The organism is Kluyvera georgiana, assembly GCF_050990895.1.
GTDB classification, from domain to species: domain Bacteria; phylum Pseudomonadota; class Gammaproteobacteria; order Enterobacterales; family Enterobacteriaceae; genus Kluyvera; species Kluyvera georgiana.
In genome coordinates this window covers 3,501,201-3,731,886 of record NZ_CP158865.1, presented here as the reverse complement: position 1 = coordinate 3,731,886, position 230,686 = coordinate 3,501,201, and the positions used below count along the sequence as shown (strand labels likewise).

The 230,686-nt window shown below is 55.0% G+C and carries 208 protein-coding genes, 8 tRNA genes, 1 other RNA gene, 2 pseudogenes and 1 other annotated feature (2 of these 220 only partly in view); of the genes and pseudogenes, 97 read left to right on the top strand and 122 right to left on the bottom strand.

Annotated elements, in window-relative coordinates; all coding sequences use genetic code 11:
• Both ampG and ABTW00_RS17785 read right to left on the bottom strand, forming a co-directional pair.
• Window positions 1–346: the beginning of a muropeptide MFS transporter AmpG gene (gene ampG, locus ABTW00_RS17790; protein WP_433636595.1), read on the bottom strand. The gene continues 1,139 nt to the left of window position 1, outside the view; the window shows 346 of its 1,485 coding nt (coding positions 1–346); the start codon lies at window positions 344–346; its stop codon lies off the left edge, out of view.
• Between the two features lie 46 nt (window positions 347–392).
• The gene (locus ABTW00_RS17785; RefSeq protein ID WP_065356880.1) at window positions 393–971 is read right to left on the bottom strand and encodes a lipoprotein; all 579 of its coding nucleotides are present in this window, start codon (window positions 969–971) and stop codon (window positions 393–395) included.
• A 297-nt stretch (window positions 972–1,268) separates the two neighbouring features.
• Here ABTW00_RS17785 and bolA point away from each other — a divergent pair, with 297 nt between their 5' ends.
• The 12 genes from bolA (at window position 1,269) to ABTW00_RS17725 (ending at window position 17,303) form a co-directional block, all read left to right on the top strand.
• On the top strand, window positions 1,269–1,586 hold the full coding sequence (gene bolA, locus ABTW00_RS17780) for a transcriptional regulator BolA (RefSeq protein ID WP_064547920.1): 318 nt from the start codon (window positions 1,269–1,271) through the stop codon (window positions 1,584–1,586).
• A 334-nt stretch (window positions 1,587–1,920) separates the two neighbouring features.
• Window positions 1,921–3,219 (top strand): trigger factor, encoded by a 1,299-nt coding sequence (gene tig, locus ABTW00_RS17775; RefSeq protein WP_064547922.1) that lies wholly within the window; start codon window positions 1,921–1,923, stop codon window positions 3,217–3,219.
• A gap of 435 nt (window positions 3,220–3,654) precedes the next feature.
• On the top strand, window positions 3,655–6,159 hold the full coding sequence (locus ABTW00_RS17770; RefSeq protein WP_433636591.1) for a hypothetical protein: 2,505 nt from the start codon (window positions 3,655–3,657) through the stop codon (window positions 6,157–6,159).
• A 163-nt stretch (window positions 6,160–6,322) separates the two neighbouring features.
• The gene (locus ABTW00_RS17765; protein WP_065356878.1) at window positions 6,323–7,948 is read left to right on the top strand and encodes an alpha-glucoside-specific PTS transporter subunit IIBC; all 1,626 of its coding nucleotides are present in this window, start codon (window positions 6,323–6,325) and stop codon (window positions 7,946–7,948) included.
• 219 nt (window positions 7,949–8,167) lie between these two features.
• A complete protein-coding gene (locus ABTW00_RS17760) occupies window positions 8,168–8,536 on the top strand; it encodes a hypothetical protein (RefSeq protein WP_433636589.1) in 369 nt (122 codons plus the stop codon).
• Window positions 8,537–9,127: 591 nt separating this feature from the next.
• Entirely contained in the window at window positions 9,128–9,751 is a 624-nt protein-coding gene (gene clpP, locus ABTW00_RS17755; protein ID WP_035894303.1) for an ATP-dependent Clp endopeptidase proteolytic subunit ClpP, read from the top strand.
• A 134-nt stretch (window positions 9,752–9,885) separates the two neighbouring features.
• Window positions 9,886–11,160 (top strand): ATP-dependent protease ATP-binding subunit ClpX, encoded by a 1,275-nt coding sequence (gene clpX, locus ABTW00_RS17750; protein WP_064547924.1) that lies wholly within the window; start codon window positions 9,886–9,888, stop codon window positions 11,158–11,160.
• A 183-nt stretch (window positions 11,161–11,343) separates the two neighbouring features.
• Window positions 11,344–13,698 carry an endopeptidase La gene (lon, locus tag ABTW00_RS17745; RefSeq protein WP_064547926.1) on the top strand — a complete coding sequence of 785 codons (2,355 nt, stop codon included), beginning with the start codon at window positions 11,344–11,346 and terminating at the stop codon, window positions 13,696–13,698.
• A gap of 209 nt (window positions 13,699–13,907) precedes the next feature.
• Window positions 13,908–14,180 (top strand): nucleoid-associated protein HU-beta, encoded by a 273-nt coding sequence (gene hupB, locus ABTW00_RS17740; RefSeq protein WP_002444653.1) that lies wholly within the window; start codon window positions 13,908–13,910, stop codon window positions 14,178–14,180.
• Between the two features lie 213 nt (window positions 14,181–14,393).
• On the top strand, window positions 14,394–16,268 hold the full coding sequence (ppiD, locus tag ABTW00_RS17735; RefSeq protein WP_433636585.1) for a peptidylprolyl isomerase: 1,875 nt from the start codon (window positions 14,394–14,396) through the stop codon (window positions 16,266–16,268).
• 148 nt (window positions 16,269–16,416) lie between these two features.
• On the top strand, window positions 16,417–16,794 hold the full coding sequence (locus ABTW00_RS17730) for a helix-hairpin-helix domain-containing protein (protein WP_433636582.1): 378 nt from the start codon (window positions 16,417–16,419) through the stop codon (window positions 16,792–16,794).
• Window positions 16,795–16,904: 110 nt separating this feature from the next.
• Entirely contained in the window at window positions 16,905–17,303 is a 399-nt protein-coding gene (locus ABTW00_RS17725) for a YbgC/FadM family acyl-CoA thioesterase (protein ID WP_064547932.1), read from the top strand.
• A 148-nt stretch (window positions 17,304–17,451) separates the two neighbouring features.
• Here ABTW00_RS17725 and queC read toward each other — a convergent pair whose 3' ends face one another.
• Window positions 17,452–18,147: a 7-cyano-7-deazaguanine synthase QueC gene (gene queC / locus ABTW00_RS17720; protein ID WP_271448130.1), complete on the bottom strand. Its 696-nt coding sequence runs from the start codon at window positions 18,145–18,147 to the stop codon at window positions 17,452–17,454.
• A gap of 67 nt (window positions 18,148–18,214) precedes the next feature.
• Window positions 18,215–19,915 carry an SgrR family transcriptional regulator gene (locus ABTW00_RS17715; RefSeq protein ID WP_433636580.1) on the bottom strand — a complete coding sequence of 567 codons (1,701 nt, stop codon included), beginning with the start codon at window positions 19,913–19,915 and terminating at the stop codon, window positions 18,215–18,217.
• Between the two features lie 99 nt (window positions 19,916–20,014).
• Here ABTW00_RS17715 and cof point away from each other — a divergent pair, with 99 nt between their 5' ends.
• Window positions 20,015–20,833 carry an HMP-PP phosphatase gene (gene cof, locus ABTW00_RS17710; protein ID WP_064547937.1) on the top strand — a complete coding sequence of 273 codons (819 nt, stop codon included), beginning with the start codon at window positions 20,015–20,017 and terminating at the stop codon, window positions 20,831–20,833.
• Between the two features lie 45 nt (window positions 20,834–20,878).
• Here the strand turns inward: cof and ABTW00_RS17705 are convergent, their stop codons facing one another.
• Entirely contained in the window at window positions 20,879–21,931 is a 1,053-nt protein-coding gene (locus ABTW00_RS17705; protein ID WP_433641078.1) for a PLP-dependent cysteine synthase family protein, read from the bottom strand.
• A gap of 113 nt (window positions 21,932–22,044) precedes the next feature.
• Here ABTW00_RS17705 and ABTW00_RS17700 point away from each other — a divergent pair, with 113 nt between their 5' ends.
• From ABTW00_RS17700 to amtB, 5 genes are all read left to right on the top strand, one after another.
• A complete protein-coding gene (locus ABTW00_RS17700) occupies window positions 22,045–22,503 on the top strand; it encodes an Lrp/AsnC family transcriptional regulator (RefSeq protein ID WP_064547940.1) in 459 nt (152 codons plus the stop codon).
• Between the two features lie 23 nt (window positions 22,504–22,526).
• Window positions 22,527–24,302, top strand: coding sequence for a SmdA family multidrug ABC transporter permease/ATP-binding protein (locus tag ABTW00_RS17695; protein WP_433636577.1), 1,776 nt, complete (start codon window positions 22,527–22,529; stop codon window positions 24,300–24,302).
• Window positions 24,295–26,073 carry a SmdB family multidrug efflux ABC transporter permease/ATP-binding protein gene (locus ABTW00_RS17690; RefSeq protein WP_271448134.1) on the top strand — a complete coding sequence of 593 codons (1,779 nt, stop codon included), beginning with the start codon at window positions 24,295–24,297 and terminating at the stop codon, window positions 26,071–26,073. The genes ABTW00_RS17695 and ABTW00_RS17690 overlap by 8 nt, the downstream gene beginning before the upstream one ends.
• 208 nt (window positions 26,074–26,281) lie before the next feature.
• Window positions 26,282–26,620: a P-II family nitrogen regulator gene (gene glnK / locus ABTW00_RS17685; protein ID WP_004858743.1), complete on the top strand. Its 339-nt coding sequence runs from the start codon at window positions 26,282–26,284 to the stop codon at window positions 26,618–26,620.
• A 33-nt stretch (window positions 26,621–26,653) separates the two neighbouring features.
• Window positions 26,654–27,940 (top strand): ammonium transporter AmtB, encoded by a 1,287-nt coding sequence (amtB, locus tag ABTW00_RS17680; protein WP_064548126.1) that lies wholly within the window; start codon window positions 26,654–26,656, stop codon window positions 27,938–27,940.
• A gap of 139 nt (window positions 27,941–28,079) precedes the next feature.
• On the opposite strand, the gene tesB is transcribed toward amtB, so the two are convergent.
• On the bottom strand, window positions 28,080–28,940 hold the full coding sequence (gene tesB / locus ABTW00_RS17675; RefSeq protein WP_065356867.1) for an acyl-CoA thioesterase II: 861 nt from the start codon (window positions 28,938–28,940) through the stop codon (window positions 28,080–28,082).
• A gap of 218 nt (window positions 28,941–29,158) precedes the next feature.
• Here tesB and ABTW00_RS17670 point away from each other — a divergent pair, with 218 nt between their 5' ends.
• A complete protein-coding gene (locus ABTW00_RS17670; protein ID WP_065356866.1) occupies window positions 29,159–29,659 on the top strand; it encodes a YbaY family lipoprotein in 501 nt (166 codons plus the stop codon).
• A gap of 68 nt (window positions 29,660–29,727) precedes the next feature.
• On the opposite strand, the pseudogene ABTW00_RS17665 reads toward ABTW00_RS17670, so the two are convergent.
• Window positions 29,728–30,120 (bottom strand): annotated as a pseudogene (locus ABTW00_RS17665) (MGMT family protein).
• A gap of 84 nt (window positions 30,121–30,204) precedes the next feature.
• Here ABTW00_RS17665 and ffs point away from each other — a divergent pair.
• From ffs to ABTW00_RS17650, 3 genes are all read left to right on the top strand, one after another.
• An RNA gene (gene ffs, locus ABTW00_RS17660) (signal recognition particle sRNA small type) lies at window positions 30,205–30,301 on the top strand.
• A 308-nt stretch (window positions 30,302–30,609) separates the two neighbouring features.
• Window positions 30,610–30,858, top strand: a complete 249-nt coding sequence (locus ABTW00_RS17655) for a hypothetical protein (protein WP_064547952.1) — start codon at window positions 30,610–30,612, stop codon at window positions 30,856–30,858.
• Window positions 30,855–31,070 carry a hypothetical protein gene (locus ABTW00_RS17650; protein ID WP_065356864.1) on the top strand — a complete coding sequence of 72 codons (216 nt, stop codon included), beginning with the start codon at window positions 30,855–30,857 and terminating at the stop codon, window positions 31,068–31,070. The genes ABTW00_RS17655 and ABTW00_RS17650 overlap by 4 nt, the downstream gene beginning before the upstream one ends.
• A 90-nt stretch (window positions 31,071–31,160) precedes the next feature.
• Here ABTW00_RS17650 and ABTW00_RS17645 read toward each other — a convergent pair whose 3' ends face one another.
• Entirely contained in the window at window positions 31,161–32,588 is a 1,428-nt protein-coding gene (locus ABTW00_RS17645; RefSeq protein WP_433641076.1) for a PLP-dependent aminotransferase family protein, read from the bottom strand.
• Between the two features lie 87 nt (window positions 32,589–32,675).
• Here ABTW00_RS17645 and ABTW00_RS17640 point away from each other — a divergent pair, with 87 nt between their 5' ends.
• Window positions 32,676–33,290 carry a YczE/YyaS/YitT family protein gene (locus ABTW00_RS17640; protein WP_065356862.1) on the top strand — a complete coding sequence of 205 codons (615 nt, stop codon included), beginning with the start codon at window positions 32,676–32,678 and terminating at the stop codon, window positions 33,288–33,290.
• Between the two features lie 11 nt (window positions 33,291–33,301).
• Here ABTW00_RS17640 and ABTW00_RS17635 read toward each other — a convergent pair whose 3' ends face one another.
• Complete coding sequence (locus ABTW00_RS17635) at window positions 33,302–34,138, bottom strand: nickel/cobalt efflux protein RcnA (RefSeq protein ID WP_433641074.1); 837 nt, start codon at window positions 34,136–34,138, stop codon at window positions 33,302–33,304.
• Window positions 34,139–34,273: 135 nt separating this feature from the next.
• On the opposite strand from ABTW00_RS17635, the gene ABTW00_RS17630 reads away from it, so the two are divergent.
• Window positions 34,274–34,546 (top strand): metal/formaldehyde-sensitive transcriptional repressor, encoded by a 273-nt coding sequence (locus tag ABTW00_RS17630; protein ID WP_065356860.1) that lies wholly within the window; start codon window positions 34,274–34,276, stop codon window positions 34,544–34,546.
• Here ABTW00_RS17630 and ABTW00_RS17625 read toward each other — a convergent pair.
• From ABTW00_RS17625 to ABTW00_RS17605, 5 genes are all read right to left on the bottom strand, one after another.
• Window positions 34,527–36,104 (bottom strand): EAL domain-containing protein, encoded by a 1,578-nt coding sequence (locus tag ABTW00_RS17625; protein ID WP_433636572.1) that lies wholly within the window; start codon window positions 36,102–36,104, stop codon window positions 34,527–34,529. The genes ABTW00_RS17630 and ABTW00_RS17625 overlap by 20 nt on opposite strands.
• Before the next feature lie 95 nt (window positions 36,105–36,199).
• On the bottom strand, window positions 36,200–36,859 hold the full coding sequence (locus ABTW00_RS17620; RefSeq protein ID WP_164092372.1) for a methionine ABC transporter permease: 660 nt from the start codon (window positions 36,857–36,859) through the stop codon (window positions 36,200–36,202).
• Window positions 36,856–37,647, bottom strand: coding sequence for a methionine ABC transporter ATP-binding protein (locus ABTW00_RS17615; RefSeq protein WP_433636570.1), 792 nt, complete (start codon window positions 37,645–37,647; stop codon window positions 36,856–36,858). Before ABTW00_RS17615 ends, ABTW00_RS17620 begins: the two co-directional genes overlap by 4 nt.
• Entirely contained in the window at window positions 37,644–38,450 is an 807-nt protein-coding gene (locus tag ABTW00_RS17610) for a MetQ/NlpA family ABC transporter substrate-binding protein (RefSeq protein WP_064547965.1), read from the bottom strand. Before ABTW00_RS17610 ends, ABTW00_RS17615 begins: the two co-directional genes overlap by 4 nt.
• Before the next feature lie 25 nt (window positions 38,451–38,475).
• A complete protein-coding gene (locus tag ABTW00_RS17605; RefSeq protein WP_433636567.1) occupies window positions 38,476–39,507 on the bottom strand; it encodes an isopenicillin N synthase family dioxygenase in 1,032 nt (343 codons plus the stop codon).
• Window positions 39,508–39,818: 311 nt separating this feature from the next.
• Between ABTW00_RS17605 and ABTW00_RS17600 the strand changes: the two genes are divergently transcribed.
• Entirely contained in the window at window positions 39,819–40,082 is a 264-nt protein-coding gene (locus tag ABTW00_RS17600) for a type B 50S ribosomal protein L31 (protein WP_433636565.1), read from the top strand.
• Window positions 40,082–40,222: a type B 50S ribosomal protein L36 gene (gene ykgO / locus ABTW00_RS17595; protein ID WP_003859006.1), complete on the top strand. Its 141-nt coding sequence runs from the start codon at window positions 40,082–40,084 to the stop codon at window positions 40,220–40,222. The genes ABTW00_RS17600 and ykgO overlap by 1 nt, the downstream gene beginning before the upstream one ends.
• Here ykgO and ABTW00_RS17590 read toward each other — a convergent pair.
• Entirely contained in the window at window positions 40,219–40,917 is a 699-nt protein-coding gene (locus ABTW00_RS17590; RefSeq protein ID WP_433636563.1) for a GNAT family N-acetyltransferase, read from the bottom strand. The genes ykgO and ABTW00_RS17590 overlap by 4 nt on opposite strands.
• Window positions 40,918–41,020: 103 nt before the next feature.
• Between ABTW00_RS17590 and ABTW00_RS17585 the strand changes: the two genes are divergently transcribed.
• Window positions 41,021–42,472, top strand: a complete 1,452-nt coding sequence (locus ABTW00_RS17585) for a PLP-dependent aminotransferase family protein (protein WP_433636561.1) — start codon at window positions 41,021–41,023, stop codon at window positions 42,470–42,472.
• Here ABTW00_RS17585 and ABTW00_RS17580 read toward each other — a convergent pair.
• The 6 genes from ABTW00_RS17580 to acrA form a co-directional block, all read right to left on the bottom strand.
• Complete coding sequence (locus ABTW00_RS17580) at window positions 42,441–42,911, bottom strand: YlaC family protein (protein ID WP_064547990.1); 471 nt, start codon at window positions 42,909–42,911, stop codon at window positions 42,441–42,443. The two genes, ABTW00_RS17585 and ABTW00_RS17580, sit on opposite strands and share 32 nt — an antisense overlap.
• Window positions 42,912–43,017: 106 nt before the next feature.
• Window positions 43,018–43,572 carry a maltose O-acetyltransferase gene (maa, locus tag ABTW00_RS17575; RefSeq protein WP_433636558.1) on the bottom strand — a complete coding sequence of 185 codons (555 nt, stop codon included), beginning with the start codon at window positions 43,570–43,572 and terminating at the stop codon, window positions 43,018–43,020.
• 132 nt (window positions 43,573–43,704) lie between these two features.
• Window positions 43,705–43,923, bottom strand: a complete 219-nt coding sequence (locus tag ABTW00_RS17570) for an HHA domain-containing protein (protein WP_064547995.1) — start codon at window positions 43,921–43,923, stop codon at window positions 43,705–43,707.
• A gap of 25 nt (window positions 43,924–43,948) precedes the next feature.
• Entirely contained in the window at window positions 43,949–44,323 is a 375-nt protein-coding gene (gene tomB, locus ABTW00_RS17565; protein WP_064547997.1) for an Hha toxicity modulator TomB, read from the bottom strand.
• Between the two features lie 534 nt (window positions 44,324–44,857).
• The gene (gene acrB, locus ABTW00_RS17560) at window positions 44,858–48,004 is read right to left on the bottom strand and encodes a multidrug efflux RND transporter permease subunit AcrB (protein ID WP_065356845.1); all 3,147 of its coding nucleotides are present in this window, start codon (window positions 48,002–48,004) and stop codon (window positions 44,858–44,860) included.
• Window positions 48,005–48,026: 22 nt separating this feature from the next.
• Complete coding sequence (gene acrA / locus ABTW00_RS17555) at window positions 48,027–49,223, bottom strand: multidrug efflux RND transporter periplasmic adaptor subunit AcrA (protein WP_064548001.1); 1,197 nt, start codon at window positions 49,221–49,223, stop codon at window positions 48,027–48,029.
• A 142-nt stretch (window positions 49,224–49,365) separates the two neighbouring features.
• On the opposite strand from acrA, the gene acrR reads away from it, so the two are divergent.
• Complete coding sequence (gene acrR, locus ABTW00_RS17550) at window positions 49,366–50,010, top strand: multidrug efflux transporter transcriptional repressor AcrR (protein ID WP_064548003.1); 645 nt, start codon at window positions 49,366–49,368, stop codon at window positions 50,008–50,010.
• A gap of 126 nt (window positions 50,011–50,136) precedes the next feature.
• Window positions 50,137–53,487 (top strand): mechanosensitive channel MscK, encoded by a 3,351-nt coding sequence (mscK, locus tag ABTW00_RS17545; protein WP_433636553.1) that lies wholly within the window; start codon window positions 50,137–50,139, stop codon window positions 53,485–53,487.
• A 97-nt stretch (window positions 53,488–53,584) separates the two neighbouring features.
• On the opposite strand, the gene rsmS is transcribed toward mscK, so the two are convergent.
• Together rsmS and priC are read right to left on the bottom strand one after the other, a co-directional pair.
• Window positions 53,585–53,746, bottom strand: coding sequence for a pleiotropic regulatory protein RsmS (gene rsmS / locus ABTW00_RS17540; RefSeq protein ID WP_433636551.1), 162 nt, complete (start codon window positions 53,744–53,746; stop codon window positions 53,585–53,587).
• 10 nt (window positions 53,747–53,756) lie between these two features.
• A complete protein-coding gene (gene priC / locus ABTW00_RS17535) occupies window positions 53,757–54,284 on the bottom strand; it encodes a primosomal replication protein N'' (protein ID WP_065356843.1) in 528 nt (175 codons plus the stop codon).
• Window positions 54,285–54,351: 67 nt separating this feature from the next.
• Between priC and ABTW00_RS17530 the strand changes: the two genes are divergently transcribed.
• The 9 genes from ABTW00_RS17530 (at window position 54,352) to ABTW00_RS17490 (ending at window position 63,873) form a co-directional block, all read left to right on the top strand.
• Window positions 54,352–54,729 carry a DUF454 family protein gene (locus tag ABTW00_RS17530; protein WP_433636549.1) on the top strand — a complete coding sequence of 126 codons (378 nt, stop codon included), beginning with the start codon at window positions 54,352–54,354 and terminating at the stop codon, window positions 54,727–54,729.
• Window positions 54,730–54,878: 149 nt separating this feature from the next.
• Entirely contained in the window at window positions 54,879–55,430 is a 552-nt protein-coding gene (gene apt, locus ABTW00_RS17525; RefSeq protein WP_052283817.1) for an adenine phosphoribosyltransferase, read from the top strand.
• Window positions 55,431–55,522: 92 nt separating this feature from the next.
• Window positions 55,523–57,457 (top strand): DNA polymerase III subunit gamma/tau, encoded by a 1,935-nt coding sequence (gene dnaX / locus ABTW00_RS17520; RefSeq protein WP_433636547.1) that lies wholly within the window; start codon window positions 55,523–55,525, stop codon window positions 57,455–57,457.
• Window positions 56,787–56,851: a sequence feature (DnaX frameshifting element), on the top strand. It overlaps the preceding gene by 65 nt.
• Before the next feature lie 57 nt (window positions 57,458–57,514).
• Window positions 57,515–57,844, top strand: coding sequence for a YbaB/EbfC family nucleoid-associated protein (locus tag ABTW00_RS17515; protein ID WP_064548013.1), 330 nt, complete (start codon window positions 57,515–57,517; stop codon window positions 57,842–57,844).
• Window positions 57,844–58,449 (top strand): recombination mediator RecR, encoded by a 606-nt coding sequence (recR, locus tag ABTW00_RS17510; protein ID WP_064548015.1) that lies wholly within the window; start codon window positions 57,844–57,846, stop codon window positions 58,447–58,449. The genes ABTW00_RS17515 and recR overlap by 1 nt, the downstream gene beginning before the upstream one ends.
• A gap of 107 nt (window positions 58,450–58,556) precedes the next feature.
• On the top strand, window positions 58,557–60,431 hold the full coding sequence (gene htpG, locus ABTW00_RS17505; RefSeq protein ID WP_064548017.1) for a molecular chaperone HtpG: 1,875 nt from the start codon (window positions 58,557–58,559) through the stop codon (window positions 60,429–60,431).
• Between the two features lie 280 nt (window positions 60,432–60,711).
• The gene (gene adk / locus ABTW00_RS17500) at window positions 60,712–61,356 is read left to right on the top strand and encodes an adenylate kinase (protein WP_014069168.1); all 645 of its coding nucleotides are present in this window, start codon (window positions 60,712–60,714) and stop codon (window positions 61,354–61,356) included.
• A 186-nt stretch (window positions 61,357–61,542) separates the two neighbouring features.
• The gene (hemH, locus tag ABTW00_RS17495) at window positions 61,543–62,505 is read left to right on the top strand and encodes a ferrochelatase (protein WP_433636543.1); all 963 of its coding nucleotides are present in this window, start codon (window positions 61,543–61,545) and stop codon (window positions 62,503–62,505) included.
• Window positions 62,506–62,568: 63 nt separating this feature from the next.
• Window positions 62,569–63,873, top strand: coding sequence for an inosine/guanosine kinase (locus ABTW00_RS17490; RefSeq protein ID WP_163445961.1), 1,305 nt, complete (start codon window positions 62,569–62,571; stop codon window positions 63,871–63,873).
• A 102-nt stretch (window positions 63,874–63,975) separates the two neighbouring features.
• On the opposite strand, the gene ybaL is transcribed toward ABTW00_RS17490, so the two are convergent.
• Together ybaL and ABTW00_RS17480 are read right to left on the bottom strand one after the other, a co-directional pair.
• Complete coding sequence (gene ybaL / locus ABTW00_RS17485) at window positions 63,976–65,652, bottom strand: YbaL family putative K(+) efflux transporter (protein ID WP_065356839.1); 1,677 nt, start codon at window positions 65,650–65,652, stop codon at window positions 63,976–63,978.
• A 256-nt stretch (window positions 65,653–65,908) separates the two neighbouring features.
• Window positions 65,909–67,129 (bottom strand): MFS transporter, encoded by a 1,221-nt coding sequence (locus ABTW00_RS17480; RefSeq protein WP_065356838.1) that lies wholly within the window; start codon window positions 67,127–67,129, stop codon window positions 65,909–65,911.
• A gap of 173 nt (window positions 67,130–67,302) precedes the next feature.
• Between ABTW00_RS17480 and ushA the strand changes: the two genes are divergently transcribed.
• Entirely contained in the window at window positions 67,303–68,955 is a 1,653-nt protein-coding gene (gene ushA / locus ABTW00_RS17475) for a bifunctional UDP-sugar hydrolase/5'-nucleotidase UshA (RefSeq protein WP_065356837.1), read from the top strand.
• Between the two features lie 88 nt (window positions 68,956–69,043).
• Here the strand turns inward: ushA and ybaK are convergent, their stop codons facing one another.
• The 4 genes from ybaK to copA all read right to left on the bottom strand — a co-directional run bounded on the left by ybaK (window position 69,044) and on the right by copA (window position 74,115).
• Complete coding sequence (gene ybaK / locus ABTW00_RS17470; RefSeq protein ID WP_035891819.1) at window positions 69,044–69,523, bottom strand: Cys-tRNA(Pro)/Cys-tRNA(Cys) deacylase YbaK; 480 nt, start codon at window positions 69,521–69,523, stop codon at window positions 69,044–69,046.
• Window positions 69,524–69,725: 202 nt separating this feature from the next.
• The gene (locus tag ABTW00_RS17465; protein WP_433636538.1) at window positions 69,726–70,520 is read right to left on the bottom strand and encodes a TraB/GumN family protein; all 795 of its coding nucleotides are present in this window, start codon (window positions 70,518–70,520) and stop codon (window positions 69,726–69,728) included.
• 72 nt (window positions 70,521–70,592) lie between these two features.
• Window positions 70,593–71,429 carry a lysozyme inhibitor LprI family protein gene (locus ABTW00_RS17460; protein ID WP_271447113.1) on the bottom strand — a complete coding sequence of 279 codons (837 nt, stop codon included), beginning with the start codon at window positions 71,427–71,429 and terminating at the stop codon, window positions 70,593–70,595.
• A gap of 184 nt (window positions 71,430–71,613) precedes the next feature.
• Window positions 71,614–74,115, bottom strand: a complete 2,502-nt coding sequence (gene copA, locus ABTW00_RS17455) for a copper-exporting P-type ATPase CopA (RefSeq protein ID WP_433636535.1) — start codon at window positions 74,113–74,115, stop codon at window positions 71,614–71,616.
• Window positions 74,116–74,210: 95 nt separating this feature from the next.
• On the opposite strand from copA, the gene cueR reads away from it, so the two are divergent.
• Window positions 74,211–74,621 carry a Cu(I)-responsive transcriptional regulator gene (gene cueR / locus ABTW00_RS17450; RefSeq protein ID WP_064548035.1) on the top strand — a complete coding sequence of 137 codons (411 nt, stop codon included), beginning with the start codon at window positions 74,211–74,213 and terminating at the stop codon, window positions 74,619–74,621.
• 3 nt (window positions 74,622–74,624) lie between these two features.
• On the opposite strand, the gene ABTW00_RS17445 is transcribed toward cueR, so the two are convergent.
• On the bottom strand, window positions 74,625–75,086 hold the full coding sequence (locus ABTW00_RS17445; protein WP_065356833.1) for an NfeD family protein: 462 nt from the start codon (window positions 75,084–75,086) through the stop codon (window positions 74,625–74,627).
• Entirely contained in the window at window positions 75,083–76,000 is a 918-nt protein-coding gene (locus tag ABTW00_RS17440; protein ID WP_064548038.1) for an SPFH domain-containing protein, read from the bottom strand. The genes ABTW00_RS17445 and ABTW00_RS17440 overlap by 4 nt, the downstream gene beginning before the upstream one ends.
• A 127-nt stretch (window positions 76,001–76,127) precedes the next feature.
• Between ABTW00_RS17440 and fetA the strand changes: the two genes are divergently transcribed.
• Window positions 76,128–76,799, top strand: coding sequence for an iron efflux ABC transporter ATP-binding subunit FetA (gene fetA, locus ABTW00_RS17435; protein WP_433636531.1), 672 nt, complete (start codon window positions 76,128–76,130; stop codon window positions 76,797–76,799).
• Window positions 76,792–77,577: an iron efflux ABC transporter permease subunit FetB gene (gene fetB / locus ABTW00_RS17430; protein ID WP_065356830.1), complete on the top strand. Its 786-nt coding sequence runs from the start codon at window positions 76,792–76,794 to the stop codon at window positions 77,575–77,577. Before fetA ends, fetB begins: the two co-directional genes overlap by 8 nt.
• Window positions 77,578–77,687: 110 nt before the next feature.
• Here the strand turns inward: fetB and ABTW00_RS17425 are convergent, their stop codons facing one another.
• From ABTW00_RS17425 to tesA, 3 genes are read right to left on the bottom strand one after another with little or no spacing between them, the layout of a single operon-like run.
• Window positions 77,688–78,542, bottom strand: a complete 855-nt coding sequence (locus tag ABTW00_RS17425) for a co-chaperone YbbN (RefSeq protein ID WP_064548044.1) — start codon at window positions 78,540–78,542, stop codon at window positions 77,688–77,690.
• 59 nt (window positions 78,543–78,601) lie between these two features.
• Entirely contained in the window at window positions 78,602–79,369 is a 768-nt protein-coding gene (locus ABTW00_RS17420; protein ID WP_433636528.1) for an SDR family oxidoreductase, read from the bottom strand.
• Window positions 79,370–79,391: 22 nt separating this feature from the next.
• Window positions 79,392–80,024, bottom strand: coding sequence for a multifunctional acyl-CoA thioesterase I/protease I/lysophospholipase L1 (gene tesA / locus ABTW00_RS17415; protein ID WP_433636526.1), 633 nt, complete (start codon window positions 80,022–80,024; stop codon window positions 79,392–79,394).
• Here tesA and ybbA point away from each other — a divergent pair.
• The 8 genes from ybbA (at window position 79,992) to ABTW00_RS17375 (ending at window position 90,263) form a co-directional block, all read left to right on the top strand.
• Window positions 79,992–80,678, top strand: a complete 687-nt coding sequence (gene ybbA / locus ABTW00_RS17410; protein WP_433636525.1) for a putative ABC transporter ATP-binding protein YbbA — start codon at window positions 79,992–79,994, stop codon at window positions 80,676–80,678. The genes tesA and ybbA overlap by 33 nt on opposite strands.
• Window positions 80,675–83,089 carry a putative ABC transporter permease subunit YbbP gene (gene ybbP / locus ABTW00_RS17405; protein WP_433636523.1) on the top strand — a complete coding sequence of 805 codons (2,415 nt, stop codon included), beginning with the start codon at window positions 80,675–80,677 and terminating at the stop codon, window positions 83,087–83,089. Before ybbA ends, ybbP begins: the two co-directional genes overlap by 4 nt.
• Window positions 83,090–83,325: 236 nt before the next feature.
• Window positions 83,326–84,468, top strand: a complete 1,143-nt coding sequence (locus ABTW00_RS17400; protein WP_065356826.1) for a porin — start codon at window positions 83,326–83,328, stop codon at window positions 84,466–84,468.
• Window positions 84,469–84,881: 413 nt separating this feature from the next.
• Complete coding sequence (locus ABTW00_RS17395) at window positions 84,882–86,474, top strand: ABC transporter substrate-binding protein (RefSeq protein WP_064548056.1); 1,593 nt, start codon at window positions 84,882–84,884, stop codon at window positions 86,472–86,474.
• Between the two features lie 55 nt (window positions 86,475–86,529).
• Window positions 86,530–87,474 carry an ABC transporter permease gene (locus tag ABTW00_RS17390; protein ID WP_433641071.1) on the top strand — a complete coding sequence of 315 codons (945 nt, stop codon included), beginning with the start codon at window positions 86,530–86,532 and terminating at the stop codon, window positions 87,472–87,474.
• 5 nt (window positions 87,475–87,479) lie between these two features.
• Entirely contained in the window at window positions 87,480–88,325 is an 846-nt protein-coding gene (locus ABTW00_RS17385) for an ABC transporter permease (RefSeq protein WP_433636521.1), read from the top strand.
• Window positions 88,318–89,295: an ABC transporter ATP-binding protein gene (locus ABTW00_RS17380; RefSeq protein WP_064548062.1), complete on the top strand. Its 978-nt coding sequence runs from the start codon at window positions 88,318–88,320 to the stop codon at window positions 89,293–89,295. Before ABTW00_RS17385 ends, ABTW00_RS17380 begins: the two co-directional genes overlap by 8 nt.
• Window positions 89,292–90,263, top strand: coding sequence for an ABC transporter ATP-binding protein (locus ABTW00_RS17375; protein WP_065356822.1), 972 nt, complete (start codon window positions 89,292–89,294; stop codon window positions 90,261–90,263). The genes ABTW00_RS17380 and ABTW00_RS17375 overlap by 4 nt, the downstream gene beginning before the upstream one ends.
• On the opposite strand, the gene mnmH is transcribed toward ABTW00_RS17375, so the two are convergent.
• The 5 genes from mnmH to ppiB all read right to left on the bottom strand — a co-directional run bounded on the left by mnmH (window position 90,260) and on the right by ppiB (window position 94,368).
• Complete coding sequence (gene mnmH / locus ABTW00_RS17370; protein ID WP_433636518.1) at window positions 90,260–91,348, bottom strand: tRNA 2-selenouridine(34) synthase MnmH; 1,089 nt, start codon at window positions 91,346–91,348, stop codon at window positions 90,260–90,262. The two genes, ABTW00_RS17375 and mnmH, sit on opposite strands and share 4 nt — an antisense overlap.
• Before the next feature lie 106 nt (window positions 91,349–91,454).
• Window positions 91,455–92,522: a 5-(carboxyamino)imidazole ribonucleotide synthase gene (purK, locus tag ABTW00_RS17365; RefSeq protein ID WP_064548068.1), complete on the bottom strand. Its 1,068-nt coding sequence runs from the start codon at window positions 92,520–92,522 to the stop codon at window positions 91,455–91,457.
• Window positions 92,519–93,028 (bottom strand): 5-(carboxyamino)imidazole ribonucleotide mutase, encoded by a 510-nt coding sequence (gene purE / locus ABTW00_RS17360; protein WP_433636515.1) that lies wholly within the window; start codon window positions 93,026–93,028, stop codon window positions 92,519–92,521. The genes purK and purE overlap by 4 nt, the downstream gene beginning before the upstream one ends.
• Window positions 93,029–93,147: 119 nt before the next feature.
• Complete coding sequence (gene lpxH, locus ABTW00_RS17355; protein WP_064548072.1) at window positions 93,148–93,870, bottom strand: UDP-2,3-diacylglucosamine diphosphatase; 723 nt, start codon at window positions 93,868–93,870, stop codon at window positions 93,148–93,150.
• Window positions 93,871–93,873: 3 nt separating this feature from the next.
• Window positions 93,874–94,368: a peptidylprolyl isomerase B gene (ppiB, locus tag ABTW00_RS17350; protein WP_064548074.1), complete on the bottom strand. Its 495-nt coding sequence runs from the start codon at window positions 94,366–94,368 to the stop codon at window positions 93,874–93,876.
• Window positions 94,369–94,553: 185 nt separating this feature from the next.
• Here ppiB and cysS point away from each other — a divergent pair, with 185 nt between their 5' ends.
• Window positions 94,554–95,939, top strand: a complete 1,386-nt coding sequence (gene cysS, locus ABTW00_RS17345) for a cysteine--tRNA ligase (protein ID WP_065356819.1) — start codon at window positions 94,554–94,556, stop codon at window positions 95,937–95,939.
• Between the two features lie 105 nt (window positions 95,940–96,044).
• Here cysS and ABTW00_RS17340 read toward each other — a convergent pair whose 3' ends face one another.
• The 3 genes from ABTW00_RS17340 to folD form a co-directional block, all read right to left on the bottom strand.
• On the bottom strand, window positions 96,045–96,566 hold the full coding sequence (locus ABTW00_RS17340) for a metal-dependent hydrolase (protein WP_433636511.1): 522 nt from the start codon (window positions 96,564–96,566) through the stop codon (window positions 96,045–96,047).
• A gap of 130 nt (window positions 96,567–96,696) precedes the next feature.
• Entirely contained in the window at window positions 96,697–96,909 is a 213-nt protein-coding gene (gene ybcJ / locus ABTW00_RS17335; RefSeq protein WP_061497011.1) for a ribosome-associated protein YbcJ, read from the bottom strand.
• Window position 96,910: 1 nt separating this feature from the next.
• Window positions 96,911–97,777, bottom strand: coding sequence for a bifunctional methylenetetrahydrofolate dehydrogenase/methenyltetrahydrofolate cyclohydrolase FolD (gene folD, locus ABTW00_RS17330; protein WP_064548080.1), 867 nt, complete (start codon window positions 97,775–97,777; stop codon window positions 96,911–96,913).
• A gap of 253 nt (window positions 97,778–98,030) precedes the next feature.
• Between folD and ABTW00_RS17325 the strand changes: the two genes are divergently transcribed.
• A tRNA-Arg gene (locus ABTW00_RS17325) sits at window positions 98,031–98,107 on the top strand.
• A gap of 15 nt (window positions 98,108–98,122) precedes the next feature.
• On the opposite strand, the gene ABTW00_RS17320 is transcribed toward ABTW00_RS17325, so the two are convergent.
• Together ABTW00_RS17320 and ABTW00_RS17315 are read right to left on the bottom strand one after the other, a co-directional pair.
• Complete coding sequence (locus tag ABTW00_RS17320) at window positions 98,123–99,286, bottom strand: integrase (RefSeq protein ID WP_433636508.1); 1,164 nt, start codon at window positions 99,284–99,286, stop codon at window positions 98,123–98,125.
• 161 nt (window positions 99,287–99,447) lie between these two features.
• Window positions 99,448–99,513: pseudogene (locus ABTW00_RS17315) on the bottom strand (helix-turn-helix domain-containing protein); the annotation flags it as partial.
• A 713-nt stretch (window positions 99,514–100,226) separates the two neighbouring features.
• Here ABTW00_RS17315 and ABTW00_RS17310 point away from each other — a divergent pair.
• From ABTW00_RS17310 to ABTW00_RS17290, 5 genes are all read left to right on the top strand, one after another.
• A protein-coding gene (locus ABTW00_RS17310; RefSeq protein WP_433636506.1) for an IS3 family transposase occupies window positions 100,227–101,395 on the top strand; the annotation gives its coding sequence in 2 pieces (ribosomal slippage) (window positions 100,227–100,476 and window positions 100,476–101,395; 1,170 coding nt in all).
• A 50-nt stretch (window positions 101,396–101,445) separates the two neighbouring features.
• Window positions 101,446–101,682 (top strand): hypothetical protein, encoded by a 237-nt coding sequence (locus ABTW00_RS17305; RefSeq protein WP_433636504.1) that lies wholly within the window; start codon window positions 101,446–101,448, stop codon window positions 101,680–101,682.
• Window positions 101,679–102,332: a DUF2612 domain-containing protein gene (locus ABTW00_RS17300; protein ID WP_433636502.1), complete on the top strand. Its 654-nt coding sequence runs from the start codon at window positions 101,679–101,681 to the stop codon at window positions 102,330–102,332. The genes ABTW00_RS17305 and ABTW00_RS17300 overlap by 4 nt, the downstream gene beginning before the upstream one ends.
• Before the next feature lies 1 nt (window position 102,333).
• Window positions 102,334–103,302 carry a hypothetical protein gene (locus tag ABTW00_RS17295; RefSeq protein ID WP_433636500.1) on the top strand — a complete coding sequence of 323 codons (969 nt, stop codon included), beginning with the start codon at window positions 102,334–102,336 and terminating at the stop codon, window positions 103,300–103,302.
• Window positions 103,303–103,533, top strand: a complete 231-nt coding sequence (locus tag ABTW00_RS17290) for a hypothetical protein (RefSeq protein WP_433636498.1) — start codon at window positions 103,303–103,305, stop codon at window positions 103,531–103,533. It abuts the gene before it with no gap.
• A 47-nt stretch (window positions 103,534–103,580) separates the two neighbouring features.
• Here ABTW00_RS17290 and ABTW00_RS17285 read toward each other — a convergent pair whose 3' ends face one another.
• The 5 genes from ABTW00_RS17285 to ABTW00_RS17265 all read right to left on the bottom strand — a co-directional run bounded on the left by ABTW00_RS17285 (window position 103,581) and on the right by ABTW00_RS17265 (window position 109,014).
• A complete protein-coding gene (locus ABTW00_RS17285) occupies window positions 103,581–104,627 on the bottom strand; it encodes an acyltransferase family protein (RefSeq protein WP_433636496.1) in 1,047 nt (348 codons plus the stop codon).
• A gap of 884 nt (window positions 104,628–105,511) precedes the next feature.
• Window positions 105,512–106,906: a hypothetical protein gene (locus ABTW00_RS17280; RefSeq protein ID WP_433636494.1), complete on the bottom strand. Its 1,395-nt coding sequence runs from the start codon at window positions 106,904–106,906 to the stop codon at window positions 105,512–105,514.
• Window positions 106,907–106,917: 11 nt separating this feature from the next.
• The gene (locus ABTW00_RS17275) at window positions 106,918–107,247 is read right to left on the bottom strand and encodes a GtrA family protein (RefSeq protein WP_433641069.1); all 330 of its coding nucleotides are present in this window, start codon (window positions 107,245–107,247) and stop codon (window positions 106,918–106,920) included.
• Between the two features lie 73 nt (window positions 107,248–107,320).
• Window positions 107,321–108,031: a class I SAM-dependent methyltransferase gene (locus ABTW00_RS17270; protein ID WP_433636492.1), complete on the bottom strand. Its 711-nt coding sequence runs from the start codon at window positions 108,029–108,031 to the stop codon at window positions 107,321–107,323.
• Window positions 108,032–108,033: 2 nt separating this feature from the next.
• Window positions 108,034–109,014, bottom strand: a complete 981-nt coding sequence (locus ABTW00_RS17265; RefSeq protein ID WP_433636490.1) for a glycosyltransferase family 2 protein — start codon at window positions 109,012–109,014, stop codon at window positions 108,034–108,036.
• Between the two features lie 431 nt (window positions 109,015–109,445).
• Between ABTW00_RS17265 and sbmC the strand changes: the two genes are divergently transcribed.
• On the top strand, window positions 109,446–109,916 hold the full coding sequence (gene sbmC, locus ABTW00_RS17260) for a DNA gyrase inhibitor SbmC (RefSeq protein WP_433636488.1): 471 nt from the start codon (window positions 109,446–109,448) through the stop codon (window positions 109,914–109,916).
• Window positions 109,917–109,968: 52 nt separating this feature from the next.
• Here sbmC and ABTW00_RS17255 read toward each other — a convergent pair whose 3' ends face one another.
• A complete protein-coding gene (locus ABTW00_RS17255; protein WP_433636486.1) occupies window positions 109,969–110,802 on the bottom strand; it encodes a DMT family transporter in 834 nt (277 codons plus the stop codon).
• A 303-nt stretch (window positions 110,803–111,105) separates the two neighbouring features.
• Here ABTW00_RS17255 and pheP point away from each other — a divergent pair, with 303 nt between their 5' ends.
• Window positions 111,106–112,497, top strand: coding sequence for a phenylalanine transporter (pheP, locus tag ABTW00_RS17250; RefSeq protein WP_433636484.1), 1,392 nt, complete (start codon window positions 111,106–111,108; stop codon window positions 112,495–112,497).
• A gap of 250 nt (window positions 112,498–112,747) precedes the next feature.
• Entirely contained in the window at window positions 112,748–113,728 is a 981-nt protein-coding gene (locus ABTW00_RS17245; RefSeq protein ID WP_433636482.1) for a LacI family DNA-binding transcriptional regulator, read from the top strand.
• On the opposite strand, the gene ABTW00_RS17240 is transcribed toward ABTW00_RS17245, so the two are convergent.
• Window positions 113,729–114,976, bottom strand: a complete 1,248-nt coding sequence (locus ABTW00_RS17240) for a mechanosensitive ion channel family protein (RefSeq protein ID WP_433636480.1) — start codon at window positions 114,974–114,976, stop codon at window positions 113,729–113,731. It lies immediately after the preceding gene.
• A 77-nt stretch (window positions 114,977–115,053) separates the two neighbouring features.
• Complete coding sequence (locus tag ABTW00_RS17235) at window positions 115,054–116,481, bottom strand: MFS transporter (RefSeq protein WP_433636477.1); 1,428 nt, start codon at window positions 116,479–116,481, stop codon at window positions 115,054–115,056.
• Between the two features lie 131 nt (window positions 116,482–116,612).
• Between ABTW00_RS17235 and ABTW00_RS17230 the strand changes: the two genes are divergently transcribed.
• Complete coding sequence (locus ABTW00_RS17230; RefSeq protein ID WP_271447135.1) at window positions 116,613–117,452, top strand: helix-turn-helix transcriptional regulator; 840 nt, start codon at window positions 116,613–116,615, stop codon at window positions 117,450–117,452.
• Between the two features lie 91 nt (window positions 117,453–117,543).
• Here the strand turns inward: ABTW00_RS17230 and nfsB are convergent, their stop codons facing one another.
• From nfsB to ABTW00_RS17215, 3 genes are all read right to left on the bottom strand, one after another.
• Window positions 117,544–118,197, bottom strand: a complete 654-nt coding sequence (gene nfsB / locus ABTW00_RS17225) for an oxygen-insensitive NAD(P)H nitroreductase (RefSeq protein WP_065356814.1) — start codon at window positions 118,195–118,197, stop codon at window positions 117,544–117,546.
• 122 nt (window positions 118,198–118,319) lie between these two features.
• On the bottom strand, window positions 118,320–118,688 hold the full coding sequence (locus tag ABTW00_RS17220; RefSeq protein ID WP_064548094.1) for an MmcQ/YjbR family DNA-binding protein: 369 nt from the start codon (window positions 118,686–118,688) through the stop codon (window positions 118,320–118,322).
• Window positions 118,688–119,263, bottom strand: a complete 576-nt coding sequence (locus tag ABTW00_RS17215; RefSeq protein WP_064548095.1) for a TetR/AcrR family transcriptional regulator — start codon at window positions 119,261–119,263, stop codon at window positions 118,688–118,690. The genes ABTW00_RS17220 and ABTW00_RS17215 overlap by 1 nt, the downstream gene beginning before the upstream one ends.
• Before the next feature lie 189 nt (window positions 119,264–119,452).
• Between ABTW00_RS17215 and ABTW00_RS17210 the strand changes: the two genes are divergently transcribed.
• Entirely contained in the window at window positions 119,453–120,553 is a 1,101-nt protein-coding gene (locus ABTW00_RS17210; RefSeq protein ID WP_433636473.1) for an MBL fold metallo-hydrolase, read from the top strand.
• Window positions 120,554–120,586: 33 nt separating this feature from the next.
• Window positions 120,587–120,934 (top strand): RamA family antibiotic efflux transcriptional regulator, encoded by a 348-nt coding sequence (locus ABTW00_RS17205; protein ID WP_064548100.1) that lies wholly within the window; start codon window positions 120,587–120,589, stop codon window positions 120,932–120,934.
• 140 nt (window positions 120,935–121,074) lie between these two features.
• Here the strand turns inward: ABTW00_RS17205 and ABTW00_RS17200 are convergent, their stop codons facing one another.
• Window positions 121,075–121,323 (bottom strand): DUF1158 domain-containing protein, encoded by a 249-nt coding sequence (locus ABTW00_RS17200; protein ID WP_064548102.1) that lies wholly within the window; start codon window positions 121,321–121,323, stop codon window positions 121,075–121,077.
• A gap of 504 nt (window positions 121,324–121,827) precedes the next feature.
• On the opposite strand from ABTW00_RS17200, the gene ABTW00_RS17195 reads away from it, so the two are divergent.
• The 3 genes from ABTW00_RS17195 (at window position 121,828) to ABTW00_RS17185 (ending at window position 128,786) form a co-directional block, all read left to right on the top strand.
• The gene (locus ABTW00_RS17195; RefSeq protein ID WP_433636470.1) at window positions 121,828–124,548 is read left to right on the top strand and encodes a cation-transporting P-type ATPase; all 2,721 of its coding nucleotides are present in this window, start codon (window positions 121,828–121,830) and stop codon (window positions 124,546–124,548) included.
• Between the two features lie 61 nt (window positions 124,549–124,609).
• Window positions 124,610–125,680 (top strand): efflux RND transporter periplasmic adaptor subunit, encoded by a 1,071-nt coding sequence (locus ABTW00_RS17190; RefSeq protein WP_433636467.1) that lies wholly within the window; start codon window positions 124,610–124,612, stop codon window positions 125,678–125,680.
• 10 nt (window positions 125,681–125,690) lie between these two features.
• Window positions 125,691–128,786, top strand: coding sequence for an efflux RND transporter permease subunit (locus tag ABTW00_RS17185; protein WP_433636465.1), 3,096 nt, complete (start codon window positions 125,691–125,693; stop codon window positions 128,784–128,786).
• Here ABTW00_RS17185 and ABTW00_RS17180 read toward each other — a convergent pair.
• Complete coding sequence (locus ABTW00_RS17180; protein ID WP_433636463.1) at window positions 128,783–130,246, bottom strand: PLP-dependent aminotransferase family protein; 1,464 nt, start codon at window positions 130,244–130,246, stop codon at window positions 128,783–128,785. The two genes, ABTW00_RS17185 and ABTW00_RS17180, sit on opposite strands and share 4 nt — an antisense overlap.
• Before the next feature lie 221 nt (window positions 130,247–130,467).
• Between ABTW00_RS17180 and ABTW00_RS17175 the strand changes: the two genes are divergently transcribed.
• From ABTW00_RS17175 to ABTW00_RS17160, 4 genes are all read left to right on the top strand, one after another.
• Window positions 130,468–131,319: a transporter substrate-binding domain-containing protein gene (locus ABTW00_RS17175; RefSeq protein WP_065356808.1), complete on the top strand. Its 852-nt coding sequence runs from the start codon at window positions 130,468–130,470 to the stop codon at window positions 131,317–131,319.
• 63 nt (window positions 131,320–131,382) lie between these two features.
• Entirely contained in the window at window positions 131,383–132,024 is a 642-nt protein-coding gene (locus ABTW00_RS17170) for an amino acid ABC transporter permease (protein ID WP_064548115.1), read from the top strand.
• Between the two features lie 14 nt (window positions 132,025–132,038).
• A complete protein-coding gene (locus ABTW00_RS17165; protein ID WP_064548117.1) occupies window positions 132,039–132,704 on the top strand; it encodes an amino acid ABC transporter permease in 666 nt (221 codons plus the stop codon).
• Window positions 132,697–133,458 (top strand): amino acid ABC transporter ATP-binding protein, encoded by a 762-nt coding sequence (locus ABTW00_RS17160; protein WP_064548119.1) that lies wholly within the window; start codon window positions 132,697–132,699, stop codon window positions 133,456–133,458. Before ABTW00_RS17165 ends, ABTW00_RS17160 begins: the two co-directional genes overlap by 8 nt.
• A gap of 141 nt (window positions 133,459–133,599) precedes the next feature.
• Here the strand turns inward: ABTW00_RS17160 and ABTW00_RS17155 are convergent, their stop codons facing one another.
• Window positions 133,600–134,364: an SDR family NAD(P)-dependent oxidoreductase gene (locus tag ABTW00_RS17155; protein WP_065355474.1), complete on the bottom strand. Its 765-nt coding sequence runs from the start codon at window positions 134,362–134,364 to the stop codon at window positions 133,600–133,602.
• Window positions 134,365–134,543: 179 nt separating this feature from the next.
• Here ABTW00_RS17155 and ABTW00_RS17150 point away from each other — a divergent pair, with 179 nt between their 5' ends.
• The gene (locus ABTW00_RS17150) at window positions 134,544–135,860 is read left to right on the top strand and encodes an aspartate aminotransferase family protein (protein ID WP_416374526.1); all 1,317 of its coding nucleotides are present in this window, start codon (window positions 134,544–134,546) and stop codon (window positions 135,858–135,860) included.
• 60 nt (window positions 135,861–135,920) lie between these two features.
• Here the strand turns inward: ABTW00_RS17150 and ABTW00_RS17145 are convergent, their stop codons facing one another.
• The 5 genes from ABTW00_RS17145 to ABTW00_RS17125 form a co-directional block, all read right to left on the bottom strand.
• Complete coding sequence (locus ABTW00_RS17145) at window positions 135,921–137,483, bottom strand: AbgT family transporter (protein ID WP_065355476.1); 1,563 nt, start codon at window positions 137,481–137,483, stop codon at window positions 135,921–135,923.
• Window positions 137,484–137,735: 252 nt separating this feature from the next.
• On the bottom strand, window positions 137,736–139,304 hold the full coding sequence (locus tag ABTW00_RS17140; protein WP_077248539.1) for an FGGY family carbohydrate kinase: 1,569 nt from the start codon (window positions 139,302–139,304) through the stop codon (window positions 137,736–137,738).
• Window positions 139,255–140,673, bottom strand: coding sequence for an L-fucose/L-arabinose isomerase family protein (locus ABTW00_RS17135; protein WP_064548139.1), 1,419 nt, complete (start codon window positions 140,671–140,673; stop codon window positions 139,255–139,257). The genes ABTW00_RS17140 and ABTW00_RS17135 overlap by 50 nt, the downstream gene beginning before the upstream one ends.
• A gap of 31 nt (window positions 140,674–140,704) precedes the next feature.
• Window positions 140,705–141,658, bottom strand: a complete 954-nt coding sequence (locus tag ABTW00_RS17130; protein ID WP_064548141.1) for a transketolase family protein — start codon at window positions 141,656–141,658, stop codon at window positions 140,705–140,707.
• Complete coding sequence (locus ABTW00_RS17125; RefSeq protein WP_065355479.1) at window positions 141,651–142,481, bottom strand: transketolase; 831 nt, start codon at window positions 142,479–142,481, stop codon at window positions 141,651–141,653. The genes ABTW00_RS17130 and ABTW00_RS17125 overlap by 8 nt, the downstream gene beginning before the upstream one ends.
• A gap of 313 nt (window positions 142,482–142,794) precedes the next feature.
• Here ABTW00_RS17125 and ABTW00_RS17120 point away from each other — a divergent pair, with 313 nt between their 5' ends.
• The 4 genes from ABTW00_RS17120 to ABTW00_RS17105 all read left to right on the top strand — a co-directional run bounded on the left by ABTW00_RS17120 (window position 142,795) and on the right by ABTW00_RS17105 (window position 147,704).
• Window positions 142,795–143,745: a sugar-binding transcriptional regulator gene (locus ABTW00_RS17120; protein WP_064548148.1), complete on the top strand. Its 951-nt coding sequence runs from the start codon at window positions 142,795–142,797 to the stop codon at window positions 143,743–143,745.
• A gap of 168 nt (window positions 143,746–143,913) precedes the next feature.
• Window positions 143,914–145,299 carry an MFS transporter gene (locus ABTW00_RS17115; protein ID WP_433636456.1) on the top strand — a complete coding sequence of 462 codons (1,386 nt, stop codon included), beginning with the start codon at window positions 143,914–143,916 and terminating at the stop codon, window positions 145,297–145,299.
• Window positions 145,280–146,623 (top strand): DUF4038 domain-containing protein, encoded by a 1,344-nt coding sequence (locus ABTW00_RS17110; protein WP_433636454.1) that lies wholly within the window; start codon window positions 145,280–145,282, stop codon window positions 146,621–146,623. Before ABTW00_RS17115 ends, ABTW00_RS17110 begins: the two co-directional genes overlap by 20 nt.
• A 64-nt stretch (window positions 146,624–146,687) precedes the next feature.
• Entirely contained in the window at window positions 146,688–147,704 is a 1,017-nt protein-coding gene (locus ABTW00_RS17105; RefSeq protein WP_064548154.1) for a hypothetical protein, read from the top strand.
• 86 nt (window positions 147,705–147,790) lie between these two features.
• Here the strand turns inward: ABTW00_RS17105 and ABTW00_RS17100 are convergent, their stop codons facing one another.
• From ABTW00_RS17100 to ABTW00_RS17060, 9 genes are all read right to left on the bottom strand, one after another.
• Complete coding sequence (locus ABTW00_RS17100) at window positions 147,791–149,041, bottom strand: DUF4038 domain-containing protein (protein ID WP_433636452.1); 1,251 nt, start codon at window positions 149,039–149,041, stop codon at window positions 147,791–147,793.
• Between the two features lie 54 nt (window positions 149,042–149,095).
• Entirely contained in the window at window positions 149,096–150,493 is a 1,398-nt protein-coding gene (locus ABTW00_RS17095; RefSeq protein WP_433636450.1) for a PTS transporter subunit EIIC, read from the bottom strand.
• Between the two features lie 428 nt (window positions 150,494–150,921).
• Window positions 150,922–152,478: a nucleoside hydrolase-like domain-containing protein gene (locus tag ABTW00_RS17090; protein WP_433636448.1), complete on the bottom strand. Its 1,557-nt coding sequence runs from the start codon at window positions 152,476–152,478 to the stop codon at window positions 150,922–150,924.
• Between the two features lie 109 nt (window positions 152,479–152,587).
• The gene (locus tag ABTW00_RS17085) at window positions 152,588–153,676 is read right to left on the bottom strand and encodes an ABC transporter permease (protein ID WP_065355482.1); all 1,089 of its coding nucleotides are present in this window, start codon (window positions 153,674–153,676) and stop codon (window positions 152,588–152,590) included.
• A 1-nt stretch (window position 153,677) separates the two neighbouring features.
• A complete protein-coding gene (locus ABTW00_RS17080; RefSeq protein WP_077248541.1) occupies window positions 153,678–155,204 on the bottom strand; it encodes a sugar ABC transporter ATP-binding protein in 1,527 nt (508 codons plus the stop codon).
• Window positions 155,204–155,812, bottom strand: a complete 609-nt coding sequence (locus ABTW00_RS17075; protein WP_065355483.1) for a DUF2291 family protein — start codon at window positions 155,810–155,812, stop codon at window positions 155,204–155,206. The genes ABTW00_RS17080 and ABTW00_RS17075 overlap by 1 nt, the downstream gene beginning before the upstream one ends.
• A gap of 11 nt (window positions 155,813–155,823) precedes the next feature.
• Window positions 155,824–156,765 (bottom strand): D-ribose ABC transporter substrate-binding protein, encoded by a 942-nt coding sequence (locus ABTW00_RS17070; protein WP_347291754.1) that lies wholly within the window; start codon window positions 156,763–156,765, stop codon window positions 155,824–155,826.
• A gap of 117 nt (window positions 156,766–156,882) precedes the next feature.
• Entirely contained in the window at window positions 156,883–157,530 is a 648-nt protein-coding gene (gene entD / locus ABTW00_RS17065; RefSeq protein WP_433636444.1) for an enterobactin synthase subunit EntD, read from the bottom strand.
• 48 nt (window positions 157,531–157,578) lie between these two features.
• Window positions 157,579–159,837: a TonB-dependent siderophore receptor gene (locus tag ABTW00_RS17060; protein ID WP_433636442.1), complete on the bottom strand. Its 2,259-nt coding sequence runs from the start codon at window positions 159,835–159,837 to the stop codon at window positions 157,579–157,581.
• A 195-nt stretch (window positions 159,838–160,032) separates the two neighbouring features.
• Between ABTW00_RS17060 and fes the strand changes: the two genes are divergently transcribed.
• The 3 genes from fes to entF are packed head-to-tail and all read left to right on the top strand — an operon-like array spanning window position 160,033 to window position 165,332.
• Window positions 160,033–161,238, top strand: coding sequence for an enterochelin esterase (gene fes, locus ABTW00_RS17055; protein ID WP_433641067.1), 1,206 nt, complete (start codon window positions 160,033–160,035; stop codon window positions 161,236–161,238).
• Between the two features lie 15 nt (window positions 161,239–161,253).
• Window positions 161,254–161,472 (top strand): MbtH family protein, encoded by a 219-nt coding sequence (locus tag ABTW00_RS17050; RefSeq protein ID WP_064548172.1) that lies wholly within the window; start codon window positions 161,254–161,256, stop codon window positions 161,470–161,472.
• Window positions 161,469–165,332 carry an enterobactin non-ribosomal peptide synthetase EntF gene (entF, locus tag ABTW00_RS17045; RefSeq protein WP_433636440.1) on the top strand — a complete coding sequence of 1,288 codons (3,864 nt, stop codon included), beginning with the start codon at window positions 161,469–161,471 and terminating at the stop codon, window positions 165,330–165,332. The genes ABTW00_RS17050 and entF overlap by 4 nt, the downstream gene beginning before the upstream one ends.
• A gap of 130 nt (window positions 165,333–165,462) precedes the next feature.
• Here the strand turns inward: entF and fepC are convergent, their stop codons facing one another.
• The 3 genes from fepC to fepD are packed head-to-tail and all read right to left on the bottom strand — an operon-like array spanning window position 165,463 to window position 168,250.
• The gene (gene fepC / locus ABTW00_RS17040) at window positions 165,463–166,257 is read right to left on the bottom strand and encodes an iron-enterobactin ABC transporter ATP-binding protein (protein ID WP_065355488.1); all 795 of its coding nucleotides are present in this window, start codon (window positions 166,255–166,257) and stop codon (window positions 165,463–165,465) included.
• The gene (fepG, locus tag ABTW00_RS17035) at window positions 166,254–167,246 is read right to left on the bottom strand and encodes an iron-enterobactin ABC transporter permease (RefSeq protein ID WP_064548177.1); all 993 of its coding nucleotides are present in this window, start codon (window positions 167,244–167,246) and stop codon (window positions 166,254–166,256) included. Before fepG ends, fepC begins: the two co-directional genes overlap by 4 nt.
• Entirely contained in the window at window positions 167,243–168,250 is a 1,008-nt protein-coding gene (gene fepD, locus ABTW00_RS17030) for a Fe(3+)-siderophore ABC transporter permease (RefSeq protein WP_433636437.1), read from the bottom strand. The genes fepG and fepD overlap by 4 nt, the downstream gene beginning before the upstream one ends.
• Window positions 168,251–168,361: 111 nt before the next feature.
• Here fepD and entS point away from each other — a divergent pair, with 111 nt between their 5' ends.
• Window positions 168,362–169,600, top strand: a complete 1,239-nt coding sequence (gene entS, locus ABTW00_RS17025; protein ID WP_433636435.1) for an enterobactin transporter EntS — start codon at window positions 168,362–168,364, stop codon at window positions 169,598–169,600.
• Between the two features lie 100 nt (window positions 169,601–169,700).
• Here the strand turns inward: entS and fepB are convergent, their stop codons facing one another.
• A complete protein-coding gene (gene fepB, locus ABTW00_RS17020) occupies window positions 169,701–170,660 on the bottom strand; it encodes a Fe2+-enterobactin ABC transporter substrate-binding protein (RefSeq protein ID WP_433636433.1) in 960 nt (319 codons plus the stop codon).
• A 233-nt stretch (window positions 170,661–170,893) separates the two neighbouring features.
• Between fepB and entC the strand changes: the two genes are divergently transcribed.
• The 8 genes from entC to ABTW00_RS16980 all read left to right on the top strand — a co-directional run bounded on the left by entC (window position 170,894) and on the right by ABTW00_RS16980 (window position 179,640).
• Window positions 170,894–172,075 carry an isochorismate synthase EntC gene (gene entC, locus ABTW00_RS17015; protein WP_433636431.1) on the top strand — a complete coding sequence of 394 codons (1,182 nt, stop codon included), beginning with the start codon at window positions 170,894–170,896 and terminating at the stop codon, window positions 172,073–172,075.
• 9 nt (window positions 172,076–172,084) lie between these two features.
• The gene (gene entE / locus ABTW00_RS17010) at window positions 172,085–173,695 is read left to right on the top strand and encodes a (2,3-dihydroxybenzoyl)adenylate synthase EntE (protein WP_433636429.1); all 1,611 of its coding nucleotides are present in this window, start codon (window positions 172,085–172,087) and stop codon (window positions 173,693–173,695) included.
• Between the two features lie 13 nt (window positions 173,696–173,708).
• On the top strand, window positions 173,709–174,563 hold the full coding sequence (locus ABTW00_RS17005; protein WP_065355494.1) for an isochorismatase: 855 nt from the start codon (window positions 173,709–173,711) through the stop codon (window positions 174,561–174,563).
• On the top strand, window positions 174,563–175,318 hold the full coding sequence (gene entA / locus ABTW00_RS17000; protein WP_433636426.1) for a 2,3-dihydro-2,3-dihydroxybenzoate dehydrogenase EntA: 756 nt from the start codon (window positions 174,563–174,565) through the stop codon (window positions 175,316–175,318). Before ABTW00_RS17005 ends, entA begins: the two co-directional genes overlap by 1 nt.
• A 1-nt stretch (window position 175,319) precedes the next feature.
• Window positions 175,320–175,733, top strand: coding sequence for a proofreading thioesterase EntH (gene entH, locus ABTW00_RS16995; protein ID WP_064548199.1), 414 nt, complete (start codon window positions 175,320–175,322; stop codon window positions 175,731–175,733).
• A gap of 293 nt (window positions 175,734–176,026) precedes the next feature.
• The gene (gene cstA / locus ABTW00_RS16990) at window positions 176,027–178,132 is read left to right on the top strand and encodes a pyruvate/proton symporter CstA (protein WP_433636423.1); all 2,106 of its coding nucleotides are present in this window, start codon (window positions 176,027–176,029) and stop codon (window positions 178,130–178,132) included.
• A 60-nt stretch (window positions 178,133–178,192) separates the two neighbouring features.
• The gene (locus ABTW00_RS16985) at window positions 178,193–178,390 is read left to right on the top strand and encodes a YbdD/YjiX family protein (protein WP_014169079.1); all 198 of its coding nucleotides are present in this window, start codon (window positions 178,193–178,195) and stop codon (window positions 178,388–178,390) included.
• 89 nt (window positions 178,391–178,479) lie between these two features.
• Window positions 178,480–179,640, top strand: coding sequence for a pyridoxal phosphate-dependent aminotransferase (locus ABTW00_RS16980; RefSeq protein ID WP_433636420.1), 1,161 nt, complete (start codon window positions 178,480–178,482; stop codon window positions 179,638–179,640).
• On the opposite strand, the gene ABTW00_RS16975 is transcribed toward ABTW00_RS16980, so the two are convergent.
• From ABTW00_RS16975 to citR, 3 genes are all read right to left on the bottom strand, one after another.
• Entirely contained in the window at window positions 179,641–180,267 is a 627-nt protein-coding gene (locus ABTW00_RS16975; RefSeq protein ID WP_064548206.1) for an IbrB-like domain-containing protein, read from the bottom strand. It lies immediately after the preceding gene.
• Window positions 180,252–181,475: a phosphoadenosine phosphosulfate reductase gene (locus ABTW00_RS16970; protein WP_433636419.1), complete on the bottom strand. Its 1,224-nt coding sequence runs from the start codon at window positions 181,473–181,475 to the stop codon at window positions 180,252–180,254. The genes ABTW00_RS16975 and ABTW00_RS16970 overlap by 16 nt, the downstream gene beginning before the upstream one ends.
• A gap of 133 nt (window positions 181,476–181,608) precedes the next feature.
• Window positions 181,609–182,505 carry a DNA-binding transcriptional repressor CitR gene (gene citR, locus ABTW00_RS16965; protein WP_433636418.1) on the bottom strand — a complete coding sequence of 299 codons (897 nt, stop codon included), beginning with the start codon at window positions 182,503–182,505 and terminating at the stop codon, window positions 181,609–181,611.
• Between the two features lie 742 nt (window positions 182,506–183,247).
• On the opposite strand from citR, the gene ahpC reads away from it, so the two are divergent.
• Together ahpC and ahpF are read left to right on the top strand one after the other, a co-directional pair.
• A complete protein-coding gene (gene ahpC, locus ABTW00_RS16960; RefSeq protein WP_004859485.1) occupies window positions 183,248–183,811 on the top strand; it encodes an alkyl hydroperoxide reductase subunit C in 564 nt (187 codons plus the stop codon).
• A gap of 179 nt (window positions 183,812–183,990) precedes the next feature.
• Window positions 183,991–185,556: an alkyl hydroperoxide reductase subunit F gene (gene ahpF / locus ABTW00_RS16955; protein ID WP_433636416.1), complete on the top strand. Its 1,566-nt coding sequence runs from the start codon at window positions 183,991–183,993 to the stop codon at window positions 185,554–185,556.
• A gap of 69 nt (window positions 185,557–185,625) precedes the next feature.
• On the opposite strand, the gene uspG is transcribed toward ahpF, so the two are convergent.
• Together uspG and rnk are read right to left on the bottom strand one after the other, a co-directional pair.
• Window positions 185,626–186,054 carry a universal stress protein UspG gene (gene uspG, locus ABTW00_RS16950; protein ID WP_064548214.1) on the bottom strand — a complete coding sequence of 143 codons (429 nt, stop codon included), beginning with the start codon at window positions 186,052–186,054 and terminating at the stop codon, window positions 185,626–185,628.
• 163 nt (window positions 186,055–186,217) lie between these two features.
• Window positions 186,218–186,628, bottom strand: a complete 411-nt coding sequence (gene rnk, locus ABTW00_RS16945; protein ID WP_065355501.1) for a nucleoside diphosphate kinase regulator — start codon at window positions 186,626–186,628, stop codon at window positions 186,218–186,220.
• Between the two features lie 234 nt (window positions 186,629–186,862).
• Here rnk and ABTW00_RS16940 point away from each other — a divergent pair, with 234 nt between their 5' ends.
• Window positions 186,863–187,693 carry an alpha/beta fold hydrolase gene (locus tag ABTW00_RS16940; RefSeq protein ID WP_065355502.1) on the top strand — a complete coding sequence of 277 codons (831 nt, stop codon included), beginning with the start codon at window positions 186,863–186,865 and terminating at the stop codon, window positions 187,691–187,693.
• Between the two features lie 33 nt (window positions 187,694–187,726).
• On the opposite strand, the gene rna is transcribed toward ABTW00_RS16940, so the two are convergent.
• On the bottom strand, window positions 187,727–188,527 hold the full coding sequence (gene rna / locus ABTW00_RS16935; protein WP_064548218.1) for a ribonuclease I: 801 nt from the start codon (window positions 188,525–188,527) through the stop codon (window positions 187,727–187,729).
• Window positions 188,528–188,620: 93 nt separating this feature from the next.
• Window positions 188,621–189,991, bottom strand: coding sequence for an anaerobic C4-dicarboxylate transporter DcuC (gene dcuC, locus ABTW00_RS16930; protein ID WP_065355503.1), 1,371 nt, complete (start codon window positions 189,989–189,991; stop codon window positions 188,621–188,623).
• Window positions 189,992–190,643: 652 nt separating this feature from the next.
• Between dcuC and pagP the strand changes: the two genes are divergently transcribed.
• Window positions 190,644–191,219 (top strand): lipid IV(A) palmitoyltransferase PagP, encoded by a 576-nt coding sequence (gene pagP, locus ABTW00_RS16925; protein WP_064548222.1) that lies wholly within the window; start codon window positions 190,644–190,646, stop codon window positions 191,217–191,219.
• Between the two features lie 162 nt (window positions 191,220–191,381).
• Window positions 191,382–191,591, top strand: a complete 210-nt coding sequence (gene cspE, locus ABTW00_RS16920) for a transcription antiterminator/RNA stability regulator CspE (RefSeq protein WP_000034825.1) — start codon at window positions 191,382–191,384, stop codon at window positions 191,589–191,591.
• A 60-nt stretch (window positions 191,592–191,651) separates the two neighbouring features.
• Here cspE and crcB read toward each other — a convergent pair whose 3' ends face one another.
• Window positions 191,652–192,035, bottom strand: coding sequence for a fluoride efflux transporter CrcB (gene crcB / locus ABTW00_RS16915; RefSeq protein ID WP_065355504.1), 384 nt, complete (start codon window positions 192,033–192,035; stop codon window positions 191,652–191,654).
• A 116-nt stretch (window positions 192,036–192,151) separates the two neighbouring features.
• On the opposite strand from crcB, the gene ABTW00_RS16910 reads away from it, so the two are divergent.
• Window positions 192,152–192,940, top strand: a complete 789-nt coding sequence (locus ABTW00_RS16910) for a deaminated glutathione amidase (protein WP_064548226.1) — start codon at window positions 192,152–192,154, stop codon at window positions 192,938–192,940.
• A gap of 126 nt (window positions 192,941–193,066) precedes the next feature.
• A complete protein-coding gene (gene tatE / locus ABTW00_RS16905; protein WP_052284794.1) occupies window positions 193,067–193,267 on the top strand; it encodes a twin-arginine translocase subunit TatE in 201 nt (66 codons plus the stop codon).
• Between the two features lie 209 nt (window positions 193,268–193,476).
• Here the strand turns inward: tatE and lipA are convergent, their stop codons facing one another.
• The 15 genes from lipA to leuS all read right to left on the bottom strand — a co-directional run bounded on the left by lipA (window position 193,477) and on the right by leuS (window position 209,034).
• On the bottom strand, window positions 193,477–194,442 hold the full coding sequence (gene lipA, locus ABTW00_RS16900) for a lipoyl synthase (protein WP_433636411.1): 966 nt from the start codon (window positions 194,440–194,442) through the stop codon (window positions 193,477–193,479).
• A 200-nt stretch (window positions 194,443–194,642) separates the two neighbouring features.
• Window positions 194,643–195,599 carry a YbeF family transcriptional regulator gene (locus tag ABTW00_RS16895; protein ID WP_064548230.1) on the bottom strand — a complete coding sequence of 319 codons (957 nt, stop codon included), beginning with the start codon at window positions 195,597–195,599 and terminating at the stop codon, window positions 194,643–194,645.
• Window positions 195,600–195,903: 304 nt separating this feature from the next.
• On the bottom strand, window positions 195,904–196,545 hold the full coding sequence (gene lipB / locus ABTW00_RS16890; RefSeq protein WP_433636410.1) for a lipoyl(octanoyl) transferase LipB: 642 nt from the start codon (window positions 196,543–196,545) through the stop codon (window positions 195,904–195,906).
• A 97-nt stretch (window positions 196,546–196,642) separates the two neighbouring features.
• Window positions 196,643–196,906 carry a DUF493 family protein YbeD gene (ybeD, locus tag ABTW00_RS16885; protein WP_035894333.1) on the bottom strand — a complete coding sequence of 88 codons (264 nt, stop codon included), beginning with the start codon at window positions 196,904–196,906 and terminating at the stop codon, window positions 196,643–196,645.
• A gap of 106 nt (window positions 196,907–197,012) precedes the next feature.
• Entirely contained in the window at window positions 197,013–198,212 is a 1,200-nt protein-coding gene (gene dacA, locus ABTW00_RS16880) for a D-alanyl-D-alanine carboxypeptidase DacA (protein ID WP_064548234.1), read from the bottom strand.
• Between the two features lie 138 nt (window positions 198,213–198,350).
• Window positions 198,351–199,457, bottom strand: a complete 1,107-nt coding sequence (gene rlpA / locus ABTW00_RS16875) for an endolytic peptidoglycan transglycosylase RlpA (protein WP_433636408.1) — start codon at window positions 199,455–199,457, stop codon at window positions 198,351–198,353.
• Window positions 199,458–199,467: 10 nt separating this feature from the next.
• The gene (gene mrdB / locus ABTW00_RS16870; RefSeq protein ID WP_064548238.1) at window positions 199,468–200,580 is read right to left on the bottom strand and encodes a peptidoglycan glycosyltransferase MrdB; all 1,113 of its coding nucleotides are present in this window, start codon (window positions 200,578–200,580) and stop codon (window positions 199,468–199,470) included.
• Between the two features lie 2 nt (window positions 200,581–200,582).
• Window positions 200,583–202,484 (bottom strand): peptidoglycan DD-transpeptidase MrdA, encoded by a 1,902-nt coding sequence (gene mrdA, locus ABTW00_RS16865; RefSeq protein ID WP_064548241.1) that lies wholly within the window; start codon window positions 202,482–202,484, stop codon window positions 200,583–200,585.
• 26 nt (window positions 202,485–202,510) lie between these two features.
• Complete coding sequence (rlmH, locus tag ABTW00_RS16860; RefSeq protein WP_064548242.1) at window positions 202,511–202,978, bottom strand: 23S rRNA (pseudouridine(1915)-N(3))-methyltransferase RlmH; 468 nt, start codon at window positions 202,976–202,978, stop codon at window positions 202,511–202,513.
• A gap of 3 nt (window positions 202,979–202,981) precedes the next feature.
• Entirely contained in the window at window positions 202,982–203,299 is a 318-nt protein-coding gene (gene rsfS / locus ABTW00_RS16855) for a ribosome silencing factor (RefSeq protein ID WP_064548405.1), read from the bottom strand.
• A 263-nt stretch (window positions 203,300–203,562) separates the two neighbouring features.
• Window positions 203,563–204,171: an adenosylcobalamin/alpha-ribazole phosphatase gene (locus ABTW00_RS16850; protein WP_065355508.1), complete on the bottom strand. Its 609-nt coding sequence runs from the start codon at window positions 204,169–204,171 to the stop codon at window positions 203,563–203,565.
• 10 nt (window positions 204,172–204,181) lie between these two features.
• Entirely contained in the window at window positions 204,182–204,841 is a 660-nt protein-coding gene (gene nadD / locus ABTW00_RS16845; protein WP_074398833.1) for a nicotinate-nucleotide adenylyltransferase, read from the bottom strand.
• On the bottom strand, window positions 204,834–205,865 hold the full coding sequence (gene holA, locus ABTW00_RS16840; protein WP_433636406.1) for a DNA polymerase III subunit delta: 1,032 nt from the start codon (window positions 205,863–205,865) through the stop codon (window positions 204,834–204,836). Before holA ends, nadD begins: the two co-directional genes overlap by 8 nt.
• Window positions 205,865–206,437 (bottom strand): LPS assembly lipoprotein LptE, encoded by a 573-nt coding sequence (gene lptE / locus ABTW00_RS16835; RefSeq protein ID WP_064548250.1) that lies wholly within the window; start codon window positions 206,435–206,437, stop codon window positions 205,865–205,867. Before lptE ends, holA begins: the two co-directional genes overlap by 1 nt.
• A gap of 14 nt (window positions 206,438–206,451) precedes the next feature.
• Window positions 206,452–209,034, bottom strand: a complete 2,583-nt coding sequence (gene leuS, locus ABTW00_RS16830) for a leucine--tRNA ligase (RefSeq protein WP_100249882.1) — start codon at window positions 209,032–209,034, stop codon at window positions 206,452–206,454.
• Window positions 209,035–209,259: 225 nt separating this feature from the next.
• Here leuS and ABTW00_RS16825 point away from each other — a divergent pair, with 225 nt between their 5' ends.
• Window positions 209,260–209,742, top strand: a complete 483-nt coding sequence (locus tag ABTW00_RS16825) for a zinc ribbon-containing protein (RefSeq protein WP_064548407.1) — start codon at window positions 209,260–209,262, stop codon at window positions 209,740–209,742.
• 101 nt (window positions 209,743–209,843) lie between these two features.
• Here ABTW00_RS16825 and rihA read toward each other — a convergent pair whose 3' ends face one another.
• The 10 genes from rihA to miaB all read right to left on the bottom strand — a co-directional run bounded on the left by rihA (window position 209,844) and on the right by miaB (window position 220,211).
• Window positions 209,844–210,779: a pyrimidine-specific ribonucleoside hydrolase RihA gene (gene rihA, locus ABTW00_RS16820; RefSeq protein WP_433636404.1), complete on the bottom strand. Its 936-nt coding sequence runs from the start codon at window positions 210,777–210,779 to the stop codon at window positions 209,844–209,846.
• 118 nt (window positions 210,780–210,897) lie between these two features.
• A complete protein-coding gene (locus ABTW00_RS16815; RefSeq protein WP_163446140.1) occupies window positions 210,898–211,623 on the bottom strand; it encodes an amino acid ABC transporter ATP-binding protein in 726 nt (241 codons plus the stop codon).
• A complete protein-coding gene (gene gltK / locus ABTW00_RS16810; protein ID WP_064548258.1) occupies window positions 211,623–212,297 on the bottom strand; it encodes a glutamate/aspartate ABC transporter permease GltK in 675 nt (224 codons plus the stop codon). Before gltK ends, ABTW00_RS16815 begins: the two co-directional genes overlap by 1 nt.
• The gene (locus tag ABTW00_RS16805) at window positions 212,297–213,037 is read right to left on the bottom strand and encodes an amino acid ABC transporter permease (protein WP_064548260.1); all 741 of its coding nucleotides are present in this window, start codon (window positions 213,035–213,037) and stop codon (window positions 212,297–212,299) included. The genes gltK and ABTW00_RS16805 overlap by 1 nt, the downstream gene beginning before the upstream one ends.
• Before the next feature lie 166 nt (window positions 213,038–213,203).
• Entirely contained in the window at window positions 213,204–214,112 is a 909-nt protein-coding gene (locus ABTW00_RS16800) for an amino acid ABC transporter substrate-binding protein (protein WP_064548262.1), read from the bottom strand.
• A gap of 422 nt (window positions 214,113–214,534) precedes the next feature.
• The gene (gene lnt, locus ABTW00_RS16795) at window positions 214,535–216,073 is read right to left on the bottom strand and encodes an apolipoprotein N-acyltransferase (protein WP_433636403.1); all 1,539 of its coding nucleotides are present in this window, start codon (window positions 216,071–216,073) and stop codon (window positions 214,535–214,537) included.
• 5 nt (window positions 216,074–216,078) lie between these two features.
• Window positions 216,079–216,957, bottom strand: a complete 879-nt coding sequence (corC, locus tag ABTW00_RS16790; protein WP_064548409.1) for a CNNM family magnesium/cobalt transport protein CorC — start codon at window positions 216,955–216,957, stop codon at window positions 216,079–216,081.
• A gap of 159 nt (window positions 216,958–217,116) precedes the next feature.
• Window positions 217,117–217,590, bottom strand: a complete 474-nt coding sequence (gene ybeY, locus ABTW00_RS16785) for an rRNA maturation RNase YbeY (protein ID WP_271447870.1) — start codon at window positions 217,588–217,590, stop codon at window positions 217,117–217,119.
• Window positions 217,587–218,633 carry a PhoH family protein gene (locus ABTW00_RS16780; RefSeq protein WP_433636401.1) on the bottom strand — a complete coding sequence of 349 codons (1,047 nt, stop codon included), beginning with the start codon at window positions 218,631–218,633 and terminating at the stop codon, window positions 217,587–217,589. The genes ybeY and ABTW00_RS16780 overlap by 4 nt, the downstream gene beginning before the upstream one ends.
• A gap of 153 nt (window positions 218,634–218,786) precedes the next feature.
• Window positions 218,787–220,211 carry a tRNA (N6-isopentenyl adenosine(37)-C2)-methylthiotransferase MiaB gene (gene miaB, locus ABTW00_RS16775; RefSeq protein WP_065355523.1) on the bottom strand — a complete coding sequence of 475 codons (1,425 nt, stop codon included), beginning with the start codon at window positions 220,209–220,211 and terminating at the stop codon, window positions 218,787–218,789.
• 149 nt (window positions 220,212–220,360) lie between these two features.
• Here miaB and ubiF point away from each other — a divergent pair, with 149 nt between their 5' ends.
• Complete coding sequence (gene ubiF, locus ABTW00_RS16770) at window positions 220,361–221,530, top strand: 3-demethoxyubiquinol 3-hydroxylase (RefSeq protein ID WP_433641064.1); 1,170 nt, start codon at window positions 220,361–220,363, stop codon at window positions 221,528–221,530.
• A 118-nt stretch (window positions 221,531–221,648) separates the two neighbouring features.
• Here the strand turns inward: ubiF and ABTW00_RS16765 are convergent.
• The 13 genes from ABTW00_RS16765 to nagB form a co-directional block, all read right to left on the bottom strand.
• Window positions 221,649–221,723: transfer RNA gene (locus tag ABTW00_RS16765), tRNA-Gln, on the bottom strand.
• Window positions 221,724–221,759: 36 nt separating this feature from the next.
• Window positions 221,760–221,834, bottom strand: a tRNA-Gln gene (locus ABTW00_RS16760).
• A 45-nt stretch (window positions 221,835–221,879) separates the two neighbouring features.
• Window positions 221,880–221,956 (bottom strand) — tRNA-Met (locus ABTW00_RS16755).
• A 16-nt stretch (window positions 221,957–221,972) separates the two neighbouring features.
• A tRNA-Gln gene (locus ABTW00_RS16750) sits at window positions 221,973–222,047 on the bottom strand.
• 36 nt (window positions 222,048–222,083) lie between these two features.
• A tRNA-Gln gene (locus tag ABTW00_RS16745) sits at window positions 222,084–222,158 on the bottom strand.
• A 23-nt stretch (window positions 222,159–222,181) separates the two neighbouring features.
• Window positions 222,182–222,266: transfer RNA gene (locus tag ABTW00_RS16740), tRNA-Leu, on the bottom strand.
• 8 nt (window positions 222,267–222,274) lie between these two features.
• Window positions 222,275–222,351: transfer RNA gene (locus ABTW00_RS16735), tRNA-Met, on the bottom strand.
• A 325-nt stretch (window positions 222,352–222,676) separates the two neighbouring features.
• Window positions 222,677–224,341, bottom strand: a complete 1,665-nt coding sequence (asnB, locus tag ABTW00_RS16730; protein ID WP_433636399.1) for an asparagine synthase B — start codon at window positions 224,339–224,341, stop codon at window positions 222,677–222,679.
• Between the two features lie 300 nt (window positions 224,342–224,641).
• Window positions 224,642–225,550 (bottom strand): amidohydrolase family protein, encoded by a 909-nt coding sequence (locus tag ABTW00_RS16725; protein WP_064548275.1) that lies wholly within the window; start codon window positions 225,548–225,550, stop codon window positions 224,642–224,644.
• 210 nt (window positions 225,551–225,760) lie between these two features.
• Window positions 225,761–226,513, bottom strand: coding sequence for an HAD-IIA family hydrolase (locus ABTW00_RS16720; protein ID WP_064548277.1), 753 nt, complete (start codon window positions 226,511–226,513; stop codon window positions 225,761–225,763).
• A 67-nt stretch (window positions 226,514–226,580) separates the two neighbouring features.
• Window positions 226,581–227,801, bottom strand: coding sequence for a DNA-binding transcriptional regulator NagC (nagC, locus tag ABTW00_RS16715; protein WP_064548279.1), 1,221 nt, complete (start codon window positions 227,799–227,801; stop codon window positions 226,581–226,583).
• A gap of 8 nt (window positions 227,802–227,809) precedes the next feature.
• Entirely contained in the window at window positions 227,810–228,958 is a 1,149-nt protein-coding gene (gene nagA, locus ABTW00_RS16710) for an N-acetylglucosamine-6-phosphate deacetylase (protein WP_064548281.1), read from the bottom strand.
• A 59-nt stretch (window positions 228,959–229,017) separates the two neighbouring features.
• Window positions 229,018–229,818 (bottom strand): glucosamine-6-phosphate deaminase, encoded by an 801-nt coding sequence (gene nagB / locus ABTW00_RS16705; protein ID WP_064548283.1) that lies wholly within the window; start codon window positions 229,816–229,818, stop codon window positions 229,018–229,020.
• 344 nt (window positions 229,819–230,162) lie between these two features.
• Here nagB and nagE point away from each other — a divergent pair, with 344 nt between their 5' ends.
• A protein-coding gene (gene nagE, locus ABTW00_RS16700; RefSeq protein ID WP_433636396.1) for a PTS N-acetyl glucosamine transporter subunit IIABC crosses the window boundary here: on the top strand, window positions 230,163–230,686 show its 5' portion. 1,426 nt of this gene lie beyond the right edge of the window; only the first 524 of its 1,950 coding nucleotides appear in the window; the start codon lies at window positions 230,163–230,165; its stop codon lies beyond the right edge, outside the window.

Here is a 230,686-nt window from a genome sequence, read left to right as displayed (position 1 = left end):
CGACCGCCAGTGCCGCCATCCAGCGCAGCTGTGAGGCGGGCTCAAGGAAACCCATCGCCGCGATGGCGACAAGCAGTAAACATTGGGTGGTGAGCAGCCAGCCGCGACGTCGCCCAAGGAATGGCGGCGTATAGCGGTCCATGACCGGAGACCAGAGAAACTTAAACACATATGCCTGTCCGACAAGCGAGAAGAAACCGATGGTTTTCAGGTCGATATTCTCAACCGTCATCCACGCCTGTAGCGTCCCTGAGGTCAGGGCAAGCGGTAAACCGGACGCAAAGCCAAGAATCAGCAGAATGGCTGATTTCGGTTGCTGAAAAATTCGCAGATAGTGAGCAGACATAGGTGTATACGTTCAGACCCGGCGAGGTGCCGGGTCTGAGACAGGATTAACGGGCGTTCTGTTTGATGAAATCGTGGATCGCGGTGTCCTGCGCCATATCGGCGATGGTATCGCCCAGCACGCTATCAACGGTATCGGAAATGTTCTTGTTGGAAGCCTGGAATGCGCCTTCAACGGAATAGTTAGAACGGTAGTTTTTGGTCATCTTGTTACCGTTCGCGGCGGTCGCGATGATAGCGATATCCGCTTTGGTATTGATGTTGTAACGCACGTTACCCTGGGAAACGTCGGCGTACAGCTGATTAACGATGATCTGCAGGTTTACCGCACCGTTCGGGCCAATCATGTAGCCGCGCGCGGTCATCTGTTTTTCCAGCACTTCTTGCATCAGGAAGCGCAGGTCGCGGGAAGCTGTCAGGGTCACCAGCTGGTTGTTGCGAGTCACTTTCGCCAGCGCCTGATCCTGACGCTGGTCGGCGCCGGTAATGCTGACGGTGACGCCCATCAGGCTAGGATCCTGCTGAGGCAGTGTGATTTTCGGCGACACGTCAACGGTGGTCGGCGGCGTTGCGCATCCTGCCAACATAAACAGTGCTACCAGTGGGAAGAGGATTTTTTTTAACATGTTAGGGTTCTCAAACGCATTGTTTACTGAAAATTCCCGTCATCATAACATCGCCAACGGTCAGGGGAAGTAGGCAATGCATGTAATTTCATCGCGTTGGTGCTTTTCTGCGCCAGGGATCGTTTTGCAGGTGGATTTCAGATGAGAACGGATTGTAAAAGGCGTTAACTTCATCTACTTGACAAATAAAATGGGGCGAACGCTAATTTTTTGTTGCCTTTGTGTAATGGAGTCAGTAAAAGCGGCTAACATTTAAAGGGATAGGCGGCATCTTAACGTTGTCGGAGGAGTAATATCATGATGATGCGTGAACAAATCGAAGAAAAATTAAGGGCAGCGTTTGATCCAGTGTTCCTGGAAGTTGTCGATGAAAGCTACCGCCACAACGTACCGGCAGGCTCAGAGAGCCACTTTAAAGTTGTGCTGGTGAGCGATCGATTTACCGGGGAACGCTTCCTGAATCGCCACCGAATGATCTATGGCACCCTAACAGAGGAGTTTGCCTCCACCGTACATGCTCTGGCTCTGCATACCTACACGCGTAAAGAGTGGGAAGGTTTACAGGATACCGTTTTTGCCTCGCCGCCGTGTCGTGGCGCGGGGACTATCGCGTAGAAAAGGCATTTGCAACGCGGAACTTTTCCAGTATGTTGCGTACAGATTATGAGAAAACGGCCTGCGGGCCGTTTTGTTTTGTCTGAATTTTGAGCGCTAAAAACAGTATTCAGACAAAAATTAGCCGGGAATTGTGAAAAATGCCGCAGCAACGCGTGATAACCGTTCTCGACTCATAAAAGTGATGCCGCTATAATGCTGCGTCTTATTTTTCGGAATGTCTTCGGGATGATTCTGGCTACAGGGAATGGTTTCTGATTAAAAGAGAACGTCCCAGTACTGCAAGGCATGATTCAGAGTTGACCGAGCACTGTGATTTTTTTGAGGTAACAAGATGCAAGTTTCAGTTGAAACCACTCAGGGCCTTGGCCGCCGTGTAACGATTACTATCGCTGCTGACAGCATCGAGACCGCTGTAAAAAGCGAGCTGGTCAACGTAGCGAAAAAAGTACGCATTGACGGTTTCCGTAAAGGTAAAGTACCGATGAATGTTGTTGCTCAGCGTTATGGCGCTTCCGTGCGTCAGGACGTGCTGGGTGACCTGATGAGCCGCAACTTTGTTGATGCGATCATCAAAGAGAAGATCAATCCGGCTGGCGCACCGAACTACGTTCCGGGCGAATACAAGCAGGGTGAAGACTTCACCTACGCAGTAGAATTCGAAGTGTACCCGGAAGTTGAGCTGAAAGGCCTGGACGCTATCGAAGTTGAAAAACCGGTTGTTGAAGTGACCGAAGCCGACGTTGACGGCATGCTGGACACCCTGCGTAAGCAGCAGGCTAACTGGAAAGACAAAGACGGCGCTGTTGACGCTGAAGACCGCGTAACCGTTGACTTCATCGGTTCCGTAGACGGCGAAGAGTTCGAAGGCGGCAAAGCGACTGACTTCGTACTGGCAATGGGCCAGGGTCGTATGATCCCGGGCTTTGAAGACGGTATCAAAGGCCACAAAGCAGGCGAAGAGTTCACCATCGACGTGACCTTCCCGGAAGAATACCACGCTGAAAACCTGAAAGGTAAAGCGGCTAAGTTCGCGATTACCCTGAAGAAAGTTGAAGAGCGTGAGCTGCCGGAACTGACTGCTGAATTCATCAAACGTTTCGGCGTTGAAGATGGCACCGTTGAAGGCCTGCGCGCTGAAGTGCGTAAAAACATGGAACGCGAGCTGAAAGGCGCGGTACGTAACCGTGTTAAATCTCAGGCGATCGAAGGCCTGGTGAAAGCCAACGAAATCGACGTTCCGGCTGCTCTGATCGACAGCGAAATCGACGTTCTGCGTCGTCAGGCTGCTCAGCGTTTCGGTGGCAACCAGCAGCAAGCGATGGAACTGCCGCGCGAACTGTTCGAAGAGCAGGCGAAACGCCGCGTTGTTGTTGGCCTGCTGCTGGGCGAAGTGATTCGTACCCACGAGCTGAAAGCTGACGAAGCACGCGTTGCTACTCTGATCGAAGAAATGGCTTCTGCCTACGAAGATCCGAAAGAAGTGATTGAATTCTACAGCAAAAACAAAGAGCTGATGGAAAACATGCGCAGCGTCGCTCTGGAAGAACAGGCTGTTGAAGCGGTTCTGGAAAAAGCGAAAGTGACTGAAAAAGCAACTTCCTTCAACGAACTGATGAACCAGCAGGCGTAATTTCGCTTCCCGGTTTACGGTTTTGAGAAAAGCCCGTTGCCTTTTGGTGACGGGTTTTTTTTGCCTATAGCATTGTGGGAGCAATAATCTTCCACATATGTGATATGTCTACCGTCAGTATCTTATCTGAAAATCATGAGCAACTTTGCTCGAGGATGTGCATCGCTTGTGAGTATCATGAATCCCTGGGGTTAAGTATCTATCTACTGCGTAATGTGTATTATAAGTTTGTGATTGATATCTCTTTTTATGGCTGAAATTTACTCAGAAATGAGGGGTTTTATTATTTTTTGGGTTTTGTATATATTTTTTTGTGAAGAATATAACATTTCTCTGTTTGTTATCAGGCTGATTGTGAGCCATCAGACGATTTCTTTAACTCGATACGAATTAGCGATATAAGTCGTTACTAAAGATGTTGATGATTGCCCTACGATGAATATCTTACCTTGGGTATGGGTAAACGATGGGGGCAACATGAACGAGCAGAAACAGTGGTTGAATACTGGGCAGGCGCTAACATGCTTTACGGTATCAGAGTCTCACGCAGTACGCTTTGCTGAGTTTTCCCCTCGCGAACCCCAGACATGGCCAATGGACTACCATTTTAGTAACGGTGGGGGGCCTCTGGAAGAGTCCTCTATCAGGCGGTTTTTTCTGCAAACTCAGGCATCACGTCTTGTCCATCCCACAGAAGCTATGCCCACACAAGAGGTTTATTTTAGTGCGGATAGCGACACGGTTTCTTTTTCTTCTTTTCGTCATGTTGCTTTTCATGAACAGCGTTGGCTAAGAACTGAACTCGTTGTTCCGTACACGGGGGATTATCACTTTCGGCTTGCAACGTGCGGCGGAGTTCGAATTTGGTGTGATGGACAGCTAGCGGCCTGTTTTACCCCATTTAGCCGAAATCGTTTGCAAGAACAAGAGATATCATTGCCATTGCGGGCAGGGAAAAATCAGATCCTTATCCATCTGGATGAACTCTTTGAACGTGATACGCTTTTTGTCATGCAGATGATTTACCTCAGTGAACCGACGCTAGGTGTTGCGTTATCTGGGATAGATATGCACTTGGTTAAAATGCTTAGCGCATTTGCATCTTCTTTACGTCCCCAGCTTGCTGTGCGGAATCACCAGGTCTGCATTGCGTGTCAACCGCTGGCATCGCCAGAAATGTTATATCTGAGCGGGGAACTGCATGGAATGGGGAACGATAATTTTACGCCCCGTCTTTGTGATTTTGGTGTAGCAAATATTACTCCAAACGGCCTCTTACTCACGCTCCCTGAGGATGTGGGCGAAGCACATTATCAATTGATCCTGACAATGCGCCTTGATGACGTGGTACTGAGGCATCATTTTGGTATTAATGTCTTACCTGACAACGATGAAATCCTGGATGATTCTCTGGATTTGGTTGAGCGTAAACATAACGCTCTGCGCTATACGGCAATGCATGGCATGGATCGTACTTGTCGATTACTGGCTATGATGCATTCAGGTCTGTATGAACCACAAGCAGAAGCATTGTTACTGAGTACGCTGGAACGGATTGATTCACGTGAAGATTGTTCGGACTTTTCGCTAGTGCCGTTACTTTGGATTTGGGCGGATCATCATGGTGAATATTTTTCTGCAGCGCAGTGGCAGCGTATTCGCTCAGTAATCCTTGGATATCGCTACTGGTACGATGAGCCTGGTAACGATGTGATGTGGTACTGGAGCGAGAACCATACACTTTGCTTCCATGTCGCACAGTACCTGGCGGGGCAATACTTCCCAGACGAAATGTTTACGGCTTCTGGTCGCAATGGACGTGAGCAAAAATTGCTTGCCGATAAACGGTTGATGCGTTGGTTTGCGGCTATAGAAGAGTATGGCTTCGTTGAATGGAATTCTGCGCCTTATTTCCCTGTGGATTATATTGGTCTGTTTGCGCTATATCAGTTGGCTCAGGATACGCAATGGCGTTTGCGGGCCCAGCGATTGATTGATCAACTTATGCGCTGGAGTGCTTTGCACTATGTGGGGGGAATTGCTGCCGGTACGATGGGGCGGGTTTATGAAAAAGAATTGCTGGCGGCGAACTTAACCGAGTTATCCGCGTGGGGGGCGGTTGCCTGGGGAGGCGGGAGTGTTAATCGCAAATGTGCGTCGTTACCCATGTTCTGTGCCAGTGATTATCAACCGCCTCAGGATACATTTGATATTGCTCGCTTAACGCGGGGAAAATTGAGCGCATGGTATGAATGTGGCGGCGGCAAGATTGTTGTCTGGAAGCAGCCTGCCGTAGCGCTCTCTTCGTGTATTGATCACCATAGCGGTAAACCGGGACACCAGCAGCATCTGGTTGATATTCAATTTGTGGCTAATCATACGGCGAAAATGTGGGTTAATCATCCTGGTGATGCTGTGCCGGGCAGTGAGAAGCGGCCTTCATTCTGGGCCGGTAATGGAATTATGCCTCGGGTTATGCAAGCACATCATCGTGTGCTAATGCTGTGGAATATCCCTGAGGAAAATCCTTTTGGCTGGACGCATCTTTATCTTGACCAAAATGCTTTCGATCAACTTGTTATTTTACCTCAAGGATGTGCGGTACGTTCGGGTCATGGGTTTGCTGCGGTACTGTGCTCAGCGCCATTAACAGCGATTACCAGTGGGCAGACTGCAGGTTGTGAATGGCGTGCTGAGGGGCGAAAAGTGGCTTGGTTCTTGACCGTCGGTGAGGGCGACGAAGCTGGTTTTTCCGCGTTTTGTCAACAGATGGCAGAACAGCGGCTGATCCTGACCGATCTCGGAGGAGAAGTCGTTGCTGGAAATAATGAAACGATGTCGTTAACGTGGATGGGAGAGTGCTATGTCGATGGTCAGGCAACAATTTTCCCAATTCTAAAGAAGAATGAACTACGTACCTTACTAAGCGATAAGGAGTAACGTAATAGCGTGTTTCTATTTGAATATACATTTTAAATTCAATATGGAAGTGGCAAGGATATTTCTACTATAGACTCAGGTATATATTAAGTTGTAATTGCATAAGTTTATTTTGGTGGATTTTATTGCCATGATGGAGTTATTAAAACTTTAGGGTTAATCAATGGCTAAAATAAATTTAATGGGTGCTTTTCAAACGTTTGGCGGAGCTATGGCTGTGCCGATCGCTTTTTTACCTTTTACTGGTTTGCTCTTGGCAATTACGGGTTTGCTAACTATGCCAGATATTGTAGGTGATTTGGCATTGCCGGACTCTAATTTTTATAAAGTTATTACCATTATTCAATCGGGTGCATGGACTATATTTCGTAACTTTCCATTGTTGTTTTGTATGGCTCTACCTATTGGATTAGCCAAAACGGCCCAAGCGCGTGCCGCTCTGGTTGCATTTTTTGCCTATATGGCCTACAACTATTTCACCAGCAGTATTTTACAATTCTGGGGGGCTGATTTTGGCGTTGATTTTAGCCAGGATGTTGGTAAGGAGAGTGGCCTGGCCATGGTCGGTGGAATTAAAACGCTGGATACTAGCATTGTTTTCTCATTGCTAATTGGTGGTATTGTTACCTGGATACACAATCGTTTTTTTGAAAAGAAACTATCGGAATATTTATCTATTTTTCAGGGAATGAGTTTGGTGTTTATTATCGCATTTTTTGCGATGATTCCCTTGGCTTACTTAACTTGTTTAATATGGCCTAAGATTCAGCTAGGTATTAATGCCATGCAGACGTTTTATGTTAATGCTGGTGTATTGGGAATGGGTGTTTTTACTTTTATTAACCACTTTCTTGTACCCACTGGATTGCACCGTTTTGTTTATTTCCCTCTTTATTTCGGTCCAGCGGTTGTCGACGGAGGGTTGTACACTTATTGGATTGATCACGTAGCTACATTTGCCGCTTCAGCGGTACCGTTAAAAGAGCAATTTCCTGCAGGCGGTTATTGCCTTGAAGGAAATATTTGCGTATTTTGTTCGTTAGGTGCAGGATTGGCGATGTATTCAACGGCACATCCTGAGCAAAAACGCAAAGTAGCCGCACTTATCTTTCCTGCTATACTGACAGCAGTAACAGTTGGTATTACTGAGCCGATTGAATTTACCTACTTATTCATTTCACCAGTACTTTTTGCTATTAATGCATTAGTTGGCGCTATACTCTGCATGGTGTTATATATGGCTGGTGTTGTTGGATTTATGGGGGGAGGCATAAATGATATGATCCTCTTCAACTGGGTTTTTTATGCACAAAACCATGCTAATCTTATCTGGATTCATATAGCGCTTGGGTTGCTCTTTGCTGCGATTAATTTCTTTATCTTTCGTTACTTAATTCTGCGCTTCAATATCCTTACGCCGGGTCGTGGCAAAGCTAGTGAAGAAGTTCGTTTGTACTCTAAGCAGGATTACCGTAATAAACGTGCAACTAATGTACATCCTGATAAAGAAAAAGCTATAGCGATTCTACATTGTGTTGGTGGCAGCGATAATATTGACACAATTAGTAATTGCCAGACTCGATTACGCTTAGTTGTTCGTGAACCATCACTCGTTGCTGATGATACCGCATTGAAGCAGGCTGGGGCATTAGGCGTTATTCGCAAAGGAGAAAACTTACAAATAGTGATCGGCTTATCTGTCACCGTCGTGCGTGAGTATTTTGAGCAGGAGGTCCTGGCTGAGCGAGAAAAGAGTCAGCAAGAGGTATTATCAACGATTGCGGACTAAATACCATGCATCATATGAACAGGATATTATATAAAATGGATGATTTTATCTTGTATCTCTGTGTTTGTTATCAATGTAAATGATGCTTTTTGCGCAAAATGACTCACGTCATAATGTGGGGCTCATACCAGGTGTTTATTTTCGTGATACATATAGTGTCTTTGCGGATAATAGTTTTCAGAAGCTTGAAAATAGCAAGGGTGACAAGCAGGTAATAATTTGCACGATGTATGGAAATGGATTTCAATACATCGGTTTAACGAGAACTGCTTTACTCTGTATGCTGTACGAGAAGATACTGGTCGTAACGGAGTAAAAATTATCGGGCTTGCTGGTAATTTTAGTTATGACGGGAAAGATGCTCATTCACGTGTGATAGTTTCTAGTTTGCATGAATTGCAAGACCAATATGACTCTTGTTGTAGCGTTGCAGATATCCGCTATTTAGTTGAACCGATTTCTGGTTTATGGCTCATGGTGGCAGAGGCTAACGTCTATTTGCTGAAAGAGAATGTTGATCCCCAATACCCTGATGCTGCGAGCTTCTCTGGCTCTGACAATGCCGGATACAACAATATGTTAACCTAAAAACAGCGGACTGTTCACTGGGCGGCATCTGTCGCCCTTAGGACGAAACATTTAGCGCTGCACGAGATCCGCTAGCAGTAGCATGTATTGGCTTAACAACTCTCTCACGGGCGCCTGCAACACGACATAAGCTCTCTTCTGGTGATAGCTTCGAGACCATCTATCGTTTACGTATTCTTAGCTTGTTCTCGGTGGTTGATTAATATTTGCACGGAGATCCATCAATAAACTTTACCAGAATAGTGATGCTGAGTAGATACATTCTCTTTATAATCAATGAAGTATGATACCATTCCAGCCTCTGTCTTTCTGATAGGGGCTGATGCTACATCTCTCTACCAGCCGAACATGACGCCTCATTGCTTAAAGTTTGTTCTGTGGGAGCGGAAAGTGCGATAATCCGCCATTTTCGGTTACGTCGATAATCAATGTTAATGTGCTAAAACGCCGTTTGGGTGTTAGCGTAACAACAAAATATTGTTATGCTTGAAATAGGGTAAGATCGTACCCATTACTGGGGGAACGAATCACTCGCCGCATCTCTATAATCAGAAAGCTGTGGCTATTTTATTTATTATCCAGGAGACGGAAATGTCATACAGTGGCGAACGAGATAACTTTGCACCCCACATGGCCCTGGTGCCGATGGTCATTGAACAGACCTCCCGTGGCGAACGTTCTTTTGATATCTACTCCCGTCTGCTTAAAGAGCGTGTCATCTTTCTGACCGGCCAGGTGGAAGACCACATGGCAAACCTGATTGTGGCGCAAATGCTGTTTCTGGAAGCGGAAAACCCGGAAAAAGACATTTACCTGTACATCAACTCCCCAGGTGGCGTGATTACGGCTGGGATGTCTATTTATGACACCATGCAGTTCATCAAGCCGGACGTTAGCACCATCTGTATGGGGCAAGCGGCGTCGATGGGCGCGTTCCTGCTGACCGCAGGCGCAAAAGGTAAGCGCTTCTGCTTGCCGAACTCCCGCGTGATGATTCACCAACCGCTGGGCGGTTATCAGGGTCAGGCGACGGATATCGAAATCCACGCCCGTGAGATCCTGAAGGTGAAAGGACGTATGAATGAGCTTATGGCGCACCATACCGGCAAGTCTCTGGAGCAGATCGAAAGCGACACTGAACGTGACCGCTTCCTGTCCGCGTCTGAAGCCGTCGAGTATGGCCTGGTTGACTCAATTTTGAGCCAACGTAACTAATGTCATGACGGCACGTGCCGCTGCACGGTATATAATACTAAGGGCGGCACAACGCTTGCGTAGCAGCTTGCGCTTAAGAATGGCATTTGCGTCGTCATATGCGGCACAAAGAACTTAAAAAGAGGTTTTGACTCATGACAGATAAACGCAAAGATGGCTCGGGCAAACTGTTGTACTGCTCTTTTTGCGGCAAAAGCCAGCACGAAGTGCGTAAGCTCATCGCCGGCCCATCCGTGTATATCTGCGACGAATGCGTCGACTTATGTAACGACATCATTCGCGAAGAGATTAAAGAAGTGGCGCCGCATCGTGAACGCAGTGCTCTGCCGACGCCACACGAGATTCGCCACCATTTAGATGACTATGTTATCGGTCAGGAACAGGCGAAAAAGGTGCTGGCCGTTGCGGTCTACAACCACTACAAACGTCTGCGTAACGGTGATACTAACAACGGCGTTGAGCTCGGCAAAAGTAACATTCTGCTGATCGGCCCAACCGGTTCCGGTAAAACCCTGCTGGCCGAAACGCTGGCTCGCCTGCTGGACGTTCCGTTCACCATGGCGGACGCTACCACCCTGACCGAAGCGGGTTACGTGGGTGAAGACGTTGAAAACATTATTCAGAAACTGCTGCAGAAGTGCGACTACGACGTACAGAAAGCGCAGCGTGGTATTGTTTACATCGATGAAATTGACAAGATTTCCCGTAAATCTGACAACCCGTCGATTACCCGCGACGTGTCCGGCGAAGGCGTACAGCAGGCGCTGCTGAAGCTGATTGAAGGCACCGTAGCGGCCGTTCCGCCACAGGGTGGACGTAAGCATCCGCAGCAGGAATTCCTGCAGGTTGATACCTCGAAGATTCTCTTCATCTGCGGCGGCGCGTTTGCCGGCCTGGATAAAGTGATCGGTAACCGCGTTGAAACCGGTTCGGGTATTGGCTTTGGTGCGACGGTTAAATCGAAAACGGATAAGGCTAGCGAAGGCGAACTGCTGAGCCAGGTCGAACCGGAGGATCTGATCAAATTTGGTCTGATCCCTGAGTTTATCGGTCGTCTGCCGGTAGTCGCAACGCTGACTGAGCTGAGCGAAGAAGCGCTGATTCAGATCCTCAAAGAGCCGAAAAATGCCCTGACCAAGCAGTATCAGGCGCTGTTTAACCTCGAAGGCGTGGATCTGGAATTCCGTGATGAAGCGCTGGATGCCATCGCTAAGAAAGCCATGGCGCGTAAAACCGGTGCTCGTGGCCTGCGTTCGATCGTGGAAGCCGCGCTGCTCGAAACCATGTACGATCTGCCTTCCATGGAAGACGTTGAGAAAGTGGTCATCGACGAGTCGGTCATTGCCGGTCAAGGCGAGCCGCTGCTGATTTACGGCAAGCCGGAAGCGCAGCAGGCATCTGGCGAATAATTCATCAGTTCATACAATCAGTTAATCAAAAAGGGGGGATTTTATCTCCCCTTTTATTTTTCCGTATTCATAGCGTTGAATGTGTGGAATACATCCCCATATACTGGTTACATGTTAATGGTTGTGTGAAGCACAGTCGCATGACCAGTTTACCTGGCGGACACTAAACTAAGAGAGAGCTCTATGAATCCTGAGCGTTCTGAACGCATTGAAATCCCCGTATTGCCGTTGCGCGATGTGGTGGTTTATCCGCACATGGTCATTCCCTTATTTGTAGGGCGGGAAAAATCTATCCGTTGTCTGGAAGCGGCCATGGATCATGATAAAAAAATCATGCTGGTCGCCCAGAAAGACGCTTCAACGGATGAGCCGGGTGTAAACGATCTTTTCACCGTCGGGACCGTGGCCTCTATTTTGCAAATGCTGAAACTGCCTGACGGTACGGTCAAAGTACTGGTTGAAGGCCTTCAGCGTGCGCGTATCACCACGCTGTCTGATAACGGCGAGCACTTCTCGGCGAAGGCGGAGTATCTGGAATCGCCGGAGATTGAAGAGCGCGAGCAGGAAGTGCTGGTGCGTACGGCAATCGGTCAGTTTGAAGGCTATATCAAGCTGAACAAGAAAATTCCACCGGAAGTGCTGACGTCGCTGAACAGCATCGACGATCCGGCTCGCCTGGCGGACACCATCGCTGCGCACATGCCGCTGAAGTTGTCAGATAAGCAGTCCGTTCTCGAGATGTCCGACATCAACGAACGCCTGGAATACCTGATGGCGATGATGGAGTCGGAAATCGATCTGCTGCAGGTTGAGAAGCGCATTCGCAACCGCGTGAAAAAGCAGATGGAGAAATCTCAGCGCGAGTACTATCTGAACGAGCAAATGAAAGCCATTCAGAAAGAGCTCGGCGAGATGGACGACGCGCCGGACGAGAACGAAGCGCTGAAGCGTAAGATCGACGCGGCGAAAATGCCGAAAGAGGCGAAAGAAAAAACCGAAGCCGAACTGCAGAAGCTGAAAATGATGTCGCCGATGTCAGCGGAAGCGACCGTGGTACGCGGCTATATCGACTGGATGGTGCAGGTGCCGTGGAATGCGCGCAGCAAGGTTAAAAAAGACCTTCGCCAGGCGCAGGAGATCCTCGATACCGACCATTACGGCCTGGAGCGCGTCAAAGACCGTATTCTTGAGTATCTTGCGGTTCAAAGCCGTGTGAACAAAATCAAGGGGCCGATTCTGTGCCTGGTCGGGCCGCCGGGGGTTGGTAAAACCTCTCTGGGTCAGTCCATTGCCAAGGCGACCGGTCGTAAATACATCCGTATGGCGCTGGGCGGCGTGCGTGATGAAGCGGAAATCCGCGGCCATCGTCGTACCTATATTGGCTCGATGCCGGGCAAACTGATCCAGAAAATGGCCAAAGTGGGCGTTAAAAACCCGCTGTTCCTGCTTGATGAGATCGACAAAATGTCTTCTGACATGCGTGGCGATCCGGCTTCCGCACTGCTTGAAGTGCTGGATCCAGAGCAGAACGTGGCGTTCAGCGATCACTACCTGGAAGTGGACTACGATCTCAGCGACGTGATGTTCGTGGCAACCTCGAACTCCATGAATATTCCGGCGCCGCTGCTGGACCGTATGGAAGTGATCCGTCTTTCCGGTTATACCGAAGATGAGAAGCTGAACATTGCCAAACGCCACCTGCTGCCGAAGCAGATTGAGCGTAACGCCCTGAAAAAAGGCGAATTGACGGTGGACGACAGCGCAATCGTCGGCATCATCCGTTACTACACGCGTGAAGCGGGTGTCCGTAGTCTGGAGCGTGAAATCTCCAAGCTGTGTCGTAAAGCGGTGAAACAGCTGCTGCTCGACAAAACGCTGAAGCACATCGAGATTAACGGCGACAATCTGCACGATTACCTCGGCGTTCAGCGCTTTGACTACGGTCGCGCCGACGACGAAAACCGCGTGGGTCAGGTGACCGGCCTGGCGTGGACGGAAGTGGGCGGCGATCTGCTGACCATCGAAACCGCCTGCGTACCGGGCAAAGGCAAGCTGACCTACACCGGTTCGCTGGGTGAAGTGATGCAGGAGTCCATTCAGGCGGCGCTGACCGTGGTGCGCGCGCGCGCGGAAAAACTGGGTATCAACCCGGATTTCTACGAAAAACGCGATATTCACGTTCACGTGCCGGAAGGGGCAACGCCGAAAGACGGTCCGAGCGCCGGTATCGCAATGTGTACCGCGCTGGTTTCCTGCCTGACCGGCAACCCGGTGCGTGCAGACGTGGCAATGACGGGGGAAATCACTCTGCGTGGCCAGGTGCTGCCGATCGGCGGTCTGAAGGAAAAACTGCTCGCAGCACACCGCGGCGGCATTAAGACTGTTCTGATTCCTGACGAGAACAAACGCGATCTGGAAGAGATTCCGGACAACGTTCTGGCGGACCTGGACATTCATCCGGTGAAACGCATTGAGGAAGTTCTGTCCCTTGCGCTGCAAAATGAGCCGACCGGCATGCAGGTTGTAACCGCAAAATAGTGACCTCGCGCAAAGAGCGTTAATAAAAACCAGGCTGGCAAGCGTAAACTGACTTGCCAGCCTTTTTTTGTCTCGCTAATTTAGACGGCTGGCAGGTGTGTCGTCGACAACGGGTGTTGTAAGGGCATGGGAGTCCTGATATAACTGCTCCGCGATCGCACCGTGAAGGATTCAGGTGCGATATAAATAATAAAGAGAGGAAGAGAACAGTGAACAAATCTCAACTGATTGACAAAATTGCTGCTGGCGCGGATATCTCCAAAGCTGCAGCTGGACGTGCGTTAGATGCTTTAATTGCTTCTGTTACTGAATCTCTGCAAGCTGGGGATGACGTTGCGCTGGTAGGTTTTGGTACCTTTGCTGTCAAAGAGCGTGCTGCCCGTACTGGCCGCAACCCTCAGACCGGTAAAGAGATCACTATCGCTGCCGCGAAAGTACCAGGCTTCCGTGCAGGTAAAGCACTGAAAGACGCGGTAAACTGATCGCTTTCCCGCTAAGGGAATGTGGCAAAGTACAAGGGCGCATCATCTGATGTGCCTTTTTTTATGGCTTATTGCCTACTTTTAAGCGTTTATATGCGGTCTGTGCTGACAACCGCCCCGGTTTCTTGTCAAAATACGCCCTCACGCGTAGCGGCCACACGTGGTATGCTGCACGAGGTATAAAAGTCACCTACAGCGGAGTGTTGTTACACCATGATGGACAATTTACGCACGGCAGCCAACAGTGTCGTGATCAAAGTCATTTTCGGTCTCATTATCGTGTCGTTCATTTTGACCGGCGTGAGTGGTTACCTGATTGGCGGTAACAATAATTTTGCCGCGAAAGTGAATGGCCAGGAAATTGGTCGCGGCCAGTTTGAAAATGCCGTTGCCAGCGAACGTAACCGTATGCAGCAGCAGCTTGGCGATCAGTTCTCTGAACTGGCGGCCAACGAAAACTACATCAAAACAATGCGTCAGCAGGTGCTGAACCGCCTGATCGACGAAGCGCTGCTGGATCAGTATGCAAAAGACTTAGGTCTTGGCATCAGCGATGAGCAGGTGCGTAAAGCGATTTTCGCCACCCCGGCGTTCCAGAATGAAGGCCAATTTGATAACGCCCGCTATACCTCGCTGGTGAATCAGATGGGCATGACGCCTGACCAGTATGCTCAGGCTCTGCGTAACCAGTTAACCACTCAGCAGCTGATTAACGCCGTAGCAGGTACCGACTTCATGCTGCCGGGCGAAACCGACCAGCTGGCGGCGCTGGTATCCCAGCAGCGCCTGGTGCGTGAGGCAACCATCGACGTCAACGCCCTGGCGGCAAAACAGCAGGTGAGCGATGAGGAAATTTCCAGCTACTACGAGCAGAACAAAGGGCAGTTCGTAGCGCCTGAACAGTTCCGCGTCAGCTACATCAAGCTGGATGCAGCGGCAATGAGCCAGAACGTTTCTGACGACGACATCCAGTCTTACTACGACCAGCATCAGGATCAGTTCACTCAGCCGCAGCGTGACCGCTACAGCGTGATTCAGACCAAGACCGAAGCGGAAGCCAAAGCCGTGCTGGACGAGCTGAACAAAGGCGCTGACTTCGCTGAACTGGCGAAAACCAAGTCTGCCGATATTATCTCTGCGCGTAATGGCGGTGATATGGGCTGGCTGGAAGCTTCGACGACTCCTGACGAACTGAAAAATGCTGGCCTGAAAGAGAAAGGCCAGCTCTCTGGCGTGATCAAATCCTCCGTGGGCTTCCTGGTCGCGCGTCTGGATGACGTTCAACCTGCGGTAGTGAAACCGCTGGCTGACGTGCGTAACGACATTGCCAACAAAGTGAAGCAGGAAAAAGCGCTCGACGCGTTCTATGCGCTGCAGCAGAAAGTCAGCGATGCGGCCAGCAACGATAACGACTCTCTGGCGGGCGCAGAGCAGGCGGCCGGCGTTAAAGCCGTCGAAACCGGCTGGTTTGACCGTAACAATCTGCCTGCCGAGCTGAACTTCAAACCGGTATCCGACGCTATCTTTAACGGCGGGCTGGTTGGTGAAAACGGCATGCCGGGCAGCAACTCCGATATCATCACCGTCGATGGCGATCGCGCCTTCGTACTGCGCGTGAGCGAGCATAAAGCCGAAGCGGTGAAACCGCTGGCTGACGTGAAAGCGCAGGTGACCGATATCGTTAAGCACAACAAAGCCGAACAGCAGGCGAAACTGGACGCTGAGAAGCTGCTGGTGGCGCTGAAAGACGGTAAAGGCGACGAGGCGATGAAAGCGGCGGGTCTGAGCTTTAGCGCCAGCAAAACGCTGAGTCGCGCGGGTCAGGATCCGCTGAGCCAGGCGGTCTTCGCACTGCCGCTGCCGCAGAAAGATAAACCAAGCTTTGGTATCGGCAACGATATGCAGGGCAATGTGGTTCTGCTGGCGCTGGATGAAGTGAAAGCAGGCGAAATGCCGGAAGCGCAGAAAAAAGCCATGGTGCAGGGAATTACCCAGAACAACGCCCAGATTGCTTTCGAAGCGATGATGAACAACCTGCGTAAATCCGCGAAGATTAAGCTCGGCGATATCATTGACCAGCAGCAATAATCGGAACGCTCCTCGCATAAATTTGTAATGCGCTGAACATATCAAAGGCCGCTTTCGCGGCCTTTTCCACATTTAAAATCTGCCTTTTGCACGGTTTTCTGCCACTCGTTATGGTGCTTTGGTCATCAACCAATAAGGAGACATCAACATGAAACGTGGAATCAAATTGTGTGTTATCGCCGCGGTTATGGCCTGTGCCGGAATCACCTTCAGTGCGCAGGCCGCCCAGTCCTCGACGGCGAAAATGTCGGAGGTGCAGACCAAAGCCGGCAGTGCATCGGGGGAACAGGCAAAGGCGGCACTGGGTAGTAAGACTGCTGAGGATGAAGGTACCCGGGTCAGCATCAATACGGCGTCAGCCGAAGCGCTGGCCCAGGCGATGAATGGCGTCGGCCTGAAGAAGGCTCAGGCCATCGTCAGCTACCGTGAGGAGTATGGTCCCTTCAAAACGGTGGACGATCTTAAGCAGGTTCCAGGGATGGGCAGTTCACTGGTTGAGAGGAATCTGGCTCACCTCACGCTTTAATTTGCGTTGACGGTTTGCACTCGTCTGAAAATTTGCCAGACTAAAGAGGTCATACCAGTGGTGTGACCTCTGACTCTATTCATAATTTAAAATAACAAGGCTATGGCGCTATGCAGACACAAATCAAAGTTCGCGGTTATCACCTGGACGTGTACCAACACGTTAACAACGCCCGCTATCTGGAGTTTCTCGAGGAGGCCCGCTGGGACGGGCTGGAAAATAGCGCGGGGTTCCAGTGGATGAGCGCGCACCACATTGCCTTCGTGGTCGTGAATATCAACATCAACTATCGTCGCCCGGCGGTGCTGGGCGATGTGCTGACGGTGACCAGTAAGGTCGAGCAGCTAAACGGTAAAAGCGGCGTACTCAGCCAGGTGGTGACGTTAAATCCTGAAGGTCAGGTGGTGGCCGATGCGCTGATCACCTTTGTGTGTATCGATCTGAAAACCCAGAAAGCGCTGCCGTTGGAAGGCGAGTTGCGGGAGCATCTGGAAGCAATGGTTGAGTAACGTATTGAGCCTGAAGGTAGCGTAATGTGTAGGCCAGATAAGCTAAGCGCCATGAGGCGGCGCAGCGCAGGTGCCGGATGGCGGCGTTGCCTTATCCGGCCTACAATCCTGTTTTATCGCGCAAGCGATATCGGTAATGTCTCCAGACTTATTTCAGACCGGTTTTTTGTTTCATCGCGGCCATCACGCCCGGCTTATCCGCCAGATAATGATTCAGCCCGTTCGCGCGAAGATTGCAGGCCGCGCAGTGGCCGCAGCCATCGCCCTTAATGCCGTTGTAGCAGGTTAGCGTCTCGCCGCGCACCATATCCAGCTTGCCCCAGTAGTCCGCCAGCGCCCAGGTTTGCGCTTTGTCCAGCCACATCAGCGGCGTTTCAAAGCGAATATCTTTTGCCATACCCAGGTTCACTGCGTGATTGAGGGCCTTCACGAACTCGTCGCGGCAGTCTGGGTAGCCGGAAAAATCGGTCTCGCACACGCCGGTAATGACCGCTTCTGCCTGCACCTGATAAGCGTAAATCGCCGTCAGCGTCAGGAACAAAATATTGCGCCCCGGCACGAAGGTGTTAGGAATGCCATCGGCACTGGGTTCATAGTCCGGTACCGGAATGCTGTCGCGGGTCAGGCTGCTGACCGCCAGTTCGTTCAGCAGCGTGACGTCCAGCACCTTGTGCGCGCGGGCACCCAGCTTTAAAGCCAGTTCGCGGGCGACGTCAATTTCGGCGCGGTGGCGCTGACCATAATCAAACGTGACGCAGTGAACTTCATCATATTGATGCAGCGCCTGCACCAGGCATGTAGTGGAGTCTTGTCCACCGCTAAAGACGACAACGGCACGTTTCATGGTTTTTCCTGTCAGTGAATCTGAAAGCCGCTATGGTAACGCCTGCGCGCCGCGGCGACCAGCTTCTTCACCGCGCGGTGGGCGGCAGCCAGGCCGCGCTAAAATCGAACCAGCCGCGGGCGTTAAGGCGAATGCCGTTAACCCCCGGCGGCGCGCTGACCTGGTACTGATAGTTAAACAGCGGCGTCAGGATGGCGTCACTCATTAAGCGCGTAAAAATACGCTTCAGCGCGACAATTCGCTGGGCGTCATCGGGTAAGGCCTGCGCTTCATCCAGCGCCGACTGCACGCGGGAAGCCTGTGAATCGGTAAACAGCGCGGGCCACAGCGCGTCGCAGCGTAGCCATTGTTCCAGTGCATATTCCGGCATTTCACCGATGAGCCTGTCGCCCATAAACAGGTCGGCCTGGGGCAGGTGGGGGCAACCGGTCCAGCTTTTGGCATCGTAGAACAGTACCGTTAATTCACAGCCCTGCCGCGCGAGTGCGATTTTCAGCTCCTCCGCCATCGTATGCAGTTCGACCGGCAGGTGATAGAGCAGCGTGAGGCGGGAAGGCAGGGCAACCTCATCGTCTTCCGGCACGAGTGGGATATCCCAGCCTGGCAGCATCTCTTCGCTTGGCGTTATCAGGTTTTCACCTAGCGGTAAGCTTTGCAGCAGCCCGGAACGGTGAATCAGCGCGATGACCCGCTGCGCCTGCGCCATGCTTAGCCGCGGGCTCTGACGCAACGCCAGATAGCAAAAGCCGAGGCTAATACTGTGGCTGACTAGCCGTAGCTCGCCCAACTCTTCCGGCTTGCCGATGGCTATCTGCACCGGATGCTGGCAGCTGGTACCGAGCCCCTGCTCGAACAGCTGCGGTGTGATCCAGTACTCGATCGCCTGGAGCAGCGGATGGCTTTGATGATAGCGATGATGGCTCTCGATACGCACCAGCTCAGGCTCGAAGATTTTCAGCATAAAGGGGCCGGTCCCTTGCTCGGGGTCGTCCGGATGCGCCAGCACGCTGCAGTAGCTGGCCAGCCGGTGCGGTAGCCAATAGTCCGGGCGATGCAGAATAAAGCTCAAACACTGAGGGTGGGTTTGGGTAATGTCCTTCACGCTGGCGAACAGCTTCGCCAGCTCCGGTAGTTCAAAGAGCATCAGCAGACGGCGGCGTAGCTGTTCGGTCTCGACGGCGTCACCGTTGTGCCAGTGCAGCGTCGAACGAATGTAGAACTGCCAGTGCAGCCCGTCCGGGGAAACCGACCAGTGGTGAGCCAAATCACCCTGCGGCTGAGAGGCTTCGTGATTGAAGCGGGTCAAGCCTGAATAGATCTGTCCGGCCAGGTGTTGCTCTGCACGCCCGGCGAGGAAACCGGGATGTAGCGGTTCCAGCGGTCGATAGTAGGGAATACGCAGCGTTGGGGTGTTGTTTTGCCACTGACCGCCGAGAAACGGATGCAGTAGCGCCCGCAGCTCAACCGGGGCAATTTGCGCAAGTTCCAGCGCATTGTGCTGCTCCCCGCGGTTGAGCGCGGTCTCCATCATCTCATTGCGCAGCGCCTCTGGCGTGGTATGAAAACGTAGCTGACCACGCTTACCGCGCCCGGACTGCGCCTGCCAGCTGAGCCAGCCGGCGTCCTGCGCCTGGCGCAGCAGCGTGCGCACATGCCGCTCGCTGCAAAAACAGCGCGCGGCCAGCTCGGAAATGGTGACCTGCTGATCGTCACCCTGCGAGGGCAGCCACAGACGCTGGAACTGATTTAAACGGTTTAACAGTCGCATGAAAACCCGGAACAATAAAAATGAAGTATTCAGTATTACTTCCGTATATCCCAGCAGATACTGGCTGACAAGAGAGAGCGATCACAGGCGGGAAAAATCATGGCAAGACTGGCGGCGTTTGATATGGATGGCACACTGTTGATGCCAGACCATCGTTTAGGCGAGAGAACCGTTGCGGTATTAAAACGGCTACGCGAACGGCAAATTACGCTGACTTTTGCTACCGGACGACACGTGCTGGAGATGCGTCCGCTGGTGGACACGCTTTCGCTGAACGCGTTTTTAATCACCGGTAACGGGACGCGTATTCATACCCAACAGGGCGAAGTGCTGTACCGCAGCGACCTCGCTGCAGACGTCGCCGAGCAGGTGCTGCATTCCTACTGGGACACCAAAGCCAGCATGCACGTCTTTAACGATAACGGCTGGTTTACCGGGCACGAGATCCCGGAATTGCTCAAGGCGCACGTATATAGCGGTTTTTCCTACCAGCTGCGCGATCTACGGCGGATCCCGGCGCATCAGGTGACCAAGATTTGTTTCTGTGGCGATCACGACGATCTCTGCCGCCTGCGTATTCAACTAACCGAAGCACTGGATGATCGCGCCGATATCTGTTTCTCAGCGATAGACTGTCTGGAAGTATTGCCGCGCGGTAGCAATAAAGGCGCGGCGCTGACGGTGCTGGGCGACCATCTTGGTGTCGGCATGGAAGAGTGCATGGCTTTTGGCGATGCGATGAACGACCGTGAAATGCTGGGGCTGGTGGGCCGCGGCGTGATCATGGGCAACGCAATGGGGCAGCTTAAAGCCGCGCTGCCTCATCTGCCGGTTATCGGAAACTGCAACAACCAGGCGGTTTCCCACTATTTAACGCATTGGCTGGATACACCAAATCTACCTTATTCCCCCGAATAGAGAGACTTGCCAGCAGGCCCGACATCTGATGATGCCGGGCTTTTTTTATTGGGCGATGAGCTGCTCGATTTCACGGCGCCACGGCGCGATATCACCGATATTGTTCGCGACCCACTGCGCATTGTAATAGGTGTCGAGATAGCGCTCTCCGCTGTCGCACAGCAGTGTGACGATCGAACCGCTTTTCCCTTCGGCGCGCATTTGCGCAGCCAGCTGCAGCGCGCCCCACATATTGGTGCCGGTAGAGGCACCCACTTTGCGGCCTAACTGGGTTTCCAGCCACTGTGCTGTCGCTACGCTGGCGGCGTCCGGCACGCGCAGCATGTCATCGACGACGTCCGGGATAAACGACGGTTCGACGCGCGGGCGGCCAATACCCTCGATTTTACTGCCGACGCTGCCGCGTAGGCTGGCATCGCGGTGCTGCCAGTAGTCGAGGAAGACTGAATTTTCCGGATCGACGACCAGCAGTTGCGTGTTGTAGCCCTGGCAGCGAATGTAGCGCCCAATGGTGGCGGAGGTGCCGCCGGTCCCCGCGCTCATCACCACCCATGACGGCACCGGATTAGGTTCGTGAGACATCTGACGGAAAATGCTGTCGGCAATATTATTGTTGCCGCGCCAGTCGGTGGCGCGTTCAGCGTAGGTGAATTGATCCATATAATGGCCGTTCAGCTCGCGGGCCAGCTTTTCCGATGCAGCGTAGATTTCACAGGCGCTCTCCACAAAATGGCAGCGACCGCCGTAGAACTCAATCTGCTCAATTTTACGTTTCGCCGTGCAGGCGGGCATGACCGCAATAAACGGCAGCCCCAGCAGGCGGGCAAAATAGGCTTCGGACACCGCAGTGGAACCGGAAGAGGATTCAATAATCGTTGTGCCTTCCTGAATCCAGCCGTTGCACAGCCCGTAGAGGAACAGCGAACGCGCCAGGCGGTGCTTCAGGCTACCGGTGGGATGGGTGCTTTCATCTTTCAGATACAGTTGAATACCGGGGAAAGCGGGCAGCGACAAACGAATCAGATGCGTATCGGCGCTGCGTTGATAGTCGGCGTTAATTTCGCTAATGGCATTTTTGACCCAGTTGCTATTCATCATCATCTTTCCGTTTGTCATTTTGTGCCCAGCTTAGCGAAAACGGCAGAAAAAATTGTTGCCATCTGGCCTTTAAAATACAATTAAGAGAGAAAACTTTTCTCTCGGTGAAGGTAATGTTAGATAAAATTGACCGAAAGCTGCTCGCCTTGCTACAGAATGACTGCACGCTCTCTTTGCAGGCGTTAGCGGATGCCGTTAATCTGACCACCACGCCATGCTGGAAACGGCTAAAACGGCTGGAAGATGACGGCGTGCTGCTTGGGCGTGTGGCGCTGCTGGATCCGGAAAAACTCGGTTTAGGGTTGACGGCGTTCGTACTGATTAAAACCCAGCATCACAGCAGCGACTGGTACAGCCTGTTTGTCAGCGAAGTGACGCAAATGCCAGAGGTGCTCGGCTTCTGGCGCATGGCCGGGGAGTATGATTACCTGATGCGCGTGCAGGTTGCGGACATGAAACGCTACGATGATTTTTACAAAAGCCTGGTGAATCGCGTCCCCGGACTGTCGGATGTCACCTCAAGCTTTGCGATGGAACAGATTAAATACACCACAGCACTTCCCATCGAATAACTCTATCTCTGGAATTTTACTGCGTGCGATTATTTGCTCAACTTAGCTGGTACTTTCGTCGGGAATGGCGTCGCTATCTCGGCGCCGTGGCCCTGCTAATTATCATTGCCATTCTTCAGCTGATTCCGCCAAAAGTGGTGGGGATCGTGGTTGATGGCGTGACGCAACACCACTTTACGGCGGGTAAGCTGATGATGTGGGTTGGCACTATGGTCCTGATTGCCGTGGTGGTCTATCTGCTGCGCTACGTCTGGCGCGTGCTGCTGTTTGGCGCGTCCTACCAGTTGGCCGTCGAACTGCGTGAAGATTTCTATCGTCAACTTAGCCGCCAGCATCCGGAATTCTATCTGCGCCACCGTACCGGCGACCTGATGGCGAGGGCCACCAACGATGTTGACCGCGTGGTCTTCGCCGCCGGAGAAGGCGTGTTGACGCTGGTAGACTCGCTGGTAATGGGCTGCGCGGTGCTGATTGTCATGTCGACCCAGCTGAGCTGGCAGCTTACCCTACTGGCGCTACTGCCGATGCCTATCATGGCGCTGGTTATCAAGCGCTACGGCGACCTGCTGCACGAGCGCTTCAAAGTGGCGCAGGCGGCGTTCTCCAGTCTTAACGATCGCACTCAGGAGAGTCTGACCAGCATCCGTATGATCAAAGCCTTCGGCCTTGAAGATCGGCAGTCCGCGCAGTTTGCCGCCGACGCGGCGGACACCGGGGTGAAGAACATGCGTGTCGCGCGTATCGATGCGCGCTTTGACCCAACGATTTATATTGCTATCGGCATGGCGAATCTGCTCGCGATAGCGGGTGGCAGCTGGATGGTGATGCAGGGCGATCTGACGCTCGGCCAGTTAACCAGTTTTATGATGTACCTTGGGCTGATGATTTGGCCGATGCTGGCGCTGGCATGGATGTTCAATATTGTCGAACGCGGCAGCGCAGCCTATAGCCGCATTCGCACTTTGCTGGCGGAAGCGCCGGTGGTGAATGATGGCGTCCAGCCGGTGCCGGAAGGGCGCGGTACGCTTGAGGTGGCGATACACCGCTTTAGCTACCCGCAAACGGACAAACCGACCCTTGAAGAGGTTAACGTTACGCTGAAACCGGGGCAAATGCTGGGCATCTGCGGGCCGACCGGCTCCGGGAAATCGACGATTCTGGCCCTGATTCAGCGCCACTTCGACGTAGATGACGGCGAGATTCGTTTCCATGATATTCCTCTACGCCAGCTTCAGCTCGACGCCTGGCGCAGCCGTCTGGCGGTCGTCAGCCAGACGCCGTTCCTGTTCTCCGATACGGTTGCCAGCAATATCGCGCTGGGTTGTCCGAGCGCCACTCAGCAAGACATTGAGCACGCGGCAAAACTGGCCTGCGTGCATGAAGATATTCTGCGTCTGCCGCAGGGTTACGACACCGAAGTGGGCGAGCGCGGCGTGATGCTTTCCGGCGGGCAGAAACAACGTATTTCGATTGCCCGCGCGCTGCTGCTGGACGCTGAAATCCTGATTCTCGACGACGCGCTGTCGGCGGTTGATGGCCGTACTGAGCATCAAATATTGCATAACCTGCGTCAGTGGGGCGAAGGGCGGACGGTGATTATCAGCGCCCATCGCTTATCGGCGCTGACCGACGCCAGCGAGATCATCGTGATGCAGCATGGGCATATTGCCCAGCACGGGCAGCATGAACAACTGGCTGTGCAGGCGGGCTGGTATCGTGATATGTACCGTTATCAACAGTTGGAAGCCGCGCTGAACGACGCGCCGGAAGAAGAGAAACCGGAGGAAGTGAATGCGTAGTTTTGGGCAACTGTGGCCAACCTTAAAACGACTGCTGGCCTACGGCTCTCCGTGGCGCAAGCCGCTGTCAATTGCCGTGGCGATGTTGTGGGTGGCGGCTGCCGCCGAAGTGAGCGGGCCGCTGCTGATCAGCTATTTTATCGATAATATGGTGGCGAAAGATATTTTGCCGTGGGGGAAAGTGGCAGGCCTTGCTGCGGCCTATATTGGCCTGCAACTGCTGGCCGCGACGCTGCATTATAGCCAGTCGCTGTTGTTTAACCGCGCGGCGGTCGGCGTGGTGCAACAGTTGCGAAGTGACGTGATGGACGCCGCGCTGCGCCAGCCGCTAAGCGAATTCGATACCCAGCCGGTTGGTCAGCTCATTTCGCGGGTGACCAACGACACCGAAGTGATTCGTGACCTTTACGTGACCGTGGTTGCCACGGTGCTGCGCAGCGCGGCGCTGATTGGCGCCATGCTGGTGGCGATGTTCAGCCTCGACTGGCGCATGGCGCTGGTGGCGATTGCTATTTTCCCGGCGGTTATGACGGTGATGGTGATTTATCAGCGTTACAGCACGCCGATCGTTCGCCGGGTGCGCGCGTATCTTGCCGACATCAACGATGGCTTTAACGAAGTGATTAACGGCATGAGTGTGATCCAGCAGTTTCGCCAGCAGGTGCGCTTTGGTGAGCGTATTGGCGAGGTCAGCCGTTCACACTATATGGCGCGTATGCAAACCCTGCGGCTGGACGGCTTCCTGTTGCGCCCGCTGCTGAGCCTGTTTTCTTCGCTTATTCTCTGCGGGCTGCTGATGCTGTTCGGCTTTAGCGCCCAGGGTTCTATTGAAGTCGGCGTGCTGTACGCCTTTATTAGCTACCTGGGGCGTCTGAACGAGCCGCTGATTGAGCTAACCACCCAGCAGTCGATGCTGCAACAGGCGGTGGTCGCCGGTGAGCGCGTCTTTGAGCTGATGGACCGCCCGCGCCAGCAGTATGGCGATGATATCGCCCCGCTAGCGAACGGGGATATTGATATTGATAACGTGTCGTTTGCCTACCGTGGCGACAAAATGGTGCTGCAAAATATCTCGCTGTCGATTCCGGCACGGAGTTTTGTGGCGCTGGTCGGGCATACTGGCAGCGGCAAAAGTACGCTGGCCAGCCTGCTGATGGGCTATTATCCGCCGAACGCGGGGGAGATTCGCCTCGGCGGGCGTCCGTTGTCGAGCCTGAGCCATCAGGTGCTGCGCCAGGGGATCGCCGTGGTGCAGCAGGACCCGGTGGTGCTGGCGGATTCGTTCTTTGCCAACGTCACGCTGGGGCGTGATATCAGTGAGGCGCAGGTCTGGCAGGTGCTGGAAACGGTGCAACTGGCGGAGCTGGCGCGCAGCATGAGCGACGGTATCTATACCCATCTTGGCGAGCAGGGCAATAACCTTTCGGTTGGGCAGAAACAGCTGCTGGCGCTGGCTCGCGTGCTGGTTGATACCCCGCAGGTGCTGATTCTCGACGAAGCGACCGCCAATATCGACTCCGGCACCGAGCGCGCTATCCAGCAGGCGCTGGCCGCCGTGCGTCAACACACCACGCTGGTGGTGATTGCTCACCGTTTATCGACCATTGTGGAGGCGGACACCATCATGGTGCTTCATCGTGGGCAGGCGGTAGAGCAGGGGACGCATCAGCAACTGCTTGAAGCAAAAGGGCGTTACTGGCAGATGTATCAACTGCAGTTGGCCGGTGAAGAACTGGCCGCCAGCGCTCAGGACGATGCTTTGACCGCCTGATGCACCAGAGACAGGCATTTTTCTAACAGAATGCATTTGTGACGCGCATCATGCACTCGCATGGTGCGTTTTTCTTTTTTGTCGCGCGATTTCCCGCACACCATCCCTGATTATCCCGCATGAATGCCGTTTTTTCATTTCTGGCACGCCCCTTGCTTTATCTGTTGTGTGTTCGCAGCCACTACCGAATTCTGACTGGAGGGGATCTATGAAGCTGGTTACCGTGGTAATCAAACCATTCAAACTCGAAGACGTTCGCGAAGCGCTGTCTTCTATTGGCATTCAGGGCTTAACGGTGACGGAAGTAAAAGGCTTTGGTCGCCAGAAGGGTCATGCAGAGCTTTACCGCGGTGCGGAATACAGCGTCAACTTCCTGCCGAAGGTAAAGATTGATGTGGCTATCGCCGACGATCAGCTCGATGAAGTCGTCGACGTTATCAGTAAAGCCGCTTATACCGGAAAAATTGGCGACGGTAAGATTTTTGTCGCCGAACTGCAGCGCGTAATCCGTATTCGTACCGGCGAAGCCGACGAAGCGGCGCTGTAATTCCCAGACAGCACAGTGATAGGGATCGAGATGATGAAAAAAACAATGGTAAAAACGGGGTTGAGCGCGCTGGCGCTGTTGCCGGGTCTGGCGATGGCGGCACCGGCGGCGGTGGATAAAGCGGATAACGCCTTTATGATGATTTGTACCGCGCTGGTGCTGTTTATGACCATTCCGGGCATTGCGCTGTTCTACGGCGGCCTGATTCGCGGTAAGAACGTGCTCTCGATGCTGACGCAGGTCGCGGTCACCTTCGCTCTGGTGTGCGTGCTGTGGGTGGTTTACGGCTACTCGCTGGCCTTCGGCACCGGCGGCAGTTTCTTCGGTAGCTTCGACTGGATCATGTTGAAAAATATCAAAATCACCGATCTGATGGGCTCCTTCTATCAGTACATCCACGTGGCGTTCCAGGGCTCCTTCGCCTGCATCACCGTGGGGCTGATTGTCGGTGCGCTGGCGGAACGTATTCGTTTCTCTGCGGTGCTGATTTTCGTGGTGATTTGGCTGACGCTCTCCTACATTCCGATCGCCCATATGGTGTGGGGCGGCGGTCTGCTGGCGAGCCACGGCGCGCTGGACTTTGCGGGCGGCACGGTGGTGCACATTAACGCGGCGGTAGCCGGTCTGGTGGGCGCTTACCTGATTGGTAAACGCGTAGGCTTCGGTAAAGAAGCCTTCAAACCGCACAACCTACCGATGGTGTTTATCGGCACGGCGATCCTCTATTTTGGCTGGTTCGGCTTCAACGCCGGTTCCGCCAGCGCGGCGAACGAAATTGCCGGTCTGGCCTTTGTGAATACCGTTGTCGCGACCGCAGCGGCGATCCTTGGCTGGGTCTTCGGCGAGTGGGCGCTGCGCGGCAAACCTTCGCTGCTGGGTGCCTGTTCCGGTGCAATTGCCGGGCTGGTGGGCATCACTCCGGCGTGCGGTTATATCGGTGTCGGCGGTGCGCTGATTCTGGGTATTGTGGTGGGGCTGGCCGGTCTGTGGGGCGTGACTTCCCTGAAACGCTGGCTGCGTGTGGATGACCCCTGCGACGTGTTCGGTGTCCACGGTGTGTGCGGCATCATCGGCTGTATCCTGACCGGTATCTTTGCTTCAACCGCGCTGGGCGGCGTGGGGTACGCCGAAGGCGTCACCATGAGCCATCAGGTTCTGGTGCAGTTGGAAAGTATCGCCATCACTATCGTTTGGTCTGGCGTGGTGGCCTTCATCGGTTATAAAGTGGCGGATCTGACGGTGGGTCTGCGCGTGCCGGAAGAGCAGGAGCGTGAAGGTCTGGACGTCAACAGCCACGGCGAAAACGCTTACAACGCCTGATAACGCCTGTAACCCGGCCGAGCATTGCGAAGCCGGGGATCCGCCGACACTGACGTGTGCACCTCATTCGACGGACCATGAGTTATCTCCAAAGCCAAAAAAGCCTCCCATTGGGAGGCTTTTTTGTGCGTGAAGCGCATTAGTTGCGGTTACGCATAACGCCTTCCTGCACCGTCGAGGCGACCAGCACGCCATCCTGCGTATAAAATTCGCCGCGTACAAAACCGCGCGCGCTGGAGGCCGAGGTGCTTTCTACGCTGTAGAGCAGCCATTCGTTCATGTTGAACGGACGGTGGAACCACATCGAGTGGTCGATGGTCGCCACCTGCATGCCTGGCTCAAGGAAGCCAACGCCGTGCGGCTGCAGCGCCACCGGCAGGAAGTTAAAGTCCGAGGCATAGCCGAGCAGATACTGGTGGATGTGCAAATCATCCGGCACCGCACCGTTAGCGCGCATCCACACCTGGCGACGTGGTTCCGCGACGTGCCCCTTCAGCGGGTTGTGGAACTCAACCGGGCGAATTTCTAGCGGCTTATCGCAAAGAAACTTCTCTTTGGCCTGCGGCGGCAGCAGATGCGCCAGCGAGCGGGCGATGTCGGTTTCTGACGGTAAACCGTCCGGCGATGGCGCAGCTGGCATGCTTTTCTGATGCTCGTAGCCCGGTTCCGGCGCCTGGAAAGAGGCGGTCATATAAAAGATAGGTTTACCGTGCTGAATGGCCGCGACGCGGCGGGCGCTAAAACTGTTGCCGTCGCGCAACACTTCGACGTCGTAAACGATCGGTTTCTGACTGTCGCCCGGGCGCAGGAAGTAGCTGTGGAACGAGTGTACCAGTCGATCGGTCGGGACCGTCTCTTTTGCGGCATACAGCGCCTGGCCAACAACCTGCCCGCCAAAGACCTGACGGAGGCCAAGATCTTCACTCTGGCCGCGGAACAGACCTTCTTCAATTTTTTCCAGATTTAATAATGTCAGCAGATTCGATAGCGCCTGGCTCATTGATACCCTCTATATTTTTACTGTCACAGCGTCAGGTGAATGTTTCCATTATAACGCAGTTTCGCCAGTGGTCCGATGGGTTCAATTATCTGAATAATGGGGCATTTGCAGGCATTAATGTGAAATATGTGCCACACTTGAGTGGTAAAAGTTGTTAAGGCGATGTCACTCAATTGAGAAAACAGCCTTAATTTGAGTGAGCGAAAAGGAGAATGCTAATGAAACTCGTGCCGATCTTAAGCGGTTTGGCAATTGCGCTGACCCTCGCGGGCTGTGCAAAGACTCACCAGCAAAGTCAGAATCAGCCCCCTGCGCCAGAAGTAGCGGCTCAGGCTGCGGCGGTTTCGGGGCCGAATGTCTCCGGTAACGTATGGATTCGCCAGAAAGTGGCGCTGCCGCCGGAAGCGGTGCTGACGGTCACGCTGTCGGATGCTTCACTGGCCGACGCGCCGGCAAAAGTGCTGTCGCAGAAAGTGACCCGTACCGAAGGTAAGCAGGCGCCGTTTAGCTTTGTGCTGCCGTACAACCCGGCTGATATTCAGCCTAACGCCCGCATCCTGTTAAGCGCGGCGGTGACCCTCGACGGTAAACTGCTGTTTATTACCGATACTATCCAGGAAGTCATCAACCACGGCGGTACCAAGGCCGATGTGACGCTGGTTCCGGTACAGCAAACCGCGGTGCCGGTGCAGGACACCGCGCCGGTTCAGGTGCCGTAAATGAAAATGCCCTCCAGCGTGAGGGCATTTTTTTGTTCGTCGCAGACGGGCGCGGCGACGCCAGAATCTCAATATCGCCAACGATACTTCTGCATATCAATTTGCCCTCTCCCCGAGACCTGTACCCCTTCAGCCAGCAGCGCCTGGCGCTGGCGCTGAAGATCCGGCCCGGTAAGCGATATTGCACCGTGACGGTTTACCACCCGATACCACGGCAGCGTTGAGCCCTCCGGCAGGCGTTTGAGCACGCCGCCAACCTGACGCGCAGCGCGCGGGGAGCCTGCCAGCCGGGCGACATCACCGTAGGTCGTCACATAACCTTCCGGAATAGAGGCGACGATTTGCCAAACGCGCTGGGGGAAAGAATCTAAAGCATCCATAGTCAGTTCCTGAAGGCAGAACCTTTAGCATAATCAGCCTGATGTCCCGTGTGAAGGGCGGATTGCGCAAGAATCCAGCAGGTAGAAGCGGATAGCTTGCAATTGCCTGCTTCAGCAGGGATAATGCGCCAGCGCGTTGGGTAACAACGCTCTCAATGGGGGCTCTGTTGGTTCTCCCGCAACGCTACTCTGTTTACCAGGTCAGGTCCGGAAGGAAGCAGCCAAGGCAGATGACGCGTGTGCCGGGATGTAGCTGGCAGGGCCCCCACCCATTTGTATTTCCTCTTCTTTTTCATTCTCGGTCGTGTTATTAATCCTTTTTATTATTAGGGTTATTCTCGCCTGCGCGTCAATTAAGTTTCATTTATTTGTCATAATACTGTCATATATGCGTCATAAATTGTATTTAAATTAATATTGGGTATTTATATTGCTCGTCGTGTATAAAAATATATTTGTGGAATGTGTTGTGGAGTTCATGTATTAGTTATTACAGAAATAATACACAAAACCATTTTTCAGTGGTTAACACACGCGTTCGGGATGACGCGTTGCGACGGGAAGGTAAACATGACGACTGCAGTGCTAAACGTAAAAATTGATGAGACCGTAAAAGAGAAACTTCGCCATTATGCTGAGGCCAATGGCCTGACTTTAGGCGCTGCGGCGGAGAAGCTGCTGCTGCTAGGCTTTACGGCGGAAGAAGAGGCGGGTGTATGTGAAGACGACATCGATAGCCAGCATACGGAAGAGGATGTTGCACCATTTACACCTAAAGAAATCAAAGCATTACGTAAATTACTGAAGAAGAAAAAATGAAACAGCAACCGACAATAGCGTGTAACTATAGTGAAGCCTGCGCTCTGTTACGCTCGGGCTACGTCAAGCATGTTCTTCTCAACTGGAACGTCGGCAGCGATGAATTCTTTCGTATCGCCTCTGACTGGTGTGATACCGGTGCAAAAATTAAGAAAGAGGGCGAATCTTTCGTTATTTCACTGAAAGGCTTTCCGATTCCTCCGCAGCACTAATATATTCTTTTATTTGGCGTTATCTTTTTAAAGAATATATCAGCGCCAGGCCGGTTTCGTTATTGGGTGGCGAGATAGGTATGCGCACGGTTAGATTATTTTTCGCATCTTATTTCCCCCGGACTGGCCTGCTAACGTTGCCCATATCGGCTGCAACGTGGTGAACGCGCGACGCAGCGTTTCATCATCCAGGGTGAAGGGGAGACGTAAATTTCGCTCGCCGCTTCCGGCCAGACCAAAACGCGTTCCCACGCCAATATGAATTCCGTTGCCTTCCGCGCGTGCGGCAAAACGCGTCGCCATCATTTCCGGTAGTTCAACCCAAAACGACAGTCCGCCCTCCGGCATCCTGAATTTCCACTGTGGGAAATACTCCTGCATCAGCGAGGCGCACATGTCGCGGCGGGCTTTCAGTTGATGACGTCTTGCGGGCAGCAGAGTACTTTCGTTTTCCAGTAGCCAGCAGGTGGCCAACTGTTCCAGCAGCGGCGAACCTAAATCCAGGGTATCCCGGGTCTGAATCAACGCGGCAATGGTTTGTGACGATGCGCGGATCCAGCCCAGCCGTAATCCGCCCCAGAAGCTTTTGCCGGTTGAACCCACGCTAATAATCGGCGCCGCGCGGTTAAAGGCCGCCAGCGGAGGCGGCGGCGGCGCGTTGTACCATAAATCGACCATGGTTTCGTCAACCACCAGCGTCGTGCAGGTGCGGGCCGCCAGGTCGGCAACCGTCTGGCGCGTGGCGTGGTCCATGCATTGCCCGGTGGGATTTTGAAAATCGGGCATCAGATACGCCAGGCGCGGAGCGGTCTGCGCAATGATCGCCGCCAGGCCATCGGTATCCCATCCCCGGTCCGGCAGCGGCAGGGCAACCGGACGACAGGACGCGCCTTCAATGGCGGAAATCGCCAGCGGATAGGTGGGCGTTTCCACCACCACCCGATCGCCCGGCCCGGTCAGGTATCGCAGAATCAGCGCTAGCCCGCTGACCGCACCGTTGACCAGCATAATTTCATCGGCGTGAGTGGCCAGACCGCGAGCGGTGTAGCGCTGGGCAATCGCCTCGCGTAACACGGGCAGGCCATGCTGATCGTAACCTGTCGTGGCAAGGTACTCCGGCAGCATCGATAGCGCGTGGCTATAGGCCTGATGGATTTCTGCTCCCGCCGCCAGCGCGGCGGTAGAAAGATTCAGCGTTGGGGCGGCAGTTAAGCGCGGCGTATGCCGTTGGTTCTCTCCGGCTAGTCTCACCGTCGACCCACTGCCCTGGCGACTCTGCACGTAACCTTCATCACGCAGTTGCGCCAGCGCGCTGGCAATGGTCGTACGGCTAACGCCCAGCGCGCTGGCGAATTCGCGCTCGCCTGGCAGACGGGTATCCAGCGGCAGTCGGCCATCAAGAATCAGCAACCGCAGCGCATCGGTAAGCTGGCGCCAGAGCGGCGTGGAGGAGGGGCTTTCCTGCCACTGGCCGAGCAGGCGAACTAATGATTGGGTGGCAGAACGTCGACGCATCAGAGCAGTCCACTTTTTAAAAACTGGTCATTAATCATAATGCCATTTTTGTCGATGATGAAAGCATCAATACGACAGGCAGAGGTATTTATGTTACGCCGACTGATTCAGCTTTATATCGGATTAATACTTTACGGCGTCTCGACTGCCGTTTACGTGCGCGCCAACCTGGGAGCCGACCCGTGGAACGTTTTTCACCTGGGCGTTGCCGGACTGGCATCGATGGATATTGGCATGGTGATGATCCTCACCGGAGCGGCGGTACTGTTGCTGTGGATCCCGCTGCGTCAGCGTCCGGGGCTTGGTACCATCAGTAACGTGATTGTGCTCGGGCTGGCGGCAGACGCGACGCTGTCGCTAATGCCACCGCTGGAATCACTCTGGCTACGAGCCGTGCTGTTGCTGCTGGCGGTGGTGCTGAACGCGCTGGCCACCGGGATGTATATCGGCGCAGGGTTTGGCGCGGGCCCGCGTGACGGCCTGATGACGGGGATCCACGCCCGGACCGGCTGGCCGATCCGGCGGATTCGTACCACTATCGAAATCTCGGTGTTGTTGATTGGCATTGTACTGGGCGGCGCGTTTGGCATCGGTACCGTGCTGTACGCGCTGGCGATTGGCCCATTGATCCAGATTTGCCTGCCGTGGTTCCAGCTACCCCGCGCGGCGCCGCCCGCGCCGATGAAGGTCGAGCCGCTCTCCTGAACAAAACGGCATCACACCAGCGCGCTGATGCCGTGTCCCATCATGTAGAGCCCCACCACAATAATCAGGGCACCGGAAAACCACGGCGCTTTACGCGACAGTTCGCCAAACCCGCTCCAGCGTTGGCTGACGTGCTTGAGGCCAATGGCGGCAATTGCGCCCGAAGCCACCAGCGTCAGCGCGAGCCCGACGCTGAAGCTCAATACCAGCGTGGCGCCCAGCGCAACGTGCTTGAGTTGCAGACAGATCAGCAGAATGGTGATTGACGCCGGGCAGGGGATCAGCCCACCGGTCAGACCAAACATCACGATCTGCCCGGTGGTAACGTCCTGCCCTTTAAAACGACGATTGATCTCTTCGGCATGTGCGCGCTGATGCGCATCCTGCCAGTCGGCATCGACCAGATTTGCGTGGGTGTGATGATCATGATCGTGGTGGTGGTGATCGTGGTCATGATGATGTTCATGTTCATGTTCATGTTCATGATGGTGATGATCGTGCGCACCGTGCGACTCGCGCCAGGTGCGCCACAGCATCCACAGGGCGATGGCAATAATGATTATCCCGGAAAGCAGCTGAAACCACGGCTCGGCGGTTTGCGCGTCCCAGCCTCGGCCAAACCACATTCCTGCCATTGCGATGATCCACACGACTACCGTGTGCGACAGCGTCGCCGCCAGCCCTAACAAAACCGCCTGTTTCAGCGTCCCTTTAATGGCAACGATAAAGGCCGCCATCATCGTTTTGGAATGTCCCGGCTCCAGCCCATGCAGCGCGCCAAGCAGAATTGCGCCGGGGATAAAGAACCAGGCATTGCCTTGTTGTAAGAGTGTGGTGAAGTCGGTCATCGTCGGCAGGATCCTTGCAAAAAAGTGCATGTACTATACTCCCTCCCAGTAGCTGTATACTACCCCCGAGTATAAAAATGCGCAGAAAAGAGCGCCCGTGGTATGCTTGCGCAGGAGTTAAGAAAGGATCCCGCTATGTCACATACCGTTCGTCACAAGAAGATGTTATTGACGCGCCTGAAGAAAATTCAGGGGCAGAGCGCCGCGCTGGAAAAAATGCTTAACCGCGACCATGAATGTGCCGAGGTGCTACAGCAACTGGCGGCGATTCGCGGGGCGGTAAACGGCATGATGATGCAGGTGATTCAGGGCCATCTCACCGATCACGTGGTGAAAGAGCCCGAAGAGACGCAGCGAGAGGCCGATCTCGATGTGGTGATGCAGGTTATTAAGTCTTATCTGAAGTAGCGTGCGCCCGGAGATTGTTCTCCGCCCAGAGAATAAAGGCCTCTTTCGGTAAGGCTTTGCTGTAGAGCCAGCCTTGTCCGAACTGAACGCCATGCTCGTGAAGCCATGCTTCCTGGCAGGTGGTCTCTATGCCTTCGGCCACGATATTCAGCTGTAGCGTTTTCGCCATCTCGATGATGTAGGGCGTCACCTGCGCGTACTCCAGCGCATCAACGAAGGATTTATCCAGTTTTAAGGTATCGACTTCCAGATCCTGAAGATAGCGCAGGCTGGAATAACCGGTACCAAAGTCATCGATATAGATTGCGTGTCCCGCCTGGCGGTAGGCGTGAATTGCCGGCAACGTGGTTTTCGGGTCGGCAAAGCCGCGCTCGGTCAACTCCAGCGCCACCTGCTGCGGCTGTACCTGCCAGATTCGCAGCTGTTGGTGTAGCAGAGTTTGTAGCACCACCGACTGAAAATCAGCGACTGAGAGATTTATCGATACGTGTACATCAGGATGCAGGCTTAGCCATTTACCCAGATCGCGGAAGACCGTTTTGACGACGCTTTCGGTCAGTGCGGTAATGAGCCCGCATTGTTCTGCAAGTGGAATAAAAATCTCCGGTGAGAGATAAGTGCCGTCCGGTTGCTTCCAGCGCGCGAGCGCTTCACAGCCTACCACTTTACCGTCGCTTAATGACACGATGGGCTGGTAGTTAACGGTAATATCGGCGTTGTTCAACGCATCCTGCATTCGCTGTTTTGGTGATTGCAGGCGTTTTAACACCCGCAGAATCAGCCAGCAGGCAAGCAGGCTGATGATCATGCCCGCGGGAACCCAAATCATCAGCTGATGACGTAAACGTGCCGACAGCGGGAGAGTGGACGACCAGGTCATAATCGTCACCTGTATTTCGGGGAACTGACGCACGGTGTAGACGACGTTGTTGCTGGTCAGCGATGACAGATGTTCCTGCTTGATACGCTGCCAGGCCTGTTGGTCGAGCGGCGCGCTGCTGGCGAGCACGCGGTTGTTATGGGTGCTGATCAGCGCGACCTGGGTGGTCGAGTTGGTAAACGGAATGACGTCAATAAACGAGACAGGATCGATAATCACCATATGGTGTTCAGAGGCGAATGCCGCCATATAACGCTGAATGCCCAGATCGTTCCTCTCGGTGTACCAGGCGCGATAGCCGGCGGGGATAATGCGGTCCGGAGGGGGGAAGGTAAAACCGGTGCCGTTACTTTCCAGCGACGAACATTGTACGGTATTGCCATTGAGATACAGTACTTCCTGGATATAGCGCCAGGAGTAGGAGAGACGGCGCATGGCCTGCAGGTGTTCCGGACCACACCCGGACACGTTGAGTGAATCCATTTCCCGCAGCGCGCCTTTTGCCTGATTCATGACCTGCTCGGTGCGAATAAATACCCGGGAGGCGTAGGTCTCCTGCTCATCGATAAACTGATTGTGCGCTTCTCGTTGGGCGAGCCAGACACTTAGCAGTATCGGCAAGAAAATCGCCAAAATAAGCACGCCGGTTATCAGACCGACCAGATGTCGAGTTGTCACAGCCAGTCCTTATCCTGGGCAAATTACGACAAGTATACCTGACAATCCAGACGGTTATTACGCGAAATCGCTTCGTTTGTTCAAATGACGGCCGCTTAGCGCCGATGCGCCAGTGAACGTACCAGTCTGTCGCCACCCATCTGCACGGCCTGTACCATCAGCACCAGAATCAGCACGGTGCCGACCATAATCTGATCGTTAAACCGCTGATAACCGTAGCGAATGGCTAAGTCGCCCAAACCGCCCCCACCGATAACGCCGGCCATTGAGGAGAAACCGATCAGCATCACGATGGTGAGCGTGGTGGCAGCCAGCAGCGCGGGCAACGCTTCGGGGAGTAGCGCTTTGGCGATGACGTGCCATACGCTGCCGCCCATCGATAACACCGCTTCAATCCGCCCGTAGTCCACTTCATCCAGCGCGTTTTCCGTCAGGCGAGCGAAGAAGGGAAATGCGCCGATGGTAATGGGCACAATAGCCGCGGTGCTGCCGAGCGTGGTGCCCACCAGCAGGCGGGTAAAGGGGATCAGCGCAATCAGCAGGACAATAAACGGCAGCGAACGACCGGTATTGATGATGGCACCCAATACAGCGTTAAGACGCGGCATCGGCACCAGCCCATGACGGCGCGAAATAAACAGCAACACGCCCAACGGCAGGCCAATCAGCACGGTGAACAACGCGGCCAGCCCGACCATGTACAGCGTCTCCAGCGTGCCGTTGACCAGCAGCGGCCATAAATCTTCCCAGCTCATGCGACTATGCATAATTGTCTCCTGTCGAGGCCATGACGCGCCAGGAAGCGGCGCTCTTCATCGCCATCCCCCAGCAAAATATCGCGCAGGCGCGACCACGGAGAGGCCAGCAGATCGGCAATTTTGCCACTCTCCTGTAGCTCGCCGCCTTCCAGTAGCGCCACGTGATCGCACAGATTTTTCACCACTTCCAGCTGGTGGGTAATCAGGACAATCGTTAGCCCAAGCTGGCGGTTAATGGTTTCCAGCAGCGCCAGCACGCTGGCGGTGGTTTCAGCGTCGAGCGCGCTGGTCGCTTCATCGCACAGCAGTACGTCGGGTTCCGCCGCCAGCGCGCGGGCAATGCCCACGCGCTGTTTTTGGCCCCCGGAAAGCTGGGAAGGGAAGGCGTCAGCCTTGTCGCTCAGTCCCACCAGCGCCAGCAGTTCGGCGACGCGTTGTTGCCGCTGCGCTTTCGCGATGCCGGCAATTTCCAGCGGCACCGCGACGTTGTCAGCGACGCTGCGGGCGTGTAATAGGTTGAAGTGCTGAAAAATCATGCCGGTGCGCAGACGATGGGCGCGCAGCTGCGCCTTATCGTACTGCGTAATATCTGCTCCGTTGAACAGGACGCGGCCCGCGCTGGGCCGCTCCAGTAAATTGAGGCAACGAATCAGGGTACTTTTACCTGCGCCGCTGCGCCCGAGTATCCCGTAAATCGCCCCTTTCGGAACGCTAAACGACACGTTGTTGAGTGCCGGTTGGCCGCCTCCGGCATACTGCTTGCTCAGCCCTTCAATGACGATCATGATTTCGGGGCACTAACCGGAATAACCGAGCCGTTGTAGTGCTGGCGAATAAATTCCGCCACCTGCGGCGAGGTCAGATCTTTAGCCAGCTCTTTGATGCGCGGATCGTTAGCTAACTGCGGGTTGGTGACCAGAATATTGGCATATGGGTTATGTTCGGCGCTCTCCAGCCCCAGCGCGTCTTTCGCAGGCGTCAGTCCGGCTTCCAGCGCGTAGTTACCGTTGATTACGGCCAGGTCGACGTCATCCAGCGAGCGCGGGATCTGCGGCGATTCCACTTCCAGAATCTTCAGCTTATGCGGGTTCTCAACGATATCTTTTGGCGTTGCCAGCGTGGTGGCCGGGTCGGTAAATTTGGCCGCGAGCTTAATCAGCCCTTTGCTTTGCAGCAGGAACAGCGCGCGGCTCAGGTTGGTGGTGTTGTTGGGTACCGCCACGGTAGCTCCTTCCGGCAGCGACTGCAGATCTTTGTGCTTGTGCGAATAGATGCCCAGCGGCTCAATGTGCACCGTCGCGGCGACGGCGAAGGTTTTCCCCAGCGCCTTTTCCTGATCTTTCAGATACGGCACATGCTGGAAGTAGTTAGCGTCGACATCGCCGTTGGCCAGCAGTTCGTTGGCGTTAACGCCGCTGGTCAGCTCAACGATTTTCAGATCCAGCTTCGGATCCTGCTTCTTAATAAAGTTAAGGATTTCTGCATGTGGAACCGGGTCAGCAGCGATACGCAGCGGCTCGGCAGAAGCGCTCCAGGCCAGAGAAAGAGACAGTGCAACCCCTGCCAGTTTGAATGCGGCATGTTTCATGGTGTGTTTCCTTATTGTTTTAGTGTCAGGCAATCAGTTGTTCGCTGCGGGCGCGCAGCACGTCACGGTAATAACGTTCCGCCACATCCGGGTGGGATCGCAGGCGGCCTTTCAGATAGTTCCAGCCCACATCGCGCAGCAGCGGATTCTGCGGATCGCTTTGTGGCCCGTTGGCTTCACGCGCCAGCGTTTCAGGCAGCGAGTAAACCGGCACTACGGCGTCCAGCTGAGCGCCGAGGAAGAAGGCGATAGACAGGCGCTGCTGATTGGCGGGCGGCGTCACCACGCGATGGACGGTGGCGCGCAGATAGCCGTTGGTCGCCAGCTCCAGCAGTTCGCCAATGTTCACTACAAAGCTGCCGGGCAGCGGGACTGCATCGATCCACTGACCCTCGCTGACCTCCACCTGTAGACCTTTCTGGTCATCCTGGAGCAAGAAACTCAGGAAGCCGGAATCTTTGTGCGCGCCAACGCCCTGAGTGCTGTTCTGCGTCTCCTGCTGGCCAGGATAACGAATCAGCTTGATATGTTCGTTCGGCTTTTCGCCGTACAGGGTGTCGAAGGCTTCCGGCGGCAGCTGGAGTGACTCAGCAAAGGCGCGCAGCAGCGTCATGGCCATCTCGGTCATCGCGCGTTGCCATTGCAACAAAACCGGGCGCAGCGTCGGCAGCGCTTCGGGCCACAGGTTTGGCCCCTGTAATTGCAGCCAGCGCGGATCGTGTTCTCGTAGGGTAACCGCCTGACGTTCCGCGCCGATATCAAACTGTTCCCGCCAGTCTGGTTGCCCGCGGGTGAGCTCGGCGGCGCTGCGGTTGTAGCCACGAAAATGCGGGGAGTGAATCATCGCCACCTGCTGTTTTTGTTCGTCGGACAGGGCGAAAAAGCGGCGGGATTCAGACTGTAACGACTGCTGTAGGGCGTCGTTGATGCCGTGATCGGTTAAATAAAAAAAGCCAACGTCGCGGGCTGCGTGGCGAAGCTCTTGCAGAAATTCAGCGCGCTCAGATGGCTGATGGTAGCGGGCCAGACTGAGGATTGGCAGGGTGGTCAGACTCATTGTGTTCTCCATTTTGCAGATGAATGCCGTGGTATTCAGGTGGTGCGAATGCGGGATGACAACAACAGCGCTGCATGGGATATCTCCTTTGGGTTAATGGAGACAGACTGCCTGATGGCGGTGAACGCGACCAATAACGTTATTTTCTAATTTAGAACCGCGGGAGGGTCTGAGCTTTTGCGAAAAATCGCTAAGGCGCGCGGCAGTAGGGCGATGAACTCGAAGCATTTCCCTGAAAACGGCAGGGTTGCAATTGTTTTTCTGACGGCGTATTTTAATTGTTATGTTATAACATATTGATTGAGGCTCAGATGAAAGCGAACATCCATCCCCATTACCGCACCGTGGTCTTTCACGACACCAGCGCTAACGAGTACTTTAAAGTCGGCTCCACCATCAAAACGGACCGGGAAATTGATCTGGAAGGTGTGACATATCCTTATGTCACGATTGATGTTTCATCAAAATCGCACCCGTACTACACCGGGAAGCAGCGCAGCGTTTCCGCCGAAGGCAGCGTCGCGCGCTTTACCCAGCGTTTTGGCCGTTTTGTTGATGTGAAAAGAGGTTCCTGATGCAGGTACTTAACTCGCTGCGTAGCGCTAAACAGCGCCACCCGGATTGTCAGATAGTGAAACGCAAAGGTCGTCTTTACGTGATCTGCAAATCCAACCCCCGTTTTAAAGCCGTGCAGGGGCGCAAAAAACGCCGCTAACGAAGAGACTCCAGGGACTGACGCTGCTTGCCGTCGGCGGTAAAGTTGTCGGCGGCAAGCCAGGCCTGGAAGGCGTGATTCAGCGCCGGCCATTCGCCGTCGATAATGGAAAACCAGTCGGTATCACGGTTGTGGCCTTTAATCACCAGCGCCTGACGAAAATGCCCTTCAAACTGAAAACCTAAACGTAATGCCGCACGACGAGAGGGTTCATTAAAGCTGTTGCATTTCCACTCATAACGACGATAGCCGAGCGTATCAAAGGCATAGCGCATCAGTAACCACTGTGCTTCTGTTGAGGCAGGGGTTCGGCTGAGCAGGGGCGAAAAATGCACATGTCCCACTTCCATCACCCCGTGATTCGGGTCGATACGCATCAGTGCCAGCGAGCCCACTGGCCGTTGGGTGCGGGTATCTATTACCGCAAAATGCAGCGGATCCTGAAGGGATTCCACGCTGGCGACCCACTGGCGATATTCTTCCACCGAGCTTTCCGGCTCACGCAGCAGCCACGTCCAGTTGCGGGTATCCGCCGCCTGCTGATGGGCGGCAAAGAGCGCATCAGCATGTTGCAGACTTAACGGTTCCAGACGGCAATACTGACCTTCCAGCACCACGCGCTGCGGATACGGCCGCGGCTGCCAGTCCGGCAGGGCATCGCCAATTAACTGACCAAATTGATTAAGCTGACTCATAACCTCTCCTTAGGGAAATAAACAATACGTCGAGCGTAGGGGTTTGCTGGTTCCATAAAAAGTGCCACCAGGGTATCTTTTGATGGTGCCACAAGGAGCTGCCATGAATATTCCCGACGATCCCTTTTTTACTCTATTGAGTGATGCGCTTGCGGCGCGTGGCGCAGAAACGCTGCAACGCAGCCTGTACGCGGCGCTCAGAGACGCCATTCTGTGCGGACAGCTTCAGGCGCAGAGCTGGCTTCCCGGTTCGCGTACGTTGGCCCAGCGGCTGAATATTTCCCGCAATACGGTCAACGCCGCGTTGGAGCAATTGGCGATGGAAGGCTATCTTCGCCGCGACCGTCGCGGCTCTCGGGTGGCCTCGTTGCCGCAGACGGCGGGCAGCGCCGACTTTTTATCGGTGGAATTGCCGGAACGCCTGCTTGAGTTGCCGCAGGTACAACCTCGCGATACGCCGCCGCTTCTGTTTACCCCCGGCACGCCGGCTATTAACTATTTCCCTTTGCCGCTGTGGCGTCGACTGCTGGATCGCGTTTTGCGTGAACAGGGCAGCAGCCTGCTTGGCTACGGCGATGCAGCGGGAGAATGGCCGCTGCGGGTGGCGATTGCCCGGCATCTGGCGTTATCGCGTGGTATCGACTGCGATGCGCGGCAGATTGTCATCACCGAAGGCGCGCTGGAAGGTGTCAATCTTTGCACGCATCTGCTGAGTGAACCGGGACAGAGAGCGTGGGTAGAGGAACCTGGCTACTTCGGCGCGAAAAGCGCGTTTCTGGCGGCGGGGCTTCTGCTGGAGGGTGTGGCGGTAGATAACGAGGGAATGCGGATTGCCGCCAATATGCCGCCACCAACGCTGATTTTTACCTCGCCTTCACACCAGTACCCGACCGGTAGCGTGCTTAGCGCGGCGCGGCGGCTGGCGCTACTGGAGTATGCACGCCAGCATGGCTGCTGGATTATTGAAGATGATTACGATAGCGAATTTCGCTTCAGCGGCGAGCCGATTCCGGCGATGCGCGGTATGGACGACAACGCGCCGGTAGTTTACCTCGGCACCTTCAGCAAGACGCTGTTCCCGTCGCTGCGTATTGGTTTTATGGTCCTACCGCCGATGCTGGTGGAGACTGCGCAGCCCGCTATTCGTGCGCTGCTGCGCGGTGGGCATCGGGCGGAGCAGCGTGCGCTGGCGAGCTTCATTGAGGAAGGGCACTATGCCCGACATCTGGCGGCGATGCGCCGGCTGTACCGCAAGCGTCAGGCACAGCTGCGCGCGGCGCTGGGAGAAGAATTAAGCGTACCGCACGAATTAATGGCGGGTGAGGGCGGGTTACATATGACAGTCGCCATTGACGGCATTGATGACGTGTCGCTGGTGCGCCAGGCACGCGCGCATCAGATGACGCCCAGCGCGCTCAGCACCTTTTATCTCGATCGCCAGCATGCCCGTACGGGGCTAGTGCTGGGCTATGGTAATACGTCCGCCTCACAGTTTGCACCGGCAATACGGACGTTACAGCGGCTTATTGCGCCGCTTCGGCGCGGGCAAGAGTAAATACGTCGTAGAACGACAGGTCGCCCTTGGTGGTGACCATTTTTTGCAGCTGCGTTTTGTACTGACCGTCCACACGGTTGGAGTGCAGAATATTGTCAATCAACTCCGGCGGTACGAAGCGGGTATTGTACCATTCACCGTTGTAGCACACGCGGAAATCCAGCACATCGATATCTTCGTATCGGTAACGCGGATAGACATCGAAGAAGAAGAAGCCGTTCAGTAGCGCAAACAGCAGCCATAGCAGCCAGACCGAGTCGGCAAGCGTTTCGGAGCGCATCATCACGACCAGGGTGGCAAAGAAGGCGAGGTACATGGCGATGAACAGGCCGGGGTGATTGCGAATAAAACTGATACTAAAGCGCGGCCGGTTGTCGCGCTTTTCGCGGGCGTTGAGTTCATCAATAGTTTGCGTGAGTAATCGCTGGATCTCGGACATCTTTTTGCTCGGCAACGTAAGGCGGAATAGCCTATTGTATGTTGCGTTAACCCATGCAGAAAGTAACAGATTGGTTGCAAAAAAGCATAACAGTCCGTAGCGGTTATCAGGCTAACATTTTGATGATGCGGGCCGGGTTGCCGCCCACAACGGCATTGGCCGGAACGTCTTTTACCACAACGGCGCCGGAAGCAATCACCGCGTTATCGCCAATCGTCACGCCGGGGTTAATCACCGCGCGTCCACCAATCCACACATTGTGGCCAATTGTCACCGGTTTGCCGAACTCGATGCCGCTATTGCGTTCAATGGCGTTGAGAGGATGAGTCGCGGTGTAAATATGTACACCCGGTGCCAGCATGCAGTTATCGCCGATATGAATCGGGCAGACGTCGAGCATGACGCAGTCGAAGTTAGCGTAGAAGTTGGCGCCAAGAAAGATATTGTAGCCATAGTCGCAGCGGAACGTTGGCTCGATATAAGCATCGTCGCCTTTGCCGAGCAGTTCACGGAGTAGTGCAGCGCGTTCGTTTTTTTCATCCGGGGCCGTATGGTTATACCGGTGAACCAGCTGCCTTGCGCGGATCCTGTCCGTTGTTAACGTGTCATCGGACGGGCGATAATGCTCGCCGGCAATCATTTTACGTTTTTCATCACTCATGGGCGTCTCCCTCTGGTTGAGACATCACCTTAAAAGGTGAATATCGCCTTGGGAACGTTCCCTGTTCATCGATGTGATGCTATTCACACAATCACTGGATGAAAGAGAGAAGTCACAGATGAAAAAAGAAAATTAACGGATGTACTTCCACACGGTCGAGGGGATTTTGTCGTACAATTTATTCATCGTCAATTCCGCCAGACGATGGTCTGCCGCTGAGTAAAATACCGCCAGTTCGTTATCAGACAGTTCATATTTATTTTTTTCAATAACGCGTTCCAGTGTGTCAATAGACTGACAGCGGCGTAGGCGCATCAAATAATCGGTTTTAGTTAGTGGTTTATCAGACATAATTCACCCATTGATTGTAATAATTTTAACAAGACAGGCTAACAGGGTTAGCGCGGCTAGCATTGACAAAACAACGGAAGAGTTTGTTCCCTGACTTCCGCCATTTTTGCAGGTCGACGCTATTAATGCCGTAGTTGCTGAATAACATGAAAGTATCATCCAGATATTCATCAATCTGTGCAATCAGTTTATTATCGTCGTCGTACTTAATTTTATAATTAAGCGCGAACGTTGCAATATGTTCTATCAGCTCATTAAGCTGCAGGTTAACCGCCGAGGTAGGGTCATTCACCCAGCCATGGTTACTCTCTTCGAGCGTGGCAAGACAATCATGATACAGGGTTTCACAAAGAAACTTAAGCTGTGCGATATCATGTCTTTTTGGTGAGTATTCGTCCATAACGCATCCCCCTTGTCGTAGTGCAAACAACGAATAACAAATACCGGTGTGGGATGGTACTGCTGGCAACCTGAAACGTGCACCTGTTCCTGATCTGCTGTAACTATAATCTACTCCGCAAAAGATTTCACCGAGCTATTACGAAAAATTACAATTAAATCTCAGCAGGTTAAATTTTTTCCCTTCTCACCCATATGACTGAGCATAAGAAGCTAACGCCTTGTTTCTGTTCCGGAAGACGTTGAGCGATATGTCGATTCATAATCTTAGACCGCCGTGGGAGAGGGGAGTGCGTTCATTGCGGATAGGAATGTTCCTAATTTTGTTCTTAACGAATACGCACTTTCCGGATTATTCGAAATAAATTAAAGATAAATCTCAAATTCTTAAATTTATCAATCCATCTTATTTTTATTATTACGGGTATGCAAAGATTCTCATTTATTAATGAATGATTAAAAAGTAGACGTTTTAAGGTGGTTTGCGGCGAGATAAAAAAAGGGCCGCTTGCGCGGCCCTTTCAATGAGACAGTTTTAGTGATGCTCAACCTTATGGCTGTGCTCAATGTCTTCGTTTTTACGACTGAAACGACGACGCACGACCACGAAGAACACCGGTACGAAGAAGATAGCCAGTACGGTCGCCGTGACCATCCCGCCCATTACGCCGGTACCAACGGCGTTCTGCGCACCGGAGCCAGCGCCGGAGCTGATAACCAGCGGCATAACGCCGAGGATAAAGGCCAGCGAGGTCATCAGGATTGGACGCAGACGCATACGAACCGCTTCCAGCGTCGCCTCAATGAGACCTTTACCTTCTTTGTCCATCAGGTCTTTGGCGAACTCAACGATCAAGATGGCGTTTTTCGCCGATAGACCGATGGTGGTCAACAGGCCCACCTGGAAGTAAACGTCGTTGGTCAAACCGCGCAGCGTCGCCGCCAGCAGCGCACCGACAACCCCCAGCGGAACCACCAGCATAACCGAGAACGGAATTGACCAGCTCTCATACAGCGCTGCCAGACAAAGGAAGACGACGATCAGCGAAATCGCGTACAGGGCAGGGGCCTGGTTACCGGACAAACGTTCCTGGTAGGACATACCCGTCCAGTCGTAGCCGATACCCGCCGGCAGTTTACCCGCCAGTTCTTCCATCAGGTTCATGGCCTCACCGGTACTCTTACCTTCAGCCGCCTGACCCAGGATTTCCATGGATGGCAGGCCGTTGTAACGTTCCAGACGCGGTGAACCGTATTCCCAGCGAGAGGTAGAGAAGGCCGAGAACGGCACCATCTGACCATCGCTACCGCGAACGTACCATTTGCCGATATCTTCAGGCAGCATACGGTATTTCGCTTCGGACATCAGGTACACCTTCTTCACACGACCGCGGTCGATGAAGTCGTTGACGTAGCTACCGCCCCAGGCCGTGCCGAGAGTGGTATTGATGTCGCTGATGGATACACCCAGCGCCTGGGCTTTTTCCTGATCGATATCGATCTTGAACTGCGGCGTATCTTCCAGGCCGTTAGGACGTACGCCGGTCAGCACGTCTGGGTGCTGGGCAATCATCCCGAACAGCTGGTTACGCGCCTGGGTCAGTTTTTCGTGTCCCAGACCCGCCTGGTCAATCAGCTGGAAGTCGAAGCCGGTTGCGGTACCCAGTTCTACGATAGCTGGCAGGTTAAAGGCGAACACCATCGCGTCTTTAATCTGCGAGAAGTAGCCCATCGCACGACCGGTAATCGCTTCAACCTTGTTCTCCGCGCCCGGACGTTGACTCCAGTCTTTCAGCGACACGAATGCGATACCGGTGTTCTGGCCACGACCCGCGAAGCCGAAGCCGTTTACGGCGAAGACGGATTCAACGTTGTTTTTCTCTTTGGTGAGATAGTAATCGGTCATCTCATCCAGCACTTTCTGCGTACGCTCCTGGGTTGCACCGGCAGGCAGCTGCGCCATGCTCAGGAATACGCCCTGGTCTTCGTCCGGCAGGAACGAGCTTGGCAGACGTACAAACAGGAACGCCATGCCGACAACGATGATCAGATACAGCAGCAGGTAACGACCGGTGCTGCGCAGAATGTTGCCTACGCTATCGGTGTAGTGGTGCGTGCTCTTCTCGAACATCCGGTTAAACCAGCCGAAGAAACCGGTGGTTGCGCCGTGGCTGCCCTTCTGGATAGGTTTCAGCATAGTGGCACACAGGGCCGGCGTCAGAATCAACGCCACCAGTACCGACAGCGCCATCGCCGAAACGATAGTGATAGAGAACTGGCGATAGATAGCACCGGTAGAACCGCCGAAGAAGGCCATCGGGATAAATACCGCAGACAGCACCATGGCGATACCGACCAGTGCGCCCTGAATCTGGCCCATGGACTTACGCGTCGCTTCTTTCGGCGGTAGACCCTCTTCGGCCATTACACGCTCAACGTTCTCGACCACCACGATGGCGTCATCCACCAATAGCCCGATGGCGAGCACCATCCCGAACATCGTCAGGGTGTTTATCGAGAAGCCGAACGCGGCAAGCACCGCAAAGGTCCCGAGCAGGACGACCGGTACGGCGATGGTTGGGATCAACGTCGCGCGGAAGTTCTGCAGGAACAGATACATGACCAGGAACACCAGGATGATCGCTTCGACCAGCGTTTTCACTACTTCGTGAATTGAGATCTTAACGAACGGGGTGGTGTCGTACGGGTAAACGATTTTCAGGCCTGACGGGAAGAACGGCTCCATTTTCACCAGTTCAGCGCGAATGGCATTCGCGGTGTCCAGGGCGTTAGCACCGGTCGCCAGTTTAATACCCAGACCGGAAGCCGGCTGTCCATTAAACTTCGCCACGACGTCATAGCTTTCACCGCCGAGCTCAATTTTCGCGACGTCGCGCAGGCGAACCTGCGAACCGTCCTGATTGACCTTCAGCAGAATGTTGCCAAACTCTTCGGTATTCGTCAGACGGGTCTGCGCCACGATAGAGGCGTTCAGCTGCTGGCCTGGTACAGGCGGCGTACCACCTAACTGACCTGCCGCAACCTGGGCGTTCTGCGCTTTCAGGGCACTGATGACATCAACGGGCGTTAACTGGAAGTTGTTCAGTTTGTTCGGGTCCATCCAGATACGCATCGCGTACTGAGAACCGAACAGCTGAACGTCGCCCACGCCGCTGGTACGGCTGATGGCGTCTTTCATGTTCGCTGCCACGTAGTCAGAAATATCGTCCTGGTTCATGGTGCCGTTGGTGTTGATAACACCGACGACCATCAGGAAGCTGCTGGACGCTTTCTCAACGCTGATACCCTGCTGCTGAACTTCCTGCGGCAGAAGCGGCGTTGCCAGTGCGAGCTTGTTCTGTACCTGAACCTGGGCGATGTCCGGATCGGTACCGGATTCGAAGGTCAGCGTGATGGTTGCGGTACCGGTGGAGTCGCCGTTGGAGGACATGTACATCAGGTGATCGATACCGTTCATATTCTGTTCGATAACCTGAGTAACTGTGTTCTGCACCGTTTCGGCGTCAGCACCGGGGTACATGGCCGTGATCGAAATTGCAGGCGGCGCAATCGTCGGATATTGCGCAACCGGCAATTTGAGGATCGATAGCCCCCCAGCCAGCATGATAATGATGGCGATCACCCACGCAAATATAGGGCGATCGATAAAGAAATTAGGCATGTCTTAACGGCTCCTGTTTAAGTTAAGACTTGGATTGTTCTGACTGAGCAGCGCCCGCTGCGGCTTGCTGTTTATCGTCAGAAGTGACTTCCTGGGCTTTTACCTGCACGCCAGGTTTCACTTTTTGCAGACCGCTGATGATGACGCGATCGCCATCTTTCAGACCTTCGGTCACCAGCCATTTATCGCCAATGGCCTGGGTCGCAACAATCTGGCGGGTTTCAACTTTATCGCCTTCACCGATAACCAGCGCGCTCGCGTCGCCACGAGGCGTACGGGTGACACCCTGCTGAGGCACCAGCAGCGCAGTCGGGTTGGTACCTTCTTCCAGACGCGCACGCACGAACATGCCCGGCAGCAGCGTATGATCTGGGTTCGGGAAAATCGCGCGCAGCGTGATAGAACCGGTCGTCTGGTCAACGGTCACGTCAGAGAACTCTAAGGTGCCGCTCTGCGGATATTTGATGCCGTCGTTGGTCACCAGATCCACTTTCGCTTTGCCGTTTTCTTGTTTCAGTTTGCCATCCGCCAGCTCCTGCTTCAGGCGCAGGAAGTCGTTGCTGGACTGCGTGACGTCAACATAGATAGGGTCCAACTGCTGAACGGTCGCCAGCGCGGTAGTTTGCCCATTTTGTACCAGCGCGCCTTCGGTGACCGAAGACTTACCAATGCGTCCGCTGATAGGGGAGGTGACTTTGGTATAGGCCAGGTTGATACGCGCGGTTTCCACGGCGGCTTTTGCCGCCAGCACGGCAGCATTTGCCTGCTGAGCATCAGCGACGGCGCTGTCGTAGTCCTGACGGCTGATGTACTGCGTCCCCAACAGTTTGGAGTAACGGTTCACCGTCAGTTTGGCGATATTGGCTGCCGCTTCGGCCTTCGCTAAATCACCTTTCGCACTTTCATAAGACGCCTGGTAAGTTGCCGGATCAATCTGATACAGCGACTCGCCCGCTGTGATTTCGCCACCTTCGATAAAGTTGCGCTTCAGAATAATACCACTGACCTGCGGACGAACTTCCGCGATACGGAAGGCGCTGGTGCGACCCGGTAATTCTGTCGTGATTACAAGAGGTTCAGATTTGAGCGTCACAACGCCAACTTCTGGCATATGTTGTGCTCCTTGCTGAGCTGGTTTGTCGTCACATCCTGTTAGCGCTAAGCTGCCTGAGAGCATCAGAACGACCGCCAGAGGCGTTAACCCTCTGTTTTTGTTCATATGTAAACCTCGAGTGTCCGATTTCAAATTGATCAATGGAACAAGCGTCCACAAACCCATTGCTGCGTTTGTATTATCGTCATACTATGGTACATACATTCATAAATGTATGTAAATCTAACCCCTGCAATTTCACCGACCTATGGCACGAAAAACCAAAGAACAAGCGCAAGCTACGCGTCAGCACATACTGGATGTTGCCCTACGGTTGTTCTCACAGCAGGGGGTATCATCTACTTCACTCGCCGAGATTGCAAAAGCGGCTGGGGTGACGCGTGGGGCAATCTACTGGCACTTTAAGGATAAGTCGGATCTGTTTAACGAAATCTGGGCGTTATCAGAGTCCAGCATCAGCGATCTCGAGATTGAGTATCGGGCAAAATTCCCGGGGGATCCACTCTCAGTATTGAGGGAAATCCTGGTTTACATTCTCGAAGCCACCGTTATCGAAGAGCGCCGACGGCTGATGATGGAAATCATTTTTCACAAATGTGAGTTTGTCGGTGAAATGGCCGTAGTGCAACAGGCACAGCGTAATTTATGTTTAGAAAGTTACGATCGCATTGAACAGACGTTAAACGACTGTGTTGCCGCCAGGGTATTACCGGCGAATTTGCTCAGTCGCCGGGCGGCCATTCTTACCCGCAGCTATATTTCCGGGCTGATGGAAAACTGGCTGTTTGCTCCAACCTCGTTTGACCTACGGGCAGAGGCGCAGGCTTATGTCGCGATCCTGCTTGAGATGTATCAATTTTGCCCGACGCTACGCGGCGAGACGTCGGCCTAAACCTTCCTCAATTACCAGGAATAATCCTGGATTCTGCGGCTTTTCGCGTGTTGCCAGAAGTGCTATTCTGCGCGGGCATTTATCCCCGGTTTTTCACCGGCTTTAGCAACCACTCATGTTAAAATTATGCTGCATAATATCCGCCCCCGGGCCACGATTTCCGCATTCTTCATTATTGCTGTCTGCTTTCTTTTCTCGGTAGCGACGGCGCAGGCGCGCTCGCTCAGCGGCTATGATATTCCCGACCGCACCGATGTTCAGGATCAGCTTTCGTCGCTGAATAATAAAAAAGACCTGACGCCGCAGGAAAAGCTGGTTCAGCAGGATTTAACGGAAACGCTGCAGCTGCTTGATAAAATCGACAACGTGAAGGCGGAAACCGCCGCCTTGCAAAAGCAGGTGGATCAGGCGCCGCTGAAATTGCGTCAGGCCACCGATAATCTCAATGCGCTGAGCGACGTTGATAATGATGATGAAACCCGTAAAACGCTGAGTACGTTGTCGCTGCGCCAGTTGGAAGCCCGCGTCTCGCAGGCGGTTGACGATCTGCAAAATGCGCAAAACGATCTCGCGACTTACAACAGTCAGCTGGTTTCGCTACAAACCCAGCCAGAGCGCGTGCAAAACGCCATGAATTCGGCATCACAGCAGCTTCTCCAGGTGCGCAATAGCCTCAACGCGAGCACCGTGGGTGATGGGCTGCGCCCCACTCAGCAAACGATGTTGCAGGTGCAGAAAACCCTGCTCGACGCCGAGATTGAGCTACAGCGTAAAAGCCTTGCCAGCAACACTTCCCTGCAGGATACCCTGCAAAAACAGCGCGACTACGTGACCGCATACAGCACGCGTCTGGAACACCAGCTCCAGCTGCTGCAGGAAGCGGTGAACAGCAAGCGCCTGACGTTGACGGAAAAAACCGCCGCTGAAAACGCCTCGCCGGAAGAGACCGCCCGTATTCAGGGTAATCCACTGGTGAAGCAAGAGCTTGAGATTAACCATCAGCTGAGTCAGAAGCTGATTACCGCCACTGAAAGCGGTAACCATCTGGTGCAGCAGAACATTAAAGTGAAAACCTGGCTCGATCGCGCGCTGCAATCTGAACGTAACGTGAAAGAGCAGATCGCCGTCCTGAAAGGGAGCCTGCTGCTGTCGCGCATTCTTTATCAGCAGCAGCAGACGCTGCCGTCGGCAGATGAGCTGGAGGATATGACCACCCGTATCGCCGATCTGCGCCTTGAGCAGTTTGAGATAAACCAGCAGCGTGATGCCCTGTTCCAGAGCGATGAATTCGTCGCCAGGCTGGAGGAAGGGCATAGCAGCGAAGTGGATAGCGAAGTGCACGACGCGCTGCTGCAAATTGTCGATGCGCGCCGCGAAATGCTCGATCTGATCAACAAGCAGCTGGGCAGCCAGCTGATGATGGCCATCAATCTGCAAATCAACCAGCAGCAGCTGATGAGCGTATCGAAAAGCCTGAAATCCATCCTCACTCAGCAAATCTTCTGGGTAAACAGCAACAAGCCAATGGACTGGGACTGGATTAAATCCTTCCCGGAAGCCCTGAAAGACCAGTTTAAGTCGATGAAAATCACCGTGAACTGGGAGAAAGCGTGGCCCGCCGTGTTTGTCGCCTTCCTTGCCGGGCTTCCGCTGTTGCTGATTGCCGGGCTAATTCGCTGGCGACTACAGTGGCTGCGCAGCTATCAGGACAAGCTCGGCGATCAGGTGGGTAATCTGCGTAATGACAGCCAGCTGCATACGCCGAAGGCTATCCTTATCGATCTCATCCGCGCGCTGCCGGTGGTGCTGATCATTCTGGCGATTGGCCTGATTCTGCTCACCATGCAACTCAATATCAGCGCGCTGCTGTGGGCGTTCAGTAAAAAGCTGGCGATTTTCTGGCTGGTGTTTGGCCTGTGCTGGAAGGTGCTGGAGAAAAACGGCGTTGCCGTCCGCCACTTCAATATGCCGGAACAGCTGACCAGCCACTGGCGTCGGCAGATTGTGCGCATCAGCCTGGCGCTGCTGCCGCTGCACTTCTGGTCGGTGGTGTCCGAGCTTTCGCCGCTGAACCTGATGGACGACGTATTGGGGCAGTTCGTGATTTTCCTTAACCTGCTGGTGATTGCGACGCTGATGTGGCCGATGTGCCGCGAAAGCTGGCGCGATAAAGAATCACACAGCCTGCGTCTGATCACCATGACCGTGCTGGCGCTGGTGCCGGTCGGCCTGATGGTGCTGACCGCCACCGGTTATTTCTACACCACGCTGCGCCTCTCCGGCCGCTGGATTGAAACCGTTTATCTGGTGATCTTCTGGAACCTGCTCTATCAGACCGTGCTTCGCGGCCTGAGCGTCGCGGCCCGTCGTATCGCGTACCGTCGTGCGGTCGCGCGTCGGCAGAATATGGTGAAAGAGGGGGCCGAAGGCGCCGAGCCGCAGGAAGAACCGGCCATCGCGCTGGAGCAGATCAACCAGCAGACGCTGCGTATTACCATGCTGGTGATGGTGGCGCTGTTTGGCGTCATGTTCTGGGCCATTTGGTCAGACTTAATTACCGTCTTTAGCTACCTGGACAGCATCACTCTGTGGCACTACAACGGCACCGAAGCCGGGGCCAGTGTGGTGAAAAGCGTCACTATGGGCAGCCTGCTGTTCGCTATTATCGCCTCGATGGTGGCCTGGGCGCTGATCCGCAACTTGCCGGGTCTGCTGGAAGTGCTGGTACTCTCGCGGCTGAACATGCGTCAGGGGGCCTCCTACGCCATCACCACGATTCTGAACTACGTCATTATCGCCGTTGGTGCGATGACCGTGTTCGGTTCGCTGGGCGTGTCGTGGGATAAACTGCAGTGGCTGGCCGCCGCGCTGTCGGTGGGTCTTGGTTTTGGCTTACAGGAGATTTTCGGTAACTTCGTCTCCGGTCTGATTATTCTGTTTGAGCGTCCGGTTCGCATTGGCGATACGGTAACCATCGGTACCTTCTCGGGGACGGTCAGCAAGATCCGCATCCGCGCGACGACCATTACCGATTTCGATCGTAAAGAGGTGATCATTCCGAACAAGGCATTCGTTACCGAACGCCTGATCAACTGGTCGCTCAGCGATACCATCACCCGCGTGGTGATCCGTCTTGGCGTGGCTTATGGATCGGATCTGACCAAAGTTAAAGAAGTGCTGCTGAAAGCGGCGATGGAGCATCCGAAGGTGATGCACGATCCGGAGCCGTCGGTCTTCTTTACCGCTTTTGGCGCCAGCACGCTGGATCACGAACTGCGTCTGTATGTGCGTGAACTGCGCGATCGTAGCTACACCGTCGATGAACTGAACCGCACCATCGACCGTCTGTGCCGCGAAAACGATATCAACATCGCCTTTAACCAGCTGGAAGTGCATCTGCATAATGAGAAGGGCGATGAAGTGACGGAAGTGAAGCGCGACAGTAAAAATGACGGCAAGGATATGATTGCCGATTAATCCGTAGGCTGGATAAGCGCAGCGCCATCAGGCACGCCGCCGTATATTGCCGGATGGCGGCGTTGCCTTATCCGGCCTACAGATCGTACCCTTGGCGCTATGGCGCCTCATCCGCGCGGCTTTTCAGCTTGTTGAGGTAATCTTTGCGCACCATCTCCAGCGCGCTTAGCACAATTTCTGGGGCGATTTGGTTGCTCTCCAGCAGCTCTATTAAATCGACCGCCAGCTTGATGTCATCGGGCGCGTTTTCCAGCGACATACTTTCTCCTTTAGCGCGTGATGCGCGCCAGCACTCGTTCTATTTCTTCCAGCGCCTGACGGCAGCGGGTAAGGCGGCCATCAAAGGCGGTGATTTCGCGCGCCAGACGCTGCTGTTCGTCAAGCGTAGTGGCCTGCTGATACTGCTGCTGGCGCTGCTGCTTCATCTCCAGAAGTCGACGCTCAAACTCCTGTGTTTCCAGCCGCTTACGCTGCCAACGACGTAATCCCGGCGAGGCGCTGTCCCACACGCGCAGCGACCAGGCTTCGCTTTCCCGATTGATGGCTTCAATCTGCGCCGCCAGGCGTTCAGCAAGCCAGGCAACCTGCGGCAGCTGTTGCTGCTCGACGGCGTGCTTTAGCTCCTGAAAATGGGCGTTCGCCTCATCAAGATAGGCCTGCATTTGCGTGCTGCGCGTCTGGAACAGCTGACGGTCAAAGCGGGCGCTCAGCGTGGTGTGGGCGGAAAGCGGCGCGATACGCGCCTGCAGACGCGCAAGCTGTTGTTCCAGCGTTTGTAAAAGCAGGGCCGTTTTCACCGGATTCTCCGTATTCTTGTTATCGGCTATGCTACAGTAGCAGGCTCATTTGATAACTATTCGCATTATGCAGCGTACTATTCTAATCATTATTGGCTGGTTGGCGGTAGCCCTTGGCACCTTCGGCGTGGTTTTGCCACTGCTGCCGACCACGCCGTTTATTCTGTTAGCCGCCTGGTGCTTTGCCCGCTCGTCGCCGCGTTTTCATGACTGGCTGCTTTATCGCTCCTGGTTTGGCGGCTATCTGCGCCACTGGCAGCGGTATAAAGCCATGCCGCCGGGCGCGAAGCCGCGCGCCATCGCGGTGATTTTGTTGACCTTTGGCGTTTCGCTGTGGCTGGTTAATCTGTTGTGGGTCCGACTCTTGCTGCTGGTCATCCTCTGCGGATTGTTGATTTTTTTATGGCGAATTCCCGTCGTTGATGCAGAGCAACAAAAGCCGTGAACCGCATTAATGGTGTTGCAATTCTGCCAGCTTGCCAGTAAATTCTGGCGTTTTCGAGCACAGGCGCGCCTGGTTAAAAGTTAATCAAATGTAACTTTTAGCCCATTTTGCTCGCCTTGAGTAACACTGTTTCAATCAGGCACAAACCTATGACCGCAACTGCACAGCAGCTTGAATATCTGAAGAACAGCATCCAGAGCATCCAGGATTATCCGAAACCTGGCATTCTTTTCCGCGATGTCACCAGCTTACTGGAAGACCCGAAAGCCTACGCGCTCAGCATTGAACTGCTGGTCGAGAAGTACAAAGACGCCGGTATCACCAAAGTCGTGGGTACCGAAGCGCGTGGTTTCCTGTTTGGCGCGCCGGTCGCGCTGGCCATGGGCGTAGGTTTTGTCCCGGTGCGTAAACCGCGCAAGCTGCCGCGCGAAACCATCGCCGAAAGCTACGAACTGGAGTACGGCACCGATCAGCTGGAAATCCACGTTGACGCGATTAAACCGGGCGACAAAGTGCTGGTGGTCGACGATCTGCTGGCAACCGGCGGGACCATTGAAGCGACGGTGAAACTGATCCGTCGTCTGGGTGGCGAAGTGCACGATGCGGCCTTCATCATCAACCTGTTCGATCTGGGCGGCGAACAGCGCCTGGAAAAACAGGGCATCACCAGCTACAGCCTGGTGAATTTCCCGGGGCACTAAGCATTTCCCGATACATAGCCTCGCCTGCCCGGCGGGGCTGTGGTAGCATTATCCCTTCGTGAATCCACCTTCCAGCGTTTCAGAGCCTGCCAATGAGTTATCAGGTCTTAGCCCGAAAATGGCGCCCACAAACCTTTGCTGACGTCGTCGGCCAGGAACATGTGCTGACCGCACTGGCGAACGGCTTATCGTTAGGGCGCATTCATCACGCATATCTCTTTTCCGGCACCCGTGGCGTCGGGAAAACCTCTATCGCCCGCTTACTGGCGAAGGGGCTGAACTGCGAAACCGGCATTACCGCCACCCCGTGCGGCGTGTGCGATAACTGCCGTGAAATTGAGCAGGGGCGTTTCGTTGATTTAATTGAGATCGACGCCGCCTCGCGAACCAAAGTCGAAGACACTCGCGACCTGCTGGATAACGTCCAGTACGCGCCCGCGCGCGGGCGCTTTAAGGTCTATCTGATCGACGAAGTGCACATGCTCTCCCGCCACAGCTTCAACGCCTTGTTGAAGACGCTGGAAGAGCCGCCTGCGCACGTCAAATTCCTGTTAGCCACCACCGATCCGCAAAAACTGCCGGTGACGATTCTGTCGCGCTGCCTTCAGTTCCACCTCAAGGCGCTGGACGTTGAGCAGATTCGCCATCAGCTTGAGCATATCCTCGACGAAGAGCATATCGTTCACGAGCCTCGCGCCCTGCAGTTGCTGGCGCGTGCGGCGGACGGCAGCCTGCGCGATGCGTTAAGCCTCACCGATCAGGCGATCGCCAGCGGCGAAGGCCAACTGACGACCGTCTCCGTCAGCGACATGCTTGGCACGCTGGATGACGATCAGGCGCTGTCGCTGATTGAAGCGCTGGTGGCCGCGAATGGCGAGCGGACGATGGAACTGGTTAACGATGCCGCTCTGCGCGGTGTCGACTGGGAGGCGCTGCTGGTTGAAATGCAGAGTCTGCTGCACCGGATTGCCATGGTTCAGCTGTCGCCTGCGGCGCTGGGCAGCGATATGGCGGCGATTGAACAGCGGATGCGCAACCTTGCGCGTACCGTGCCGCCCACCGACGTGCAGCTGTACTATCAAACGCTGCTGATTGGCCGCAAAGAGCTGCCGTTCGCGCCGGACCGCCGCATGGGCATTGAAATGACGCTGCTGCGTGCATTGGCATTTCATCCGAATGCGCCGCTGCCGGAGCCGGAAAGGCCGCAGCAGACGTTTGCGCCTGCCTATGCCCCGGTGACGCAACAGCCCGCGCTCATGCCTTCTGCCGCACCGATGACGCCGCCGCCTGCGGCCGCGCCGCTGCCAGACTCCACCAATCAGGTGCTGGCCGCGCGACGTCAGTTGCAGCAGAGCAGTCAGGGAGCAACCACCCCAAAAAAGAGTGAACCGGCAGCCGCTTCCCGCGCGCGGCCGGTGAATAACGCTGCGCTGGAAAGACTGGCTTCGGTGTCTGAACGCGTTCAGGCGCGCCCGGCGCCGTCCGCGTTGACCCCACCGGCGGCGAAAAAAGAGGCTTATCGCTGGAAAGCGACCACGCCGGTTGAAGAAATCAAAAAAGAAGAAGTCGCCACGCCAAAAGCGCTGAAGAAAGCGCTGGAACATGAAAAAACGCCGGAACTGTCGGCGAAGCTGGCGGCGGAATCGTTAGAGCGCGATCCGTGGGCGGCGGAAGTCAGCCAGATGGCGCTGCCGAAGCTGGTCGAGCAGGTGGCGCTGAACGCGTGGAAAGAGCAAGACGGCAGTACGGTGTGCCTGCATCTGCGCCCGACGCAGCGGCATCTTAACTCGCCCGGCGCGAAGCAGAAGCTGGCTGAGGCGATGAGCAGTTTATACGGCGCGCCTGTTGAATTGACCATCGTGGAAGATGATAATCCGGCGGTGCGTACGCCGCTGGAGTGGCGACAGGCCATCTATGAAGAGAAACTCGCGCAGGCGCGCGAGTCGATCATCGCGGATAATAACATTCAGACCCTGCGCCGATTCTTCGACGCGGACCTGGATGAAGAGAGTATTCGCCCCATTTGACCGCAAGCGCTGCTTACGGTCGTTATTCTTTAACGTGACCTACTGAGAGAGAAGCCTATGTTTGGTAAAGGCGGTCTGGGTAACCTGATGAAACAGGCCCAGCAGATGCAAGACAAAATGCAGAAAATGCAGGAAGAAATCGCCCAGCTGGAAGTCACCGGCGAATCTGGCGCAGGTCTGGTCAAAGTGACCATCAACGGCGCGCACAACTGCCGTCGCGTTGAAATCGACCCAAGCCTGCTGGAAGACGACAAAGAGATGCTGGAAGACCTGGTCGCTGCGGCGTTCAACGATGCGGCGCGCCGTATTGACGAAACCCAGAAAGAGAAAATGGCCTCTGTATCCTCCGGTATGCAGCTGCCGCCAGGCTTCAAGATGCCGTTCTGATGCAAACCAGTCCGCTGTTAACTCAGCTGATGGAAGCACTGCGCTGCCTGCCGGGCGTTGGCCCGAAGTCGGCGCAGCGCATGGCGTTTACCCTGCTGCAGCGTGACCGCAGCGGCGGGATGCGTCTGGCGCAGGCGTTAACCCGCGCGATGTCGGAAATCGGCCACTGCGCCGATTGCCGCACCTTCACCGAGCAGGAGGTGTGCAACATTTGTGCGAACCCGCGTCGTCAGGAAAACGGCCAGATCTGCGTGGTGGAGAGTCCGGCGGACATCTACGCCATTGAGCAGACCGGGCAGTTCTCCGGCCGCTACTTCGTGCTGATGGGGCATCTGTCGCCGCTGGACGGCATCGGCCCGGATGATATTGGTCTTGACCGCCTTGAGCAGCGTCTGGAAACAGAGCAGCTCACGGAGATTATCCTCGCCACCAACCCGACGGTGGAAGGGGAAGCAACGGCCAACTATATCGCTGAGCTGTGCGCGCAATATGGCGTCGAAGCCAGCCGCATCGCCCATGGCGTGCCGGTAGGCGGTGAGCTGGAGATGGTTGACGGCACCACGCTGTCGCACTCGCTGGCCGGGCGTCATAAGATTCGTTTTTAATCAAACGAGAGCAGGATTTACTGCTCTCGCTTGAAATCCTCACCACCCATCCCCATTTTCCTCTCATCGCTTTTTTTACCTTGTAATCACCATTGAGGTATTTTGCAATGAAAGGACAAGAAACACGTGGCTTTCAGTCAGAAGTAAAACAGCTTCTGCACCTGATGATCCATTCTCTGTATTCCAATAAAGAAATCTTCCTGCGTGAGCTTATCTCTAACGCTTCAGATGCTGCCGACAAGCTGCGCTTCCGCGCGCTGTCCAACCCGGATCTGTATGAGGGCGATGGCGAGCTGCGCGTACGCGTCTCCTTCGATAAAGATAAGCGTACGTTGACCATTGCCGACAACGGTATTGGTATGAATCGCGACGAGGTTATCGATCATCTCGGGACGATCGCAAAATCCGGCACCAAAGCATTCCTCGAATCCATGGGTTCTGACCAGGCCAAAGACAGCCAGCTGATCGGTCAGTTCGGCGTCGGTTTCTATTCAGCGTTTATCGTGGCGGATAAAGTCACCGTGCGCACCCGCGCGGCGGGCGATAGCGCAGAGAACGGCGTGTTCTGGGAATCCGAAGGCGCGGGCGAATACACCGTGGCCGACATCACCAAAGACGATCGCGGTACTGAAATTACCCTGCACCTGCGCGAAGGCGAGGACGAGTTCCTCGACGACTGGCGCGTACGTTCGATCATCAGCAAATACTCCGACCATATCGCGCTGCCGGTAGAAATTGAAAAATCCGAAGAGAAAGACGGCGAAACCGTGGTTTCCTGGGAGAAAATCAACAAAGCGCAGGCGCTGTGGACGCGTAATAAAGCCGAGCTGAACGACGACGAATACAAAGCGTTCTACAAGCATATCGCCCACGATTTTACCGACCCGCTGACATGGAGCCACAACCGCGTGGAAGGCAAGCAGGAGTACACCAGCCTGCTGTATATCCCGTCTCAGGCGCCGTGGGATATGTGGAACCGTGACCATAAACACGGCCTGAAGCTGTACGTACAGCGCGTCTTTATCATGGACGACGCCGAGCAGTTTATGCCGAACTACCTGCGTTTCGTACGCGGTCTTATCGATTCCAACGATCTGCCGCTGAACGTCTCCCGTGAAATTCTGCAGGACAGCAACGTCACCCGCAACCTGCGTAACGCTCTGACCAAGCGCGTGCTGCAGATGCTGGATAAGCTGGCGAAAGACGATGCTGAGAAGTATCTGACCTTCTGGAAACAGTTTGGTCTGGTGCTGAAAGAAGGGCCGGCGGAAGACCATGGTAACCAGGAAGCGATCGCCAAACTGCTGCGCTTTGCGTCTACCCATACCGACACTTCCGAGCAGAACGTGTCGCTGGCCGACTACGTGTCGCGTATGAAAGAAGGGCAGGAGAAAATCTACTACATCACCGCTGACAGCTACGCCGCGGCGAAGAGCAGCCCGCATCTGGAGCTGCTGCGTAAGAAAGGCATCGAAGTGCTGCTGCTTTCCGACCGCATCGATGAGTGGATGATGAACTACCTGACCGAGTTCGACGGCAAGCCGTTCCAGTCCGTTGCTAAAGCCGATGAGTCCATCGACAAGCTGGCGGATGAAGTGGACGAGAGCGCCAAAGAAGCGGAAAAAGCGCTGACCCCGTTCGTTGAGCGCGTGAAAACGCTGCTGGGCGACCGCGTGAAAGAGGTGCGTCTGACTCACCGTCTGACCGACACCCCGGCCATCGTCACCACCGACGCCGATGAAATGAGCACCCAGATGGCGAAGCTGTTTGCCGCTGCGGGCCAGGCCGCGCCGGAAGTGAAGTACATCTTTGAACTAAACCCGGACCACGTGCTGGTGAAACGCACCGCGGATACTCAGGACGAAGGGCAGTTTAAAGAGTGGGTTGAACTGCTGCTCGACCAGGCGCTGTTCGCCGAGCGCGGTACGCTGGACGATCCTAACCAGTTTATCCGCCGCATGAACCAACTGCTGGTGTCATAAACCTTACCCTCACCCTAACCCTCTCCCTAAAAGGGAGAGGGGACTGGCCCGGAGCTGGTTTTCTCCCTCTCCCTAAAAGGGAGGGGGGACTGGCCCGGAACTGGTTTTCTCCCTCTCCCAGTGGGAGAGGGGCGGGGTGAGGGCATCAAACTGCTCCGTACGCAAAATATCTGACCATTAACCGTTTCAGCCGTCCCTCCTTCCTTGAGCCATCGCCGTTCTGGTGGTATCTTTTAGCGCTTTTTAAAAAATATTGACAACCTTTGAGGGGATTTTCGCAATGCGTATCATTCTGCTTGGCGCACCTGGCGCGGGTAAAGGAACTCAGGCACAGTTCATCATGGAGAAATATGGCATTCCGCAAATTTCCACCGGTGATATGCTGCGCGCCGCCGTTAAATCCGGCAGCGAGCTGGGCAAACAGGCTAAAGACATCATGGACGCCGGCAAACTGGTTACCGACGAACTGGTTATCGCGCTGGTCAAAGAGCGTATCGCTCAGGAAGACTGCCGCAACGGTTTCCTGCTGGACGGCTTCCCGCGCACCATTCCGCAGGCTGACGCCATGAAAGAAGCGGGCATCAACGTTGACTACGTGCTGGAATTCGACGTACCGGACGAACTGATCGTTGACCGTATCGTCGGTCGTCGCGTACACGCCGCTTCTGGCCGTGTTTACCACATCAAATTCAACCCGCCTAAGGTTGAAGGTAAAGATGACGTGACCGGCGAAGAGCTGACCACCCGTAAAGACGATCAGGAAGAGACCGTACGTAAGCGCCTGGTGGAATACCATCAGATGACCGCGCCGCTGATCGGCTACTACTCCAAAGAAGCGCAGGCGGGTAACACCAAATACGCGAAAGTTGACGGCACTCAGGCCGTGGCTGACGTACGCGCAGAGCTGGAAAAAATTCTCGGCTAATGTTGTGCCGCCATCCGATGCCGGATGGCGGCGTAAATGCCTTATCCGGCCTATCGATCTCTCCGTAGGCCTGATAAGCGCAGCGCCATCAGGCAAAAATTCTCATCTTACCTCTCACAGCAATTAGTTTTTCTTCTCCGCTTTTCCGCTACAATTATCAACAATTTGAATCGATAAGAGGCGGTAATGCATCATAAGAAACCTGGTATCCTGCTGGTTAACCTCGGCACTCCCGATGCTCCCACGTCTGAAGCCATTAAACGCTATCTGAAGCAGTTTTTAAGCGATAAGCGCGTCGTGGATACGCCTCGCTTGCTGTGGTGGCCGTTGCTGCGTGGCGTCATCCTGCCGATTCGCGCGCCAAGGGTGGCGAAGCTATATGAATCCGTGTGGATGGAAGAAGGCTCACCGCTGCTGGTCTACAGCCGTCGTCAGCAGCAGGCGCTGGCGGCGCGTCTGCCGGATGTGCCGGTGGTGCTGGGTATGAGTTATGGCACGCCGTCGCTGCAAAGCGCGGTGGATGAACTGTTGGCACAGGGCGTTGACCAGCTGATCGTGTTGCCGCTCTATCCGCAGTATTCCTGTTCCACCGTAGCTGCGGTGTGGGATGAACTGGCGCGCATTCTGGCAACCAAACGTGCGATTCCGGGCGTCTCGTTTATTCGTGATTACGCGACCGATCGTCACTATATTCAGGCGCTGGCGGTGAGCGCTCGCGCGTCATTTGAGCGTCACGGTGAGCCCGATCTCCTGCTGCTTTCCTACCACGGTATTCCTCAGCGCTATGCCAATGAAGGCGACGATTATCCGCAGCGCTGCCGCGACACCACGCGTGAACTGGTCTCCGTGCTGGGTATTTCGCCAGATAAGGTGATGATGACCTTCCAGTCGCGCTTTGGCCGTGAACCGTGGCTCACGCCGTATACCGACGAAACGCTGAAGATGCTCGCGGAAAAGGGCGTGAAACATATTCAGGTGATGTGCCCAGGTTTCTCTGCCGACTGTCTTGAAACGCTGGAAGAGATTGCGGTACAAAACCGCGAACTGTTCCTCGAGGCGGGCGGGCAGAAATATGAGTATATTCCGGCGCTCAATGACGATGCCGCGCATATCGAAATGATGGTCAATCTGACGGCGTCGTATCGCTAATCGCAAGCAGGCGGGGGAGTGTGCTACTATTCCCCGCTTGTTCCTAGTCATCCAGAAATCACCATGAAATTTCCCGGTAAACGCAAATCTAAACATTACTTCCCGGTGGACGCACGCGATCCGCTGCTCCAGCAGATTCAACCTGAAAGTGAAACCAGCACGGCCTGGGTTGTCGGTATCGACCAGACGCTGGTGGATATTGAAGCCAAAGTCGACGATGCGTTTATTCAGCGCTATGGCCTGAGCGCCGGGCATTCGCTGGTGATTGAAGATGATGTGGCGGAAGCGCTATACCAGGAGCTGGTACGTGAGAGCCTGATTACCCATCAATTTGCCGGTGGCACCATCGGTAATACCATGCACAACTATTCGGTACTGGCGGACGATCGTTCGGTATTGCTGGGCGTCATGTGCAGCAATATTGAAATTGGCGGCTATGCCTATCGTTACCTGTGTAATACCTCCAGCCGTACCGACCTCAACCATTTACAGGGCGTCGATGGCCCGATTGGCCGCTGCTTTACGTTGATCAGCGAAAGCGGAGAGCGTACTTTTGCTATCAGCCCAGGACACATGAACAAACTGCGTCCGGAAAGCGTTCCGGAATCGGTGATTGCCGGTGCCTCTGCGCTGGTGCTCACGTCTTACCTGGTGCGCTGTAAGCCGGGCGAGCCGATGCCGGACGCCACGATGCAGGCCATCGCCTACGCGAAGAAACACAACGTGCCGGTGGTGCTGACGCTGGGAACCAAGTTTGTGATTGCCGATAGCCCGGAATGGTGGCAGAGCTTTATTAAAGAGCACGTGTCGATTCTGGCGATGAACGAAGAAGAAGCCGAAGCGCTGACCGGTTTGAGCGACCCGTTACAGGCGGCGGATAAAGCGTTGGATTGGGTGGATTTGGTGCTGTGTACCGCCGGGCCGACCGGGCTGTACATGGCGGGCTTCACCGAAAACGAAGCCAAGCGCAAAACTCAGCACCCGCTGCTGCCGGGGGCCATTGCCGAATTTAACCAGTACGAATTCAGCCGTGCGGTGCGTTATAAAGATTGTCAGGATCCGCTGCGCATCTACTCGCACATTGCGCCGTTTATGGGCGGCCCAGAGAAGATAATGAATACCAACGGCGCAGGTGACGGCGCGCTGGCGGCGCTGCTGCACGACATTACCGCTAACGCTTACCATCGCAGCAACGTGCCAAACTCCAGCAAGCACCAGCATAACTGGCTGACCTACTCGTCGCTGGCGCAGGTGTGTAAGTATGCCAACCGCGTGAGTTATCAGGTGCTGAACCAGCATTCGCCGCGTCTGACGCGCGGCCTGCCGGAGAAAGAAGATAGCCTCGAAGAGGCATACTGGGAGCGGTAATAGGGTTATTCAGGCCTACGTCAACGCGTAGGCCTGATAAGCGTAGCGCCATCAGGCACGCACATTGCCGGATGGCGGCTTTGCCTTATCCGGCCCACGATGCTATCCGCTAACCGCCTCACTTAACGGCGGATCGCTCAACAGCCCCAGCATGGTTTTCGCTATCTCACGCTCGCCCATGACCACCTCATTGGCACCTCGTTCGCTGATATACGCGACTTCATCGTCGTAATGTGCACGAGCGATAATCTCAAGATGCGGATACTTCTCGCGGGCGCTGGCGACGATTTCTCCGGCCTCATAGCCGTTCGGAATAGTCAGCAGCAGCCAGCGGGCGCAGTCGAGGTGCGCCAGCGTCATAATTTCTTCGTTGGCGGCGTTGCCCAGCACGGCGCGAATGCCGCGCTCGCGCAGTTCGTCCACACGGGTACGGGAGGTTTCAATCACCACCAGCGGAATCCCTTGCGCCATCAGCTTCTCGCCGAGCAGGCTGCCGACGCGACCGTAGCCAACCAGCAGCGCGTGGTTGCAGATATCTACCGGAATCTGCTTCTCATCTTCCAGCGCCTCTTCCAGCGTCTGTTCCTCAAGCGTTTCCGTTTTCTCGAGGTATTTCTCCAGCACGGAGAACAGCACCGGATTGAGCATAATGGAGAGGATCGCCCCCGCCAGCACCAGGTTTTGCCCGGCTTGCGGCAGGAGATCCAGCGCCATGCCCAGACCGGCGAGGATAAAGGCAAATTCACCAATCTGCGCGAGGCTGGTGGCGATGGTCAACGCGGTACGCTGGGAGTGGCCGAACAGGCGCACCAGGCCAAACGCGGCGAGCGATTTACCGAAGATGATGATTGCCAGCGTTCCCAGCACCGCCAGCGGCTGCTCAATCAGAATCAGCGGATCAAACAGCATGCCGACGGAGACAAAGAACAGCACCGCAAACGCATCACGTAGCGGCAGGGTATCGTGCGCCGCGCGGTGGCTGAGCTCGGATTCGTTCAGTACCATCCCGGCGAAGAACGCGCCCAGCGCGAAGGAGACGTCAAACAGTTCTACCGCGCCGAAGGCGATGCCGAGCGCCAGCGCCAGTACCGAGAGTGTGAATAGCTCGCGAGAGCCGGTGGCGGCGCTGCGGGAGAGGATCCACGGCACCAGGCGGCGGCCAACCAGCATCATAATGGCGATGAACGCCACCACTTTACCGATGGTTATTGCCATATCGATAGCCAGCGAGGCGAAACCGATATTTTCTTTTTCCATCATTCCGGCAACGGCAGGCAGCAGGACCAGCGTCAGGACCATCACCAGATCTTCAACGATCAGCCAGCCGATGGCGATTTGCCCCCGCTGACTATCAATAAGCTGTCGTTCTTCTAACGCGCGCAGCAGCACCACGGTACTGGCGGTAGACAGACACAGGCCAAAGACGATGCCGGTCATCATGGACCAGCCTAAGAAGGTGGAGAGCAGCATCCCGAGCAGGGTGGCGACCGCTATCTGCGCTATCGCGCCGGGAATGGCGATGGACTTTACCGCCATTAAATCTTTAAGTGAGAAATGGAGACCGACGCCGAACATCAGCAAAATAACGCCTAATTCCGCGAGTTCCGGTGCCAGTTTGGTATCAGCGACAAATCCTGGAGTAAAGGGTCCGGCCAGTACGCCCGCTAACAAATATCCTACCAGTGGAGAAATTCTTAACTTATTGGCAATCATGCCAAGGAAAAAAGCGAGCACAAGGCCACCAACAATGGTGGTGATTAGCGGTGTGGCGTGATGCATTCCGTCTCCTTTCGTCGTGATGCGTGGTCCCATTTTTGGCGCAGAGTGTTGTAACAGCCTGAAAACCAAAAAACCTCGTAATAGTTTATGACAATTTTCGCTATTTTGTTTGTGAATAATTCTTGAATTCAGCTAAAAAATTGAATTTTTGAGAGTAAATGGCACAAAAATGAAAATTGAATCTGAGAAGTCAGAGACGACGCGCGGTTGCGGGGAGAAAGGTGGCAGCCAAAATGGAGGTTTGGCTGCCTGGAATTTAGTGTTTTTGGCGGTTATCAGGTAAGAATATGGTCAACATACCAATAAGTGGTAGGAAAGCACATATTTTATAAACCAACTCGATACTGGTATGGTCGGCCACCAGCCCCAACACGGCGGCGCCAAGGCCACCCATGCCGAAAGCGAAACCGAAGAATAGCCCGGAAACCATACCGATACGCCCCGGTAATAGCTCCTGCGCGTACACCAGAATGGCAGAAAACGCCGAGGCGAGGATAAATCCAATAATCACCGTCAAAATCCCGGTCCACCAAAGGGTCGCGTAGGGTAAAAGGAGGGTAAACGGCGCAACGCCGAGGATAGAGCCCCAAATAACATATTTACGGCCAATTTTATCACCCACCGGCCCGCCAATGACGGTGCCTGCGGCAACCGCAAACAGGAAGGCGAATAAGTGAATCTGCGCGTTTTGTACCGATAATCCGAATTTTTGCATCAGATAAAAGGTGTAGTAGCTGCTAATGCTCGCCATATAGAAGTATTTCGAGAAAATCAGCATCAGCAGGATACAAACGGCAAGAATCACTTTGTTTTTCGGCAGCGGATTGATAATCGCTGCTTTCGGTTTACCTTTCGCCATACGGTGCTGCGCCGCGTACCAGCGGCTGACCTGCGCCAGCACAACGATAGCCAGCAGCGCCGCCAGGACGAACCAGGCCACGTTGCCTTTTCCATACGGTGCAATGATGACCGCCGCCAGCAACGGCCCCAGTGAACTGCCGAAGTTACCGCCCACCTGGAAGATTGACTGCGCCAGACCGTGACGGCCACCGGAGGCCATCCGCGCCACACGGGACGATTCCGGATGGAACACCGAGGAACCGGTACCCACCAGCGCTGCGGCCAGCAGTACCGTACCGAAGCTGCCCGCCAGCGCCAGCAGCACCAGCCCGCTTAGGGTAAAGCACATGCCCACCGGCAGCGACCACGGCATCGAACGCTTGTCGGTGATGTAGCCGATGACCGGCTGGAAGAGGGATGAGGTGAGCTGGAAGGTCAGCGTGATCATCCCAATCTGCACGAAGGTCAGAGAGAATTCAGACTGCAGCAGCGGATAAATCGCCAGAATCAGCGACTGGATCATGTCATTGAGTAGGTGGGAGAGACTGATCGCTCCCAGGATACCGAATGAGGTACGGCCTTTTTGCGAAGACGCAGATGGGCCAGGCCGCGTAGGGCTGGTTTCAGAGATTGCCATAGATTCCACTTATATTTGGTAGTGCGATGTTGGGGATAAACGCTTTAATAATAATTATCAGACTAAGATACCTGTCTAAGACGTTTGAAGGAAGTCTCATTTCTGAAAACAAATTAGACTAATATTTCAGAGCGTTGTAATTTCGGCGGTGTTATTCACTCAGGGAGAGAAACATGCAATTCGTCAAACGAGGCGTGGCGCTGGCGATGCTGACGGCACTGTCTTTAGTCAGCCTGCCTTCACAGGCTTATCAGCAAGATAAAACGTATAAAATCACCATTCTGCATACCAACGATCACCATGGGCACTTCTGGCGCAGTGAATACGGCGAGTACGGCCTGGCGGCGCAAAAAACGTTGGTCGACGGCATTCGTAAGGAAGTCGCGGCGGAGGGCGGCAGCGTGCTGCTGCTGTCGGGCGGCGATATTAATACCGGGGTACCCGAATCGGACCTGCAGGACGCCGAGCCAGACTTCCGCGGCATGAATCTGGTGGGCTACGACGCGATGGCTGTCGGCAACCATGAGTTTGATAACCCGCTGAGCGTGTTGCGTCAGCAGGAAAAATGGTCCAAATTCCCGTTCCTCTCCGCCAATATTTACCAGAAAAGTACCGGTGAACGCCTGTTTAAACCGTGGGCGATCTTTAAACGTCAGGATCTGAAAATTGCCGTTATCGGTTTAACCACCGATGACACCGCTAAAATTGGCAATCCGGAATACTTCACCGATATTGAATTCCGCAAGCCGGCGGAAGAAGCAAAGCTGGTGATTCAGGAACTTCAGCAGAAAGAGAAGCCTGACCTGATTCTGGCCGCGACCCACATGGGCCACTACGATAACGGCGAACACGGTTCAAACGCGCCGGGCGACGTCGAGATGGCGCGCAGCCTGCCAACCGGTGCGTTAGCGATGATTGTGGGTGGTCACTCACAGGATCCGGTTTGCATGGCTTCGGAGAACAAAAAGCAGGTTGACTACGTACCGGGTACCCCGTGTGCACCGGATAAACAGAACGGCATCTGGATTGTGCAGGCCCATGAATGGGGCAAATATGTGGGCCGTGCCGACTTCGAATTTCGCAACGGCGAGCTGAAAATGGTGCACTATCAGCTGATCCCGGTGAACCTGAAGAAGAAAGTGACCTACGATAATGGGCAGAGTGAGCGCGTACTTTACACGCCACAAATTCCGGAAAACCCGCAGATGCTCTCGCTGCTGACGCCGTTCCAGAGTAAAGGCAAGGCGCAACTGGAAGTGAAAGTGGGCAGCGTGAACGGGCATCTGGAAGGCGACCGCAGCAAAGTTCGCTTCGTGCAGACCAATATGGGTCACCTGATTCTGGCGGCGCAGATGGCGCGTACCGGCGCCGACTTCGGCGTGATGAGCGGCGGCGGCATTCGTGATTCCATTGAAGCGGGAAATATCACCTACAAGAGCGTGCTGAAGGTGCAGCCGTTTGGCAACGTGGTGGTGTATGCCGATATGAGCGGTAAAGAGGTGGTGGAGTATCTGACCGCCGTGGCGCAGATGAAGCCCGATTCCGGCGCCTATCCGCAGTTTGCCAACGTCAGCTTTGTGGCGAAGAACGGTCAGCTTCAGGATCTGAAAATCAAAGGCGAACCTGTCGACCCGGCAAAAACCTATCGTCTGGCGACGTTGAGCTTTAACGCTACCGGCGGTGACGGCTATCCGAAGATCGACAACAAACCAGGGTATGTGAATACCGGGTTTATCGATGCCGAGGTGCTCAAACAGTACATTGAGCAGAACTCGCCGCTGGATGTGAATGCTTACGAACCGAAAGGGGAAGTGAGCTGGCAGTAAGGTTTTGAGCGGTTCCCGGCGGTGCTTCGCTTGGCTACATGTAACAGAGTAGCCAAGCGAAGCGCCGCCGGGGAAACCGGCTGCACGATTAATCCCGTCGCGCAATATCCGCAAACGTCGCGCCAAGAATTTTCGCTAAATCACCCGCCGCCAGCTCAATATCGAGCCCGCGCTTGCCGCCTGAAACATAAATCGACGCAAATTCCTGCGACGGCGCATCAATCACCGTGGGCAGACGCTTTTTTTGCCCCAGTGGGCTAATGCCGCCGACCAGATAGCCGGTGACGCGCTGGGCCACCATCGGATCGGCCATATCGACTTTTTTCGCCCCTAAAGCCTTCGCGACCTTTTTTAAATCCAGCTGCCCGGCGACCGGCGTGACCGCTACGGCCAGCTGTTTCATATCGCCGTTCATCGCGACCAGCAGGGTTTTGTAAACCTGGTCAGCGTTCAGTCCTAATTTACGCACCACCTCGTCACCAAAGTTCGTTTCATTCGGATCGTGATCGTAGGTATGAATGCTAAACGGGATCTTGTTCTTTTCGAGTAGCTTAACTGCGGGAGTCATAACGTTCCTTCTTACTACAGACAGGGTATGCAATCAGCATACGCCTTAAAACGAACTAAAAAATAGTACAATCTTGCGCAATAGGTATTGGCAGTTGCAGCAACTTTGAGCGACAATCGGAAGATCCGGAGTGATAACTTCGGGATAATAATAATGATGAAATTCCTCTTTGACGGGCCAATAGAGATATTGGCCATTTTTTTTATTTCAGCATCTCCGGAAGATTGCCTTCGCCATACAGATGTAGCGCCCCTACGGCGACCACATAGCGCCCCGGCGGCAGCGCCAGCAGCGCGTCGCGCCAGGCTTCATTACGTTTCACCATCAGCACATCATACAGCGACCGACTAAAGGTATTGGGCAACGACGTCCTGCCGTTCGTCGGCGGCTGCTCAAGCCACCAGCCGATCATCACCTGTAACAGTCGTGCGTTGGTGTGCCAGTGCGTCAGCGTATCGTCAAGCAGCGCCATGCCGCCGTCGGGCAACTGGCACAAAAGGCTGACCTGGCTGTCTGCGCCCTCCAGTTCCTGTATCGGCAGCGATGCCGCGCGCGCGGCCTGCAGCAGCTGATAATCAATGCCGTAGTCTGGCCGTAACCCCAGCCGCTGCGCCTGGGTGGCTTGCAGCACCATCGCTATCTGCCATAACGGCTGATTATCAAAGCGGACCAGCGACATTCCCTGCTCGCTGACCCGTTTTTCCAGTTCGCTCAACTGCTCGGCACTCAGGCGCTCGGCTAGCGGCGGGTATTCCGGCAGATTGCTGAACGGCGTTTCGCTGCCGGAAATATCGGCTTCGACAATCAGCGCGTCGGCTTGACGCAGTTTCTTCATGAGTTTTGCAGGCAGGGGAGACATATCACGTGTCCCCATATGAATGCTGCCAACGAGATGCAGATGGCGGCCACCGGGCAGCGACACGTCGAGCGCTGGCCAGCCGTATGGCGAGCCGCGCAGGGTTCGCCATAGACGTTGTAGTTGATTGAACAGACTCATCCGCGCTCCCTGGAAGGAAAATTCCATGCTAGCGCGATGTACCTGAGGGTGCAATGTAGCGAGGGGCGGATATTAATCCGACATACCGTACCCATCTCCACCCAGTTGCTCGATACGTGAAAGCGTCATCTTGTTCTGACACTCGTATATCCTAATGCGGGACTCGGTCGGAAGGGTTTTTGATTGGGCATCGCTGAGTTTACCGCACTGAGTGACTTTTGAAGCGACCCAGGCCTGCTGTTCTTTCTTCATCCCGGAACGAATGGAGTCCGGGAGCGCCGCCCATATTCTGTTAAGCTCAATGTCATTTTGTTTATATTTACCTTCGCTATACGAAACATCTAACTGATTCTGTTTCTCTATTAAACGATCTTTCTTAACGGCCAGTGCAGCCATATTATACATTGAGTCAGATAATGCACCGGTGCTATTCCAACCACTTACAATAATATCTTTATTATTGTCAGCGAACTGAATTTTATAGCTTATTTTTTTCCAGATGATTTTATTGTTAAGCATCTGGCTATTGCCCCGATTAATATATTCAAGGTTGTTCGGCAGTGCTTTCAGTAGCTCAAGCGTATTTGTCGGGATACCGAACGAGACTTTAGCGACACAGTTAGCTGTATTATTATCGCTTTGTTGCGTTTCAGTGAGCACATTCTCTAGCTGGATGGGAATGGCTTGTAGCTGCTTTTCATAATCAGCGAGCGGAATTTTGAAGAAAATGTCGGGTGTTTTGATATACCTATCCTGTAGCTGGCTTAGGGCATCGTTATATACCCATTCCTTAAATGCGGCTATCGAATTATCATTTCCGCATTTTAATTCAGGAGCTGAATCAAAAAGCCCTGCATAAGAGGAAAAAGATGCCGAGAGAACAACAAGCGCTAACGCTTTTCTTATCATAATAAAACATCCTTGTATTATTGGAGTGGTGAATAATTCAGGCGACCAACATCATTTAATAATACACGGGGTTTTATTTACATGGAATCTTTATTTGCAGGAAATACCGTGGTAATAGTATTCGCGCATTGAATAAAAAAGGCAGGCGGTATTATACCGTCTGCCTATAAAATCGCGTGAAAACCTACCGTTTCGGTTTAAATCGCAGCAATCGGTTGGCGTTGCTTACTACCGTAATAGATGAGAGCGCCATCGCCGCCCCGGCAACGACCGGGTTGAGCAGCGTACCGGTCAGCGGCCAGAGGATCCCCGCAGCAATCGGAATGCCCAGCGAGTTATAGACAAAGGCACCGAGCAGATTCTGCTTCATGTTGCGCAACGTGGCGCGGGAGATAGCCAGCGCATCGGCAACGCCCACCAGACTGTGGCGCATCAGCGTAATCGCCGCGGTTTCAATCGCCACATCGCTGCCGCCGCCCATCGCAATACCGACGTCGGCCTGCGCCAGCGCCGGGGCATCGTTGATACCGTCGCCGACCATCGCCACTTTTTGGCCCTGCGCCTGCAGGTCCTTAATCGCCTGCGCTTTACCATCCGGCAGTACGCCGGCAATCACTTCATCAATGCCCGCCTCTTTGGCAATGGCGTTAGCGGTTACCGGGTTATCACCGGTCAGCATCACCAGTCGATAGCCTTCTTTATGCAGTCGCTGCAAGGCGGCAACGCTGTCGCTACGCAGCGGATCGCGAATAGCGAACAGCGCGGCGGCTTGACCATCAATGGCGAGCAGTACCGGCGTCGCCCCTTGAGCCGCTTGCTGGGCGAGCTCGTCGTCCAGTTTGTGAGTATCAACCTGTTGTTCGTGCATCAACGCCTGGTTGCCCAGCAGCAGCGTGTGTCCTTCGGTTTCGCCGCTGACCCCCAGCCCACGTAGCGTACGGAACGCGGTGACCTGCGGCAGCGTGTTATCGGCGGCTTTCTCCAGGATAGCGCGTGCCAGAGGGTGGTTCGAACCTTGCTCCAGCGCGGCAGCCAGGCGCAGCGCGGTCGATTCACCGATTGCGCCGAGTGTTTTCACCGCAACGACCTGCGGTTTACCTTCGGTCAAGGTACCGGTTTTATCAAACACCAGCGTCGTCAGTTCGCTGGCGCGCTGTAGCGCGTCGGCATCGCGGACCAGCACGCCGTACTCTGCGGCGCGACCGACACCGGCAATAATCGACATCGGCGTTGCCAGACCCAGCGCACACGGACAGGCGATGATCAGCACCGTAGTGGCGATCACCAGGGTGTAGACAATCTGCGGCGCCGGGCCGAAGAAGTACCAGATGGCGGCGCTGAAAATGGCAATCGCCACCACCACCGGTACGAACACGGCGGAGATTCTATCCGCCAGCTGGCCGATTTCCGGCTTGCTGCTCTGCGCCTGGCGAACCATTTTGATAATGCGCGACAGGGTGGTATGGCTACCCACGGCGCTGGCGCGGAATAAAACTGAGCCGTCCTGTACTACCGTACCGGCATGAATGCTGTCGCCATCGCCTTTCTGCTGTGGAATCGGCTCGCCGGTCAGCATCGCTTCATCGAACCAGGCTTCGCCCTGGCTGATTTCGCCGTCGACGGGAACGCGGTCGCCGGTGGCGAGGCGCAGGATCATCCCCGGCTGCACATCGGCCAGCGGCACGGTTTTTTCACCGTCGTCGGTGACGACCCGCGCGGTCGGCGGCGTCAGGTCGAGCAATTTTTCCAGCGCCCGGGACGAACGCTGGCGCGCCCGCGCTTCCAGCATATGACCAAGGTTAATCAGACCGATAATCATGGCGCTGGCTTCGTAATAGAGGTGGCGGGCTTCCATTGGGAACCACTGCGGCCACAGGTTGACACTCATCGAGTACAGCCAGGCGACGCCGGTACCGAGCGCCACGAGGGTATCCATCGTCGCGGTACGATTCTTCAGGCTTTTCCACGCGCTGGTGTAAAAATGACCGCCGGCAAACACCATCACCGCCAGAGTGACGAGGCCGATAACCAGCCACAGCGAGCGGTTATCGTCGGAAACCATCATGTTGTCGCCGATCATTCCCCAGACCATGACCGGCACACCAACCAGCAGGGCGACGATCGCCTGCCAGCGAAAACGTTTCATGGTCGCCAGCGCGGTTTCCTGCTGACGTTCGCGGCGTTTAATATCGTCTTCAATCGCTTCCGCGCCGTAGCCGGCTTTCTCTACGGCCTGGACTAAATCGCTGGCGGACGCATGACCCATCACCAGGGCCGTGCGCTCCGCCAGGTTTACCCGTGCCTGCACCACGCCCGGTACCGCCTGCAAGGCGTTCTGTACCCGGGAAACGCAGCTGGCGCAGCTCATACCGTTGATCAGCAGCTGTTGGCTGTCATCCAGTTCCTGTGCTGCCGGAAGCTCAGGGGCGGCCGCTGTCAGTGCTTCCGACGGGAGTGATGACTCTGCCAGCGGTTTAGCCTTTGGGTGGCTGAGCTCCGCGCCGTAACCGGCTTGTTTGATGGTGTCAATCAGCACCTCGGCGCTCGCACTGCCGGTAACGTGCGCCGCGTCGATGGTCACTTCCGCATGGTCAACGTCAGGACGCTGCTCCAGGCTCTCCTTCACGCGTTTGACGCAGTGGCCGCAGGACAGACCGTCCAGGGCCAGATCGATAGTTTGAGACATATTCCGCTCCTCAATTGATGGGTGACCAAATTCATCTTTTGGTCTACAGTGAGAAAGGTTAAACCTTCCAGCAAGGGGAAGGTCAAGGGGGAAACGTGAATATCAGTGATGTTGCCAAAAAAACCGGTTTGACCAGCAAAGCCATTCGCTTTTATGAAGAGAAGGGCCTGGTGACGCCGCCGCTGCGCAGCGAGAACGGCTACCGCAGCTATACGCAAAAGCATCTGGATGAGTTTACGCTGCTGCGCCAGGCGCGGCAGGTTGGGTTTAATCTGGAAGAGTGCGGCGAGCTGGTGAATCTGTTTAACGACCCGAAACGCCATAGCGCCGACGTCAAAGCCTATACGCTACAGAAAGTGGCGGATATTGAGCGCCACATCAGCGATCTGCAGGCGATGCGCGAGCAGCTGCTGTCGCTGGCGGCATCTTGCCCGGGAGATGACAGCGCCGACTGCCCGATTATTGATAATCTTTCCGGCTGCTGCCATCGTAAAGCCCAGGCTTGACGACTAACGAGGAGGGGAGAGCCTGATACGCAGGACGATCCCTTCCACGGCAATCACCTCAACGTTGCTGCCCGCGGGCAGATCCTCGTCGGCGCGGACCGGCCACGAACTGTCGCCGACGCGCATATGGCCGCGTCCGTTGACCAGCGCGTTGTCTAAGGTAAACCGCTGCCCCAGCAGTTGCTGTCCGCGCTGGTTAAGCTGACTTTCCGCCGGGCGCTGCCTGTCGCCCCGACGGGTGAGCCACTTCCACCACAGCCAGGCCGCCAGCAGCGTCAGCACCGCAAACAGCGTCCCCTGCCATGCCCAGTCGACCGGCAGCACCCAGGTTATCAGCCCGGTTGCCGCCGCGGCCACGCCGCTCCACAGCAAATAGCCGCTACCGCCGAGCATTTCTGCAGCCAGCAGCAGCCCGCCGAGGCTCAGCCAGAAGAGGTGCGGGTGCGCCAGCACCAGCGCGATCATGATGATTTCCGGTCGCGGCTGCTGTCTTTAATCAGCTCGGCAACCCCGGCGATAGACCCCATCAGGCTGCTGGCATCCAGCGGCATCATCACTACTTTGCTATTATTCGCCGAGCCAATCTGCTGGAGGGCATCGGTGTATTTTTGCGCCACAAAGTAGTTAATCGCCTGAATATCCCCGGCGGCAATCGCTTCGGAGACCATTTTAGTGGCGCGCGCTTCCGCTTCTGCGGAACGCTCGCGGGCCTCTGCCTGCAGGAACGCGGACTGACGTTCACCCTCTGCGGTAAGAATCTGCGCCTGTTTTTCACCTTCGGCTTTGACGATCTGCGCCTGGCGGATCCCTTCAGCTTCCAGAATATAGGCACGCTTGGTACGCTCGGCCTTCATCTGCGCGTTCATCGCGTCGATAAGCTCTGCCGGCGGGCGCACGTCGCGAATCTCAATGCGGGTGATTTTGATCCCCCACGGATTGGTGGCTTCGTCGACGATATGCAGCAGACGGGTGTTGATGTTATCGCGCTGGGACAGCATTTCGTCGAGCTCCATGGAACCGAGCACGGTACGAATGTTAGTCATCGTCAGGTTGATGATCGCCAGTTCCAGGTTGCTGACCTCGTACGCCGCTTTTGGCGCATCGATCACCTGAATAAAGCACACGGCGTCGATGGCGACGTTGGCGTTGTCTTTAGAGATAACTTCCTGCGATGGAATATCGAGAACCTGTTCCATCATATTGATTTTGCGGCCTATACGATCCATGAACGGCACGACAAGACTTAAACCGGGATGCAGCGTCTTGGTGTAGCGGCCAAAGCGTTCTACCGTCCATTGATAACCCTGCGGGACGATTTTGACCCCCGCGGCGACGACTACCAGTGCGACGAAGATGAGAATAGGAATAAACACCAGCATAAAACCTCCTGTTTTACTGTCCGTAACTGCAATAAGTATATCGGCTCTGGCGGTGAAATTCGCCCCCTGAAATTAATTGGCGTTACACTACAAGAGATAAAAGAAAAAAACAGGGCAAAGAAAGGCAATGACGGAAAATAGCGCGATTTTACAGCTTACGCAGGTAAGCTTTCATATTGGTAAGAAAACGGTCCTTGAGAATATCAACCTTAGCGTAGCCCCCGGTGAATTTAAGCTGATCACCGGCCCGTCCGGCTGCGGTAAAAGCACCTTATTAAAAATCATCGCGTCGCTCCTTTCACCGAGCGACGGACACATTCTGTTTGCCGGGCAGGATATCAATACCCTGTCGCCGGAAGCCTATCGCCAGCAGGTTTCCTACTGCGCGCAGACGCCCGCGCTGTTCGGCGATACGGTTTACGACAACCTGATTTTCCCCTGGCAAATCCGTAATCAGCAGCCGGATCCCGATCGTTTTCTGGGCCAGCTGTCGCGCTTTGATCTGGCGGAAGATACGCTGTCAAAATCGATTAATGATTTGTCGGGCGGGGAAAAGCAGCGGGTGTCGCTGATTCGCAATCTACAATTTTTGCCCAAGGTTTTATTGCTCGATGAAATTACCAGCGCGCTGGATGAGCAAAACAAAAAGAACGTGAATGAGATTATTCATCAGTATGTACGCGAGCAAAATGTCGCCGTGCTGTGGGTCACCCACGATAAAGATGAAATTAGCCATGCGGATGAAGTGATTACGCTGCCATCCCATCAGGAGAGCGTCAGGGAGTCACGTCATGAATAACGAACATATTATTACGAACCAATCGCTGGCGCTGTCGATGGTGCTGGTGCTGGTGGCGATTGTGGTGAGCTACCGGGAAAAGCTGGCGCTGGAAAAAGACATCATCTGGAGTATCTGCCGGGCAGTGGTGCAGCTGATCATTGTCGGCTACGTGCTGAAGTATATTTTCAACGTTAACCATGCGGTGCTGACGCTGTGCATGGTGCTGTTTATCTGCTTCAACGCGGCGTACAACGCGCAAAAGCGCAGCAAATATATCGATAAAGCCTTTGTCTCCTCGTTTATCGCCATTACCACCGGCGCTGGGCTGACGCTGGCGGTGCTGGTTTTTTCCGGTTCGATTGCCTTTGTGCCAATGCAGGTGATCCCAATTTCCGGGATGATCGCCGGTAACGCGATGATTGCGGTGGGGCTGTGCTACAACAACCTCGGCCAGCGCTTTAGCGCCGAGCAGCAGCAAATTCAGGAAAAACTAAGCCTGGGGGCGACGCCGAAAATGGCCTCCGCGCGGCTGATTCGCGAGAGTATTCGCGCCTCGTTAATTCCGACCGTGGATTCGGCGAAAACCGTGGGGCTGGTGAGCTTACCGGGGATGATGTCGGGGCTGATTTTTGCCGGTATCGACCCGGTGAAGGCGATTAAGTATCAGATTATGGTCACCTTTATGCTGCTTTCGACCGCCAGCCTGTCGACCATTATTGCCTGCTATCTGACCTATCGGAAGTTTTATAACGCCCGTCACCAACTGGTGGTGACGCAGTTGAAGAAGCGCGCGTAGCGCACATTGAAACACAGGACTGATAAGCATCGTGCCATCAGGCACGATGCGGAGCCATTGCCGGATGGCGGCGTGACCGCCTTATCCGGCCGACAAGATAAGGTTCGCTGTTAGTACAGCAGCGAATACAACTGGCGGCGGTACTTCGAGGCCAGCGCGTCGCCGGTGCCCAGCGCAGCCAGAATTTCCTGCAGCATTTTGCGCGCCTGACCGTCCGCCGCGCCTAAATCTTTGCGCAGATGGCTGAACAGCAGCTCCAGCGCCTCTTCGTTTCGCCCAACCTGATGCAGCTGAAGCGCCAGCTTCGAGGCCAGCGCCGCGTCGTCCGGGTTCTGCTCAACCTGCTGTTGCAACTGCTGAATTTCCGGCGTATCCGCCGCCTGCTTCAACAGCTCAATCTGCGCGACCAGCCCCTGATAGCGGGTATCCTGATCCTGCATGGGAATAGTTTTCAGCACCGCTTCCGCGTCTTCAGAGCGATTGAGCGCAATCTGCGTTTCCGCCAGCAGCAGGCCGATCTGGCTGTCCTGGCCGGAAAGCTGCCAGGCGTCTTTCAGCAGCGGCAGCGCTTCGGCGTGCTTGCCTTCCTGAATCAGCGCCAGCGCTTCCTGCGCCTTAAGCTCTTCTTCACGCGGCAGCACTTTATCGAGCAGCGCGCGAATGGCCTCTTCCGGCTGCGGGCCCTGGAAACCATCAACCGGCTGGCCGTTCTGGAACAGGTAGACGGTTGGGATGGCGCGCAGGCCAAACTGTGAGGCGACCATCTGCTCGGCATCGCAGTCGACCTTCGCCAGAATAAACTGACCGTTATACTGCGCCGCCAGATTTTCCAGCACCGGCGTCAGCTCCAGGCAGTGCTGGCTACGCTCGGACCAGAAATAGAACAGCACCGGCGTGGCAACGGATTGTTCCAGCGTCTGGTGCAGGTTAGCTTCAGTAATGTTTACGATATTCTGTACGGACATGAGTCATTCTCTGTAGTCGGTTTATATTCGAGATGGGGGCAAAAGCGCACGCTTCAACGTTACCCCTGCAGAATTTTGTCCATTGCGCGCCCCGGCAGCAGGCGTTTTAGCCAGCATACGGCATGGGTGACCAGGGTGACCGGATAGCGTAATTTCGGCTTATCGCTGATAAAGGCGTGACGTACTTTTTCAACCACCGCGTCCGGGCCGAGCGTAAAACGAGCCGCAATACCCGGGTTTTCCACCGCCTGGTCGCTGGTCTGATTGACGTTGTCGGTAAAGCGGGTGCGAATCGGGCCGGGTTCGATCAGGCTGACCTTGATGCCAGAGTGGCGTAGTTCCATGCGCAGCGCGTCTGACCACGCCTCCAGCGCATATTTGCTGGCTGCGTAGGCACCGCGGCCCGGCGTGGAAATCAGCCCCATCACCGAGGATGTCATCACGATTCGCCCCTCTCCATGGGGCACCATGGCGGGTAGCAGGCGCATGGTCAACTGATGGGCGCCAAAGAAATTGGCGGAAAACTGCTGCTCCATCTGGTCGCGGCTGATGCTGGTCAACGGGCCGTAGACGCCATAGCCGGCGTTGTTAAACAGGCCAAACAGGCGATTATTCGTGAGCGCGATAACTTCTTCGGCGGCGGCATCAATGCTCTCCGGGCTATCGAGATCGAGCTGCACGCCGATGAAACCCATGCCGTTCATCCGCTTCACATCCTCAGGTTTACGGCAGGCGGCGAGCACGCGAAACCCCTGGCGTTTCAGTTCAAGCGCGCTTTCCAGGCCAATTCCGCTGGAACATCCTGTAATTAAGACCGATTTTTGCATAACTTTACCTGAAGACACCGCTTTACTTTCCGGCGTCGTGATTAACTAATGGAGCCAGACGTGTCGCCATCCAGTCGGCAATAAACGGCTGGGCGTCACGGTTGGGATGAATGCCATCATCCTGCATCCACTGCGGTTTAAGGTAGACCTCTTCCATAAAGAAGGGCAGCAGTGGAATAGTGAATTCGCTGGCGAGCTTCGGATAAACCGCGCTAAACGCCTCATTATAGCGGCGTCCGTAGTTTGCGGGCAGACGAATTTGCATTAAAAGCGGCTGGACGTTAGCGGCTTTGACCTGCTGCAAAACGGTGCGCAGGGTTTGTTCAATCTGCTGCGGTGGAAATCCGCGCAGGCCATCGTTGCCGCCAAGCTCGACCAGCACCCAGCGCGGCTGGTGCTGTTTCAGCAATGCGGGCAGGCGCGCCAGCCCCTGCTGGGCGGTGTCGCCGCTGATGCTGCCGTTGATGACCGTGATTTCAGGCTGCCACTTGTCGTTGAGTAGGGCAGGCCAGGCGGCAGTGCCCGCCATGCGATAGCCCGCGCTCAGGCTATCGCCAAGAACTAACAGCGTGTCCGCCGCCGCGGCGCGAAGGCTAAACAGCATTAAAAACAGGAAAGGCAAATGCCAGCGGAAAACGTACTTGAAGTGCATCATCTTAAGAAATCCGTCGGTCAGGGGGAGCATGAGCTTTCCATCCTTACCGGAGTTAACCTGATTGTCAAACCGGCACAAACCCTTGCTTTAATTGGCGAGTCGGGTTCCGGCAAGTCGACGCTGCTGGCAATTCTTGCCGGGCTGGACGACGGCAGCAGCGGCACGGTGAAGCTGTTAGGCCAGCCGCTGGATAACATGGACGAAGAGGCACGGGCGCGCCTGCGCGCTCAGCATATTGGTTTTGTTTTTCAATCTTTTATGTTGATACCGACCCTCAACGCGCTGGAAAACGTCGAGCTACCGGCGCTGCTGCGCGGTGAAAGCGACGCGCAAAGCCGACAGGGGGCAAAAGCGCTGCTGGAACAGCTGGGGCTTGGCAAGCGTCTACAGCATCTTCCCGCCCAGCTTTCCGGCGGCGAGCAGCAGCGCGTGGCGCTGGCCCGCGCGTTTAACGGTCGCCCGGATTTGCTGTTCGCCGATGAGCCAACCGGTAACCTCGACCGCCATACCGGCGACAAAATTGCCGACCTGCTGTTTTCGCTCAACCGAGAACACGGCACCACGCTGATTCTGGTTACCCATGACGCTCAGCTGGCCGCACGCTGTAACCGTCGTCTGCGCCTGGTCGATGGTCAGCTCCGGGAGGAAGCATGATTCTACGCTGGTTCTGGCGAGAATGGCGTTCGCCGTCGCTGCTGATTGTCTGGCTGGCGTTAAGCCTGGCGGTGGCCTGCGTGCTGGCGCTGGGCAGCATCAGCGACCGAATGGACAAGGGGCTTAATCAGCAAAGCCGCGAATATATGGCGGGAGACCGGGTGCTGCGCAGCTCGCGTGAAGTGCCGCGCGAATGGCTGGAAAAAGCCCGTGCGCTGGGGCTGACGGTGGGCGAACAGATTAATTTCTCCACCATGACCTGGGCGGGCGATACCCCGCAGCTGGCGGATGTGAAGGCGGTAGACGATAGCTACCCGCTGTATGGCGTTCTGGAAACCACGCCGGCCAGCCTGAAGCCCGCCGCCGGAACGGTATTGTTGGCACCGCGTCTGCTGGCGCTGCTGAACCTGAAGACCGGCGACAATATCGATGTTGGCGATGCCACGCTGCGCATCGCCGGGGAAATTGTGCAGGAACCGGATGGCGGCTTCAATCCGTTCCAGATGGCTCCGCGCCTGATGATGAACCTGGCCGACGTGGCGAAAACCGGCGCGGTGCAGCCCGGTAGCCGGGTGAGCTGGCGCTATATGTTCGCTGGCAACGCGGCGCAGCTGGCGAGCTATGAAAGCTGGCTGCTACCGCAGCTAAAACCTGAGAACCGCTGGATCGGGCCGGATCAGGACGACGGCGCGCTGGGCAAATCATTGCAGCGTTCCCAGCAATTTTTGCTGCTGTCGGCATTGCTGACGCTGCTGCTGGCGGTGGCTGCCGTGGCGGTGGCGATGGGGCACTACTGCCGCAGCCGCTACGATCTGGTGGCCATCCTCAAAACGCTGGGGGCCGGGCGCGCGCAGCTGCGTAAGCTGATTATCGGCCAGTGGCTGCTGTTGCTGGCGCTCTCCGCGCTGGCGGGCGGCGCGATGGGGCTACTGTTTGAATCTATCCTGCTGACTTTGCTGAAGCCGGTGCTGCCCGCGGCGCTGCCCGCCGCCAGCGCCTGGCCGTGGCTGTGGGCAGTGGGATCGATGACGGTGATTTCCCTGCTGGTGGGACTGCGCCCGTACCGATTGCTGCTGGCGACTCAACCGCTGCGCGTACTGCGCCAGGATATTGTCGCCAACGTCTGGCCGCTAAAAATTTACCTTCCGCTGGTGAGCGTGGTCACTGTCCTGCTGCTCGCCTGGCTGATGGGCGGCAGCCCGCTGCTGTGGTCGGTACTGGCCGGGGCGGTGGTGTTGGCGGCACTGTGCGGCCTGGTGGGCTGGCTGCTGCTGAAGGTTCTGAAACGCCTGACCTTGCGCGCGCTGCCGCTGCGTCTGGCGGTGAACCGCCTGCTGCGTCAACCGTGGTCGACGCTGAGCCAGCTGGCGGCTTTCTCGCTGTCGTTTATGCTGCTGGCGCTGCTGCTGGTGCTGCGCGGCGATCTGCTGGATCGTTGGCAACAGCAGTTGCCGCCGGAAAGCCCAAACTATTTCCTGATCAATATCGCGCCTGAGCAGGTCAGTGAGGTGAAAACGTTCCTTGCCGAGCACCAGGTGATCCCGGCGGCGTTCTACCCGATTGTTCGCGCGCGGTTAACGCAGATTAACGGTCAGAGTACCGAAGGCAATAAGGATGAGTCGCTCAACCGCGAGCTGAACCTGACCTGGCAAAACCAGCGACCGGCGCATAACCCGCTGGTGGCCGGAAGCTGGCCGCCAAAGGCCGGGGAAGTCTCGATTGAAGAGGGATTGGCGCAGCGCTTAAAGATTCGTCTCGGCGATAGCGTCACCTTTACCGGCGACACGCAGGACTTCACCGCGAAGGTGAGCAGTATTCGTAAAGTTGACTGGGAAAGCCTGCGGCCAAACTTCTTTTTTATCTTCCCGGACGGCGCGCTGGACGGTCAGCCGCAGAGTTGGCTGACCAGCTTCCGCTGGGATCGCGGCAACACGCTGTTGACGCAGCTTAACCGCGAGTTCCCGACGGTCAGCCTGCTGGATATTGGCGCGATATTAAAGCAGATCGGCCAAGTGCTGGCCCAGGTAAGCCGCGCGCTGGAGGTGATGGTGGTGCTGGTGACCGCCTGCGGCGTGCTGCTGCTGCTGGCGCAGGTGCAGGTGGGGATGCGTCAACGTCATCAGGAACTGGTGGTGTATCGCACTCTCGGTGCTGGAAAATCGCTGTTGCGCCTGACGCTGTGGGCCGAGTTTGCGCTGCTGGGGGCGATTTCCGGCCTGGTGGCGGCCATCGGTGCCGAAACCGCGCTGGCAATGCTGCAAACTCACGTGTTTGATTTCCCGTGGTCGCCGGACTGGCGTCTGTGGGCATCGCTGCCGTTGTGCGGGGCGTTCCTGCTGTCGCTGTGCGGCGGCGGTTTAGGCCTGCGCCTGCTGAAGGGGCGGGCGTTGTTTCGCCAGTTCTCAAGTTAATTCTACCCTGACGTTACCCGGCGGAGCGCAGCAATGCCGGGTAACCACCACCACGCTTCCTCGGTTCTCGTCGAAATCGCTCATCCTTTCATCACGTTGCTCGTTTTACGGCACCTTTCGGTAATTCTGGAAACCTAAAGCGCACGTTTCATTAAAAATCAGCGAGGTGGAATTTATTAATAAACGATAAGATTTGTCAGCCAGATAGTTGGCTATAAATCTATCAAGGAAAAATAATGACTATAAAAATGAAAGCACTGGCGTTATCGATCGGTGCTGCAGTGGCTTTAACGTCTTTCGCATCCCAGGCTGAAATTACCCTGCTCAAGCAGGATCCGCAGGCCGGGAACCCGCTTAGCCGTCTGAACTTCACCGTGGGCGGGAGTATTCGTCCGCAGTTCAACATGATGACCGGCGATGGTGACAAAGGCTCTTACAAACGTAACGGTTTCGACGGCGGCACGCGTTTCCGCTTCGCCGCGGATTACTACCTGTTCGATGACATTAGCTGGATCAGCTACTACGAACTGGGCGTGAACATTCCGGCGGTCTTCGACTGGGATAATCACTACGCTGAAGGCGCCAACGACACGACTCGTCGTATGCTCTACACCGGCCTGAAGAGCGATACCTGGGGTACGCTGACCTTCGGTCAACAGAACAGCATCTACTACGATGTGGTCGGCGCGAAAACCGATATCTGGGACTATGACATGATTGGTCAGGCGCCGGGTAACGGTATCAACGGCGACTACGATGGTTCTTATCGTACCCGTAAGTCACTGAAGTATAAGAAAACGGTAGGCGATGTGGATCTCTACGCCTCTTACCTGTTCAGCGATGATTTGAACCTCAACAACGGTCTGCTGTACAAACGTAAAGGCGGCGGTTCACTGGGTGTGGATTACCATATCACCGACGACCTCTCCTGGGGTACGGCATGGAACTATACCCGTGCGGATATGAATACCACCTACAACCACGACGGCAAAACTTACGATCAGAACATCGTGGGTACAGCGCTGAGCTGGACGCCGGATAACTGGACGTTCTCCGTTGGCGGCGGCTGGTATCAGAACTTTATGACCACCAAAAAATCTTCCGTTCACGATTACTTCGCGGGCGATGCGTGGGGTATTGAATACTTCGCGGGCTACAAAATCCCGGTGGGCCAGTACGCGCTTAAATCCGTTCAGCCATACTTTATGGGTGACCGTATTGAATACGTGAATGGTCGCAACTACCAGCGCATCGATAACGGCGTGGGTATCAGCTTCCAGCTGGATTATGGTTTCCGCGTGGACTACGAACACGTGTTTACCTCCAGCACCGACGACCTGGGCGATATGAACCTGGTCCGTCTGCGTTACGATTTCTAATCGTCAAAAGGGCGGCCTTGCCGCCCTTTGCTTAGTCTATTTTTATCTTTCCTTAGTTAAATAACATCTAACTCCCGCCACGCTTCCCGCTTTTTTGTTACACATCAGCTGGTTATAATCCCCAGCGTTTATTTTCCTGTTTTTATTCGTTTTTCATGGCATTCAGCGGAATTATCTTCTTGATAATGCTGGCTTTATTTTTGCGCTGTTGGAAGTGTGAACAGATTGGCAAAGTGAATAGAATTCAATTGCCTGGCAATGATTGTACGGGCAAATATAGCGCGTTAAAAATAAAACAGGGTGCAAATAAAATCCTGCGTAATGAAAAGGTTGTGAAATATCTTAAATGCGCCAGTCCAGTTATTTATTTCTTTGAAAGAATTAAAAATTTAAGGGTAAGGAGTTAATGAGGTATGCGTAAGTTATTTGTTCCTGCGGCGTTAATTTCACTGGCGTTGGGTTTAAGCGGCTGTGATGATGCAAAAAATAAAGAAACCGCCGCGGCCCCTGCGGCCAGCAGCGACAGCGCGCCGAAAGAGGGCGGTTCGCTGATTATCGGTATTACCAGCGGCGATCCGCTGGCGGTGAACCCGATTTATGCCAGCGATCGCACAACCCTCACCATTATGCAGGCGTTGTACGCGCCGCTCTACAGCTACAACGACGGGAAAGTCGAGTGGGGCCTGGCTGAAAGCCTTGAGCCTTCCGCTGATAACCTCAGCTATACCCTGAAGCTCAAACCCAATCTGAAATGGCAGGACGGCCAGCCAATCACCGCCGACGATGTGGTCTTCACCTTCAACAAACTGCTGGATGAAAAGCAGCACAGCTTCTTCCGCAGCATGTTTATGTTCGGCGGCAAGCCGGTGCAGGTGAGCAAGGTTGATGATTTAACGGTGAAATTTACGTTGCCGCAGGTGAGCGCCGCGTTCGTTGGCACGCTGGTGCAGATCTACCCGATCCCGCAGCACGTGTTCGCTAACGAAAGCGATCTGGAAAAAAGCGCGAAAAACGATGCGCCGGTAGGCTCCGGGCCGTTCAAATTTAAAGAGTACCGCGCCGGTCAGTACTACGCGCTTACCCGCTTTGACGACTACTGGAACGGCAAAGCGAAGCTCGATTCGGTGACCTATCGCTTTGCGAAAGACAGCAACTCGGCAAACCTTGCGCTGCAAAACGGCGAGATCAACCTGAAGATGGTCGACCCGCAGGACGTCACCCGCCTGCAAAAAACCGATAAATTTAACTTCGTGATCTACCCGGAAGGGCGTCTGGCTTACATGACCTTTAACCAGAACGTACCGGCGATGCAGAGCAAAGCCCTGCGCCAGGCCATTGCCTATGCCATCAACAAAAACGATCTGGTGACAACGGCCTTCACGTCGCTGGACTATGCGAAACCGGCAACCTCATTCCTGACGCCGGACACGCTGTACCATTCTGACGATGTGGATCAGTATGCTTACGATCTGGATAAGGCGAAAGCGCTGCTGAAATCGTCCGGCGCGCCGAACGACCTGAAGCTGCGTTTAGCCTATATCAACACCAACAAAACCCAGGAGAGCATGGGGCTGTACATCCAGCAGCAGCTGAAAGCGCTGGGGATCAACGTCGAACTGATGCCGCTGGACGCCAACGCCATGTCCCAGCGCAGCCTGGACATGAACAACACCGCCTACGAACTGAGCCTGGGCGGTTACATCATGGGTGCCGAGCCGGATGGCTACAAATCGCTGTTTATGAGCAACGAAGCCTACAACTACGCGCACTATAAAAATCCGCAGTTCGATGCCCTGTGGGATAAAGGCGCGATTGAAACCGATAGCGCCAAACGCGGTGAAATCTATAAGCAAATCCAACAGGTGGTGGCGACGGACATGACCTACTACCCGATTGCCTACACCAACGCGGTGGTGGCGGTTGATAAACGTTTCGGCGGCACTCAGGAAGCAGAGCCGAAGCCGGTTTATATGTTCCAGGATTTATCAAAGCTCTATCAAAAGTAAGCATTTTTAGCCTCCGCTTGCGGGGGCTTTTTGTGAAGGGAATGTCGTGAACACTATGTTGACTCGTCGGCTGCTGCAACTGCTGCCGATGCTTTTCTTTATCTCGCTGGTGGCGTTTTTGCTGGTCAAACTCGCCCCGGGTGACCCGGTCGCGGCCTACATTACGCCGCGCATGTCGCCGGAAGACATTGCGCATATCCGCCATAGCCTGGGGCTGGATAAACCGCTGATCGCTCAGTATCTCATCTGGCTGAAAAATATCCTGCGTGGCGATCTGGGCTATTCGCTGATATACCATCGCCCGGTGCTGGAGATGATTGTCGAACGGATCCCCGCCACCCTTGGCCTGATGGGCGCATCGCTGCTGTTGGCTATCGTCCTGGCGGTGCCGCTGGGACTGCTGGCCGGGGCATTTAAGCACCGCTGGCTGGACTACGTGCTGAACCTGTTTGCCTATATCGGCATTTCGGTACCCATTTTCTGGTTTGGTATCCTGCTGATTACCGTGTTTGCCGTCCAGCTAAACTGGTTTCCCAGTATGGGGATGCGCACTATCGGCATTGAGGATAGCTGGCTGGACGTGGTGCGCCACGGCGTGTTGCCGTGCATTGCGCTGACTTTTTACAATCTCTCGACTTACGTTCGTTACGTACGATCCAACACCATTAGCCAGCTCTCGGCGGATTATGTACAAACGCAGCTCGCCTATGGGGCGACCTATCGCACTATTCTGTTCCGTCACGTGCTGAAAAACGTGCTGCTGCCGGTGATTACCCTGTTTGGCCTGTCGTTTGGCGAGCTGGTGGTCGGGGCCTATGTCACCGAGAGCGTCTTCTCGTGGCCGGGAATGGGGCTGCTCGGGATCCAGGCGATCGCCTCGCTGGACTACCCGCTGATCATGGCGATTATCCTGCTGTCGTCACTGATGCTGATCGTTGGCAACCTGCTGGCCGATCTGCTGTATCGCTTCGCCGATCCCCGCATTCGTACATTGAGGTAGCCACGATGACCAGACGCTGGCAAAACGTACGCCATCAGCTTCGCCGCAATCGCCCGGCGCAGTTTTCGCTGCTGGTACTGTTTATTTTTATTCTCGCGGCGTTGTGCGCGGGATTGACCCCTTACGACCCGGACCAGATGTCGCTGGCCTCGCGGATGCTGCCGCCCGATGCCAGCCATTGGTTCGGCACCGATGAATATGGCCGCGACTATTTTACGCGCGCGCTGTGGGGCGGGCGGATTTCCCTGCTGGTCGGCTTCCTGGCGATGCTGTTTTCGACGCTGATCGGCACGCTGGTGGGGACGATGAGCGGCTACTTTGGCGGCTGGCTGGATAATTTGCTGATGCGCGCCGTCGATATCCTGATGGCAATTCCCGCTTTCTTCCTGCTGCTGGTGCTGAACGCCTATCTGAAGCCGGGCGTGGACAACATCATTCTGATTATCAGCCTGCTGACGTGGATGAACATGTCGCGGCTGGTGCGGGCGGAAACGCTGTCTATCAAAGAGCGTGAATATGTCCTCTACGCGCGCGCTTCCGGCGAAAATCCGCTGCGCATTATTGCCCGCCATATCATTCCCGGCGTGCTGCCGACGATTATCGTGGCTGCCACGCTAAACATCGCTTCGGCAATCCTGATGGAGTCGACGCTGAGCTTCCTTGGCCTCGGCGTACAGCAGCCCGCGGCATCGTGGGGCAGTATGCTGAACAACGCGCAGTCGTATATTGGCGAGGCGTCGTGGCTGGCGATGTTCCCTGGGATTCTGATTCTGTTGACCGTGTTCAGCTTTAACGTGCTGGGCGACGTATTCCGTACCGCCTTTGAACCGGGAGCCAACCGCGATGAGTAACCTGCTGGAACTTGAAAACCTGCACACCTCCTTCTTCACCCGAGACGGTGAAGTACATGCGGTGCGTGGCGTCAGTTTTTCGTTGAAGGCCGGAGAACTGGTCGGCATTGTCGGAGAATCCGGATGCGGTAAGAGCGTCACCTGTAAATCGATTCTCCAGCTGCTGGGCAATAACGGCAAAATTACCGGCGGCAGCATTCGCTTTCGCGGCGATGACCTGGCGGAGAAAACGCCGCAGCAGATGCGGCGGATTCGCGGCAGTGAGATTGCGATGATTTTCCAGGACCCGATGACGGCGCTGAATCCGGTGCTGACCATTGGCCGCCAGATGAGCGAAATTCTGATGCGCAATCAGGGGCTGGACCGCCGGGCAGCGAAAGCGAAAGCGCTGGCGATGCTCGATAGCGTTGGTATCGCCGATGCGGCGCGACGCTTTGAACAGTATCCGCATGAGTTCAGCGGCGGGATGCGTCAGCGCGTGATGATTGCCATTGCGCTTTCCTGTCACCCGCAGCTGTTGATTGCCGATGAGCCCACCACCGCGCTGGATGTGACCATTCAGGCGCAAATTCTCCGGCTGCTGAAGTCGCTACAGCAACAGACGCAGACCGCTATCCTGCTGATCACCCACGACCTTGGCGTGGTAGCGCAAATGTGCAGCCGCGTGGTGGTGATGTACGGCGGGCAGGTGATGGAAGAGGGGAAGGTTGAAGATATCTTCCTGCGCCCGGCGCATCCCTATACGCAAGGGCTGCTGGCCTCCTTACCGCGTGCCGATGACCCGGAACATCGGCTATCGCCTATTGAAGGCTCCCCGCCCGGTCTGTTAAACCCGCCGCCGGGCTGCCCGTTTGCCGAGCGTTGCGCGCATCGTCGACCCCAGTGTGCGCGTCCGCCCGCATTTTATTCCTGCGGTGAAGGGCATCGGGTGGCATGTTGGTTATGGCTGGAACAGGAGGCATCGGCATGAGCGAGTTACCGTTAATTCGTCTGCGCGAGGTACGTAAACACTATGCGCTGAACGGCGGGTTGTTAGGCCCCAAACGGCTGGTGAAAGCGGTGGATGGCGTTAGCTTTGATATTCAGCCGGGGGAGACATTCGGCCTGGTGGGGGAGTCCGGCTGCGGCAAATCAACGGTCGGGCGCGCTATTTTACGCCTGTTCGACATTACCTCCGGCGACATTGCCTTTGCCGGGCAGGAGATTGCCCATGCGTCAGAGAAAACCCTTAAGCCGCTACGTCGCCGGATGCAGGCGATATTTCAGGACCCGTGGTCGTCGCTGAATCCCGGCATGACGGTGCAGCAGCTGGTGGCGGAGCCGATGAAGATTCATGGCTATGATGCGCAGACCCAGCGTGAACGTGCGGCGGAAATGCTCGACAAAGTCGGCCTGAAATCCGAGCATCTGACGCGCTTTCCGCATGAGTTTAGCGGCGGCCAGCGCCAGCGTATCAGCATTGCCCGCGCGTTGTCGGTGAATCCGGAGTTTGTGCTGTGCGATGAACCGCTGTCGGCGCTGGACGTATCGGTGCAGGCGCAGGTGGTCAATATCCTGCAGGATCTCCAGCAGGAGCTGGGGCTGACCTATCTGTTTATTGCCCACGATCTGTCGATGGTACGGCATATTTCCAGCCGCATTGGGGTGATGTATCTCGGGAAACTGGTCGAAGTTGCCCCTGCCGGTGAACTGTATCAGCGGCCCGCGCACCCGTATACCCAGGCGCTGCTGGCGTCGGTACCGGTGCCAGACCCGCGCGTGCGGCAACTGGAGGAAGGCGGATTGAAGGGCGAGATTCCGAGTCCGACGGCGGACATTCGCGGCTGCCGATTTTGCAGCCGCTGCCCGCACGTCATGCCGCAGTGCCAGCAGCAGGAGCCGCCGATGCAGGAGATCGCGCCGCGGCACTTTGCGGCCTGCTGGCTATTTAAGGTTTAAGCGTGTGTAGCCAGCCAGTGGACGACCGCTTCCGATGTGCCGCGAAAGACAATTTTGTCGGCTTTTTTCTCTAGCTGATAGCGGTACATCGGGTCGTAATACTCGTTCAGCAGCGGCACCAGCCAGGCGAAGTGCGCTTCGGTGGAGCCGCTGCGCTGCTGTTCGGCCAGCGCCTCGTCGAGCGTCGCGGTCAGTTCAGCAAAGCGCTGTAACCCCAGACGACGGCGAATGGCGTACAGGCCGTGATGCAGATATTCGCAGTACTCCAGCCAGCCCTTTTCTTCACCGTAGGCGGCGAGGAAATCGTGATGCATGCGGGTGAAATACTCTTCACGCAGGCGCTCAAGACGCAGATCGAACGGATCTTCCACTACCGCGATCGGCGACTCGGCCATCCGATCCCGCAGACATTCCGGCAGATGATTCGCGCCGATCATCCGGCCTTCATCTTCCAGCACCCAGCGAACGCGCTCTTGTTGATGTGCGCCTTTGAGCAGCGCCGTGGCGAGATGATTCTCAAAGGTGGCCTGTGAAAACTGAGCATCAAGCGTGCGGCCAAACGATGAACCGCGATGATGCGCCAGCCCTTCAAGGTCGATCCCGTGCGGCTGCTGGCGGACCAGCGGCGTTTTGCCGTTGCCGGTGCAGCCGCCGATCAGCACGATCGGATGGCGCACCAGATCTTCCGTGGCCTGTATCGCCGCCTGACGCAGCGCCTTGTAGCCGCCGACGATCAGCGGATAGTCAATGCCTTCGGCTTTAATCCAGCTTTGTGTGATATGCGAACGCTGCCCGCCGCGCGCGCAGCACAGATAGCCCTGCGGTGCCTGGCGACAGGCCTCCAGCCACGCGGCGATACGCCGCTGGCGCGTTTCGCCTGAGACCAGTTCGTGCCCCAGCGCCAGCGCGGCTTCCGGCCCCTGACGTTTATAGCAGGTACCAACGGCAGCGCGTTCCTGATCGTTCATCAACGGCAGGTTGACGGCGGCGGGCATCGCGCCCTGTGCAAACTCAACCGGCGCGCGAACGTCAATGATGGGCGTTTCTGCGCGCAGAATAGCGCAGTAATCCGTCCCATTTTTCATGGGCAATCCTTCTCTAACAAAGTGGGGGTAAGGCGGTCAGGGCAGGATTTTACGCTTCAAGGAGGGGGCCGGGGAAGCGTTAGATACTTTCCCCGGCACGAAAGGCCTATTTCAGGCGCGTTTGCGCCCAGGCAATGCCGCTGGCGTATTCGCCCGGCAGCAGCGGTACCAGAGCTTCCAGCGTCGCGCTCAGGCGGCCCGTGTCGCTGTCGTTGAGGTTAAGATGGCCTACCTTACGGCCCGGCCGTACCTCTTTGTCATACCAGTGCAGGTGCACCAGCGGCAGTTTCAGCCAGTCGTAGTTCAGATCGGTGCCAATCAGGTTGACCATCACCGACGGGCTGTTAACCACCGGTGGCGGCAGCGGCAGATCGGTAATGGCGCGCAGATGCAGCTCGAACTGGCTGATGGACGCACCGTTTTGCGTCCAGTGGCCGCTGTTGTGCACGCGGGGCGCCAGCTCGTTGATCAGCAAACCGCCCGGGGTGACGAAGCACTCCATCGCCATTACGCCAACGTAGTTCAGCTCCTGCATAATGGCGCTGAGCATGGCTTCTGCCTGCGCCTGCTGCTGGGCATCGGCCTGCGGGAAGGCGACGCTCATGCGCAGAATGCCGTCCTGATGGAGGTTATGCGTCAGCGGATAGAACACGGTGCTACCGTCGTGGGCACGGGCGCCAACCAGCGACACTTCGCCGGAGAAGTTAATGCCCTGCTCGACGATGCATTCGCCATAGCACTCTTCCGGCAGCTGCGCGGTGTCGTCTTTGCGCAGACGCCACTGGCCGCGACCATCGTAGCCGCCGGTACGGCGCTTGACGATCGCCAGTTCGCCCAGACGGTCAAAAACGCCCGGCCACTCATCGGCGCTGGCCAGCAGTTGCCACGGCGCGGTTGCCAGACTGAGCTTGTCGAACAGCTGCTTTTGCGTCAGACGGTCGGCAATAATCGGGAAAACATCGCGGTTTACAAACGCGGTGTGCTCCGCCAGCTCACGAGTGAGGGCAGTTTCCGGCCAGCGCTCAATTTCTGCGGTGATCACGCTTTGCTGAAACGGCACGGCGGCCGGGTCGGCTTCTAAACCAACCGGCCAGACGGCAATTCCTAGCGGCTCACCGGCCTGGCGCAGCATACGACCTAGCTGCCCGTTGCCGAGCACGCAGACCTGCTTCATGCGGCACCTCGCGGGTCCGGGTTATTCAGCACTTCATCGGTTTGCGCTTTACGCCAGTCGGCGAGGCGCTGATGCAGTTCCGCATCGTGCTGTGCCAGAATTTGCGCGGCGAGCAGGGCGGCGTTAGCGGCGCCGGCTTTACCAATCGCCAGCGTACCGACAGGAATTCCGCGCGGCATCTGCACGATGGAGTAGAGGCTATCGACACCGCTTAACGCGGCGCTCTGAACCGGCACGCCCAGCACCGGAACCAGCGTTTTGGCGGCAATCATTCCGGGTAAATGCGCAGCGCCGCCCGCACCGGCAATAATCACCTGATAACCGTTGCTTTCGGCGTCTTCGGCGAAGCTGAACAGTTTATCGGGCGTGCGGTGGGCGGAAACCACTTCAACATGGTGAGGAACATTCAGAATATCGAGGATTTCTGCGGCGAACTGCATGGTAGCCCAGTCGCTTTTGGACCCCATCACGATGGCGATACGTGCCGGATTATTGCGGGAAGACATGCGTCTGAAAACTCCTGTGGGTGTGCTGCACACGACGTTAGAGGCCACAGAGAATAACACGGAAAATGGGCAAGGAAAACGGTTGCGTCGCCGTGGAGCGGCTGATTACGGCGGAAAAATCAAAACGGGAAGGCGATCAGCTCAACGTCTTCCGCGGTCACTTTCACCATTGAACCCTGGGTATGCCATGCGCCGAGTACCACGCGATGCGCCTGCGCGCCGTTAGCCACCAGACGATGGATATCCGGACGGTGCGTATGGCCGTGAATCAGCCACTGTACCCGGTGTTTTTCCATCACTTCAACCACCGCCCGCGGGTTGACGTCCATGATCTCCATGGATTTACTGCTGTTGGCGGCCTTGCTGTCATTACGCATCTTCTGCGCAATACGGCGGCGAATAAACAGCGGCAGGGCGAGGAACAGGGTCTGGATCCATGGGGTGTGTACTTTGGCGCGAAACGCGAGATAGCCAGGATCGTCGGTACATAGCGTGTCGCCATGCATAATCAGCACTCGGCGGCCATAAAGCGTGAGCACCTGTTCTTCAGGCAGCAACTGCATGCCGCTTTCGCGGGCAAAGCGTTTGCCAATCAGGAAATCACGGTTGCCGTGAATAAAGAAGCAGGGGACGCCGGAATCAACCAGCGATTTCATGGCAGCTGCCATTTCACGATGTAGCGGGTTGGGGTCGTCGTCGCCAATCCAGGCTTCAAACAGGTCGCCCAGGATGTACAGCGCGTCGGCCTGACGAGCTTCACCGTGCAAAAAACGCAGAAAACCGGCGGTAATCGCCGGTTCTTCCGTTTGCAGATGCAAATCTGCAATAAAGAGTGTCGCCACCGATTACTCGCTGACGGTCACGCTTGTAATCACAACGTCTTCTTTTGGAACGTCCTGATGCATACCGCTGCGGCCGGTAGAAACACCTTTGATCTTGTCGACCACGTCCATACCTTCAACCACTTCAGCAAATACGCAGTAGCCCCAACCCTGCAGGCTTTCGCCGGAGAAGTTCAGGAAGTCGTTGTCTGCTACGTTGATGAAGAACTGAGCGGTCGCAGAGTGCGGAGCCTGGGTACGCGCCATCGCCAGCGTGCCACGGGTGTTTTTCAGACCGTTGTTCGCTTCGTTTTTGATCGCTTCTTTGGTGGTTTTCTGCTTCATGCCCGGCTCAAAGCCGCCGCCCTGAATCATGAAACCGTTGATAACACGGTGGAAAATCGTGTTGTTGTAGAAACCTTCGCGGCAGTAGTCCAGGAAGTTTTTGACTGTTTCCGGCGCTTTGTCGTCGAAGGTTTTGATGACGATGTCGCCGTGATTAGTGTGGAAAGTAACCATTTCTGCATCCTGTTCCGTTTAGAGTGGTGCTTTAGCCCGCCTGTAGGCGGCATATAGGCGTCTGTTATAGCATAACCCGGAACATCGATCACCTTGCATTGTGTGCTGCTTCCGGGTTGAATTACGGGTAGAATATACCGTTTCAGGCGAAAGCCCGGTTCACACACGTAAACATGGAATTCTCGATGCTAAAAATCTTCAACACAATGACCCGCCAAAAAGAGGAATTTAAGCCCATTCATGCAGGAGTTGTGGGCATGTACGTGTGTGGTATCACCGTTTACGATCTCTGTCATATCGGCCATGGCCGTACCTTCGTCTCCTTTGACGTGGTGGCGCGTTATCTGCGTTTCCTCGGCTATAAGCTGAAGTACGTGCGCAACATTACCGATATTGACGACAAAATTATCAAACGCGCCAACGAGAACGGTGAGAGCTTTGTCGCGCTGGTGGATCGTATGATCGCCGAGATGCACAACGATTTCGACGCGCTGAATATTCTGCGTCCGGATCAGGAGCCGCGCGCCACGCACCATATCCACGAAATCATCGAAATCACCGAGCAGCTGATCGCTAAAGGTCACGCCTACGTGGCGGACAACGGCGACGTGATGTTCTCGGTGCCGACCGATCCAAACTACGGCAAGCTGTCGCGTCAGGATCTGGAACAGCTCCAGGCCGGTGCCCGCGTCGACGTGGTTGACGTGAAGCGTAATCCGATGGACTTCGTGCTGTGGAAGATGTCCAAAGAAGGCGAACCGAGCTGGCCGTCCCCGTGGGGCGAAGGCCGTCCGGGCTGGCACATTGAATGTTCCGCGATGAACTGCAAGCAGTTGGGCAACCATTTCGATATTCACGGCGGCGGTTCGGATCTGATGTTCCCGCACCATGAAAACGAAATCGCCCAGTCTACCTGCGCGCACGACGGCGAGTACGTGAACTACTGGATGCACTCCGGCATGGTGATGGTTGACCGCGAAAAGATGTCAAAATCGCTGGGTAACTTCTTTACCGTGCGCGACGTGCTCAAGTACTACGACGCCGAAACCATCCGTTACTTCCTGATGTCCGGCCACTACCGTAGCCAGTTGAACTACAGCGAAGAGAACCTCAAGCAGGCGCGTTCCGCGCTGGAGCGTCTGTACACCGCGCTGCGCGGTACCGACAAATCCGTCCCGGCGGCGGGTGGTGAAGCGTTCGAAGCGCGCTTTATTGAAGCAATGGACGACGATTTCAATACCCCGGAAGCCTACTCCGTGCTGTTCGATATGGCGCGTGAAGTGAACCGTCTGAAAGCCGAAGATGCGCACGCGGCCAACGCGCTGGCGTCGCATATGCGTAAGCTTTCTGCCGTGCTGGGCCTGCTGGAGCAGGAGCCGGAAGCCTTCCTGCAAAGCGGTGCGCAGGCGGATGACGGTGAAGTAGCGGAAATTGAAGCGTTAATCCAGCAGCGTCTGGACGCGCGTAAGGCGAAAGACTGGGCGGCGGCCGACGCCGCGCGTGACCGTCTCAACGAGATGGGTATCGTGCTGGAAGACGGCCCGCAGGGCACGACCTGGCGCCGTAAGTAAGCGTTATCCCCTCTCTTCGCTGGGGAGAGGGGATTTCCGCCTCTGTAATCCTTCCATAAACGCCCTCATCAGCGCGTCGTATAGCCCACTGCTGCGTTTTTAAAACTACCGTCCCCGCCACCATAGCCAGGTCATAATGACGACCCCCGGCAGCCACACCCAGAGAAGCTCAGAGATAATCACCTGATGCCCGTAAGGCGTGTCGTAGCGAGACAGCGCAAACGGCGCGACCTTAATCACCTGCCACGGTGCGAAAAAACGTTCACCTGACCACGGCCACAGCCATCCAACGCCTTTACCGCCGGTGGTAATTGAATCCAGCAGGCTGTGAGACAGCAGCGAAACGGTGAGAAAAAGCCAGCAGCGCATCAGTCCGGCGCCGAACCATCGTCGGCCAACCAGTACGCAGATCAACGGTACGACAAAGGCGAAAAGCAACGAGTGGGTAAAGCCTCGATGGCCAAAAATATTGCCGTAGGCGATACCGAATTTGAAAGCGAGCACGTCGGCGTCGGGCAGCATCGCTAGCGCCATACCCGCAAACAGCAAACGTGGAGGAATAACGCGAGCGCCTAATCCTAAACCAAGGCACAGCGGAACGGCGGCGTGGGTGACGATTGTTGGCATCGGGAGTCCATGTTAGCAGAGGAAATACAGAGTATTACCGCTGAACTGGGAAGATGCAGTAGGGCGTTAGTCCGAATTTTGCGGGGGATAAAACCCGGCGTCGACTGGCGAAGCCGGGTAGCTGGCAGGGTTAAGCGGTAACGGTGATGCTCTGGCCTTCAAAACTGACGGTTTGACCCGCGACAATTTTGCAGCGTTTGCGGGTTTCCACCGCGCCGTCCACTTTGACCAGACCGTCGGCGATGGCGATTTTCGCCTGCGCGCCGCTTTCGCTCCAGCCTTCCAGCTTCAGTAAGTCACAGAGTTCCACATGCGGATGCTTACCCAAAGAAAATGTTGCCATCTTATGCCTTCTCCACGTCGTGATACTCTTCACACGCCTGTAAGGTGTTTTCAATCAGGGTGGCCACGGTCATAGGACCGACGCCGCCGGGTACTGGGGTGATGTAGGAAGCGCGCGCGGCGGCTTCTTCAAACACCACATCGCCGACGACTTTACCGCTTTCGAGGCGATTAATCCCGACATCAATGACGATAGCGCCTTCTTTAATCCACTCGCCAGGAATAAAGCCCGGTTTACCGACCGCAACGATCAGCAGATCGGCGTGCTCTACGTGGTGACGCAGATTTTTGGTAAAGCGGTGAGTGACGGTGGTGGTGCAGCCGGCCAGCAGCAGCTCCATGCTCATCGGGCGGCCCACGATGTTGGACGCGCCAATCACCACGGCGTTCAGGCCATAGGTGTCGATATGGTAGCGCTCCAGCAGGGTAACGATACCGCGCGGGGTACACGGACGCAGGCGCGGCGCACGCTGGCACAGACGGCCCACGTTGTACGGATGGAAGCCGTCGACGTCTTTGTCCGGGGCGATGCGCTCAAGAACCTTAACGTTATCAATACCCGCCGGCAGCGGAAGCTGCACCAGAATACCGTCGATGGTGGTATCGGCGTTCAATGTGTCAATCAGCGTCAGCAGTTCAGCTTCAGACGTGGTTTCCGGCAGATCGTAGGAGCGGGAGACGAAGCCCACCTCTTCGCAGGCTTTGCGCTTGCTGCCGACATAAATTTGTGAGGCCGGGTTGCTGCCAACCAGCACAACGGCAAGCCCAGGGGCGCGTTTTCCTGCTGCAACGCGCGCCTTCACTTTTTCCGCAACCTCAGAGCGCACCTGCTGCGCAATCGTTTTACCGTCAATAATCTTTGCTGCCATCAGGGAAAATATTCCATCTGTCATTCACGAAGGGGGGATGCACATATTTTGTCAGATGCGAGGCTTGCTGTCAGGTTTCGTTTGCGAGTTTTCATCGGAAAGTGTTTTTGCCGAAGAGTTGAGCGATAGTTGGTCGCACTTTATCCATCATTGCGCACCGAGCAGGTTTCGCAAGGAAATGGATTGACTCACCTGTCAGTGACCGTATAATTCCACGCGTTTCACCCCACCATGAAGTTTTGACTTCCCCAGTGCGCCCTTAGCTCAGTTGGATAGAGCAACGACCTTCTAAGTCGTGGGTCACAGGTTCGAATCCTGTAGGGCGTACCATTTAAAACCAACAACTTATGCTTCTTTTGCTTCCTCCTGATTTCCGTTGTGGGACATATTTGGGACATCATCTGCAAAAATCGAGTCAATTTGTCGTGCGTGCTCGGTCAGGTGGCTAGGTGCAAGGTGAGCATATCTGCGCACCATTTCGATACTCTCCCATCCACCCATTTCCTGAAGAACAGACAACGGCACTCCGGACTGAATCAACCAACTGGCCCACGTGTGTCTCAGGTCGTGAAAGCGGAAGTCTTCAATACCGGCTCGTTTGCACGCTGCGTTCCATGCAACAGAGTCATCAACTCGCATTTTTCTGACGGCCGGCGTTGATGTCCCATCAGGTCGGTAGCCAGATTTCAAATGGACGAATACCCATTTATGATGGTTTCCAATCTGATCGCGTAAAACCTTACAGGCGGTATCATTCAGCGCTACGCCAATAGCGCGGTTTGATTTACTGTCTTCCGGGTTAACCCAGGCAACGCGACGCTGCATGTCGATTTGTTGCCACTCCATATTGATGATGTTCGACCTACGAAGCCCGGTGGCCAGCGCAAACTTAACTACCGACTTCAACGGTTCAGGACATTCATCAATAAGTCGTTTCGCCTCATCGTGCTCAAGCCATCTAACGCGCTTGTTCCTCACTGCTGGCACCTTGATAACCGGCGCTTTCTCCAGCCACTTCCAGTCACGCTCTGCGGCACGGAGTAGCGCCTTCATCATTGCCAGATGCTTGGCCTTCGTTGCGGTGGTGACTGGCTTAGGTTCGAACACGGGAACATCCAGCCCCCTCCTCTTTGCAGCTTCAGCCTTACTCTGCCAAATCTCCTTCGCCTTCCTGTTCTGCATCCTGCTTACCGCGGCGTAAATCTTCGCCTCAGTAATATCCTTCAGCCTCATCCCCTCAAAATGAATCAGCCAGAACTCGATCCGGCTTTTGTCTGAGTCGAGAGACTTCTTATCTGCTTTTTCTTCCAGCCAGCGCAGACATGCTTCTTCAAACGACAAGTCCGGAAAGTCACCTAACCGGTCTACTCGCCAGAGTTCTGCCTTTCGCTTGTCGTGCAGTTCCTGAGCTTGCCGCTTGTCCGCTGTGCCAAGAGACTCCTTAATTCGCTTCCCGCCCGGGAGCGAGTACGAGGCGTACCATATTTCACCTCTGCGGAAGATGGACATTTTCTTTCCTCTTTAAATGCATCCACCGCGCTCACGTCGATAGTATGCAGCGGTGAGTTGAGCGCCGCAATGCAGGCCTGTCGTGTGGTGAGGTATGGGGATTTAGGTTTGGAAGGGTCTTTGCGGGTTGCTTGCAATCGGCCGGTGCGGATCCAGTTCGTCGCGGTTGGTCTGGATATCTTCAGAAATGCACAGGCCTCATCGAGAGTGAGACTGTATTGCTCCATGGGTTACCTCGCTAGAGAATGAAGTAGATTGCTGAGAACACAGCTACGAAAAGAAGAGTCATAGCTACGTACGGCCTAAATCCAGCTTTCAACTCAGCCAAATAACTCCCCATCATCCCATTTGAAAACCACAGGCAGAAACCAAGAGTAGGAAATAAAAGCATCCAAATTATTAATACTTTAATGATGAACATAACTCCTCCAGGCAAAAAAAAGGCCCACCGAAGTGGGCAAAGGGAATCACGAGGTGGGCTTTCGCACCCAATAGCCTACTCAGGGAATCAGCTATCAGGTGTGTCATTCATGTGGAGTGTTAACGATGTCGTAGAACTGACCGTAGGTGATCTGTTTGAAATCTGAAGGGATGGTGAATTCTCCGTGCCAACCATCGTCGCTATTGGGGATGGCAAATAACAAACAGTCATCGCGCCCGCGCATCTTTACGCCGTAACTTGAAAGCATTGCGAACCCGAATCCACGATCTGCTTGAGAGCCAATTCCTGTCCGCATAACTCCATAATGGTTAACGATGTAGTCACGCCATTCTGGGAGATTTTTCAGTACCTCGTTGGTCTCTGATTTAACCGAGTCCAGAACTTTGTTATATGCACGGCCTTCCTTCGTGTTTCCCTTCCCGCGACTGTAGTGGTTTACTGAATTTGGCCACCTGAACAGAGGTGATATGCTCATCTCAGAACAATACAGGTGTCCCAATGAAAAAAAGAAATTTCAGTGCAGAGTTTAAACGCGAATCCGCTCAACTGGTCCTTGATCAAAACTACACCGTTGCAGCTGCGGCCAGTGCTATGGACGTGGGGCTTTCTACCATGACGCGATGGGTAAAGCAGTTACGGGATGAACGACAGGGCAAAATACCTAAAGCCTCTCCTATAACCCCGGAACAGATTGAAATACGTGAGCTAAAGAAAAAGCTACAACGCATTGAAATGGAAAACGACATATTAAAAAAGGCTACCGCGCTCTTGATGTCAGACTCCCTGAACAGTTCTCGTTAATCGAGAAACTCAGAGCGCAGTATCCTGTGGTCACACTTTGCCACGTGTTCGGGGTTCATCGCAGCAGCTACAAATACTGGGTGAAAAGCCCCGAAAAGCCAGACGGCAAGCGGGCCGTATTACGTAGTCAGGTTCTGGAGCTGCATAACATTAGCCATGGCTCTGCTGGCGCGAGAAGTATCGCCATCATGGCAACCCTGAGAGGCTTCAGAATGGGACGCTGGCTTGCCGGCAGGCTCATGAAAGAACTGGGACTGGTGAGTTGCCAGCAACCCACCCACCGGTATAAACGTGGTGGCCATGAACAGATCGCTATCCCAAATCACCTTGAGCGACAGTTCGCAGTGACAGAGCCTAATCAGGTATGGTGCGGCGATGTGACGTATATCTGGACAGGCAGGCGCTGGGCTTACCTCGCCGTCGTTCTCGATTTGTTCGCCAGGAAACCGGTAGGCTGGGCAATGTCATTCTCACCGGACAGCAAGCTAACCATCAAAGCGCTGGAAATGGCGTGGGAAACCCGAGGTAAACCAGCGGGAGTGATGTTCCACAGTGACCAGGGTAGCCACTACACAAGCAGGCAGTTCCGGCAGTTATTGTGGCGTTACCGGATCAGGCAAAGTATGAGCCGACGCGGAAACTGCTGGGATAACAGCCCGATGGAACGCTTCTTCAGAAGTCTGAAAAACGAGTGGGTGCCAGTGACAGGCTATATAAACTTTAGCGAAGCATCTCATGCGATCACAAACTATATCGTCGGGTATTACAGCTCGCTAAGGCCGCATGACTATAACGGTGGATTACCTCCAAACGAATCGGAAAACCGATACTGGAAAAACTCTAAAACCGTGGCCAGTTTTAGTTGACCACTACAGTTGGCACGGGGGATCCGACGTCACTGATAAAATCAACGGTAATGAAATATGCCAATGGAGAACTTGAAAATGGCGAGGAAGGATTCACCTTAGGAACTGACGTCTCTCCTTTCGAATTATCTGCAGCTGCAAACACTGCTTCTCCTCAAATCTTTATTAAGAGCGTGGAGGTATCAAATAAATCCACGACGCCTACCTGGTCGAAAGATGATATCGCAATAGGACTTAACGAAAAGGCGACGATTCAGGAGGATGATATTCTTGTGGTGACTACATGAATATTCAGCAGTTCGACTTCTCAATGGATGTAAGTAAGGTGGTGAAATGGGAGTATGATCAGGCTCCAAATCTATCCAGCCTTTTAAACCTGAAGCAGAAATGGTATGACGTCAATCACCAGGAGTTCTGGGAGTCGTGGGAAAGGGATGTATTTAATCTTCTAACAGCTAACGACTTTGGTCTCAATGTATGGGCAATCATACTCAATCTCCCGCTATACACCGAATCAAGCGCCAGTCCAGGTGACTATCCTGCTTTTGGATTTTCTGATTTTGGGCTCAATTTTGGCCGAAGTAACTTTGCAACTGACGCGTCGCAAGTTAATAGTCTGACCATCGAGCAAAAGCGACAACTTCTAAGAATGAGGTGGTGGCAAATCACATCAGATGGCTCTATGCCATCCATTAATCACGCACTTTTTGATATTTTCGGTAAAGATGTATACGCACTTGATGGTCATGACATGACTATTACGGTGGTATATCAAACAATCCTTCCTGACATCATGATGCGCCTCTTGCAAGATTTCAACCTAATTCCGCGCCCTTCTGGGGTGAAATTTAATCACCTGGTAAAACCAAGAGATGCATTTGGCTTTGCAGAATATGGGATAAATTTCGACCAAACCAATTCACAATTTGGGAGTTAAGATGACTTCATTAATTAAAGTCCCTTTTGCAAGCTCAGGGGATAAAACTGCCGTGCCTGATACTGACGCTACGGGCGCAGTAAATATGACACAAGGATACGGGCAGGCATATTCATTAGATCCTGCCACAGACCCATCAGCGAAGAGAATTGAACGCGATAAGATGAACTGGTTATTTAACCGAATAACTCAGGCCATCAATGAGATTCAGGTTTCTGGGGTAGCCCCCTTCATTACTAGCACAGATAACGGAGGCTCTCCTTTTTCATATGATAAAGGCGCGATCGTAAGCCTTAGTGGTGCAGTTTATCAATCTCTTACGGCGGCTAACACCACCACTCCTCCGGGGGCAAACTGGTCTCTTTTACCAGAAAAAATTCAACCTCTCGATGCCACGCTAACTGCGCTGGCCGGATTAACCGGCGCTGCTGACAGGCTGGCTTATTTCAACGGAGTAGACACCGCTGCGCTAACTGCGCTGACAAGTGTAGGCCGTGACATCATCGGGAAAGCGACTGTGGCCGACGTTCTCACATACCTTAGTTTGGGAAACTCAGCCACTCGCAATGTGGGAACCACGGCAGGGACTGTAGCGGCTGGCGACGACTCTCGTATTACTGGAGCTGTGCAGACAACATCTGCTGCGTTATGCACTGCATGGGTGAATTTTAGCGGAGTTTCTCCAGCCACTATTCGCGGGTCATTAAACGTGAGCTCTGTGACTCGTTTGCAAACAGGGCAATATCAGATTAACTACGCGACCCCACTAGCAAACTCAAATTACGCCCCAGTGCTAACACTTGGAGACGCACCAAACGCCGGGACGTTAGCTGCTGTAGTAGCGATAAGTGGTAGCGCAACAGGTTCACCAGTAAAAAAAGACGTCGACGGGATTATCGTTCAAGCTCGCGCGAGTAACACCGTGGCGGACGTCAGTGAATTCAACGTTGTTATTTTTGGGGGGAGATAAATGCAGGTTATTATTTTTGAATACGACGGATTGACCGCTGTAATGAGTGTCGCTACGGACATCGGTCTTACCATTGTAGAAATAGGACAGAAGGACGTTCCTGCTGGGCTTCCGTTCTGGATTATCGACGCATCTGCCATCACAGATGATTACGTTATAGACCCCGAGGTATTGGGTGAACCATCGGGGTACGGCGGGACGTATCACCCAAAACAAGAGATAGAAGAATAACCCAGTTCAGGCGCTGCTTCGTAATCAGCAGCGTCTGAATCTGCAAATTAAGCATAGAGTCCTTTACTTAACTTTTTAAGAAAATCTCCTATCCACATTGACGCCAACACTGAAAACACCAAATTCACAGGGAATGACCAGAAGTATGTTATATGTTGTTTAATATCAAAAGGATTTATGGAGTAATCAGTAATGAAACTCATGCAGATATCAATTACAGTAAACAGCATTAAATGAAAAATCATTATACTTTTGCTGTTTCTTCCAATTCTTTTGAATAAATCAATAACGCGCCATTTAGACATGACATTAGCCAGTGTCAAAACCACATAAACACCAGCGGCCACGCTGAGCATGTGAGTGATAAATCCATATTTGTATTGACTCCATACCATATACAGAGCCCCTGTTATGTTTGTATGTATTGCTATCATCAAAATTATAAACAATATAAACGCCACCACTGGGTTAATTATTTTCCATGCATAATCACGCAATACATAACCGAGAATGTAAAAACAAGACCCGACCATCACCTGTGATATGATGTTTATGTAAAAAATCTTCGAGTGATTGTACATTCGAGCAACTTTACCCATGCCAAAAATGCCAAGTAGAATCGCTATAATGACAAGAGTTATTGTTATTTTTGTTTCATTATTAATCTTCTTAACCCATGATATCAATGGGAAGCATAAAGCCATGGTTAACATGTATGAAAGTAAAAACCATCCAGTTATAAAAAAGAAGTTATTATTAAAGTTCTCCTCTAGTGCCAGAGAGAATGTGCTTAGTCCTGAAAATACATTTAATTTTTGAGTCCCGAATAAGTAGTGAAAAAGATCAGCGCAAACACCAAGAATAATATATGAGATAATTATGTAAATAAAATAACGCTTAAACAACGATACGTAAAAAACTGACCTTCGCTTGTCTGTGTTAACAAGCATGCCACCTAAAAAAAAGAATAAGGGCATGTGAAAAACGTACGGTCTTAAGATGGGGCTAAGTGGATTTGGATAATGGCCGATCAGCATCAGCATAATCCCAATGAATTTTACATAATCAATGGCATTGCTTCTTTGAGCATCCATACCTATACGTGCCTTTCTATGCTGTTAATTAATATAAGATAATCGATCTTATCATGGCATGGGTGAGCATGCATTATCACCAAATGCCAATTCACCTAGGATGTGATGGGGCACTCATGGGGAAAAAAATTAGCGCAAAACAACTCAAAACCGGTAAGGGTGGTGATTCGTCTTGCGCTAATGCTTTGTGGTGATTGGGACCAATTCGGGACAATCAGGCATTTCTACTGATTGTCATGAGTTGCTAACTTTTATCATCATGGGACGTGTGAGCGCAGTGATGATGCGGTAAGTTACTGTACTTGATAGTGGTTCTAGGAACTTCTAAGTCGTGGGTCACAGGTTCGAATCCTGTAGGGCGTACCATTTCTATGTTTTCACCGTCATTCATTTCCGCAGTGCAGAAATCGGCCCCAAGGCTGCATCTGCCAACTGACCCACGTGTATCTCAGACTGTGAAAACGAAAGTCTTCAATCTTTGCTCGTTTACACCCTACGTTCTACGTACGATCTTCATTCATTCGCATCTTTCTTACGCCTGGTTTGATGTTCCATCTGTTCGGTAATCTGATTTCAAATGGATGAATATCTAATTATCTTGTTTGTTAAACTGTTCACACAGAATTTAACAAGGATGCATTATTCAACAATAGAACAATACTATGGTTTTGGTGTCAGCACAGACGATGAAATAACTCTACGGACATCTGGGGTGAAATTTCTATTTCTGATGCGAATTAATTTCGGAAAAATAAAATATGGAGTTCCCATCAAAAAAAGTTTGCAAAGTGCACGCTTGTATGCACTGCTTTTTATTACGTGATATGTTACCTTTCTCAACAATCGAAAGATAACATATCAGCTTGTGAATTGTTGATAGTGAGTTACTTCGCCTTGATTGTTACTAGTTCAGGAATACTGCCATTTGACAAATATTTCCAATATTTCAAAATCATATTTGCCTTATCCATCTGTGATGTAACATCTATAACAACATTACCGTTCAACCCCTTATTGCTAGGTTGCATATATTTTATTTTGTATGATTCTTTTTCGTAAATGATAGGATCAGGAGCAAATTTATTTGTAAGTATCACGCTTTTGTTAACGCCAAAGGCCTTGGTAAATAGATATGCATATTCATAGAAATTAACATTTTCATTTGTCATTATAGTAACTAATTTCCCATTCCATTCTGGATGTTTTTTTATGTTTTCGATGAAGGCTCGTTGGTACATTACTTCATTTATTTTTGCGTGTTGTGCACTAATGAATAAAAATGAAATATATATAAAAATGAATGCTATTGTTTTTTTATTTAGTGAGTTGTTCTTTAATATATATGCAAAAGTGAGTGCCAGTATAGGCGCACAGGCGAAAAGAACGCGTAATGAATTCGCGTGCATATTTATAAAGTCAGATATTGAAGGACCTTTCCCAACTGCAATATATGGGACTATTGTTGCTAGAGCCGCGATAACTAAACCTATGCTTGATATTTTATTGGTTTTGTTTGCTGTCATGATGAAATAAACAACTAGAGGTCCAAGGCATATCAGAATGCTCAATGAAAACTTCACCCATAAATAAAATTGCATTAAGCTATTTATAGAAATTTTATTGTAATCAGAATAGAGGCCTGTAGTTTCAAACATTGCTCTTAGTATGAAAAATGAAATAACAACCCATGCAGAAAATAAAATAATAGTTCTTATGTTTCTAAATCTATTTTCTATCGCGTAGAGCATGAAAATAGAAAGAATAAGAGGGGCCATTGATGCTTGTTGAAAGGTAATTGGAATTAATATTATCGAGAGTAACGGGTAACGATTAAATATAACCAGTCGTGCGCTTAATAGAGCAATGAAAATTGTGGCTGAATGCATCAAATAAATGGTAGAATAAAAAGTCGACCAAATCGGAAGAAGTAAATAAAAAATACCTACCAAAGTTGAATTTCTATCTGAAATGTTGTAGATTTTTTGAGAGATATTAGCCATTTCGATGGCAGAAAAATATAAAAATAAAAGTGTTAATATCTGCCCGGATAGTGGGTAAAATTTCTTTGAAAAAGCCAATGGATCATAAAAAAATGCCGTGAGATATAGTCCTGCCTCGTTAAACCACTCATGATAAACATCACGATGCCCCAGTGATATTGCATGGTCCAGTATTCCACCATCCCACATATCTGTTCTGGAAAAAAGTACTGAAAAATATAAGAGTGTGAATGCTATTAGCAATATTAATTTATTGTTGTTAACTATGTTTTTCATCATTTTCATTTATCCTAATTTAGATACGTCCATTTTTTATGAATAAAAAAAACAACAGGTGGTACAAATATCGCCACAAAAACAATACTAATGATCGGGTTGACGAATAAAAAACCAGAAATTGACGCGACAAGATAAGAGAGCGAAAACCCAATGCATGCTGTTATCGCATATCTAAATGTATTTTTTATTCTTATTTCCTGTGAAAAAGACCATAATGTGTTGATAAAGTAAGAAATAATTGTTGTCATGGTAAAAGCAACTGCATTAGCTAATGCAGGAGATATGAAATGATTAAAAATCAAAAAAAGAGCAATAACGAAATGTAGAGTTGTCGCTAGCATTCCTGTGAGGATAAATCGTCGAAATGACGATGAGTTGACTAACGTAATTATACTTTTATGCAAATTATACATTCTACTTTTCTTTCTTTTCGGCATAACTGAATACTGTTAAACCACCAATCTTATTTTTCTTAAAAAATAAAAGATCTAATGAGCAAAGCATTTTTAGGACCGTATTGACCAGCTTGCTATGTTTTTTTAATTGAGATTCTTTTTTTCCTGCATTTCGTGAGAAAAGACGTGTTGCAATAGCTAATGGTAGCACTGAGCTAAAATAATAGCATGATTTATCGATAGATAATCCTGTTAGTTTAACGACATTTTCCAACTGATGGCAGGTATATCTCCTTCGATGTTCGAGAAAGTCATCATGTGAACTCCACAACCATTCAAATGCAGGTACACTAATTAAAAACTTTGTGCCATAAGGCACTTTATCAACATATTCCTGAAGAAGAGCAATATCATCATCGACATGCTCAAGTACGTCCATTAAAAGAACTAAATCGACGTCCATTTTATCAATGCTACGTACAAAATGTATTGACTTTCCATTTTCTACTGCTAACTCTTCTTTCTCATAGCTGATGTCAACACACCAGGCTTCCTTAGCTGATGTTGTGTTAAGCAATAATTTAGAAAAATAACCAGAGCCTGCTCCAATATCCATTATTTTATCTGGTGAGTAATCGCCAATAAGACTTATGATTGCCTTGGCTTTTGATAGATAATACCAATGTGTGTTAACATCATTTCCGAGTATTTCTGTTTCTTTAAGGTCCATGTTTAATCCTTAATTTTTTTATAGATCTTGCGGGTTAAATAAATAGGTCTTCTTTTAGATTCCATATAGGTGCGACCAAGATATTCACCGATAATGCCTATACTCATTAATTGTAAACCACCGATAAAAAGAATTGCAATAATTAATGATGCATATCCAGGTACATCGGCGCCAAAGAATATTGTTTTCAAGAAAATAAAAAATGCATAAAACAGAGATAAAATTGAAAATCCAAATCCGATATAAGTCCATATTTTTAAAGGTACCAAACTAAAGCTGGTTATACCTTCGAGTGCAAGTGCCCATAAGCGAAATCCATTGAATGTAGTTGTTCCTGCAAGTCTTTCCGGGCGACTGTACTCAACACTTGTAGTTCTAAATCCTAGCCAAGAAAAAAGCCCTTTCATGAATCTATGTGTTTCGGGTAATTGTTTTAATGCTTCGACAACACAACGATCCATTAATCTAAAGTCACCTACATTCTCAGGGATTTGAGTCTTCGACATCTTATTTATAATTTTATAGAACCACCCCGCAGTTTTCCGTTTCATTATAGTATCCGATGAGCGATCAACTCGTACTCCCAGTACGACTTCATAGCCTTTTTCCCACTCATCTAGCATTTTGAAAATTACTTCTGGAGGGTCCTGGAAATCAACGTCAATTGGAATTACAACATCACCCGTCGCTGAGAATATTCCTGCAGTTAACGCTGCTTCTTTTCCAAAATTTCGAGTTAGCTCAATAATTACAATTCGATTTTCTTTTTCTTGCAAAGAAATTAGGTTGCGTAAAGTTCCATCAACGCTACCATCATCAATGAAAATAAATTCAATTTCGTTTTTTTGCCCCTTAGGAAATAGGGAGTTGACATAATTAACAAATAACTCAATCGATTCTTCTTCATTGAATACAGGGACGACAAGCGAAATCTTTACACGTGATTCAACACTATAATTATCAACTCTCTGACAAGTGTGCATAATCGCAATCTTCAATCTTGATTTTATAAAATTTCATGGATTAATATACTAGCACGTCATTAATGTTCTGTATAGATTGTCGTAGTCACTCGATAGATAGGAAAATAGTGATGTGTCTTCTATTAATGCATTGCGATTGTTGAAGCTAATTTTGGACGATCTGGCATTATGGATTGCTTATTTTACGAGCATTGAACGAGTGAGCATAGTGATGATGAGGTAAGTTACTGTACTTGTTAGAGATTCCAGGAGCTTCTAAGTCGTGGGTCACAGGTTCGAATCCTGTAGGGCGTACCATTTTCCTGTTTTCTCCTCTCTCAGTGCTCTCAGTAAGAGTGCGAATCTGCTCACATATCGATCGTTACCCGTTTGGCTCAAAAGAAAAAAGCTCATTATACTGTATGAAATTACAGTGTGTTGGCGGAGGCGGTATGGAATACGAAGTTAAGCAGATTGCAGCGCGTAAAATTGCCGGTTTTCATATGGTTGGGCCGTGGGAGCAGACGGTTAAGCAGGGTTTTGAGCAGTTGATGATGTGGGTTGATGGCCAGCAGATTCCCGCTCGGGAGTGGCTGGCCGTTTACTACGATAATCCGGATGAAGTCCCGGCGGAGAAGCTGCGCTGTGACACCGTGGTATCCGTCGATGACGACTTTGTTATTCCGCCGAACAGCGAAGGCGTCATAATGGCGGAAGTCGCTGGGGGTCTGTATGCCGTCGCCCGTGCGCGGGTTATCGATCACGATTTCTCCACGCCATGGTATCAGTTCTTTGATAGCGTCCTGAAAGATGAAACCCACCGCCTGGCTGCGAAACCATGCTTTGAAATCTACCGTAATAACGGTGCGGAAGACGGTTACTGGGATATTGAAATGTTTGTGGCCCTTGAGCCAAAGGGGTAATGCAAAAACGCCGTGCCGCGTGCTGCTGACTGGCGACACGCCGGCCCGGCGGTTAATGCTCTCGTCGCCGATCGACGATAATCACCAGCCCAATTCCGGAGAGGGTGATGACGATAGCCAACAGCATCCTCAGGCCCAACGGTTCGCCCATAAAAATCAATCCACCCAGCGCGGCAAGGTAGGGAACGCTCAGTTGAAGCGTGCTGGCGGTGGTTGGGCTAAGCCGTGGCAGCAGGGAGTACCAAAGCAGATACGCGCCGCCGGACATCAGCGCCCCGGAGGTGACTGCCAGCACCAGGCCAACGGTATCGACGCGGATGTGCATACCGCTGAGCACAAACACGACCAGCGCTATCGGCACCGCCAGCGCAAAGTTGCCCGCCGTGGCCGCTGCCGCGTTTTTCACCTTTTTGCCGGTAATACAGTAGGCGGCCCAGGCCGCGCCGGAGGCCATCATCAGCAGCGCTGCGCCGCCGGAAGGATGTCCCGCTCCCGGTAATAACAGCAACGCCAGCCCGGTCACCGCGGCCAGCATACCGACGCTTTTTAGCCACGTCAGGCGCTCGCCGCGTATCAGCCCCCAGCCGGTCATCACGCATTGAACCGTTCCGAACAGCAGCAGCGCGCCGGCTGCGGTGGTTAAAGACAGGTAGGCAAGGGAAAAGGCAAAGACGTAAATGGCCAGCAGCGCCGCGTTCAGCACATTGAATTCCGGCCTCGTTTTGATGGCGGGTAGCCTCAGGAGTATCAGCAGCGCCACCGCACCGCTTAACAAGCGAATGCTACTAAAAGAGACGGCATCCATATGCATCCCCTTCAGCGCCAGCCGACAGAGCAGCGAGTTGGCGGCGAACGCAGCCATAGTCAGCAGGATTTTAAGCAGCACGAAAGATTCCTCGAAACGCGGTCAGCGGATTATGCCGCAAGCCGTGACATGCCGGGTCATCGTTTTGTGCTCCGCCGATAAGGCGAGCATCTCCCCGTGGCATTGACTTCCCACTGGCGGCGCATGCGCTGAAAGTCCAGGGCCGTGATGAGCGCTAACCCATTGTAATAATAAGGTTATAACATCAGAAGCGCGTGCTTTCAGGGGCTTTTGGCGACGGTATTCCCGCGACTGATAGCCTTGCGACAAGCCGCGCTAAGTGTTAAAAGGTGCCCCTTCCTATAAAAGCTACAGGGGTTAGACGTGAAAAACGCGTCCTCAGCATCCAGCCAGAATCAACCGGATGCTTCGTCGGAGCAGGGGCCGACGCTTCACCGCGGGTTACAAAACCGTCATATTCAACTCATCGCGCTCGGGGGGGCCATTGGCACCGGTCTGTTTCTTGGCATCGGCCCGGCTATCCAAATGGCTGGCCCTGCGGTGGTGCTGGGTTATGCCATTGCCGGGATCATTGCATTTCTGATCATGCGCCAGCTTGGCGAGATGGTGGTGGAAGAGCCGGTATCCGGTTCATTTGCCCATTTTGCTTATAAATACTGGGGGCCGTTCGCCGGTTTTCTTTCCGGCTGGAACTATTGGGTCATGTTCGTGCTGGTGGGAATGGCCGAACTGACCGCCGCCGGAATCTATATGCAGTATTGGCTGCCAGACGTGCCGACCTGGATTTGGGCCGCGGGCTTCTTCATCCTGATCAACGCCGTTAACCTGGTGAACGTGCGTCTGTATGGTGAAACCGAGTTCTGGTTCGCGCTGATTAAGGTGTTGGCGATTATCGGCATGATCGGCTTTGGCATCTGGATGCTGTCGACGGGGCGTGGCGGTGAGCATGCGAGCATCGACAACCTCTGGCGTGATGGCGGCTTCCTTGCCACGGGCTGGAAGGGGCTGATTTTGTCGCTGGCGGTGATTATGTTCTCCTTCGGTGGGCTGGAGCTCATTGGCATTACGGCGGCGGAAGCTCGCAGCCCGGAAACCACCATCCCGAAAGCGGTTAACCAAGTGGTGTACCGTATCCTGCTGTTCTATATCGGTTCGCTGATTGTGTTGCTGGCGCTCTATCCGTGGCAAGGGATCAAATCAGACAGCAGCCCATTTGTGATGATTTTCCACAATCTGGACAGTAACATGGTGGCATCTGCGCTGAACTTTGTCATTCTGGTGGCTTCACTGTCGGTTTATAACAGCGGTGTGTACTCAAACAGCCGCATGCTGTTTGGCCTCTCCGTGCAGGGCAATGCGCCGCGCTTCCTGACCAAAGTAAGCCGTCGCGGCGTGCCGGTGAATTCGCTGCTGCTCTCTGGCGCGATCACCTCGCTGGTGGTGCTGGTGAACTATCTGCTGCCGCAGAAAGCGTTTGGCCTACTGATGGCGTTGGTGGTGGCCACGCTGCTGCTGAACTGGATCATGATCTGCATGGCGCACCTCAAGTTCCGCGCCGCCATGCGCCGCAAGGGGCGTGAGTCGAAATTCAAAGCGCTGTTTGCGCCTGCCAGCAACTACATTTGCATCGCGTTTTTGCTGATGATCCTTGGTCTGATGTGCACCATGGACGGCATGCGATTGTCGGCGATTCTGCTGCCGGTGTGGGTGCTGTTCCTGTTTGTTGCCTTCAAAACGCTGCGCCGTAAAGCCTGATAATATCGCCCGGAGGAGGCCAGAGATGCCTCCTCCGGCGTTTCCCCACTCGTCGCTGCGAAGTATTTCCTCCCTCGTTGTTATCGAGAGCGCTCTGCGCGATCTTGATTTTGTAATCGATTAATTTTTATAAGAAATTATCAACAACGGCGCTGGGTCAGCGTCGAACAATAACCCCGTGCCCGGTACGCCGGGCACGCTTTTTGTGGTAGCCTGCACGCAAAGCGTTAACTGCAGGGAACGGCGTTGTATGTCAATTCAGAAAATCGCCCAGTTGGCGGGGGTGTCGGTGGCGACCGTGTCGCGCGTGCTTAACAACAGCGATACCGTAAAAGCCAAAAACCGCGAACGGGTGCTTCAGGCGATTAAAGAGAGTAACTATCAGCCTAACCTGCTGGCGCGTCAGCTGCGTACGGCGCGAAGCTCCATGATTCTGGTGATGGTGTCGAATATCGCCAACCCGTTTTGCGCCGAAGTGGTGAAAGGAATTGAAGAGGCCGCGGAAAAAAACTGCTACCGGATTTTACTGTGCAACTCCGGCTCGGATATTGAACGCTCTAAATCAGGCCTGCGACTGCTAACCGGAAAAATGGTCGACGGTATTATCACCATGGACGCCTTCAGCAAGCTGCCGGAGTTAACCACGGTGATCGGTGATGCGCCATGGGTGCAATGTGCGGAATATGCTGATGCGGGCGCGGTCTCCTGCGTGGGGATTAACGATGTTGATGCCGCGGAGCATGCGGTGAGCTATCTGGCGGCGCTGGGGCGTGAGCGGATTGCGTTGATTAACCACGATTTGAGCTACAAGTACGCGCGCCTGCGCGAGCAGGGGTATAAAAACGTACTGCAATCTCAGGGCCTGGCATTTCAGGCGGTAGAGTATGCCAGCGATTTGAGCGCCGCGGCGGGCAAAGTGGCGATGAAAAACCTGCTGGCGATGAACCCGCGCCCGGACGCGGTGTTTGCGGTTTCTGACTCGCTGGCCGCCGGGGCTATTCGCGCCATTGAACAGGCGGGGCTTAAGGTACCGGAAGAGATTGCGGTTGTGGGGTTTGACGGCACGGAACTTGCCGAAATGGTATCGCCGCAGCTGACGACCGTCCAGCAGCCGTCGCGGGAGATCGGCGCCAGAGCGGTCGAACTGCTGCTCAATAAAATCGATAACCCGGACGTGCCGCCGGAGCGGGTGATGCTGGACTGGCGCTTTATTTCACGCGCCAGCGCGTGATTATTGCTGTCCCATCGCGCCCGCCAGGGCGCGAATATCATTCCCGGTCGGTGATTGATGAATACGTAAACCAAATTCCTCGACCACGGCAAAGATATGGTCGAAAATATCAGCCTGAATATTTTCATATTCAGCCCATACGACCGTATTGGTAAAGGCGTATATCTCAATCGGCAGACCGTTATTATCCGGCGCAAGCTGGCGTACCATCAGCGTCATATCTTTGCGAATTCGCGGATGGTTGCGAAGATATTCGTTGAGGTAAGCGCGGAAGGTGCCAATATTGGTCATCTTACGCAGATTCAGCACCGAGCCGTCGCCACCGTGCTCCTGATTCCACAGATTAATTTCCTGATGACGCGAGTCCATATACGGTTTCAGCAGCTTCGCCTGAATTAACCGCTGCTGCTCTTGCTCATCAAGAAAATGCACGCTGGTGGTATCAACGTTGATGCTACGCTTAATTCTTCGGCCACCCGACGCGGACATTCCACTCCAGTTTTTAAACGAGTCAGACACCAGCGACCAGGTCGGAATGGTGGTAATGGTATTATCCCAGTTACGCACTTTGACGGTGGTTAAACCAATATCGGTCACCGCGCCGTCGGCGCCGTATTTCGGCATTTCCAGCCAGTCGCCGAGTTTCAGCATGTCGTTTGCCGAGAGCTGAATTCCTGCCACCAGGCCGAGAATCGGGTCTTTAAACACCAGCATCAACACCGCGGCCATCGCGCCCAGGCCACTTATCAGAATAGCCGGCGATTGCCCCAGCAGCAGAGAGATCATCAGAATGCCAATCAGAATGGCGCTGACCAGCTTCACCCCCTGGAATATCCCTTTGAGCGGCAGCTGCGAAGAGAAAGATAGCTTCTGCGAGAGGTTGAAAATAACGTCCAGCAGCGAGAAAAACGACAGCAGGGCGTAGAGCATGACCCATAGCTGTGCGCCTGTGGTTAATATCTGTGCGGCATCACTGCCTTTTTGCAACCACAGCACTGCCTGCACGTTGACAATAATCCCCTGTAGGGTAAACGCCAAACGGTGGAAGAGTTTATTCTGCGTGATAATTTGCAGCCACAAATGGCTGCTGGCCTGCGCCCGTTTTTCGAAAGCGCGCAGCACCACCCGATGTAGAATCAGATGAACAATGATGGCAGTGAGAAAAATAATACCAAATATGATGATCGGCGAATTGGTATGGTTTATTTCAATGCCCATCTCTTCGATCTGTGAAATCAGTTCCTGCATAACGTCTCCTGTATAGCCAGCTAATTATAATGGCTGCGCTGGCTATATTATGCAAACAGCTATACAGGAACTTAAGGTTATGACGTCGCGATCGCCGGGCTGCGGTTTAAGTGGTGGCGGAGGCTAACGGCAATAATGGCCAGCAGCAGCATCATCACCGCTTCTACGCCGAGGAAGCCGGTCATCGCTGCGGTATAGCTCCCATGATGCCCGCGCGTCAGTACCAGCAGCAGTGAACCAAACACCGCCGGGCCAAGGCCCAGCGTGGCCTGCTGCAGCGTACTTAACAGCGCGCTGCCCGCGCCCGCATCGTTGGCGGTAATATCACGCATCCCTACCCGGTAGAAGCAGTTGACGATCAGCGCCTGGCCATAGCCAATCAGCGCCGTCGAGGGCACCAGCGTGAGGGTAGACGTCGCCTGACCGAAGTGGTGGAAAGTCTCCATTAACAGCAGCAGGCCGCTAATTTGCACGATCAGGCCAGCCACCAGAATGCGTCCCATGCTATGGCGGGCGATCAGCTTCGGCGCATACATCGCTGAAAGGAAATAGGCGACGCCCAGCGCCACAAAACTGTTGCCTGACTGCCACGGGGCCATGCCGAGACCGGACTGGAGAGTGAGCGCCATGCAGAACATAAAGCCTGACCAGGCGCTGAAAAACAGCAGCGCAATGACCATGCCGAAGCGAATACTGGCAAATTTAAGCAGTCGAGGCGGCAGCAGCGGGTGTTCACCGCGCTGCTCTTTACCCAGCGCGCTGGCCCGCATCCACAGCAACAGTGGAATAATCGCCAGCAACATCAGGCGCATCGACCACGGCCAGTGCAGTTCCGGCCCCAGCGCCATCGGGAACAGCAGACAGCAGAGGATCAGGCCCAGGCTAAACGTACCCTGCCAGTCAATGCGCGCGTGCTCATCACGACGGGTTTCCGGCACGTAGCGGCGGCTGTAGGCCAGCACCAGCAGGCCAATTGGCACGTTGATGAAAAAGGCGTTACGCCAGCCCAGACCGGCGATATCCGCCGACACCAGCCAGCCGCCGAACATCTGCCCGACGATAAACGAGATGCCGCCAATGCCGCCATACAGGCTGATAGCGCGGGCGTGGGCCGTTCCTTTAAGCGTAACGTGCAGTGTGGCGAGGATTTGCGGGACGATCAGCGCCGCGCCTGCGCCCTGTAGAGTGCGTGCGGCCAACAGTGCGGTGATCGAGTTGGCCAAACCGCACAGCAGCGAAGCGAGGCTGAAAATCGCCACGCCCCACATAAACAGCCGACGGCGACCGTAGTTGTCGCCAAGCTTGCTACCCATGGCCAGGCAAACGGCAAACGCCACGCCGTACAGCGCGACGATAAGCTCCAGCTGGGTCGGGCTGGCGTGCAGCGACGCGGTGATTGAGTCGAGGGCGACATTGGTGATCGAGGTATCGATCTGGGGCAACATCAGGCCGGTCAGCAGCAGGAAAAGCCCCGCGCGACCGGGAGAAACAGCAGACGTTTTCATGGTGACTCCATTGCGTCATTCAGCGATTGGACGTAGCATCGCTGATTCAATAAACGGGTACCAGTTCCTGCTTATACTGGTACTGGCACTACCATGCTGGAGATACCATGAGCCTCATCAGCCACAGTGAAATGGACGTATTGCCGTCACGGCAGGACGATAGCCGTAAGCAGCTGGGTGCATTTCTTCGGGCGCGACGGGAAAGTCTCGATCCACAGCGGTTGGGGTTACCGCGCAGCGGGCGGCGGCGCACGCCGGGCCTGCGTCGCGAAGAAGTGGCGATGCTGGCGGACGTTGGCGTGACCTGGTATACCTGGCTTGAGCAGGGGCGGGAGGTTAATCCGTCGGCGGCGGTAATGCAAGCGGTCGCCGAAGCGCTCCAGTGCAGTGCGCTTGAGACCCGTCATCTGTTTGTGCTGGCGGGGCTGACTCCGCTGGAATCGGCTAACGTTCCTCCGTGCGAAGGGATAAGCCCCGGCACGCGGCGTATGCTGGACAGTTTGCTGCCGCAGCCGGCCAGTATTCAGAAGCCTAATTTCGATATTGTGGCGTGGAATGACGCGTTTTGTCGGCTGATGGGCGTCGATTTTTCGACCATTCCGGAAGACGATCGAAATTGTATCTACCTGTATCTGACTCACCCCGGCTGGCGTAGCCGTCTGGCCAATCGCGATGCGCTGCCGACGTTTGTCTCCTATTTCCGCGCCGCGATGGCGGAACATCGTGGCGATCCGGCATGGGAGAATAAGCTGGCGCGTTTCTTTGCCGCCTCCAGCGAATTTGAGGCGCTATGGCACCAGCGTTACGACGTTCGCGGCGTCGAAAACCAGATTAAAAACTTCCAGCATCCTGAGTTTGGTCATTTCCAGCTGCAGCAGATGTACTGGTACTCCGCGCCGCGCAACGGCTCGCGTCTGCTGGTTTATTTACCGGTGGATGAGGTCGGGGAAGGGGTATTGGCAAGGTTGTAGTTTAGAGCAAATCCCGGCGGCGCTTCGCTTGGCCGGGCTACAAAATTCGAGTAGCCAAGCGAAGCGCCGCCGGGAAAGCACAGAAGCTCAATCAGATCTCAGTAATCACCACGTCTTCCGGCAGACGAGATTTTGGCAGCGCTTTGTTGAAGTCTTCCACGCTGTGGTGGCCAACCGGCACCACGACCAGGCTGGTGTAGCCTTTCTCTTTCAGGCCAAATTCGGCATCCAGAATCCCGGCGTCGAAGCCTTCAATCGGTACCGCGTCCAGACCCATGGCGCCCATGGCCAGCAGGAAGTTGCCGACGTTCAGATAGGTTTGGTTCGCTGCCCACTGCGCGTCATCGTGACGCTCTTTACGGTGCAGGTCGGCGAAGAAGGTGCGGCCTTTGTGGTTAGCGGCTTTGGCTTCCGGCGTGGCGAAACGGCCATCGGCGTCTTCTTGATCGACCACTTTTTCCAGCCAGGCATCATCAATTGCGGTTTTTGCGCAGAACACTACGACGTGGGAAGCATCCAGCATTTTGCGTTCGTTGAACACGTAGCCGCCAGCGGCGGATTTCGCGACGCGCGCTTTTCCTTCGTCGGTGCTGGCGACGATAAAGTGCCACGGCTGAGAGTTGGTGCTGGATGGGCTATAGCGCAGCAGGGTTTTCAGATTGGCAGCCTGCTCGGCGGTCAGCTTTTTGCTGGCATCAAAGGCTTTGGTGGAATAGCGCGCTTTAGCAACGGAAACAATGTCCATACATACTCCTGAATGATAAAAGGCACCGCAAATCGGTGCGTTGTATCACAGCAGGGTACCGTGCGATTTAACAAATGAGAAGGGTGGAAAATGCGATAACACTTATCGCATTTAACGCAAAATCAAACGGGACGCACGCGCTGTTGAACGCGTTTTGGCAGCTTGTTCACCACCAGATTCCACGAGTCTTCAATCAGGCTGTTGAGCAGATCAACCGTGATTTCATCGCCAGGGTAGACCGAAATCCAGTGTTTTTTGTTCATGTGGTAGCCCGGCTTAATGTGCGGGTAGATGGCCTGGTGCAGCAGCGATTGCTCCGGGTCAACCTTCAGATTGACGATGTGCTCGCCGCGCAGCGACATCTTGATCATAAAGATTTTTCCCTCAACCGTGAACACATCGTACTCGGGGCCAAAAGGCCAGGCCGGTTCAGAAAAGGGGAGCGTTAGCGCAAATTCCTGCGCTTTTTCATGCAGCGTTTTACCGTCCATTATTCATCCTCTGACAGCGCTCGCCACATGGCTTCAAAGCCGAGCGCCTTAAGTTTATCTGCACGTTCGGGTTCGCGGCTGGCGAACTCAATGGTGGTCTCCGCCAGCGACAGGAACAGCGCATCGCCAAAGGCACGGAAATCATCAGACATAAATACCGGGCGCATGGAACGCTGGCAGAGTTTATTGAGCTCCGGAAATAGCGCTCTGGCCTGCAGTATCGTTTCGTTGGTGATTTTTCCACTGACGGCCATGCGCCGAATGGCTTGATGCCCAATAGGGTGGAGAATGCCCCAGTCGATGTAGCTGTTCCAGATGCTGTGGGTGAAGGCTTTTGGTGATTCTGTGTCGGTCAGGCATGCCAGCATGGTCTGGCATAAGTCCGTTTTCAGGTGCAGATAAAGCGCATTAAGCAGATCGTCTTTGGTGGCGAAATAACGAAACAGGGTACCTTCCGCTACGCCCGCGCTGCGCGCAATCAACGCTGTTGATGCGCCAATGCCGGATTGGGCAATGGCGCAGGTGGCCGCTTCCAGTAACGCTTGTTTTTTATCTTCACTCTTCGGACGAGCCACTACACTTTACCTCTCTGACGGTTAAAAAGGTGATTGAAACATGTCGAACCCAGGGACTTCAACGCCGATTGTCAAAATTTGAAAATTGCTTGACGATTTTTTCCCCGCCTTTCTATAATGAGTGCCTACTCACTCATAATCAACTTTTTTTGTGTGGCTTCCTGGATGAGGCCGATCACGGGTCAGGAAATGAAACCGTTCATCATCAGTGTGGTTGCCATCATGCTTATCGCCAGTGCAGCAAGCTTGCCTTTTGTTCTGAATGCCGGTTTCGGCCAGCCGCCGCAAGGGGCGGAAAAGAGTCTGATTGAGCGCTCGCCAAACTACCGCGACGGGGCGTTTCACAACACCTTGCCGACGCCGGGGTTTACCGGCGACAAGAACATGCTGATGGCGTGGTGGGAGTTTTTAACCGCGAAGCGGGAGAACGCGCGCCCTGAGCAGCCGTTGCCGCTGGTACCGACCGATCTCGCCAGCCTGCCGAGCGAGCAGGAGACGATGATCTGGCTGGGGCATTCATCCTGGTATCTGCAGCTCGCGGGCAAACGAATTCTGATTGATCCGGTATTCAGCAGCTACGCCGCGCCGTTTTCGTTTCTGAATAAAGCGTTTGACGGCCACTATCCGTGGCGTGCCGAGACGATGCCGGAGATCGATCTGCTGATTATTTCTCACGACCACTACGACCATCTGGACTACGCCACGATTAAGGCGCTCATGCCGAAGGTTAAGCGTGCCGTGATGCCGTTAGGCGTGGGGTCACATCTGCGGTATTGGGGCATGGCGAGTGAGGTGATTACCGAGGCCGACTGGCAGCAGAGCGTTGCCATCAGCGATGCGCTGACCGTCCACGTGCTGCCCGCGCGCCACTTCTCTGGCCGCGGTCTTAAGCGAAACCAGACCTTGTGGGCCAGCTTTATGTTCGTGACGCCGGAGCAAAAGATCTATTACAGCGGCGACAGCGGCTACGGCCCGCACTTCAAGGCGATTGGTGAACAGTTCGGCAAGGTGGACGTCGCCATTCTGGAAGATGGTCAGTACGACCAGGATTGGCGCTATATCCACATGATGCCGGAACAGACCGCCCAGGCCGCGGTGGACCTGAATGCACAGCGGGTGCTGCCAGGGCACGCCGGACGTTTCGTGCTGGCGAAGCATACCTGGGATGATCCGTACAAGCGGCTGGCGCAGGCCAGCAAAGATAAAGCGTATCGGTTGTTAACGCCGATGCAGGGCGAGCCGGTTTGGCTGGCGAATCCAACACAAACATTTCGTGCCTGGTGGGAATAAACACCGGCTGTCATAAAACGAGGGGAGGGGTGTATGACTGAATTAGCCACTCAGGTGATTGACACACTGGTCGAATGGATTGACGAAAATCTGCATCAGCCATTGCGCATCGATGAGATAGCCCGCCGGGCGGGGTATTCAAAATGGCATCTGCAGCGTCTGTTTTTACAGCATAAAGGGGAGAGCCTTGGGCGCTACATCCGCCAACGTAAGCTGAATCTGGCGGCGGATGAATTGTGTACGACCGATCAAAAGGTCTATGACATCTGCCTGAAGTACGGGTTTGATTCCCAGCAGACCTTTACCCGTATTTTCACCCGCACGTTTAACCAGTCGCCGGGTGCCTATCGCAAAGTCCATCATCGCCCACGGACGCATTGATATTGCTCCGAGGAAGGCGTAAAGCCGCCCTCGGGGCTACCACAAGTAGGCCGGATAAGGCGTTAGCCGCATCCGGCACCGTACGCTCATCTGCCTGATGGCGCTTTGTTTATCCGGCCCACAGAAGCGCGGGCTTAAGATCAATCCGCCAGCGAAAACCAGCGTCGCCACACGAAGCGAAGCACCAGATACTCAATCGTCCCCAGGGCAAGGAACCACACGCAGAACAGCACGGTGTAAAACTGGTTCAGGTCCATAAAGTGGAAGGTATCCACCAGCTTTTGCGCCAGCGTTAAACCCAGCGACGGTGCTGGAAGCAGCAGGCAGGAAAGGAACGCCATGAGCAAAATACCCGCGGCGGTCATCAGGGATTCAAGAGGATGCTTCATGCAGTGTTAATCTTTGGTTAAAAATATTATTTTCCGGTAATTTTTACAGGAACGCAATGTTTCTATGTTAATAAACCCTTTTTGAATATTTGAAATAAATAATGAAGCCTACGAATATATTCGCAGAAAAAGGCGTTAAATAACGATTTGGTTTAAATTAAATGATGTAATCGTAAATTAACGTCATGCTCACGATAATATTTTTACAAAAGTATAGGTACTGTATCCCACCAGCGTCGCAATCACGATAGCCAGTGCGATGTATAGCGCCAGACGGCGTCCTCTGTAGATTCCGAACATAATGACCTCGTTTAGATGGGGTTTAGGAATATTTTGTAATATTAACATCAGTAAATCAACTGAATGTCGTTTTGAAATTTAAAAAGCGAAAATATTGTGAGTTAAATAATATTCCTTCGCCTTAAGAAAATATCCAACGATGTCGCCTTGGCCAGAAATGATTTCAGGCTTTCCGTTTGCAGGAATTTAAAAGGAAAATTTATCGTGTCGAAAATGATGAACCCTAAAAATGTGCCGCACGCGGGTTACGACCCGCAAGAGCACGCCTACCAGCAGTCTACCGAGCGCGTGTTGTCCCAGCTCAACAGTCAGTCTGAAGGTCTGAGCGTGGCGGATGCGGCAGAGCGCCTGAACACCTATGGCCCGAATGCGCTGCCGGAGAAAAAAGGCAAGCCTGCGTGGCTACGCTTCCTCGCCCACTTTAACGATGTCCTGATCTACGTCCTGCTGGCTGCGGCGGCGCTGACTGCCGTGATGGGCCACTGGGTCGATACTTTTGTTATTCTCGGCGTCACGGTGATCAATGCTCTGATTGGTCACATTCAGGAAAGTAATGCAGAAAAGTCGCTGAAAAGCATTCGCAATATGCTCTCCAGCGACGCGCAGGTCATTCGCGACGGTAGCCATAAAACGGTCGCCACCATCGAACTGGTGCCGGGCGATATCGTGGTGCTGCGCGCGGGCGACCGTATTCCGGCGGACATGCGTCTGATTGAAGCGCATAACCTGCGCGTCGAAGAGGCCATCCTGACCGGCGAGTCTACCGTGGTGGATAAGCACACCGACGTGCTGCACGGCGAATTGCCGCTGGGCGACCGTACCAACATGGTGTTCTCCGGCACCACCGTGAGCGCGGGGGGCGGGACTGGCGTGGTGGTGGGCACCGGTCAGGAGACCGAACTCGGCCACATCAACCAGATGATGGCGGGGATTGAAAAACACCGCACGCCGCTGCTGGTGCAGATGGACAAGCTGGGCAAAGCCATTTTCGCCATCATCCTGGCCATGATGGTCGCGCTGTTTGTCTTTAGCATGCTGCTGCGCGATATTCCGCTGGGCGAGCTGCTGCTGTCGTTGATTAGCCTCGCGGTCGCCGCCGTTCCGGAAGGCCTGCCGGCGATTATCTCGATTATTTTGTCTCTGGGCGTCCAGGCGATGGCGCGCAAGCGGGCGATTATCCGCAAGCTGCCTACCGTGGAAACGCTGGGAGCAATGACCGTGGTCTGCTCGGATAAAACCGGCACCCTGACCATGAATGAAATGACCGTGAAGGCGGTGATTACCGCCGACAGCTGCTACCGCGTCGACGGCGACAGCTACGAGCCTCACGGTAATATCTACCTTGAAGGCAGCAACGAGCCGGTGAAAGTGCAGCCGCGCACCGTGCTGGAAAAGTACCTGCGAACTATCGATCTGTGTAACGATAGCCAGCTGGTGAAAGACGCGCTGGGCCACTGGGGCATTACCGGCGGTCCGACCGAAGGCGCGCTGAAGGTGCTGGCGGCGAAAGTCAGCCTGGAGCCGGTGCGCACGCAGCTGATCGCCAAGATCCCGTTTGACTCGCAGTACAAGTACATGGCGACCCACTTCCAGCTGGCGGACGAAGAGATTGTAATGGTAACCGGTGCACCGGACGTCCTCTTTGCCCTGTGTCAGCAGCAGCAGACCGCGCGCGGCGTGGAGCCGTTCGAGCGTAGCTACTGGGAAGCAGAAATGGCGCGTTTTGCCAGCCAGGGTCTGCGTATGGTGGCGGCGGCAACCAAGCCCGCTAACGTTGGGCAGAAAACGCTCGACCACAGCGACCTGCAGAACGGCCTGGTATTCCTCGGTATTGCCGGGATGATGGACCCGCCGCGCCCGGAGGCGGTCGATGCGATCCACACCTGCCAGAACGCGGGGATCCGCGTGAAGATGATCACCGGCGATCACCCACAAACGGCCATGAGCATTGGCCAGATGCTGGGGATCCGCAACAGCAGCGAAGCGATGACCGGCTACCAGCTGGAGCATATGGATGACGCCGAACTGGCGAAAGCAGCGGTCGAATACGACATTTTCGCCCGCACCAGCCCGGAGCATAAGCTGCGTCTGGTTAAAGCGTTGCAGGAAAGCGGTGAGATTGTCGGGATGACCGGCGACGGCGTCAACGACGCTCCGGCGCTGCGTCAGGCGGATGTTGGTATCGCCATGGGTATCAAAGGGACCGAAGTGACCAAAGAAGCCGCCGACATGGTGCTGACCGATGACAACTTTGCCACCATCGCCAGTTCGGTCAAAGAGGGGCGTCGCGTTTACGACAACCTGAAGAAAACGATTCTGTTCATCATGCCAACCAACCTGGCGCAGGGGCTGCTGATTATTATCGCGCTGCTGGCGGGGAATATGATTCCGCTGACGCCGGTGCTGATTTTGTGGATGAACATGGCGACTTCCGCCACGCTCTCCTTCGGCCTCGCGTTTGAAGCCGCCGAGCGTAACGTGATGAACCGCCCGCCGCGTAAAACCGGTCAGCATGTGATGGACGCGTTTGCCGTTTGGCGCGTCGCCTTCGTCGGCTTGATGATTGCCATCGCCGCCTTCATTCTTGAGGCATGGCTGGCGCCGCGAGGCCACAGCGCAGAGTTTATCCGCACCGTGCTGCTGCAGATGCTGGTGACCGCGCAGTGGGTCTACATGATTAACTGCCGCAGCAATGGTTTCTCCCTGAACCGCGGGCTGCTGAAGAACAAAGGCATCTGGCTGGTGACCGGCGTGTTGCTTCTGCTACAGCTGGCGATTATCTACCTGCCGCTGATGCAGAAGCTGTTCGGCACCGAAGCGCTGCCGCTGCGCTACTGGGGCATCACCCTGGCCATTGGCGCCGCGATGTTCCTGGTGGTGGAAGGTGAAAAGCGTCTGACCCGCCGTTTCCGCAAGACCACGTAGTCGTGATGACTTAGCCCCTCTCCGGCCGGAGAGGGGCGCTTGCCACGCAAGGATCCCCGACATGAAAAACACTTTCCGCCTCGCCTTGTTGGCCTGCGGGCTGGCCAGCTGCACGCTGGCGTTTGCTTCGGTGCCGGTACGTGTTGCCACCGTTGAACGCGCGCCGCATGCGGTTGAGCGCCAGCTGCCGGGCCGCGTTGAGGCTATTCACGCCGTTGAAATTCGCGCCCGTACCGAAGGCACCATCTTACAGCGCCACTTCCAGGACGGACAGGACGTTAAGCAAGGCGACCTGCTGTTCACGCTTGATGACGCCCAGCCGCGCGCCGCGCTGGCGCTGGCGCAGGCGGAGCTGAAAAGCGCGCAGGCCTCGTTGCGTCAGGCGCAGCAGCTTTTGACACGCTATCAGAGCCTCAAAACCAACCACTCCATCAGCCGTAACGATGTCGACACCGCGCAGATGCAGCGTGACGTCGCCGCCGCTGCCGTAGAACAGGCGAAGGCGCGAGTGACGGCGCAGCAAATTACGCTCGATTACACCCGCATTACTTCGCCAATCAGCGGCCGCGTCGGCCACAGCGCTTTTCACGTTGGCACGCTGGTGAACGCCGCCAGCGGCGTGCTGGTGGATATTGCTCAGCTCGATCCTATCCGGGTCAGTTTTGCGCTCGACGAAGCGGCGTTTTACAGCAAAGCCGGGCAGCATGCGGATATCCGCGCGTTGAAGGCCGCGTGGCTAGCGCAGATTACCCTCGACGACAAACGCGAGGATGGCGTGCTGACTTCGGTGGATAACCGTATTGACGCCCGCACCGCCAGCGTGGCGGTACGCGCCGAATTTGCCAACCCGCAACATCGGTTGCTGCCCGGCGGCAACGTCACCGTGACCCTGCGACCGCAGACGCAGAACGAGAGCGTGATGATCCCTGCGGCGGCGGTACAGCAGGATGCCAACGGCTATTTCAGCTGGGTGCTGACGGCAGAGAATACTGCCGGGCAGCGCCGTCTGGAGTTGGGCGGCCAGCAGGGGCAGTCCTTCGCCGTGGCGAAGGGGCTTAACCCCGGCGAGCGCGTGGTCACCGATGGCGCGCAGCGTCTGACGGACGGCGCGGCCGTACAGCCGTTGAATTAAGGAGAACAGGATGCTGACGTTTTTTATCCGTCGCCCGCGTTTCGCGATGGTGATTGCACTGCTGATGGTCTTTGTGGGTGCGGTCGCGCTGAAGCTCATTCCGGTGGAGCAGTACCCGCAAATCACGCCGCCCGTGGTGAACGTCAGCGCCAGCTGGCCTGGCGCCAGTGCGCAGGATGTAGCGGAGGCCATCGCCGCGCCGCTGGAGACACAGCTCAACGGCGTTGATCATATGCTCTATATGGAGTCGACCAGCGCTGATGACGGCGGCTATAGCCTGAACCTGACCTTTGCCGCGGGCACCGACCCCGATATGGCGGCCATTGATGTACAAAACCGCGTTGCACAGGCGGTGGCGCAGCTGCCGACGGAAGCGCAGCAGAATGGTGTACAGGTGCGCAAGCGCGCCAGTAACCTGCTGATGGGGGTGAGCCTCTATTCGCCGGAGGCGACCCTGTCGCCGCTGCAAATCAGCAACTACGCCAGCACCCAGGTGCGTGAAGCGCTGGCGCGTCTGCCCGGCGTCGGCCAGGTACAGATGTTCGGCGCGCGCGACTACAGCATGCGAATCTGGCTGCGGCCGGATCGCATGAACGCGCTGAACATCACCAGCGAAGATATCGCTCAGGCGCTGAACGAGCAGCACGTGCAGGGGGCGGCCGGGCAGATTGGTACTCCGCCGGTGTTTAACGGCCAGCAGCAAACGCTGACCATCAACGGTCTGGGTCGACTGAGCGATGCCGATGAGTTCCGCAACATTGTGGTGCGCAGCGGCGAGCAGGGGCAACTGGTGCGCCTTGCGGACGTCGCCAACATTGAGCTTGGCGCCCGTAGCTACAGCTCCAGCGCACAGCTTAACGGCGTGGACTCGGCCTATATGGGGATTTACCCGACGCCAACCGCCAATGCATTACAGGTGGCAAACGTGGTGCGTAGCGAATTAACGCGTCTGCAAAACCGCTTCCCGGCGGACCTGAAATGGGAGGTGAAGTTTGATACCACCCGGTTTGTCGCCGCGACCATCAAAGAGATTGGTACGTCGCTGGCGCTGACGCTGCTGGCGGTCGTCGCGGTGGTTTCGCTGTTTCTGCAAAGCCTGCGTGCGACGCTCATTGTCGCGCTGGCGATCCCCGTTTCGCTGATTGGCACCTTCGCGGTGCTTTACCTGCTAGGCTACAGCGCCAACACCCTGAGCCTGTTTGCCATTATTCTGGCGCTGACCATGGTGGTTGATGATGCCATCGTCGTGGTGGAAAGCGTGGAAGGGCATATGGCCGAAGGGCTGGGGCGTAAAGAGGCGACCGCGCTGGCGCTGCGACAGATTGCCGGGCCGGTCATCGCCACCACGCTGGTGCTGCTGGCCGTATTTGTCCCGGTGGCGATGCTGCCGGGAATTGTCGGTGAATTGTATCGTCAGTTTGCGGTCACGCTCTCCACGGCGGTTACCTTGTCGAGCATTGTTGCGCTCACCTTGACGCCCGCGCTGTGCGCGCTATTGCTGCGCCCGCGTCTGAAGCAGCCCGTCCGCTTATTCCAGTGGTTTAACCTGGGGCTGAACACCACCCGCGATGGCTACGGTCGCCTGGTAGCATGGATGAACCGCCGTCCGCTGGTGGCGGTGGGGGCCACGTTAACCGCGGCGCTGCTGGTGGCGTTTAGTTTCTCGACCATGCCAAAGGGCTTCCTGCCGCAGGAAGATCAGGGCTACGTGTTTGCCAACGTGCAGTTACCGGAGTCGGCCTCGTTGGAGCGAACTGAAACGGTGATGGCGCAGGCTCGTGCGTTGCTGGGGGCGCATCCGGCGGTAGAGGATGTGATTCAGGTTTCCGGCTTTAGCATTCTCAGCGGCACCAGCGCCTCGAACGGCGGGTTTATCTCGCTGATGCTCAAAGACTGGTCGCAGCGCGCACCGCTGGATACGGTAATGGGCGAACTTCAGCGCCAGCTTCATACGCTGCCGGAAGCCAATATTATGCTGTTTGCGCCGCCTACGCTGCCGGGCCTCGGCAGCGCCGCGGGCTTCGACCTGCGTATTCTGGCTCAGGGCGGGCAAACGCCCGCCGAGCTGGAGCAGGTGACGCGTCAGATCCTGATGAAGGCGAATCAGCATCCGCAGCTGAGTCGCGTATTCACCACCTGGAGTAGCAACGTCCCGCAGCTGACGTTAACCGTTGACCGTGACCAGGCCGCGCGTCTTGATGTGCCGGTCTCGCGTATTTTTAACACTCTGCAAACCGCGTTCGGCGGCACGCGAGCCGGAGATTTCAGCATTAACAACCGCGTTTACCACGTGGTGCTGCAAAACGAGATGCAGTGGCGTGAGCGCGCCGAGCAAATTAGCGAGCTGTTTGTCCGCAGCAACCACGGCGAGCGGGTGCGCCTGAGTAACCTCGTGACCATCACGCCGACCGTGGGGGCGCCGTTTATCCAGCAGTTTAACCAGTTCCCATCGGTATCGGTGAGCGGTTCGGCGGCGGAAGGCGTCAGCAGCCGCACGGCGATGAGCGAAATGGAAACGCTGCTGGCGATGCATCTGCCGGAGGGATATGACTACGCCTGGAGCGGGTTGTCGTGGCAGGAGCAGCAGACCGGAAACCAGGCCATCTGGATTGTGCTGGCAGCGGTGGCGATGGCGTGGCTGTTCCTTGTGGCGCAGTACGAGAGCTGGACGCTACCGGCGAGCGTGATGCTGTCGGTACTGTTTGCCATCGGCGGCGCCCTGCTGTGGCTCTGGGCTGCTGGTTACGCCAACGATGTTTACGTGCAGATTGGCCTCGTACTATTGATAGCCCTCGCGGCGAAGAACGCGATTCTTATCGTCGAATTTGCCCGCGAGCGGCGGCAGTCCGGCTTGTCTATCGTCGAGGCGGCCCGCGAGGGGGCAACCCGCCGCTTCCGCGCGGTAATGATGACGGCGGTGTCGTTTATTATCGGCATCATGCCGATGATGTTTTCCACCGGTGCAGGGGCGCAGAGCCGACGGATCATCGGCACCACGGTGTTCAGCGGCATGCTGGTGGCGACGGTTATCGGCATTCTGTTTATCCCATCGCTGTACGTGCTGTTCCAGCGCTTGCGCGAGTGGGCGTATCGCCGGGCGGACTAGCCCATCTGCGCCAGTTGGCTGCGCAGCACATCCACCCCCGGCGCAATGGCGTCGGGGTTGATGGCGTGAAATCCCATGCGGAAGAAGTTATCCGGCGGCGCGGCGTCGAGAAAATGGCGCGCACCGGGTTCAATCAATACGCCAGTATGCGCGGCACGCCAGGTCAACTGCTGGGTGCTGATATTGCCGGGCGTGCGCAGCCAGAAGGCGTTGGCATGTTCACTGCCGGGCAGCGGCCGGCATTCCGGAAGCAGGGTTGATAGCGCCGTATTGAGCATGTCCCAACGCCGCGCGGAGTCATCGCGGTAGCGCCGCAGGTGGGTTTCGTAATGACCCTGGGCAAGAAAATGCGCCATCTGATACTGAATGTTGGTGGGCGGATGGCGATACACCAGCCGGCGCAAGGCGCGGGCCTCATCAATCAGATCCGGATCGGCGACCATAAAACCTAATCGCAGCCCCGGCGACAGCGCCTTCGACAGGCTGCTGACGTAAATGACTCGCCCGCTGCGATCGCTGGCCTTCAGCGCCGGCAGCGGGTTGGCCTGGAAGTTACTCTCTGAATCATAATCATCTTCAATAATCACCGCGTCGTGCTGCGTCGCGTGCGCCAGTAGTTGGCTGCGCCGCGCCTTGCTCATGGTGACGCCGGTTGGCACCTGATGTCCCGGCGTGACGTAGTAGTAGTCGCACGGCGTGTCGGTCAGCACGATACCTTCGGCATCGACGGCGTGCGGGACAATCTGGCTTTCGCCGAGTAAAAAGGTGTTAATCGCTTCGCGAAAACCGGGATTCTCGACGCCGACGCGAGTCTGGCGCGACATCAGCAGCCGGGTGAGCAGGTATAGCGCGTTCTGTGAGCCGAGGGTGATCAGTATTTCATCCGGCGCGGCGACGATGCCGCGCTTGGGCAGCACGCGGGTGCGAATTTGCTCAATCAGCATCGGTACGTCCTGGTCGATATGGTCCACGACCCACGCCGGGTCGCGCATGCCGCCGTGCAGCCAGTTGGCCGCTGAACGCCAGCTGGCGAGCGGAAACTGGCGGGTGTCCGGCTGGCCGTAGATAAAGGGGTAGCGGTAGTGCATCCAGCCGGCGGGTTTGAGGATCGACTCCTGCTGGCTGGGGGTGATATTCAGCCGTTTGCCCCATGATGGTGCATTGCCGGCGGCGCTGAGTGCAGGCGTCGGTGCGGAAAGGCGCGGCGTATGGTAGTCCGGATGCAGGTAATAACCGCTGCGCGGGCGGCTTATCAGGTAGCCTTCGTTGACCAGACTTTCGAACACCAGCGCGGTGGTATTACGGGAAACCTGTAGCTGTTGGGCCAGCTGCCGACACGAGGGCAGGGGCGTGTCGGCGGCAAAAATGCCGCCGAGAATGGCGTTAACCAGCGACTCGCGAACCTGTTCCTGCAACCCGCGATGCGCCTCAAAATCCACATGCAATAAGTGCCGAATCATGCGCTACTCCCCCGATTGTCCGCTTTCCACCAGCGCAGCAATTTCTGTACCAGCCTGAAATCGTCTGCCACAAGCGCATGCGAAAACTGGCTCTATTCAGAATGCAAAAAGTCTCTTTACAGTAAAAACGTCGTCAGCCAGCGTCTGAAAATGCCGCTGTCGGCACACATCTTGCAACGCCGGAATAAACGCATCTGGCATATTTGAGTAGGGGTCAATCGATGAAAAAAACGATGGGTTCGTATTATCTGGCCGCCATTATGGCGATGACCTTTTCTTTGCAGGTGGCCGCCGCCGATTTACCGGAAATTGAAAAATCCGGCACGTTAAAAGTGGCGACCGAGGATGACTACGCACCGTTTAACTTTATGAATAACGGCAACGCCGATGGGTTTAATAAAGATATGCTGGCGGCACTGCGCGAATACGCCAAATTTAATGTTACGCAAAGTATTTTGCCGTGGACCGGTTTATTAGCGGCGGTTTCTACCGGGCAATACGATATGGCCTTAACCGGCGCGGTGGTGACCGACGAACGCCTTAACGTGTTTAATTTCACGCCGCCATGGGCCTCCGCTCAACACTATTTTGTTAAACGCGCAGGTGATAACTCATTAAATACCATTGCCGATCTGAGCGGTAAAAAAGTAGGCCTCCAGGCAGGCAGCGCGTTATTAGCGCGTTTACCGGAATTGAAGGCGATGATTGAGAAAAGCGGCGGCAAGCTGGGGCCGGTGGTGGAATATCCCTCTTACCCGGAAGCCTACGCCGATTTAGCCAATAAGCGCCTTGATTACGTGATTAACGTGGTGATTTCGGTCAATGACCTGGTCAAAGCCAAACCGAAAGTGTTTGCCAAGGGACTGGCGGTCTCCGGCCCGGGGTATATGGCGTGGCCCATCCCGAAAAACTCGCCGGAGCTTTTGGCCTATATGACCAAATTTATCAACCATATGCGTGAGACCGGCAAGCTGGCCGAACTGCAGAAAAAATGGTTTGGCGAAACCTACGATGATTTGCCGACCGAACCGATTACCAGCGCCGCTCAGTTCCACAAACTTGCCGGACAGTAAATCGCCACCCGGCTAAGCCGCGCGATGCCGGGAGCAACACCCGATTCACTTCAGGAGGGCACCATGGATGCAATAGCATGGCAGTTATTGATTGAAGGCGCATGGACGACCCTCTGGATTTCCGCCATCGCCATCGCCTTTGGCGTGGCGATTGGGCTGGTGATTGCCTTTGTGCGCATGATGAAAATCCCGGTCATTGACCAGATACTGGTCATCTACATCAGCCTGGCGCGGGCGACGCCGCTGGTGACGCTGGTGCTGTTTCTGTTTTTATCACTGCCCACCGTTGGGATTAACCTTGATAAAACGGTTGCCGCCATCGTCGCGCTGACGCTGAACACCTCGGCGTTTAACGCGGAAATCTGGCGCAACGCTTTTCGCACCTTCCCGCGCGAACAGCGGGAAGCGGCGGAGTCGGTTGGCATGCGCCGCTGGGCCTATTTTCGCTACATCATGCTGCCGCAGATGTGGCTGGAGAGCCTGCCTGCGCTGGTCAACGAAATGTCTTTTTTAATCAAAGGCAGCCCGGCGATCGCGGTGATTGGCGTAGTCGATCTCACCCGCGTCACTAACCGTATCGCCTCCGTTACCTATGAACCGCTTTCCCCCATTCTGGCCGCCGGGCTGCTGTATGTGGTGATTATTGGCCTGCTGCTGAAGCTCCAGAGCCTGGCGGAACGTAAAGCAAAACGACTGGCGCGCTAAGCCCGGGAGGACTGATGAATCAATGGGCAATTATCTGGGCCGAGCACGACAAGTTTATTACCGGGCTACTGGCAACACTGCAGCTGTTTATTATCGCCGCCGTCTGCGGATTATTGATTGGTACCGTCCTGTGCTACGTCACGGAATACCAGAAGCGGGTACTGAACAACGTTATTATGGGCTTTGTAAACCTGATGAGGGCGATTCCATTCCTGATTCTGGCCTATTTGCTGTACTACGGATTACCGGAGCTGGGGTTGAGTCTTGACGCCTGGACGGCAGGGTTGGTGGCATTGATTATCTATCACGGCGCTTATTTCTTTGAGATTCTGCGTAGCCAGAGACGGGTATTTTCCCATGGCTATATTGAAGCCGCAGTGGTGCAAGGTTTCTCTCGCTACACCATCTTTCGCCGTATTGTGATGCCCAATATTTTCTCTTCCGCACTGCCGCTTCTGGGTAACCAGCTCATTATTTGTCTGAAAGATACCGCGTTTCTCAGCATTATTACCGTTCAGGAGATTACCGCTGCCGCGAATAGCGTGCAGGCGACCTATTTTATTCCGTTTAATGCCTTTATTGTGGCCATTGCGCTGTATTGGGCCATCAGTATCGTGCTGGAACTGCTGGTGAAACGGTTGACTGTTTATAGCGCAAAAAGAGGAATGAGCCATGTCTGATACCACGGCGGTCAGCGTCAAAAATGTCTCCAAGCAGTTTGATAACGTGGAGGTGCTGCGCGACATCAATCTGACGGTGGAAAAGGGGACGGTAGTCAGTATTCTCGGTTCGTCCGGTTCGGGTAAATCCACGCTACTGCGCTGCATGAACTGGCTGGAACAGCCGGACCGCGGTGAAATTCATATCGGTGGCCAGCGCATCGGCGTGAACGACCAGACCGGGAAAGCGATGTCGCACCGCGATCTGTCGAAGATTCGCGAGCGGGTCGGGATGGTCTTCCAGAGCTTCAACCTGTGGCCGCATCTCACCGTGCAACAAAACGTGATGGAGGCGCTGCTGCACGTGAAGGGGATGAGGCGCGAGGAAGCGCGCGCGATTGCCGAGCAGCAGCTTAAAAAGGTGGGAATGGAGCATAAGGCGGATGCCTACCCCATCACGCTCTCCGGTGGGCAAAAGCAGCGTGTGGCCATCGCCCGTTCTCTGGCGATGTCGCCGGAGGTGCTGCTGTTTGATGAACCCACTTCAGCGCTGGATCCGGAGCGTGTTAACGAAGTACTCAGCGTCATGAAGTCGCTGGCGGCGGAAGGCTACACCATGGTGGTGGTGACGCATGAAATGGAGTTTGCGCGTCAGGTATCGAATGAAGTGGTATTTCTGGAGAAGGGGATATTGATTGAGAAGGCGCCGCCGGAAGTTTTCTTTACTCAGCCAAAATCGGAGCGTGTGCGGCAGTTTTTGCAAAGCAGCCGCTAAACCCTCACCCCGGCCCTCTCCCTGTAAGGGAGAGGGAGAACACCAGGCCCTTGCAAACCCGTAACTAACCGATAAACCGCACCGCACAGTCCCCTCTCCCCATTGGGGAGAGGGTTAGGGTGAGGGGGAGCGTGCACCGTGCTAATCCCGGTCAATCGCGAACGGCTGCCAGGCCTGACGCACCGGCATCACCTCCACGCGGTTAATATTCATATGATCCGGCAGCGTCGCGATATAAAACATCTGTTCAGCGATATCCAGCGCTGACAGCGGCGTGGTACCGCGATACAGCGCGTCGGATGCCGCCTGGTCGCCTTTGGTGCGCACCAGCGTAAACTCCGTCTCGGCAATACCTGGTGCCAGGTCGGTGACGCGCACGCCGGTGCCTAACAGGTCACAGCGCAGGTTATAGCTGAACTGCTTCACAAACGCCTTGCTGGCGCCATACACATGGCTGCCCGGATACGGCCACTGCCCGGCAATCGAACCAATGTTGATAATGCTTGCGCCTGCGCCGTGGCGAACCAGCGTGGGCAGCAGCGCGTGGGTCACGTTGACCAGCCCGGTGACATTGGTATCTATCATGGTGTGCCAGTCCACGAGATCCACCTTCTGCGCGGGCTGCGGCGACAGCGCCAGACCGGCATTGTTGATGAGCGTGGTGACGTCGGCAAATTCGAGCGGTAATGCGGCGACGGCTGACGCCACCGCCGCGCTATCCCGCACGTCCAGTTCGATAACATGCACCGGCACCCGCGATGCCAGTTCGTTTTGTAGCGCCTGTAACCGCGCCAGCCGGCGGCCGCTCAATACCAGCGCCCAGCCCGCCCGCGCAAACACGTGCGCTGCCGCTTGCCCAAAGCCGGAGGTCGCCCCGGTAATAAACACCACGTTACGTTGTTGCATTGTGCTCTCCTGTGCAGGTTGTTCAGGTCACTATAAAAACCCTTACGCGCCCTGCCGAGGGACAGTCGCGGCGCGGCGATGTGACACGTTGTCACAGCCGTCGGTCTACACTGGCTCTATCACTTTTTTTTCTGTCGGCGACATGATGAATCAACGCCAACGCTATGCGAGGAACGACGATGACAGAGTTAAACAATCAGGCCGTCCGCCAACTGGACAGAGAGTATGTTTTTCATTCCTGGTCAATGCAGGGCAACCTCAACCCGCTGGTGATTGCCGGGGCGAAAGGCTGTGAGCTGTGGGATTACGACGGCAAAACCTATCTGGATTTCAGCAGCCAGCTGGTAAACGTTAACCTGGGCTATCAGCACCCCCGCGTGCTGGCGGCGATGAAGGAGCAACTGGAGACGCTGGTGACTATTGCGCCTGCAACCGCCAACCTGGCGCGCGGCGAGGCGGCAAAGCGTATTATTGGCCTCGCGCCGGAAGGGTTTAGCAAAGTGTTCTTTACCAACGCCGGGGCCGACGCTAACGAGAACGCCATCCGCATGGCGCGCATGTACACCGGGCGCGACAAAGTGCTGTCAGCCTACCGCTCCTATCACGGCAATACCGGCAGCGCGATTGCCGCTACCGGCGACTGGCGTCGCGTGCCGAACGAATATTCGCGCGGCCACGTTCACTTCTTTAACCCGTATCTGTACCGCAGCGAATTTAACGCTACCACTGAGCAGGAAGAGTGCCGCCGCGCGCTGGCCCATCTGCGGCGGATGATCGAGTGCGAAGGCCCATCCTCTATCGCGGCCATTTTGCTGGAGTCGATTCCGGGCACGGCGGGCATTCTGGTGCCGCCGGAAGGCTATATGAAAGGCGTTCGTGCGCTGGCGGACGAGTTCAACATCATCCTGATTCTTGATGAAGTGATGGCGGGATTTGGCCGCACCGGCAGCTGGTTTGCCTTCGAGCAGGATGGCATCGTGCCGGATCTGATCACTTTTGCCAAAGGGGTGAACGCCGGATACGTACCAGCAGGCGGGGTGATCATCAGCGATCGGATCGCCCACTACTTTGACGATCGCTTCTTTGCCGGTGGCTTGACCTACTCCGGCCACCCGCTGGCGATGGCGGCGATCGTTGCGACGCTAGACGCGATGAAAGACGAAGGGATTGTGGAAAACGCGGCGCTGATCGGCAATGGTGTGCTGCGCCAGGGGCTGGAAGCACTGGCGGAGCGTTCGCCGCTGGTGGGTGACGTTCGCGGTCGTGGTGTCTTCCAGGCGCTGGAACTGGTCAGCGATCGCGTGAAGAAAACGCCGCTGGCGGCGGGGAATATGGCGGAGATTAAGGGCGCGTTAACCGAAGCGGGGCTGCTGAGTTTTGTGGTGGAGAACCGTATTCACGTGGTGCCGCCGTGTACCATCAACGCTGAACAGGTGAAGAAAGGACTCGGGATTTTACAGGACGTGCTGGGCCGTTTTGCCCATTTAGCGGTGTAGATCTTGTGGCGTGGGTTCCCTCCCCCCATTGGGGAGAGGGAACTGCGTTGAAGCTGAACCTTAGCTCGGACTCCAGGTATACGGTGCTGCAATACCCAACGGCAGACCAAGCCCCCACCACAGCAGTAACAGCGCGCTCCAGGCGATGAAGAAGGCGATGGAGTAAGGCATCATCATCGAGACCAGCGTACCTACGCCTGCACCTTTCACGTAGCGCTGGCAGTAGATCACAATCAGCGGGAAGAAGACCATCAGCGGAGTAATGATGTTGGTGCAGGAGTCACCGATACGGAACGCCGCCTGAGTCAGCTCCGGCGAAATCCCTACCGCCATCAGCATCGGGACCATAATCGGCGACAGCAGCGCCCATTTTGCCGACGCTGAACCAATCAACAGGTTAACCACCGCCGTCAGAACAATCATCCCGATGATGGTTGCCTGCCCCGGCAGCGCCAGCGCTTTTAAGCCGTCCGCGCCCACCAGCGCCACCAGCGTGCCGATGTTGGAGTCGCTGAATGCTTTGATGAACATGGCGCAGAAGAAGGCCATCACCATGTATGAGCCCATTTTGCTCATCGAGTCATTCATCGCGCCAATGACGTCTTTGCCGGTTTTAAAGGTGCTGGAGGCAAAGCCGTATACGATGCCCGGCAGGATAAAGATCAGGAAAATCAGCGGCACGATAGATTTCATAATCGGCGCGCTATACGAGGTCAGCGAGCCGTCGCTCCCGCGCAGCATTGAGCCTTCCGGCCAGGCGGCGGCAGCCAGTGCGGCAAGGCCCAGCAGCATCACCAGCGACGCGCGGTTAAAGGCGCGGCTTTCCTGCGGCGTAACGTTGGACATATCTTCATCGTGCTTAAAGTCGCCGTCGATGGTCATTTTGCTAACGCGTGGTTCGACGATACGCTCGGTGACCCACCAGCCAACCAGCGTGATCACGATAGAAGAGGCGATGCCAAAGATCAGGTTACACAGGGTATTGACGGTGTAGGTACTGTCGAGCAGTTGGGCTGCGGCCTGAGTAAACCCTTGCAGCAGCGCGTCGTTACCGGTTGGTACCATGTTGGCGGCGAAACCGCCGGAAACGCCGGAGAACGCGGCGGCAATCCCCACCAGCGGGTGGCGTCCGGCGGACATAAAGATAATTGCCCCCAGCGGGATTACCAGCACATAGCCCGCATCCGCCGCCACGTGGCTGAACATGGCGACGAAAATCAGCATTGGCGTCAGCAGTTTTTTCGGCGTCACGCGTAGCATCTTTTTCAGCGCCACGTTGATAAAGCCGGAGCTTTCCGCCACGCCCACGCCGAGCATGGCGACCAGCACAATCCCCAGCGGCGCGAAGCCGGTGAAGGTGGTGACCATATTGGCCAGCGTGTTGGTCAGCGCCTCGGCGGAGAGCAGGTTGTTGACCTTGACGGCTTCCTGGGTCATCGGGTTGATGACGTCAAACGTCATCATCGACAGCACTGCCGACAGGCCCATAACCGCCAGTAAAAAGTAGAAAAAGATCAGCGCCGGTTCTGGCAGACGGTTGCCTGCTTTTTCAATGGCATTGAGAAAGCCGCTCATCAGCCGGCTCTCGCTCACTTCTTTCCGTGTCCGTGTTTGCGTATTCATTGGATTCCTTAATTCCCAGCAATTGTTTCATTGCTTATATAAATGTATCAAAGAAATAATAGGGGTAATTGCGCGAGGAAACTATATTTTTGTAGGGATTAAAACTGATATGTGACGGATTTATTGATTTTTTATATTAATAGAAAGGGGAGATCTGGTTGTTGATTCGTTATTTTCGATTTCCGGTCATATTTATGACTGGTGGAAGGAAGAAGGAGGTGAAGGGGATGCTTCACCTCCTGGACGGTCGAGTCAGAGGGGGGCGGTCTGTAAACGGGTCAGTTCAACCGCAGACTGCCACTCGTGCCAACGTTTTTGCAAACGGCCGTGACGCGCCATATCGGGCTGGAAGCTCACATGCTCCGGCAAGAACTGGCGCAGTTCGGCGGTAGGCAGGCTGCATTGCGCTTTACGCGCCAGCAGGGCAGCCCCCATGGCGGAAAGCTCGGTCACATCGCTGCGCATGACCGGGCAACCGAGCAGGTCGGCCTGGTACTGCATCAGCCAGTCGTTACGGGTTGGGCCGCCGTCAACCATTAGCGCCGTTAAGGCAAAATCATCGTGCTGGCGCATGGTCATGACCACGTCCGCAATCTGATAGGTGATTGACTCCAGCGCCGCTCTGACCAGGTGCGCGCGCTTCACGCCTCGACTCAGGCCGCGAATCATCCCGCGCGCATTTTCATCCCACCATGGCGCGCCCAGCCCGGTAAGCGCAGGCACGAAATAGACGCCCAGCGTGGAATCTACAGATGCGGGTAGCTGGCTTAGCTGTTGCGCCAGCTCAGAGGGCGGCAGCATATCTAAACCGGTGCTTTCCACCATCCACGCCACCGCATCACCGGTGTGCGGAATATTGCCTTCCAGCCCGTATACCAGCCGTTCGCCGTCATGCCAGGCAACGGTAGTGGCGAGCGCATCCACGCCAGACTGCGCTGAATTTACCGGCGCCATCACCGACGAGCCTGTTCCGTAGGTGGCCTTCACGCAGCCCGCGCTGCCTAATCCATGGGCAAAGAGGGCGGCGTGAGAATCGCCGATCATTGCCATTACCGGAATGCCGTCGGGAATGCCTGCGCATTTATGGGTGTAGCCAAACAGACCGCTGGAAGGGCGAATTTCCGGCAACGCCTGGCGCGGGATGCCAAATAACGCCAGCATCTCGTCGTCCCAATTGGCGGTATGCAGGTTAAAGAGCTGGGTGCGGGCGGCATTGGAATAGTCACAGCAAAAAGCGTCGCCGCCGGTCAGATTCCACAGCAGCCAGCTATCGACGGTGCCCAGACAGATCTCGCCGCTCTCTGCCAGCCCGACGCCGTTAGGCACGGACTCCAGCAGCCAGCGCATTTTGGAGGCAGAGAAAAGCGGCGCGATCGGGAGACCGGTTACAGCTTTGATCTGCGCCTCTTTTCCCTGTTGCCGGAGAGACTGGCAGAACCCGGCGGTGCGTGAACACTGCCAGGTAATGGCGGCACCCAACGGCCGACCGTTATTGCGGTACCAGCCCACCGCGGTCTCGCGCTGGTTGCTGATCGCCAGCGCCGCCACGTTGTCCGCGCCTACCGTCTCGATAACCTCTGCAATAACCGCCAGCGATGCGCTTACCAGCAGTTCCGCCGGCTGTTCTACCCAACCCTCGCGCGGCGTGTTGATGCTCAGCGCGCGGGAGCGGGATACCAGCACTTTGCCGCTGGCGTCCAGCGCCACGGCCTTGGCATTGGTTGTCCCTTCATCGAGGGCAATAATTACCTCTTTACTGGCCACGGTCGCCTCACTGATGCAGGTAGGTGTTAACCCCAAGATAGCGCGTGAAGGCTTCATGCAGCACCGCCGCGCTGGCGGAGTGGTTCATCGCCACGTGATGTTCAAAGCCGTTGCGGCAGATCCACGACAGCAGGTTTTCCAGCTGCGGAACGTGAATCACCGCGCGGCAGCCGACGGTATCCAGCGGATCGTCCACCGAGCGGCCCTCGCCGACGTAGGCTTTGATTTCACCGGTCAGATCGTCAGTACTTAAGCGGAAATAGGTCAGCTCGCCGCTCTTCATGCGCCCGTGCACCGCGCCGCAGGTGTTCTCTTTACCGACGGTGGTGCCGATGATATCGGCGGTGCCCATATGCGGTGACTCCAGGCTGGCGGAGGCAAAGTTGCCGCAGTGGAACAGCACGCATTTATCGCGATCTTCGCCGAAGTTGTTGTTCCAGTCGGCGATAGAGGCGGGGCTGAGATTGCTGCTAGCCAGCGCATACATAGAAAGCGCGCCCATCACATCCACTTCGCAGGCGCTGGGCATCAGTTGCCCAGACATCACGCTCATAATGGAGCAGACGTTAATGCCGAGGTTTTCCTGTAATGAGGTCCAGCACTGAATTGCCGTGGTATCGATATCGTTGGCGATGACCCATTCGCTGATGACCACAAACAGCTTGGCCATGGTCACCAGTTTATCAGCCGGGATGCGGCTGGCATCGGCGTTGTCGAGCAGCAGACGGCGTTTTTCATCAACGCGGATATCGTCATCGCGCAGCTGCTTAATGCGGGTAAAGACTTCGGAGAGATCGAGGGTTTCGACGGCAATACCCAGCCTTTCCAGCAGCTTTTCGCTGTAGCGCACGGTGTTAAAGCCCGCCGGACGCGCGCCGATCGCCCCAACGCGTACGCCGCGCATGCTGCTAACGACGCGGCAGACCTGCGCAAATCGCTGTAGGTCTTTGGCGAAAATGTCGCCGCTCAGCGCACAGACGTGCTGGGTGGTCAGGGTAAACGGAATGCCGTACTGGCGCAGGTTGTTGCACAGGGAGATTTTGCCGCAGAAGCTGTCGCGGCGCGTCGCCAGCCCCATTTTATCGAGGTTATCTTCTTCCGCCTGCACCAGTACCGGCACGTTGAGGCCGGAGAGGCGCAGGGTTTCGGCGACCGCTTTTTCATCGCCAAAGTTAGGCAGGAGTACCACGACACCGTGGATGTCATCACGGTGGGCGCGGAACAGGTCGGCGCAAATCTTGGCATCCTGGCGCGTTTCGACGCCGCCCAGCTCGGTCTGGCTGTCATCCAGCATAATGGTGTTAATGCCCAGGCGAGCAAACAGCGCGGTGGCCTGCTCGCGGGCTTCGGCGACCAGGTAGCTTGGGAAAAATCCGCGGTTGCCAATAATGACGCCCATCGTCAGCGTTTGTGGAATTCGGGACATCGCTAATTCTCCAGTAAGATATTCTTTGTTGTTATTGTTTGGCGTGTGTCTGGTACAGGGCGACGGCATGTTTGACGACGCCCGCCGTATCAATTTCATGGTAAGCGCGCGTTGCTGCACGGTCGCCGGCAAGGGCATATTTGCCATCGGCAATCCCCAGCCGACGCAGCGGAATGGCGCAGCCTGCTTCCGCCAGCACTTCCGCCACCAGGCTACCGACGCCGCCGTTAATATTGTGTTCTTCAACGCTGACCACCGCCCGGTGCGGCTTCAGGAGTGAGAGGAGCTGCGCCGTATCACAGGGACGAATAGAAGGTACACTGATAACCGTCGCCTCAATACCTCTTTGCGCCAGCTCGGCGGCAGCGCTCACGATTTCATGCACCGTCGACCCCATCGCCACCAGCGCCACATCCTTACCCTGGCGCAGCACGTCAATTTTCCCCGGCGTAAACTGATAGCCTTCGTCATGCAGTTCCGGCAGCGCTTTACCGTCGAGGCGGATATAGACCGGCCCGACGTGGTCCAGCGCGTAGTCGATAATCTGTCGGCACTCTTGCGGGCTGGATGGCGCGTAAATCTCAATGTTGCCAAAGCCGCGCAGCACGGCGATATCGTCGATACTGTGGTGCGTACTGGCCAGCGGGCCATAGCTGGCACCGGAGTTCAGGCCAAACAGTTTAACGTTGGTGTTGTTGTAGCAAATATCGACCTTAATCTGCTCGTTGGCGCGGGAAATCAGAAACGGTGCGGCGTTACAGGTGACGGCGATTTTGCCGCCCAGCGCCAGACCCGCCGCGGCGCCGACCAGCGTCTGTTCGGCAATGCCGACGTTAACCAGTCGCCCGGGAAATTTCTGCATAAACGGGGCAATTTTGGCGGTGGAGGTGGAATCGGCCACTACCGGTACCAGGTCAACGCCACGATCGACGGCATCGATAAAGGCATTTACCATGACGGTAGCCAGGTGTTCGCTATTACTCATCTTTCAGTTCCTCCAGCGCCAGTTCAATTTCTTCACCTTTTGGTACCCGGTGGTGCCACTCAGATCGTCCCTGGATAAACGAGACGCCCGCGCCTTTAGTGGTTTTCGCTATCACCACATGCGGTTTTCCGTGCGGCTGCAGCCCTTCCAGAGTGGCGACAACATCAGCCATATCGTTGCCGTTGCATTCGGTCACCTCCATCCCGAAGGCGCGCCACTTTTCGTCCAGCGGGTCGGTGTTCAGGATCTCTTTCGTCGGCCCAGCTAGCTGAAGGCTATTTTTATCGTTGATGATAAAAAGATTATCCAGCTGGTAGTGGGCGGCAACCAGCGCCGCCTCCCAGTTGCTGCCTTCCGCCAGCTCGCCGTCGCCGGTGACCACAAATACCCGGCGTTTGCTGTTATCGCGTTTAGCCGCCAGCGCAATACCCACGGCAACGGGCAGGCCGTGACCTAGCGCGCCGGTATTGAGTTCGATCCCCGGCGTTTTGTGACGTACCGGGTGGCCCGGAAGGTGCGAGTCGGCGTGTTGGTAGGTAGAAAGCCAGTCTTCTGGAATAAACCCGGCTTCTGCCAGAACGCAGTAATAGCCGCCAACCGCATGCCCCTTAGACTGAATGTAGATATCCCTGTCATCGCTGTCCTTCCGTTCCGGCGAGCAGTTCAGGATGCGAAAATAGAGGGCGGTGAGCAGCTCAACCTGAGACAGATCGGCCCCGGTGTGCCCGCCCGCCGGGCTTTCGGCATTCAGCACGATAATGCGACGGCGAATGGCCCGGGCTTTCTTCTCTAACGCTTCTATGGAGAGCGAAAACGGATTCATAGCATACCTCTTGAATGTTAATTCTGATTTGAATAAAAATTCAGCCAGGGCGAAAAAAAGGGGCAATATGCCTGTCATTGCCAGATAGCCGCCAGATAAGGCATTTTTATTGACCTGAATATATATTCACTACTGATTTATTATTCATGATTGTAAGATAGGCTCTGAAATGGGGTTTGTCCACGACTTCTGTCAGCCGTTTTCTGTAAAAAGAGAAAACGATCACATTTGAGATCTGAGCGGAATGCAGGGCGCGCTTGTTATCTATTCAGCTATGAATAAAAATAACAGGCAGGGAATTAAGGGGAATGCCATGTCTAAGCAGGATGAACAGCGGTTGCTGGTGAAGATCGCCACGCTTTACTATAGCGAAAATAAAAAACAGTCTGAGATAGCGTCGTTGCTGCATCTGTCGCAATCTTTTGTCTCCCGCGCCCTGACGCGCTGCCAGAAAGAGGGGCTGGTGAAAATCACCGTCGTGCAGCCGACCAATATTTTTGTCGAGCTGGAGAAAGCGATTGAACAGCGCTACGGTATCCGTCAGGCCATCGTCGTTGACGTCGGTGAAAACGCCAGCAGTTCGCAAATTAAGCATGCCATCGGCAGCGCGGCGGCACACTATGTGGAAACTCGCCTGCGCCCGGAAGACCTGGTGGGGATCTCCTCCTGGAGCAGTACCATTCGCTGTATGGTCGATGAAATGCACCCGCAGAACATCCGCGCCGCAGGGGTAATTCAACTGCTGGGCGGGGTCGGGCCGAACGGCAACGTACAGGCGACCATTCTGACCCAGCAGCTGGCGGCGCATCTTGGCTGTCCGGCGTGGCTGCTGCCATCGCAGAGTATTGAACACTCGGTCGAAGAGCGCGCGCGGTTGGTGAACAGCCCGGACGTTGAAGCGGTGGTGAATAAATTTGCCGAAGTGGACGTGGCGATCGTTGGCATTGGCGACCTGGAACCGTCGCAGCTGCTGAAAAACTCCGGCAACTACTACAACGAAGAAATGCTCGAACTGCTGGCCGAACGCGGCGCGGTAGGGGACATCTGTCTGCACTACTACGACGCCGAGGGCAAACCGGTGCTCAGTCATGAGGAAGACCCGGTTATCGGCATGGAGCTTGATCAAACCCGCGCTTGTCCGCACGTTGTTGCGCTGGCGGGAGGCGTGGAGAAAAGCAATGCGATTCGCGGCGCGCTGCGCGGGGAATATATCGATGTGTTGATTACGGATTATCCAACCGCACGCTCTTTGATCAAAGAGTGATTCTATTTCATTGAAATATAGATATTAATTTTCAAACACCTTTTTCGCGAGGTGTTTATTTATTGACTAAGTTCACAAAAGAAACTAAATGGGCTTAACTTTGTTTCCATGGTTTACTAAGTTAGCGATCGCTGAATCCTACAGTGACAAACCGGATGGTGAACAACAATGAAAACACTCGCCACAACGCCAATACGCTTTCGTGAAAAGTTCTGCTACGGGCTTGGAGATACATCGGCCAATATCTTTATGGGTATGACGATGATGTTTCTCTCCATCTATTACACCGACGTTTTTAAACTCAACCCAGCGGCCATGGGGACGCTGTTTTTAATTACCCGCCTGATTGATGCCATCAGCGACCCGGTTATCGGCTCGCTATCCGATCGCACCCGCTCGCGGCTGGGTCGCTATCGCCCCTGGTTACTGTGGTTCGCGCTGCCTTACGGCTTGAGCTGCGCTGCCGTGTTCTTCTCGCCGGATCTCGGTGAAGTGGGGCGCACGCTGTACGCCTATGTGACCTATATCATTCTGGTGCTGACCTTCAGTCTGGTGGTGGTGCCCTACGTCTCGTTGCTGGGGGCAATTTCAGCTGATAGCGAGGAGCGTATCCAGATTAACGCCATTCGTTTCCCGCTGGCGAAAGTCTCCTATCTTATCTGCTCTTTGCTGGTGCCGACGCTAATTGCGCTGTTCGACAATGACGTGCTGGGCTATCGCGTGGTGATGTGCGGTATCGGGTTGTTGTCTACCGTGTTGGTGCTGCTGTGCTATTTCAACACCACCGAGCGAGTGTTATCGGATGCGGATCAGACGCTCAGCCTGAAGGCGCAGGTACAGTTTGTTTTTAAAAACGACCAGGCGATGATTGTGTTTGCCGCCCAACTGGTGGTGATGATTATGAATACGCTGAAGTTCGGCGCGGCCGCGTATTTCGTGAAATATGTACTCAATATGCCGGGATCGTTCCTCAGCCTGCTGTTAACCGCAGGATCTGTTGCCGGTATCGTCGCGCCGCTGCTGACCGGCTACTGGCTAAAAAAAGGCTGGATTAAACGTATCCCGCTACTGGTGATAAGCCAGGTCGTCGGCGGCCTGATCACGCTAATCATCGGCCTGACCCCGACCAGCGCCGTCTATTTCCACGCGGCGCTGTTCGTGCTGGCGACGCTGGCAGTTGAGCTTATCGCCGTGATCCTGTGGGCGACGGTGGCTGACGTGGCTGATTACGGTTTCCACCGCTACGGCGTGCGTATTAACGGCATGATAGGTGGCGGGATGCTGTTTGCCACCAAGGCCGGTATGGCTATCGGCGGCGCGATTATTGGCTACGTGCTGGCGTGGTATGGCTACAATCCCGACACCATGACCAGCGCCACGTCGCATCAACTTTCCGCTTTTACCCTTTTGTACGCCTGGCTACCTGCCGCCTGTATGTTTATCGCCGCGTTTATCTTCTCGCGCTACAGACTGGATGAAAAAACGTGCCAGGCCTTTGTTCAGGACACCCCATCTTTATCATCAGGAGTTGGTAATGAAAAAACTGCGCATTAATGGCCGAAGCTTCTACGACGAGGACAATCAGCCCTTTTTCTATACGGCCTGTACCGCATGGGAGCTGTTCCATAAATTGACGCTGTCAGAAGCGGAACGCTACTTACGCAATCGCGCGGAGAAGGGCTTTAACGTGGTGCAGGCGGTCGCGGTCTGCGAACTGGACGGGCTGTATACGCCTACCTATGAAGGCAGGCATCTGCCTTTTCATGGCCTGTTGACGCTGGAGCCAAACGAGGCCTATTTTGACCATATCCGTTTGGTTACCGAACGGGCGAACCAGTTAGGCATCGTGATTGCGCTGGTGCCGATGTGGGGCTCCCACTGGAGCGTCAACAATAGCTGGGGGCAGGACCGAAAGCCGCTGTTTAATCGACATAATATTGCTGCATTTTGCCGCTATCTGAGCGACAAAATGCAGGGTACGGGCCTGTTGTGGATGATTGGCGGCGATCGCGCCATCGTCGGTGAAGATCAGCGCCAACTGCTGGAGGAAATGGCGAAAGGGCTACGGGCGGGCGGCAGCGGTGATGCGCCGATCACTGTCCACACCCAGGGAGGACGTAGTACCCTTGATATGCTGGGCGAGCGGTCGTGGCACGACTTTGTGGTTTGGCAAACCGGCCATATGGGGCAGGCGTACCCTTCGTGGCGGCCGATTGAGATGGACTACCAGCGTCAGGATAAACCGGTCCTCGACAGCGAGCCTTGCTACGAGGCGCATCCGGTGATGTGTCAGCATCAGTTTAAGCGCTCGCAGGATGCCAGCCGTTTTACCGACCGCGAGATCCGGCGTACCAGCTACTGGTCGGTATTTGCCGGCGGCTCGGGGATCACCTACGGTTGCTATAGCCTGTGGCAAATGCGTCGTCCGGAAGATGACGCTATCGCGATTCCCGAAAGCGCCGCCAGCACCTATCAGGGGGATACGATCCCCTACTGGTTCGAGGTGCTCAATTATCCGGGGGCGTTTAATATCGGCCAACTGCGTCGCTTTATTGAATCGCTGCCCGAGTGGTGGCAGCGTGTACCGGACCAGACGCTTTTGCTCGGTGACAATCCGAGCGACCGCCGTCACTGCCGCGCGATGCGCGATGCGCAACATCGCTGGATTGCGGTCTATATTCCAGAACAGCAAAACGTGGTGGTGGACGTTAGCGCCTTTGCCGACACTGGGTTTGAGATAAGCTGGTTTGACCCGCGTTACGGCATTCTGAACCGAGTGAGCGAGGATATTTCGGAAACCTTTTTCCTGAGCATCGACCCGCCGGATACCGGCAGCGATTGGGTGCTGCTGCTACGACGTAAAGAGAAGGGCAGGTAATATGCGGCCAGGATGTTATGATACCGGCGCCAGGACGTTCAATAGTGCACCGGGGCCTAACATCATGGATTATAAAAAGCAGATCCTCAATATTCTGCACAGTGAAAACGAGTCGCGGGCGGAGATGACCCGTCGACTCGGCGTTACCAAAGCCTATATCACCAAACTGACCTCTCAGCTGTTAGCCGACCGGCTCATCGAAGAGCGAGAGGTGAAGGATGTCACTTTTGGTCGTCCCCAACAGATGCTGGCGGTGAAAACCCACACCTGGTTTAGCATCAACATCATGCTGCGCAAAGGCAATTTGCAAGCCACGCTAAACGACTACAACACGCAGCAGCCGGTACTGGCGAGCTATGATTGCGCTCTGGCCGAGCTGATGACGCCACAGGCGCTGGTGAAAATAGTGGTCGATTGCGCCAAAACGCTTTGCGAATCGGCGCAGGTTTTGCTGTCGCGCGTCAAAGTGATCAGCATTGCATTACAGGGTGGGATTGAACATTTCACCGGCATTGTCCGCTATTGCCCGCTGTTTAATGAAAATAACGTCAATCTTAAACGCGAGGTTGAGGATGCCATCGGCATTGCGGCGCAGATTTTTAACATCGCCCATTGCACCAGCCATATGCTGGCAAAACTGTCGCCGGGCATGTCCTGGGTGGCGTTTATGCCGGGGTTTGGCAGCCTGGGATACGGCTACTGCATGAATGGCGAAACCGGGTTAGGCGAGAACGGCTTCTACCCGGAGATTGTCCATTTGCCTTATGAGGGCGGTATTGAGCAAGCGTTCAACGTCGAGGAGGGCAATAAACCCGCCACGCTGTTATCGACGGCCAAAGCGCTGTATTTCGCGATTTGCTGTACTGCGCCTATCCACAACATTAAAAACGTGATTGTGACCGGCGAACTGTTTGAAGATTATGGCGATGAGATACTGCCGCTGACGCAGGGGATGCTGAACGACAGCCCGGACAGGCACATTAGCGAAATCCGCATTCGCCACTATAAAACGGGCTACTACTACGGGGTGAAGGGGCTGGTGCAGCTCAGCTCCGACGGGATCACTGAGCTGCTGGTGTAACTTACACCCGCCGTAGGCGCAGCGCTATCCATGGTTTGCCCGGTAATTCCAGGCGGTCGCCGCGCCGTGACTGCAACGCACTGTCGCTACAATGTGAAACTGCCATCATGCAGAATGTAAAGGCAGTCACCGGTGAACGACGTCATCGGAATAACGACGTTGTTGTCTTTTCTTGCTAGAGGGAAGCTGATGGTTTTTTGGCTTTCCAGTTCTACAATAGTCGCTTGTTTTAACGACGACTCGGATTCCAGGGTAAGTTGAATATTATAGGGCACGTAGATCAGAAGATGATCGCCATGGCGCGCAGCGCGTATTGGCTCTGGGCTGTTTCGTAGGCCAGCGTAGGGCTGCAGATTCCAGAGTTGGTGGCGCGTAATCAGATTTTTCAGCCAGGCATAATCATTGGCTCCGGGAAAATCGAGCGCTTCATCCCAATAGTAAGGCGGTAAAAAGCCTTCTCCCATCGTCGTGCCATAGACGGAATCACGAGTATGCCAGCTCCATAGACCATGCGCGCCATAGGTGATTCCCGCGCTAGCGCCCGATAGCACGCTCTGCCAGGCTGCTTTTCTGACTGCAGTTCTATCGAAACGACCATACTGCCCGCGGCTATAACCCATCATTTCGTAGCAGGGTTCTGAGTTGATAATCGGTTTTTCTGGATACTCATTGAAGAAGGTTTGGGCCAGGGTATAGGCCATTTCAGGATGCTGCGCGTTGTGTCCAGACTGATAAAACCAAAAATCAATCTTGTCGCTCTCTTTCAACCTTGTCGGGATTTCAGACAATCGGCCGCGAATATGCAGCGTCGTCAGTGATTGCGGGGAAAGCCTTTTGATCGTATCGAGGGCAATGGTGTAGTAGTCGATAACATCGTCTGACTCAAATCCGGTATCGCCGCTAATAATATAGAGAGGCGATACCATGGAGAACCATTGATGGACCAGAGCAACGTAGCGATGAATATCATTCTTACGCAGCATCACTGTACGCTGTAGCTTGTCGGCCCAACTGCCGGGAACATACGAACACCAGACCAGCACTAATGCGACTTCAAAACCTCTATTATGCGCCTCCATCAGCATTTGGCGGGCATTATCGAAATAGCCATGATTTGGTTGGCTAATGTCATAATAACCCTGTTCATCAATGGGGAATGGGTGAGGCGTATGCGTTTTTTTGCTTCGATCCCACTGCGGCAACACATTTATTTGCAGGGTGTTAAAACCCTGCTTTTTTCGGTGCTCAAGATAGGTAATCCAGTCAGGCATTGATGCGTTGGTAAACACGCTCCATACGGTATCGGCAAGGAAAAAAAAGTGCTCGCCGTCTTTCAAAAAATGCCTTTTATCAGTACATATAGCCAACATAATAACCACCTAAAATATAAATTAGTTTCGCTTTAAAACAGCATCTTTTTCTGCTGTAAGCTGATATCCCATGGTCCAGGTAAGAATTAAGGCGATGAAGAACGCAACGACGAGTGACATACAGAAACCGTAAAAAGAGGCGCCTAAACCAGCGGGGTCGATGAATAACGGGACGCCGAATATTCCGCCCTGAGCAAAACCGCCGAACATTTTAGCGCTGAAATAACCGGCTATCGCTCCGCCGAAAGCCGAGCCTATTGATGCCATGATAAAGGGTTTACGTAGTGGCAAGTTAACGCCGTAAATTGCAGGTTCTGTTATCCCCAGGAATCCAGATAGTGTTGCGGTATAAGAGACTGTTCTCAGTTTTTCTTCTTTAGCTCTCAGAGCAACGGCGAGTGCAGCTCCGGTTTGTGCAAAAACAGTGCAATAGAGCATGGCATTAATAGGATCATAGCCATAGACCGAAATGTTGTTGATAAAAATAGGGATAAATGCCCAGTGCAGACCGAAAATAACGGCTACCTGCCAGATACCGGCAAGAATAAAACCTGTAACGACCGGGCTCAGATGATAGAGCGCGAGAGAAATGTCGGCGAGCCCTTTACTGGCATAAATCGATGCAGGACCAATAACCAGGAACGTTGCTGGAATAATGACGACAAAAAGGATGAGTGGAACGAAGATAAGCTGGATCGCGATAGGCAAAACTTTCTTTAAAAATTGCTCTGCAATTGCTGTCACTTTGGCTGCAATAATAATTGGAATGACTGATTGAGCGTAGCTCATCAGTATAACTGGGATGCCGAGGAAGGTGAGTGCTGTACCTTCTTTATAGAACTCTACCATTGTTGGGTGAATAAGTGCCGCACCTACAGTCGCAGTAATATAAGGATTCGTGTTGAACGCTTTCCCTGCAGAAAAACCGAGAATAACTGGCAGGAAATAGAAGAATGCATCTGCTACAACCGACAGAATTTGCCAGGTGCTGCTCTTATCGCTGACAACATTGAGCACGACTGCAGCAGTAAGAAAACCTTTAAGAATACCCGTAGCGGCGATCAAGCCAATCAGTGGAATAAAAATACCAGAGATTGTTTTGATCAGTCGTTCCAGTACATTACCAGCTGGTAATTCCTCTCGCGGTGAACTCTCTATTTCCTCGGTCGATGCCTGTCCCAGTTTTTTTTGCAGCACATTAAAGAGGTTACCAACTTCATCACCGATAACCAGCTGGGTCTGACCGCCGCTTACAACGACGGTCAGTACGCCATCAATTTTTTTTAACTGCTCAATGTCGGCCTGGCCGGTATCCTGGAGGGTGAAGCGAAGTCGGGTAGCGCAGTGGATCAGTTTTGTAACATTGCGGGTACCGCCAATGTTCCTGATGATGTTATCCGATACTTGCTGGTAGTTCATTTACAACCTCTCTGAGTCTATGAGAGTGGAAGATGGATTTTGATGGTTTGAATATATATTCAATATTGATTATTTATTTTGACAGGGTAAGCAAGTTACATGTGCAGCGCTATCTGTAAAACCAGCAAGTTTGATGGCAATCACAAAATCTGTCGGGAGGAGGAGCAAGAAAAACCACTCTATGGCTGATGTTCTGATAGGGGTTTTGGGCATTAACGGCAATGGCAAAGCTTAAGTGAGGTATGTCGTCAAAATTAGGTTCTTTGAACGCGGCGTTGGCCGCGGGTAAAGTGTGCTGCGAATGACATGTCTGACGGCGCCTCGCTTATCAGGCCTACGTGATATCGCAAAACCTGTAGGCCGGGTAAGGCGTAGCCGCCACCCGGCATCACGGCTGATAGTCAGAAATCTGACCCTCACCGCGCGTTTTACTCGACCGTGATAATCACGCGCTGATAACGAGTTAACACCGGTTTTCCGTTGTCGCGAACGGTCACTACCATGTGGAGTGTGTCGCCGGTTTTAGCATCCTGCGGTACAACGAACGACATGTTGGGCGTGTCTGCACGCTGAAGGGCAATGGTATTGATTTTCTCTGTCTTATCCGGCGTTCGGGTGATATCCAACTGCATACCCAGTGAATTATCGACAACCGGTTGCGTTGTCGGTTCGCTGTCCTGATAAGTATCGGCTTCGAAATAGCGCCACCAGTGATAGCTGAGGGCATTGCCGTCCGGGTCGCTGGCCAGCGCCGTCAGGTTGACGGTTTCACCCGGACGGGCTCGAATATTCAGCCCCTCTTTGACCGACACCTTCGGTGGATGGTTAACCGCCGTATCGTCACGGGTCGTGGACCAGTTAACTCTGGCGGCGAAGTCATTTTGTATATCATCAAACCAGCGGCTCAGGCTGTACTGCGCTTCATATCGCTGGGTATAGATGTTGTAGTCCAGCACGTTATTGATATCACGATTGTTCTGAGCGGGGCCAAATCGCCCGCCCCAACCGCCATAGGCCGGGTTTTCGCGGCTGCGAAGGCCGTTGTCGATGAGATATAAAAAGGAAGGGGAGTCGCCCTCGGAAATAAAATCATATTTCTGATACTGCGGATTTTTGCGCAGGTAATCATCGGTGCCGCGCTGTTCGTCATACAGCTCACCGTCAATCATTTTGCCATCGCCCATTAAGGCGTAGTTGGCCATCAGCGGCCCTTTATTATCGACCAGATGGTGATAGCTCCAGTCTCCCTTCAGGCGGCTATTCAGTTCGTCGCTGTGGTATTTCCATGCATAGGCAAAATGCCAAAAATTGCTGCGGTCGTTAATGGTTTTTAAATTCGGCCAATGCGTTGCGATGTAGTCGTTATAGCTGTTGTCCTGGTCGAGAATAATATACAGCACCAGCTTGTGATTAATTTTTTGCTGGATAGCGGGCCATTCGGCGCTGTTCTTATAACGATCCTCAATGGATTTTAATGCACGGGCGGTGGTGTTGGTTCCGCCCCAGGTCTGTACGTACAGCGTGCGGCTATCGTTATCGAGGAACAGCTTTTCGAGAAAGCGCGAACCGTCGGTCTCCTGCGCCATATCGCCCTTATTACTGATATTGCCGATTTTGGTAATGGAACGCAGGTATTCAGGCGTGGGGTAACGCGGGTCGTGTGCTTTCAGGTTGTCATAGACCTTGCCGTAATCTGCAATATAGTTGTAGACCCACTGGGTTCCGGTCCAGCGGTAGGGCTTGATCCCTTTTTCCGCGTCGCCAGCGTAGTGATAAACCGAACTGGTCAGCACGATACCGGCAATATCCATATCGTTGGCGTATAAAAACGCGCGAATTAATGAGTTCATATCATCGACTTCACCATCGGTGGTAATCACCGTACGGGCGCGTGAGTCGCTGGTGTCTGTGGTGGTTGCCGCGCAGGCATGGCCGAGTAGCAGGGCGCTGGCGAGGGAGATAACAATAGGGGAGTATTTCAACACATGATTTTCCTTAATATAAAAAATCCGCCGCCAGACAGCGTAACGCGCTGACGGCGGCGAAAAAAAGACCGGCCCGACAAATTCCGACGGGCTTGATAAATTGTGGTGACTATTTGTTTTCCATCACCGCCTTCTGCGCCACCACCGCGGCCTTCTGCTGCATGCGGTTTTGCATCTGGTCGATAATCACCGCCACGATGATCACGATGCCTTTAATTACCATCTGCCAGAACTCGCTGACGCCCATCATCACCAGCCCGTCGGCAAGAAAACCGATCACAAACGCGCCGATAAGCGTACCGAGAATGGTGCCGCGTCCGCCGGCGAGCGAGGTGCCGCCGAGCACCACGGCGGCAATGGCGTTCATTTCAAAGGCGGTGCCGTTGGCCGGGTGGCTTGCCAGCAGCTGGGCGGAGACCACAATCCCGGCAATGGCCGCGCAGAAACCGGAGAGGGTATAGACCAGCACTTTTACCTGCTTGACCTTCACGCCGGAGAGTTCCGCCGCGCGCTCGTTATCGCCAATGGCGTAAACGTGGCGACCAAAAGGCAGGCGACGGGCGATATAGGCGATGATCAGCGCCAGCACAATCATCAGCCAGATAGCCCACGGAATACCGAGCAGTGAACCGGCGCCAATCTCGTCAAACCCGGTATTGCCCAACTGTGGATTGCCGGAAAGACCCGGGAAGGTTTGCCCATCCGAGGTGAGCATCGCCGCGCCGCGCAGCACGTACATGGTGCCGAGGGTGCAGATAAACGGCGCGACGTTATAGCGGGTGATAATCCAGCCGTTCACCGCACCGATTAGCGCGCCAATCACCAGCACAATCGGCACAATCAGCCAGACGCTGGGGAAGATAGCGATGCCGAACATCGGCAGTACGATACCTTTGGTAATTAGCCACCCGGCGATCATTCCGCACAGCCCGAGGGTGGCGCCGATGGAGAGGTCGATACCGGCGGTGATGATCACAAACGTGATGCCCAGCGCCAGGAACGCGTTGATGGCGATATGTTTAATCATAATCACCATGCTGCCCGCCGACAAAAAGCCCGGTACGGTAATGGTGAAAAAGCCGACGATCAGGAACAGCGCGATAAAGGTACGCAGCTTCAGCAGAAGCAGCAGAATGTTTTCACGGGACAGCGAAGCCCCGCCGCGCGGCGTTAACGCGACAGATTGAGTCGTTTTCATCTTAAAACCCCTGAGCACTTGCTGAAACCAACGCCGATTCCTCAGCCCGTTCGCGGACGATATCTGCCGTTAGCTTGCCGCCAGACATCACCAGAATACGGTCGGAAACCGCCATAATTTCTTTTAAATCGGACGTGGAGAAGACCACGGCGATCCCCTGCTGAGAAAGCTGCACCATCATGCGAAACACGTCGGCCTTCGCCCCGATATCGATGCCGCGCGTCGGTTCGTCGAGGAACAGCACCTTCGGGTTGGTTAACAACGAGCGGCCAATCACCACCTTTTGCTGGTTGCCGCCGCTGAGCGCCTGGATTTCCACCTCCGGCGACGACACCTTAATGGAGAGATTACCAATGGTGCTGGCCACCACCGCGTTTTCCTCACCGTTGGCGATGGTCAGCCCACGCCGAAGCCGCCGCCAGAGGCTGGCGATCGTCAGGTTATTGGCGACCGACGAGATGGGGAAAATACCGGTACGTTTACGATCTTCCGGCACCAGGCTCATCCCCATGCGGATGCGTTCGGCGGGCGTTAAGCGCTGCGGCACCGGCTTGCTGTCGAGCCACAGTTTGCCGAGGTAGTTGCGCTCCGTGCCGAGCATGCACTCAAACAGCTCGGTACGTCCCGCGCCCATCAGCCCGTAAATGCCGACAATTTCGCCCGCGTGAACCTTAAAGCTCACGTCGTTAACCACCGTGTTCCCGGCGGCGTTGACGCAGGTGATATTCTCCGCTTCCAGCAGCGGCGGCCCGAAGGTGCGTCCCGGTTCAAGGAAGTTGCTGACCGGATCGCTGCCGAGCATTTCGCGCACGATCCACGGCACGTCGATATCGGCTACCCGGGCCTCCGACTGGAACCTGCCGTCGCGCAAAATGGTGATCATATCGCCAATCGCCATCAGCTCTTCCAGACGGTGCGAGATATAGATAATCGACACGCCCTGGCGGGTCAGCTCGCGAATCACGCGAAACAGAATTTCCACCTCGGTTTTACTGAGCGCGGAGGTGGGTTCGTCGAGAATCAGGATATCGGCGTTTTCCGCCAGCGCTTTGGCTATCTCTACCAGCTGCTGCTGACCGACCTTCAGATTGCCTACCAGTTCGCGTGGCGAAATTGGCTGATCGAGACGCTGCAGTAGCTCGGCGGCGCGGCGCTCCTGCTCGGCTTCGTTAATCGGCGTAACGCCGTTTTGCAGCTCGCGGCCAAGAAAAATATTCTCCGCCACGTTCAGGTTTTCAAACAGGTTCAGCTCCTGATGCACCATGCCGATACCGTGTGCCGCGGCTTCACGGGTGCTGGAGAAATGGACCGGTTTACCGTTAAGCACCATTTCGCCACGACTTGGCTGCTGCACGCCGGCGAGAATTTTCATCAGCGTCGATTTGCCCGCGCCGTTCTCGCCAATAATCACATTAACCTTGCCGCGCCAGACGTTGTAATCCACGTTATCCAACGCGATGGTGCCGGGGAAGAGCATCGAAATACCGCGGGCGCGCAGGATGATGTCATCAGCAGAATGGTTGCTCATCACGGTGTCTCCTGTTTCAGTTCCAGCGCCGCCGCATCCTGCGCTTTGCCGTTAATTAAGGTGACGGCAAACAGAACCCCGACCGGCTTGCCGACCCAGTTGGCGTCGATCTTCGGCAGCTGTTTTATCGCTTCGCGGTTATAGGCGCGCGAAAGCTGGGCGAACTGGACCTGGTTGGTGAAGTCTTCAAACTTAAAGCCGGTTGCATCACGAATGGCGTTGCCGCGCATCACCGGCCCGACCTGAATGGTCAGCGGCTGGCCGTTCAGGCTGACCGTCAGTTTCTGTTCGCGCTCGTTGCTGACGTCAACGGCGGTCACGTCGCTGGTCAATTGAACAAACACGCTGTCCGGCGTACTCCCGGCCGCCTGACGACGGGCGTCCAGCGCGCCGGCATCCAGCGCATGCTGGTGAGCGGCATCCATGACTCGAGATTTCCAGGTTTGTTGCGCGATCTGCTGTGGCGTCAGGTTGTCGAAACTGGCTTTGGCATTCGGGTCGGCAGGCAGAATAGGCTTGCCGTTTTCGTCCAGATCCACCACCGTGCAGGCCGTCAGCAACAGGGCGGCGCAGCACGCGGCTGCGGCACCCCATTGTTTTAAGAACATAACGTCTCCGGTTACTCGCTGAGGTTGAACATGTTGAGTTTGCTGGCGTTAGCGTCGTCAATCAGGATGCAGTCCATCAGCTGCTTCTCCTCTTTCTGCGCTTTGCCGTTTTTCAGGTAGTAGTCCGCCTGCTCGACGGCCATCTGCGCCTGCTTCCAGCCGGGTTGCAGGACAGTGGCTTTAATATTGCCCTTATTGATGATTGAGTCGCGGGTGTAGTCGCTACCGTCGAAGCCGACCACAATCACGTCTTTTTTACCGGCCGCCTTCAGCGCCGCTTCCGCGCCCAGCGCCATGGTGTCGTTACCGGAGATGACGCCGACGATATCCGGGTTGGTTTGCAGAATGGCTTCCATACGGGTGAAGGCTTCGGTCTGGCTCCAGTTGGCGGTTTGCTGCGCCACCATTTTCATGTCGCTGTAATCGTCCAGCACGTCGTGGTAGCCCTGCGAGCGGACGCTGGCGTTGGTATCCGACTGACGGCCCAGCAGCTCGACGTACTTGCCTTTGCCGTTGAGCAGTTTGGCGAACTTCTCTGCGCCAAGCTGTGCGCCCTGATAGTTGTTGGAGACAATTTGCGCCACGGCAACGCCGGTTTTATTGATTTCGCGGTCAATCAGAAACGCCGGCACGCCGGCGGCTTTGGCTTTCTCCAGCGGCCCGACGGTGGCATCGGCCCCGGCGTTATCGAGGATAATCGCCTTGGCCTTACGGGCAATGGCGGTTTCGATAAGCTGGTTCTGCTTATTCACATCATCATCATGCGAGGCAATCAGCGTGGTATAGCCCAGCTCTTTGGCTTTTGCCGCCGCGCCGTCGGCTTCGGCTTTGAAGAACGGGTTGTCATGGGAAGGGGTAATAATGGCGATCAGCCCGTTATCGGCGGCAAACAGCGAACCGGATACGGCGATCGTTGAAGCGAGTAGGGCAGACTTCACAAAGTTAGCTTTCATCTTTTTCTCCACATTGAATATATATTCAATAATGATTTATTATTCAATTTAACGATAAAGCTGAGTTGTGGAACTGTCTACGTTTTACGCAGTTAATTTCTTAAAAGGAGAAAAGGATCACGCTTCGTTGAGCGGGAGAGAACTGGTGATGACGTGCGGGCCGTTGATTAACCCATTGATGGAAATCACGCTATTGGCAAGGGCGGGGGCGAAGCGAGCGGTAAAGCTCAGCCGTATTGTGCTGGCATCGAGCGACACAACCTGGGCGCTGTGAAATCCGGGCTGGCCGTTGGTCTGCGCAGAATAGGCTTTAAAGGCGCTCTCTTTGGCCGAGAATGCCAGCGTTAGCGCCAGCGGTAAGGGCAGCGTGCTGTGGCGCAGCACGGCAAGTTCCTCTTCGCTGGCAATGTGGCTCGCCAACTCACTGGCAAGCTGAGGCGAAAAAATGGCTTCAATATCAATGCCGACCGGCGTTCTGGCGACGATGGCGATGGCCGTGTGGCCGCAGTGGCTGATGCTGCCGTAAAGGCCGTCAGGCCAGATCGGCTGGCGGTTCTTGCCGATTCCCGGCACCGATTTTTCATCGAATGCGCGCAGCGCGTGCACGGCGGCAATCCGTCCGGCGAGGTGCTCGGTCTGGCGTTTTTTTCCCATGCGGGCAAGCTCGGCGTGATGGGGCAGCCACAGTAAATCACCCGGGGTGAAAGTGTCGGGCGCAAAATCGATACGCTGTATCGTGTGGAGGGTGCTGTGATGGGTGCGCATATGGCTCCTGAAGAACCCTCTCCCGTGTGGCAGAGGGGACCCATTTTATCAGAAGTGGGTGTTGATGCTCATATACCAGGTACGGCCCGGTTCGTTATAGGTGTACGCCCCTGCGCCCGCCATGTAGTCGCCCGTGCGGTTGTTGCTCACGGTTTGCGCGTTGCCTTCACGCCACAGTCGCTTGTCAAAGACGTTATCCACGCCGCCGGTCAGGCTGACATTTTTGGTCACGTCCCAGGTTGCGCTCAGGCCGACGATGCTGTACGGGCTGACTTCATTGGCAGAAGAGCCGCTTACCGGTTCACCCTGGTAATCGTATTTCTTCGGCTGCTGTTTACCGTACCAGGTCAGCGTGGTTTGCAGCGACAGATCCTGACGCGCCTGCCAGCTCAGCGTGGAATTGAGGGTATATTCCGGGATAATCGACAGCCGTTCGCCGGTCTCTTTATTCTTGCTCTGCAACATGTAGGTAATGTTGTTGGTCCAGTTCACTGTCTCGCTTACCGGAACGTTCAACGTACCTTCCAGGCCTTCAACGACCGCTTTCGGGATGTTTTCCCACTGATAAACGTCGGTTTTGCCGTTATTGATACGGGTCAGAGGAACGGTACCCGCTTCAATTTTGTTTCGATAGTCATTGCGGAACCACGTGATGCCAGCCAGCCAGCCTTCACGCTTGAATTCCAGACCAATCTCTTTATTGATGCTGGTTTCCGCTTTCAGGTCGTCGTTGCCCAGCAGGTAGCAGCCGATGCCGCTGGCGGCACCAGTGGCGTAACAACCCTGGCCTTTACTGTACAGAATGTAGTTTGGGTTAGTCTGATACAGGCTCGGCGCTTTGTAAGCGCGCGCGATACCCATTTTCAGGGTGAAGTCGTCGCCTAATCCTTGAGACAAGTTCAGCGACGGACTCCAGTTATTGCCGACGATGGTGTGGTGATCGAAACGCAATGCCGGTGTCAGCATGGTGGTATCGGTCACTTCCATATTGTTTTCAGCAAACAGCGAGAAAATCTCCGCCTGGGAATACGGGCTGCGGGCATCGGTGCTATAGCCCGGAATATTACCGCCAAGGAAGGTCTGCGTATTCGAGCTGGAGTCCTTCATACGCTGCTGGTTCCACTCGGTGCCGAGGGTCAGATTCTGATTAACCCACAGATCGAAGGGAATGCTAATTTCACTGTGCAGGGTCACGTCAGCCAGATCGGTATCACTGAACTGGTCGCTATTGAACAGGCCTTCCAGACCGCCTGCCAACCCTTCGCCCAGACGTGAGTTACGGGTATGCTCGTACTGTGCCCAGTTGCTGGTGGTGATACCGTTATCCCAGCCGCCGTTCCAGGTCAGCGCATAGTTCTGGCGGTACATACGGTTGGTTTCTTTACCGTAATATTTTTTCACCAGACCGGCGCCTGCATTATCGTTGTTGGTGTTCTGGGTATCACCCGCGTAGAGGTTGCCCTGACGGCTATAGCCAGCTTCAAACTCCAACGACTGCATTGGCGCGAAGTCCCAGCGCAGTTGGCCGTTGATATCTTTGTTTTTGACGCCTTCGCGGCCGGCCGGCATGGTGTCAGCGTAGTCGCCAGTACGGGTCGACTGATGCCCGTTGTTAATATCCCAGGCATCCGCCTGCGTCTTATCCAGGTTACCGTACAGGCGGAAGCTAAAATCTCCGCCCAGCGGGCCGTTGAGGCTAAAGTTGGTGCGCTTGGTGGAGCCTTCTTCTTTGTGCTCCGGCGCGTTGAAGTAGGTGTTCCAGGAGCCATGCCACTCATCACCGCCCTTTTTGGTGATGATATTGACCACACCGCCGGCTGCGCCGTTACCGTAACGGGCTGCCGCAGGGCCACGCAGGACTTCAATGCGTTCAATCATTTCCGGCGGTACCCAGCCGGTATCGCCACGGGTATCACGCTCGCCGCGCCAGCCCTGACGAACCGAGTTACGGCTGGTAACCGGCTTGCCGTCGATCAGAATCAGGGTGTTTTCCGGGCCCATCCCGCGAATGTCGATCTGGCGGTTGTTGCCGCGCTGGCCGCTGGTGGAGTTACCGGTCAGGTTCACGCCCGGCATGGTACGGATGATTTCAGAAACATCGCGCGCCGGTGGGCGTTTGCGGATTTCATCGGCGGTGATGGTGGAAACGCCCGGCGCCTGCAGGTTCTGCTCGGCGGCGGTCACCACCATGGTTTCACCGTTGACGTCGTTTTTGCTGCTGTCTGTTTCAGCGGCGAAGGCCGGAGCGGCCATGCCATAGATACCCAAATTGACCAGGAAGGTCAGGGATTTGATTTTATTATTCATTTTGTATCCTGCTTTTCGTCGCCGGGGGCTCGTACAGCTCCGTCCCAAAGGGCAAGCTCCGGCATGGTTATATGCGTAAAGCATGTGAAAGTTGCGCGCCAATACGCTATTGCAAATGCAAATAGTTATCAATAATATTATCAATAAATTTTAGCGTGTAACAATAAATTCCACAATAAAAATGGGGTTAACGTGGTGGGGAAGTTAGCGACAGGAAGTGATGCCTGGTGGGCGACGATAAAAGAGCCACAGTATCAATGTGTTAACGGTCAATGTCGGGTAACGTTCTGGTGGCGCGATCCGGCGGGAAGCGAAGCCACTTCGCCGATTCGGCGGGTATGGATTTACATTACCGGCGTCACCGATCACCACCACAACTCGGTGCCACAAACGCTGCAACGTATTGCCCACACCGATGCGTGGTGCTGGACAACCACGCTGCCATCGACCTGGCGCGGCAGCTACTGCTTCGCGCCGTCCGCGCGTGAAGATGATTTTCCCCCGGATATTTTCACCGCGGCCGAACCCGATCGCATGCGGCTGCGCGAAGGCTGGCGTAAGCTGTTGCCGCAGGCGATTGCTGACCCGCTGAATCCGCAGAGCTGGAAGGGCGGGCGCGGTCATGCGGTGTCGGCACTGGAGATGCCGCAGGCGCCGGAGCAACCCGGCTGGTCAACGCCCGCCGCGCGCTGGAACCCGCCGCAGTGCATCACCTGGCACAGCGAACGGCTGGGTAACCAGCGCCGGGCATGGATTTTTTCCACCGGCGATGCAGGCGATGAAGAGCGTCCGCTGGCGGTGCTGCTCGACGGCCAGTTCTGGGCGGAAAGCATGCCGGTATGGCCTGCGCTGACCGCGTTAACTGACGAGGGCAAACTGCCTCCGGCGGTGTACCTGCTAATTGATGTCATCGACAACGTCCATCGCAGCGTCGAGCTGCCGTGTAACCCCGACTTCTGGCTGGCGGTACAGCAGGAGCTGTTACCGCAGGTGCAGGCGATTGCGCCATTCAGCGAACGTGCCGACCGCACCGTGGTGGCCGGTCAGAGTTTCGGCGGCCTGTCGGCGCTGTATGCAGCCTTACGCTGGCCGGCGCGATTTGGCTGCGTGCTAAGCCAGTCCGGTTCTTACTGGTGGCCGCACCGTGGAGGACACCAGAGCGGTCTTCTCCTTGAACAGCTTCAACGCGGCGAAGTTCAGCCTCAGGGGTTACGCATCGTGCTCGAAGCCGGTGTTCGTGAACCGCTTATTTTTCGCGCCAATCAGGCGCTTTTTGCCCAATTACAGCACACGCAGCTGCCGATTTTCTGGCGTCAGGTTGACGGCGGACATGATGCGCTTTGCTGGCGCGGCGGCCTGACCGCCGGGCTGATGACCCTGTGGGGCGGCGAGCGCGATTAAAGACAGGAGTTTGGTATGCAAGTCAGTAACCCCTTCGATGTGGCGCAAGGGCAGTTTTACCTTCTGCAAAACCCGCAGCGACAGTTCAGCCTCTGGCCCCAGCAGTGCACGCTACCCGCGGGCTGGACGGTGGTCTGCCAACCTCAGCCGCTTGAGGCGTGCAACGCCTGGTTAAGTGCGCACTGGACCACGCTAACCCCCGACCACTTCACCGCCTCCGGAGGTCGCTCATGAGCCCGCGTTTACCGTTGATTGCCGCTCAGCCGGGTATCTGGATGGCGGAGGCACTCTCGACGCTGCCGAACGCCTGGAGCGTGGCACATTACGTTGAATTACAAGGTGAAATCGATGGCGATCTGCTGGCGCGGGCGATTGCCGCCGGCATGATGCAGGCCGATACGCTGCGCCTGCGCTTTAGCGAAGACAATGGTGAAGTGTGGCAGCGGGTTGACGACAGCCTGGTTATTGCTGAACCGCCGATAGACGATTTACGCGCGTTTGACGATCCGCAGCAGGAGGCGCTGGCGCGGATGCAGGCCGATCTGGCGCAAAACAGCCGCGTCGACAGCGCTAATCCGCTGTTTTGCCACCGCCTTTACCGGGTTGGAGACAACCATTGGTTCTGGTATCAGCGCTATCACCATCTGCTGGTCGACGGTTTCAGCTTCCCGGCCATTACCCGTCAGATAAGCCTCATTTACCAGGCCTGGCAGCGCGGCGACGCGCCGCCCGAACCAGCGTTCACACCGTTTGCGGAAGTGGTGGAGGAATATCAGCGCTATCGCGAGAGCGACGCGTACTTGCGCGATAAAACCTTCTGGGCCGAGCAGCGAAAAGCGCTGCCGTCTCCTGCTTCCCTCTCACCCGCGCCGCTGCCGGGGCGGGCGCAAAGCAGCGCCATCTGGCGATTAAAGCTGACCACCGATCGCCGGGCGTTTAGCCGCCTGAGCGCGGCAGCGCCAAACTGTCAGCCTGCCGATCTGGCGCTGGCGTTAACGGCGCTGTGGTTGGGACGCCTGTGCGGGCGCAGTGAATATGCCGCAGGGTTTATTTTTATGCGCCGCCTGGGTTCCGCGGCGTTGACCGCCACCGGCCCGGTGCTGAACGTGCTGCCGCTGGCGGTCATCCTCAACGGCCAGGAGACGCTGGCCGAGCTGGCGACACGCCTCTCAGCACAGCTGAAAAAAATGCGTCGCCACCAGCGCTACGACGCCGAGCAGATTGTCCGTGATGCGGGTAAAGCCGCTGGTGATGAAGCGCTGTTCGGCCCGGTTTTTAACGTCAAAATGTTCGATTATCGTCTGGCTTTCGACGACGTGACGGCCATCACCCATACGCTGGCGACCGGGCCGGTGAACGATCTGGAGCTGGCGCTGTTCCCGGATGAAGAGGGCGGCCTGACGCTGGAAGTCCTGGCGAATCAACAACGTTATGATAAAGCGACGTTGCAGCAACATATCGCGCGTTTAACCGCATTATTGCAGCAGTTTGCTGATAATTCCGCCTTGACCTGTGCCGATGCCGAGCTGCTTTCCGACGATGAATATCATCGTCTGGCGCAGATTAACGCTACGGGCAAAACGCTGTCGCGTGAAACGTTGAGTTCACTGGTTGTCGCTCAGGCGGCAAAAACGCCGGATGCCGTGGCGCTGGTTGACGCCCATTACCGCTTCACCTACCGCGAAATGCGCCAGCAGGTGGTGGCGCTGGCAAACGTGCTGCGTCAGCGCGGCGTGAAGCCCGGCGACAGTGTGGCCGTGGCGCTACCGCGTTCCGTCTTCCTGACGCTGGCGTTGCACGCCATCGTCGAGGCCGGTGCCGCCTGGCTGCCGCTGGACACCGGTTATCCCGACGACCGCCTGCAGATGATGCTGGAAGACGCGCGGCCATCGCTGCTGATTACCGCCGACGATCAGTTACACCGTTTCCCGAACATCGCCAGCCTGTGCCTGAACGCGCCGCTGGAGACGAGCGATGACCAGCCGTTAGCGCTGGCGACGCCGGAACAGACCGCTTATATCATCTTTACTTCCGGCTCGACCGGCCGCCCGAAAGGGGTCATGGTTGGCCATGAGGCGATCGTTAACCGCCTGCTGTGGATGCAAAACCACTATCCGCTGACCGCTGCTGACGTGGTGGCGCAGAAAACGCCGTGCAGTTTTGACGTCTCGGTGTGGGAGTTCTGGTGGCCGTTTATCGCCGGTGCGAGCCTGGTGATGGCCGAGCCGGAGGCGCATCGTGACCCGCTGGCGATGCAGCGTTTCTTTGCGCAATATGGCGTCACCACTACCCACTTTGTGCCGTCGATGTTGGCGGCGTTTGTCGCCTCGCTGACGCCGGAAACGGCAGCCACCTGTCGCTCGCTACAGCGGGTATTCTGCAGCGGTGAAGCGCTGCCGACCTCGCTGTGCCGGGAATGGGAAGTGCTCACTCACGTGCCGCTGCATAACCTTTATGGGCCGACGGAAGCTGCGGTGGACGTGAGCTGGTACCCTGCCTATGGTGAAGCGCTCGCGGCGGTAACCGGCAACAGCGTGCCGATTGGTTTCCCGGTGTGGAATACCGGGCTGCGCATCCTCGATGCCATGATGCGTCCGGTACCGTTTGGCGTCGCAGGCGATCTCTATCTCACCGGCATTCAGCTAGCGCAGGGCTATCTGGGGCGTCCCGACCTGACCGCGAGTCGCTTTATCGCTGACCCGTTTGCCCCTGGCGAGCGGATGTATCGCACCGGGGACGTGGCGCGTTGGCTGGATAACGGTGCGGTGGAGTATTTAGGCCGCAGCGACGATCAGCTGAAAATTCGCGGCCAGCGCATTGAGCTGGGAGAAATCGATCGGGTGATGCAGACGCTAGAAGACGTGGAGCAAGCGGTCACTCACGCCTGCGTCATTAACCAGGCCGCTGCTACCGGCGGCGATGCGCGTCAACTGGTAGGCTATGTGGTCTCGACTTCTGGCCTGCCGCTGGATACCGATGCGCTGCTGGCACAACTGCGCGATCGTCTGCCGCCGCATATGGTGCCGGTGGTGTTGCTGCAGCTTAGCGCGCTGCCGTTGAGCGCCAACGGTAAACTGGATCGCAAGGCGCTGCCGCTGCCGTCTCTGACGCAGAAAAACGCCGGGCGTGCGCCGCAGTCGGCGACAGAGACGCAGGTGGCCGAGGCGTTCAGCCAGCTGTTGGGCTGCGAAATTCTGGATATCGACGCCGATTTCTTCGCCCTCGGCGGACACTCGCTGTTGGCGATGCGCCTGGCGGCAATGCTCAGCCAGCGTACCGGACGTCAGGTGACGCCGGGGCAGGTGATGGTCTCCTCGACGGTGGGCAAACTGAGCGCGTTGCTGGAGAGCGATGATGAGGAGCAGGCTCTGCGTCTGGGCCATGAGCCGCTGCTGCCGCTGCGCACTGGCGACGGGCCGACACTGTACTGCTTCCATCCCGCCTCGGGCTTCGCCTGGCAGTTCAGCGTGCTGTCGCGCTATCTGTCGCCGCGCTGGTCAATCACCGGCATTCAGTCGCCGCGCCCGGAAGGGCCAATGCAAACGGCGCAGACGCTGGACGAAGTCTGCGAGCAGCATCTGGCCACGCTTTTGGCGCAGCAGCCACACGGGCCGTACTATTTGCTGGGCTATTCCCTCGGCGGCACGCTGGCGCAGGGCATCGCCGCCCGGTTACGCCAGCGTGGAGAAACGGTAGCGTTCCTCGGCCTGCTGGATACCTGGCCGCCGGAGACACAAAACTGGGCGGAAAAAGAGGCTAACGGGCTCGACCCGGCTGTATTAGCGGAGATAAACCGCGAACGTGAAGCGTTCCTCGCCGCGCAGCAGGGGCAAGGGTCCAGCGCGCTGTTCAGCGCGATTGAAGGCAACTATGCCGATGCGGTACGGCTGCTGACCACCGCGCACAGCGCCACGTTCGACGGTAAAGCAACGCTGTTCGTGGCGGAGAAAACCCGCCAGGCGGACCCGCAGACAGCGTGGGGGCCGTGGGTGGGCGAACTGGAGGTTTATCGCCAGGACTGCGCGCACGTGGATATCATCACGCCAGCGGCGTTTGAGCATATTGGGCCGGTGATTCGGGAGATATTGGGGTAGGAAAACAGCGTTGATTATCCTGTAGGTCGGATAAGGCGTAGCCGCCATCCGGCACCATGCGCCGGTCAGCCGGATGACGCTTTGCTTATCCGGCTTACACGGTTACATAGGATGGGGAGCCCGGTGATAATCATCGCCGTCCCAGCGGCACCACCAGCGGCGTATGGGCCACCGGATCGTCGATGATCATGCAGCGCAGCCCGTACACCGCTTCAATCAATTCCGCCGTCACAATTTCTTGCGGCGCGCCTTCGGCGACAATTTTTCCCTCGCGCAGCGCAATCAGGTGCGTGGCGTAGCGGCAGGCCTGGTTTAAATCATGCAGCACGGCAGCGAGCGTAAAACCGCGCTCGCGGTTTAGCTCGCTTAGCAGTTCCAGCAGATCGATCTGATGGCTGATATCCAGCCAGGTTGTCGGTTCGTCGAGGAGCATGATCGCGGTATCCTGCGCCAGCACCATCGCAATCCACGCACGCTGACGCTGGCCGCCGGAGAGGGTGTCCACGCTCTGATTTGCCAGTTCAACGATCCCGGTCGCCTGCATCGCGCGCTGTACGGCATCCTCATCTTCCTGCCGCCAGCGGGTAAATAGCGGCTGGTGCGGATAGCGCCCACGCGCCACCAGTTCCTGTACTGAAATATCGCTGGGCGTGGTGGCGTTTTGCGCCAGCAGACCAATACGTCGCGCCACCTCTTTACTGGCATAGCGCTGGATCTCTTCGCCGTCGAGATAGACGTGACCGTGAGTCGGCGTCATCAGGCGGCTGAGCGTACGCAGCAGCGTCGATTTACCGCAGCCGTTAGGGCCGATAATGGCGGTAAAATGACCGTCCGGAATGGTGACGTTCAGCGACTCGGCGATAGTCTTTTTGCCGTAGGCGAGGGTTAACGCCTCGCCGCGCAAGCGGGCGACGGTATCGGTCATTTTTTACGAGACTCCTGAATAAGCAGCACGATGAGATAGATACCGCCAAGACTGACGGTCACCACCCCCACCTGAAGCTGGTAAGGCAAGAACAACTGCTGCGCGCAGAAATCGGCGGCGGTGAGCAGCAGCGCCCCGCAGAGTGCGGCCTGGGTCAGCCCCCAGCGTACGGTGCCGCTCAGGCGGCGGGCGATATGTGGGGCGACCAGCGCAATAAAGGAAATCGGCCCGGCCAGCGCGGTGGCGGCGGCGGTGAGCACCACGGCAACCAGCATCAGCAGCAGACGAGAATATTCGACACGCACCCCCAACGCGCAGGCGCTGTCATCGCCCATCTCCAGCAGACGCAGGCGGCGCACCAGCAGCGCCGAACAGGCCAGCGCGACGATCATCAGCGGTGCGGCGGGCCAGATTTTGGCCCAGGTCAGGCCGTTGAGCGACCCGGCAAACCATAGCCCGGCAGAGACGGCGGTTTCCAGCGAGGCGCGCAGCAGCAGCCAGGTGTTGAAGGCCATCAGCATCGCGCGGATGCCGATGCCGATAATAATCAGGCGGAAGGTTTCGATACCATTGCGCCACGCCAGCGCCCACACCAGCAGTGAGGTGGCAATGCCGCCCGCCATCGCAGCGAGGGTAATAGTGGTCAGGTTCTGGCCGAAGAAGACCAGCGCCACCAGCACGCCGCTCCATGCTCCGGTGTTAAAGCCCATCACGTCCGGGCTACCCAGCGGGTTGCGCATCAACGACTGAAAAATCGCGCCGCTGACGCCCAGCGCGGCGCCAATCAACAGCGCCATCAGCACGCGCGGCAGACGCCATTCCGTCACCACCATGGTGACGGCACGCGGCGCGTCGCCGAACAGCGCGCTGAAGACCTGGGAAAATTCCAGCGTCACCGCGCCGCTGCGTAGGCTCAGAAGCGTTAACAGTAAACAGCCAATAACCAACAGCAGGCAGCTGGCGAGCAGACGACGGGAAGGGGCGTTCATCGGCCACCTCCGGAGGATTTACGGCGGACGAGGAAAATCAGCACCGGCGCGCCAATAAAGGCGCTGACCACCGAGACGCGCAGTTCGCCGGGAACCAGCAGGCGGCCCGCAATATCGGCGAACAGCAGCAGCGAGGGGGTCGCCAGCAGGGTAACCGGCAGCGACCAGCGGTGATCCGAACCCACCAGCCAGCGGGCGATGTGCGGCATCATCAGGCCGATAAAGGCGATAGGGCCGACCACCGAGGTCGCGCTGGCGCACAGGATGGTAATCACCAGCAGCCCCAGAATTTGTGTGCGCGCCACTTTACTGCCGAGCGCGGTGGCGGTATCGGTGCCAAGGCTCAAACTGTTGAGCGAGCGGCTCATCATCAGCGACACCGCGCCGGCAATCAGCACCGGAATCAGCACCGTTTTGAGCGTTTGCAGCGTACGGATATCCAGTGAACCGGCCTGCCAGAAGCGCAGCTGATCGTAGACGTCCTGGTTGAGCAGGGCGATACCGCTGGAGAACCCTTCCAGCACGGCAGCCAGCGCAACGCCCGCCAGCGTTAAGCGCACCGGGCTGAGCTGGCCTCCGCCCTGGCTGCCGGTGAACGCCACGATCAGTGACGCCAGCAGCGCGCCGCAAAAGGCCATCACCAGCTGTTCCTGTGGTGAGGTAATTCCCAACAGCGCCGCGCCCAGCACGATGGCAAAGCTGGCGCCGGCGTTAACGCCAAGAATTCCCGGATCGGCAAGCGGGTTACGGGTGAGGGTTTGCATGAGCGCACCGGCAAGGCCCAGCGCGCCACCGGCCAGCAGGCCGGCGAGGGTGCGCGGCAGACGGGCATCGAGGACGATAGTGCAATCGGCGCTATGGCAGGTACCGCTCAGCGCATCGACGACAACGGAAACCGGCAGCGGCGTCGCGCCGATCAACAAGCTTAGCGTCGCGGCGAGGAACAGCAGCAATAGCAGACCGGGCAGCGCAACGGCGCGCAACGCGGCGGTGGAAAACGACATAGCAACATCCCTGATTTGATAATGATAGTGATTATCGTTATCTATCTTATTCGTTTATGTTAGCATGAGCGACCTCGAAAAGGGTACGAAAAAAAAGCTCAAGGTCTTGTAATGAACCGACAATCCTGGCTGCTGAATCTGAGCCTGCTAAAAACACATCCGGCCTTCCGCGCCGTCTTTATTGCCCGTTTTATCTCCATTTTGTCGCTTGGCCTGCTTGGGGTCGCCGTTCCGGTGCAAATCCAGATGATAACCCACTCTACCTGGCAGGTAGGGCTGTCGGTGACGCTCACCGGCGGGGCGATGTTCGTCGGGCTGATGGTGGGGGGCGTGCTGGCCGACCGTTATGAGCGCCGCAAACTGATTTTGCTGGCGCGCGGCACCTGCGGCGTTGGTTTTATCGGCCTGTGGCTAAACGCGCTGCTGCCGGAGCCGTCGCTGCTGGCTATCTATCTGCTCGGGCTGTGGGACGGTTTCTTCGCCTCGATCGGCGTCACGGCGCTGCTGGCGGCGACGCCGGCGCTGGTGGGGCGCGAAAACCTGATGCAGGCCGGGGCGATCACCATGCTGACGGTGCGCCTGGGATCGGTGATTTCACCGATGGTTGGCGGCCTGTTGCTGGCTTCCGGCGGCGTGTCGTGGAACTACCTGTTGGCGGCGCTGGGCACCTTTATTACCACCCTGACGCTGCTGCGTTTACCGTCGTTGCCACCGCCGCCGCAGCCGCGCGAACACCCGCTGTCGTCGCTGGCGGCGGGATTTCGCTTCCTGCTCGCGAGCCCGCTGATTGGCGGTATCGCGCTGCTGGGCGGGTTGCTCACCATGGCGAGCGCGGTACGTGTGCTTTATCCGGCGCTTGCCCTGGGCTGGCAGATGTCGGCTGCGCAGATTGGCTTGTTGTACGCGGCGATCCCGCTGGGGGCGGCCTTCGGCGCGTTAACCAGCGGCAGGCTGGCGCATAACGAGCGACCCGGCTGGATCATGCTGCTGGCGACCGTCGGCGCATTTATCGCTATTGGCCTGTTTGCCATGATGCCGTACTGGGCATTGGGTTTCGTCTGCCTGGCGCTGTTCGGCTGGCTGAGCGCGGTGAGCTCGCTGCTGCAATACACCCTGATTCAGACCCAGACGCCGGAGGCGATGCTGGGGCGGGTTAACGGGCTGTGGACCGCGCAGAATGTCACCGGCGATGCGATTGGCGCGGCGCTGCTCGGCGGCTTGGGCGCGGTGCTGACGCCGGTGGCGTCGGCAAGCGTAAGCGGCTGGGGGCTGGCGATCGTTGGCGTGATATTGCTGTTGGTGCTGGGCGAGCTGCGGCGTTTTCGCCGTGAACTCCCGGAGTCGACATAAACGTCGAGTCTTGAGGCCGGATGGCGCTAACGCTTATCCGGCCGACGGCTGTGCACATTTGTAGGCCGGATAAGGCGAAGCCGCCATCCGGCGTTGGGCGCTAGCCAAATAAGGCCGCCAGACGCGCTAATACCCGCGTCGCGCTGTAGTAATCAAGGCGGAACGTCTCGCTGCCCAGCGCATACACACGCTTATTTTTAACCGCCGGAAGATGCGCTAGCAGCGGGTTAGCGTAAATCGCGTCGGCGTCTTTCTCGTCGCCAGCGAACAGGAACAGGCTTTCGCCGTTGAGGCCGGAAGCCAGGCTCTCACCACCAAGCTGAATAATGTCGTGGCGTTTGCCCTGGCTCTGGCTGGCATGCAGTCCCGGCGGCAACGTCGCGAGGGTAAAGCCAAGCTGCTGCAAGAACTGCCCCTGCGCCGATTCGCTGGTCCACAGGTTAGCACTGTGGGCCGCGGCGGTGTACACCAGCGCGCTGACCGGTTGCGGCGGCAGTTTAATTTGCTGCTTCACCGTCGCCAGCTGTTTATCAAATTCGGCAATACGCGCCGCCGCCTGCTGCTCGTTGCCGGTAATCCCGCCCAGTTGGGTCAGCAGCGCCTGCCAGCTTTTGTCGTCGTAGTTGATGACAAGCGTGGGGGCGATGGTGGAGAGCTGATCGTACAGCGCCAGCGCCGAATCGCCGCCGGTGGCGCTAATCAGAATCAGGTCCGGCATCTGCGCGGCCACCGCTTCGGCGCTGGGTTCACCGATATACAGGCGGGTCACCTTACGGGCTTTGGCGACGTCGCCCCATTGGCGCAGGAAGCCCTGAGCATCGGCTACCCGGTTATTGGGCGTAGTGGCGCCGCTGGCGATCACCGGCGCGTCAATGGCCAGCAGCGAGCCGGTGAGGGTGACGCTGGTGGATACAATACGCATGGGCTTTTGTTCCAGCGTGTGTACGCCATGGCTGTCGGTAATCTGGCGCGGCCAGTCGGCGGCCTGCGCTGAGGAGAATCCTAAAACGCTGAAGCCAGCGATCAGCGCGGCGGTACGCCATAAAGCGGAGAGTTTCACAGAAATGCATCCCGGTTGCAGTTGGTTAATGCTTCTCATTTTCAACTATTGTCCACCCCGGATGCAAGCCCGGCGCTGAGCTGTTGAAAGCGCCATATCGGGGTGGCGACATCGTTATTCAGCACAAGATGCTGCGTTGCGCTGTTGACATATGAAGCGTTTACTTTTAGGTTACCAAACCAAAATATAAATGATAATTATTCGTAATATCTTTATCGTTTTTGGAGAATGATATGGAAACGTCACTGGCTGCGGATGAACAAGAACAGCAGCATCGGGCCACGCTCTCAGCCGACCGCTTTTTCTTTATGTCGCCGTTCCGCAGTTTTACGACATCGGGTTGCTTCCAGCGCTTTACCTGCCCCGCAGAAGGGGGCGATGCGCCCGATAGCGCTTTTCAGCAAGGTTTAGCCTCGGCGTTCGCCGCAGCCAAAGCCGCCGGGATCGCCAATCCGGTGATGGTGGGGGCGATTCCGTTTGATACCCGCCAGCCGTCTGCTTTGTTCATTCCTGAGCGCAGTGAACCCTTCTCGCGCACCGCAAAACAGCACACCTCGCGCTATCACGCGTCTCGCGAACCGATGGCCGTGACCACGCGTCAGGAAATTCCGCAACATCCCGTTTTCCTTGATATGGTTGCCCGCGCGGCGGCGCTGACGGCGACACCGCAGGTCGATAAAGTGGTGCTTTCCCGCCTGATTGATATTACCGCCGCGCAGTCGCTGGACAGCGGCGCGCTGCTGGAACGCCTGGTTGCGCAAAACCCGGCAAGCTTCAACTTCCATGTCCCGCTGCCGGACGGTGGAGTGCTGCTGGGGGCGAGCCCGGAACTGTTGCTGCGTAAAGAGGGCGATCGTTTCAGTTCGCTGCCGCTGGCGGGTTCGGCGCGTCGTCAGCCGGATGAGCTGCTGGATCGTGAAGCGGGTAACCGTCTGCTGGCATCGGAAAAAGACCGCCATGAACACGATTTGGTGACCCAGTCGATGCAACGTACGCTGGCGCCGCGCAGCCTGCAACTGACGCTACCGCAGACGCCGCAGCTGATTACCACGCCGACGCTGTGGCATCTGGCTACGCCAATTGAAGGGCAGGCGAAAGCGGCGGAAAACGCCCTGACGCTGGCTTGCCTGCTGCACCCTACGCCTGCGCTGAGCGGCTTCCCGCATCAGGTGGCGAAACAGGTGATTGCCGAACTGGAACCGTTTGACCGCGATCTGTTTGGCGGCATTGTGGGCTGGTGTGATGCCGAAGGAAACGGCGAGTGGGTGGTGACGATTCGCTGCGCGCGGGTGAAGGCCAACCGCGTGCGCCTGTTTGCCGGGGCGGGCATCGTGCCCGCCTCATCGCCGGAGTCCGAATGGCGCGAAACCGGCGTCAAACTCTCGACCATGCTGAACGTGTTCGGCCTGCATTAAGGAATCAGAATGACCGTAGAATTTACCCGCTGGCCGGATGCGCTTGCGGCGCGCTATCGTGAAAAAGGCTACTGGCAGGATCTGCTGCTCACCGACATGGTGACGCGTCACGCCGAAAGTGACGCGATTGCGGTTATCGACGGCGAACGTCAGATAAGCTACCGCGCGCTGAATCAGGCCATCGACAATCTGGCCGCGACGCTGCAAAACCAGGGGCTGAAGTGCGGCGAAACGGCGCTGGTGCAGTTGGGCAATATCGCCGAGTTTTACATCACCTTATTCGCATTGTTGAAGATTGGCGTTGCGCCAGTCAACGCGCTGTTCAGCCATCAGCGTAGCGAGCTGAATGCCTATGCCGAGCAGATCTCTCCCGCAGTCCTGATTGCCGATCGCGGGCACGCGCTGTTTGCCGACGATACCTTCCTCAATCATTTCTGCGCGCAGCACCGTGCTTTACGCGTCGTACTGCTACGCAATGGTGAAGGTGAACACGCGCTGGAATCGGCGATGGCTCGCCCGGCGATGGGCTTCACGCCGACGCCAACCGCCGCTGACGAAGTGGCCTTTTTTCAGCTTTCCGGCGGCAGTACCGGCACGCCGAAGCTTATCCCCCGCACCCATAACGACTATTACTACAGCATTCGCCGCAGTAATGAAGTGTGTCGCTTTGATGCCACGACGCGCTATCTGTGCGCTATTCCGTCAGCGCATAACTACGCCATGAGTTCACCTGGCGCGTTGGGCGTTTTCCTCGCAGAGGGGACGGTGGTGCTGGCGACGGACCCGAGCGCGACGCTGTGCTTCCCGCTGATTGAGAAACACCAGATTAACGTCGCGGCGCTGGTGCCCCCAGCGGTCAGCCTGTGGCTACAGGCCATTGCCGAGGGGGCCGGTAACGCTCAACTCCGTTCGCTCACGCTGCTACAGGTGGGCGGCGCGCGTCTGTCCGCCACGCTGGCGGCGCGGATTCCGGCAGAGATTGGCTGCCAGCTCCAGCAGGTGTTCGGCATGGCGGAAGGGCTGGTGAACTACACCCGTCTTGACGATACGTTGGAAAAAATCCTCAACACCCAGGGTTACCCGATGTGCCCTGACGATGAAGTGTGGGTGGCGGACGAAGAGGGCAATCCGCTGCCGCGCGGTGAAGTGGGACGCCTGATGACGCGCGGCCCGTATACCTTCCGCGGCTACTACAAAAGTCCTCAGCATAACGCCAGCGCGTTTGATGCCGATGGTTTCTACTGTTCCGGCGACCTGATCTCGATTGATGAGGAGGGTTACATCACCGTGCAGGGCCGTGAAAAAGATCAGATTAACCGCGGCGGCGAGAAGATTGCCGCGGAAGAGATTGAAAACCTGCTGCTGCGTCACGAGGCGGTGGTCCATGCGGCGCTGGTCAGCATGGAAGACACCCTGCTGGGCGAGAAAAGCTGCGCGTATCTGGTGGCGAAAGAACCGCTGCGCGCGGTGCAGGTCCGTCGCTTCCTGCGCGAACAGGGCGTGGCTGAATTTAAGCTGCCGGATCGCGTGGAGTGCGTGGATGAACTGCCGCTGACACACGTCGGCAAAGTGGATAAAAAACAATTGCGTCAGTGGCTGGCTAGCCGCTCGCAGGCCTGAAGGAGAGAACAACATGGCAATTCCGAAACTGCAGGGCTACGCGCTGCCGACCGCGATGGACATCCCGGAAAACAAGGTGAACTGGGCGTTTGAACCGGCGCGCGCGGCGCTGCTGATTCACGATATGCAGGAGTATTTCCTCAACTTCTGGGGCGAAGACAGCGAAATGATGGACACGGTGGTGGCCAACATCGCCGCGCTGCGCGATTTCTGCAAGAAAAACGGGATTCCGGTCTATTACACCGCGCAGCCAAAAGAGCAGAGCGACGAAGACCGCGCGCTGCTTAACGACATGTGGGGGCCGGGCCTGACCCGCTCGCCGGAGCAGCAGCGGGTAATTGCCGCGCTGGCGCCGGACGACCAGGATACCGTGCTGGTGAAGTGGCGCTACAGCGCATTTCATCGCTCGCCGCTGGAGCAGATGCTCAAAGAGACGGGCCGTAACCAGCTGATCATTACCGGGGTGTATGCGCACATCGGCTGTATGACCACCGCCACCGACGCCTTTATGCGCGATATTAAACCGTTCTTCGTCGCCGATGCGCTGGCGGATTTTAGCCGCGATGAGCATCTGATGTCGCTGAAATATGTCGCCGGTCGCAGCGGTCGCGTAGTGATGACCGACGAATTGCTGCCATCGGTTCCTGCCAGCAAAGAGGCGTTGCGCGCGCTGGTGCTGCCGCTGTTAGATGAGTCCGATGAACCGCTCGACGACGATAACCTGATTGATTACGGTCTCGATTCTGTCCGCATGATGGCGCTGGCGGCCCGCTGGCGTAAAGTGCACGGCGACATCGACTTCGTGATGCTGGCGAAAAATCCGAGCATTGACGCCTGGTGGGCGCTGCTTTCCCGCGAGGTGAAATAATGACTGGCTTTGATTTTCGCGGCCAGACCGTGTGGGTGACCGGGGCGGGGAAAGGCATTGGCTATAGCACCGCGCTGGCTTTCGTTGCAGCAGGCGCGCAGGTGACGGGGTTCGATTTAGCTTTCGACGGTGAAGATTACCCGTTTGCGACCGAGGTGCTGGATGTGGCCGATGCGCAGCAGGTGGCGCAGGTGTGTGAACGCCTGTTGGCAGGCGCTGAGCGTCTGGACGTGCTGGTGAACGCGGCGGGGATTTTGCGCATGGGGGCGACGGATGCGCTCAGTCAGGCCGACTGGCAGCAGACCTTTGCCGTCAATGTCGGCGGTGCGTTTAATTTATTCCAGAATACGATGGCGCAGTTTCGCCGTCAGCAGGGCGGGGCAATTGTCACCGTGGCGTCAGACGCCGCACACACGCCGCGCATCGGCATGAGCGCCTACGGAGCCTCCAAGGCGGCGCTGAAAAGCCTGGCGCTGACCGTGGGGTTAGAGCTGGCGAGCGCGGGGGTGCGCTGTAATATCGTCTCACCGGGTTCGACTGATACCGACATGCAGCGTACGCTGTGGGTCAGTGATGATGCGGAGCAGCAAAGGATCCGTGGGTTTGCCGAGCAGTTTAAGCTGGGCATTCCGCTGGGCAAAATTGCTCATCCGCAGGAAATTGCCAGCACTATTCTGTTCCTCGCCTCCCGCAGCGCCAGCCATATCACGCTGCAGGATATTGTGGTGGACGGCGGTTCGACGCTGGGGGCATAGGATGATCTGGAAACGTCATTTAACGCTGGATGAGCTGAACGCGACCAGCGATAACACCCTGGTGGCGCATTTAGGGATTATCTATACCCATATCGGTGACGATAGTCTGGAAGCGGTGATGCCGGTGGATAGCCGTACCCATCAGCCTTTTGGCCTGCTGCACGGCGGCGCGTCGGCGGCACTGGCAGAGACGCTAGGCTCGATGGCTGGTTTTCTGATGACTCGTGAGGGCCAGTGCGTGGTGGGCACCGAGCTGAATGCTTCCCACCATCGCCCGGTATCGCAAGGACAGGTGCGCGCAGTGTGTCAGCCGTTGCACCTGGGGCGGCAGAGCCAGAGCTGGGAAATTGTCGTTTTTGACGAGCAAGGGCGGCGCTGCTGTACCTGCCGGCTGGGAACGGCGGTGCTGGGGTAGCGTCATATTTTGCCGATAATGGTCGGATAAGCTCAGCGCCATCCGGCACGATGCCGTACATTGCCGGATGGCGCTGAGCTTATCCGGCCTACATTCCGTCTTGTCGTAGCCGTATTCATCTCAATTTACCCCTCTACCACTCATCCGTTTTTCTGACTTAAGTGATCCCGTTAACAATGTGATGTAAATGTCGGGTTCTGTTCCTGTTCAGATTGGTTTCAAGGTTGTTAAATCATACGTGTTGCTACGGACACAAAATGTAACATCCTCTGCTACTGATACGGACAATAACTATGAACAATTCAGGGAAATACCTTATATGGGCATTGCTCTCCATTGTCGGAGCCTTTGCCCTTGGCTATATCGCCCTCAACCGGGGGGAACAGATAAACGCGCTGTGGATAGTCGTCGCGGCGGTCTGTGTTTATCTTATCGCCTATCGTTTTTACGGCCTGTATATCGCCAAAAACGTGCTGCAGGTTGACCCAACGCGCATGACGCCAGCGGTGCGTCATAACGACGGTCTCGACTATGTGCCGACGGACAAAAAAGTGCTGTTTGGTCACCACTTTGCGGCGATTGCCGGGGCCGGACCTCTGGTCGGCCCGGTGCTGGCGGCACAGATGGGCTATCTGCCGGGGATGATCTGGCTGTTAGCCGGGGTCGTATTGGCCGGTGCGGTTCAGGACTTTATGGTGCTGTTTGTCTCCACTCGTCGCGACGGGCGTTCACTGGGTGAGCTGGTGAGAGAGGAGATGGGGCCGACGGCAGGGGTGATTGCACTGATTGCCACCTTTATGATCATGGTGATCATTCTGGCGGTGCTGGCGATGATCGTGGTGAAAGCGCTGACCCACAGCCCGTGGGGAACTTACACCGTGGCCTTTACCATCCCGCTGGCGCTGTTTATGGGGATTTACATTCGCTATCTGCGCCCGGGCCGCATTGGCGAAGTGTCGGTGATTGGCCTGGTGCTGCTGGTCTTTGCCATTATCTCCGGCGGCTGGGTTGCCGAGAGCGAGACCTGGGCACCGTGGTTTGACTATACCGGCGTGCAGTTGACCTGGATGCTGGTGGGCTACGGCTTTGTGGCCTCGGTGCTGCCGGTCTGGCTGCTGCTGGCGCCGCGTGATTATCTTTCTACCTTCCTGAAGATCGGTACCATTGTGGGTCTGGCGATCGGCATTCTGATAATGCGCCCGACTCTGACCATGCCAGCGCTGACCAAGTTCATCGACGGCACCGGTCCGGTCTGGACCGGCGATCTGTTCCCGTTCCTGTTTATCACCATCGCCTGTGGCGCGGTGTCAGGTTTCCACGCGCTGATCGCCTCCGGCACCACGCCGAAGATGCTGGCGAACGAAGGTCAGGCATGCTTTATCGGCTATGGCGGGATGTTGATGGAATCCTTTGTGGCGATTATGGCGCTGGTTTCCGCCTGTATTATCGACCCGGGCGTCTACTTTGCGATGAACAGCCCGATGGCGATGCTGGCACCGGCCGGTACCGCAGACGTGGTGGCCTCGGCGGCGCAGGTGGTGAGCTCCTGGGGCTTTGCGGTAACGCCCGATCTGCTGCATCAGATTGCCAACGAAGTGGGTGAGCAGTCGATTATCTCCCGTGCGGGCGGTGCGCCAACTCTGGCGGTGGGGATGGCCTATATCCTCCACGGTGCGCTGGGCGGCTTGATGGACGTGTCGTTCTGGTATCACTTTGCCATTCTGTTTGAAGCGCTGTTTATCCTGACGGCGGTGGATGCCGGGACCCGTGCGGCGCGCTTTATGCTGCAAGACCTGCTGGGGGTGATCAATCCGGGGCTGAAACGCACCGATTCGCTGCCGGCTAACCTGCTGGCCACGGCGCTGTGCGTGCTGGCCTGGGGTTACTTCCTTCATCAGGGCGTGGTGGATCCGCTGGGCGGTATCAATACCCTGTGGCCGCTGTTTGGTATCGCCAACCAGATGCTGGCAGGTATGGCGCTGATGCTGTGCGCGGTGGTACTGTTCAAGATGAAACGTCAGCGCTACGCGTGGGTTGCGCTGGTGCCGACGTCGTGGCTGCTGGTATGTACGCTGGTGGCGGGCTGGCAGAAATCGTTCAGCGAGGATACGCGCGTGGGCTTCCTGGCAATTGCCAATAAGTTCCAGGCGATGATCGACAGCGGTAACATTCCGCCGCAGTACACCGAATCGCAGCTTGCGCAGTTGGTATTTAACAACCGTCTTGATGCGGGTCTGACCATCTTCTTTATGGTGGTGGTCGTGGTGTTGGCGCTGTTCTCGCTGAAAACCGCGCTGGCGGCGCTGAAAGAGGACAAACCGACGTCAAAAGAAACGCCGTATGAGCCGATGCCGGCGGATGCGGATAACCTGGTTGCTCAGGCGAAACGCGCGCATTAATGTCATCTGTAACCCGGCCGAGCATGGCGACGCCGGGTTAACCTGATAAGGACAACAACGATGTTTGATACGCTTTCAAAAGCTGGAAAATACCTCGGCCAGGCGGCTAAGATGATGATTGGCGTACCGGATTACGACAACTACGTCGAGCATATGCGCGTTAATCACCCGGATCAGACGCCGATGACCTATGAAGCTTTTTTCCGCGACCGCCAGGATGCGCGCTACGGCGGGAAGGGCGGCGCAAAGTGCTGTTAAAAGTTTTAGACATCTAAACGTCTTGATTGCCAAGCTCGTTGACCGTGTTATAGTGATTTGACATCGGTTTTACGAGCGGCAGACGACGAATGACAACAACGCAACTCATCCCCCAGAGCAAACTCCCCAACCTCGGCACCACTATTTTCACCCAGATGAGCGCTCTGGCGCAGCAGCATCAGGCTATCAACTTGTCTCAGGGTTTTCCCGATTTTGACGGCCCAGCGTATCTGCAACAGCGGCTCGCGGATCATGTGGCGAGCGGCGCGAATCAGTACGCTCCGATGACCGGCGCGCTGGCGTTACGAGAAGCGATCGCCGAGAAAACCGCCGCGCTGTATGGCCACACGCCTGACGTTAACAGCGACATTACGGTGACAGCAGGGGCCACGGAAGCGCTGTATGCCGCGATTACCGCACTGGTGCGCGACGGTGACGAGGTGATTTGTTTTGACCCGAGCTACGATAGCTATGCGCCGGCGGTGGAACTGTCCGGCGGCGTGGTGAAACGTATCGCGCTACAGCCGCCGCATTTTCGCGTGGACTGGCAGACGTTTGCCACGCAGCTGAGCGAGAAGACACGGCTGGTCATCCTCAATACACCGCATAACCCGTCGGCCACCGTCTGGCAGGCGGCAGATTTTGAAGCACTGTGGCAGGCTATCGCCGAACGCGAGATTTATGTGCTAAGCGATGAAGTGTATGAGCACATCTGCTTTGCCGAAGACGGACACGCCAGCGTGCTGGCGCATCCGGCGCTTCGTGAACGTGCGGTCGCGGTGTCGTCGTTTGGTAAAACCTATCATATGACCGGTTGGAAGGTGGGTTACTGCGTAGCGCCAGCGCCTATCAGTGCGGAACTGCGGAAAGTGCATCAGTATTTGACCTTCGCGGTGAACACGCCAGCACAGCTGGCGCTGGCGGATATGCTGCGCACGCAGCCGGAGCACTACCGCCAACTGCCGGAATTTTATCAGGCACGGCGTGACCTGTTTGTTGATGCTCTCAGCCAGAGTCGCCTGAAGCTGCTGCCGTGTGAAGGCACCTACTTCCTGCTGGCTGACTACAGCGCGATTTCCGATCTGGATGATGTGAGCTTCTGCCGCTGGTTAACGACGGAAGTGGGCGTGGCGGCGATTCCGCTGTCGGTCTTTTGCGCCGCGCCGTTCCCGCATAGGCTGATTCGTCTGTGCTTCGCTAAACAGGAGGCGACGCTGCTGGCCGCCGCCGAGCGTCTTTGCCGACTGTAGCTATTTCACCGTCCAGGCCTGTGAGAACTGGCGATTGCCGAACATTTCACACAGGCCGTTAATCTGCTTCAGGCGCAGAATTTCGTCCGCATCCATACCCAGTTCCTGCCCCATTTTTTCATCGCTCCAGCCAAGTTGGCTCAGTTCGCGCACGATATCAGACATGGCGCTAATCTGGTGTCGCCCGCGCGCGCGGTTATGGCGCACGGTAGCGGCCATGCGTGAGGGGAGTGAATCGTCACACTTTTCCAGCTGGGTGATGGGCAGGTAGCCGTGAAAACGCTTTTTCAGCGTCGTTTTGGACTGTGACAGCAGGTGGCGATGGAAGCCGTCGACGATTTCATAATGACTTTCTTTTTTCTCAATGACCACGATAGGCTGGGTGAAACCGTCGGCCTCCAGTGATTTGGTCAGCAGACGTTTTTCCTGCGGCGCCATATTGTTAGGGTTGTAGTCGTTTGGCGAAATTTGCTCTTCTTTTACCCATAGCACGCAGTCGATAGGCTGATCTTTAAACGGGCTTTCGGCGTGTAAGGCCTGACGGAACTGGTTAATGGCATCGATTTTGTCATCCGGTGCGAGATGCTGCAGATAGTCTCGCAGCTGATTTATTAGTGTTTGTCGCATAAGATTCCCCATTGCTGACGCTTTTGTTCCATACGCGCGCGATAGCGCTGATAGTGATTTGCTTTGGTCGGGCTAAAGGAGAGCATTCGGCACCAATAGTCATTGTTTAACAGTACTTTGCATATCCTTCGCCACGATGGAATGTCCTTTGAACCCAAATCTTTTTCCTGTTCGTCAGGGATATCTTCCCAACCCTGTTTTTGATACCAGTGAAGGTAGACGGCAATTTTGTTGCGATAATGGTCGGCGGTGGTTTGCGGCATGCTGTGGAGTAGAAAATGCGCGTAGCTTCGCCAGCTGTAGTTTGCCGGTTTCTCGAGTTTACGATGGCCGTAAAATTGGTTGTCTTGCCCGGCATAAACGCCGCCGCTGTGTACGCCGCTGACCCGTTGACACATATCGGCCCAACGCTCCGGTTCCAGCACGTGATAGAGCCAGAGTCCCTGACGCTGTTCTGGCCCAAAGGGTTCGCAGATGCGCATGTAGCGCAATGGAACCCCTGCTTGATACATCAGATTGTAGAGGGGGTTATACGGCTGCTGGGTTTTGGCGAACCATGTCCAGATATCGGCAGTTTTCCAGTCGTAGATAGGGTAGACGTACCAGGCGTGATGACCCGGCGCGATGGTTGTCCAGGGTTTATCATCGGCAAAGCGCCGTTTCCGCTGGGAGGCAATCGTCAAAAAGCGGTTATAGGATTCGTCGGCACGGATCCCGACCATCACCGCTGCCGGGCGCTGCTGCGAGAACCATTCGGCGAACTTTTGCACGAACAGTTCAAAGGTCATTCCCGATTCATAAAAAGAGAAAAAGGCAGGATCGGTAATCGCATCGGATGGCGGTTGTCTGACCCATTTTGCGCCAGGCTCCCAGCATTGCCATTCCGGCTGAAATTGGGTCAGTGAGTTTTGCGTGGTAAGCGGTAGAGCCACCCAGTAAAAGTTCTCAATCACGTCCTGGTATTGTTGGCGTAATTTTTCACAGTGGTTAATGGTGTAAGAGAATTGCGCTTCCCAATCAATATACAGGACGCTAATTTTGTGTCCACGTTGTCGGGCAAGTTGTGCGGTTAAATGCAACATCACCGTTGAATCTTTTCCACCCGAAAATGAAACGCAAACGCGAGAGAAATTATCTAATGTCCAGATAATACGGTCGTGAGTCGCTTCCAGGACCGATTGCGTGAGCGGGAGTTTTACCATGGACATACGCCGCCATCCTTGAATACGTGTTCTATTAATAGAATCTTATATCATACAATAATATGAGTGATACTCACGAGAGTAATTTTCTCCTTTTTTGGAGCTATTTTTAATACAGGCTTTTTATAATAATTATAAATTATGACTCTAGTTTTTTTATTGCCCTGATGAATGCTTCTGAATTTAACGAGGCACGATTATAGCACACATAAATGGACACTTTGGGTAATGGTTTTGGAAGCGTAATCTCTTTCAGCCGCAGTGAGGCCCTTAACATTGTAAAATAAGGCTGCGGCACGATACCTATTAAATCAGCCTGGTATATTGCATTCATAACAGATATAAATGATGATGAGCGAAATACGCAATTGCGTTCGACCATAAAACTATTGTTATTGTACTGGTTGCGTTTTACCCAAGAATCCTGAACATCGTAATAGGTAAATTTTTCCTGGAGTATCTCCTCGTACGTAGCGTGAGTTCCCAGCCGCGGGTGGCCCTCCCGGCATATTAACACCGTATCAGCATCGTAAAATTTCTCGCACACCAGCGCGCGATTGTAGATGGGTGACGTGGTAATAACGATATCCGCTTTGCGGTAGTGCAGCAGGTTTTCTACCGAATCGTTAATACTTGTGTAATCATGGTACTCAATCTGGAGGTCTGGCTCGGCCAGGAGCGCATTAATAAAGTTGGCGAGTTTGGGGGTTGAGAAAATCTGTGGGCCGTAAATGATGATTTTTTTGTCAAGATCTGCACTGGCCATCATATTTATCGTCTGTTCTAACTGATTAAGATTTTTTGACAGATGCTGGTGTAGATTAACGGCAATCGTTGTGGGCGTGATCCCTTTTCCGGCGCGGACAAATAACGGATCGCTTAATTGCGAACGCAGACGTTGGAGTGATTGACTCACCGCTGAGGGGGTAATAAAGAGCATTTCAGCCGCTTTGCTGATGCTAAGATGTTGATAAATACACTCGAAAATAACCAGTAAGTTAAGGTCGAATCTTTTCAGGTCATAGAGATTTGCCATTTCGCATCCTTTCTAAATGAATAGGGGTATTCATTAACCCATCGCTACAGTCCATGTGTTCGAGAAACTAAAATATATCTTAAATCTTACTAAAGATAAATCATGATCGTGTAATTAGCGGTTAATAAATTTTTTCCTCATATGTTTAAAATATCAATCTGTTCTGTTTCACGGATAGATAATATGTATGGCCACTTTAAACTTACCACTGTTTATTATTTTCGACAATGTCTCTTTTATACAGGTAATAAATGAGAGGCATACGTAACATGCTATCTTTTATTGTTATTCGTAGGATTATACGGTTATAGGCGCACGATATGGGGTAAAGAACCCGTTAGATAGAAAATATCTGTAAAATCAGTTTGTTGTGAAGAGTCTACGGTGTAGCCTATCACAATCATAGACAGGACCTACCGTGTGTTAATTGCCCTTTGTCGGCTGGAGTGATGTAATCAAAAAGCTGTTACAACCTTTGCTAGGGTATGTAGAGCGCAACACTATGCCAGCCTGGCTGGCGCTGAACTCACCTGCGGGGGATTCAGGTAATCGGGCCGCCTTTGTTGCGGCCTTTTTACGTTAAGGGATGAGCGTTTAGTGCTTATCCCTGAACACAGGTTCACAAAGTTGTCTTGTTCCGGTTGTTAGATAACGCTTATTGATTTGATAATGTAAACGCATTGGTCGAATCAGGAATTATTCGTTAACTTAGACCTCAACGAAAACACGGAGGAAGTACTCGATGTCTTTAATTAACACTAAAATCAAACCTTTCAAAAACCAGGCGTTCAAAAACGGTGAGTTCATCGAAGTCACTGAGAAAGATACCGAAGGTCGCTGGAGCGTCTTCTTCTTCTACCCGGCTGATTTCACCTTCGTATGCCCGACCGAACTGGGCGACGTTGCAGACCATTACGAAGAACTGCAGAAACTGGGCGTGGACGTGTACTCTGTGTCTACCGACACTCACTTCACTCACAAAGCATGGCACAGCAGCTCTGACACCATCGCGAAAATCAAATACGCGATGATCGGTGACCCGACTGGCGCCCTGACCCGTAACTTCGACAATATGCGTGAAGATGAAGGTCTGGCTGACCGTGCGACCTTCGTTGTTGACCCGCAGGGCATCATCCAGGCTATCGAAGTTACCGCTGAAGGTATCGGCCGTGACGCTTCTGACCTGCTGCGTAAAATCAAAGCGGCTCAGTACGTTGCTTCTCACCCAGGCGAAGTATGCCCGGCTAAATGGAAAGAAGGCGAAGCGACTCTGGCTCCATCTCTGGACCTGGTCGGTAAAATCTAAATTTCCGTCGTTTTTCGCGCCGCAGCGTCTTGCTGTGACGCGAAATACTCAGGAAATAGCCCCCTTTAAAAACGGGTGCACCAGCACCCGAATTTCTTATTAGCGTCCATGATGCAAGCGCATTCAGGCTGCCGCGTGAGGCCGCTTGCATGATGATGTTTTAAGCCCAGGAGATAACAATGCTCGACACCAACATGAAAACCCAGCTCAAGGCCTATCTTGAGAAGCTGACCAAACCTGTTGAGCTGATTGCCACGCTGGATGACAGCGCTAAATCGGCAGAGATCAAGGAACTGTTGGCTGAAATTGCTGAACTGTCAGACAAAGTCACCTTTAAAGAAGACAACACCCTTGCTGTACGCAAGCCGTCGTTCTTGATCACCAATCCAGGTTCCCATCAGGGGCCGCGTTTTGCAGGTTCACCGCTGGGCCACGAGTTCACTTCGCTGGTGCTGGCGCTGCTGTGGACCGGTGGTCACCCGTCGAAAGAAGCGCAGTCTTTGCTGGAGCAGATTCGTGACATCGACGGTGATTTTGAGTTTGAAACCTACTACTCGCTGTCATGCCACAACTGCCCGGATGTGGTGCAGGCGCTGAATCTGATGTCGGTGTTAAACCCGCGCATCAAGCATACCGCGATCGATGGCGGTACTTTCCAGAACGAAATCACCGATCGTAACGTGATGGGCGTTCCGGCGGTTTATGTCAACGGCCAGGAGTTCGGTCAGGGTCGTATGACGCTGGCGGAAATCGTCGCAAAAGTAGACACCGGGGCGGAAAAACGTGCAGCGGAAGAGCTGAATAAACGCGATGCGTATGAGGTGCTGATTGTCGGTTCCGGCCCGTCCGGCGCGGCAGCGGCCGTTTACTCGGCGCGTAAAGGGATTCGTACCGGCCTGATGGGCGAGCGCTTTGGCGGCCAGGTGCTGGATACTGTCGATATTGAAAACTATATCTCCGTACCGAAGACCGAAGGTCAGAAGCTGGCGGGCGCGCTGAAGGCGCACGTAAGCGAATATGATGTAGACGTGATTGACTCCCAGAGCGCGACTAAGCTGGTGCCAGCCTCCGTTGAAGGCGGCCTGCATCAGATCGAAACCGCCTCCGGCGCGGTGCTGAAAGCGCGTAGCATTATTATCGCGACCGGCGCTAAGTGGCGTAACATGAACGTACCGGGTGAAGATCAGTATCGTACCAAGGGCGTAACCTATTGCCCGCACTGCGACGGCCCGCTGTTTAAGGGCAAACGCGTGGCGGTGATCGGCGGCGGCAACTCCGGCGTAGAAGCCGCAATCGACCTTGCGGGCGTGGTTGAACACGTCACTCTGTTGGAGTTTGCTCCAGAAATGAAAGCGGACCAGGTACTGCAGGATAAAGTACGTAGCCTGAAGAACGTGGACATCATCCTGAATGCGCAAACCACCGAAGTGAAAGGCGACGGCACCAAAGTCACCGGTTTGCAGTATCGTGACCGTGTGAGCGGCGATGAGCACCACGTGGCGTTGGCCGGGATCTTCGTGCAGATTGGTCTGCTGCCGAATACCACCTGGCTAGAGGGCGCAGTTGAGCGTAACCGGATGGGCGAAATCATCATCGATGCGAAATGCGAGACCAACGTTAAAGGCGTATTCGCCGCGGGTGACTGTACTACCGTGCCTTACAAACAGATTATTATCGCCGCTGGCGAAGGTGCGAAAGCGTCACTGAGCGCGTTCGATTATCTGATTCGCACCAAAACTGCATAAAAAAGAAGACAATGCCTGCAATGTCAAAGGCCACCGAAAGGTGGCCTTTTTTTGCGGATTACGCCGGGATCAGCGGACAACGAGTACCGGAATGTGTGCGTGGCGAATCACGCTGGAAGCGTTGGAACCGAGAAGGTGCGTACTGATAGATGGGTTACGCGAACCAATCACCACCATATCGGCGCCCAGTTCTTCAGCCAGCTCATTTACCGCATCGCGGACGCTACCCAGACGAACGTGTAGCTTGATGCGGGAAGGGTCGAGCGTGAAGTGGCTGACCATGGTGGTCAGGCGACTTTCAGCTTCCTGCTGAAGATGTTCCTCAAACCGGCGTAGATCGGCTGCAAAACGGCTCATGGTGTAGCTGGCAGATGCGGGCAACACGTGCAGCAGATGGATAATGCCATCCTGCTGGGCCAAAAACTCCGCGTGACGAATCGCTTTGTCACTCAACTCCATCTCAAAAACATCAACTGGCATAATGATTGTTTTGTACATAGGCTCCTCCTTGTCTTTGTAGAACAATCAAAACACATAATTCGTTTTGAATATGTCATTCAGTTCGCAAAATAGTTTATCGAAGAGAGGGGAGTTGTAAAGTTTGGTCAGACAGGGCAGAAAGAGGATGCCAGGCACCCTCTTAATTTAATACCGCGCGGAATTAACGATGAAATTCGCCGGCGGCTTCTGGCTGATACAGCAGCTCGAGGACTTCCAGGTGGGTTGAGGCGCCGCCCGGTAACTCCCAGTGGATAGTGCTGCCTGCACGCAGGCCGAGCAGGGCCGCGCCAACCGGGGCCATCACCGAGAGCTGGCTACTGCTATCGGTCATCTGGGCCGGGAAGACCAGCGTGCGGACGCGTTCTTCACCGGTGGTAAGATCGCGGAATCTGACCTGGCTATTCATACTGACTACGTCGTGCGGCATGTCCTCAGGGGCACACATCTGGGCACGATCCAGTTCGTCGTTTAGCGCGCTCGCCACCGGAGAATTTGCGTAAGCAGGTTGCTCAAGCAGGCGGTCGATACGCTCGGCATCGAACTCATTAATAATGATGGCAGGTCTGGTCATTATTTACTCCATGTCTATCGATTATCCAAAAGAAAACCCTCACCGCCAGCGGCAAGGGTTCATCTCACCCCATCATACTGATCCTGGCGTCAGGTTTGAAGTGATGAAGTGCACATTCGCAGATGGCAACACTCTTTGTTTTGTGAATTTTATGCGAAATCCATCGCAACTTATAAATCTGGATTATTCTTTTTAGGCTGCACCTGGCAGCGTCCTTCCAACACAGGAGATCGTATGAGCGGTTTCGATAAACTGACCCTGAAAGATGGTAGTTATCTCTGGTTTAAAGATTGGGGGAGCGGACAGCCGATTGTTTTTAGTCACGGCTGGCCGTTAACGTCTGATGCGTTTGAGGATCAGATGCTGTATCTGGGTTCGAAAGGGTACCGAGTCATCGCCCACGATAGACGAGGCCATGGGCGTTCGGCACAGCCCTGGGACGGGCATAATATGGATCAGTATGCCGACGACCTGGCGGAACTGACCTCGCATCTGAATCTAAAAGATGCGGTGCACGTGGGGCACTCTACCGGCGGCGGTGAAGTGGCTCACTACATTGGTCGTCATGGAACCAGTCGAGTGGCAAAAGCGGTACTGATTGGCGCGGTGACGCCGATTATGGTGAAAACGGATTTCAACCCCAACGGCGTGCCGCTTGAAGTGTTCGACGGTATTCGCAACGGCGTGGTGGAAGATCGCGGAGCCTTCTTTTACGAGCTGTCGGCGGCGTTCTATGGCTATAATCGCGCGGGCGCAAAAGAGTCAAAAGCGGTACGTGAAGGATTTGTTGAGCAAGGTCTACAAGGCTCTATCAAAGCGCTGTACGACTGCGTTAAAGCGTTTTCAGAAACCGATCTGCGTGAAGATTTGCGTAAGATAACGGTACCGACATTGGTGATTCACGGCGATGACGACCAGATTGTGCCGTTTGAAACCTGTGGCAAGGTCGCAGCGGAAATCTTACCGAACGCGGAGTTGAAGGTTTATAAAGGCGGATCGCACGGGATCTGTACGACTCACAAACATCAGATCAACGACGATCTGCTGGCATTCATTCAGAAATAACGATGCGCAGCCCCCGCGAGCGGGGGCTTGGGATCAATAACCGTTTTGATCCACCACGAACTGTTTGCCGCAGTTGCCGGGATGCGGTTGTGGTAGCAGGGAAGCAGCGGTGAGCGGGTCGTTGATGCTGGCCGATTTAATGGCAATTTGCATTTCTGTCAGATAGGCCGGATTACCGTTACAGGTTAGCTTAACGGCTTTCACGTTCTCTTTGCCGAAGGCCGAAGCCACCGCACTGTCAAAGCTGGCGCGAGTGACGGTTTTACCGTAGTTGGCCGCGAGGAAGGTGCCGATAGCGCTCTGCTTCACTTCGCTATTCAGACGTACCATCGTACTGAAGTAGGTATCAGGGTCGAAGCCAAAACAGACGCCGTGTTTGGCGTATTCATAGCGCTCAAGACAGCTTTTTCCCCCGCTGCCAGGCATGACCTGGTTGAGCTTATTGGCCACTTCCAACGACAGACCGGTCTCTTCGGCGGCGCATTTACGGCTGGCTTTGGCTTCCGGCATATTGGGGATGGGGCGCGTGGCGCAACCGAAGCGCATCCAGCGATTATTATCGACCCCGCGTGAGGCGATCGACGCCGGCAGGCCAGGCCATAGGCCGTGAACCGTCAAGTAGTCGGCTTTGTTGACCGCTTCTTTTGGCTGCTGACATTCCAGTGGTTCTTTGCGATTTCTGTCGTGCTGACTCTGGCAAAAACCGGTTTGCCAGGAAAGAGCCAGCACATAACGATCGAAGTCACCATATTGTGTCGGTGCGAGAGGGGCGGCCTGTAGGCTGCCGGCGCAGAGCAACAGCGCGCATCCTGACACAATATTCTTCCTTAGCATTTTCCTGACTCCACGTTTTAAATCATTTAGTGACGTTATTACATAATAAAATAAGGCGCCCTCAGGCGCCTTATTTATTTCATCAATCAATGTTTACGCGGCGGCGCCGGGAACCAGAATTTCCGTGGCGATAATCACCACCAGCAGGCCGACAAGAACCGGTACCGAGGTACGTTTGACCACTTCGAACGGCGAGATTTTTGCCATCCCGGCGACCGCAACTACCACGCCGGAGACCGGGGAGATGGTACGACCCAGGTTGGAGGCCTGCAGCATCGGAATGGAGAGATATGCCGGGTTAATGCCGGAAGAGTGCGCCAGTTTTGGAATCATCTCGACGAAAGCGTAGAACGGCGCGTTACCGGAACCGGTGGTCATCGCGGCCAGCATGGTCAGCACCACCAGCACCAACATCAGGATAATGCTGGCGGATCCAAATGAGGTCGCAATAGAGATCAGGCTATTGATAAAACCGATAGTACTCAAGCCTTGCGCGAAAACACCGGCCGCAACTAACAGCATAACCACGCCAGCAAAGGCGTCGGCCATCCCGCGATAGGCGACTTCAAGGCCGGCAAATACGTTCTGGGTGTTAAAGCCACGACAGAATTCCAGCACGGCGGCCAGCAGCATGCAAATCACCAGAATGGCGATAATATGCAGTTCCGGGCCCCATTTACCGTCGAAAATCAGTACGCCAATAATTGGCGTGAACGGCAGAATGGCATAGAAACTTGGGGCCGTGGTGGTAATTTCGCTGACATCCAGCATCTCGTGCGAGATGTGTTCTTTCTTGTCCAGATAGCGCTGCCAGAAGAAATGGGCGATAGCCATCGCGATAATCGCGGCGATGGAGATCGGCAGCGTGGTTTTAAAAGCGAAATCGATTAACGGCATTTCAGCGGCCTTGGCGGCCAGCACGACGTCGCCGGAAGTCGGGGAGAGAATAATAGCGGCCGGGGAGGCACAAATAGCGGCCGCGGCGCCTCGGCTAATACCAACGTTAACCATCACCGGGAACAGCGTCGCCATCAGCAATACGCCAAGGCCGGTTGCCGAAGAGACGGCCAGCGACATCAGGCACGCCACAAAATAAGCGGCAATCATCAGTAAATACGGTGAGTTGATATATTGCAGCGGTTTTGATGCCAGCTTAACGACCATATCATTGGCGCCAATATGGGTCATATAAGCCGCAAAGCCACAGAGCATCATTATCATCATGCCGAGGTCGCCGCCGCGGCTCATCAGCAGAATTTTAATATATTCAACTATGTCGGTGGCAGAGTAACCGGTGCTGGTTGCGTTGCCTGGTAAAATCTTATGCCCCATCAATGCGCTGGCAATCAGCAGCAGCAGGCCACCAACAAAAAGGACTCCCGTTGCGGAATATCCTTTGATGATGTAGCGGGCAACGCCCACGATAACCACAACACCAATCAGGAGTTCAAAGAACGTTAACATTATTAACACCTATCGCCCAGTTATAAAAATTGATACAGAACAGCATCAAAAAGTAAGTGGTGAAATGTGCCGAAAAAAACGGCAAATTTAGCTGATGAAAATCAAAAAACAGACTAATTCAAGATGATGATAATGCAATTTACACGATGTACTCACAAAGCGGAACATTGACGTAGCAGTAAGTATAGTGGATTGGTTGAATAATAAACAATAAAGGTAAATGAAATGTTGTTTTTTCAACAAGGTAGAGGCATAGGGATGGGGGAAGATACGGTGGTTGCGCCAGTGAGCTGAAGGGCATGCTTTTTATCACTCAGGATGAAATATTTAAAGTTATTAATTCCGTCGCGTTGGGCTTTAAATAATCTGGTAAGAAAATATCAGGAATATTAGTGGAATAATACGAGTTTTAATTTTGCTAATATTAAAAGCATAGACCGTTTTTCCCGAGTGCGCTAAAGATGTTTACAATTTACCTTATAAAAGATATTTATTCGCATTAAAAGCATGGCTTTGATTTGACGAGTATCTAAGAATATTCTAATTTATTGTCTGGCGGTGAAAAAACGACTATCGATTGGTACCGTTGCACAGCTATTGAGTTTATCCTTGTTAGACTATTCTTAATGGATAATTTATTGGCAAGTCTATCGTGTTAAAACTAAATAAAATTTTCTCGCTATCGCTGATTTTCGCGGGGCTGTATGGTGCAGCGTATCCTGTCGAGGCCTCTTTTACGGAAACGATCAAAGATGGCTATAACACGTTGAGCAATAACATTGTGCAGACGTGGGATGAACCACAGCACTACGATCTGTACGTGCCGGCTATCACCTGGCATGCGCGTTTTGCCTATGATAAAGAAAAAACCGACGAGTACAATGAGCGTCCCTGGGGGGCGGGGTTCGGCGTATCGCGCTGGGATGATAAAGGTAACTGGCACGGCATTTATCTGATGGCTTTTAAAGACTCCTTTAATAAATGGGAACCTATCGGCGGTTACGGCTGGGAGAAAACCTGGCGTCCGCTGGCAGATGATAACTTCCGTCTTGGGCTGGGCTATACCGTTGGGGTAACCGCCCGCGATAACTGGAACTACATTCCGCTGCCGGTGGTGCTGCCGCTGGCCTCTATTGGCTATGGGCCGGCCACGTTCCAGATGACCTACATTCCAGGCACTTATAACAATGGTAATGTCTACTTTGCCTGGCTGCGTTTCCAGTTCTGATTACGGGGTCAGGAACCAGGGCCGGGATAATGTCAACCTGCAAATAAAAGTTAGCGACATTTATCACTTTTTAACAAACTTGGACTGGACAAAACGCACGACAATTGTTGTACTGTTAACTGACACAGATTAGTGTCGTTTTTTCATATAAAGGTAATTTTGATGTCTAAGATTAAAGGTAACGTTAAGTGGTTTAATGAGTCCAAAGGATTCGGTTTCATTACTCCGGAAGATGGCAGCAAAGACGTATTCGTACACTTCTCTGCAATCCAGACCAACGGTTTCAAAACTCTGGCTGAAGGTCAGCGCGTAGAGTTCGAAATCACTAACGGTGCCAAAGGCCCTTCTGCTGCTAACGTCATCGCTCTGTAAGCGAAAAATAGCAGTCAGAATTCAAAACCCGCTTAAATGCGGGTTTTTTTTATCTTGCTTCTACCCCTGACTGCTGGCGCTGAACAGCCAGAACGCCAATGCCGTCATGGCGAAAGAGCCAAACAGGTTCACTGCGACGTTCAGCAGCGCCCAACTGACCTTTCCCGCCTGTAAAAGGAATACCACTTCAGCCGAAAAGGTGGAGAAGGTGGTCAATCCGCCGCAGAAGCCGGTGGTGATTAACACTTTCCATACCGGGTCAATTTGCGGTAGCCGATTAAACCAGGCCAGACCCGCGCCGATAATAAATGCGCCAAGCAGGTTCGCCACCAGTGTTCCAATCGGCAGCGCATGGTGCAAAGGATTAAAGCGAAGGCTGAGCAGCCAGCGGGCAACGCTGCCGGTGCCGCCACCGATAAATACGGCCAACAAAAGTTGCGTCATGCGGATTTCCTGCCATTGTCAAAACATCATCCGAGTTTAACCCTGCCGGGCGAATCTGGCTATATACTCATTAGTATTCATCATCTTGATATATCGGTAGAACTTAAGGAGAGGCTATGCGAGTTGCCGCGGGGCAGTTTATCGTCACATCGGAGTGGCGGGAGAATGCGCAAACCGCTGTATCGTTGATGCAGGCTGCGGCGGAACAGCACGCTGATTTATTGGTGCTACCAGAGGCCCTGCTGGCGCGCAGCGATAGCGACCCTGATATGTCGGTGAAGTCCGCGCAACCGCTGGATGGCGGTTTTATGCAGCATCTCAAAGCGCAAAGCTCTCGCGATACGCTGACGACCCTATTGACTATCCACACGCCCTCGACGGAAGGGAGAGCCTGCAACACGCTGGTGGCGCTGCGCGGCGGTGAGGTGATTGCCCACTATCATAAGCTGCATCTGTATGATGCTTTCGCGATACAGGAGTCGAAGAGAGTGGATGCCGGGAACGCGTTGCCGCCGCTGATTGAGGTGGCAGGTTTTCAGGTGGGGTTAATGACCTGCTATGACCTGCGTTTCCCGGACATGGCGTTGGCGCTTGCTCTTCAAGGGGCCGAGATTCTGGCACTGCCTGCCGCCTGGGTGCGTGGGCCGCATAAAGAGCACCACTGGGCCACGCTGCTGGCAGCGCGGGCGTTGGATACCACCTGTTATATTGTTGCCAGCGGCGAGTGCGGCACGCGCAATATCGGCCAGAGTCGGATAGTTGACCCGCTGGGCGTTACGCTGGCCGGCGCATCGATTGAGCCACAGCTGATTATGTCCGACCTGCGGCGCGACGATCTTACTCGCATTCGTCAGCAGCTTCCGGTACTGCAAAATCGACGTTTTGCGCTACCGCAATTAACGTGACGTTTTTTTAAACAACGCTTGATTCACCTTGTTACAGATTGCTATTGTGTGCACGCGCCAGATGACCGTTAATAAACTACGGTGATATGGCGCATTCTGCAGCCTGTTTTTGAGAAGAAGGTATCTATGGGTGAGATTAGTATTACCAAACTGCTGGTAGTGGCAGCACTGATTATTCTGGTGTTTGGTACCAAGAAATTACGGACTCTGGGTGGAGATCTGGGTTCAGCGATCAAAGGCTTTAAGAAAGCCATGAATGATGATGAAACCACCGCGCAGAAAAGCGCAGACGAGACTCCGGCAGAAAAACTCTCTCATAAAGAGTAAGCAGGGCAGCGTTTAACATGGCGTGCCGATCAGCGCGTGCCATGCCCAGGCCAGAAGGCCTGCGGAAGGGGCTTCAGCATGACGATGCTGAGGCCTTTTTTGTGGAATCATGTTTCTGAATGTATTTCATTGAAACAATATATTTCACTGATGGGCATTAAAAAAGCCGCTATCGGAAGAGAGCGGCTTTTTTGCGTCAGGCGGTGGCCTTACTTCACTTCAAGGCCCTTAGCCTGAAGGTCCGCATGGTAGGACGAACGCACGAACGGGCCGCAAGCGGCGTGGGTAAAGCCCATCGCCAGCGCTTCGGCTTTCATTTCTTCAAACTCGTCCGGGCTAACGTAGCGCTGTACCGGCAGGTGGTGACGGCTTGGCTGCAGGTATTGGCCCAGCGTCAGCATAGTGACGCCGTGGCGGCGTAGATCGCGCATAACCTCGATGATTTCAGCATTGGTTTCACCGAGGCCAACCATCAGGCCGGATTTGGTAGGAATGTCCGGGTGCGCTTCTTTAAAACGCTCCAGCAGCTTCAGCGACCAGTTGTAGTCGGCACCCGGACGAACCTGACGATAAATACGCGGCACGTTTTCCAGGTTGTGGTTAAACACGTCCGGCGGCGTCTCGGTCAGGATCTCTAAGGCGCGGTCCATACGGCCACGGAAGTCGGGCACCAGCGTTTCAATCTTAATGCTCGGGCTTTTCTCGCGAATGGCGGAAATACAGTCGGCGAAGTGTTGAGCACCGCCGTCGCGCAGATCGTCGCGATCCACCGAGGTGATGACGACATAACGCAGCGCCATATCAGCAATGGTCTGCGCCAGTTTCTTCGGTTCATTGGCATCAGGCGCGACCGGGCGACCGTGGGCCACGTCGCAGAACGGGCAGCGACGGGTACAGATAGCACCGAGAATCATAAAGGTCGCGGTACCGTGGTTGAAACATTCCGCCAGGTTCGGACAGGAAGCTTCTTCACATACGGAGTGCAGACCATTTTTACGCATGGCCGCTTTGATACCCTGGATACGGGAAGAGTCTGCCGGAAGTTTAATTTTCATCCATTCCGGTTTTCGCAGCAGCGCTTCGCGCTCTGTTGCCACGTTTTTAACCGGGATAAGGGCCATTTTATCGGCGTCGCGGTACTTAACACCGCGTTCCATCACAATGGGTTTACTCATAGCGTACGTGTTCCAGTTCCGAGTATCGAGGGAAAGCGTTTCAATTCAAGGGAATGTTGTATTTATCAACTATTTTTGAATTAATGACACGCAGTATACCATTGAAACGGGGTTTAAAGCAGCCTGCCTGGCCGGCAAATTGTAAAATAGTTGTTGAATAATGCTTTTTTGCCGGCAAGGTGGAGTGGCGGGCAGGAGAATCAGAATGCCTGCTGAATCACGTTGATAATGTTTTGCATTACCGGGTCCCGCAGACTGAGTTTGTTGTAATGCAATGAAAAGTCGACCCGTTCCTGCTGCAGGGGAGCAAAGTCCAGGGTGCACAGCGGCCAGCACTGCTTAAAGATATGGTAGAAGCGTTGCGGCATAATGCCAATCAGATTGCTTGAGGCTATCAGTGACGCGATGGTGAACAGGTTGTAACTGCTTACGCTGACCTGACGATCGGGGAGCATATCGCGAATGCGTTTATACTGATCGTTTTGCCCCGCGCCATCCATCGTGAGCAGCGTGTGTTCATACTGCATCAGCGTATCAACCGAGGTCTCTTCGTTAAGCGCCGGATGGTCATTGCGACAGACCAGCACCAGTTTATCGCTAAATAGCGCATGACGGCCCAAGGTGCGCGGGTTGTTATGTTCGTGGTTATCGATGACCAAATCCGTCTGGAACTGGCTGAGCTGGGTGTTGGCGTCGGTCACCGCAACGTTACGCAGCAGCACTTGCGGATAGGTCTCTTTGACTACCTGATAGATAACCGGCATTACGATAGCGCCAACGGATGCCGCCGTACCGATAGTGATGACCCGCTGCTTATCGTAGCTGCCGTCGAGGTCCAGTGCGCCCAGAATCGACTCCAGCCCCTGGCTGATGTATTCATGCAGGTGGGTCGCGTAGGCTGTTGGCGTCACGCCCTGTCCTTTACGAATGAACAGGGGGTCGGGAAAGAGGAGACGAAGTTTCTGGATTGATTGACTAATGGCCGATGGCGTGAGGTTCAGAATTTTCGCCGCATTGACAATGCCTTTATGCACATAGACTGCTTCAAATATGGTCAATAAGTTCAGGTCTATATTACGCAGGGTGCGAAAGATTTGTGGCGTATCATTATCGACATTCATATTTATTTTATTTTCAGGCTTATTGTTATAATCCACACTGCTCACTCCATATTCATTCACTCCATGAATGATAGTTGATGATTTCATTATTATTATGATTGGTGAGTCCATCCTACCGCAAGATGGAAATGGAAATTTTCTTTATGGGTCAATGCATTAATGATTCTAATGCTTCATTAAGTGTATATCGTTGTCGTGATTTTGCAAAAAAATGAGAACCAGTCTTCATTTTCAGAACATGAACGGCTGAAAGAATAGAGAAACTTGACGGTGTTATAAAAGGCGTGCGATGGGGATAGTCAACGACCCAACACAATATTGGGCCGAAATGTATAATATATTAAGCAGAGATATATTCGTGCGGAGGATTGTTTAGCAACGCTAAAAAATGACTGACAAGAATTGGGGATATATTTTCCGGCTTTGCCTCACTCATCCATTCTGAGACCTGTGCCATCTCCATGCCCGCATAACCGCAAGGGTTGATTCGCAGGAAAGGGGATAAGTCCATCGCGATATTCAGCGCCAGCCCGTGGAAAGAGCAGCCTTTACGGATACGGAGCCCCAGCGAGCAGATCTTTTTCTCACCCACGTACACGCCCGGCGCATCGGCGCGCGGATGTGCCTCAATGCCTAGCTCTGCTAATGTATTAACGACGGTTTGCTCCAACAGCGTCACCAGTTCGCGTACCCCCAGCTTGCGGCGCTTCAGGTTCAGCAGAACGTACATCACCTGCTGGCCCGGCCCGTGGTAGGTTACCTGGCCGCCGCGGTCGCTCTGGATGACCGGAATATCGCCGGGAACCAGGACGTGTTCTGCTTTACCCGCCTGACCCTGCGTGAATACCGGTTGATGCTCCACCAGCCAGATCTCGTCCAGAGTGGATTCATCGCGATTATCGGTAAAGTCATGCATCGCCTGAGAAATGGGTTCGTAAGGCTGTAGGCCCAGTTGACGAATGAGGAGGGTATTAAAATCCAAAACAGCGTCTCCACAGAGGGGAAATGATGGACGCAGAGTATATCACAGGGAGAAGGGGGGAGGCGTTACCCGGCAGTGCCGGGTAACGGAGATGCGATTACAGCACCATACGGACAATTTCAATATTGCCCAGCTCTTCGTACAGCGTCTCTACCTGCTCAATGTGGGTAGCATTGATAGTAATGGACACCGAGTGGTAATTGCCTTTGCTGCTCGGTTTTATCTGCGGAGAGTAGTCACCTGGCGCATGGCGCTGTACCACTTCAACCACCAGGTCAACCAGCTCAGGTTTCGCCAGACCCATTACTTTGTAAGTAAACGGTGTAGGGAATTCAAGCAGTTCGTTCAGTTTGGTTTTCATGTCAGCTCCAGTGTTAAAAAAGAATAACTCCCGCATGGTTAGCGGGAGTTATTTTAGCTATGCATAGTATATGGGGATGGAAATCACACTTTCAAGTGGGTGATTTTTAACCAAACCAGTGATGGAACATTAATTTAATGTAATCAATGATTTTGCCAAAGAAGTTGCCTTCAGGAATTTCCTGCAACACCACCAGCGGACGCTGATCGATAGTTTTACCGTCCAGCTGGAAGTTGATGGTACCCACAACCTGGTTTTTCTGCAGCGGCGCGTGCAGCTCGCTGGTGGTCAGCACGTAGCTTGCCTTCAGGTCTTTCATGCGGCCACGTGGAATGGTCAGGTACACGTCTTTGTCCACGCCTAACGAGGCGCGGTCGGTGTCACCAAACCAGGCAGGTTCAGAGGCGAACTCTTTACCGGCTTTAATCGGGTTAACCGTTTCGAAGAAGCGGAAGCCCCACGTCAGCAGTTTCTTGCTCTCGGTTTCACGACCTTTGAAGGTACGGCCGCCCATGACGGCGGAGACAAGGCGCATCTGGCCTTCGGTCGCGGAAGCGACCAGGTTGTAGCCTGCTTTGTCGGTGTGGCCGGTTTTGATTCCGTCAACGTTCAGGCTGTTGTCCCACAGCAGACCGTTACGGTTGAGCTGACGAATACCGTTAAAGGTAAACTCTTTTTCTTTATAGATGGTGTATTCGTTCGGCACGTCGCGGATCAGCGCCTGGCCAATCATCGCCATATCGCGTGCAGAACTGTACTGACCATCGGCATCCAGACCGTGTACGGTCTGGAAGTGGGTATTTTTCAGGCCAAGCGCGTTTACGTAGCTGTTCATCAGGCCAACGAAAGCATCCTGGCTACCCGCAACATAGTCGGCCATCGCCACGCAGGCATCGTTACCAGACTGCAGGTTAATCCCGCGAATCAGCTGTGATACAGGTACCTGCATGCCAGGCTTGAGGAACATCAGGGAGGAGCCCTTGAAGACCGGATTGCCGGTAGCCCAGGCATCGTTGCCGACGGTGACCAGATCGGTCTCTTTAAATTTGCCCGCTTTCATTGCCTGGCCGATGACGTAGCTGGTCATCATTTTGGTGAGGCTAGCCGGATCGCGTCGGGAGTCAGCGTTCTGCTCTGCCAGAACCTTGCCAGAGTTGTAATCAATAAGAATGTAGGATTCGGCGTCAATCTGTGGAACGCCTGGAATCATAGTTTTGATGTTCAGGTCATCGGCGTGGGCAGCGGAGGTCAGTGCTGCGACAGAGAGCGCCGGAAGGAGTAAGCGAGCGAGAAAAGAGGTCTTCATGGTCAGAACAACGACATCCGTGATGGAGTTAAAAAAGTGCCTTACTATAGCAAATGCCCCGCGGGCAGGCATCCGACATCGTATATGACTTTGTTAATGACTTTTACATATACGAAGATTCGGACACCTCCGAGTGCTTTAGTTGGCGTGTGTAATAAACGATTGCAGCTGTGCTTCGTTCTGCAAACGCCCCTGTAAGGTGCTGGCTTCGCCTTTACTGGCGAACGGGCCAAGCTGAATACGCCAGACCGCGCCGTTTTGCGTCACGCGGCCCGGTACGGAGAACTGTTGGCTCAGACGCTGTTGATACTGCTGTGCGCGGGCCTGGTCGCTGACGGCGCCAACCTGAACCACATAATCCCCGGTGGCAGCCGCAGCCGGCGCGGCAACAGCCGCAGTCGCGGCAGGCGCCGCGCTGGTCGGTGCGGTGACCGGTGCTGTCGCCGGAGCGGCAGTGGCCGCTGGCGCTGATTCTTCAAGTACGCCGCTATTTAACGGTGTAGGGGCGCCGAGGAAACCGCCGCTTTTGACCGGAGCACCTTCGCCGCTGTCGGCAGCGGTTAGCGTATCGTTACTGATCGCGCGTACGTCGCCCTGCGGCGCAGCGGCCTGCGGGGCGGAGGAAACGCTGCCCATGCCGCCGCTCAGGTCAGGGCGGCTCGGCAGCGCATAGGTCTGTTTTGCCACCGTTGTACAAGCCATACCGGGGCCGGAGAGTGAACCATCCTGGGCGACGATAATCGGATCGATGCGGACTTTGGTGTTGTTTGAGGTGTTCAGGCGATCGGCCGCCGCGCGGGAGAGTGAAATGACGCGATCGTTGCCATACGGCCCGCGATCGTTAATGCGTACCACGATCATCCGGCCATTCGCCAGGTTGGTAATTCGCGCATAGCTCGGCACCGGAAGGGTCGGGTGCGCGGCGGTGAGCTGCGTCGGATCAAAGGTTTCGCCGATGGCCGTCAGGTTGCTGCCCGGTTCGGCATCATAGATGGCGGCCAAACCAGACTGGCTGAAGTTAGATGGATCCTGGACAATTTTGTATTTCTTGCCGTCGCGTTCGTAATCCTGATTCGCCGTCGCGTTCAGAGGTTCAAAGCGTGGATCGGCCCCGCTGATTTCCACCGTAGGACCATTACATACCGCAGGTTGTGGTGCGGAGACGGTTTGTTGCTGAACATCATCACTCGAACAAGCCGCCAGCAGCCCTGCCGCTATGCAGATCCCAAGCCATTGCTTACGCATTGAGCACCCCTTAGACGCTTTTTGACAACATTTTCCTGTGGGTGTGTATCGACATCACGATACCAAACCCGGCCATCAGTACGATCAGGGCCGAACCCCCGTAGCTGACCAGCGGTAGCGGTACGCCAACCACCGGTAAGATGCCACTTACCATACCAATATTTACGAAGACATAAACGAATAAAATCAGCATCAAACCACCGGCCATCACGCGGCCAAAGGTGGTTTGCGCCTGGGCGGCAATCCACAGGCCGCGCATAATCAGCAGCACGTACAGCGCCAACAGAATCAGAATGCCGATAAGCCCTAGCTCTTCCGCCAGTACGGCAAAGATAAAGTCGGTATGGCGCTCTGGCAGGAACTCGAGCTGTGACTGCGTACCGTGCAGCCAGCCTTTACCGCGAAGGCCGCCGGAGCCGATGGCGATTTTGGATTGAATAATGTGGTAGCCCGCGCCCAGCGGGTCTGATTCCGGATCCATCAGCATCATCACGCGCTGCCGCTGATAGTCGTGCATCAGGAAGAACCAGAGTATCGGGATAAAGCAAGCGACCAGCACCACGGCGACCAGAATCAAACGCCAGCTCAGGCCCGCGAGGAACAGCACAAACAGGCCAGAAAGCGCGACCAGAATGGAGGTGCCAAGGTCGGGCTGTGCCGCAACCAGCAGCGTCGGCATGAAAATCAGCACCAGCGCGATGCCGGTGTTTTTCAGCGTCGGCGGGCAGACGTCGCGGTTAATAAAACGGGCGACCATCAACGGAACGGCGATTTTGGCAATTTCGGACGGCTGGAAACGCACAATCCCGAGATCCAGCCAGCGCTGTGCGCCTTTAGAGATGGCGCCGAAGGCGTCAACCGCCACCAGCAAAATGATACAGATGATATACAGCCAGGGCGCCCAGCCTTCGTAGACGCGCGGCGGAATCTGCGCCATCACCACCATGATAACCAGGCCCATGGCGATCTGGCCGATTTTACGCTCCGTCATCCCCATATCCTGGCCGCTGGCGCTCCAGATAACCAGCGCGCTGTAGGTCAGCAGCGCCAGCAAAATCAGCAGCATGGCGGGGTCGATATGGATTTTATCCCAGAACGATTTTTTGTTCGGATTATCCGTCATGATTATTGGTCCTCCGACGCGGCCACAGCAGGGTTCTCGGTCGGTAATTCGGTGTTGTTGTCGCCCAGCATAATGTGGTCAAGAATCTGACGCATGATGGTACCGACAGCCGGGCCCGCACCGCCGTTCTCCAGGATAATCGCCACGGCGACCTGAGGATCGTTATACGGCGCAAAAGCGGTCATTAATTTATGGTCACGCAGACGTTCTGCGATACGGTGCGCATTATAGGTTTCGTTGGCCTTCAGGCCAAAGACCTGCGCCGTACCGGATTTCGCCGCGATTTTATACGGCGCACCGGCGAAGTATTTGTGCGCGGTGCCGTTTGGACGGTTGGCAACGCCGTACATCCCGTCTTTAGCAATTTCCCAGAAGCCGGAGTGAATATCACCAATTGGCGGCTCTTGCGGCTGCGTCCACGGTACTTTTTTGCCTTCTTCGACGGTGCTGGCCAGCAGATGAGGCGTTTTGATGATGCCATCGTTAATCAGGATCATCAGCGCTTTGCTCATCTGGATAGGCGTCGCTGTCCAGTAACCCTGGCCGATCCCGACAGGAATGGTATCACCCTGATACCAGGGCTTTTTAAAGCGTTTTAGCTTCCATTCACGGGTTGGCATGTTGCCGGAGCGCTCTTCAGCAAGGTCAATGCCGGTATAATCGCCGTAGCCAAACTTGCTCATCCACTCTGACAGACGGTCAATACCCATATCATAGGCGACCTGGTAGAAGAAGGTATCCGCCGACTCTTCCAGCGCCTTGGTGACGTTCAGGTGGCCGTGGCCCCATTTTTTCCAGTCACGATAGCGTTTTTCTGAGCCCGGTAACTGCCACCACCCAGGGTCAAACAGGCTGGTGTTGCGGTTAATCACGCCCGCACTCATGGCGGAGACCGCGACATACGGTTTCACCGTGGAGGCCGGAGGGTAAACCCCCTGGGTGGCGCGGTTAACCAGCGGCGTGTTTGGGTCGTTTAACAGGCCGCTGTAATCTTTGCTGGAGATGCCGTCGACGAACAGGTTCGGGTCGTAGCTCGGCGTGGAAACCAGCGCCAGAATGCTGCCGGTGCGTGGATCGGTAACCACCACGGCGGCACGACTGCCCGCCAGCAGCGTTTCAATATACTGCTGGAGTTTGAGATCGAGCGTCAGGTAAATATCATGCCCGGCCTGCGGTGGTACTTCTTTAAGCTGGCGAATCACGCGGCCGCGGTTGTTGACTTCAACCTCTTCGTAGCCGGTTTGCCCGTGCAGCATATCTTCGTAATAGCGCTCAATACCCAGCTTACCGATATCGTGGGTCGCTGCGTAGTTAGCTAGCTTGCCGTCTTTATCCAGGCGATCGACGTCTTTATCGTTAATTTTGGAAACATAGCCGATCACGTGGGTCAGGGCGGAACCGTAAGGATAGAAGCGGCGCTTATAGCCCTTGACCTCAACGCCCGGGAAACGGTACTGGTTGACGGCAAAGCGCGCCACCTGCACTTCCGTGAGGTTGGTTTTAAGCGGAATAGAGGTAAAACGATGAGAACGGGCACGCTCTTTTTTAAAGGCGGCGATATCGTCATCGCTCAGGTCGACCACGTCGCGCAGACCATCGATAGTCTGTTGAACGCTATCGACTTTCTCCGGCATGATTTCCAACTGATAGATGGTACGGTTCAGCGCCAGCGGGGTGCCGTTGCGGTCGTAAATAATGCCGCGGCTTGGCGCGATGGGCACCAGCTTAATGCGGTTTTCATTAGAGCGCGTCTGATAGTCGGTGAAGCGAACGATCTGTAAATTGTAGAGGTTGGCAATCAGCACGCCGGTAAGCAGCAAAATTCCCAAAAAAGCGACCACCGCCCGGCGCACAAAAAGCGCGGACTCTGCCGTATAGTCGCGAAAAGAATTCTGTAGTTTCATTCGCTGCTTAATCTACCTAGGTCTCATTACTCGCGGTGGTAAGGGTGGTTGGTGGTAATGCTCCACGCTCGATAGAGGCTTTCGGCGACCAGCACGCGCACTAGCGGGTGAGGGAGCGTTAATGTGGAGAGCGACCAACTTTGTTCTGCTGCGGCCTTGCATGCCGGAGAAAGTCCTTCCGGCCCGCCGATTAACAGGCTGACATCACGGCCATCGCCCTTCCAGCGTTCCAGTTCACGGGCAAGCTGCGGCGTATCCCAGGGTTTCCCGGGGATATCCAGCGTGACGATGCGGTTTTTTCCTGCGGCGGCGAGCATCATCTCGCCTTCTTTATCCAGAATACGCTTGATATCCGCGTTTTTACCGCGCTTACCGGCAGGAATTTCCACCAGTTCGAACGGCATATCTTTCGGAAAACGGCGAAGGTATTCGGTAAAACCGGTTTGTACCCAATCCGGCATTTTGGTGCCGACGGCGACCAACTGCAGCTTCACAACTTAACCCCAGAGCTTTTCCAGCTCATACAGGCGACGGCTTTCTTCCTGCATGACGTGGACAATGACATCGCCTAAATCAACGACAATCCAGTCGGCAACGCTTTCGCCTTCAACGCCCAGCGGCAGCAGACCGGCAGCGCGGGACTCCTGAACCACATGATCGGCGATAGACATAACGTGACGGCTGGAGGTACCGGTGCAGATAACCATGCAATCGGTGATGCTGGATTTACCCTGAACATCGATAGTGACGATATCCTGACCTTTTAAATCATCAATTTTGTCGATTACAAAATCCTGGAGTGCTTTACCCTGCAAGTGTTCCCCCTGGGGTGTGAAGATAAACGATATAAAACAGCCTGACAGTATACCCGAACTGAAAATATTGTCGGGATAATAAATCACCAAACGGCCTTTCAGGCGGGCTATCATCCCATTCCTTTATGTCGATTGCATCGCCATTTTTGTAAAACAATCTCTGTCTACAAATGCTGGAGGGGGATGATTCAGGCTGCGGAGAATAACAGTCTAATAATTAGTGTCAATGGGTTGGCTCTGCCCGGAGGCAGAAATCGGTTTTATTACTCATCCGGTAGCCAAATCGCTCGGCTGTTGAGCACCCTGAGCGTGGTAAATTCTGGCGTAAAATCAATGATGCTCCACGCGCCGTGGTCGATGCGAAAATGCCACATACTGGCAGTCGGCATGCCCAATAGCCGCGCCGTTAACAGACTCAGTACGCCCTGATGGCTGACGACAAGTAAATTTTGATACGGGTAGCGCGCCAGTTCGCTGGCGAAGTCGGCCACACGACGGGAAAAGTCGGGAAAACCTTCACCGTTGGTTGGCGCGACGTGCTGCCAATCTGCGCACCAGGCCGCGTAGTTCTCTTTATCTTCAACCTGCAGGTCGCGGTGATGGCGCATTTCCCAGTCACCGAAAAACATTTCGTTGAGCAGCGGGTTTGAGGTTAGCGGAATGTCACGTTCGCCCAGCAGCAGCCGCGCAGTATGCTGCGTGCGTTCAAGCTCGCTGCACATCACATGATCGAAGGGAACCTGCTGCAGCATCTCACCAAGGCGCTGCGCCTGCCGTTGGCCTTTGGCCGTGAGCGGCGTTGGCGTATGGCCGCTGTACAGGCCCGCTACGTTGGCTTCGGTTTCGCCGTGGCGGACTAACCAGAGTTTCATGCTGCTTCCTCTATGCGCCGTGGTGGTACAACCCCTGTTGCATGATGTAGGTGAGCACCGCTTCCGGCATCATCTCATCGCAAGGTTCATCATTTTCCAGCCGTTCGCGAATCAGCGTGGCGGAGACATCAAACCAGGGCGTTTCAGCAAGGTAGATTTTCCCCGCAGGCTGGTTGTGCAACTCTTCAATATTGCTGGTGAGGTGCTTGTCCAGCCAGTGCTGATGCTCTTCGTGCTGCATGGTCAGCGGGTAACCCGGACGGCGGGTTACCAGCAGGTGGGCGTTGTCGAGAATCGTTTCGTAGCGATGCCAACTGGGGAACGTGAGCAGTGAATCCTGGCCAATAATAAAGGCCAGCGGCCGATCCGGCCCCTGTTCCGCGCGCCACTCCTGGAGCGTGTCCGCCGTAAAGGAGGGCGTATCGCGGCGCAGCTCGCGTTCGTCGAGCACAAACAGCGGTTTATCGGCAATCGCCAGCTCAACCATGAGTTTGCGCTGTTCACTGGTGGCCTCAGGCTGCGGACGATGCGGTGGTACGTTATTGGGCATAATGATGACCCTGGACAGACCAATCTGGTTGGCCAGAATCTCAACCGGCTTCAGGTGACCGTAATGGATGGGATCGAATGTCCCGCCGAAAAGCGCCTGTAGTTTTGCCATATCATCCATCGATAAATACGTCGGCTAGCGCTTTATGACAAAGCAGTAGCGACAAACTTTCCAGCTCAGCCCAGATGGACTGACCGTAATCCTGTTTTAAGGTGAGCTCCGCGCGGCTGAGCAGGGTCACCGCCTGGCGCAACTGCGAACCGCTCAGACGATTGACCGCCTCACCAACCATCGCCCGGCGGTTTTGCCAGACCCGGTGTTTATCAAACAGCGAACGCAGCGGCGTGTGCGCGCTCTGGCGCTTTAAGGTCACCAGCAGCAGCAGCTCGCGCTGTACCGTGCGTAGCAGGATCACCGGCTCGCTGCCTTCAAGCCGCAGTTGCTGCAGAATATGCAGTGCGCGTTTGCTCTTCCCGGCCAGCAGGGCATCCACCCAGTGGAACGGCGTAAAGTGCGCGGCATCATTGACCGCTTGCTCTACGCGCGGCAGCGTGAGTTTGCCGTCCGGCCACAGCAGCGACAGGCGCTCCAGCGCCTGCGCAAGCGCCAGCAGGTTGCCTTCATAGCAGTAGCACAGCAGCTGGCTGGCAGGTTCATCCAACTGGAGGTTGTTCTGTTTGGCGCGGTTGGCTAGCCAGCGGGGCAGTTGGCTGGGCTCCGGCGTCTGGCAGCTAATTTGCACAGCGCGGTTGGCCAGCGCCTGAATCCAGGCGGCATTCTCCTGCGATTTGGTCAGTTTGTTGCCACGTATGATCAGCAATAGATCGTCGTGCAGCAGACCTACCAGCGTGGCCAGCTGTTCATTGATGGCGGCGTTTGGGCCGTTTTCCGGCAGCAGCAGGAGCAGGGTTTGACGGCTGGCAAACAGACTCATCGCCTGGCACAAAGAGAAGATCTCGTTCCAGTCGGTGCTGGCATCCAGCGTCATGGTATGGTGCTCGATAAAACCCTCGCTGACGGCAGCATGCTTTATCGCATCCTGGCTTTCCTGAAGGAAAAGGGGGTCATTACCGAGCAGGAGATACGCCGCGCGCAGCCCTTCAGAGAGCTGCGCGCGGAGTTGTTCTGGGTACAACCGAATCATCAGTTACCCAGAGTGGTAGAGACGCGAGAGCCGTTATTGGATGCGGACGCCGCATCCGCTTTGCTCTCTTTCACATCAGCAATATGCACGCTTGGCAGCTTACGAATCAGCTGTTCGGCAGCTTTCTGGTACATCTCTTTCACGATCAGGTTCTGTTCGTTGTCTTTTGCCAGCGCCTGTTGCGGGTTGTCAAAGAACGAACGGTAGACCTTGGTGGAGATCGGGAAGATATCCTGACCCGGGATCAACACCGAAGCGTTGACCGTCATGACCATCTGGTATTCTGCCGTTTGACCATTCTGGAATACCGACGCGGTATCCTGGGAAAGGTTAACCGAACCCAGGCGCAGCGATGGCACATCCTGACGAAGCGTGCTCTGATCAAGCACCGTAATGTCATTGCTTCTCAGTTGATCGCGCACCGCGCGGCTCAGCGGACCGTTTGGATCGCTGGACTGAAGGATCAATGTTTTCATTTCGTCCGGCACCTGCGTGGTACTACGCAGATGCCAGCCGCATCCGGCGGTGACCAGCACCGCCAAAGATAACAACAATGTTGTCAGATATCGCACGCTTCCTCCCGCGCTTAGCCTACGACCAGGTTAAGCAGTTTGCCCGGTACGTAGATGACTTTACGTACGGTTACGCCCTCAAGGTATTTCGCGACCAGATGTTCCTGGCCTGCGCGTTCACGCACCTGTTCTTCGGTCGCATCGACCGCAACGGTGATTTTCCCGCGCACTTTACCGTTAACCTGCACAACGACCAGCGTGGTGTTTTCCACCATCGCTTTCTCGTCGGCCACCGGCCACGGCGCGTTATCGATATCGCCTTCGCCGCCCAGTTCCTGCCACAGGGTAAAGCACACGTGCGGGGTGAACGGGTTAAGCATACGCACGACGGCCTGCAGCGCTTCCTGCAGCAGCGCGCGGTCTTGTTCGTCTTCCTGCGGCGCTTTCGCCAGTTTGTTCATCAGCTCCATGATCGCTGCAATTGCGGTGTTGAAGGTCTGACGGCGGCCGATATCATCGGTCACTTTGGCAATGGTTTTATGGACGTCGCGACGCAGCGCCTGCTGATCTTCGCTCAGCGCTTCGACGTTCAGTGCCGCTACCGGGCCGCGCGCGGTGTGCTCGTAAACCAGTTTCCATACGCGCTTCAGGAAGCGGTTCGCGCCTTCAACGCCGGACTCCTGCCATTCCAGGGTCATATCAGCCGGGGAAGCGAACATCATAAACAGACGCACGGTGTCTGCGCCGTAGCGCTCAACCATCACCTGCGGGTCGATACCGTTGTTTTTGGACTTCGACATTTTGCTCATGCCGGTGTACACCAGTTCATGGCCTGCCGCGTCCTTCGCTTTCACGATACGACCTTTCTCGTCGCGCTCAACGATAGCATCAACCGGAGATACCCAGTTACGTTCGCCATTGTCGCCCACGTAGTAGAAGGCATCGGCCAGCACCATGCCCTGACACAGCAGCTGTTTCGCCGGCTCGTCAGAGTTGACCATGCCCGCGTCGCGCATCAGCTTGTGGAAGAAGCGGAAGTAGAGCAGGTGCATGATGGCGTGTTCGATACCGCCAATGTAGATATCAACCGGCAGCCAGTAGTTTGCGGCTTCGGGATCCAGCATGCCTTCGTTGTACTGAGGGCAGGTATAGCGCGCGTAGTACCAGGAAGACTCCATAAAGGTATCGAAGGTGTCGGTTTCGCGCAGCGCAGGCATACCGTTAACGGTGGTTTTCGCCCATTCGGGATCGGCTTTGATTGGGCTGGTGATACCGTCCATGACCACGTCTTCCGGCAGAATCACCGGCAGTTGATCTTCCGGGGTCGGCAGCACGGTGCCGTCTTCCAGGGTCACCATTGGGATGGGGGCGCCCCAGTAACGCTGACGGGAAACGCCCCAGTCGCGCAGACGGTAGTTCACTTTACGCTCGCCAACGCCTTTCGCGGCCAGCTTGTCAGCAATGGCATTGAAGCCCGCTTCAAAGTCCAGACCGTCGAATTCGCCGGAGTTAAACAACACGCCTTTCTCGGTCAGCGCCTGCTCGGAGAGATCCGGCGCGGTGCCGTCGGCGGCCAGAATAACCGGTTTGATGGTCAGACCGTATTTGGTCGCGAATTCGTAATCGCGCTGATCGTGACCCGGAACCGCCATGACCGCGCCGGTACCGTATTCCATCAGCACGAAGTTAGCCGCCCAAACCGGGATCTCTTCACCAGTCAGCGGATGAACCGCTTTAAAGCCGGTGTCGACGCCTTTTTTCTCCATGGTCGCCATATCGGCTTCGGCCACTTTGGTATTACGGCATTCGTCGATGAAAGCCGCCAGCGTTGGGTTATTCTCTGCCGCTTTCTGCGCCAGCGGATGACCTGCAGCCACAGCCAGGTAGGTTGCACCCATGAAGGTGTCCGGACGGGTGGTGTAGACGGTCAGCGTGTTGTCGTAACCGGTCACGTCGAAGGTGATTTCCACGCCTTCAGAGCGGCCGATCCAGTTACGCTGCATCGTTTTCACGGTGTCAGGCCAGTGATCCAGGTTATCCAGATCGTTCAGCAGCTCGTCAGCGTAGGCGGTGATTTTGATAAACCACTGCGGGATCTCTTTACGCTCAACTTTGGTGTCGCAGCGCCAGCAGCAGCCGTCGATAACCTGTTCGTTCGCCAGTACGGTCTGGTCGTTCGGGCACCAGTTGACCGCAGAAGTCTTCTTGTACACCAGGCCTTTTTTATACAGCTCGGTGAAGAACTTCTGCTCCCAGCGGTAGTATTCCGGGGTACAGGTCGCCAGCTCGCGGCTCCAGTCGTAGCCGAAGCCCAGCATTTTGAGCTGGTTCTTCATGTACGCGATATTGTCGTACGTCCACGGCGCGGGTGCGGTGTTGTTTTTCACCGCCGCACCTTCAGCAGGCAGGCCGAACGCATCCCAGCCGATGGGCTGCAGCACGTTTTTGCCCAGCATGCGCTGGTAGCGAGCGATCACGTCGCCGATGGTGTAGTTACGAACGTGGCCCATGTGTAGTCGACCAGAAGGATAGGGAAGCATCGACAGGCAGTAATACTTCTCTTTGCTCTCGTCTTCGGTAACTTCAAATGTGCGCTTCTCATCCCAGTGAAGCTGGACTTTCGATTCTATCTCTTCCGGGCGGTATTGCTCTTGCATGGCAGCCAGTGATCCTGTTTTCAATACAGCTACAAATGTAGCCAATAGATGTGGTATTTCAGATCCGCATAGCATAGCCCAAACGTGCACGTCAAAACAGCCTTTCGCACGTTAAGGCGGTGAAAAGCCGCGCGGGTAATTTCTGAACTCTGTGGCGAAGCTGGCAAAGCGATTAACAAATAACGGCTATTATTAGAAGAGGTTAACTGGCTGGGAGAGGAAATGATGAACAAGGTTGCTCAAATTTACCGTGAACTGGTCGCCACGCTGACCGAACGTTTGCGTAACGGCGAACGCGATATCGACGCGCTGGTGGCCCAGGCGCGGGCGAAAGTCGCGCAAACCAGCGAGTTAACGCGCAGTGAAATTGACGAGCTGCTGCGCGCCGTGCGTCGCGATCTCGAAGAATTTGCGATGAGCTACGGTGAAAGCCAGGAAGACGACTCCGATAGCGTTTTCCTGCGGGTGATTAAGGAGAGTCTCTGGCAGGAACTGGTGGATATTACCGACAAGACACAGCTGGAATGGCGCGAGGTATTCCAGGATTTGAATCACCACGGCGTATATCACAGCGGTGAGGTGGTCGGGCTAGGGAATCTGGTATGTGAAAAGTGCCATTATCACCTGGCGGTGTACACGCCGGACGTGCTGCCGAGGTGCCCGAAGTGCGGGCACGATCAGTTCCAGCGTCGGCCGTTTGAGCCGTAATCACGCGCGCCGGATGGCGACGCGATGCGTCTTATCCGGCCAGGAAGGATAGGTCACCGTAAGCCGGATAAGCGTGAGCGCCATCCGGCATTTTTGTGGCGTCAGGCGTAGAAAGCCAAACGCTCTACCAGCAGCTCAACAAACGCCTCACGGTCGACATCCACCATCACCGTCGCATTCGGTTTATTCCCCGTCAGGAAGTAATAGTCCACCACCGTCATCCCTTGGGTGTATTTGCCCTGTGTTTCCACGCCGACCCAACGCTCAACGGTGGTGAAAATTTCCGGTTTCAGCAGCCAGGCGATAGTGCACGGGTCGTGCAGCGGCGCGCCGACAAATCCCCATTTTTCGTCTTTGTGGTACTCCATAAAGAAGTCCAGCAGCTCGGCGACGATGGTGGAAATGGGGTTGCCAATGGCGCGGAAACGTTCGATGTCGGCGGCGTGAATCTGCGCCTTATGGGTGACGTCCAGCCCGGCCATCACCACCGGAATGCCTGACTGGAAGACGATTTCCGCCGCTTCCGGGTCGACGAAAATGTTGAACTCGGCAGCGGGCGTCCAGTTGCCCAGCGCCATTGCACCGCCCATGATCACAATACGGGCGATTTTCGCGTGCAGTTCAGGATGGCTGTTCAGCAGGAGCGCCACGTTGGTCTGCGGGCCGGTAGAGACGATGGTGACTGGCTGCGGGCTCTCGCGTAGGGTTTTTGCCATTAGCTCAACGGCAGTGCAGCTTTGCGGGGCGAATGACGGCTCGGGCAGCGCCGGGCCGTCAAGGCCGCTTTCGCCGTGAACGTTATCGGCGATAATCAGTTCGCGCATCAGCGGTTTCACCGCACCGCCAGCCACCGGAATATCCGTGCGCTTCAGCAGCGTCAGCATACGCAGGACGTTGCGCAGAGTCTTCTCCGGCGTCTGGTTACCCGCGGAAGAGGTGATAGCTTTGACTTCAAGCTCAGGGGAAGCCAGAGCGAGGACGATAGCGATCGCGTCATCATGACCCGGATCGCAATCAAGAATAATCGGCAGTGCCATAGCAGTTCCTTGTTCGCGTTATTTTGTGACAAGGGTAAGGCTTGCTAGTGGAATGAACGAGCAGATAGACGTTAAAGCGTGATGCAGCGCGCACTCTGCCGAGTGCGCGCCGGGGAGGTTAGTGCAGGATTTTGGCGAGGAAGTCTTTGGCGCGCTCTGACTTAGGATTGGCGAAGAACGCTTCTTTTTCAGCATCTTCGACGATTTTGCCTTCGTCCATAAAGATAACCCGGTTTGCCACTTTACGGGCAAAGCCCATTTCGTGGGTCACCACCATCATAGTCATCCCTTCGTTGGCCAGCTCGACCATTACGTCCAGTACCTCGTTGATCATTTCCGGATCGAGCGCCGAAGTCGGTTCGTCAAACAGCATTGCTACCGGATCCATACACAGCGCTCGGGCGATCGCCACACGCTGCTGTTGGCCGCCGGACAGCTGCGCCGGGAACTTATTGGCATGCGCCGACAGGCCAACGCGCTCCAGCAGCTTCAGCCCTTTATCGCGGGCCGCGGCTTTGTCGCGCTTGAGCACTTTGACCTGCGCCAGCGTCAGGTTCTCGATAATCGACAGGTGCGGGAACAGTTCGAAATGCTGGAACACCATGCCAACGTGAGAACGCAGCTGTGCCAAATCGGTTTTCTTGTCGTTCACCTTCGTACCGTTGACCAGGATTTCGCCCTGTTGCACCGGTTCGAGGCCGTTAACGGTCTTAATCAGGGTGGATTTACCGGAGCCGGACGGCCCGCACACCACCACCACTTCGCCTTTTTTCACTTCCGTGGAGCAGTCGGTCAGCACCTGAAAGTGACCATACCATTTAGAGACGTTTTTCAGGGTAATCATTATACGGTCCTTTTCTTCAAGTAGCTGACCAGCAGCGAAGCGCTAAGGCTAATCACAAAATAGACAAAACCTGCAAACAGAATCATTTCGACCTGGGTACCATCACGCTCACCAATGGTTGAGGCGGTACGGAAGAAGTCTGCAAGGCTGAGAACGTACACCAGCGAGGTATCCTGGAACAGGACGATCCCCTGGGTCAGCAGCAGCGGTACCATGGCGCGGAAGGCCTGCGGCAGTATGATGAGCTTCATCGACTGCCAGTGGGTCATCCCCAATGCCAGCGCGGCGCTTGACTGGCCGCGGGAAATGCTCTGGATACCGGCACGGATAATCTCGGAGTAATAGGCGGCTTCAAACATGGAGAAGGCCACCATCGCTGAGATCAGGCGAATATCGCTTTTCGGCGACAGCCCCAACACGTTTTGCAGGAACCCGGGCACGATCAGATAGAACCACAGCAGCACCATCACCAGCGGGACGGAGCGGAAAACGTTAACGTAAGCCTTGGCAAACCAGGCAATCGGTTTGAACGCGGACAGGCGCATCACCGCCAGCAGCGTGCCCCAGACAATCCCCACCACCACTGCGGTGACGGTAATTTTGAGGGTGATAACCAGACCTGCCAGCAGGTAAGGCATCGATGGAACAATCGAACTCCAGTCAAACTCGTACATTATTTACCCCCCAGGTTGCCCGGCAGGCGGATTTTGCGTTCCACCAGCGCCATCACCAGCATAATCACGGCGTTGATGAAAACGTAAGCGAGGGTGATTGCCGTAAAGGATTCCCAGGCGTGTGCAGAGTAATCGAGCAGTTTGCCGGCCTGCGCTGCCATATCGACCAGACCAATGGTGGACGCGATGGCCGAGTTCTTCACCAGGTTCATCATTTCAGAGGTCATGGGCGGTACGATCACGCGATAAGCGTTCGGCAACAGCACGTAACGGTAGGTTTGCGGCAGGGTAAGGCCCATCGCCAGCCCAGCGTTTTTCTGCCCGCGCGGCAGCGATTGAATGGCGGCTCGCACCTGCTCGCAGACGCGCGCGGCGGTAAACAGACCCAGACAAATCATCGACGAGAGGAAGAACTGGATGTTGGGATCCAGTTCGGATTTAAACCACATGCCGAGGTCTTCCGGAAGTAATTCCGGCACCACGAGATACCAGGTAAAGAACTGTACGATAAGCGGCACGTTACGGAACAGTTCGACGTAGCAGGTACCGATAGCCGATAAGAATCGGTTCGGAACGGTACGTAGAATCCCGAACAGTGAGCCAACGAAGAACGCGATAATCCACGCGGTGATGGATAGCGCGACGGTGACCTGGAAGCCGCTCCATAGCCAGCCGAGATAGGTGGTGTTGCCGAATGGGGCCTGTTGTAAAAAGATTCCCCAGTTCCAGTCTATTGACATAATGAACTCCAGAAAAAAAAGGGTAGCAGTTCGACCTGCTACCCTCGAAGATTGTTGAACAGCGTTTTGCGGTATTCAGGCCAGGTGGGGAACGACCACCTGACATATAGTCTGTCCGTGCTGAACCACAATCGAGAGGGCAGATTCTTCCGCCCCGTATTTTTTATTAGTTAAGTGCTTTGTCGTTAGGCGTTTTGAACAGCGCTTTCATCTCGTCAGAGAGTTCAAAGTTCATGTTCAGGTTTTTCGGTGGAATCGGGTTTTTAAACCATTTTTCAAACCATTTGGTGGCTTCACCGGAGGTTTGCGCCTGAGCGATGGTATCGTCCATCAGCTTTTTAAACTCAGGGTCGTCTTTACGCAGCATACAGCCGTAAGCTTCCTGGGACTGCGGTTTGCCGACGATCTCCCAGTTGTCTGGTTTCTTGGCTTTAGCACGTTCACCGGCCAGCAGGGCATCATCCATCATAAACGCCACCGCGCGGCCGCTTTCCAGGGTACGGAAGGAGTCACCGTGGTCTTTGGCGCTGATGATGCGCATATTCATTTTTTGCTCGTCATTCAGCTTGTGCAGCAGAATTTCAGAGGTGGTACCGGAGGTGACGACAACGGCTTTGTCTTTCAGATCCGGGAAGTCTTTAATCGGGCCGCCTTTTTTCACCAGCAGTCGCGTACCGACGACGAAGATGGTGTCAGAGAAGGCCGCCTGTTTCTGGCGTTCAAGGTTGTTAGTGGTGGAACCACATTCGAAATCGAAGGTACCGTTTTGCAGCAGTGGAATACGGTTCTGCGAGGTGATCGGAATTAATTTCACCTGCAGATCCGGTTTGTTGAGCTTTTTCTTCACGGCATCAACGATGGCGTTGGAGTAGTCCTGAGAGTAACCGACCACTTTTTGCTGGTTGTCGTAATAGGAGAATGGCACGGATGATTCGCGGTGACCGACGACGATGACGCCGTTTTTGGCGATTTTAGCGAGCGTACCGCCTGCGGCGGGTGCCGCATCTTCCGCATGCGCCAGGCCAGCAGACATCCCCAGAACCAGCATTGCTGTGGCAAGCTTACGTAATTGCATATCCAACTCCTTCATCCTCTGCGACGTTGCCGCATAGATACCCATTGTGAATGTTGTGTTGTTATCACTGCGTCTTTAGCGTGCAGCGTTATCTGTGTTTGTTAGCATTTAGTTTGGCTTAATGTAAAGATTTTGCTGCTTTATTGTTTATTTTTGCGAAGCGTGCCGCACCGCTTTGAGGCAAAAATCGCAGTTTGCACAATAATGGTGCTACCGATGCCATGTTGTGGTGCAACTTGGTTGCGCCGGTAGGGAATGTGCAGCCTCTTGATTACATTAAGCAATTGGCGTGCCAGAATGAGGTTTTGGTAGCGGGGAGATGTTGTTGGCCTGATAAGCGTAGCGCCATCAGGCTCGGTGCGATACAACTGCCGGATGGCGGCGTACCGCCTTATCCGGCCTACATTGGATAGTGCAATGTTTTATTTGCGGCGTTGACGCAGGCTCATCACCAGCGCGCCAAAGCCGAACAGCAGGGTAATCAACCACACCGTCCAGTCGCCGGTTCGTGCATAAGGCGTCAGGCCGGTGGTCGGCGTGACTTTGGTGGTTAGCACCTGGCGGGTGAACTGCGGGATCATTGCCTGAATCTCACCGCGCGGACCTATGACGGCGGTAATGCCGTTGTTGGTGCTGCGCAGCAGCGGGCGCGCCAGCTCTAGCGCGCGCATCCGCGCCATCTGGAAGTGCTGCCACGGGCCGATGGACTTACCAAACCACGCATCGTTAGAGATGGTCAGCAGGAAGTTAGTGTCCGGGCGGAAGTTGTCGCGTACCTGCTGGCCGAGAATAATCTCGTAGCAGATGGCGGCGGTGAGCTTCAGATTATGCGCCTGCAGCTGCGGCTGAATGTACGGCCCGCGGCTGAAGGATGACATTGGCAGGTCGAAGAACGGTGCCAGCGGACGCAGAATAGACTCCAGCGGCACAAACTCGCCAAACGGCACCAGATGGTTCTTGTTATAGCGGTTGCCGGATTCGTAGCTATACGGGCTGTCTTTGCCCAGCGTGATAATGGTGTTGTAGGTGTCGTAGCGATTCTGTTTGTTGAGGCGTGAATCGACGATACCGGTAATCAGCGTGCTGTCTTTAGCTCGCAGTAAATCATCCATCATGCTGAGGAAACGCTGCTGGTTAATTTCCAGATCCGGAATGGCCGACTCCGGCCAGATAATCAGCTGCGATTTGCCCATCACCTGCTCGGTAGCGTCGAGGTAGATTTTTAGCGTATTGACCAGCTGATTTTCATCCCACTTCAGCGCCTGTGGGATATCCCCCTGAACCAGTGAAACCTGAGTGGTTTTGTCGGTTTGCAGGGTATACCACTGGATGTAGCGCAGCGGGAAGGGCAGGGAGAACAGCACCACGCCGACGACCAGCGGACGCCAGTGACGGGTGACCAGCGCCAGCACCAGCAGGCCGCTCACCATCATCAGCAGGAAGTTAATCGCCTCCACGCCCATCAGCGGCGCCAGCCCTTTCAGCGGGCCGTCAATCTGGCTGTAGCCAAACTGCAGCCATGGGAAGCCGGTCAGCACCCAGCCGCGCAGGAACTCGGTCAACTGCCAGACGACCGGCGCGGCAATCGCCACGCGCAGCCAGTTCGTTTTCGGCCACAGGCGCGACAGAACACCGGCAAACAGGCCGGTGTACAGCGACAGATAAGCCGCCAGCAGCACCACGAGGAAGACGTTGACCGGGCCGGGCATGCCGCCAAACTGCGCGATGCTGACATAAACCCAGTTGATGCCGGAGCCAAACAGGCCAAAGCCCCAGAAATAACCAATGGCCGCAGCCTGCACCGGGCGACGGTTGAGCGTCAGCCCCTGCAGGCCCATCAGCGAGATAATCGCCGCAGGCCAGATGTCATAAGGAGAAAAAGCCAGCGTACCGCTGGCTCCGAAAAGTAGCGCCAGCAGCAGGCGAATGCGCTGGCGTTCAAGCAATGAGGCAAATGCCATGGAGATTATTCGTCCAGTTTCGGTTGGGGGGAATCGTCCGGAATCTTAACATGAACCTGAATAATACGACGGCTGTCAGCCATCGCCACCTTAAACTGGTAACCATCAATGTCGATGGTTTCCCCACGCGCCGGCAGATGCCCGAAGGCCTGCATCACCAGCCCGCCGATGGTATCGACCTCTTCATCGCTGAAGTGGGTGCTGAAGGCGTCGTTGAAGTCTTCGATAGAGGCCAGCGCGCGCACCGTCCAGGTGTGGCGGCTGAGCTGACGGAAGTCGATATCGTCCTCTTCGTCATACTCATCTTCGATTTCGCCGACGATAAGCTCCAGAATATCTTCGATAGTCACCAGGCCCGAAACGCCGCCAAACTCATCGATAACGATGGCCATATGGTAGCGCTGGGAGCGGAACTCCTTGAGCATACGGTCAACCCGTTTGCTTTCCGGTACGACAACCGCGGTGCGTAACACTTTATCCATGCTGAAGGCTTCGGCGTCGCTGCGCATAAACGGCAGCAGATCCTTGGCCATCAGAATCCCTTCAATGTGATCTTTGTCCTCGCTGATAACCGGGAAACGCGAGTGGGCGGACTCGATGATGACATCAAGACATTCGTCCAGGGTCTGGTTGCGTTTCAGGGTAATCATTTGGGAGCGCGGGATCATGATGTCGCGGACGCGCTGGTCGGCAATATCCATTACCCCTTCGAGCATGTCGCGCGTATCTTCATCGATAAGCTCGTTTTGCCCGGAATCACGGATCAGCGCCAGAAGATCGTCACGGTTTTTCGGTTCACCGTGGAAAAGCTGGCTGAGTAAGAGGGAGAAGAATCCCTTTTTGCTGTTTACTGTGTCACTACTGTGTGAATTGTCGTCGCTCATGGCGTCGTTTGGGTTCTCATGTTGATTAAACTGTCGCTCGTCGCGCGTAAATTCAGCGCCGGACGGCATGTTTTGCCTGATGGCGCTTACGCTTATCAGGCCTGCAAAATGCATGAATGTAGGCCGGATAAGGCGCAAGCGCCGCCATCCGGCAAACTACTATTCTGCAATCTTCTCGGAAATGTACGGATCCTCATAGCCCAGAGCAAGCATTATCTCTGTCTCGAGGCTTTCCATCTCTTCCGCTTCCTCATCTTCGATGTGGTCATAGCCCAGCAGATGCAGGCTGCCGTGGACAACCATGTGCGCCCAGTGGGCTTCCAGCGGTTTGCCTTGCTCAACGGCTTCCTGCTCCACCACCTGACGGCAGATGATCAGATCGCCCAGCAGCGGCATCTCCATTCCCGGTGGCGCTTCAAACGGGAAGGAGAGTACGTTGGTCGGTTTATCCTTACCGCGATAGGTGAGGTTCAGTTCGTGGCTTTCGGCTTCATCCACCAGGCGAATCGTCACTTCTGATTCCTCCTGGAACTGCGGAATAACGGCATCCAGCCAGCGCTGGAACTGATTTTCTTCTGGCAGGCCGGTGTTGTTTTCACAGGCCAACTGGAGATCGAGGATCACCTGACTCATTTCTGCTCCTGCGCCTGAGCTTCGCGTTTACGTTCGGCGGCCAGCTCGGCTTTACGTTTTTGATCGGCTTCTTCCCACGCTTCATAGGCGTTGACGATGCGGGCAACCACCGGGTGGCGCACCACGTCTTCGCTGTGGAAGAAGTTAAAGCTGATTTCATCGACTTCGGCCAGTACTTCGATAGCATGGCGCAGGCCGGATTTGGTGCTGCGCGGCAGGTCAATCTGGGTGACGTCGCCGGTGATAACCGCTTTGGAGTTAAAGCCGATACGGGTCAGGAACATCTTCATCTGTTCGATGGTGGTGTTCTGGCTCTCATCAAGAATGATGAACGCATCGTTCAGCGTACGGCCGCGCATGTAGGCCAGCGGCGCGACTTCGATGACGTTACGTTCCATCAGCTTCTCAACTTTCTCGAAGCCGAGCATCTCGAACAGCGCGTCGTACAGCGGGCGTAGATACGGGTCAACCTTCTGGCTTAAATCGCCCGGCAGGAAGCCGAGTTTTTCGCCCGCTTCAACCGCCGGACGGGTCAGCAGAATACGGCGAATTTCCTGACGCTCCAGCGCATCGACCGCTGCCGCCACCGCCAGGTAGGTTTTACCGGTACCGGCCGGGCCGATACCAAAGGTGATATCGTGATCGAGAATGTGGGCGATGTACTGCGCCTGATTAGGCGTACGCGGTTTGATCACACCACGCTTGGTTTTGATATTGATCGCTTTACCGTAGTCCGGCACGCTCTCGGCGCTTTGTTCCAGCACGCGCGCTTCTTTAATCGCCAGGTGGATCTGCTCTGGCTCAATGTCCTGAATCTGGCCGCGCATCGGGGCGGTATCCACATACAGGTTACGCAGAATATCGACAGCGGCGGTCACGCAGATGGCGCGTCCCGTCAGTTTGAAATGGTTATCGCGGCGGTTGATTTCGATGCCCAGTCGTCGCTCCAGCTGTTTGATATTGTCATCAAACGGGCCACACAGGCTCAGCAGACGGGCATTGTCTGCAGGCTCCAGGGTAATTTCGCGAGTGTCTATGTTCAAACTGTTCCTCTTATGTCTGTATAGCCGTAGGACACGCGTCTTTGGCTCGTAAAGGAATTATTCACGCCGCAGTCAAAAGGCGCAAGCATTGCGATAAATATGGGGGTGGCAGGAGGAAATACAAGGCCCGCCAGAGCTGACGGGCCATGAAGATTAAGGCTGGTAGATTCCTACGCCCAGGTCGCTCTCTCTGCGGGTACGCGCAATGACCGACTCCGGCGTTTCAACCACGCGCAGGCCCATCTCATCTTCGGTACGCACCAGCTTGCCGCGCAGGGAGTTGGTGTAGACGTCGATGATTTCCACGTCGACAAACTTACCGACCATATCCGGCGTGCCTTCGAAGTTCACCACGCGGTTGTTCTCGGTGCGCCCGGTCAGTTCCATAATGCTCTTACGTGAAGTGCCTTCCACCAGGATACGCTGAACGGTGCCGAGCATACGGCGGCTCCAGGCCATCGCTTGCTGGTTGATGCGCTCCTGAAGAATGTACAGGCGCTGCTTTTTCTCTTCTTCCGGTACATCGTCGACCATATCGGCCGCCGGGGTGCCTGGACGCGCGGAGAAGACAAAGCTAAAGCTCACGTCAAAGTTGACGTCGGCAATCAGCTTCATGGTCTGCTCGAAGTCCTGGGTGGTTTCTCCCGGGAAGCCGACGATAAAGTCGGAGCTTATCTGAATATCCGGACGCGCGGCGCGCAGCTTGCGGATAATCGATTTGTACTCCAGCGCGGTGTGCGGGCGGCCCATCAGGTTCAGCACGCGGTCGGAACCGCTCTGAATTGGCAGGTGCAGGAAGCTCACCAGCTCCGGCGTGTCGCGATAGACTTCGATGATGTCGTCGGTGAACTCGATCGGGTGGCTGGTGGTGAAACGCACGCGGTCGATCCCGTCAATGGCGGCCACCAGGCGCAGCAGTTCGGCGAAGGAGCCGGTCGTGCCATCGTAGTTCTCACCGCGCCAGGCGTTAACGTTCTGTCCCAGCAGGTTGACTTCACGCACGCCCTGAGCGGCCAGTTGGGCAATCTCAAACAGGATGTCGTCGCACGGACGGCTGACCTCTTCACCGCGGGTATACGGCACCACGCAGTAAGTGCAGTACTTATTACAGCCTTCCATGATGGAAACGAATGCGGTCGGGCCTTCGGCGCGCGGTTCAGGCAGACGGTCAAACTTCTCGATTTCCGGGAAGCTGACGTCAATCACCGGGCGACGGTTGTTGCGTACGGCGTCAATCATTTCTGGCAGGCGGTGCAGCGTTTGCGGCCCGAAAATAATATCTACGTAGTGGGCGCGTTGGCGAATGAGCTTGCCTTCCTGAGACGCAACGCAGCCGCCGACACCAATAATGACCTTTGGATTTTTGGCTTTGATTAATTTCCAGCGGCCTAACTGGTGAAAGACTTTCTCCTGCGCTTTCTCTCGAATTGAGCAGGTGTTCAGCAGCAAGACATCGGCTTCTGCTGCGTTTTCAGTCAGTTGATACCCATGAGTGGCATCCAGCAGATCGGCCATCTTTGATGAATCGTATTCGTTCATCTGACAGCCCCAGGTTTTAATATGGAGTTTTTTTGTCATCGCCTTGCTCTTGCTCAATTATGAATAGCCAACATTGCCGGGCGCGTATTGTAATGCTTTGACGCGGTTGTGACCAGCCTGGCGGATATTCGCCGTAAAGGACAAAAGTCCGGTAAACTTAAGGGATTCGGCTTTAAGGATAATAAATGATGACAATTCGACATACTGACGTTGCCGTTATCGGCGGTGGGATGGTCGGCGGCGCGCTAGCGTTAGGTCTGGCGCAGAATGGTTTTTCGGTTGTGGTGCTGGATAAAGCCCCACCTCCGGCATTTGATCCGACGGCTCAGCCGGACGTGCGCATTTCCGCCATCAGCGCCGCATCTGTGCAGCTGTTACGAAGTCTGGGCGTCTGGGACGCCGTACTGGCGATGCGTGCGCATCCTTGGCGGCGTCTTGAGACCTGGGAGTGGGAGACCGCGCACGTGGTGTTTGATGCCGCCGAGCTGAAGCTGCCAAACCTTGGCTATATGGTCGAGAACAATGTCCTGCAGCTGGCGCTATGGCAGGCGCTGGAGGCGCATCCGCAGGTAACGCTGCTGCACGGCAATGCATTAACTGAGATGCAAGGCCAGCATCTGCATCTGGCGGAGGGTACGGAAATTGTGGCTCGTCTGGTGGTCGGTGCCGACGGGGCGCAGTCGCAGGTGCGGCAACTGGCGGGTATTGGCGTGCACGGCTGGCAGTATCCGCAATCCTGTATGCTGATTACCGTCAAGTCCGAAAACGAACCGGGTGACAGTACCTGGCAGCAGTTTACACCGACCGGGCCGCGCGCCTTTTTACCGCTTTACGATAACTGGGCCTCATTGGTGTGGTACGACACGCCGGCACGAATTCGTCAGCTTCAGTCGCTGACGATGGCGCAGCTCCAGCGGGAAATCATTGCGCATTTTCCGGAACGTTCAGGAAACGTTACCCCGGTTGCTGCGGCGGCATTTCCGCTCACCCGTCGCCATGCGCAGCGCTACGTTCAGGCCGGGCTGGCGCTGGTGGGCGATGCGGCGCATACCATTCACCCGCTGGCGGGGCAGGGCGTTAACCTGGGCTACCGCGACGTTGATGCGCTGCTGGACGTGCTGGTGAACGCACGTAGCGTCGGCGAAGACTGGGCTAGCCTGCAGGTGCTGCAACGCTATCAGTCCCGTCGACGCGTGGATAATCTGCTGATGCAAAGCGGCATGGATCTGTTCTATGCCGGGTTCAGCAACGATCTTGGCCCGCTGCGGATTTTGCGTAATGTGGGATTAATGGCGGCACAGCGGGCGGGCGTATTGAAACGTCAGGCGCTGAAGTACGCGCTGGGGTTGTCGTTGTAGTCCGGATAAGGCAGCGCTGCCATCCGGCACGCTGCCTGATGGCGCTTTGCTTATCAGACCGACGAGATTCTGGAAGGGGCAAAAACAAAAAAAGCTCGCCGAAGCGAGCTTTAAAATTTGGCTGGGGTACGAGGATTCGAACCTCGGAATGCCGGAATCAGAATCCGGTGCCTTACCGCTTGGCGATACCCCAACGGGTGCATTCACTGATGTGAACGACTTTTAAAATTGGCTGGGGTACGAGGATTCGAACCTCGGAATGCCGGAATCAGAATCCGGTGCCTTACCGCTTGGCGATACCCCAACAAATTGTTTTTGGATAACCGGGTAAACCCGGCACTCCGGAATATGGTGGCTACGACGGGATTCGAACCTGTGACCCCATCATTATGAGTGATGTGCTCTAACCAACTGAGCTACGTAGCCAGATTGTTTTCTTCGATGGCTGGGGTACCTGGATTCGAACCAGGGAATGCCGGTATCAAAAACCGGTGCCTTACCGCTTGGCGATACCCCAATACCGTCGCGGTGAACCGCAAATATCGAAGAAAAATGGCTGGGGTACCTGGATTCGAACCAGGGAATGCCGGTATCAAAAACCGGTGCCTTACCGCTTGGCGATACCCCATCCGTGCAACGCTTACTGGTGAATGGTGCGGGAGGCGAGACTTGAACTCGCACACCTTGCGGCGCCAGAACCTAAATCTGGTGCGTCTACCAATTTCGCCACTCCCGCAAAAAAGATGGTGGCTACGACGGGATTCGAACCTGTGACCCCATCATTATGAGTGATGTGCTCTAACCAACTGAGCTACGTAGCCATCTTTTTTTCGCGTTACCTTATCGGCGTTGCGGGGCGCATTATGCGTATTGAGCCCTGGACCGTCAACACCTTTTTCAATGAAATTCACCGGAATGTGACTGTTTGGTTAGGTTGCGAACAGCCTGGCGCATTATTCGGCAATTATTGGCTATTTACCGTTATCCCAAACGTAAAATAGACTCTTCGCAGTGCGCTGGCTAGTAGGTTCTGGCACCCGAATAAGAAATGACAGTAATTACTGCAAACGTGGGTTTGCCGGCAGCAGAAAGGAGCAGGGCCCCGATGTCACCATCGGGGCCCTGCGATTCAGATATCGTGTTTACTTACTTATAGGCTGACTGATGCACGCCTACCGCACGGCCAGACGGATCGTCCATGGTTTTGAATGCTTCATCCCACTCAATGGCTTTTGCCGAAGAGCATGCCACGGACGGGCCGCCCGGTACGCATTCCGCAGCGCTCGGCACCGGGAACAGCTCTTCAAAGATTTCACGGTACAGGTAACCTTCTTTTGAGCTCGGCGTGTTGTACGGGAAGCGGAAGTGCGCGGTTTCCAGCTGCTGATCGGTAACCTGTTTTGCCGCCACTTCTTTCAGCGTATCAATCCAGCTGTAGCCAACGCCGTCAGAGAACTGCTCTTTCTGGCGCCACGCAACGCTTGCCGGCAGATAGGATTCGAAGCACTCGCGCAGCACGTGTTTTTCCATTTTTCCGTTGCCGCACATTTTGTCCTGTGGGTTGATGCGCATTGCTACGTCGAGGAATTTTTTATCCAGGAACGGTACGCGCGCTTCCACGCCCCAGGCGGACATTGCTTTGTTGGCTCGGGCGCAGTCGTACATATGCAGAGCCTGCAGCTTACGTACGGTCTCTTCGTGCAGTTCTTTGGCGTTCGGCGCTTTATGGAAGTACAGGTAGCCGCCAAATACTTCATCGGAGCCTTCGCCCGACAGCACCATTTTGATGCCCATCGCTTTGATTTTACGTGACATCAGGTACATCGGCGTGGAGGCGCGGATGGTAGTCACATCATAGGTCTCGATGTGGTAGATAACGTCACGAATGGCATCAAGGCCCTCCTGCACGGTGAAGTGAATTTCATGGTGCACGGTGCCGAGGTGGTTAGCCACTTCCTGCGCGGCTTTCAGGTCAGGTGAACCTTCCAGACCGACGGCGAAAGAGTGCAGCTGCGGCCACCAGGCTTCAGAGCGTTCCTGATCTTCAACGCGACGGGCGGCGAATTTTTTGGTGATAGCCGAGATAACCGAAGAGTCCAGACCGCCGGAGAGCAGCACGCCGTATGGGACGTCGGACATCAGGTGGCTTTTCACGGATTCTTCCAGCGCCTGACGGAGCTCATTTTTGTCGGTGACGTTGTCTTTTACCGCGTCGTAATCGAACCAGTCGCGCTGATAGTACTGACGAATTTCGCCGTCTTTGCTCCACAGGTAGCTGCCTGCCGGGAACTCCTGAATGGTGCGACAAACCGGAGTCAGCGCTTTCATTTCTGAGGCGACATAGAAGTTACCGAATTCATCATGACCCATATACAGCGGGATAATACCGATATGGTCGCGGCCAATCAGATACGCGTCTTTTTCGCTGTCATACAGCGCGAAGGCGAACATGCCCTGTAGATCGTCAAGGAACTCGGGGCCTTTCTCCTGGTACAGCGCGAGGATAACTTCACAGTCAGATCCGGTCTGGAACTGATAGCGATCGGCATATTCAGCGCGCAGCGCCTGATGGTTGTAGATTTCACCGTTGACCGCCAGAGCGTGCGTTTTCTTTTCGTTATACAGCGGCTGTGCGCCGGCGTTCACGTCAACAATCGACAAACGTTCATGCGCAAGAATGGCTTTATCGCATGCGTAGATACCGGACCAGTCCGGGCCACGATGGCGCATCAGGCGGGAGAGCTCAAGCGCTTTTTTACGCAGCTCGACCGCGTCAGTTTTAATATCCAGTACACCAAAAATAGAACACATAGACTTCTCCGTTAACCCTGTTGTGCTGTGTTGTTGTGTGGCGCTGCGCTATCGCGTTGCCTTTGCATGACTAAAAAAATGCCGTAAAGGCGGGGTCGGCGCAAGGGTTTTTCCGCCTCAGAAAGAAAAAATGCAATGGGGCTTATGGAATACTAAAAAATACGTACGTCTATTCTTCTATTATTGATGAAATCTTATTTTTCATGCGTTATTTTTGAATAATCTTCTTTTTTGCCAGGCGGTAGGTAACGAGAATAGATTTCTCGTCCCGTGCAGAGGCAAAATCTGCACGGGGTGAGCTCAGACGATGCCGAAAGGCCAGATCTGCTGGACCGTTTTGTAGAGAATTTGCTCGCGGTCTTTGGGGGTTAACCACGCCAGGTGATCGCGGTAGAGCGCGACCGCTTGCGCGTAGCTCAGTTTATTCAAACAGATTGGCCAGTCGGTCCCCCACATCAGTCGCTGTGCCCCAAAGGCATCAAACACCTGCTTAACCTGCTGCGCGGCATCAGGGTAGGGATAAGACTGCTGGGAGAGTGACCACATATGCGAAATTTTGACGTAGACCTGTGGATAGCGCGCCAGCGCCAGCAGCTTGTTCAGCTCGTCAGGATGATTCAGCGGTGAATCAGCCATGTGGTCAATGACCACCGTCAGCTCCGGGTTTTGCTCAATCCAGGGAATAAGGTCGGGCATTCGGCTGGGGGCGGCCAGAATGGTCATCGGTACTTTCAGGTCGGCGGCCTGTCGCCAGAGTGGTTTCATTAACGACCCACGGATCCAGTCGCCGTCAGCTTTATCAGAAGGACTCAACCTGACGCCGCGAAAACCTTCGTCGGTGGTCAGGCGGGCCAGATGTTCCGGTGCTGCCGGGTCTTCCGGGTTAACGCGGCAGATACCCTGGAATTTATCCGGATACTGCCGCAGAACGTCGGCCAGATAGCGATTATCCCAACGGTAGTGAATAACCTGTACGATCACCGTACGTGCAACGCCGTTTGCGGCCATCAGTGAGAGCAGCATTTCGGCGGTGAAATCCTGCGGCGGCGCTTTGCGGTCCTTAGCGTAAGGATAGCGCGGGTCGGTTTTCCAGACGTGCACGTGGGAATCAATCATGAGCGGTGAGGGCAGAGCGGCAAATGCCGGGCGCAGCGCACAGGCGAGCGGCAGTGCGGCGCTGGCTGCAAGGAATTGACGGCGGCTAAGCATGTTTTTCTCCATTGCATCGGCCGTCTGAATCCCGGAGGCGTCAGAGTTGAGTTATTTGAGATTGGATGTGGACTCAGTGGGCAGATGCGCTAGCTGACGAGCCACTATAAAACGCGAATGAGCGGGATGATTCAGACCGATGCCCAGGAAGACATCGGTTTCACTGTTAGAGTTAACAATGGGTTGTGAATAGCGTCACGGCGTGAGCCGCTAGATAATGTCGATTTCCGCAACTGACGGATAAATCCATGACGGACGGAACGGCATATTATCGATGTCATCAACGGTGGAGACGCCAGAGAGAACCAGAATCGTTTCCAGACCTGCCTGGAAGCCGGCCAGAATATCCGTGCGCAGATTATCGCCGACGATCACCGTCTGCTCTGAATGCGCCTGCATTTTGTTAAGCGCGGCGCGGATGATCCACGGGCTGGGTTTGCCAACCACAAACGGCTTACGGCCTGAGATTTTTTCAATACCGGCGCAAAGTGCGCCACAGGCGGGGTAGTAGCCGCGACCGTGCGTATCCGGGTTTGTGGCGATGAAGCGTGCACCGTTAGCCACGAAGAATGCCGCCTTGTGCATCATTTCCCAGTTGAACGAGCGAGTTTCACCCACGATAACGAAATCAGGATTGACGTCGGTAATGGTGAACCCGGCTTTATAGAGTTCGTGGATCAATGCGCCTTCGCCGACCACGTACGCTTTTTTTCCTTCCTGGCGACGCAGGAAATCGGCGGTTGCCATGGCAGAGGTATAAAAAACGCTGTCGGGCACGTCGATACCCGCAGTGGCGAAGCGGTTCGCCAAATCCTGACCCGTCTGTGAAGGGTAGTTAGTTAGACAGAGAAACGGCATACCTTTATCCAGTATGCGCGCGACGAATTCTGCCGCACCCGGCACAGCGACGTTGTCGTGCATCAGCACGCCGTCAATATCACAGATTACATTCTGAATGGTCATGGACTACCTGGCGTTTATTTTAAAGAGGCGTAATTATACACGTTATCCCCGGCATTGCCTCTCAGGACTAACCTTCCAACAAATGTTGCAGCAAAATCCCGTTCAGCATGGCGCGTTTAACCAGCGCAAAAGCGCCAATGGCGGAGCGATGGTCGAGCGTCGAGCGTACTACCGGCAGATTTTTACGAAACGCCTTCAGAACCTGAGTATTGATGCAACCTTCGATGGCGGGTAACAGCACGCGGTCAGCTTCGATGATCTCACCGGCAATCACCACCTTTTGCGGATTAAACAGGTTGATGGCGATAGCAATTGTTTTACCGAGATGGCGGCCTACGTGTTCAATAACTTCGGTGGCCAGCGGATCGCCTTTGTTGGCCGCCTTACAGATGGTTTTGATGTGGCAATCGTCAAGCGTAATACGGCTTTGGTAGCCCTGTTCAAGCAGATGGCGCACGCGCTGTTCAATGGCGGCATTGGCGGCCACGGTCTCCAGACAGCCGAAGTTGCCACAGTGGCAGCGCTCGCCGAGCGGATCGACCTGAATATGGCCGATTTCACCCACATTGCCATTACGGCCGATAAAAATACGCCCGTTAGAGATGATGCCCGCACCGGTACCGCGATGCACGCGCACCAGAATGGAGTCTTCACAGTCCTGGCTTGCACCAAAGTAGTGCTCTGCCAGCGCCAGGCTGCGGATGTCGTGACCGACAAAGCAGGTGACTTTAAAACGTTTTTCCAGTGCTTCCACCAGACGCCAGTTTTCGACTGGAATATGCGGCATATAGCGAATAATGCCGCTTTCCGGGTCGACAAGGCCCGGCAGAATCACTGAAATGGCGATCAGCTCGCGTATTTTACGCTGGCACGATTCAATAAAGGCGGCAATGGTATTGAGTAGCGCGTGTTCCAGCGTTTCCTGAGTGCGCTCCGGCAGCGGGTAGTGTTCTTCAGCAACCGCCTTGCTGCTCAGGTCGTACAGCGTCAGGGTGGTGTCATGGCGGCCCAAACGGACGCCAATCGCATGGAAATTGCGGGTTTCGGTGACGATAGAAATGGCGCGGCGGCCCCCGGTGGAGGCCTGCTGATCGACTTCTTTGATCAGCCCGCGTTCAATAAGCTGACGCGTGATTTTGGTCACGCTGGCAGGGGCAAGCTGGCTCTGCTCGGCAATCTGAATACGTGAGATTGGCCCATGCTGGTCAATCAGGCGGTAAACGGCCGCGCTGTTAAGCTGTTTTACGAGATCAACATTACCAATTTGAGCTTGTCCGCCTGATGTCATACTTTCTCTTACTCAGTAACGACCTCGTCGCCATTAACGATGGTCTTGATGATTTTAAAGTCGTGGGTGAATGCGGTCAGGTTCGCCACTTTACCCGGGGCAATGCTGCCGAGGTGCTTTTCAACACCGATCGCGCGAGCAGGGTAGAGCGTTGCCATGCGCAGCACTTCATCCAGCGCAATGTTAGCGTGCTCGACCAGGTTGCGGACCCCTTCGATCATCGTCAGCGATGAACCGCTCAAGGTGCCGTTTTCGTCTACGCAGAGACCATTGCGGTAGTATATTGTTTTACCAGCAAAAATGAACCGATCAATATTGGCGCCTGCCGGTGCGGTGGCGTCGGTGACCAGGCACAGCTTATCGCCTTTCAGGCGTTTGGCGTTACGGATATTGATGTAGTCCACGTGCAGGCCATCAGCAATGATACCGCAGTAGATTTCATTCGCATCGAGAATCGCGCCGGTCAGGCCAGGTTCACGGCCAGACATATAAGGCATGGCATTAAACAGGTGCGTGGCAAAGGTGATACCCGCGCGGAAACCGATGCGCGCTTCTTTCGCCGTGGCGTTAGAGTGCCCGGCGGAAACCACGATACCGGCGTTAGCCAGCGCGGTAATCACTTCCGGTGCGACCATCTCTGGCGCCAGGGTCACTTTGGTGATCACATCAGCATTATCGCAGAGGAACTGCACCAGTTCGTGATCCGGCTTGCGCACAAATTCCGGGTTGTGGGTGCCTTTTTTCACCAGGTTTAGCCACGGGCCTTCGAGGTGCAGACCCAGCGCCTGGTTCGGATGTTTAGCCAGATATTCACGCATCACACGTACGCCCTGTTTCATCAGGTCGTCGCTGGTGGTAATCAGCGTCGGCAGGAAGCTGGTGCAGCCAGATTTCTCATTGGCTTTTTGCATAATTTCCAGCGTTTCAACGGTCACCGCTTCGGCAGTATCGTTGAACTGTACGCCGCCGCAGCCGTTAAGCTGAACGTCAATAAAACCAGGGGCGAGAATGGCGCCATTCACGGAACGCTGTTCGACGTTCGCTGGTACATCAGCCAGTGGGCAAATACGTTCAATAAGGCCATTGGCGACGATAATCGCATGGTCATCCAGAATTTCGTGACCGGTAAAGATCCGGCCATGGGTTAATGCATACATTACGACCCCCGGTGTTCAAAAAATGTTGTCCCACGCCGCGGCGTGGGACGGGTAAGACATTACAGACCTTTGATATTTTCAGCTTCTAATTCATTGAAATATTTCAGGGTCTTAACCTTCAGCTCCATCGTGGACGGTTCGTCGCAAACGATCAGCGATTTCGGGTGCAGCTGCAGACAGGTAATGGTCCACATGTGGTTAACGTTGCCTTCAACCGCCTGCTGCAGCGCCAGCGCTTTCGGCGCGCCTTGCACCAGGATCATCACTTCTTCGGCATCCAGCAGGGTACCCACGCCAACGGTCAGCGCATATTTTGGCACCAGAGAGACATCGCCATCAAAGAAACGGGAGTTTGCCACGCGGGTTTCGTGAGTCAGCGTCTTGATACGGGTACGGGAAGAAAGTGACGATGCCGGTTCGTTGAACGCAATGTGGCCGTCGTTGCCCACGCCGCCCATGAATAGGTGGATTTTACCGTAAGAACGAATTTTTTCTTCATAGCGGCGGCATTCTGCGTCAACATCTGGCGCGTTGCCATTCAGCAGATTGATGTTTTCTTCAGGAATGTCGATATGATCGAAGAAGTTACGGTGCATAAAGCTGTGATAGCTTTCCGGATGCTCTTTTGGCAGGCCGACATATTCGTCCATGTTAAAGGTGACAACATGTTTAAAGCTAACCTGGCCCGCTTTATGCATTTCGACTAACACTTTGTAGGTCGCCAGCGGGGTACCGCCGGTTGGCAGTCCGAGGACAAACGGACGGTCCGCGGTCGGTTGAAATGCGTTGATGCGGTTAACGATGTGGCGAGCAGCCCATTTGCCGACTTGTTCAGCGTTAACGAGAGGAATCAGTCTCATTCTTCACCTCAAATGTAAAATGTAAGAAGTTGGCGGATGGCGTCTCCGTGCACTCTCTAAGCGTAACCTGTTTGCATCGATAGGGAGCAATCCGTTTTGATTTTTTGAATGATAAAATAAGTTTTCGTGGTTAGCCAGTGAAAGGGAGTGGTGAGAACAATATTTGGTGACTATAGTCACAAAAAACACGTGTTTAATTTGCGATACGAATTAAACTTCCACACACTCATATCCTCAGAGTTGTGATTGCAGTTTACAAGACATCGCAGTGTCATGCTTTTTTGCACAATAAAAAAATGGCTTAGATTAAATGAGCCGTCTCGGGGTCTCGTAGGGGGAATAAGATGAATATTTTAGGGTTTTTCCAGCGACTAGGTAGGGCGTTACAGCTCCCTATCGCCGTGCTGCCGGTAGCGGCGCTGTTGCTGCGATTTGGTCAGCCAGATTTACTCAACGTCGCGTTTATTGCGCAGGCGGGCGGGTCTATCTTTGATAACCTGGCGCTAATCTTCGCTATCGGTGTGGCATCCAGCTGGTCGAAAGACAGCGCGGGTGCGGCAGCGCTGGCGGGTGCGGTAGGTTACTTCGTATTGACCAAAGCAATGGTGACTATCAACCCAGCCATTAACATGGGTGTGCTGGCGGGTATCATTACCGGCCTGGTCGGTGGTGCCGTGTATAACCGTTGGGCGGGTATCAAACTGCCTGACTTCCTGAGCTTCTTCGGCGGTAAACGTTTCGTGCCGATCGCGACCGGCTTCTTCTGTCTGGTGCTGGCTGCTATCTTCGGCTACGTGTGGCCGCCGGTGCAGAACGCCATCCATGCGGGCGGCGAGTGGATCGTCTCCGCGGGCGCGCTGGGCTCCGG

What these genes read in the sequence shown, in the direction of transcription:
- ABTW00_RS17785 (WP_065356880.1), bottom strand. Translation starts at nt 971, where the DNA reads ATGTTAAAAAAAATCCTCTTCCCACTGGTAGCACTGTTTATGTTGGCA.
- bolA (WP_064547920.1), top strand. Translation starts at nt 1,269, where the DNA reads ATGATGATGCGTGAACAAATCGAAGAAAAATTAAGGGCAGCGTTTGAT.
- tig (WP_064547922.1), top strand. Translation starts at nt 1,921, where the DNA reads ATGCAAGTTTCAGTTGAAACCACTCAGGGCCTTGGCCGCCGTGTAACG.
- ABTW00_RS17770 (WP_433636591.1), top strand. Translation starts at nt 3,655, where the DNA reads ATGAATATCTTACCTTGGGTATGGGTAAACGATGGGGGCAACATGAAC.
- ABTW00_RS17765 (WP_065356878.1), top strand. Translation starts at nt 6,323, where the DNA reads ATGGCTAAAATAAATTTAATGGGTGCTTTTCAAACGTTTGGCGGAGCT.
- clpP (WP_035894303.1), top strand. Translation starts at nt 9,128, where the DNA reads ATGTCATACAGTGGCGAACGAGATAACTTTGCACCCCACATGGCCCTG.
- clpX (WP_064547924.1), top strand. Translation starts at nt 9,886, where the DNA reads ATGACAGATAAACGCAAAGATGGCTCGGGCAAACTGTTGTACTGCTCT.
- lon (WP_064547926.1), top strand. Translation starts at nt 11,344, where the DNA reads ATGAATCCTGAGCGTTCTGAACGCATTGAAATCCCCGTATTGCCGTTG.
- ppiD (WP_433636585.1), top strand. Translation starts at nt 14,394, where the DNA reads ATGATGGACAATTTACGCACGGCAGCCAACAGTGTCGTGATCAAAGTC.
- ABTW00_RS17730 (WP_433636582.1), top strand. Translation starts at nt 16,417, where the DNA reads ATGAAACGTGGAATCAAATTGTGTGTTATCGCCGCGGTTATGGCCTGT.
- ABTW00_RS17725 (WP_064547932.1), top strand. Translation starts at nt 16,905, where the DNA reads ATGCAGACACAAATCAAAGTTCGCGGTTATCACCTGGACGTGTACCAA.
- queC (WP_271448130.1), bottom strand. Translation starts at nt 18,147, where the DNA reads ATGAAACGTGCCGTTGTCGTCTTTAGCGGTGGACAAGACTCCACTACA.
- ABTW00_RS17715 (WP_433636580.1), bottom strand. Translation starts at nt 19,915, where the DNA reads ATGCGACTGTTAAACCGTTTAAATCAGTTCCAGCGTCTGTGGCTGCCC.
- cof (WP_064547937.1), top strand. Translation starts at nt 20,015, where the DNA reads ATGGCAAGACTGGCGGCGTTTGATATGGATGGCACACTGTTGATGCCA.
- ABTW00_RS17705 (WP_433641078.1), bottom strand. Translation starts at nt 21,931, where the DNA reads ATGATGAATAGCAACTGGGTCAAAAATGCCATTAGCGAAATTAACGCC.
- ABTW00_RS17700 (WP_064547940.1), top strand. Translation starts at nt 22,045, where the DNA reads ATGTTAGATAAAATTGACCGAAAGCTGCTCGCCTTGCTACAGAATGAC.
- ABTW00_RS17690 (WP_271448134.1), top strand. Translation starts at nt 24,295, where the DNA reads ATGCGTAGTTTTGGGCAACTGTGGCCAACCTTAAAACGACTGCTGGCC.
- glnK (WP_004858743.1), top strand. Translation starts at nt 26,282, where the DNA reads ATGAAGCTGGTTACCGTGGTAATCAAACCATTCAAACTCGAAGACGTT.
- amtB (WP_064548126.1), top strand. Translation starts at nt 26,654, where the DNA reads ATGAAAAAAACAATGGTAAAAACGGGGTTGAGCGCGCTGGCGCTGTTG.
- tesB (WP_065356867.1), bottom strand. Translation starts at nt 28,940, where the DNA reads ATGAGCCAGGCGCTATCGAATCTGCTGACATTATTAAATCTGGAAAAA.
- ABTW00_RS17670 (WP_065356866.1), top strand. Translation starts at nt 29,159, where the DNA reads ATGAAACTCGTGCCGATCTTAAGCGGTTTGGCAATTGCGCTGACCCTC.
- ABTW00_RS17655 (WP_064547952.1), top strand. Translation starts at nt 30,610, where the DNA reads ATGACGACTGCAGTGCTAAACGTAAAAATTGATGAGACCGTAAAAGAG.
- ABTW00_RS17650 (WP_065356864.1), top strand. Translation starts at nt 30,855, where the DNA reads ATGAAACAGCAACCGACAATAGCGTGTAACTATAGTGAAGCCTGCGCT.
- ABTW00_RS17640 (WP_065356862.1), top strand. Translation starts at nt 32,676, where the DNA reads ATGTTACGCCGACTGATTCAGCTTTATATCGGATTAATACTTTACGGC.
- ABTW00_RS17635 (WP_433641074.1), bottom strand. Translation starts at nt 34,138, where the DNA reads ATGACCGACTTCACCACACTCTTACAACAAGGCAATGCCTGGTTCTTT.
- ABTW00_RS17630 (WP_065356860.1), top strand. Translation starts at nt 34,274, where the DNA reads ATGTCACATACCGTTCGTCACAAGAAGATGTTATTGACGCGCCTGAAG.
- ABTW00_RS17620 (WP_164092372.1), bottom strand. Translation starts at nt 36,859, where the DNA reads ATGAGCTGGGAAGATTTATGGCCGCTGCTGGTCAACGGCACGCTGGAG.
- ABTW00_RS17615 (WP_433636570.1), bottom strand. Translation starts at nt 37,647, where the DNA reads ATGATCGTCATTGAAGGGCTGAGCAAGCAGTATGCCGGAGGCGGCCAA.
- ABTW00_RS17610 (WP_064547965.1), bottom strand. Translation starts at nt 38,450, where the DNA reads ATGAAACATGCCGCATTCAAACTGGCAGGGGTTGCACTGTCTCTTTCT.
- ABTW00_RS17605 (WP_433636567.1), bottom strand. Translation starts at nt 39,507, where the DNA reads ATGAGTCTGACCACCCTGCCAATCCTCAGTCTGGCCCGCTACCATCAG.
- ABTW00_RS17600 (WP_433636565.1), top strand. Translation starts at nt 39,819, where the DNA reads ATGAAAGCGAACATCCATCCCCATTACCGCACCGTGGTCTTTCACGAC.
- ykgO (WP_003859006.1), top strand. Translation starts at nt 40,082, where the DNA reads ATGCAGGTACTTAACTCGCTGCGTAGCGCTAAACAGCGCCACCCGGAT.
- ABTW00_RS17590 (WP_433636563.1), bottom strand. Translation starts at nt 40,917, where the DNA reads ATGAGTCAGCTTAATCAATTTGGTCAGTTAATTGGCGATGCCCTGCCG.
- ABTW00_RS17585 (WP_433636561.1), top strand. Translation starts at nt 41,021, where the DNA reads ATGAATATTCCCGACGATCCCTTTTTTACTCTATTGAGTGATGCGCTT.
- ABTW00_RS17580 (WP_064547990.1), bottom strand. Translation starts at nt 42,911, where the DNA reads ATGTCCGAGATCCAGCGATTACTCACGCAAACTATTGATGAACTCAAC.
- maa (WP_433636558.1), bottom strand. Translation starts at nt 43,572, where the DNA reads ATGAGTGATGAAAAACGTAAAATGATTGCCGGCGAGCATTATCGCCCG.
- ABTW00_RS17570 (WP_064547995.1), bottom strand. Translation starts at nt 43,923, where the DNA reads ATGTCTGATAAACCACTAACTAAAACCGATTATTTGATGCGCCTACGC.
- tomB (WP_064547997.1), bottom strand. Translation starts at nt 44,323, where the DNA reads ATGGACGAATACTCACCAAAAAGACATGATATCGCACAGCTTAAGTTT.
- acrB (WP_065356845.1), bottom strand. Translation starts at nt 48,004, where the DNA reads ATGCCTAATTTCTTTATCGATCGCCCTATATTTGCGTGGGTGATCGCC.
- acrA (WP_064548001.1), bottom strand. Translation starts at nt 49,223, where the DNA reads ATGAACAAAAACAGAGGGTTAACGCCTCTGGCGGTCGTTCTGATGCTC.
- acrR (WP_064548003.1), top strand. Translation starts at nt 49,366, where the DNA reads ATGGCACGAAAAACCAAAGAACAAGCGCAAGCTACGCGTCAGCACATA.
- mscK (WP_433636553.1), top strand. Translation starts at nt 50,137, where the DNA reads ATGCTGCATAATATCCGCCCCCGGGCCACGATTTCCGCATTCTTCATT.
- rsmS (WP_433636551.1), bottom strand. Translation starts at nt 53,746, where the DNA reads ATGTCGCTGGAAAACGCGCCCGATGACATCAAGCTGGCGGTCGATTTA.
- ABTW00_RS17530 (WP_433636549.1), top strand. Translation starts at nt 54,352, where the DNA reads ATGCAGCGTACTATTCTAATCATTATTGGCTGGTTGGCGGTAGCCCTT.
- apt (WP_052283817.1), top strand. Translation starts at nt 54,879, where the DNA reads ATGACCGCAACTGCACAGCAGCTTGAATATCTGAAGAACAGCATCCAG.
- dnaX (WP_433636547.1), top strand. Translation starts at nt 55,523, where the DNA reads ATGAGTTATCAGGTCTTAGCCCGAAAATGGCGCCCACAAACCTTTGCT.
- ABTW00_RS17515 (WP_064548013.1), top strand. Translation starts at nt 57,515, where the DNA reads ATGTTTGGTAAAGGCGGTCTGGGTAACCTGATGAAACAGGCCCAGCAG.
- recR (WP_064548015.1), top strand. Translation starts at nt 57,844, where the DNA reads ATGCAAACCAGTCCGCTGTTAACTCAGCTGATGGAAGCACTGCGCTGC.
- htpG (WP_064548017.1), top strand. Translation starts at nt 58,557, where the DNA reads ATGAAAGGACAAGAAACACGTGGCTTTCAGTCAGAAGTAAAACAGCTT.
- adk (WP_014069168.1), top strand. Translation starts at nt 60,712, where the DNA reads ATGCGTATCATTCTGCTTGGCGCACCTGGCGCGGGTAAAGGAACTCAG.
- hemH (WP_433636543.1), top strand. Translation starts at nt 61,543, where the DNA reads ATGCATCATAAGAAACCTGGTATCCTGCTGGTTAACCTCGGCACTCCC.
- ABTW00_RS17490 (WP_163445961.1), top strand. Translation starts at nt 62,569, where the DNA reads ATGAAATTTCCCGGTAAACGCAAATCTAAACATTACTTCCCGGTGGAC.
- ybaL (WP_065356839.1), bottom strand. Translation starts at nt 65,652, where the DNA reads ATGCATCACGCCACACCGCTAATCACCACCATTGTTGGTGGCCTTGTG.
- ABTW00_RS17480 (WP_065356838.1), bottom strand. Translation starts at nt 67,129, where the DNA reads ATGGCAATCTCTGAAACCAGCCCTACGCGGCCTGGCCCATCTGCGTCT.
- ushA (WP_065356837.1), top strand. Translation starts at nt 67,303, where the DNA reads ATGCAATTCGTCAAACGAGGCGTGGCGCTGGCGATGCTGACGGCACTG.
- ybaK (WP_035891819.1), bottom strand. Translation starts at nt 69,523, where the DNA reads ATGACTCCCGCAGTTAAGCTACTCGAAAAGAACAAGATCCCGTTTAGC.
- ABTW00_RS17465 (WP_433636538.1), bottom strand. Translation starts at nt 70,520, where the DNA reads ATGAGTCTGTTCAATCAACTACAACGTCTATGGCGAACCCTGCGCGGC.
- ABTW00_RS17460 (WP_271447113.1), bottom strand. Translation starts at nt 71,429, where the DNA reads ATGATAAGAAAAGCGTTAGCGCTTGTTGTTCTCTCGGCATCTTTTTCC.
- copA (WP_433636535.1), bottom strand. Translation starts at nt 74,115, where the DNA reads ATGTCTCAAACTATCGATCTGGCCCTGGACGGTCTGTCCTGCGGCCAC.
- ABTW00_RS17445 (WP_065356833.1), bottom strand. Translation starts at nt 75,086, where the DNA reads ATGATCGCGCTGGTGCTGGCGCACCCGCACCTCTTCTGGCTGAGCCTC.
- ABTW00_RS17440 (WP_064548038.1), bottom strand. Translation starts at nt 76,000, where the DNA reads ATGCTGGTGTTTATTCCTATTCTCATCTTCGTCGCACTGGTAGTCGTC.
- fetA (WP_433636531.1), top strand. Translation starts at nt 76,128, where the DNA reads ATGACGGAAAATAGCGCGATTTTACAGCTTACGCAGGTAAGCTTTCAT.
- fetB (WP_065356830.1), top strand. Translation starts at nt 76,792, where the DNA reads ATGAATAACGAACATATTATTACGAACCAATCGCTGGCGCTGTCGATG.
- ABTW00_RS17425 (WP_064548044.1), bottom strand. Translation starts at nt 78,542, where the DNA reads ATGTCCGTACAGAATATCGTAAACATTACTGAAGCTAACCTGCACCAG.
- ABTW00_RS17420 (WP_433636528.1), bottom strand. Translation starts at nt 79,369, where the DNA reads ATGCAAAAATCGGTCTTAATTACAGGATGTTCCAGCGGAATTGGCCTG.
- ybbA (WP_433636525.1), top strand. Translation starts at nt 79,992, where the DNA reads ATGCCAGCGGAAAACGTACTTGAAGTGCATCATCTTAAGAAATCCGTC.
- tesA (WP_433636526.1), bottom strand. Translation starts at nt 80,024, where the DNA reads ATGATGCACTTCAAGTACGTTTTCCGCTGGCATTTGCCTTTCCTGTTT.
- ybbP (WP_433636523.1), top strand. Translation starts at nt 80,675, where the DNA reads ATGATTCTACGCTGGTTCTGGCGAGAATGGCGTTCGCCGTCGCTGCTG.
- ABTW00_RS17400 (WP_065356826.1), top strand. Translation starts at nt 83,326, where the DNA reads ATGACTATAAAAATGAAAGCACTGGCGTTATCGATCGGTGCTGCAGTG.
- ABTW00_RS17395 (WP_064548056.1), top strand. Translation starts at nt 84,882, where the DNA reads ATGCGTAAGTTATTTGTTCCTGCGGCGTTAATTTCACTGGCGTTGGGT.
- ABTW00_RS17390 (WP_433641071.1), top strand. Translation starts at nt 86,530, where the DNA reads ATGTTGACTCGTCGGCTGCTGCAACTGCTGCCGATGCTTTTCTTTATC.
- ABTW00_RS17385 (WP_433636521.1), top strand. Translation starts at nt 87,480, where the DNA reads ATGACCAGACGCTGGCAAAACGTACGCCATCAGCTTCGCCGCAATCGC.
- ABTW00_RS17380 (WP_064548062.1), top strand. Translation starts at nt 88,318, where the DNA reads ATGAGTAACCTGCTGGAACTTGAAAACCTGCACACCTCCTTCTTCACC.
- ABTW00_RS17375 (WP_065356822.1), top strand. Translation starts at nt 89,292, where the DNA reads ATGAGCGAGTTACCGTTAATTCGTCTGCGCGAGGTACGTAAACACTAT.
- mnmH (WP_433636518.1), bottom strand. Translation starts at nt 91,348, where the DNA reads ATGAAAAATGGGACGGATTACTGCGCTATTCTGCGCGCAGAAACGCCC.
- purK (WP_064548068.1), bottom strand. Translation starts at nt 92,522, where the DNA reads ATGAAGCAGGTCTGCGTGCTCGGCAACGGGCAGCTAGGTCGTATGCTG.
- purE (WP_433636515.1), bottom strand. Translation starts at nt 93,028, where the DNA reads ATGTCTTCCCGCAATAATCCGGCACGTATCGCCATCGTGATGGGGTCC.
- ppiB (WP_064548074.1), bottom strand. Translation starts at nt 94,368, where the DNA reads ATGGTTACTTTCCACACTAATCACGGCGACATCGTCATCAAAACCTTC.
- cysS (WP_065356819.1), top strand. Translation starts at nt 94,554, where the DNA reads ATGCTAAAAATCTTCAACACAATGACCCGCCAAAAAGAGGAATTTAAG.
- ABTW00_RS17340 (WP_433636511.1), bottom strand. Translation starts at nt 96,566, where the DNA reads ATGCCAACAATCGTCACCCACGCCGCCGTTCCGCTGTGCCTTGGTTTA.
- ybcJ (WP_061497011.1), bottom strand. Translation starts at nt 96,909, where the DNA reads ATGGCAACATTTTCTTTGGGTAAGCATCCGCATGTGGAACTCTGTGAC.
- folD (WP_064548080.1), bottom strand. Translation starts at nt 97,777, where the DNA reads ATGGCAGCAAAGATTATTGACGGTAAAACGATTGCGCAGCAGGTGCGC.
- ABTW00_RS17320 (WP_433636508.1), bottom strand. Translation starts at nt 99,286, where the DNA reads ATGTCCATCTTCCGCAGAGGTGAAATATGGTACGCCTCGTACTCGCTC.
- ABTW00_RS17305 (WP_433636504.1), top strand. Translation starts at nt 101,446, where the DNA reads ATGAAATATGCCAATGGAGAACTTGAAAATGGCGAGGAAGGATTCACC.
- ABTW00_RS17300 (WP_433636502.1), top strand. Translation starts at nt 101,679, where the DNA reads ATGAATATTCAGCAGTTCGACTTCTCAATGGATGTAAGTAAGGTGGTG.
- ABTW00_RS17295 (WP_433636500.1), top strand. Translation starts at nt 102,334, where the DNA reads ATGACTTCATTAATTAAAGTCCCTTTTGCAAGCTCAGGGGATAAAACT.
- ABTW00_RS17290 (WP_433636498.1), top strand. Translation starts at nt 103,303, where the DNA reads ATGCAGGTTATTATTTTTGAATACGACGGATTGACCGCTGTAATGAGT.
- ABTW00_RS17285 (WP_433636496.1), bottom strand. Translation starts at nt 104,627, where the DNA reads ATGGATGCTCAAAGAAGCAATGCCATTGATTATGTAAAATTCATTGGG.
- ABTW00_RS17280 (WP_433636494.1), bottom strand. Translation starts at nt 106,906, where the DNA reads ATGATGAAAAACATAGTTAACAACAATAAATTAATATTGCTAATAGCA.
- ABTW00_RS17275 (WP_433641069.1), bottom strand. Translation starts at nt 107,247, where the DNA reads ATGCTAGCGACAACTCTACATTTCGTTATTGCTCTTTTTTTGATTTTT.
- ABTW00_RS17270 (WP_433636492.1), bottom strand. Translation starts at nt 108,031, where the DNA reads ATGGACCTTAAAGAAACAGAAATACTCGGAAATGATGTTAACACACAT.
- ABTW00_RS17265 (WP_433636490.1), bottom strand. Translation starts at nt 109,014, where the DNA reads ATGCACACTTGTCAGAGAGTTGATAATTATAGTGTTGAATCACGTGTA.
- sbmC (WP_433636488.1), top strand. Translation starts at nt 109,446, where the DNA reads ATGGAATACGAAGTTAAGCAGATTGCAGCGCGTAAAATTGCCGGTTTT.
- ABTW00_RS17245 (WP_433636482.1), top strand. Translation starts at nt 112,748, where the DNA reads ATGTCAATTCAGAAAATCGCCCAGTTGGCGGGGGTGTCGGTGGCGACC.
- ABTW00_RS17240 (WP_433636480.1), bottom strand. Translation starts at nt 114,976, where the DNA reads ATGCAGGAACTGATTTCACAGATCGAAGAGATGGGCATTGAAATAAAC.
- ABTW00_RS17235 (WP_433636477.1), bottom strand. Translation starts at nt 116,481, where the DNA reads ATGAAAACGTCTGCTGTTTCTCCCGGTCGCGCGGGGCTTTTCCTGCTG.
- ABTW00_RS17230 (WP_271447135.1), top strand. Translation starts at nt 116,613, where the DNA reads ATGGACGTATTGCCGTCACGGCAGGACGATAGCCGTAAGCAGCTGGGT.
- nfsB (WP_065356814.1), bottom strand. Translation starts at nt 118,197, where the DNA reads ATGGACATTGTTTCCGTTGCTAAAGCGCGCTATTCCACCAAAGCCTTT.
- ABTW00_RS17220 (WP_064548094.1), bottom strand. Translation starts at nt 118,688, where the DNA reads ATGGACGGTAAAACGCTGCATGAAAAAGCGCAGGAATTTGCGCTAACG.
- ABTW00_RS17210 (WP_433636473.1), top strand. Translation starts at nt 119,453, where the DNA reads ATGAAACCGTTCATCATCAGTGTGGTTGCCATCATGCTTATCGCCAGT.
- ABTW00_RS17205 (WP_064548100.1), top strand. Translation starts at nt 120,587, where the DNA reads ATGACTGAATTAGCCACTCAGGTGATTGACACACTGGTCGAATGGATT.
- ABTW00_RS17200 (WP_064548102.1), bottom strand. Translation starts at nt 121,323, where the DNA reads ATGAAGCATCCTCTTGAATCCCTGATGACCGCCGCGGGTATTTTGCTC.
- ABTW00_RS17190 (WP_433636467.1), top strand. Translation starts at nt 124,610, where the DNA reads ATGAAAAACACTTTCCGCCTCGCCTTGTTGGCCTGCGGGCTGGCCAGC.
- ABTW00_RS17185 (WP_433636465.1), top strand. Translation starts at nt 125,691, where the DNA reads ATGCTGACGTTTTTTATCCGTCGCCCGCGTTTCGCGATGGTGATTGCA.
- ABTW00_RS17180 (WP_433636463.1), bottom strand. Translation starts at nt 130,246, where the DNA reads ATGATTCGGCACTTATTGCATGTGGATTTTGAGGCGCATCGCGGGTTG.
- ABTW00_RS17175 (WP_065356808.1), top strand. Translation starts at nt 130,468, where the DNA reads ATGAAAAAAACGATGGGTTCGTATTATCTGGCCGCCATTATGGCGATG.
- ABTW00_RS17170 (WP_064548115.1), top strand. Translation starts at nt 131,383, where the DNA reads ATGGATGCAATAGCATGGCAGTTATTGATTGAAGGCGCATGGACGACC.
- ABTW00_RS17165 (WP_064548117.1), top strand. Translation starts at nt 132,039, where the DNA reads ATGAATCAATGGGCAATTATCTGGGCCGAGCACGACAAGTTTATTACC.
- ABTW00_RS17160 (WP_064548119.1), top strand. Translation starts at nt 132,697, where the DNA reads ATGTCTGATACCACGGCGGTCAGCGTCAAAAATGTCTCCAAGCAGTTT.
- ABTW00_RS17155 (WP_065355474.1), bottom strand. Translation starts at nt 134,364, where the DNA reads ATGCAACAACGTAACGTGGTGTTTATTACCGGGGCGACCTCCGGCTTT.
- ABTW00_RS17150 (WP_416374526.1), top strand. Translation starts at nt 134,544, where the DNA reads ATGACAGAGTTAAACAATCAGGCCGTCCGCCAACTGGACAGAGAGTAT.
- ABTW00_RS17145 (WP_065355476.1), bottom strand. Translation starts at nt 137,483, where the DNA reads ATGAATACGCAAACACGGACACGGAAAGAAGTGAGCGAGAGCCGGCTG.
- ABTW00_RS17140 (WP_077248539.1), bottom strand. Translation starts at nt 139,304, where the DNA reads ATGAAGCCTTCACGCGCTATCTTGGGGTTAACACCTACCTGCATCAGT.
- ABTW00_RS17135 (WP_064548139.1), bottom strand. Translation starts at nt 140,673, where the DNA reads ATGTCCCGAATTCCACAAACGCTGACGATGGGCGTCATTATTGGCAAC.
- ABTW00_RS17130 (WP_064548141.1), bottom strand. Translation starts at nt 141,658, where the DNA reads ATGAGTAATAGCGAACACCTGGCTACCGTCATGGTAAATGCCTTTATC.
- ABTW00_RS17125 (WP_065355479.1), bottom strand. Translation starts at nt 142,481, where the DNA reads ATGAATCCGTTTTCGCTCTCCATAGAAGCGTTAGAGAAGAAAGCCCGG.
- ABTW00_RS17120 (WP_064548148.1), top strand. Translation starts at nt 142,795, where the DNA reads ATGTCTAAGCAGGATGAACAGCGGTTGCTGGTGAAGATCGCCACGCTT.
- ABTW00_RS17115 (WP_433636456.1), top strand. Translation starts at nt 143,914, where the DNA reads ATGAAAACACTCGCCACAACGCCAATACGCTTTCGTGAAAAGTTCTGC.
- ABTW00_RS17110 (WP_433636454.1), top strand. Translation starts at nt 145,280, where the DNA reads ATGAAAAAACTGCGCATTAATGGCCGAAGCTTCTACGACGAGGACAAT.
- ABTW00_RS17105 (WP_064548154.1), top strand. Translation starts at nt 146,688, where the DNA reads ATGGATTATAAAAAGCAGATCCTCAATATTCTGCACAGTGAAAACGAG.
- ABTW00_RS17095 (WP_433636450.1), bottom strand. Translation starts at nt 150,493, where the DNA reads ATGAACTACCAGCAAGTATCGGATAACATCATCAGGAACATTGGCGGT.
- ABTW00_RS17085 (WP_065355482.1), bottom strand. Translation starts at nt 153,676, where the DNA reads ATGAAAACGACTCAATCTGTCGCGTTAACGCCGCGCGGCGGGGCTTCG.
- ABTW00_RS17080 (WP_077248541.1), bottom strand. Translation starts at nt 155,204, where the DNA reads ATGAGCAACCATTCTGCTGATGACATCATCCTGCGCGCCCGCGGTATT.
- ABTW00_RS17075 (WP_065355483.1), bottom strand. Translation starts at nt 155,812, where the DNA reads ATGTTCTTAAAACAATGGGGTGCCGCAGCCGCGTGCTGCGCCGCCCTG.
- ABTW00_RS17070 (WP_347291754.1), bottom strand. Translation starts at nt 156,765, where the DNA reads ATGAAAGCTAACTTTGTGAAGTCTGCCCTACTCGCTTCAACGATCGCC.
- entD (WP_433636444.1), bottom strand. Translation starts at nt 157,530, where the DNA reads ATGCGCACCCATCACAGCACCCTCCACACGATACAGCGTATCGATTTT.
- ABTW00_RS17060 (WP_433636442.1), bottom strand. Translation starts at nt 159,837, where the DNA reads ATGAATAATAAAATCAAATCCCTGACCTTCCTGGTCAATTTGGGTATC.
- ABTW00_RS17050 (WP_064548172.1), top strand. Translation starts at nt 161,254, where the DNA reads ATGCAAGTCAGTAACCCCTTCGATGTGGCGCAAGGGCAGTTTTACCTT.
- entF (WP_433636440.1), top strand. Translation starts at nt 161,469, where the DNA reads ATGAGCCCGCGTTTACCGTTGATTGCCGCTCAGCCGGGTATCTGGATG.
- fepC (WP_065355488.1), bottom strand. Translation starts at nt 166,257, where the DNA reads ATGACCGATACCGTCGCCCGCTTGCGCGGCGAGGCGTTAACCCTCGCC.
- fepG (WP_064548177.1), bottom strand. Translation starts at nt 167,246, where the DNA reads ATGAACGCCCCTTCCCGTCGTCTGCTCGCCAGCTGCCTGCTGTTGGTT.
- fepD (WP_433636437.1), bottom strand. Translation starts at nt 168,250, where the DNA reads ATGTCGTTTTCCACCGCCGCGTTGCGCGCCGTTGCGCTGCCCGGTCTG.
- entS (WP_433636435.1), top strand. Translation starts at nt 168,362, where the DNA reads ATGAACCGACAATCCTGGCTGCTGAATCTGAGCCTGCTAAAAACACAT.
- entC (WP_433636431.1), top strand. Translation starts at nt 170,894, where the DNA reads ATGGAAACGTCACTGGCTGCGGATGAACAAGAACAGCAGCATCGGGCC.
- entE (WP_433636429.1), top strand. Translation starts at nt 172,085, where the DNA reads ATGACCGTAGAATTTACCCGCTGGCCGGATGCGCTTGCGGCGCGCTAT.
- ABTW00_RS17005 (WP_065355494.1), top strand. Translation starts at nt 173,709, where the DNA reads ATGGCAATTCCGAAACTGCAGGGCTACGCGCTGCCGACCGCGATGGAC.
- entA (WP_433636426.1), top strand. Translation starts at nt 174,563, where the DNA reads ATGACTGGCTTTGATTTTCGCGGCCAGACCGTGTGGGTGACCGGGGCG.
- entH (WP_064548199.1), top strand. Translation starts at nt 175,320, where the DNA reads ATGATCTGGAAACGTCATTTAACGCTGGATGAGCTGAACGCGACCAGC.
- cstA (WP_433636423.1), top strand. Translation starts at nt 176,027, where the DNA reads ATGAACAATTCAGGGAAATACCTTATATGGGCATTGCTCTCCATTGTC.
- ABTW00_RS16985 (WP_014169079.1), top strand. Translation starts at nt 178,193, where the DNA reads ATGTTTGATACGCTTTCAAAAGCTGGAAAATACCTCGGCCAGGCGGCT.
- ABTW00_RS16980 (WP_433636420.1), top strand. Translation starts at nt 178,480, where the DNA reads ATGACAACAACGCAACTCATCCCCCAGAGCAAACTCCCCAACCTCGGC.
- ABTW00_RS16975 (WP_064548206.1), bottom strand. Translation starts at nt 180,267, where the DNA reads ATGCGACAAACACTAATAAATCAGCTGCGAGACTATCTGCAGCATCTC.
- ABTW00_RS16970 (WP_433636419.1), bottom strand. Translation starts at nt 181,475, where the DNA reads ATGTCCATGGTAAAACTCCCGCTCACGCAATCGGTCCTGGAAGCGACT.
- citR (WP_433636418.1), bottom strand. Translation starts at nt 182,505, where the DNA reads ATGGCAAATCTCTATGACCTGAAAAGATTCGACCTTAACTTACTGGTT.
- ahpC (WP_004859485.1), top strand. Translation starts at nt 183,248, where the DNA reads ATGTCTTTAATTAACACTAAAATCAAACCTTTCAAAAACCAGGCGTTC.
- ahpF (WP_433636416.1), top strand. Translation starts at nt 183,991, where the DNA reads ATGCTCGACACCAACATGAAAACCCAGCTCAAGGCCTATCTTGAGAAG.
- uspG (WP_064548214.1), bottom strand. Translation starts at nt 186,054, where the DNA reads ATGTACAAAACAATCATTATGCCAGTTGATGTTTTTGAGATGGAGTTG.
- rnk (WP_065355501.1), bottom strand. Translation starts at nt 186,628, where the DNA reads ATGACCAGACCTGCCATCATTATTAATGAGTTCGATGCCGAGCGTATC.
- ABTW00_RS16940 (WP_065355502.1), top strand. Translation starts at nt 186,863, where the DNA reads ATGAGCGGTTTCGATAAACTGACCCTGAAAGATGGTAGTTATCTCTGG.
- rna (WP_064548218.1), bottom strand. Translation starts at nt 188,527, where the DNA reads ATGCTAAGGAAGAATATTGTGTCAGGATGCGCGCTGTTGCTCTGCGCC.
- dcuC (WP_065355503.1), bottom strand. Translation starts at nt 189,991, where the DNA reads ATGTTAACGTTCTTTGAACTCCTGATTGGTGTTGTGGTTATCGTGGGC.
- cspE (WP_000034825.1), top strand. Translation starts at nt 191,382, where the DNA reads ATGTCTAAGATTAAAGGTAACGTTAAGTGGTTTAATGAGTCCAAAGGA.
- crcB (WP_065355504.1), bottom strand. Translation starts at nt 192,035, where the DNA reads ATGACGCAACTTTTGTTGGCCGTATTTATCGGTGGCGGCACCGGCAGC.
- ABTW00_RS16910 (WP_064548226.1), top strand. Translation starts at nt 192,152, where the DNA reads ATGCGAGTTGCCGCGGGGCAGTTTATCGTCACATCGGAGTGGCGGGAG.
- tatE (WP_052284794.1), top strand. Translation starts at nt 193,067, where the DNA reads ATGGGTGAGATTAGTATTACCAAACTGCTGGTAGTGGCAGCACTGATT.
- lipA (WP_433636411.1), bottom strand. Translation starts at nt 194,442, where the DNA reads ATGAGTAAACCCATTGTGATGGAACGCGGTGTTAAGTACCGCGACGCC.
- ybeD (WP_035894333.1), bottom strand. Translation starts at nt 196,906, where the DNA reads ATGAAAACCAAACTGAACGAACTGCTTGAATTCCCTACACCGTTTACT.
- dacA (WP_064548234.1), bottom strand. Translation starts at nt 198,212, where the DNA reads ATGAAGACCTCTTTTCTCGCTCGCTTACTCCTTCCGGCGCTCTCTGTC.
- rlpA (WP_433636408.1), bottom strand. Translation starts at nt 199,457, where the DNA reads ATGCGTAAGCAATGGCTTGGGATCTGCATAGCGGCAGGGCTGCTGGCG.
- mrdB (WP_064548238.1), bottom strand. Translation starts at nt 200,580, where the DNA reads ATGACGGATAATCCGAACAAAAAATCGTTCTGGGATAAAATCCATATC.
- mrdA (WP_064548241.1), bottom strand. Translation starts at nt 202,484, where the DNA reads ATGAAACTACAGAATTCTTTTCGCGACTATACGGCAGAGTCCGCGCTT.
- ABTW00_RS16850 (WP_065355508.1), bottom strand. Translation starts at nt 204,171, where the DNA reads ATGAAACTCTGGTTAGTCCGCCACGGCGAAACCGAAGCCAACGTAGCG.
- nadD (WP_074398833.1), bottom strand. Translation starts at nt 204,841, where the DNA reads ATGGATGATATGGCAAAACTACAGGCGCTTTTCGGCGGGACATTCGAT.
- holA (WP_433636406.1), bottom strand. Translation starts at nt 205,865, where the DNA reads ATGATTCGGTTGTACCCAGAACAACTCCGCGCGCAGCTCTCTGAAGGG.
- leuS (WP_100249882.1), bottom strand. Translation starts at nt 209,034, where the DNA reads ATGCAAGAGCAATACCGCCCGGAAGAGATAGAATCGAAAGTCCAGCTT.
- ABTW00_RS16825 (WP_064548407.1), top strand. Translation starts at nt 209,260, where the DNA reads ATGAACAAGGTTGCTCAAATTTACCGTGAACTGGTCGCCACGCTGACC.
- rihA (WP_433636404.1), bottom strand. Translation starts at nt 210,779, where the DNA reads ATGGCACTGCCGATTATTCTTGATTGCGATCCGGGTCATGATGACGCG.
- ABTW00_RS16815 (WP_163446140.1), bottom strand. Translation starts at nt 211,623, where the DNA reads ATGATTACCCTGAAAAACGTCTCTAAATGGTATGGTCACTTTCAGGTG.
- gltK (WP_064548258.1), bottom strand. Translation starts at nt 212,297, where the DNA reads ATGTACGAGTTTGACTGGAGTTCGATTGTTCCATCGATGCCTTACCTG.
- ABTW00_RS16805 (WP_064548260.1), bottom strand. Translation starts at nt 213,037, where the DNA reads ATGTCAATAGACTGGAACTGGGGAATCTTTTTACAACAGGCCCCATTC.
- ABTW00_RS16800 (WP_064548262.1), bottom strand. Translation starts at nt 214,112, where the DNA reads ATGCAATTACGTAAGCTTGCCACAGCAATGCTGGTTCTGGGGATGTCT.
- lnt (WP_433636403.1), bottom strand. Translation starts at nt 216,073, where the DNA reads ATGGCATTTGCCTCATTGCTTGAACGCCAGCGCATTCGCCTGCTGCTG.
- corC (WP_064548409.1), bottom strand. Translation starts at nt 216,957, where the DNA reads ATGAGCGACGACAATTCACACAGTAGTGACACAGTAAACAGCAAAAAG.
- ybeY (WP_271447870.1), bottom strand. Translation starts at nt 217,590, where the DNA reads ATGAGTCAGGTGATCCTCGATCTCCAGTTGGCCTGTGAAAACAACACC.
- miaB (WP_065355523.1), bottom strand. Translation starts at nt 220,211, where the DNA reads ATGACAAAAAAACTCCATATTAAAACCTGGGGCTGTCAGATGAACGAA.
- ubiF (WP_433641064.1), top strand. Translation starts at nt 220,361, where the DNA reads ATGACAATTCGACATACTGACGTTGCCGTTATCGGCGGTGGGATGGTC.
- asnB (WP_433636399.1), bottom strand. Translation starts at nt 224,341, where the DNA reads ATGTGTTCTATTTTTGGTGTACTGGATATTAAAACTGACGCGGTCGAG.
- ABTW00_RS16725 (WP_064548275.1), bottom strand. Translation starts at nt 225,550, where the DNA reads ATGCTTAGCCGCCGTCAATTCCTTGCAGCCAGCGCCGCACTGCCGCTC.
- ABTW00_RS16720 (WP_064548277.1), bottom strand. Translation starts at nt 226,513, where the DNA reads ATGACCATTCAGAATGTAATCTGTGATATTGACGGCGTGCTGATGCAC.
- nagC (WP_064548279.1), bottom strand. Translation starts at nt 227,801, where the DNA reads ATGACATCAGGCGGACAAGCTCAAATTGGTAATGTTGATCTCGTAAAA.
- nagA (WP_064548281.1), bottom strand. Translation starts at nt 228,958, where the DNA reads ATGTATGCATTAACCCATGGCCGGATCTTTACCGGTCACGAAATTCTG.
- nagB (WP_064548283.1), bottom strand. Translation starts at nt 229,818, where the DNA reads ATGAGACTGATTCCTCTCGTTAACGCTGAACAAGTCGGCAAATGGGCT.